Origin of the sequence: Snodgrassella sp. B3882, from assembly GCF_026535915.1 — a bacterium.
Taxonomy (GTDB): domain Bacteria; phylum Pseudomonadota; class Gammaproteobacteria; order Burkholderiales; family Neisseriaceae; genus Snodgrassella.
Genome location: NZ_JAFNPF010000001.1, coordinates 427942 through 658627, shown reverse-complemented (window position 1 = coordinate 658627; position 230686 = coordinate 427942). Strand labels below are relative to the sequence as shown.

The window sequence follows — 230686 nt, the reverse complement described above, 5'->3', positions numbered from 1 at the left end:
CCTAGGTTAATTTCCTCTTAATCAGAACCACCTTGTGTCAATGAAATCAACTCATTAAATTAAGAAGACTGAGAAGACCATCTCAACCAAAACATATTTTAACATAGTTAAAGAAGATACGAAAAAGCCTATGTTCAATACATAGGCTGTGGCATAAAAAACAGGATTTAATTTAACTCAATCGGCACAAATTCCTCACGTTCGAGTTCTTCCTTAGCCAAATCAGTCACAATCATGGAGGACTTAACTTCAAACCATTTTAGGAAAGTATCCGCATCCAACTGTGGCCAGCGACGTTCATCCTCACACCAATCAGCCAATTCAGCAGCAAAAATATCCTGATAATGCTGTTCAATTTGAAGCCATAGATCTTCATTATTTTCAGCAGTAGAGATTAAATAAGCATTGGCGTCTTGCTGTAATGCTTTGAGCGACAAACCATCCAAGTTGATATCGGGTAAGTTCTGCAACCATACCCAAAATGGTTCCAATGGAATCAGCAAAAAAACACTACGGTTAACTTCATACATAGCACTGTTCCTGTTTTGACTATTGATTAATTGTTTATCCAAAAGCTGGGTTTAAATTCTCGTTTTATCCGCAAACATTTCTTACGGATAATTTAGCGTCTAAAGAATTGAGTTAGGCTATTGATAAGCTCAATTCCATTTATTTTTCTGCACTCTTCAGTGTGTTTCCGGTTGTCAGTGGTAGACACGATGAAACTTTCGCTCTAACACAACTTTTATAGCAGCAGTTTATAACCTACCCAGAAATTGGAAAGCTATATTACCTCCATCCATAACAATTGCGATCGCCGTGTATTATTGACTTGAGCAAACTTGATGCATCTGATTGCAAAGTATCCTGCGTATCAGCAAGATCTGCATGCATAATTTTTCATTCAGAATAAAATTTAATTGCGCAGAAATGTTAGCGTTTAAGCCATGGCCATTTTACAGAAGCAAAATTTGACGTCATCAGCCCAAATTATTCACCAATTGAAAAATCAATGGATTCACTGAATGCAAGCCACGCTGACTAAGATTAATCCATATCAGACTCATTAATGAACTTTAATCATTCAGTAATAGCGCAAATTCATCTAGTCTCTTATCAATCAATATTCCGTATTCAGATCATCGCATTGAAACAGAATAGTAAATGGGGTGATCAATAATGAGCGACTTTCCCCTCGGTATGAGTATGTTTAGATTGAGGTTGGTGTTCAGTAGCCGGTGCCGTTTCTTCGTCAGCTGGAACTAAACTATCAATATCTACCTCTTCATCAGTATCAGATTGATATAAAGTACCGCCAACTTGCTGATTGCGCAATTTCATATATAAATCACGGGTATAAGCGTAACGATCTAGCGCAGCATCATCCAGACTTTCGGTCACATCCAGTAAGGATTCTCGTGTTGCCACCCCATTCAAACCGCTAACCCCCCAACGTACAGCTGAATCTTTAAAAATCGCATTCTGCACTGGAAAGGCATACAAGACACTACTACCAACGCTGTCGCGTACGGTAGAAGGACCAAAAACAGGATAAACAAAATAATGACTATTCTTCCATCCCCAAGATGCAAACGTATCGCCTAAAGTATTTTTGTTATTGGGAATTCGGCCAGCGTCAGCAAAATTAATTAAGCCACCCAAACCAAAAGTCGTATTGATACCTACACGGACAAAATCTGTACTGGCTTTTTCAATGTCCAAACGCAGCACGTTACTGCCAAAACTAACTACATCGCGCAAATTGTTAAAAAAATTGCTGACGCCTGTGCGCACTGGAGACGGCGTAATCTTACGATATCCTTTGGCTACCGGAGTCATGACATAATGATCCAAACGATCGTTTACTTTAAACATAAAGCGGTTATAGCCTTCGTAAGGATCCTGATTAGGTTGTTCCGCCCAGCCTAGCTGGCTGAAGGATAAAAGTACGCAAGCAATAATCAACTTGGATTTACTCATTGCAGAGATTCCTCAACGCCATATAGTGCCATCAGTGTGATCAATCCTGATGGCGCACCGATGATTTGAATGTCAAATTGTTGTTGGAGAGCTAGCCGTTTTGCGGCGATCAGTAAAGCTACACAAACAGAATCAGCTTCTGTAACGCCACTGACATCAATTGTGGTTATTCCTGGTTTGATGCATTGGCAAAACTGCTGATAATCTGCTTCATGCACACTTGTCATGGTGACCGTATCATGCAGGTTGACTGTGCTGCCCTGAAGTTCGGTTCGCATGTTTATTTACCGTTTTTAGCGTGTAAATCCGCAATCAGTCCATCAATGCCTTTTTGATTAATGGTTTGATTAAATTGGTTACGATACACAGTCACCAAGCTGGCTCCCTCAACAGAAACATTGAAAATACGATAGGTATTACCAGACTGATAAGTTGAATAATCCATACGTACTGGTTTGCTGTTAGGAGCCGTCACATCAACACGAACAGTAACTTCACGACCATTTTTAGTCACAACCGGATTGTCGTAAACCGTTGCTTTGGCATTTTTGAATTTGAGCATGGTTCCGGAATAGGTACGGATCAGCAAAGTTTTGAATTCAGAAACCAAAGCCTGTTGCTGGGCTGGAGTAGCAGTACGCCATGGCGCGCCAACGGCCAACGCAGTCATACGGGTAAAATCAAAATAGGGAATGGCATAATTTTCAGCTTGTAGGCGCACCTTACTGTCATTTTTGCCATTGGCGTTACTTAAAATATTCAGCACTTGCGTGGCATTACCTTTCAGCTGGGTTACCGCGTCTTGTGGGGAAGCAAATGCCAAACTGATACTCATCACGCCAATACTTAAAGAAGCCAACAATGCAGATTTATTCAATTTCATGGATATATCCTTAAATTAAATGATGTGGTTTATTAATATTATTAGACCATTATGTTTATTCGGTAGCGGATGCGGCATGATGACTGCCGTTGTCGCTGCTTTTGGCATTACCTTCAGCAAAACTGGTCATAAATTTCCCAATTAGCTGTTCTAAAACTAGGGCTGAGCTGGTGATGGTGATTGAATCGCCATCAGCCAAATTATCGGTATCCCCGCCCTGCTCCAGACCAATGTATTGATCACCTAATAATCCAGAAGTCAGGATTTGAGCAGAAGTATCGCTGCTAAATTGGTACTGTTTGTCGATTTTTAAAGTGACTTTAGCCCAATAAGTTTTCGGATCCAAAACAATTTTGTCAACACGGCCGACAACGACCCCAGCAGCTTTAACTGGAGCTTGTGGCTTAAGACCTCCGATGTCGCTAAAAGAAGCCGACAGGGTGTAGGTAGGCTGGGATGAACCAAGACCATTTCCACCAGCTACTCGGAAAGATAAGAAAAGAATTGCGGCTATGCCTATTAAAACGAATAAGCCAACCAGCATTTCCAGACTATTTTTTTTCATATTATTACCTGTTAATCAAAATCTTAATTGGTAAACATCAGTGCTGTGAGCATAAAATCCACTGCCAGAATGGTTAAGGAACTGGACACAACCGTACGGGTATTGGCACGCAGTATTCCTTCGGAAGTAGGCTTGGCATAAAAACCCTGATACACCGCAATCAGGCTAACCACAATGCCGAAAACCACTGATTTAATCAAGCCATTCACTACATCATAATGAATATTCAGATTATTCTGCATTTGTCCCCAGAAGACACCATTATCCATTCCAAAATATTTCACACCAATCAGGTAGGCTCCATACACGCCGGCCACATTAAAGATTGATGCCAGTAATGGCATAGAAAGAACACCAGCCCAAAAACGGGGTGCCACTACTCTGGCTACCGGATCAATCGCCATCACATTCATGGCTTCCAGCTGTTCTGTGGTTTTCATCAGACCAATCTCACTGGTCATCGCTCCACCGGCACTGCTGGCAAATAAAATTGCGGCTAAGACGGGACCCAACTCACGCAACATAGCAGCAGCAACCATATAACCGAGGATATCTGCTGATTTGAATTTAGCCAGCTGAGTATACGCCTGCAAACCCAATACCATACCTACGAATAATCCAGATACAGCAATAATGATGATCGACAAGACGCCAGAAAAATACATTTGCCTAATCACCAAACGCGGTCGGCGCAATACGGTTCCACTGCGTAACAGAGCAGCAAACAAAAATAGTGTTGCACAGCCCAAATGCTGGAGAAAACTCAGGGTTTTTGCACCCAGTTGTTGAATTGCTTTCATCACGCGATATTTAAATCCTGTTGTAATGTGGTGGTCGCCGGATAACGGAAAGCTACCGGCCCGTCAGCCTGTCCATGGATAAACTGATTTATCCACGGTGAATCTAGTTGTCGCATCTGTTGAGGCGAGCCAGAAAAAATAATGTCGCCGTGTGCCAGAAAGACCACATGACTGGCAATATCCAACGATTGCTGAATATCGTGAGTCACCATGACACTGGTGGTTTGTAATGAATGATTCACTTTACTCACCAAACTCGCAATCACACCCAGCGAAATAGGATCTAATCCAGTAAATGGTTCATCATAAAGTAACAGTGCTGGATCTAATGCAATGGTTCGAGCCAATGCCACCCGGCGAGCCATACCGCCTGACAGCTCTGAAGGCATCAACTTTTCAATGCCGCGCAATCCCACAGCATTCAATTTCATAATCACCAGATCATGAATCATACTTTCGGGCAGATCGGTGTGCTCACGAATGGGAAAAGCAACATTATCAAATACTGACAAATCAGTGAATAGTGCGCCAAACTGAAACAATACGCCCATATTACGCCGATGGCGATAAAGTTCTTCACGGTTAAATTTGGCTATATCCCGACCGTTGATTAATACCTGTCCATGCTGAGCGGTGATCTGACCAGTCATCAGCCGTAATAAAGTGGTTTTACCGCTACCAGAACTACCCATAATTGCGGTAAAGCTGCCTGGTTCCAGACAAAAATTAATATTTTTCAGGATGGGGCGGTCTCCATAGGCAAACGCCACATCTTTCATTTCGATAAACGGCATAGCCATAATTTACCTTCTAATACCGTATAGTAAGAATTAGATTTTAAGAGCAATATGCATATTTAGCAAACATGAATCCGATTTTGTTGCTGATACATCTCAATGGCTGCAACAACGGCAGCTTTTAAGCTTGACGAACTTGCTTGTTTCGTACCCGCCAGCTCCAATGCTGTACCGTGATCGACAGAAGTGCGAATAAAAGGTAATCCCAATGTGATATTGACACTAGCACCGAATCCAGCATACTTGAGCACTGGCAGTCCTTGGTCATGGTACATCGCCACGATAACGTCAGCATTTTTCAGCATAAATGGTTGAAAAATGGTGTCTGCTGGAAAAGGTCCCTTTATGTGCCATCCCTGCTGCTGTAATTGGGCGATAGCAGGAATGATGATTTGGTTTTCTTCCAGCCCAAGATGTCCGCCTTCTCCGGCATGGGGATTGAGACCAGCAACTAAAATTCTTGGTTGTTTTATGGCAAATTTAAGTTGCATTTCCTGATGTAAGATGGTCAGTACGCGCGTTATCAGATTTGGCGTAATGGTGTCTGCAACGGCACGTAAGGGCAGATGGGTGGTCACCAGAGCAACACGCAGTCCGCCACCACTGAGCATCATGACAACCTGATCTGTATTACTTTTTTCAGCCAAATATTCAGTATGTCCAGTAAAAGGCAATCCACTGTCATTGATGATGCCTTTATGAACCGGTGCTGTCACCATAGCCGAAAATTCGCCGGTTTGAATTCCCGCATAAGCTCGATCCAGCAAAGCCAATACATATTGTGCATTGGCCACATTCAATGTGCCCGGTAGAACTGCGGTTTTCAGGGGTAAATGACACACTTCTAGCACATTGGGCTCAGGAACGTTATCTGGTTTATATTGCTGAATTTTTACTTTTTTTTGCAGCAATTGAGCTCGTTCTTGCAACAAATGCGTATCACCCAATATCACTATGCGGGCATCTGCTGTATAGGCATACAAATCAAGACAGATATCGGGACCGATACCTGCCGGCTCACCACTGGTGACTGCAATTACCGGCTTGGATATCATCGTTGATCAACTCTAAACTGATGTTGACGCATTTTCGCCCGTGCTGAGCCGGCTAGGTTTAGCATTCGATTACTTATCCAGACTGTTGATGTGGATATAGGACTGATCCTGCAACTGTTTAAGTAAATTCTGATGCAAAATCTGGCTTTTTTCTTGCACCAAAACGGCTCGCATACCATTACGCAAGCGTTGCTGTGGACTGTCATCACTTCTAACTTCTAATAATCGGATAACATGCCAACCAAATTGCGTCTTAACCGGTGATGAAATCTGTCCAGGTTTAAGCTGTTTAACCGCAGCCTCAAATGGCGGCACGGTTTCTCCATCCATTAACCAACCCAGATCCCCACCATTTTCAGCACTTCCATCTTGTGAATACTGGCGAGCCAGTTGTTCAAAAGAAGCACCAGAACGAGCTTGATGTGCAATCTGTTCGATCAGTTTACGGGTAACATTATTATCATTCTTGATCAAAATATGCTGGACGTGAAAAGAATAAGCAGTGATAGGAGGGGGTAATTGACGTCCCTCTTGTTGGGCACGCGCGATCGCACTATCGATTTCAGCATCTGACACCTGGCTTTTCGCCATCACTTCGCTTTGTTCCAAGCGCTGCACCAGCAAATTTTCTTGCATGGTCAGGCGCAGCTGGCTTTCACTGATGCCTTCTTTTCTAAGACGATTAACCAGCTCTTTTACAGTCAGTTTGCGCTGTGTGGCAAATTGATGAATGGCCGCGTTAACATCATCCTGACTGACACTAATATTGGCGCGTTTAGCCGCTTGAATCATCAGATCTTTATTAATCAAACGTGTTAACGCCTGTTGTTGTAATGTTTTAACATCAACCGAATTGCCTTTAGGAATCTGCGTGCGTAACTGTTTAACCATGACATCCAGTTCCTGCCGGGTAATTACATCATCATTGACCACAGCCACGATGTTATCAATGGGTTTAATATCTGCTGCAAAAGCGGATTGCAGAGTCAGTGCCAATGCTGAAGCCACCAGCCAGCCTTGTATGGATTTCATTAATGTTTTACCTCATATCTATTGCTGTAACCCGGAATTTGTGTACTTAATTGTCCCAGCGGACCATTGCCGACACTAGTCAGGTCACGTAATTGTAATTGAAATAATACTGCGGTTTTACGTTTTTGGTATCCATCTGTGTATCGAGTACCAACCAGACCAGCACTCCAGCAATTACACGGACTTTGATATTGGATACCAATGGTTTGATTTAAGGCGACGCTGTGTTTGAAATCATAATTTTCCCGCGCAACTAAATAATAATTGCGTGAAAGTGGCCATTGCATACCGAAATCAATTGAGCGTATTTTACCGTAGACATCGTCATACAGATTTTCATAGCGACCGTATTTGTAGCGCATGCTAATGGTTTTGCCCGCCTGAGGGGTATAACGTATGCCGAAATTATAACTTTCAGAGGTTTTTAAGTCCTGATTATAATGCCAATTACTTTCAGCACTAATATTATGACTCAAAGACGCGCGACCAAATGCCACTATATCCGAACGTTTACGTTCTTTATTTCTCGGTGTAAATTCATCCAATCTAACATTATCATTGCGAAAGTAAAAACGTTGTCCAATACCCGCCGCTAAACGCTCCTGACCATTAATTTTGTCGTATAAACGCGTTTGCAAAGCCGTAGTCAGAAAATTAGCCGCATTGATGCGATCATGTCCAGAATAGCGGTTTTCACGAAACAATTGATCGTAGGTGAAACTGTTTTCAGCTGTATCAAATAAGGGAAAATTATCCTGATTTCGTCGCGGTATATAGGTATAGAATAAACGCGGTTCAAGAGTTTGAATAAATCCTTTTGTTGTTTTTTTACTTTGCCACAAGCGCTCAAACGTCAAACCTGAATCGATACTGACAATCGGTACAGCACGATCCAAACTACGTTGTTGGCTAAAATTATTGTTTTTATCCATGTCGTAATGCGTAGCATGAAAACTCAGTTTCGGGCGAATATAACCCCATTGAGTGGAATAATCCGCATTAAACGTCGGGTTGATCACTAAACGCGTGCCATCTGGGAACTTTAACTCTGCATCTTTATGACCAATCTTTCTTTCTTCAAAACGCGTTGCTTCTGCATAGACGTTGAAAGAATAATGATTACCATAATAACGGTTCCAAGTGGCAGATAATTTTGGCATTCTTGAATAGGGTTGATCTTTATAACCATTTTCCGATGCCAGTGTCTGGTATTTCTGTACCATCAAGCTACCGTCAAACGTGCCTCCCCATAGATCACGATGATAATTCAGCCAAGCCTGACGATTGAGATTTTCGCTGCCATTGTCCCCTTTCCAGAAATCCCGCTGGTAATCATCATCTGACACCTGATGATAATCTATTCCGCCCGTTAAACCTTTTGCAAAATACTGATTATGAGAAAAATCTATTTTGGCGCGATTCTTATGATCACTCTTCTGATCACTGGGCACCCATTCCGCATTGATTTCCCCTGAATATGTTGGTTGCAGATAGCGGAAATCTCCACCTAATTGGATACCGCGGCTGCTGATCAAATGCGGACGTATGGTAGCATCATAATTTGGTCCGAGATTGAGATAATAAGGGGTCATCAGTTCAATACCGTCTGATCCACCCTTAATTGTTGGCGCCAAGAAACCACTTTTGCGATTACCGTTTAACGGAAAATCTATCCAAGGGGTATAGAATAACGGTACGCCACCAAATAATAATGTTGCATTACGGGCAACACCGACGTTTTTATCATAATCCAGATCGATACTGCTGGAACGAATATACCAGCTGTCATCTCCCGGATTACAGGTGTTGAACTTAGCACTATCCAGGCGGTAACGGTTTTTGCCACCCATTTGTACTTCACCGCCCACCCCTTGCAAACGCCGGTTATCCTTTTCCATTTCAAAACGTCCGGCATCACCAACACCGGTGCTTTGTTTCATATCATAGGTAACACGCTGTCCACTAATTCGCCCTTGACCATTATCTAAAGTGAAATGGTCGCCCGCTTTGACGATATCAGTATGCTGATCATAATCCGCCCAATCAGAGTTCAACGTGACATCATTTCGCTCAATGATGACACTGCCAGTAGCCCGTACACGGGTTTGTGACTGACCATTGACTTTATCTGCAATAACTCGCGTGACGTCATTGCCGGGATTGCTTTCACCACTATGCTGAACCGGTTTGACGAAATTTTTCGGGCGTTGTGGTGCGGTGCAGACAGATCCATCTCCCATAGATAGAGGAGATGCCGCAAACGTCATGATAGGTAAGGCACAAAACACTGATGTGAGTGCCTGAACTAATATTTTAGGAGGAAATAATTGGGACAATGTATCACCTAAACGGCTTTGCCAGTTAAAATAGCGTTTATTTTAACCTGAAAATGATCATGCAACGTGAAACTGCATTAAAAAAATGGCTGAATTTATGTTATCCGCAACAATCTTTCGATCTGAGCTTTGCTGCGGCTGATGCTGATTTTCGGCGCTACTTCCGCGCAACCTTTAACCATGGGAACAGTGTTATCTGCATGGATGCCCCTCCAGATAAGATGAGCATCGCACCGTATATTAAAGTACAGAGCCTTTTTCAGGCGGTAAAAGTACCTGCTATCTATCATGCTGACGCCACACTGGGATTTATGGCTTTAGAAGATTTTGGCCATACGCCCTACCTTGCCGCTTTGCAACAAGATCAACGACCAGAAGTACACAAACTATTGTTGCTCGAGGCCATAGATGAGCTGATTAAATTACAACTGAGTAGCCAAGCTGAGCAATTACCACTTTATGATCTGGAAATTTTAAATCGTGAGATGCAATTATTTCCTGAATGGTTTGTCCAAAAAGAGTTGAATCTCACCTTGACTGATGCCCAGCAAAAAATGTGGCAACAAACTGTTGAGGCTATCTTGCCAGAAATACTGAATCAGCCCTTAGTATATGTGCACCGCGACTTTATTGTTCGCAATATTATGCTGACACATGATCGTCCTGGTATTTTAGACTTTCAGGACGCCTTGTATGGTCCCATCACTTATGATTTAGTTTCCTTATTACGCGATGCTTTTATAGAATGGGATGAAGAATTTGTTCTTGATCTGGTTATTCGCTATTGGGAAAAAGCCCGTGCTGCCGGTCTACCCGTTCGCAGTGATTTTGACCAGTTTTATCGCGAATTTGAAATGATGGGGGTGCAACGTCATTTAAAAGTAGCCGGTATCTTTGCGCGTTTGTATTACCGAGACGGTAAAGATAAATACCGTGGAGAAATTCACCGTTTCCTCAACTATTTGCGTAAGACCAGCCGTCGTTATCAACAGTTGCACCCGCTATACCGTCTGATAACAGAATTAACTGGCGTTGAGGAGGTTCAGGTCAGCTATTCTTTCTAAGGTTATCTGTTCATCTCATTATTTTTTATAAATGATGCGTTTACAGTCATATGGATCGAAGCCGGTTTAATCAACCGGCTTTCATTTTCTGCTATCGTTTATTTGTTCATCATGTTTATGTTTCGATGTGACTCAATGGTTATGCATTAAGTTGGCGTGTCTACATCATCCCAAGCCGCATTTTCAAAATTTGTTAACCAATTAAGAGCATAATGTCGTTCATGAACCACGCCACTATTAATCGATGCAGGTATTTCTTTATCATTGATCTCACAATCTCTTATTATCCAGTGTAACCGAAAATGTAAATCTAAAGCATCCAATAGTTCACTTACAGGTTTTAAACTTAAAGACTGATCTTGTTGTTGGTTATATTTCATCCCTTGATCAATTAAATCAGCAACAGGACAAATTTGATTGGCAAAAGGGAGCTGTGCTTGCCAATTTATCGCCCATTCAAGCGTTGATAAAGCTTCATATCGCCAAGACATATTGTTGAGATCTTGTTCTGTTGGTTGCATGCTATGAATAAATGCTCGTTCATGATCTGAAAGCGTGGCATAACCGATCGGGCATCGTTGTTGAAGTACATTAGGGTCGAGTGGCGCATTTTCCAGAAAGCTTTGTGCTTGAATACCGGTGATCATTAATGCTAACGCACGATGCGCAATCTCTTCAGCTGATCTGACGATAACTTCAGACTCGGCCACAACAGGGGGTAAGCTAGTAGGAGAAGTTAATCCGAGCGTGTTTAGATAATGTTCAGTTTTCGCTTTACGTTGTAACGCTTCTGAGGGATAAGGCATGGTGGCATCAGGATCAAAACTTCCATCCGGATTTTGTAATATTGCCATTTCTGCATTACGTACAGTCCCGTCAGGAAGATAGATAATAACATTTGCTTGTTTTGCCCAAGCATTAAACTGATCAAATTGATCATCATCTATTGCAAAACTAAAATGGTGTTTCACTCTTTGAATATGACGATACAAAGCATAACGCCGAGCATTCATTTTCCCATCGCCAGCATTGAATATATAGCCTAGAAAGCCATTTAAATGCGCCGTTAACTCCGCATCATCAAGGTTACGATGCAGGAGGTTTTGACAAGGAAAATCTGGCATTGGTGGATTTGTTACCGTTGCATATGCATTAATTAAAAGTGACATGGATAATTTTCCTTTATTCTATGTAAAATATACTTTTAGTTCTGATTAGAAATTTTTTTATAAATTTTTTTTAAATAATATCTTTTTGAGATCTGAGATAAGTCATGGGTTTTAATTAAATAGTTTATTTTATTGGTCGTGAAATTCTCAAAAAATAAAGTATCATTCCCTTCTACATTTTTTACTTTAAGCCATCAATTTATTTAGATCTTTAGCTAATATCGGGCAAACAACCCTTTGGGCGGGAAAGGGGTGCACACGGCTTACACTCTGCCATTCTCCCTTAGAACTAGGCCACCTCCTTTCGCTTGTTAAGGCGCTTCTCCCTACTAGTAAAATGAGAACTGTTAAATAAACTGCATAATAATTCTTAAATAAAAAGCCAACTTTAAGGTTGGCGTTTTTATTTATTTTACTATTTTTTCAATCTGCACAATATCTGGATCAATTTTTATCCAAAATTTAAAAGTAGAGCAAACATAATCTAAATTATTTTTTTTCTCTATTTTGGCAAATGGATTAGATTCTGAAGAAAGGAAAACCCTTTTTCTTGCTTCAGAATATCTGTACATACTATAAAACCCTCATTCCCATTTTCCCTTCTCCACCTAGAATTATATTATTTTCATCTATTGGCAATTTATTATTGACTTGAATGACCAAACCAATATCCTGATCCTCATGGAGAATATCATTTAGATTATTTTTCTTAAATTCAGATAAACTGTATTTTTACCATAAACAAATTTATATTCGGAATTAGCAATACCCGTTATTTCTACATTGAATACTTTTTCATAAGGAAACACGAGTACGTCTAAATCTATTAATTCATTTTTTTAATCAGTGATTTAGTACTTAATTGAACGTGTATTTTCTATTAATATATTTCCATTTAGGCATTTGATTTTGAATTTATTTGAAGTAACTTCTGCTTATCTTTGATTAATAGCTAAATCTGAACAATAGTGTTTATTTTCAATTAGATAAAGAAACACGGTTTTAAAATAAAAAGAATTTATACTTGAGGTAGATATCCATCAAATCGTGTGGTTTTACCTTGATATTGGAAGGCTGGCTGTACATCCGCTAAAAACACCCCATTTGCCGGACGCTTCACGATCACCCGTTTTTGAGCTAGCCTCTGAGCTGCTTGCAGTAAAGCCTTATCGTTTTCCAGCTCTGCATTACCCAATAGTAGATGAAAATAGGCCATTTCTTTTTTTACTGCTGCAGATTTCTGTTTTTGCGGATACATGGGATCCAGATAGACCACATCCGGTTTTGCGTCGATCTGCCAATCTGTTGGTAAACTACTGATGCTGCCATAATGCAGTTGTATCCGCTGCATCACTTCGGCGGTATCTGGATCATTTGCTCCACGATACAAACCATCTGACAGCAACAAATAAATAATAAAATTACGTTCAAATATAATTGTTTTCAAGCCTAAAGAAGCCAGAACAAATGCGTCACGACCTAATCCACCAGTAGCATCCCACACAACGGGCTGATTTTTTGCCTGAACTGCACGCGAGAGTAACTCTCCGCCACCAAATAACCTACGGTGACGCGACTTACCGGCTACAAAATCAACACGCACAATGCCTTTTTCTCCTGCCCGAGCCAAACCAAGCCCTTGTTCATCGTAGATGAGATACAGACCTTGAAGTGGAGGCTGGGATTGCATAACCATGTCACTATTATCCAATAATGGCAGTAGTTGGAGCTGCAACCATTCGGGCAATGGCGTGATGCAGATTAAGGTTGTTAACGACTCTACCATTAGCTAATACCTAATCGTTCCATGCGGTAGCGCATCGAACGAAAACTGATGCCGAGTAATTTAGCTGCCTGCGTACGATTAAATCGTGTTTGAGCAAGTGCCTGCTCTAGAATGCGGCGCTCAACATCATCCAGATAATCCTGAATCTGTGTTTGACCTAGATGAAAATTGTCAATGCTATCTGCAACAGCCACCTTTTTCGGATCAGAATTGATTTTAGCGATTGCGGTATTGTTCGCTGCAAATTGATGGCTTTGAATTTGTAGATCATCGATGTCAATCTGATTATTTTTTGACAATGCCACGGCCCGCTCAAGAATATTTTCCAGTTCACGGAAATTGCCTGGATAATTATATTGCCATAAAGCTTTCTTAGCAGCTTGCGTCAGGGTAAGCTGATTAGCCTGAGGTAATCTGCGCAACAAAATTTTAATCAACTCGGGAAGATCATCGCGTAATTCACGCAATGGTGGCATGGTCATCGATACAACATTTAATCGATAAAATAAGTCCTGTCGAAATTGACCTGACTCAACTAGGGCATTCAGATCTTTGTGCGTGGCGCAGATTAAACGAACATCTATCTGTTTTTCTTCCATTTCACCAATTCGGCGTACTGCTCGTTCTTGAATTACCCGCAGTAATTTGACCTGCATTGATAAAGGCAGATCCGCAACTTCATCTAAAAATAAGGTACCACCATCTGCATACTGAAAAAAACCATCTTTGTCTTTATCTGCACCGGTAAAACTGCCTTTTTTATACCCGAAAAATTCACTTTCCATCAAAGCTTCAGGAATAGCACCACAATTGACTGCCACAAATGGTTTATGACAACGGGCAGATTGTTCATGGATACTACGTGCAGCCTGTTCTTTACCGCTGCCAGACTCTCCGGCAATATAGACTGGAACATTTGTATTGGACAGTTTAGCGACCAGTTGGCGTACTTCAGCGATAAGTGGTGAATTCCCAAGTAATCGCTCATTGGGTCGATTCTTAACTGCATTGCTGCCTTTTTTATCATCTAACTGATTTTTGCTGGTTACTTTATTTTTGATATTGGGTTGATTAGATACTTCCTCTTCAATCTGATCACTGTTAATTTTAAAAACTGATTTAACCAATGTGCGTAATTGAGCCAAAGTAATGGGTTTTTGCAAATAGTCAAAAGCTCCGTTTTTTAAAGCTTCTACTGCCTGCTCTGCACTACCATAAGCTGTAATGACGGCAACGGGTGTATCCAGATTTTTGCTAAGAATATAATCCACTACTTCCAGCCCGGAACCATCTGGCATACGCATATCTGTTAATACCAGCGAAAAAGCCTGTTTATCTAACGCTTTTTTTGCCGCCTCAACGCCTACCGCTGTGTGCACTGATAAACCCATTTTAATTAAGGTTATTTCCATCAGATCACGTATATCAGCCTCATCATCTATGACCAGTACCGGTTTTTTTAATTCTATTTGGTTACTCATCTAGCATCCTTGGTAAAATCAGTTCGAATCCATTTAATTTAGGGCGATAACTCAGTTGTCCATGGTTAGCTTGAGCTAGTTCACGCGCCACATACAATCCTAGCCCTGTCCCCCCGGATTCAGTGGTGAAAAATGGTTCAAAAAGGCGTAATTGATTTTCTACACTGACGCCTGCCCCATTATCAACCACCATAATGGCTATTTTATCGCGACCTCGTTCACGTAATAAAACTTGTATGGCATTATTATCCTGCTTGCTATGGCGCCAAGCATTGTTCATCAGATTCCACATTATTTGCTGCAAATGTACAGGATCACACCACAAATACAGTGGATGATGACCCATCGACAGCTGAATGCAATTTTCAGCCTCTGGCTTTATCATCATAAATTCTTGCAGAAATGCTAACCAGAATGCTTTGAAATCAACTGAATGTTTATCAATTTTGTCTCGCTTATTTAATGTACTGATGTCTTCCAGCATTTTATCAATGCGTCCGATATTTTTTTCGATGATATGAAATAAGCGTAATTGGGCAGTATTTTGTTCATCTTCCTGTAGCAACCCGTTTGCTTGACGAATAGCAGACAATGGATTGCGTATTTCATGCGCCAAATTAGCTGTTAGTTGTCCCAATGAAGCCAGCTTGATAGCCATGGCCTCTTGATCAATTTCCGTTTCGGAACGCATCGACAGAATTAATAACGGCTTATTTGCTTCATGCAACATCCGCACCCGTACTCGCATCGGCCATTTTCCCAGTGTACAACTACATTCAAAAAGATGTCTTTTACGCCGCAACCACTCAATCTGTATCTCCCGAAATAAGCTGGTTTTTTTGTCCACCAGTAAATGAGGAAAAAAATTCTGTGCTCGTCGATTCATCAACCAGATCACACCAGCCTCATCCAGAACAACTACCGCTTCCTGCACAAAGTTAAAAGCACGCACCAATAAATTTTTATAATTGCTCAACATTTGTGATTGGATAAGCTGCTGATTTTGCGAGCGCGCCAAAGTTTTGGCTGCGAATGCAGTCAGACCAGCCACCAAATAAGCGGCAACCATCAGCATAATGGCGATAGTACCTATGCGTATACTGAAATAATCTAAGCCATTACGGGTAACTTGTAAAACGGTAATAAAACTGATCAGTAAGGAAACATAGCTCGCATAGATCATCGGATAACGACCACGGCTATACATACAGGCTGAAGCAACAAAAGGTAAGATTAAAATGCCAAAGCCACTATCCACTCCTCCGGCCATCGTCATCAACCAAGCGATCATGGTGATGTCTACAACAGAGTAAACATTGGGTAATGAATCTGTCTGATTCTGCCAGCGAGGCATCACCATAGAAAAGACGATGAGAAAACCGTACAGACTTATCCAGCTATACAGTTCGATCTTATTAAAGGTTGCTTCCGACAATCCTAATCCATCTACATCTCGGGTGAGAATATAAAAGGTCATAATCGAAAACAACAAACTGACCCGGGCAATATTCAGCAAAGCTGAAAGTCTGTCCAGATAAGGCTGCCAGCCAGTTACCGCTTTTTTCATAACCGTCAACTTTTATTGGTCACATCACCACAGACAGCGATAATACTGCCATTAACGGAAAGCTCTTTGCCTTTATGACCGCGCTTATTAACGATATCCTGAATGCGTAAAACCTCGCGATGATTGGCACCGCGCTTGCCACGTGTTTCCAATACAAATTCTCCACCTTCTATTAGACTAATAAACTGCAGTGTCTCACCTTTGGGCAAGCTCATTATTTGTAATCCACGCCCTTTACTCATGATTTTAAGTTCGCTTAAAGGAAAAGCCAGCAAGCGATTGGCACTGGATAGGGAAACTACGTTGATACTTTCAGGTGAACTTACCCCTGTGGCTGATACCTTGACAGGAGCTAACATGGTTTCATTTTCATTCAGTGTCATCACCACCTTGCCATTTTTGGTGCGACTAACCAGATCTTTCATCTGGACGATGAAACCATAGCCACTGCTGTTGGCCAATAAATAATATTGATCAGGTAAGGCGCTGATGATGGCAACAATTTCAACCCCTTTTGCCAGCTCTACTAAAGAGCCAACCGGAACCCCATCGCCCCGACCACCAGGGATACTGGCTGCATCAACGGTATATGTCCGACCTTGTGAATCTAACAGCACGACTGGCCAGATTGTTCGACTTTCAATAGTCTGTAACAGATAATCACCTTCTTTAAAGGTGGTTTGACTCAAATCCAGATGGTGACCAACACGGGTCTTGAGCCAACCTTGTTTAGATAAGATTAAGGTAATCGGCTCATCCGCAGTAGTTTGGGTTAAGGTGGCCCGATCTGCAGCCTCAATTAAAGTTCGTCGATCATCTCCATACGTTTTGGTATCAGATTCAATTTCTTTAATAAGCAATTTCTTTTTGGCTTTTTCATCTTGCAACAAAGTGGTCAATTCACTGCGTTCCTGTTGCAGTTTATTTAATTCTGTTTCAAGTTTAATCCATTCTAAACGTGCCAGTTGGCGTAAACGTATTTCCAGAATATCTTCTGCTTGAATGGTGCTCAAACCGAATGCAGCTATTAATTCTTCTTTCGGTTCATCAGATTCGCGTATTACCCGAATGACTTCATCAATGTGGAGAAACGCTATTTGTCGACCTTCGAGAATATGAATGCGTTTTTCTACTTGTTCCAAACGATATTGTAAGCGACGGGTAATGGTCTTTAAACGGAAGCTCAACCATTCCTGTAAAATTTGACTTAGATTTTTTTGTGCCGGCCGATTATCTTGGCCCATCATAACCAGATTGACTGGTACGTTGCCTTCTAAACTGGTCTGAGCCATCAGGGTATTCATAAAATCATCGGGATTCTGACGGCTAGATTTAGGCTCGAATACCAGACGCACCGGCGCTTGACCGTCTGATTCATCCCTGACTCTATCTAACAGAGAGAGCATTAATGTGCGGGTATTTTGTTGCTCTTGAGACAGATTTTTTTTACCGGTTTTAGGCTTGGGATTGGTCTGTTCTTCTATTTCTGCCAGAATTTTTTGTGCAGAGGTACCGGGGGGTAATTCGGTGACAATGGCACGCCAGTGACCACGGGCCATTTTTTCGATTTCATAGCGTGCACGCACACGGATGCTGCCCTTACCCTGAGTATAGATAGTCTGTATATCTTCTTTTTTACTGATAATCTGCGCACCACCGGCAAAATCTGGCCCGGGTATATATTCCATCAGCCCGGCAGTATCCAAATCCGGCTGCTTTAATAATGCTACTGCCGCGGCACTGACTTCTCTCAAATTATGCGAAGGAATTTCAGTTGCCAATCCCACAGCAATGCCAGAAGCACCGTTGAGTAGCACCATAGGCAATCGCGCTGGTAGTACCATTGGTTCAACAAAAGCCCCATCATAGTTTGGAATAAAATCGACTGTGCCCATGTCGATTTCGGACAACAGTAATTCCGCCATGGGTGTCAATCTGGCTTCGGTATAGCGCATAGCTGCCGCACTATCGCCATCGCGCGAGCCAAAATTTCCGATGCCATCAATTAATGGATAGCGCAACACAAAATCCTGTGCCATACGCACCATCGCATCATAGGCAGACGCATCACCATGCGGATGATATTTACCGAGGATTTCGCCGACTACACGCGCTGATTTCACCGGTTTAGCACCATGTACCAATCCCATGTCTTTCATCGCATACAAGATGCGTCGCTGCACTGGCTTTTGACCATCAGCAACATCCGGTAAAGCCCGTCCCTTCACTACGCTCATTGCATAGGATAGGTAAGCCTGTTCAGCGTATTGACCGAGTAATAAATAATCATCGGAACGATTGGGTTGGGAAGTAACATCATTCATATTCAATAAACTTAACTTGAGTGCAGAAAAAAGTCACAGACTTTTATTGTAAGGGATTACTGTTTTGTTACCAAAACTGTATGCTGCTTATCTGGATTAAATCAATGATTTTTATTAACAATCAATGACAAATATTGATTAATTTTATATTAAATTAATCGACAAATCTGTCGTTTTTTACCCCATTTACCGGCAGTTTTTATCTGCATTTTGCCTTACAGCAAAATAAGTTATTCGCTAACAATTAAAAAAGCTGTCCAGAACAACTCTGGACAGCTCCATCGATCATATACGATTAATCTGCCTGTCGACGAATAACAGCTGGAATTTCAAAATCATCCAATACAGATTGATTAGAAAAATCGGCTGCCGCCAGATTCATGCTGCGGGCACTGCGACCAGAGCGCACTACGCTACCAATATCAGGATAAGCATCATCGGTACCTGTCGCTTGTGCAGAGTGTACTACACGTAAATTGCTTGATTGTTGCTGTAGATTCTTCTGCTCTTGTAAGCCGGTAGCAATGATGGTCACACGAATTTCACCTTCTTCCATGCTTTCATCTTCAGATGTACCGTATTTCAAGGCAGCTTCTGGATGAGCGTATTCATCAATCATGCTCATGATTTCTTTATATTCAGACATTCTCAAGCAGCCTGGAGCTGTAGTGATGTTCACCAACACGCCCTGAGCACCATCCAATGTCACATCATCCAATAGAGGACTAGCAATTGCTTGTTCGGTAGCGATGCGGGCGCGATCAACGCCTACTGCATTACCAGAACCCATCATGGCCATTCCCATGATACTCATCACGTTTTTCACGTCGGCAAAGTCAAGATTAATGATACCTGGATTGGTAATCACTTCAGCAATACCAGCTACTGCATCGCGCAACACGCTGTCTGCTGCGCGGAAAGCGTCGCGCATACTGACATCTTCACCCAAGGCAGACATTAATTTATCGTTTGGAATGACGATTAAAGAATCAACGGTATTTTTGAGTGTTTCAATACCATGGTTTGCCACTTCAATGCGTTTACCTTCATATTCGAAAGGACGGGTCACCACGGCTACGGTAAGGATACCCATTTCTTTCGCCAATTCAGCCACGACTGGAGCTGCACCAGTACCGGTTCCCCCACCCATACCAGTGGTAATAAACAGCATGTTGGCACCACGAATGGCATCGGCTAGTGATTCGCGATCTTCCATAGCAGCATTACGACCAATTTCTGGATCTGCTCCTGCTCCAAGACCGCGGGTTAGATTATTCCCCAGCTGTATACGTTTGGAGGCCTTACTGTTCTGCAAGCTTTGCGCGTCAGTATTAGCGCTGATGAATTCAATTCCACCTACTGCATTTTCTACCATGTTATTTATAGCATTACAGCCACCACCACCAATACCGATAACTTTAATGACTGCGGCACCGACAGCTGCTTCTACTACATCATATACCAGTTGCATTTATGTCTCCTGACAAAACCCACGCTATGATCTGAATCATTTTATAAATAGCTTTCATTATATAGACACTTCTATACTTTGCGCAAAAATTATGTCATATAAAATATATTTTGGGTTAAAAATTGTTTTTAAACCATGCCTGAAATTTACTTAACCAGGACTCTTTCGGCTCATTATGTATTTGTACCGGCCCCTCATTTTTACTGTCGTCTTCACTAGCTGCCTGCAATAAACCTATTGCAGTTGCATAACGGGGATTGCGAATGCGTTCGGAAACTCCGCCCATTTCTTTCGGTACACCAATTCTTGCTGGCAGATTGAACACATCTTCAGCTAACTCAACCATACCGGGTAATAGGGACGCTCCACCGGTCAAAACTATGCCAGAAGTCAGCACATCTTCTGGGAAACCAGAACGTCGCAGTTCATTCAGGGTTAGTTCCAGAATTTCCTCTACTCTGGGACCAATCACACTGGCCAAAGTTCGGCGGGAAATTTGTCGTGGATTACGATCGCCCACGCTGGGTACTTCTACCATATCATCCAATCCGCCCATGGTTGCCAATGCCACACCATGGTTGATCTTGATATATTCGGCAGCGCTGTGTGGCGTACGCAAAGCTTGCGCCAAATCTTTAGTAATTAAATCCCCTGCCACGGGAATAACAGCGGTATGCCGAATTGCGCCATTAGTGTAAACGGCAATATCGGTGGTACCTCCACCAATATCAATGACACAAACTCCTAAATCTTTTTCATCCTCTGTCAACACGGACTGACCGCTGGCTAAAGGCTGCAAGATCATTTTATCGATATGCAAACCGCAGCGGTTGACACATTTTTGAATATTTTGCATCGCTGTCACGGCACCAGTGATGATATGAATACGTGTATCCAATCGCACCCCACTCATACCGATTGGCTCGCGCACACCTGGCTGATTGTCAATAATGAACTCTTGTACCACGGTGTGAAGAATATCGTGATCAGGGGGAATGTTAATGGCTTTAGCAGTATCAATGGCACGATCAATATCTGCCTGACTGACTTCACCATCTTTGATTTTTACGACACCCTGAGAGTTGAAACTGCGAATATGATTGCCGGCAATACCCGTTGTTACTCGGTCTAACGGAACATCAGCCATCATCTGAGCTTCTTCCATAGCTTGCTTGATCGCTTGTGCTGTGGTCTCAATATTGGTCACCATACCGGCTTTCAAACCGCGAGAAGGTGCTTGTCCTAACCCAATAATATGAATTTCATTGTCATCCTGTACTTCACCAATCAGGGCAATTACCTTAGACGTACCGATATCCAATGCACTGATGTATTTTTTACCTTTAACCATGGTCATCACTTTAAAAACATATAATCAATATTTGCTCATCTCAACTGGTCATAATGCAGATCGATCATTATCTGTATACACAACCTCTGGTTCACTGCCACGATTTTGTACGTGCGGATTACTCTTGTAACGCAATGCAAACCCATCTGAATAGCGCAGATCCACGTAATCAATATCTTTGGCTTGAGTTTGCAATACTTTTGGCCATGCCCAAACAAAATGGGACAAACGCGTTTCAACATTTTCGCGTCCTAAACGGAGGCTAATACCATTATCCAATACTATATCCCAAGCTGATCGATTACTTAAGTGCAGCTGACGAATATGCAAATTTGTTGGACGAAGCAAATTTTCGAATATTAACAAATTAACCGCCATAATGCGAACGGAACTTTCTGCCCCAACCAGCAATGGCAGATCGTTTTTCACTTGCGCTGTAAATAATTCACCATTCTTATCAACCAATTGCCCATTTTCCCACTGCGCTATCGGCTCGCGTTCTTCAATATCCAATAAGATCGTATCAGGCCATATTCTTTTTACCTGTACTTTAGAAACCCACGGTAATTTGACCAAATCTGCTCGAGCAGCATTTAGATTAACGGTAAATATATTGCCATAAAGGTACTGTTTACTGATGTTTGCGATTTCCGCAGTCTGCACGTGTTTTAAAGCTTGTGCAACCTTAATCTGACGTACAGGGAAATAAGGCGAATGAACCAACCATACGCCTCCAGCAGTCAATAAGCATAATGCGACGCACAGATACAGCCAGCGACACAGTCGCTTCAAGGCTAAGGCATTATCCCAGAGTCGCATGACTTAAAATTTCAACACACAAATCTTCAAAACTCAAGCCAATTTGATTGGCCGCTTTGGGTACCAGACTATGGTTAGTCATTCCAGGTACTGTATTGACTTCTAGAATGTAAATTTTCCCATCTTCATCTCGTAAAAAATCGACTCTGCCCCAGCCTCGCCCACCTAAAGCTTCGAAAGCCTGTAGGGTTAAGTTACGCATATGCTGCTCATCTGCTTCGCTAAGATCAGACGGACAGAGATAAACGGTATCATCGCGCTGATATTTGGCTTCATAATCGTAAAAATCAGTGGCAGGAACAATTTTTATACTGGGTAAAGCTTGGTTGTTGATAATGGCACAGGTATATTCACCACCGGTAATAGCTCGTTCCGCCAATATTTCACCATGATATTGCTGCAATTGTTGATACGCTTGTGCCAATTCACCTGCTTGCCTAATTTTCATCACACCAACACTACTACCTTCAGCAGCTGGTTTCACAAATAATGGCAAACCTAATTCAGCTTCAATGGCCGTAAAATCACTGTCATCATTCAATACCACAAAGGGCACACAAGGCAATCCAACGCCTTGCCATACCAGCCGACTGCGGAATTTATCCATACCTAAAGCACTGGCGGCCACCCCACAACCAGTATAGGGAATGCCCAGTGCTTCCAAAGCACCCTGCACAACGCCATCTTCGCCAAATGAACCATGTAAGATATTAAAAGCGCGAGAAAACTTTTGACTGACCAAATCCGATAGTGGCTGATGTTTCGGATCAAACGCATGAGCATCAACACCTTTGTTTTTTAAGGCAGCCAAGATAGCTGCACCACTGTCTAGTGAAACATCGCGTTCAGTTGAAAAGCCACCCATCAGGACAGCAACTTTACCAAAATCATTCATGGTTATCATTCTTTCTAATATTTTTCTACATTTATAGCACGCTTTAAAACCATACAGGCTTAGTTATTTGTGGCCGCTGCAAGCAACATGGACGGTACCTTATTGATACTGCCTGCGCCCATATTGAGCAGTACATCACCATCTTGCAGTATATTTAATAAAGTTCCAGCCAATTCATCAACATTAGCAACGTAAATTGGCTCAACTTTACCAAGCACTCTGATGGCTCGCATCAACGCTTTACTGTCTGCGGCAACAATTGGGTCTTCGCCAGCGGTGTACACATCAGTTAAAACCACACTATCCGCTTTGGTCAGCACCTGAACAAAATCCTCAAACAAATCACGTGTTCGGGTATAGCGATGCGGCTGAAAAGCCACCACCAAACGTTTTTCCGGATAGGCACCCCGTGCTGCTTCAATGGTAGCCGTCATTTCAACTGGATGATGACCATAATCATCAATAATCAATGCCGTTCCACCCTGCGGTAAAGCGATATCTCCATAATTTTGGAAACGCCGTCCAACCCCGGCAAAACTTTCCAGCCCCTGTTGAATGGCCCAAACAGGTACATCAATTTCCAATGCCACACCAATCACCGCTAAGGCATTGAGCACATTATGGCGCCCTGGCATATTTACAGTCACACTAAAAGGTTTAATCCCTTTTTTGCGCGTATGGACATCAAAACACATGGTGGCACCATTGGTAGTAATATTGGTGGCATATAAATCCGCGCTATCATCTAGCCCATAAGTGACGAAAGGTTTCTGTATGTTTGGCAGAATCTGCCGCACATGTTCGCTATCAATACACAAAAAGGCTTTACCATAAAAAGGCATACGGTGCACAAAATCAATAAAAGCCTGATGCAATTTTTCAATATCATGATCATAGGTATCCATATGATCTGTATCGATATTGGTGACCACCGTAAACAGCGGCGTCAGATACAAAAAGGAAGCATCAGATTCATCCGCCTCGGCAACAATATATTCACCCTTACCCAATTTGGCATTACTGCCAGCAGCTGTTAAGCGACCACCAATAACAAAAGTTGGATCCAGTCCGGCTGCCGCCAGAACCGACGCCGTCAGACTGGTGGTGGTGGTTTTACCATGCGTACCACCAATCGCAATACCACGACCAAAACGCATGATTTCAGCTAACATCATAGCGCGTGGTATCACCGGAATTTTATGCGCTGCCGCAGCCACAACTTCGGGATTGTTTTTTCTAACAGCAGTAGAAGTAACCACCACATCTGCACCGGCAATATTTTCAGCTTGGTGCCCAGTAAAAATACTGACACCAATTGATCGCAAATGCTCAGTTGCCGCATTATCGGCCAGATCTGACCCGCTGATGCAATAGCCCTCATTATGCAACACCTCAGCGATACCACACATACCAGTTCCCCCAATACCAACAAAATGGATATGGCGGATGCGATCTTTCATGTTTTCTTTCATGCTTAATAACTTTTCTTGATGCCTTCAATTTTGTGCAAGGCAGAATTTCAAATGAGTGAAACCAATTTAACTTTGATTGAGAACACAATTCTCTGCTTCTTTTGCCACTTTGGCGGCACTGTCTGGCTGTGCCAGTGCCCGAGCTCGTATCGCCATTTGCAAGCAGTGTTCACGGGTTAAATCTGCGAGTAAGTCGTGCAAAGACTGTGCCGTCATGGTTGACTGTGGCAATAACACCGCGGCACCTGCATTGACCATAAAGCTGGCATTGGCTGTCTGATGATCATCTACAGCGTGTGGATAAGGAACCAAGAAAGCACCTACACCAGCTGCGGTCAATTCCGCAATCGTCAACGCGCCAGCACGACAAATAACCAAATCAGCTTGCCGATAAGCAGAAAGCATGTCGGTTATAAATTCTGTACAATCCGCTTCTATACCTAGTCGGGCATAGTTTTGTTGTAAATCGGTCAATTTATTGCGACCAGATTGATGTAAAATTTTAGGTCGATGTCCATCTGGCAAGAGAGCCACAGCTTGCGGAACAATCCGATTTAAAGCATCTGCACCCAAACTACCGCCAACCACCAGAATATTTAATACCCCTTCTCGACCACTAAACCGTTGTTGCGGGATGGGTAAATCTGCAATATCCGAACGAACTGGATTACCAACTAATCCGTCTTTATTGGCAAATACATCTGGAAAAGCATACAAGACCCGATCAGCAAATTTTGCCAATACTTTATTAGAAAGTCCGGCAATAGCATTTTGCTCATGCACGATCAATGGCAGAGCGCTCATTTTAGCGGCCACTCCACCCGGAAAGGTGACAAATCCACCAAAACCAATGGCAGCATCAACTTGATGTTTCTTGATAATTTGCCGAGCCGCCATAATGGTTTTAATCAGCGTAAACGGCAGCAGAAGTTTGCGTTTCCAGCCATTACCCCGAATACCTTTGATTGCCAGCGTTTCCAGCGGAATATCATACTGGGGCACCAGCCGGGTTTCCATTGCGCCTTCACTACCTAACCAAACGATACGGTGACCGTGCTGCTGCAAGGTTTGCACAACCGCCAGTGCTGGAAAAATATGTCCGCCTGTGCCCCCAGCCATGATCATAAAGGTTTTTGAACTCATTTTCTTTTCCGCTAATTATCTGCACATAATTTGATCACACTTTAAAACCACGCATGACACGACGATTTTCGTAATCTACTCGTAATAATAATGCGATACAGATTAATATAATGATGATCGCCGATCCCCCATAGGATAACAGGGGTAGAGTTAATCCCTTCGTCGGCAATAGTCCAATATTGACACCGATATTAAAAAAACTTTGAATCCCAATCCAGATACCGATGCCTTTGGCGACAAAAGAACTGTAAAACAATTCGAGATCTCGGGCCTGCTTACCAATTGAAAAAGCGCGAACCATCAACCAGATATAGCAGAACATCAACACCAGAATACCAATAAAGCCAAATTCTTCACCAATCACAGCCAAAATAAAATCCGTGTGCGCCTCAGGCAGATAAAAACGTTTTTCCAGACTCGCGCCTAGTCCAACTCCAAACCAGCCACCGCGCCCGATCGCCATCAAAGAATGGGTCAACTGATAGCCCTTACCCAGCGGATCAGCCCATGGATCCAGAAAACCGGTTACACGCGCTAGTCGATAAGGTTCAAATAACACCAACAAAATCATTGCCGCTAAGCCACACCCAACCACCGCCATAAACCAACGAAATGGTAAGCCAGCTAAAAATAACAGTCCGATAGAAATAATCGACACAACCACGAATGAACCAAAATCGGGCTCCAACATAATTAGCCCTAGCCCTAAACCGACCGGAATACCAGCAAACCAGACTTTTTTAAACTCTTTTAAAATTTCCGCACGACGGGTAAAAAAACTAGATAAATACAAAATGATCGCCAACTTGAATATTTCCGTCGGCTGTACATTAATGATGCCCAGATTAATCCAACGTTTAGCACCATTGATTTCCCGCCCCATGGCCAACACCACCACCAGCATCACCAGACTAAACAACAATATCAATGGTGTTAGCATTTTCCACGTGCGCAAAGGAATACGGACTACAATCAATCCTAAAAAGACACCACAGCCAAGAAAGGCTGTTTGACGGATCAAATAATAATATTTGCTCCCTCCATCATGGGAAGCGTATGCAATAGAGGCGGAATAAACCATAATCAAACTAAAGCTGGCCATCAACACCACCATCCACAGCAAAGACTTATCATAGGTGGCGCCACGACGGAGCAAATTACGGTCTAATAAGCGTGACTCTTTGATCATGAGGACTCCTGCAGCTGATGCACGCTTTGAATAAATACTTCACTTCGATGTGCATACCCTTTGAACATATCGAAGCTGGCACAGGCAGGACTGAGTAAAACAATATCGCCACTTTGTGCCAATGCAAAAGCCCGATGAGTCGCCTCTGGCAAATCAGCACAGTATTCTACTGGATAATCTACATTTTCCAGCACATCACCCAATTGCTTTGCATCTATACCAATCAGTAACACAGCACGGGCTTTATTTTTCAGGGCAGTGCGCAATGGCGTGAAATCCTGCCCTTTTCCTTGTCCGCCAGCAATCAATACAATTGGATGATTAAAACCAGTCAATGCAGCACATGTGGCGCCTACATTGGTGCCTTTGGAGTCATCGATAAATGTCACACCATTGATTTCGGCGACTTTTTCCACCCGATGTGGTAAGCCTTTAAATTCTTGCACATATTGGATAAGATTGTCGGTGGCTAGACCTATAGCTTCACATAAAGCAAACGCAGCCAGAACATTGGCTGCATTATGGCTACCTTGAAGAGATAAATCTTGTTGAGCAATAACTGCTACCTCATTTTTGCACAAGCTGCCAGCATTAAGCCACCAATCAACCGGCTCATGGAGAGAAAACCATTTAACTGTTCGATGATGGCGTACCATAGCACGACAAAATACGTCATCATGATTCAGTACTTGAATAGTGTCGCCGCGGAAAATTCGATCTTTTGCATGCGCATAATCCAATAAATCATCATACCGATCCAGATGATCTTCAGAAATATTTAACACAGTTGCGGCGGTAGCATTCAAATAAGGCGTGGTTTCAAGTTGAAAACTGGATAGCTCCAACACCCACACATCTGCACTCTTGCCCCGACGTGCCAAAAATGCCTCTAGTACCGGTGTGCCAATATTTCCGGCACAAACGGTATCCAAACCACTGCGTTGACATAAATACGCCACCAAACTAGTTGTCGTTGTTTTACCGTTTGAACCAGTAATGGCAAGAATTTTACTGTTGGTATCGCTGAGTAAATCAGCCAAAATAGCGATATCACCCAAAACCATACCGCCAGCCGCTTTAAAAGCCCTGATTTCAGGCTGATGCTGGCTAACACCGGGGCTTAAAGCTAAGATGTCATAATTGTAAAAATCAGGTATTGAATTTAATTCATCGGTGAAAAAAGGAATCCGAAACCGTTCAGACAGCTCTTGTTTGGTATCATTTATTAACTTGGCATCATATCCTGCCACGTCGGCTCCGGCCTGTTGCAGAAATTCCAGCATAGATATGCCAGTTCGTCCCAAACCTAGTACCAAAACTTTTTTACTCTGCCAGTCAATCATGGCTCAGTCCTACAAAATGTCTAACCTCAATCACCCAAAGTTGCGTATCAGCGAATTTTGAGTGAAGACAAACCCACCAACACCAGAATCATGGTAATGATCCAGAAGCGCACCACAACTTGGGTTTCCTTCCAACCTTTTTGCTCAAAATGGTGATGAATTGGTGCCATTAGAAAAATCCGTTTTTTTCTTAATTTATACGAACCGACCTGCAACATCACCGACAAGGCTTCCACCACAAACAAGCCGCCCATGATCACCAAAACTATTTCTTGACGCACAATCACCGCAACTGTGCCTAGAGCAGCCCCAAGTGCTAAAGCACCGACGTCACCCATAAAAACCTGTGCAGGATAGGCATTAAACCACAGAAAACCCAGACATGAACCGCAAATTGCCGCACAAAAAATCACCACTTCATTAGCTCCAGGTACATGTGGCAATTGTAAGTAATGCGCAAATTCTGCATGACCACTCACATAAGCGAAAATAGCCAAACCTGCAGAGACCAGTACCACCGGGAATGCCGCCAAACCATCCAGACCATCGGTCAAATTGACAGCATTGGAAGTACCTACAATAACAAAATAAGTGAGAATAACGAATCCAATTCCACCGAGCGGATAAGCAATCGCTTTAAAGAAAGGTACGATAAACGCTGTGGTTGAGCTTAAATGAGCAGCGTAATACAACACAATGCCTGCTACCAAAGCCACTACAGACTGCCACACCATTTTGAAACGAGCAGAAACTCCGTTAGGATCCTTGAAGACAACCTTTTTCCAGTCATCATAAAAACCAAGTGCACCGGTACTTAACATCACAAATAGCAAAACCCAAATATAAGGATTAGCCAAATTGCTCCATAACAAGGTGGTTAACGTAATGGTCAGCAAAATCAGCGTCCCGCCCATGGTTGGGGTACCGGTTTTAATCAAATGAGTTTGTGGACCATCATCCCGAACAGCCTGCCCTACTTTCAGCTCAGTCAGCTTTCTGATCATCCATGGACCAAACATCAGACTCAAGCATAGCGAAGTGAGTGCCGCCATCACCGCACGGAAAGTCGTATATTGAAATAAATGAAATCCATTAACCCAATTATGAAAAAGTTCTGCTAACCATAACAACATGGCTGTTTTCCTTGTCACAGCACATGCCGCAACGGTTAATTAACATAAAAAATATTTCTCTGAGATCAAGCTTAATATTACAGAGAAAATGAAAATAGTATAACGACCTGACCGTAGTCACCAACAACGTTACATGCAAAGATGAGTTAATTCTCAATTAAAGCAGCAACCACATCTTCCATGTGCATAAAACGAGAACCTTTCACCAAAATCGTTGCCATTGGCTGATCCCAATGGCGCAAAGCGGCAATCAATTCGGCTTTATGCTCAAAAAAAGCATCTAACGCGCCATAAGCTTCAGCTGCATATTTGGCGTCATCACCTATAAAAAAAGCAGCCTCTATTCCACGCTCGCGCATATAAGCCCCAACTTCAGCATGCAATGCGGGCGCATTAATCCCCAGCTCACCAATGGCACCCATCACCAGCACACGTGGTGCGGGGAAAGAAGCCAGAACATCAATCGCTGCTTTGAACGCGTCCGGATTGGCATTATAAGTATCATCAATGATCAATGCACCATGAACACTGCGTTTTTGCTGTAAACGTCCTTTAGCATTAACAAAATCAGCCAAAGCAGTGAGCGCAGTTAATGGAATGTTGGCACTTAAAGCCATGGCACAGGCGGCAACCGCATTATGCACCATATGCAACCCCGGTACCGGAAGCTGCAAAGCAATCATGTCTTGCGGGCTATGCAAATCAAAACTCATGCTTAGCGGTTCTAAAACAATATTTTCTGCATGTACGTCACCATGGTTGGTGCCAAACGTCACCACATGCTTGCCTTTCAGCGCCGCGGCATAAATACTAGACTGGCCATCATCTAGCGGAATCAATCCCGTACCTTGCTCATCCAAACCTTGATAGATTTCACTTTTCGCACGAGCAATATCGGCCACATCCTCAAAACCACAGCCGATGTGTGCACGCAAAGCATTATTAACCAGAGCAAAATCGGGGCGAGTGAGATCAGTTAAATAGCTCAATTCACCCACATGATTCATACCCATTTCAATCACAGCGTAGCGGTGATGAGCGGTTAGCTGCAATAAAGTTAGGGGCAAACCAAGGTGATTATTCAAATTGCCCGCTGTAGCCAGTACTTTTTCATCTCCTGCATAGCGACGCAGAATGGTTGCCAGCATCTCCTTAACCGTAGTCTTGCCAGCAGATCCCGTGATACCAAATACTTGCAATTCAGGATTAACAGCCATTCGCCAGGCATGGGCCAATTGTCCCAAAGCCTGTTGCGTATCTTCAACCAACACACAACGATCCTGCTGTGCAAAATCTGCACGACTAACAATACATAACACAGCACCTTGCGCCAACACATCATTGACAAAGTCATGCCCGTCGAAATGTTCCCCCTTAATAGCGACGAACACATCCCCAGCTTCAACCGCACGACTATCAATCACCACGCGGTTAATAGCTGTATTAGCAACAGTGGGTAACTGAGCAAAAGTTTTAAAGATAAAATTCACATCAAGTATCGGCATCTTTTTTCCATTCTCAACCGACATTAATCACGCAACGCCAAAGCGCTTTGCGCTACTTCAAAATCAGAAAAATGCTGCTTAACACCGTTGATATCCTGATAAGTTTCATGACCTTTACCCGCAATCAAAATAATGTCATCCACCGCAGCATGACTAACAGCAAAGCCAATGGCAGCACGTCGGTCAGCCTCTACCAGTACCGGATCAGCAACCGCAGGCAAAATATCATTAATAATTTTCAGCGGGTCTTCAGTGCGCGGATTATCACTGGTCACCACCACACAATCAGCGCCCGCAGCAGCAGCGGCACCCATCAAGGGGCGTTTGCCTGCATCCCGATCTCCGCCACAACCAAAAATACACCATAATTTTGCATGATCTGGTTTGATTTCCTGCAAAGTAGCCAATGCTTTTTCTAAAGCATCTGGCGTATGGGCATAGTCCACCACCACCAGCGGTTGATTATGCCCCCGAAGACAATCCATTCGCCCTGTAGCCGGCTTAATCTCCGACCAAACCGAGACCACATCCGCCAAAGCAAAACCATTGGCACACAGCACTCCTACACAAGCGGCTAGATTTAAGGCATTAAAGCGACCAAGTAGATGCGTAAACACCTGCGCTTCACCCCATGGCGTCATCAAATGTAACTGCATCTGACTGGCATTGACAGCAAAATCAAGAATACGAATATCAGCCGCAGAATGAAATCCATAAGAATAAACGGCTAAGTGTGGACATTGCTGACGCAAATCCTGATTTAAACGCCAGCCAAAATCATCATCAATATTAACTATTGCATGCTGCAAACCATGCCAATAAAACAGCGAAGCCTTACAGGCTCCATAGGCATCCATATCGTGATGATAGTCAAGATGATCGCGGGTAAGATTAGTAAACACAGCAGAGGTAAAGGGAACACCCACAACCCGACTTTGATCCAAACCGTGGCTGGAAACTTCCATCGCCACCGCCTTTGCACCCTCATTTACAAAATGCTTCAGCCAGGTTTGATTTGAAACCGCATCCATAGTGGTATTGCCGGTACTCTGTAACTGTTGCCAGTATCCATTACCCACCGTTCCCATAATGGCACATTTTTTCCCCAACTTATCAGCCGCCTGAGCCAGCCATTGCGATATAGAAGTTTTACCGTTGGTACCAGTTATACCCCAGATAGCCAAATGCTTACCCGGATAATCATAACAGGCTGCAGCCACCAAACCAGCACGCTCTTTTAAGTCTGAAACACCGGCGTTGGGCACCTTCCACTCATCCCGCCAACAAAACTGACCGTCATCATCCCAGAAGACAAAAGTGGCTCCATTATCAATGGCAGCCTGAATATAATCGCGACCATCTACATACTCGCCCTGACAAGCCACAAAAACATCACCGGGCAAGATTTGCCGGCTGTCAATCCGTAATGTTCTACCTTTAATTAAAGCATGCTCTTGCGCACTAATTGAATATTCAGACAGAGATTTTTTCAGCGAAAACATAGTTTGATCATTTCAACAAATTGTGTGGCGCAATATAAAACAGACAACCTGCATAAAATACAGGTTGCTGTTGGATTAATTGGCGGCCAATCTTGGCTTATCATTCATGGGTTTAGTAGGAGCAATACCCAGCACATTTAACGTACCAGCCATCACATCATGAAATACTGGACCCGATACCGTACCACCATAATAGCCATTAGCTGTCGGATTCTGAATATTGACTGCCACAATTACCCGTGGATTATCTGCCGGAGCAAAACCGATAAAAGTGGCCATATGTTTGGTGGCTGAATACTGTCCATTGACCAACATCCGAGCCGTACCGGTTTTCGCAGCAACATCATAACCATTTATCGCACCTTGTACACCAGTACCGCCAGGCTGAGTCACCGCAATCATCATATGCCGTACTGCTCGTGCTGTTTCAGGTTTAATAATCTGTTCGCCCTGCGGTTTGTCATTGAGCTTTTGAAAACTTACCGGCAACAGCTGACCATCATTCGTAAAGATCGTATAAGCACGAGCCAACTGCAACAGACTCATTTGAATTCCATAACCGAAAGACATCGTAGCCTGTTCAATCGGCCGCCATTTACGCCAGTCACGAACCACTCCCGATGTTTCCCCTGGAAAACCGGAATTCATACGTCGTCCAAAGCCCAGAGAAGTATACAGGTTATACATTTCTTCTGGCGTAAACATCGCAGAAATTTTACTTGTTCCAACATTAGATGATTTCTGAATAATACCGCGTACATCCAAATAAGGATAATTATGGGTATCGCGCACCGTAGCCGGACCAATATTATAAGGCATGGTATTAAAACCACTGTTAATGCGGATTTTCCCACTATCCAACCCTTTGGCAATCGCAAATGGCTTCATTGCACTACCCGGTTCGATCATATCAGTCACCGCCCGATTACGACGAGCATCACTAGTGGTTGCGCCTGGATTATTTGAATCATAACCTGGTGAATTCACCAGAGCCAAAACTTCTCCAGTCTTTCCATCCAAAACCACCACTGACCCAGCTGCTGCCTGATGATGATGCATGGCTTTTTGCAAAGAATCATAAGCAATGGACTGAATCCGCTGATCCAAAGACAGCACCATATCCGCGCCATTCAATGGTGGATGATTGCGTGGAGAATCCAAACTATCAACAATATTACCCTTATTATCGCGCAGCACTACCTTCGCACCATCAACACCGTGCAAAATCTGTTCACTGGACAACTCCAGACCTTCCTGTCCTTTGCCATCAATATTGGTGAAACCGATAATGTGCGAAAAAATTAACCCCATCGGATAATGACGCTTACTCTCCTGCTGAAATGCTAGCCCCTTAATATTTAGCGCTGCTACCTTTTCTGCCGTTTCCACCGGCAGCTGACGTTTTAAATACACAAAATCCTTATTTCGACTTAAGCGTTCCTGAATCACCCCTACCGGAACATCAATCAATTCTGATAACTGAGTCAACTGCTCTTGAGTAGGCATAGATGACATAGCAGATGGAACTGCATACAAAGAATCTGCTGGTGCACTGATGGCTAAAGCCGCACCGGTACGATCAGTAATCGTGCCACGCGAAGCAGTAAGCGAAACAGTACGCACAAAGCGCTGGTCGCCCTGCTCCTTCAGAAAATCATGTTTTTCCGTCTGCAAATATACGCCTCGTCCCACCAGCATTGCAAAAGCCACTGCAATACTGCTGAGCACCAGAATAATCCGACCATTAGTCGTCACAGGCTTAACCTGTTTGACTTTGTTCGGTACCATGCGTGGTTTGTAATCATTCTTAATCAACATAGTAATTCCACTAAGGAAGTAACTGTTTAAAACAGCATTCCAATATATTCAGCATACTCAACCTATTACTTTTGCGGTTGCATCGACTCCAGCATTTTCGTCTCAGCTAAAACTGGCAGATGCATATTTTGATGCCCTGCAGCATCCTGAATCATCTGATGATTCGATAACTTAGCCTGCACCAGCTTCAAACGGCTGAAATCCTCATTCAACAACTTTTCCCCTTTTTGCGCTTTATCCAACGCAATGAAAAACTGACGTGATCGATCCTGCACCGTGACCACGGCAAAAGCCGAAGCCAAAACCACCAAAAGCAAAATAACGTTGATCTTATTCATCTTCGTCAAACACTATAAATCAGTGACTGCGCTCAGCTACCCGAAGCACCGCTGAACGGGAGCGCGGATTGTTAGCAACTTCTTCAGCAGTAGGTTTCTGCGCCTTGCCAATCAATTTCAAAGGCGGTTGTTCCCGTTCTGCTTCCTTCACCACTGCCCAGCGAGGCAATGGCGCCGGTTTACTGTACTTTTGCATAAAACGTTTCACAATCCGGTCTTCAAGCGAATGAAACGAAATAACCGCCAAACGCCCACCGATATGCAGATGATTCATCACCTGCGGTAAAACCTCATCTATCTCTTCCAATTCACGGTTAATAAAGATGCGAATGGCCTGGAAGGTGCGTGTGGCCGGATCCTGGTTCCGCTCGCGAGTATGGACGACTTGTGCCACGAGACGCGCCAGCTGGCGGGTTGTGGTAATCGGTACTTCCTGTCGTTGTTGAACAATTGCGCGTGCAATCTGACGACTAAACCGCTCTTCACCATAATTCCTAATTACCTCGTGTATGTCCTGCTCATCAGCCACTTCTAGCCATTGTGCCGCCGAGTTTCCACGGGTAGGATCCATCCGCATATCCAACGGAGCATCAAAACGGAAACTGAACCCTCGCTCCACTTCATCAATCTGAGGAGATGACACACCCAGATCAAACAAAGCACCATCAATGCCAGCGATACCCAGTTTCTCCAGTTCTGCCTGCAAACTGGAAAATCCATTATGCACCACCACTACCCGCTTATCCTGCTTTGCCAGCTCAGTGGCTACCGCTATTGCCTGAGGGTCCTTATCAAAGACAATCAATCGACCCTCAGCACCCAACTTGGACAAAATCAACCGTGAATGACCGCCACGCCCAAACGTTCCATCTACATAAATTCCGGCCGGCTGAATATTCAGACCATTTACTGCTTCATGTAGCAAAACAGTAACATGACCATGATCACTTTTATGTTCACTCATAATTGAAGTTGAGTTTTACCTAACTCTGCAGCCAGCATATCTTCATCCATATCCAAAGCTGCATTATTTTGTTCTTCCCACAGTGCCCTGCCCCACACCTCAATGCGATTGGCACGACCTACCACATATACTTCTCGTTCAAAATTCACCAGCCGCCGCAGATGACCGGGTAAAAGCACACGTCCGGCACTATCTAGCTCCATCGTATCGGCATTATGCAAAAGCAAATTTTGATAAGCCTGCAAAACCTTATTTCCTGCCACAGGCAACTGCAATAACTGTTCTTCCACCGTGCGCCAGTATGACTCTGGATAAAGCAATAAATGCGTACGCCTCTCAAGCGTCGCCACCAATACCGGACTGAAATGACGCGCAAGCAGATCGCGGAACTTGGCTGGAATAGCCAATCTTCCTTTGCTATCAATGCTTAATTCGTACGCGCCACCAAACACCAGTCAGCTCCATTTCCAAAAACAGGGATTATCCCCCACTTTGCCACACTTTTACACACTTATTCACACTATAAAGCAAATTTGCATATTGGGTCAACGCGATTTAAGTATTTTTTATCCTAATGACTGTTAAATAAAAATAAAAAAATTTTAATTTTTTCAAAGTATTATTCGTAGATTTATCAAATCGCCAACATTTATATCCGTCATATAATTTATTATCTTAGGCAACACCATATAGACAAGTTTATAATTCCAAACTCTTTACATTTCCTGCTCACCTCAATATGAATCACCTGCCCCAGCCGGATAAAGTAGCTCTGAACCACAGCCAAATCCTCACCAAACACATAAAACAACAAATAAATCAGAATCATAACTGGATATCATTTGCTGATTACATGCAAATGGCATTATATAAGCCGCAATACGGCTATTATGCTGGTGGTTTAAAAAAATTCGGAGTTAAGGGAGATTTCATTACCGCACCAGAACTAACCCCACTATTCGGACAAGCTCTGGCAAAGCAGATACAAGATTTATTACCGCAAACAGCCGGTAATATTTATGAATTTGGTGCCGGTAGCGGCCAATTGGCCTCCACCCTACTCAACACCCTGTCAGAAAATCAGTTCAATCACTATTACATAATAGAATTATCTGCCGACCTTATCAGCCGTCAACAGCATACCATCAATACCCATGCACCCCATCTGGCACATAAAGTAAAGCATTTATCCCAGCTTCCAGCCACATTAGATGGCATCCTGCTTGGTAACGAAGTATTAGATGCCATGCCAGTACCGGTCTATCAACGCAATGGATCAGAGATTGCCGAAATGGGGGTGAGCTGGCAGGAAGATAAATTAGTCTGGCAAAAAAAAATCTGTCATGATGCAAATGTTTGCCAACAAATATTGCATACCTTTCCACAGACAGCTACGCCCTATCAATCCGAATTGCATCCACGGCAATATGCCTTTATAGCCACACTGGCTGAAAAACTTGAGCGGGGTGCCATGATCTGGATTGACTATGGTTTTGACGCCAGCCAGTATTACCACCCACAAAGACAACAGGGTACCTTAATCGGACATTATCGCCATCATGTTATCCATGATGTCTTCTTCAATCCGGGACTGACCGACCTGACCGCACATATCAACTTCACCCGTATTGCTGATGCAGGCATTGATCATCATCTGGACCTGATTGGCTATACCAGCCAGTCCACATTTTTACTTAATCTGGACATTATCCAACTACTGGAACAAACAGGTAAACCAGATGAACCTGCCTATATTGCGGCTGCAACAGCCTGCCAAACCTTATTGGCACCGCAAGAAATGGGTGAACTATTTAAAGTCATTGCTTTTGGCAAAAAAATAGATCCAGACTGGCGCGGGTTTAGTCAGGGAGATCAATGCCATAAACTGTAAGCCAATTCACAAGCTATCATCAACCTACACTACAGTACCACTTTACTGCACCAAATGATTAGTCATGGCAAGACAGTTTAAACCGCTTATAACAGATAAACAGCCAACTTATTTCTACTATATCGCCCAAAGCCCAATCTGCCGGAAAACCAATTATCCACTCAGCCTTATTCACCGCTCAAATTTTTATTAGACAATAACTAATTTACATCCGTGGCTACCTGTACAGATTGCGGCTGCAAACAGGCTAAATCAGCAGGATGCATGGCCACCAGAAATCCGCGCTTTCCACCATTAATATAAATCATCGGCAAAGCATAAATACTTTCTTCCACATAGACCGGCAGTCCAGACTTATTCCCAAACGGGCTCGTCCCTCCCACCAGATAACCCGTCCATTTATTTGCCTGTTGTGGACTGGCCGGCTCAATGTGTTTCATTCCCAGATCTCGTGCCAGTTTACGTGTAGAAATATGCTTATCACCATGCATCAGCACAATCAAACCTTGTTTGTGCTCATTTTGCAGCACAATTGTCTTGATCACCGCATGTTCAGGTACACCCAGTGTGAGAGCCGACTGTGCTGTACCACCATGTTCAACATAAGCATATTCCTTCGGTTCAAATACCACATTATGTTCGCGCAAAAAACGAATAGCTGCCGTAACCGGATATTTCACTTTACTCATCATCTATACCCATCAAGCCATCATCAGCTGTGTTACCATCAACAAATGTACAAAAAGGGAGAAACTACACCATGAGTATTCAATTTTACCAGAGCGCAAACCGCTTTGCAGAAGCCACCCTATGTAATGAATTGATCTTTCTATCCGGTCAAGTCCCCACCAATCTCCAAGCAGATATCACTGCCCAAACAGCCAACGTATTGGCACAAATCGATCAAATACTCACAGCATGCAATAGTGACAAACAACATATATGTGAAGCGGTCATCTACCTAGCCGATATGCGAGATTATGACGGCATGAATCAAGCATGGGATGATTGGATTATTCCAGGTCGTGCTCCGGCGCGAGCCTGTGTACAAGCCGCACTGGCGAATGCACAATGGAAAGTAGAAATCAAAATCACCGCCGTACAAAAAACCGCCACATAACAAACACCCGCACACAGCGGGTTGCAGAAACACAAACTAACTTAGTCCAACCTTAAACCAACCAATTTACCTGTCAATGGCAGAAATTTTAATTTGAAAAAAAAGAGTATATATAGTTAGAAAATTTAGACAGCGTCAAAGCCATAAATTAAGAATAAGCACACCAAAACCAAAAAATTGCCACAAAATTTTAATAGGCAATTAAAAAATGATTCAAAAGAAATTTGAAATTTGCCTTGGCGAGATACCAATCCCATATATTTTTTTATATAGGAATAATGTTTATTTCACTCCTTGATCAAGGAACTTACAACTATCTTTAAATTTTTGCTCACAAGCATGTGCAAAATACTTTCTAGCTAACTCGTTATTTTTTTCAACACCATCACCTTTATAATACATAACGCCTAAATTATGCATTGCTTCAGTGTTACCATTATTTATTGATTTTTTATACCAAAATAGTGCTTTTTCTTTATCGACTTCGAAACCACCGTCACCTTCGTTATACGCTTTTGCTAAATAATATTGTGTTTCTCCAAGCTCTTTTTTCATTGCGTTACTGAGCCAATATACCGTTTTATCTTTATTAACTTCGAGACCTTCTCCTTTGTCATACAGTTGTGCTAAACGAGATTGCGCTTGAGCAATTTCATATTCTGGTCCAGTGATTTTTCTATGTAGCCTTTTACGTAGTTCTGCTATAACATCGTCACTTTCATTATTTAAAACTGCTAAATAATATTGGGCGTGAACAAATCCTTTTTTTGCTGCTTTCGTATACCAATACACTGCTTTCTCTTTATTGACTTCAACACCGTCACCTTTGTCATATTTCTCTGCTAACTCTAATTGCGCCGAACCCTCATCTTGTTCCGCTGCTTTTGTATACCAATAGAGCGCTTTTTCTTTATTTCCTTCATGATCATACATACTGGCTAAACCATATTGCTGCGCATAAACAAACCCTTGTTCAGCAGCTTTAGTGTACCAATAGAGCGCTTTTTCTCTATTTTTATCGAAATTGAACGACCGCCCTAATTCATATTGCGCAAGAACAAATCCTTGCTCTGCTGCTTTAGTGCGCCATTTTTCACGTTCAAACCTTCTGGATAAATCATATTGCGCTTGAACAGATCCGGCTTCCGCTGCTTGAGTGAGCCAATAGAGCGCTTGTTCTTTATCGACTTCGACTCCCTCACCTTCTTCATACATACGTGATAAACCATATTGCGCAACAGAAACCCCTTGTTCCGCTGCCTGAGTAAGCCAATATAGCGCTTTTTCAGTATTTTTTTCGACGCCGTCGCCGTTGTAATACATAAATGCTAAATTAAACTGAGCATCTTTATCTCCCTGCTCAGCTTCAGTGTTACAAGCAATAAAAGCTTTTTCAAAATCTTTTTGTTCAAAATAGGTAGCGCAATGATTAGCGTAAGCCGTCGTCGATAATAATGCAGTTAATACAACAAACAGTACTTTTTTCATTAGTTTTCGTTAAATTCCTAAAATATAATAATTTTTTTATTTTTCCTGCTGGCAAAAATCGAACAAAAAATACGCTTACTATCTATTACTCGTTAACAATGTTCTTTTAAATGGCTTATCGGAATATGGAGTTGATAAAATGACTAACACGCCAACAAAATATCTTGAGCCGTATTAAAATGTCACTGTTAAGCTAATTTATATCAAAAAAGTAATTGTGTTAACAGAATAAATAACATTTTTAGGCTGTATAAAAAAGAACTGCCTTAATATGTAAGACAGTTCTTTTAACAGATTTCTGATTTGCGTGATTTAAGAATAATGTTTATTCCTCTCATCACAACTTACTTTGCATCCTAAGTTTGTTCAAAACACTTTTTAGTGAACTCGCTTTTTTCTACACTGTCATCTTTACAATACATAACACCTTAATTATGCGTTGCTTCAGTAACACCCTGATCGGCTGCTTTTTTATACCAATACAACGCTTTTTCTTTATCGACTGCGACACCATCCCCTTTGTCATACATAAGTGCTAATTCATATTGTGCATTACCAAGCCCTTGTTCAGCGGCTTTTGCGTACCAATATAATGCTTTTCTTTTATCAGGTTTGACCCTATTGCCTTCGGCATACATATGTGCCAAATCAGATTGCGCTTCAACAACCCCATATTCTTGTCTTTTTCCTTGAGCTTTAGCTCGAGAGTACCAATATCGTGCTTTTTCTTTATTGACTTCGATACCCTCACCTTGGTTATACCTATATGCTAACTCTAATTGCGCAGAAATAATCCCTTCTTCCGCTACTTTGGTATACCAATATAGCGCTTTTTCTTTATTGATTACGCCATCTATACCTTGGTCATACATAAGAGCTAACTCATATTCTCCAGCAGCAAGTCCTTCTTCCACTGCTTCAACTTGAGCGTACCAATATGCTGCTTTTTCTTTATTGACTTCGACACCCTTACCTTGGTCATACATATATGCTAACTCAAATTGCGCAAATTCATACCCCAGTTCCGCTGCTTGAGTGTACAAATATAGGGCTTTTTCTTTATCGACTTCGACACCATCTCCTATTTCATACATACGTGCTAAATGATATTGCGCCTCACTAAGCCCATGTTCCATTGCTTTAGTAAACCAATAGAGCGCTTTTTCTTTATTTTTTTCGACACTGTCACCTCTGTAATAAAGAAGGGCTAAATCATTTTCCGCCTTATCAAACCCATGTTCTGCTGCTTGAGTGAGCCAATATAGCGATTTTTCTTTATTGACTTCAATACCGTTATCGTCAACATACATAAGTGCTAACTGATATTGCGCCTCAAGAAATCCTTGTTCCGCTGCTTTTGTGAACCAATAGAGTGCTTTTTCTTTATCAATGCCGACACCATACCCATTGTTATACGTTTGTGCTAAATCATATTGCGCCTCAATAAGCCCTTGTTCCCCTGCTTTTGTGTACCAATAGAGTGCTTTTTCTTTATTGTCGGCACCTATACGTTTGTCATATAGTCGTGCTAAATTATACTGAGCTTCCCTATCTCCTTGATCAGCCTCAGTGTTACAAGCAATAAAAGCTTTTTCAAAATCTTTCTGTTCAAAATAGGTAGCGCAATCATTAGCGTAAGCCGTCGTCGATAATAATGCTGTTAATACAACGAATAGTATTTGTTTCATCAATTTCCCTTAATTTCCAAAAAATATAATTTTTTTATTTTGTCTACAGACAAGAAAAGAACAAAAAATAGGTTAAATCTCTATAACTCATTAACAATGTACTTTTAATAGCATGAAAAATATATCATTACTTCTTTTTTGAAGTAGGAGTATTCATATTGAATCAACCTCATGATAAAATTTTATCCTATATAACTTTAGAGTTAATCCAAGCGAGCATAGAACAAACATCATCCAACAAATAATTCATCGAAAATATTTATAGAGCATTCGCCTACACTAACCTTTCGTTGAATAATTAATTTATGCTTTATTCACCTCATCTATAGAACTCATCTAACAAGAGCAAAAGCTCTTTAGCATGAATGGTCAGCAAGGATACGAATTGTTTAAAATATATGACAAAGATATATTCCAGCAAGATTATGTAGGTTTTGGGTCTAAACTACACGACATCCAGATATATACACCGAATTTTGTCGATTAAAAAAATTTACCGGTTGAAGTCATCAGCGTGGCGATCCAAAGACATATCGACTTTCAATATAGTGATAATGCAGGCAAATTAGACCTTATCCATTGCAAATATAATCTTGATCACTGCATTGATCTTTTTTTACTCGAATAATAAACCAGCAGAAAAAATAATCTGATACCCAACCTAACTACAGCCAAGCCCGGCTCAAACAAGTAGATGATCATCTAGCCTGCTTGAAAAAACAACCAGTGGCTGAAAAGCCGAATTGACGTTTTCCAATCCATACAGCCAGTAGCCACAATCGCCAACGTTCAAGTTAACCTTCTAACCATGAAAAACAATTAACTTCGATAATCAGCATTAATAGAAACATATTCCTTAGATAAATCACAGGTATAAATTTTCGCTTCAGCTTCACCACGATGCAAATCGATAGTGATCGTGATTTCATCTTGCACCATCACCTGTTGCCCCGCTTCTTCAACATAGCTCTTGGCACGCCCACCCTTTTCCGCCACCAAAACATCACCTAGATAAACTTCAATGCCATCAACATCAAGATCGGCAATACCCGCATAGCCAATGGCACACAAAATCCGCCCTAAATTCGGATCACTGGCATAAAACGCCGTTTTAACTAATGGCGAATGAGCCACCGCATACCCTACCTGACGCGCTTCATCTACCGTTTTCGCGTTCTTAACCACAATCGTAATAAACTTAGTGGCACCTTCGCCATCTCGCACAATGGCCTGAGCCAATTCCAAAGCCAGATCCGCTAAGACTGTTTTAATCGCCGAATAGTGAGCGCCATTTACATCATCAACCTGCCGTAATAACGTTTTACCGGTAGCCACCACCACAAAACTGTCATTAGTTGACGTATCACCATCCACCGTAATAGCATTGAACGAAGTTTGCACCACCTCATCCACCATTTGCTGTAATACCGGTTGCGCGATATCCGCATCTGTAAAAATAAAACCCAGCATCGTCGCCATATTTGGATGAATCATCCCGGCACCTTTAGCGATACCAGTAAAATGAATTTCCTGCCCATCTAAGCATACTGTGCGACTTGACACCTTGGGCATCGTATCCGTAGTCATAATCGCTCTGGCAGCTTCCAGCCATGACGCCCGTTTCACAGCAGGTAAGGCTGCGGCAATCTTATCTGCCGGCAATGGCTCCAAAATGACCCCTGTCGAGAAAGGCAAAACCTGTTCCGCATGACAACCTATCTGCTGAGCCACCTTCTCACAGATAAACAGCGCATCCAACCTACCCTGCTGTCCTGTTCCGGCATTAGCATTACCAGTATTGATCACCAACGCGCGTATGCCCTGATTAGCCGCCAAATGCTGTTTAGAAATTTGCACTGGCGCAGCACAAAAACGATTTTGCGTCATCACCGCAGCAACACTATTGGTTGGATTGATGACCACCAGCGTCAAATCATCATGATTGGCTGTTTTAATTCCAGCCTGACCAACAAATACCTCAACCCCATCGATCTGCTGAATTTCTCCAGCATCCGGCAAAGATAAATTAACTGACATATTTTCCCCTTTTATTTCTTTGTAGACTCAATCATGAGTATAGATAGCAGAATTCCATCATCTGCAAATTATTCCCTTGCATGCAACTTACGCTTTCTCAATAGACGACAAACATACAATACATAACCGGATAAACTATAAAGCAAAAAGAATCCGAACAACACCACCGATGGTTCCATCGTCACCACCAGCAAAGCAATGACCGCCAAAATCATCACAAAAAACGGTACTCGGCGATAAAAATTAATTTCCTTGAAAGACCAGAACGGAATCTGAACAACCATAGATAAGCCGCCAAATAAAGTAATCACCAAACAGAGCCAGTTAACATAAGGTAAACCCTGGAAAGTATGACTAACCCAGATTAAACCAATCACCAGCGCTGCCGCTGTCGGACTGGGAATACCAATAAACCACTTCTTGCTCACCTTCCCAATCAGCGTATTAAAAAGCGCCAAACGCAACGCAGCACAAGCACAATAAATAAAAGCCACCGAATAGCCGATCTTACCAAAATGAAATAACTGCCATTTATAAGCAATTAATGCTGGTGCCACCCCAAAACTCACCATATCAGCCAAACTATCCAACTGTTCCCCAAAAGCACTCTGACTATTGGTTAACCGCGCCACACGTCCATCCATCCCATCCAGCAGCATAGCGATAAACACCGCCACAGCAGCCGTTTCATAATGACCATGCATAGATTGCGTAATAGCATAAAAAGCAGCAAACAAAGCGGCCAGCGTAAACGAATTGGGCAACAAATAAATACTGTTATCGCGTAACCGCCGCCCACGAGATAATGGCTTAGGCAAATTTAATTCAGATTGTTCTTGTGTCATATATTTATACCTTTAACAGTAAAAAAACTACTGCTCATTTAAAAGATTACCCCGTGCAGACTCTTGCGCCAATTCAACCAACACCGCTCGCAATTCATCCAGACCACGACCATCCTGCACAGAAATATAAACAGCATGTGCCCGACCATCGGCAGCACGCACCACACCCTGCGGACATAAAGGTGCTGGTAACTTATCAACTTTATTATAAATAATCAACTGTGGTATGTTGTCAGCATGAATTTCCTGCAATACCTTATTAACATCATCCATTTGCTGTTCATATTCCGGATGAGTGATATCCACCACATGCAACAACACATCAGCCAGAGCAGTTTCTTCCAACGTAGCGGCAAAAGCCGCAACCAAACTATGCGGCAGATCCCCGATAAAACCCACCGTATCTGACAGCAAAATACTGCACTGATCATTCAGATACAAGCGTCTTACTGTATTATCCAGCGTGGCAAATAACTGATCCTTAGCCAACACCTGAGCCTTAGTTAAACGATTAAATAAACTGGACTTGCCAACATTAGTATATCCAACCAAAGCAAACGTTTTCAAAGCCCCTTGTTGCCGGCTTTTACGCTGAGTAGCTCGCTGCTTATGAACCTGTTGCAACTGCTGACGCAGACGAGTAATTTTCGCTTTAATCAAACGTCGATCCGTCTCAAGCTGCGTTTCACCTGGTCCCTTCAAACCTATGCCACCCTTCTGACTTTGTAAGTGACCATACCCACGCACCAGACGACTGGATAAATGCACCAGCTGAGCCAGCTCAACTTGCAATCGACCTTCCTGACTTTGTGCCCTTCTGGCAAAAATCGCCAGAATAAGACCAACCCGATCCAGCACACGGCATTGCAACACCTTTTCCAGATTACGTTCCTGAGTCGGGGTCAGAGCATGATTAAAAACCACCAGATCAATCCCCAATTGCGCCACCTGCTGCGCCAACTCATCCGCCTTGCCACAGCCCACAAACAAAGCGCTGTGTATCTGCTGCCGCTTACATTGCACCACCTCAACCAGCTCACCACCACTGGCACGCACCAACTCCTCCGCTTCAGCCATGGCTGAATCAAATAAGCGTGCGCGCCGTTCTGCACCACCCTTCAAATCCTGATCCAGTCGCACGCCAACCAGCATTACCCGTTCATTTGGTAATTGAGCTGCTCCACCATTTGCCTGAGAAAACTTAACCGAATTCATTTACCCTACTTTGCCGTTGAAACAATATCTTCCCCCTTCAACTCCAACTTCATCCATACCATAAAAAACGAACCAACCCATCTTACTCTGGCATTGTGTCAAATAATCCTCAAATAGCGCCACCGGCAACATGCACCTACCGCATCCTCAACTTAGCCGCACTCAATTATTCACCACCATCAACCCGCCTACTTAAACCCATTCTAAATCAAAATCTGATCGTAACAACCACAACCAGAATAAAACAGGCCGTTTGACCCTATCCACAGTCAAACAGCCTGTTACAAAACTTCATCTATCAATCCTGAGACAAAACATGTTTAGTCGTCTCAATCGCCTTATCCGTAGCTTCAGCCACCACATCGGCCACTTGTTCAGTAGAAACAGCATCCGAAACATCAGCATCAGAAGCCTCTAGCGGCAAAGTTGCCAATACCGTACTGCTCGCTCTAACCTTATCCCCGATAACCACCTTCGATATCGCGTCCTCAGGCAGATACACATCCACGCGCGAACCAAAACGGATAAAACCATAACGATCACCGCGATGAAGCTGATCATTTTCCGCCACATAACACAAAATACGCCGTGCTACCAAACCAGCAATCTGCACAAAAGTCACCGGACGCCCAGATGTAGTCACCGCCAACACCGCATTACGCTCATTCTGTTCACTGGCCTTATCCGCATCCGCATTAATGAAACTTCCCTTAAAATACTCCACCCGTTCCACCTTACCATCAATCGGACTGCGATTAGAATGCACATTGAACACATTCATAAACACACTGATCTTCAACGCATTCACCCCGCGATAAGGATCAACCGTTTTTTCCACCACCACAATGCGCCCGTCTGCCGGACTCAACACATCCTCCGCTCCAGTTGGAATATCGCGAGCAGGATCACGGAAAAACTGCACCACAAATACCGTAATAATCCAAAACGGCACAGACCACCAGAAACACCAAATCGTCATTAAAATACTGACAATCAGACTGCCGAGAATAAATGGCCAGCCTTCCTTGGCAATCAAAGGATAGGGATATACACGCGACATGAGCTTACTCCTTTACATATATTGAGCCGAGATTAACTCGCCAGTAAACAATTGCACAAATTATAACCCGAAACCCATAAAAATTCAGATGCCCCCAAAAAGCAGCAATCAGCCTCAACAACAAACTATATCCCCATCAACACCCAGCAAACAGAATGATCCATTTATATTAACCACTTACATCACCATACCACACAACCCAAATTCATTACCAACCAGCTTCAGCCAACCATCAAGCATGAAAAAATAAAAAACTCAAACACCCTGCCCAATAACCAAAACAACTAGACCCCCAATTCAGCGCTCACCACTCTCATGCCGCATTGATAATGGCACCATTTTTCAGCTTGTTTTACCGCGTGTGCCACTTCACCAGCCAACAGTTCAACCAGCCCCAACACAACAACTCGAGCCAAGTTACAGCACCAACTTATCCCCAAGCACCAATCAAAATGCCATCGTTAGCATTAGCAACTTCGGGCAAAGCGCAAGCGTAAACCAGATCAACCCACCCAACGACCATTTACCCCAATACACAACGTGTACATGCCTACAAAAAAAGTAGGCTTAAAGATTTCTTTTGATGCGATAAAGATGCACATCCACCAAGAGACGAACAACCAAACTTGATTACTGGCGATTTCATTTTAGGGAAGACAGTTTATTGAGTCCTCGCACCCCAAAATCTACCCCCCAACCAACAAATCAAAGTAGAAATACAGAGCGAATCACCCACCGGTAACACCAATGCATCAGAAGTCGTGTACCTTAACGCATCCCACCATTACCCCTCGGCACAAACCCTGATCGCTGTAGTAGACAATTTTGATGCCCCAAGCAATAACACAAATGCCTGCCCCTATAGCAACTTAGCCTGCGATGCCCTCTGTGCCATAATCAAACGACAACTGCGCCCCAGCATCCTGGTAATCTTCAATAAATAGGCAACCCGCTTAGACATCGCCACTAGCACCGTACAAACAGCTGTACAACAAACCCGCGTAAAATAGTGCCTAGCAACAGCATCACAGAAACAAGCAACGGAACTTCCTTTTTTATCAACAGCACAGCAGCAATTTAGGGTGGTGAATCGTCGTTTTTATAAGATTGCTGCACCCGTATTGACTCAAGGAATCAATAACCGAAAAGCCATAACGTAATCCCTATAATTTGTGCGCCAATAACAGGAAAATGCCATATCTGAAATACAACAGCTTAACACTCTCAGCCCGGGTAGCTATAATTGAAGGGGAGCGTAAATGTGCTGGTTACATGTTGTAGTTCCCTCTCTCACCCCGGGTAGCTATAATGGGCGTAAAGTGGTCAAGACCATGAATCGCGTTGTAGTTCCCTCTCTCACCCCGGGTAGCTATAATCTCGATGGTTGAAAGGAGAATCCGACCCATGTTGTAGTTCCCTCTCTCACCCCGGGTAGCTATAATGGTATGGCTTGCTGCCCGCCATATAAACTAGTTGTAGTTCCCTCTCTCACCCCGGGTAGCTATAATAGACCCCGCTGTAAGCCTTGTGGTACGGGGCTTACAGCGTAATTTATGCGCAAAAAAATGGTTTTTTTCAGAGAAAATTGGGCTATTTTTGTCATTTTTTTTAAAAAATGCCTCAAATTGGCAGTAGCGTGTCAGTAGGGTGAATAGTGCAAAATACTCTTCAATTATAACAGCTTATACTGTTCTCTGCTGTTTTTCGTGTCTGGGGGTTTTACGCGATTGATCAGCTCGGTATTGCTGCTTCTGGTCTTTTTTGTGCTCAGGCATGTAAGTCTGTGTGGCAATGTTGCACATTTCGCCCATAAAATGATTAGACACCCTACATAACTGCGCCAAATCAACTTGTGCTGATGGGCAATAAGTTGGTTGATAAGCTCTTTTTAATGATTGCTCGCTGTGGTGATGCGCGAAAAATCAAACATCATTAAACTTAATTTGCTAACAAAACCTTTCTACAAACAGGAATGTCATAGTTAGATTGCTTGATATCAAGCATTATGGAGGATTTCAAATTTAAGATACTATTGCTGCAAAAATATCTGCCCGATTCATTAAGCAGTAGCAGACCTATAATTTAAATAGCATCACCATATTGATCCAAAAAATTCAGCAACCATACAAAGAAAACATGCAGCATCAAACCACGGCAAATTATTCTTAGAATGAGTTTTAATCGACAGATAAATTTTTTATAGGAAAGACCAACGCATATTGCTTAATGGCATATTCATAACGCTTCTCAGTATAAAAAATAAACCTGTATCAATTCGTTGCGGGCTTCGTCATCATCAAAGTCTATTTCCACAGATTTCAGTTATAACTGTTCTCCCTTTTAAGATTTCCTGCTTCTGTAAAAATAATTCCTGTTAATTTTCAGGTTTCTTTATATTAGAGTTCTAGCTCCAATGCCCAAATTGCCTCTTCCTGTGCGCGTTTTGCTGATCCACTCTTATCATTAATAGATGCCAGCGAAAAAATATCTGGCTGCGGCACATTCAATCATAAATAATAAATATTTTTTTTGAAAACTTAGCAAAAATACCTTTTGCCTCTAGCTACCTTAGCTATTATCTAAACATTTTTTTCAAAGCTATCCAGTATCAACCTCTATATCAATAGAAATGTCCATATTCATCTATATTGTAATTATCAGGGTTCATATTGGTTATATACCCTTGTTTTGCATCTTTTTTCATACCATCTATTCGACTGGGAACAACTTGATAAAAATTTAACCATCTATTTTGGTAATAATTTGTTTTCTCTTTATCATCTAGTAAATAAAATAGTTTAAATAGCATTTCATCTTCCTTATCAAAGAAATAAGGGTCTCTTATAAAAGAAGAGGCAAAATCTTTGTAATCTATAATCACGTTCGCCGCCTCTTCATATTTACGTTGTGCAATAAGCGCCTTCCATAGATTGATGTAGACAATGAACAGATACTCATTATTCAGTTTTCTTTTTTTCTCTTTATCATAACTCAATCTGTCAGGAACTATCTTATTCAAGATAAACCAACATTCATCTGTTACTTTGTTATATTCTTTCTTTTCAAAATACAGTTGCATTAACCTTACTCTGCCTAAGGCAAATTGTGGATCTATTTTTAAGGCTTGCTGATAGGCTATTTCAGCCTCTTCTTGATCACCTTTTGCATAGGCTATTAACCCTTTTAGTTCAAAAATGGCTGGATAATGGGGATCCAGTGCTAATGCTTTTTCAGCATATTCTAATGCTAAATCAAGCTCTCCATTACTATAATAGCAACTTGCCAATAATCCTAAATACATTTTTTCTTGGGGAAATTCTGAATTTAACTGATATAGAATAGCTATAGCTTTAGCTGTATCTCCAAACAACCGTTCATAATTAACTTCTTCTAATAATTTATCTGCTTCTTGTTCTGTCATCACTGTATTCTCTAAAGATATTTCTTTAAACGCTTTTATGTCGATAATTTGGATATTTTGAGAAATAATGTATCTTTTATAAATACTCTTTTTTATTTATATCATTCTCCATTCAAGAGTTTATTATAATATTGAATATTTTTCTCAATCCCTTCTATTGTATGACGTTTTGAATAAATCTCGGAAGTTTCATCTTCACCTCGACAAGTCACGATGATATCTAATGCTTTTCATGCTGCAAAACTATTGGCTTATTGGAGTACACCTGTTTTACCGCCAAGACTTGGTGCAGCTTGAGCTTACCCTGCTTGTGTCGTCGATAAAAAAATAGGAGCAATATAATCATAATCGTGTTCTTCCACCAAACGTTGCATCAGAACCGATCCCACCTTTCCACACTTGCCTATAAACCAACATTCTTCATATTTTATTTCCAAAAGTAGAAGTTATAGCAAGAGAAATTTATACTATTAAAAAAAATTTCATCGTAAATAAGCAATAAAAGCATGAATCTTGTAGCTGATAAACTCTTATCCTGACGTTAAATATCATTCGTTTTTAGAACTCAATATATAGATAAAGCAAGCGTATTTTTTATTGCTAATAAGCAAAAACTAATGAAGTTATCCATATAATTTTAGTGATCTTTTGATCAGAAACATTTGTATAAAATTAATGTTCACTATGAGTTTTCCACAGAAAAAATGTCATCATATATAAAAAGTTATCCATAAAATGTCCGCCATACTGATCGGTAATAATCAAAACTCTTTCATCCTGTTGACGTTTTATATCATTAAGTTTTGCTGCAAATTTAGCACTTTGCCAGGGAGGAACGCGATCATCCTTTAATCCTACCGACACCATGACATTAGGATATTTAACACCTTCTTTTAAATTTAAATAAGTATCAATATTAACCAAATTTTCTAACTCATGTTTTTTAAAAGGAGAACCAAATTCCTCAAAATTAGCCATTCCAATTGGAATTTTATCTAATCGACTCATATTCAACATGCCAACTTTAATTGATGCAGCAGCAAAAAGATCCGGACGCTTTATTAATGCCATACCTATCACAATACCGCCCGCACTATTTCCACTGATCACCAATTTAGAGGGTTGAGTATATTGATTATGAATTAAATATTCGGCGCATTTGATGAAATCATTAATTGAATTTTGTTTTTTATAACCTGTACCATCATCATGCCATTTCGGCCCTAATTCTCCACCGCCTCTCACATGAGCGATGGCAATGATTCCCCCTTTTTCAAGCCATATTAATCGCGAAGCATCATAATTGGGAAATTCACTTTCACCATAGGCACCATACGCTGTTAACCAAGTTGGTGCACTACGATCAAATTTCATTCCTTTTTTATAAATGAGTGTTAATGGAATAAGCGTTCCATCATTTGATTTAACCCATTTTTGTTCAGAATCATATTCTGAAAATAAAGTATGATCTGGTCTTAAAATCTTTGAATCTTCAATTAACTGATTATTTGGATGATAACGAAATATTTTTGGTGGGCTAGTCCAACTTTGCTGCGTAAATAGAATGTCATTTTGCTCTGAATTCGTAAATATAGCCGTTACTTCATTATTATTTGAAATAGGAATGGTTTTGATATGATGAATATCAGCAAAAGGAATAGATACAAATTTTAATTGCCCTGAATCGTGATATGTCACATAAATCGCCTCTTGATTGGCGACAAAATTGGTTAAATCTCCATTTTGCCATTCAATAATTTTTTCTGCTGATTGATGGATATGATTAAGATTTACCCGAAAAATACTATAGCCTGAATAATCATTATATTTAGCTAAAAATAACCAATCATCTTTTAGCAAAAAATCCGTAACATTCTGTTTTCTATCAATGATTTTTTCCCAACTGACATTGTTTTGCTTAAAGTTTTCACGAGGTAACCTATATAAATCAATATTATAGCCAGATATTGAAGATGAAGAGCAAGCTACCGCCCAATTCGAAGCAAGTGATAAAAATGTATTTTGATCGGTTCTGGCGTTATAGTTCACTAGCTGATCTTTACCAAAAATTTTAATGTCTTTCTTGCTATCTGAACCTAAGCGATGAAAATAAATTTCTTCGATTCCGGCTTTTATATTATTGGCATGATATAAATTATTTCTATGGTAGAAAAAAGATAAATTATCCTCTCCCCACAATAAATTTGAATCAGTAATGCCCGATATGTGATCTGCAAGATGTGTTCGAGTTTTTAAATTAAACACTTTTATTGTAGAAACATTCGAACCATTTTCAGCAATACTATAAGCAATATATTGCCCATCATAAGAAGGATAGAAATCATAAATACCGTAACCGGCAGGGGGATCAATCAATAGCGTTTCTTTACCAAAACGATCTTTCACAAAGAGACGATTATAAGGATGCTGAGCTGTTTGTTTAAAATAAAAAGTATTGTTACCTTGTATTCGAATATAAAAAATTATTGGCTCAGTTCCATATTCAGTTAATTGCTTATATCGTTTTTCAATCGATGCAAACCAATCCTGTTTTTCAAGAATTTTGATTGAACGATCAGATTCAGATAATAACCAATTATGCGTTTTTTCTTGCTCAGTTTCCATCCAATTATAAGGATCATACCTGACTATTTTTTCTAAATTTATCAACCTATTTTGGCTTGAACATGCAATAACACATAATGACAATACAAGAAATAAAATAATTAATACTTTTTTTCTAAGTAACATTCAATGATGCCTACCTTAATAAAGCGCTATAAAATATCTTAAACATCTAAACATCACCTTCAAAGGTTAATGATTAAATTAGTTTAATCATTCTAACTGCTAAAGCTATAGTGTAATCTTTAAAAATACTCGTCTACTCCTAAACTACTATAGCGACTTGAGTTATCCCATTACTCAACGATGAAAGAAATCACAAATGGCATCCCAATTCTTCGATATCAGCTCCCCTACACAACCTATGACAGCCATGACTCCCCCTCCTGCCGAGTCTCAAAAATTGGCAACGCCAGAACAACCACAACCAACGGCGGCTGATCCGAATATTGCCTACATCATGCTCAAATTACCCTAAGTTTGTACCGGTTATGATACCCCTCTTGGATTCATGCGGTAACGGTTTTAAACCCAACTAGTGATTCGGGTAGCGTATTATTCCAGTGACTATGTTTGTTAAAAAAGCATTCTATTTATGTGAATATATAGATATTTATAGTTATCCTAGTCTGAACTATTAGCTCATAAAATCGCTTAACATCCGCATGATGTTGTAAAGCTCATTCATAAAATGAAGAAAGGGCATGTTCCCCAATCTGCACATTTATTGCCAACCTTTTTTTTCAGGAACAAAATGTCAAACCTGAGCTTCTAAAATGCATAAAGACGAAAATCCATTAAATCATCTCTGCCACCATAACGACAAGCATACCGTAAAACAGAATAAAATCTAGAACTCATGTTTGCTTTAATTTCAAATTCATTGTCATAATCATAGAAAGTGATTTTTTTTCGGCAATAATACTTCCCCACTCCAAAGCATACACCTACTCTATAAACACTAATTAAACCTGTGGCAAAATTAATTTCTTTCAGTATATTAAAAGGTTGATGTTGTTAAAAATTGCCAATCTATTTTATGATATTATCATAGAATAAATATGTATCAATTTAAACTCTAGGAATAACACATTCTGCTTAAGTTAAAAAAGTTTTGTCATAAATTCTTGAAAAACTCCGACTAAATAACAACTACTAACAAGTTAGCTCCTTAACCGATTCTTAGTTTAAAACTCTATGCGAAAAATCCAGCAGCATTTTCTAAAAGAATTTTTTTCACTTTAATTATCGTCAAAAATATCTCCTTCTTCTAATCGCTTTTAGGGCATGAATGCTCCTGGTTAAATTTTAAAAAATGATCTAAATTACATATTAATGGGTAAATCATATTTTTTTAGGTGCAAACTTAGCTATCCTATTTTATAAAAAACCGATTATCAGAACATCCTGCTATCCCAACCACAGCAGTGATTTATTGGTCTCAGAGATGTATCTCAATAGTGGCTAGTCTTAAGATAAAGTGATATAGATAGCATGATATAGATGAAATTGATTAAGCTGCAGTGAGAACTACTGAGACACGCTTATTTTCATTATTATAATTTGCAACCTTCTGGTAAATGGTTTCCCTTTGCTTGCTTTGATTAAATCCATGATGTTTGTATGATTTCAATTATAGTCAGAATTATTCTCGATTTACTCACATCCAAGGTCGGTATTGATTCTTCTTACTTGTCTACTCATGAAAACAAGTCACTAAACAACTAAAAAAGATTGTTCGGCACGTTTTCTATCTTCCAATATTATTTTTTAATTTTAATTGGTCTTTTAATAACGACCTATTTTTAATTTTTCTCGTGGTCGCTATGCTCATTTCATTAATGATAATAGTGAACGATTTAAAATAAATCTCGCGATTTAAATGCAAGACCGACCCAATCCAAAATTGGCTTTACCAACTAGTTTGAATATACACATACCCTAATGATCGATATTAATACCTGCTGAATGACCTTTTTACGTCGCAAAAACACCGTCGCGATTTTTAATTTTAAGATTATCCGTAACAATTAATACTCGGATCCTTCATCTTTTATCGCCATCTAATAGTGCATTGTCTTTAGAAAATTCCATCTCGTTATATTACTTTAACCTTCTTCACCCAAAATATTGATATTCTTATTTATTTCTGTCGTAATCTCTTCCCCATAAGCTTAAAGATCGCTAGTAGCAGCCTCTCCTGCTGCTGCCACAGCAAGATTTAATGCTTTGCTATAACCAGCAGTAAGTGTTAAATCTTTCCCATTAGAAGTGTTTGCGTTTATTATTTTGATTGCCCAGCATATGTATCGGGTGCTATTTGCTTTCTTCTTCCGCCACCCCTTCCAGCACCAAAATCATTCTTTAGGTTTTAATGTTTACCTTAGCAAAATAATGACTTAAAACTGTCTGTGCATCCAGTAATGTGTAATCAATCGAATTTTGCCTTATTCATTACACTCAAATATCCAATTATAGCTTCTGCTTGAATCAAAACCAGCTCAGTTTCCCTCAAGCTTAAGCATTCTTAGCGCCCTTCTCTATCCCCATCTAAAAATACCTTTTCTTTCTGAGCAATTTGCTTAAGACAATATCCTAGTTATGCCAATGATGCCCTTGCAACACCAAACCATTGTGTCAATCTGGCGCGCAGACGGGCATAAAAATCAAGACACTATTTGAAAATAAACATCGCCAGCATCACCAGCACAATCATTGCCAGCCAAAAATTCTGTCGCCGCTGCGTTTGCACCAGATGCACATACGCATCTCGCCATTCCAACTGTCGTTTCTCATCCACCAACGCATTTAGCTTACGTGGCATGGCTGGTAGCATCTGCACCCAATCTGGCGCTTCTTGTTTAAGCACTCGCCATAACGCTTTCACACCAATTTGATTGTGCATCCACCGATGTAAAAAAGGTTTGGCAGTTGCCCATAAATCCAAATTAGGATCCAACTGCCTGCCCAGACCTTCAATATTCAACAACGTTTTCTGAAGCAGTACCAATTGGGGTTGAATTTCCACATTAAAGCGCCGGCTGGTTTCAAACAAGCGCATCAGCACCAAACCAAAGGATATTTCTGCCAGCGGTTTATTGAAAATCGGTTCACACACCGCCCGCACTGCCGCTTCCAATTCCTCCACCCGCGTATCAGCTGGCACCCAGCCAGATTCCACATGCGCCGTAGCGACACGGTGATAATCCCGATTAAAAAACGCCAGAAAATTAATTGCCAAATAGCGCTTATCATAATCTGTTAGCGTGCCAACAATGCCAAAATCCAAGGCGATATACCGCCCATCGTCCGCGACCATAATATTACCGGGATGCATATCAGCATGGAAAAAACCATTATCAAATACCTGCGTGAAGAAAATCTCCACCCCGTAACGTGCCAGCTGCTTCACATCAATATGGCGAGCGTGCAATTGAGCCAAATTCGAAATCGGTATTCCGTCCATCCATTCAATCGTCAACACCTTACGGGCACAATAATCGTAATAAACTTCCGGAATAATCAGCATTTCACTGTCTTTAAACTGACGACCGAGCAAACTGGCATTAGCCGCTTCCTTCATCAGATCAAGTTCATCATGCAGATAATTTTTAAATTCTGCCACCACCTCACGCGGTTTCAAACGCTTGGCATCAGCAAACAACCGTTCCACCCAGCGCGCAGCAATATTCATCAACGCCAGATCCTGATTGATCACCGGCGCAATATTCGGACGCAAAACCTTAACCGCAACCTTCTGACCAATTCCGCCCTGCGCATTATACAAATGCGCCTCATGCACCTGAGCAATAGAAGCACTCGCCATGGGTTGCGGATTAAAGCAGGCATACAAAGCATCCAAAGGCTTGCCCAGCTCACTTTCAATCACATTAATCGCAATATCACTGTCAAACGGCGGCACATGATCCTGTAGCAAAGCCAGCTCACGAGCATAATCCGCCGGCAGAATATCCGGCCGCGTTGATAGCACCTGCCCAAACTTGACAAAAATCGGACCCAGACTCTCCAGAGCCAAACGTAAACGAACAGCCGGTGCTAACGCACGATATTTACGTCCCCTTGGCAACAAACGCAAAATTCTGCGTAGCCATACGTGAGGTACATGAGTGCGTGCCACCTCCAACAGATCATATACATAGACCGTATACACAATCACCCAAAAGCGTTTAGACCAGCTCCACATCAGTACTGCTCCGGTTATTCCCCAAAAAAAGTATTGTACGGGATTTTTCAAGAATGCACAGATCCCGCACCACTAAGCATCAACCTAAGCCTTCAAACTATTTTTTTCCGTTAACTGTATTGCCCCGTCAACCTCACCCGGAACAAACACATATGCGCGACCGAAACCAATTACCAAGCGCGCCTTCTCCAGTTGCAGTCGAAACAGCATAAAATCAGGCAAATCTGCCAGCACATCTACCGTATTACCTAGCTTATCCTTCATCGCTTGTAATACCTCAACACCTGGTGATGTATCCTTTTCCACCACCGACACCGATACAGAATAATTCAAGCGCGCGCGGGCAAAAATATTTCGCGCCACTGCCTCATCTTCAATCAGCATCACATTGGCCTGTTCCTGCTTCAGCAAATTTTGCGTATGCAAAGCCAACCCAGACAACAACACATACAAGCTGCTATCATGCTCAACAAACGGGGCATAACTCGCCTGCGGGACACCCTCCTCATTCACCGTAGACAAAATCAACGACTTCACCCCTTGCAAACGGGTTATCGCTGCTTGCAACTCCTGCACATCCTGTTTTTCACTCATCGCATCACCTGCTCACAAATAATTAAACATAAATAATAATCAGCTTGATCACAAAACACAAACCGTCAGGCCAATATCAACTGATTTCCTTCCACACAATCCCTGCCACCATTCAATCCAAACACCTCATTGCACTCACACCCCAGCCCATCAAACCGCCTCCCTGCAAAACCCAACTCTCGCCAAATCAATACCGACCGCAGGAAAATTCGGTCATCAAATTATTGCTCCCAAATCAACACCATCTCAAAGATCAATCACCTTATTGAGATAACTTGAGAATCAGAACTTTATACAAAGCTAAAATGACAAATAATAAGACTCAGCCAAACCCCAGAAACAAGCCTAATGCTTGTGCAGCGGCAAAATGCGCACAGAATAAAAAATACGCACCCATTTCGATGGATTGATTAAATAAATCACATAAGCCGCGCAGCCACATTGGGCGATAAGCTGAGTTACAGCTGAGCCAATATCGAAAATTAAGATTTTATCCTGATTGATGCACAGCTTTTGCCAGATTTTTGCGTATGAAGCGCCATGTTTTAACACTTTTCAGTTTTTATTTTTGCTACTGCCTGAAATAGTGAGGATGCATATGCTGAAAATATGCCCTATTTGCTGATAAGATTGATTGATGTATTTATTTTAAGCCTGCTGCCCAGATACCAATGTTTTGCTGATTGCATCTTTATTAGGCTGTTTTTTCAGTTGTTCTCTTCTGTCTTTTGCTAGTAACTGCAACACATTGATGAAGCGTGTTTGGTAGTCGTAATTATCCGTGTTGCTAAATAGAATATATTTTCCGAACTCCATATAAAAATGGACGTGATCATGACATAGCCTATTAGGAAAAAAAGTCATGCTCAATTCGATAGCGATGACATCTTTGTTGATATTTCTAAGTGTTGTGATGTAGTCAACAGATTTAAGGTAGCTCATATCAAGTTTTAGTCCTTCTATGTAGACTGCCTCTGGGGTGAAGCGAACTTGTTTAATATTGTGCCGTTTGTTTTTATATAGTGTGAAGAAAATAAAGCTACCAATGAGTGCAAATATACAAGCCACCAAACTTTCACCATCACCTTGTCTGGTTAATACAGCTAGCCCGCACAAAAGCGATGCTAAGGCACATATGCAGCAGAAAAACAGATGAAATTTGGCGTAAGCTTTAGAGCTACAGCGCCATTCCTGCATTATTGTTAAAATTTCAGCCTGATCGTACATACTTGATCCTGCTGTGGTTTATAGGGTGAAAAGTAGGGTTAAATGGCAAAAAATGCGGAAATTTTTCTAAGAGCGTAAATTGTTTCGATGCCTCTGGTTCGTTTTTATATAGTACTCGCTATAAGGAGAATTTTTTACACGTATAGAGAGAAATGCTAGCACAATTGATGGGTAAAGTAAGCTAATTTATCAATGATCTTCCTGAGTAAAATATCTGCTTTGGCCATCTAGCAGTAGGCTTTGATATTGATAAAATTATGTAGCAAAAAACCCTTTATCATGAATTCCGATCTTATAAACAGGAAATTGGTTATAAAAACCAAAATAAGCAGGTTTAACCGTTCGAATGCAAACACATTTAAGTTTTTAACTAGCAGAAATAAACCAATAGTACTACGCCATATGTTTACTGATCATCAACTGATGTCTTAAGAAAATCAAATAAAGCGACACAGCAGCGCGTAGGATTATCTTTTTTGCTATCTTGTTGATCTATCGGATGGAGCTTGCTTAGCTTGCAATAGTTAATTATTTTGAATGAAATGAAGTATTTTATGCAATTTGGGTTCTTTATAAATCAGTTTACCTGAGCATGTAAAAATAAAACCCAAGTAAATCAATGATCGCTTTTTTCCACATTGATATGACGATTTTATAAAAAAGCCAAAGGGGGGTTAGATTCAATTTCCCTGAAACAAAATTTATTGTGCACAGCAGTCATTATGCCATTGGCAAAATCCGGAGTTTTTCGCCATTCCAGTCTTTTTCTTAGCCGCTGTGGCGTGTGTTATGCTGTTGTTTACCTTTAGATAGCCGATGTCAATTATGACCTGGCCATGGCTGTCAAGCATGTTTACGCCTATCAGGGTGTCGCCGCAGCGATCTACTTTACCAATCAATGTACTGCTTTCTGATGGTTTCAACAGTAGTGGCGATGCCGCACTGGATCGAGTCTAACGTGATTGAATACTAATGTAAGAAATTTATTTAGATCTTAATTAATTTCTTCTTAATCCACCATTATTAGCAGAATAAAATTGCTGATCTTTTAGATTACCTTTGTTTAGACCCACTATTTTATAACAGCTACCCGAAGTGAGAGAAGGAACGGCAACCAAATTGATGATGTTCATAACCACAACGGCAATAATCAACAAATAGACAAAAGCCAGCTTATCACACACATAAGCACAAATTGACTTAGCGCAGTATAGGTAGTGTGTCTATTCGTTTTTATCGGGCGAAATGTGCAACATTGCCACACAGACTTACATGCCTAACCACAAAAAAACCAGAATCAACAATACCGAGCTGATCAATCGCGTAAAACCCACAGACACTAAAAAACAGCAGAGAACAGCATAAACTGTTATAATTGAAGAATATTTTGCAATATTTACCCTACTGACACGCTACTGCCATTTTGAGGCATTTTTTGAAAAAAATGACAAAAATAGCCAAATTTTCTCTGAAAAAATCCATTTTTTTTCACATAAATTACGCTGTAAGCCCCGTACCACAAGGCTTACAGCGGGGTCTATTATAGCTACCCGGGGTGAGAGAGGGAACTACAACTTCAGCACAGATGCACACCGCCTGTTCAAGATTATAGCTACCCGGGGTGAGAGAGGGAACTACAACAACGGAGGCATTACGCCAGTGGTGGGAGTTATTATAGCTACCCGGGGTGAGAGAGGGAACTACAACATTCATGCGATCGAACCCCGCAGGGGCAGAATTATAGCTACCCGGGGTGAGAGAGGGAACTACAACTTTCACATAGCAACACATTATGAATGTTCTCATAAAATTATTAATTTGCATCCAATTTAATCACTTCTCCTTTTTATCATTAAAAAATGCTAACCAATAGATTGGCCACTTGTTTTTTGATAGTAGATTGTTAACCGCATAGGCTATGATTACCAGAGAGATGGAGCCCGAAAGCACGGGAAACAATAAAAAGCTGAAATCGTAATTAACCTGACTTGCTGTTAACAATATAACCAACGGATTCGCACCTGCTGGGGGATGTATACATCTTAAGAATTGCATTGCTACAATAGCACAACCCACCGCTAAAGCAGTAACAAAAGCAGAATCACCGAATAATCTCAAAAATATAAGACCAATAAATGCTGATATCAAATGCCCCAAAATTACATTCCTTGGTTGTGCAAGAGGAGACTGAGAAACGGCAAATAAAATGACACATGAAGCCCCAAACGGCGCCATAATAAAATAGCTACCAGAATAGAGAGTCAGATACTCCAGCGTTAAAATTGCCAAAGTCCCGCCTAACAACCCTTGAAATAAATCAAGTAATTTAGGTCTACCAGGTAGTTTTTCACTACCGCCAAAAAAGAATGTCATTAATTGTTTTCCTTATAAGTTATAATGTATGAATAGATAATATGAACAGATCTGTACACTAAATTGATAATAGTACAGATCTGTTCACTCTGCAATTTATTTGGGTGATTTATTTTGAAAAAAACAGATGAATTAATTATTAAGACTGCTGAAAAACTGTTTTATCGGACTGGTTTTTTTAGTGTAGGTGTTGATGATATTAGAGATGTGTCAGGCTGCTCTAAAACCACTTTATACAATCACTTTGGAAGTAAAGATAAACTTATAGTAGAAGTATTAAAACATCGAGACTCAATATTTCGTACAAAGCTCGAGGATTCTCTAACAGGACTTAATGGAAAAAATGCTATTTTGGGAATATTTAAATGGCATAAAAAATGGTTTTCCGAAGTGGATTATAATGGCTGTTTATTCATGCGAGCAGTTGAGGAAATGCGTGAAACCTTGCCTTGTGTATCAGATATACTTATGGAGCATAAAGAATTTGTTAGAAGCCTAATTTATTCAAAAATTGAAGATTATTCCGATAAAGAGTCTTTGACAAATAAACTGATGGTGATACTTGAAGGCCTTATTAATGTAGGTGTAGAGTATCAAAATGATAAGAGTCTTCGTGATCAGATTGAACAAGATGCCATTAACTTGGTGTCAGACTTGTTGAATAGGCATTAAGTATACAAGTAGGTATTGGTAGAGTTTATTGTAATCACTTTAAGGTTATTATAGCTACCCGGGGTAAGAGAGAGAACGACAACTTACTTTTTTAATATCATAAATTAATCCAAGAAGTATTACTCCTCTTCATCATCTTCATCTTCGGATTTTCTGATTTCAGATTCGAAAAAATCGAATGCTTGTCTAACCAATAAATTTAATTCATTAAGAGCTTCTTCCTCATCTCCTTCCAATTCATCAAAACATTTAACCACCTCTTCTTTTAGTTCTTTTAGAATTAATATAAATCTAGGATTCTCTGTGTGCACAACAAATGCATCTAAAGGAAAATCCGAATTGTCTGCCATTAAAAACTTAGGTAATTTCATAAAATATATCCTTTTTCTTTTACTAAATGAAAAATCATTTTAAAATTTTCAATATCTTTTTGGGAAAAAAAACGGTCTCTTTTTTTATACTTTTTGGGTGAAAGACGATCAAATTCCTTTTCCCAAAACCTGATAAGTGAGGTATTAACCTTAAAAGCCTGCGCTACTTCGCCTATAAAATAAATTATAGCTACCCGGCGTAAGAGAGAGAACGACAACTTACTTTTTTAATATCATAAATTAATCTAAGAAGTATTACTCCTCTTCATCATCTTAGTATTTTCTGATTTCAGATTCGCAAAAAACGAATGCTTGTATAATCAATGAGTCTAATTCATTAAGAGCTTCTTCCTCATCTCCTTCCAATTTATCAAAACATTTAACCTCATCTTCTTTTACATTTAATATAAATCTAGGATTCTCTGTGTGCACAACAAATAAATCTAAAGGAAAATCCGAATTGTCTGCCATTAAAAACTTAGGTAATTCCATAAGGTGTATCCTTTTTCTTTTACTAAATGAAAAATCATTTAAAATTTTCAATATCTTTTGGGGTAAAAAAACGGTCTCTTTTTTTATACTTTTTGGGTGAAAGACGATCAAATTCCTTTTCCCAAAACCTGATAAGTGAAGTATTAACCTTAAAAGCCTGCGCTACTTCGCCTATAAAATAAATTATAGCTAACCGAGGTGAAAGAGGGAACCACAACCTATTGTTTCGATTACCTAACTGATCCCGAGTATCATAGTTAATGCGCTGAGGTGGCTGCCATTCAGCTAGAATGCACCTTTTCTCCTTGAAATATAGCTTTCCCTGATTGGCACGCGGCAGGCACAGTTGGCTTTGCCTCCCCAGCTTTCGAGCACGATAGCGGCTTCTCTCTTTTTCGATAAAGTCATCGAGAAAAGTTTTCAGTCAGCTAAATATTTTTCTGAATTCCGCTGATTGATTACTAAACCGGCATACCATCATGTTAGTAAAATCGATTAGCAAAGCCTTTAGAGCCTATCGAAATCCTATATGCGCAATAATTTAGAAACATCAGATATGATTTTCTGGCGCAATAATGCCAGATAGCGATGATTCAAATACAAGATTGCAGTTATTCACAACTTATATTAAAGAAAAAAGCGATTGAACTAAATTTATCTGTTTATAACCAAAATCTCTGCAGCATAAATTGGCAACCAGCCAATGATCAAAACACAGAATACATAAAAACCAGCCTTAAACTCCCCTATTCCAATCAGCACACAACCAGCCCACCATGGCCCAGACTGCTCAAGTCTGTTCAACCCCATCATCCCAAAAAATGAGCAAACTTAATGCCAAGATAAATCACCAATTTAGCTGCTGAAACCTATTTTAAATAGCACCATTTATCATACCCTGTCGCCATCATTTAAACCCACCCATCAACACCCAAACAAGCTAATTAACCAACAACCTTATTTCCTACCCCAAAACACTGAATCAAGATTAAAAATAAATAACCCAGCCCAAAAAAAGCATTACGCGCTCACCAAAATAGAATGCATATTATGATAACATCTGCGCATTATTAATTTTTCTTGCAGCAACCACGCAAAAATACCCTATCGATCAATCGATACAGCAAGATTAAGCACATAAGTCACACACCCAGATTAGCAAATATAGAAATCCGAATATGAACACCACAGCGCAACCAACCAAAACATCAATCACCACCAAACGTTTGTTTAAACTAGCCTTATTCTGCCTTCTTTTCATCCTCTTCATGTATCTGTATGCCAGCTTAGACCGCAGAACAGCAACCAACCACAAACCCTTTCACGACAGCATGGTGATTGCAACATTTCAGCCAGACGGCTCATTTCTGGCCTTACCCTATCACTACCTGCAACAACATCCCATCAGCAACAGCAGCTTCTTAGCCAAAGCGCCAAGTGGCGAAAAAGAAAAAAATGGCAACGAAACCATCACCTATAAAGTCATCGCGCAACAAAACCAACAGCAGACCATGCAAACAATCCTCCGCGCCCCAAACCAAATAACCATAGCGCGTTACACCGCCAGCAATTCAACCATCACCCCGATTGAATCCACGGTGTACAATGTTCAAACCCTGATCATGTCCACCCTCTCCGCCCTGATCATCCTACTGTTGCTGCAAATATGGTTGAAATGGCAGCATCGCCGTCGTCTGGCTGCCGAAAAGCAATGAACATAAACAACCGCGCCACCAATACGCACACTCGAAGCTAGACCACACATGCAGCAAATAAAACCAACTTAATATGCAATTAGCATTAAAAGGCCTAAAAAAATATTGCTGCATGCAACCAAAGTTCTACGGCAAAGATTAAAAGATCTTTGCCGATCACTATATCTCCCTAATACCTCTCAAGACCCTGATCACCACGCCAAGCATGGTATTGCTTTGATAATATGCCACAATCATACAATGGCAACTCAATCTAGCGCTTGAAAAGCAACCGCAAACAGCTATTTTCAAACCACACAGCCCAGCCTATCTGCCATCATCAAATCAAACATTATTGGCTAACAATGGCGCCCTATCAGCGTAGCTAAAAACACATCTTTAAACAAACGCGCCAAATCGCTTGAATAACACCTTAAAAAGAGCAAGCCCAATGATTTAATCCAGCCTAAATGACAATACCGTTTAATTTTAAGGTCAAAATAGCCAGACAAAGCAGGATTTGTTCTATAAATCCTCTGCAACAGATAGAATTTCTTAAAAAGAGGCAAAGCAAACATTAATTCCACATTTCTGCAAAATTAAACCAACACAATTTATTCTATCAGCATATTAATTTTAGCCTGGCAAAATAGGTACAATAACCACATAGACCAACACACTTGAACTCAACAAAGACCCAATCCAGCAAAACCGAGCTGATCAATCGCGTAAAATCCACAGACACTAAAAAACAGCAGAGAACAGCATAAGCTGTTATAATTGAACAGCATTTTGCAATATCCATCCTACTGACACGCTACTGCCATTTTGAGGAATTTTTTGAAAAAAATGACAAAAATAGCCAAATTTTCTCTGAAAAAATCCATTTTTTTTCACATAAATTACGCTGTAAGCCCCGTACCACAAGGCTTACAGCGGGGTCTATTATAGCTACCCGGGGTGAGAGAGGGAACTACAACACAACGAATACGACAAATTATACACATAGAATTATAGCTACCCGGGGTGAGAGAGGGAACTACAACTTGGCAAACGTGGTGCCTGTCGCAAGGGTGATTATAGCTACCCGGGGTGAGAGAGGGAACTACAACCTTGGCGAGTCAATTGAGACTTCACAGACCATTATAGCTACCCGGGGTGAGAGAGGGAACTACAACAAACAAGTCAAATGAACTAAGTTTGCAGGCATTATAGCTACCTCGGATGAGAGTGGGTATAAAAACGATCTAGACAAATGTTCTTTCAGCCTAATGATCTTTGATTTCTCGCGCCTAACCACAGCTAATAACAATAAATAAGAGTTTATCAACCAGCTGATTTTCTATAATCACAAATGGATTTAGCGCAGTTTTTCAGTTTGTCTAGTCATTTTTGTTGGGAAAAATAGGCGAATTGCCACTCAAAGCAAACTGCCTGATCACATAAAAGCCCGATCAAGTAAAACCGATCTCACCTACCCCACTTAAGCAGCAGACAATAAAAAACAGCAGAGAACAGCATAAACTGTTATAATTGAACAGCATTTTGCAATATTCATCCTACTGACACGCTACTGCCATTTTGAGGCATTTTTTGAAAAAAATGAAAAAAATAGCCCAATTTTCTCTGAAAAAATCCATTTTTTTTTCACATAAATTACGCTGTAAGCCCCGTACCACAAGGCTTACAGCGGGGTCTATTATAGCTACCCGGGGTGAGAGAGGAAAGAACAACAGACCAACTGAAAGGGTGTTTGTTGGCTATATTATAGCTACCCGGGGTGAGAGAGGAAAGAACAACAATTGAGTATTGATGTATTTAGTTTTATGGGCAAGGCAAGCAAATCGTGAAACAGTTGCTAGAAATAAACTAATCCATCAGACTGTTTTTTAACTTTCATGTTAGTGCGGTTGATTGTTATCATTTTGATTGTGCGTATCATAGGAATGTAGTCGAGTAAATCTTTAATCCTTTTTAATTTTTTCCGCTTTATCAAATACCCAGTGATTATGTTTGAAATGGTATAAATAAGTATAAGCATCTGGTTTAAAGTCTAAATCATCTGGTAAAAACTCTAAATCATCATCAGAATAAATTTGAATGTCTTTTTTGTAAATGACCATAGCTGTTATATCATAATTATCTAATCCTCTTTCGAGTAAATGTTTTTTTATTTCATTACTTAAGAAATATGGTTCAGTTACGCCTTTATAATAAGAAAAATATCCTGAAGGGTTATCGATATTCCAATACATTTTTTCCTGCTCTGTTTTACCTGTAAAATTAACAGTAATATAGGCTGCCAGTTTTTTTATCATAATAATCATAAGAAGGATTGGCGGCTGGATCGTCTTCAAGCCTAAAATTAGTCACATTATCTATATTCATTGGTAATTCTGACAGGACCTTATCTATCGGTTGACTTTGACAGGAAAAGCAAAAAAATAGCAACCAACATCCTACTATGTGAACTAGAACTTTAATTTTTATATTAGTTTTTGATAATGTTTTAAAATATACTTTATTCATTTTGCCTTTGCATCCTTTAGTGCGGTTTATTTTTTTATCTTGATTTTTAGTATTATATGAATTTATTTGAATACTTCTTTAATGAAATCAGTATCAATTTTTTCCGCTTTATCAAAGATCCAGTGATTATTTTTGAAATGGTATGAATAAGCAGAAGCAACTGATTTAACCTCTGATTCATCAATAGAAGAAATTTTTTCGAGGTCTTTTTCGTAAATGACTATAGCTGTTATATCATAATTATCCAGCCCTCTTTCTTGTAAATGTTTTTTTATTTCATTACTTAATAAATCTGGTTGATTGGCTCCTTTACGCTGAGCAAAATATCCTGAAGGGTTATCAACATTCCAATACATTTTTTCTTGCTCTGTTTTACCTACAAAAAGAATAAAAATATAGGCCGCCAGTTTTTTATTATAATAATGATAATAAGGATAGAAGTCTGAATCATCTGGTTCAAGCTCAAAATAGCCTGATTCATCATCTTCAAGCCCAAAATTAATCCCATTATCTATACTCATTGGTAATGCCGAAATGACCTTATCTATATCTATCGCCTGATTTTGACAGGAAAAACAAAATAATAGCGACAAACATGCTATTATTTGCACTAAAACTTTAATATTTTTATTAATCTTGGATAACACTTTAAAATACATTTTGTTCATTTTCTTTTGCATCATTTGTAGGGGAGTTCTTGAGATTTTTGTGGATAGTGCTGGTTTTTTATTACCAATCTGCATCCCTGTTCATCAATTTCTTATATTGTATCTAATAGCGTAGCAATTGACGAGAATAATTTATTCCAATAGCATTAAACCATTTACCTTCTTGGTTCAGCCAGACAGTTTTTTTCAGTATCATTGGCATGATTAGAGTCGCAATAAATAATATTTTTTTGTCTGCCTGCACGGTAAGGCTAAGTTGTCATTTCTTCTATAAGTGTTTTTCAATATCATCTTTCCATTTTTTGTCGTCACTTCATCTTTCCCTTTCAGAGCAATTTTATAAAGTGCAAAACGTTGGTCATTTATTTCGTTTCTTACTTTTGCTTCAAATATTCCTTTTACATCTACACATTTATCAGCAAGTTCATTACCATTTGATTTATATTGTTGAAAAGGGATATTACCGGATATGATGTTTTTTTGTCTTTAATGGTAACAGTGATTTTTTTGCAAATAAATTTGCACTATCTACTACAATATATATCACATCCTCTATAGTTGCTGAATTTATTTTTTATACTCATTGGATTTAGTATCTTGTCGGGCAAAATAAGCATCTAATACCGTTGGATTATCCCCATAAGGCGGTTTGTTTAATGTAACAGTTTGTCCCGTATTCGTTATTTGAATTCTTGCTCCGCTCGATTGCCCTTCATGGGTAGTTCCTTCAATAGAGCCGCCTATATTGCTTCTGTTTGTAGCCCCGCTATTATGAAAATCATTGGAGCAGGAAGTAAAAGACAGACAGAAAAATAAGCTAAGTCCCAAAACAGCATGGAATTTTCCTTTTCCGTATTTAATATCTAGTTTTTGTTGAAAATCGTGTATGTGAAGAGTTTTTTTATATTTCTTCATATGATAGCGTATTAAGTGTGTAGCCTATTATGTTTTTATAGTTTTCTCCAAAAGAGAAAAGAATAGATAGAGAGGCATTTTTGACGGATTTATCGGGTTGCAAATGATAGATGCCTTCATATTCTTCTAGCTTGGGAATATCTTCCTTTTTTATTTTTCTGAACTCAGCTAACGCTTGTAAATTTGATAATAAATGTTGTTCTTGTAGTTTTCCGGTTATTATTATTTCTGTTATTGGTTCACTTTTTCTTGTAAAGTAAAGAGTATGCTTTCCATTAATTTTTCATTTTTTACTTCACTAGGCACTGCTATGTAAGGAGGAAGTAACAAACCAATTGCACTGTATGAGCATAGGGATGACATTATATTTTTTTATGACAATAATAATTTTGATAAGCCTTAAATACTTTTTGAGGGTTATCTACTGTATATTTATGGGAAAGGTCGTTGAGAATCCTATCTGCTTTTTTTGTATTTCAATTATATTGGTCAGGTAGTGCAAAGTGCCTTGTGGTGAGATTGTGATTAGCAAATCGGAAGTAATCAAATCTAAATTCTTATATAATATTTTATCACTTTCAGATATACGATTGCTCCAATATTGATTCTTAAACGTTTCCCAACGTACTTTAAAAAACGCTTGTATAGAATGACGGGTGCAGTATATGAGTGCGGTTTTAAGAATTTATGGAGAGTATATACCTGATTTCAGATAATTGTGAATTTATTTCCTCTTTATTTTAGGAGGATTTTTAATTAATCAATTACTTTGAATAATAACAATTTTTGCCAATATATTTTTTTATTATCACGCATATTATGCACGGCAATCCATAGTAAAAAAGTCCTGAATGATTATATATCATTTAGTAGCAATAAATTAGTATATAATTATTCAGGATTTTTAACTATTTGTTGATTTTCTATAAAACTATTTAAAAATAATTCTTTTTTTAAAACTATTATTTTCTATTGCGTAATACGCCATATTTGAAGTAATCTTCCATTCCTATATTATCCTCAGTATTATAATCAGCAGGTATAGGGCAGTCCAATATTTTGGTTTCAATTGATAAAGGTTTTAATTTTATTTCCTTAGTGACTTCATAAATTTTTTCAATCTCAAAAAAAACATTTTCTTCATCAAATGTCCCCAAGCAAATTCCTTTTTTATTATTTTCTAATCGAACATCAATAGAATATACATATTTATTAGCAACGGGGAGCACATCTCTTAAAATGTCATTTTTATCATATAAAAGAATATAACTATCTTTAAGATTACCTTTAATACCTATCGGTCGAACATAATAAAACTCTGTATCAAGACCAAAAGTATCTGGTTGAAAATAAACTTCATTATGAAGGTGAAAAAGCTTGTCTAACTCTTTTGATTTAAAATAATAATTATTTTGTTCATATTGTTCTTCATAGACAAATTTTGTATCTATATATTGATTTTCGTAGGCATTACCACTGAATGGTAAAAAAATTGCTAATAATAAACTAATCAAATAGTGTTTAATTTTTATGGTAGTGCGGTTTATTTTCATTTTCATCATCTTCATCTTTGGTATTATATGAATTTAGTCTAACAAATTTTGCAGGATTAGTTATTACGCTTTCTCCCAAATCTTTCGCATTTAATACTTTTGCTACTTCTAAATGCAAATGGGGGGCATGTCCTTTATTAGCTATCGAACCAGATACTCCTGCAAAACCTAATGGAGTTCCAACATTCACTTCTGTTCTATTTATACCATCTGTTTCTTTAATATCAATTCCTTTTAATTTTTTTATTAAAAAAGTCAATAAGTTGATAAACCGTAGCATCAATAGGTGGTAAAAATTGCTTCATAGGGTTTTCTCTTTTGTATTTTTATGTTTTAAAAAAAATAATATCAGTAAAACTGAAATATAAAGAATTAAAGGAATCTTATAAATCATATCAATGATATTTTGTCCTATCATTTCATTTTCATCAGAAAACAAAACATAATAACTATTGTGACTTAAATAATTAATATAATTATAATTTTCAGAAAGAGGATTCAATTTTAGCGCCAAAAAGACAGTAGGATCATCGTTGCAAATAAGAATTTGGGTAAAACCTTTAATTAATAGTAATAGTATTATTAAGATCTTTAATAATTTCATATTGTCATCCATTTATAATCTTATTGAACTGATTGAATTTCGACTTTAATTCGGGGATATCCTTCATAAATATTACTTTTTCCCTATTCTTTTCTTCCAATAATATAATGATATTCAATATCTACCCAATTATTTTTTACAATGTGTCTTTTTTCTACTTGATTAACTTTTGTACTTAGCTTATTTGCTTAATATTGTTTGAGATAATAGCGTAGCAATAGACGAAAATAACTTATTCCAAAATTGATTTGAATTTTAATGATTTCAGCCTTTTCTTCACCCACAAAAATGACAATAAACATGAAATTAGGTTTCCGATTGCCATAGAGATAAAAATGCCATTCATTCCCATTTTTTGAACATAGACTAAATATAGTCCTATAGAAAAAATAATGATCATTCTAATATAAAGGATAATTACCGCAGGTAGGGGTTTTCCTGTCGCTTGAAAGAATGATGCGATTATCCACGTTATTGCCATAAAACAAAAGGTAAATGATACGATTAGCACTTGTTTTCTGGCAAGATCAATCACTTCTGGTATTGAAGTAAATATTGAAAATAACCAAGGAGAAAGTAACACATAAAGTGCTGCAATGATGCTACATAATATCATTATTGCCCTTAAGCTTAGATTAAAAGCTTCTTTAATCCGATCAAGTTGATTACGTCCATAATTTTGCGAAATAAAGACCGTCATTGCACCAGCAATAGCAATCATCGGAATAACTAAAATCTGATCAATTCTCCCAACCAATGTCCATGCATTCATTGCATTTTCATCAAAGGTATTGGTGATCATTTTGTTATATGCAACGATAATGATATAAGTTGAGGCTGTCATTAAAAACTGAGGCAATCCAATCCGTATGATTTCTCTGGCAATTTTTCCGTTAAAGTGAGTAAAGTTAAATGTTAACGGAATTCTTGATTTTCCCTTGTGTATAAAGCGGATTAAATAGATAAAAGCCATAAATAACGATATTGTTGTGGCTAAACCTGCACCAGCCACCCCCATATCGAGTACAAATATCAATATCGGATCAAGTATGATATTGAGCGTTACCATAATCATAAATGATATTGCAGTAACATATGTCAGGCCTTCGCCAATAAGAATACCGCCATAAACCTGTAATAATATTATGAACAGTAAACCAGGGGCTAATGAATATAAAAACTGTAGACTATAGACTGTTGCTTCTAGGCTTAATTTATCACCTGATAATAAATTAATAATTTGTGGGCCAAAAGCATAACACATAATCATAAATGGCACGGTTAGCAGTAAAGCTATGACGACACCTGTAACACCTAGATTTTGATAATGATTAAATCGTTTTTCGCCGATTAATCGCCCCGTTGTGATACTGAGTCCAACGGCTAAACCTGAGGCGATAGCTTCAAAGACAAAAAATAATGGAAATAAAAGACCGGTTCCCGTCAACGGGGCTGAAGAAGTAGGATTGATCAATGAAATAAAATAGGTATTTATGATTAAGTAAGCATAATTTAATAAGTGACCAATGAGAATGGGAATCCCTATTTTTATAATTATTGGCATGATTGGACCTTCAAACATGCCTTTTTGCAATTTTTCTTGAAAATTTGACATAGATTTCTCTTTAAGTTTATTTTTTAAATAGTGATGTTATTTTTTCTCTAGCGCAAAAAAGCTTCTAATCGGCATGTTATCGAGAGCAAAATATCCATTATATTTTTCACCTTATAGTACCTGCCCGAACAGCACCTATCCCAACCTAAAATGTTTTGTTAGACAGTTCATGGCGGTAAAACCTTCTTGCCTTTTGATGGAATGAATCGCAGAAGGGATATTTTATTTACGACGAAAAAATTAACTGTCTATAATTGATGGAATAATATAATCCGCCATGAGTTCCCACCTGTCGATTATCATCTTGTCGACTTTCGATACGATTGCCACTATCAGATCCTTTTCGGGAACACAATAGAGATAAGTTCCGCCTACACCTGCCGCTAGAAAAGTGTTAATCCCCTTATCTTCTCTAAGCCACCACATATAGCCACAATCTTCCGTATGCTGTTTTAGCGATTCAGTTATCCAGTTTTCTGAAATGATCGGCTTGTCATTGCAATGGCCTTTATTCAAATACAAATATCCCAAACGAAGCATATCACGCAGAGTTAAAGACAGTCCCCAGCCTCCAGTATTGATATTTTGAGGATCTTTTATCCAACCAGTAATATTTTCACCATAGACCTCTTCTTTAGAAAAGGATTTCATCTGCTGGTCAACGATCTCTTTCACCCCTAAATGGCTGAATAATGATTTATTGGCAAATTCTCGGGTTGATAGTCCCGTACTCCGCGTAATAATCGCTGAAAGAAGGTGGGCATTAGACATATTGAATTGAAACTCCCCAAGCTGGCCTTTTTGTCCCAACATTTCAAGCATAAACATCGTCCAATTCTTTTGCCTTCTCAACCTATCTAATGGCTCACTCTTTTTCCAAGAATAGGGTGCAGTCATGGTTAGTAAATGTTTGATTGTTAGATTTCGCTTTAACATATCACTGGCTTTGGATTCTGTTTCTGGAAAGAAATCCAGTATTGGTTGATCGACGCTTTTTATATATCCTTTATCAATGGCTATTCCCACTAAAGCGGAAGTAACGCTTTGTGTTACTGAAGTGAGATGATGAGTATTTTCAGCATGGTAACCTTTGAAATATTTTTCAAACACAATGCCGCCTTTTCGCAAAATTGCGATTCCTTTAATAATGCCTAGTTGAAAATTCAAGGCGACATCCAGCTCTCTCAATTTATCTGGATTCATATCCACCGATTCTGCATCAATGGTTTCTAATTCTTTTATATTAGCCATAATCAAGTATCCACTTTTTAAGTCGTAGGAGTTAAATATTTTCCGATTAGTGATTTTGGATTTTTCACCAAGTCTTTAGGCGTTCCTTCGGCAATAATTTCACCACCTTTTAATCCTCCTTCAGGACCAAGTTCCACAATCCAATCACACGATTCAAGAACTTCATGATTATGCTCAACAACAATCACAGAGTTTCCGCTTTTGATTAATTCATCCAACAGTTTTATCAGCTGAGCTGTATCATAAAGGCTTAAACCGGTAGTGGGTTCATCCATGATATACAAGATATTACCTTTTCGTTGCTGTCCTAATTCCTTCGCGAGTTTAAGTCTTTGGGTTTCCCCTCCGCTCATTGTTGAAGTGGGTTGCCCAAGCTTTATATATCCCATACCAATCCGTTCCATTATCTGTAACGGACGAACGATGAAATCATTATCACTAAATAGGGCTATCGCTTCCGAAATCTGCATATCAAGAATTTCTGAAATATTTTTCCCTTTATACATGACAGTTAAAGCTTCGTTGTTATATCTTTTACCTTTACATTTTTCGCATGTTGCGTACATCTTTAAGCTACCTTCAGGAAAAATAGCTTTACGTCCACTACCATGACACTCTCGGCAAGCGCCCTCGGAATTGAAGGAAAAGTGTCCAGCCGTTAAATTTAACCGTTTTGCTTCGGGTTGTTCTGCAAATAATCTGCGTATCTTGTCCCATATTTTGGTAAAAGTAACAGGATTCGAATTTATATTTCTTCCTATTGGTGCCTGCGATACTTCAGCAAAGCCAGAAATATTTTCTGCGCCATCAAGCCTTTCGGCTATTGTTTCGATTAATAGTGATTCATCTTCAAAATCTACTTCGTTTTCTTCTCCATTGGTATTGTTCTTATTGGCGTCTAAGCGAAAATAACTTTTTAACAGGGGCGTAAGCGTGTTCGATATCAAGGAGCTTTTACCACTTCCGGAAATGCCCGAAACCCCAATAAGAACGCCTAATGGAAATGCGACTGAAATATCTTTTAAATTGTTGGTTTTGGCATGTCGAATGACTAAACGAGGAATATCAGAGTCATCGATATTTTGTTTTAACATCCTTACCGGCATTTTTGCCTTGCCGGAAAGATATTGTCCTGTCAATGATTTATCGCATTTTAACAGGCCAGCATAATCACCTTGATAAATAACTTCTCCGCCTTCAATCCCCGCTTTTGGGCCAATATCAATGATATGTTCAGCTATTTCTATCGTACTTCGGTCATGTTCCACAACAATAACCGTGTTGCCCAAATCTTTAAGCGCTTTTATGGATTGTAAAAGTTCAAGTTTTTCTGATTCATGTAGTCCGACTGTGGGTTCATCAAGAATATAGATAAGTGATTCAAGTTTCGACTCCAAATGCGAGTTAAGGAAGAGTCGTTGTATTTCCCCGCCACTTAGTGAGGACATTTCTCTATAAAGTGACAAATGACCTAAACGAGAAGCAATTAATGAGTTTGTTTTACCCAAAATATCGTTAAGAAGATTTTTCCCAAATTGCGTTATTTCGTTTAGTTCCAATGCCGATTCAAAAAACGTTTTAGCCTCGTCTAAAGTCATTTTGCCGACTTGACCAATATGTTTATCATTAATTAATATGTTGCGAGCTTCTTCACCTATGCGATATCCATGACATTCTGAGCAAAGGGTTATTTCGTATAGACCATTTAAATATTCGCCTCTTTTGTGTTTAGCTTGCAAAATTCTTGATAAGCAGAAGCTTTGATTTGCACTGTTATTGCTGACATAATGCCCGTTTACCACGTCTTCTTTTATTTCATCCGGTATTTCTAAATAAGGCTGATCCATATAGCCTTTGAAATTCCTTTCCAAGACGCGAAGTATACCAGGGGTTACCCCGATAAAATTAAATAACTCTCGAACGGTGGGATTTTTATTTGCAATAAGCTTTTCCATATTAACGTGATAATATGCACCTCTGCCAGCGCATTTCATACACATTCCGTTAGGGTTATTATAGGAAAAATAGCCTAATTCAAGTCGCTCTTCCTCATGTCCACACTTAGCGCAGATCCTATCTTGTCCAATAGTTTTGTTGCACTCTGAACATTTAACCTGCCCTTCACTTGAATACAGTAGGGCGAGAAGGTTGAATATGTTTGTTTTTGAACCGACTGTTGATCTTGGGTTATTCTGACGTACAACGCTTTGTTTAACTGCAATTGTCGGGCCAATACCCTTTATGCTTGCAAATTTTCTCTCATTTTCAAGTCCCGGAAAGATTCCTAATGATTGAAGATACCCTTTACGTCCTTCTTCAAACACAATATCAAACATCAGACTAGACTTTCCTGATCCACTTATACCGGTGGCAACGGTTAATTTGTTTTTGGGAATAGTAATATCAACATCTTTAAGATTGTGAATCCGAGCTCCTGTTATTTTTATACTTTTCATCTAATAAAACCTTGTCTTTTTAATTAAGAAATTCCAACTAATTTATTTATCGTTAAGATCAACCTATTGAGGAAATATAGAGCAATAATTTTTATTAGTGAAATGAAATTTTAAAATTTTTTAAAATTTATTGATTATATTTTAATAATATGGGTTAATTTAATATTTATATTTTAAAAATATTCATTTGGTATATTAAGATTTATATTGTGTTTTTACCGAAATTGGACCTCATTTGCGGCGATTCAGGTTCGGTTATTGATGTCAAATGGTTAGATACAGTTATTTTTAATCTGCTTAAACCCGATCGTTTATCTGCATTTTTGCGAAAAACTGCTCTAATCACAGAGCTTATTGGGTGATTGTCGTTTTCTCTCTCATTCCGGGTAGTGATAATCTGGCCACAATGGGCGGAATAATTAAGCCTGTTGTAGTTCAATCTCTAAGGCTGATTGCCTACTCATGTAAGTTAAATCATCTGCACTACCAAAACGATTAGACCATGTAAATCGGCATACCCAACATAGAATTTTAGTCCTTTTTATTCTAAAACTTTTGCTGTCCCATCATTTTATGCTGATTATAGAGTGAACACTATTGAACGTTCTATTCTTGATGATAATAAACATCGAGTCTTATTAGCCGCAGTCAAAGCTAAATGGTGGCTTCTAATGAGGGCTTAGGTATTAAATCAATAGACTCGAGTGTACTATGGTGACTGGAGTAAGTATTTATAAATCGTTGATTAATTAATACCAATAGTATTAAAATCAAAATCTTCTCCAGAAAATCCAATGAATTTTTATGAAAATGGCAAATAGATTAAGACCATGCATCAAGGTTTTTTCAATGATCAACGAGAAAAAAACCTTTCAAAAATTTGTTATTTTATTAGCTATCGTATTAAGCTTATTAGTCTTCGTATTCACTGTAATTAGCTTAAAAATAATGGATCCCGAATTTAAAATATATGGAGATGAAGCTCTGTTAAAAGATATTAAAATTAATATAAAATTTATTAGAAAACAGTATGATAGAGATGATGAAGCTAAGCTAGTTACTGCTTTGTATGAAGGTAAAAGGTACAAAGTACAAGAACGATATGCAGATTCATATATTTTTTATTTATCCTACAAGGACTCTTTAGTAACAATGTTTGAGACTGAAAATCTTATGCAACATGCAAACGATTATATCAATCATTTGTATGTTAAAAAGGATGAGCAGGGTCAAATTTATCTCTTTTATGTAGGAACAGAAACTCATATCAAAAATGGATGGGGATTACAAACTCCTTCGGTAATTCCGCTCCATCAGTTTTTTAAAAAAGAAAATATTACCGATAAGGAAGAGCAAGAAAAATATAAGAGTTATTTCTTTGATTTTCATAATCCTGATAGATCATTTTATAAAATAGTAAGTGAAAATCCCAAAACACAAAAATAAAGTTAAAACATTTTATAAAATTCTTTATAAACATATCCAGTCAAATATGACACACTTGAAAAGTTGGAAAATTTCGAACAAAACAATAGGAACATTATGCTATAAATAATAACATTACCCTAAAAATAAAAGAAGAGGATAAAAAAATACCTCCTAGTCGCTCTCTAGATTTTTAAGTAATTAATAAAATAAAAAATTAATAATATGCCATGACATAACTCTATTATACTAACAGCATCTACTAAAAAATCAGCCAAGAAATCCATTGATTCACTTGGGAATGGACACTTTTCTCCCATAGTTTCTTTTGATAATGAATAAAAAAAGATTTTGAATTTGAAGAAAAAGGGTTTTTATATTCAGATACAAAAAAGAATCAAAGCTAGGCAATTATGTTGAGGGACGTTTAATTAATCAAAAATTAGAGAAAAGGGGAAATTTTATCAATCTACTAAAGACAAAAATCCATCAGAAATTGAAAAATAGATTGATATATTAAAACTAATAAAAAACGCACAATGCAAAAATTAAAAATGATATTTTTATTATTTCTATTTGTATTTTCGTGTGGTTTAAAATCTCAACAATTCAATAGTCCAGTTAATACGATTCCTTTTAAACAAATTATTTTGATGACAATGATATAATTTATCATATTTTATCTGAAAACAAGGCACTATAGCTAAGATACAACTTATTGTTTAAATAGATAATAGATTAAACAATCTCAGCAAAATAGCAGAGACTAAGCATATAGATCTCACTATAGGTAATACGGCAAGATTAACTTACTTACAATCTGCTGCGGATGAAATAAAAACATTTACCCATATTCGAATAGATAAAGATCATGAATGATTAATTATGGATATAAATTGACCAATTCAAATTTCAAAAACATGAATATCATGACAATATTTTTTCATCTAGATAATAGAGAAAACCGCATTTTAGAAAATACTGATCCTTTCTATGATAAAAAAAGCGTTAAATGACTGGAAGTAGAAAATACATTTCTAGATCAAACCAGTTTTAACAACGCCAATGTGCTTATAAAAAAAACCATAAAAATATAAAAGAAACTGAGTTAACTCTATAAGAACAGTATCTTACTTAATACTATCAGAAAATTTACTAAGTAGAATTTAAGCAATTTTCTTCCACCCCGGGTAGCTATAATCAGCATTTCATAGGTCAACGGTAAGCCATGATTGTTCGGTTGTAGTTCCCTCTCTCACCCCGGGTAGCTATAATAGCAACGCCATCACCCGCAATTCTATACCTGTTGTAGTTCCCTCTCTCACCCCGGGTAGCTATAATAGACCTCGCTGTAAGCCTTGTGGTACGGGGCTTACAGCGAAATTTACGCGTAAAAAAATGGATTTTTTCTGAGAAAATTGGGCTATTTTTTTCATTTTTTTCAAAAAATGCCTCAAAATGGCAGTAGCGTGTCAGTAGTCAGAATATTGAATATGTAGCTTATATTATAACCTGTTACGCTGATCATTTCTGCTTTTCTGTCGCCTGCAGGTTTAGCTATTTTGCTCCGATCCGTTGTGCTGGTTGTAACTTTTTTGCAGGGGAAATATTTAGGTCTAAGTGGTTTTTTTGCACAGCTCCAAATAAATATAACTATGCAAATAACATCATTTACTTTAGTGACATCTTGAAGATATGTGAAATAGATTTTTTACTGGCGATTTGTTGCCCGAATTCTGCTTGCTGTAGCGGTGATGTTGGTGCAATAAAGGATTATCTGGCTCATTTTGCATTAAAACGCAACGCTATTTTATTCTGGGTTTGATAAAACTGGCTGCATTGCGCTCATTTATCATGTTGCAACGATGACAACTGCCTGTTAAGAGATGATTTTGCCGATTGGCTTTGAGGGCGATGATATTGGCACATCATGTTTCTTTCATGAAGACAAATGCAAACAGGTTGTCATGCTTAAAAATAGCTTGTTTCTCACCTCGGGTAACGTTAATTTCTGATGATGCTGATCCTGATGTATTTTTAGCTGAGGATGCGGTTGCTGGGCCTGTGTGAGGATTAGTCATATTGTTGAAGTTATCAAGCCTGGATTATGCTGAGTAGGTGAATGTTATTGCTGATGGATGTGCAAAATAAAACACAGTTTAATTAACTATTATTAACTTATATAAGTTTTTAATTTCTAGGGTTTACTGTTTCAACTATTTTTTTCTTTTATATTAATAATGATTTACATATGATCTAATAATATAATACAATTGATTCTCATTTATATTAACAATATTCAATATTACTTATCTCTTTGCGCCACCAGTGATGAGCAGTGTGCGGTGATGAGATAGGGTTCAGTACACCTAAGGAGGAGAATCAATGCGCGGGCGGTATCAGCTGCAGCAGGCACAGAAGTTATTCTGCTGGCTTGTGTTGTTTATTAGTTTCAATGCCATGTCGATGGCAAGGTGCAGTTATCGCGCGGATAAGGCTTTGGGCTGATGTATCGTGCGCTGACAGCGGTGTTGATCGGTTTGAGCATTGTGTGTTTGCTGGTGGGCGCGGATGCTGTGTCGTGGTCGGGCTTAGTGGCCGGTGCCGAGGATGACTGGCTAACGCTACGCGCCAGCCGTTTACCACGGCTGATCGCCATTATTTTGACGGGTATGGGGCTGTCTGTTGCCGGGGTGATTCTGCAACAGATAGTGCGCAATAAATTCGTGGAGCCGGAAACGGCTGGTGGGCTGGATGCAGCCAAGCTGGGGATTTTGCTATCGCTGGTGCTGCTGCCCTCGGCCGGTGTGTTGAGCAAAATGCTGGTAGCGTTGCTGTTCTGCTTTGTGGCCGGTGCGATTTATATTTTCATGCTTAGCAGAATCCGTGTTCAGCAGATTGTGCTGGTTCCGGTGATCGGGCTGATGTATGGCTGTGTGCTCAGTGCGGCCGCTGAATTCTATGCTTATCAATATAATCTTCTCCAAAATGTGCAAGGTTGGTTACTGGGTGATTTTGCCCGCGTGGTACAGGGGCATTATGAGCTGTTGTATGTGTTGATTCCGGTGCTAGTACTGAGCTATGTGTGTGCGCACCGCTTTACGGTGGTGGGCATGGGGCCGGAAATGGCCGCCAGTCTGGGTGTGGGCTACCGGCGTACAGTGGCGCTGGGGTTGCTGCTGGTGTCGATAACGGTGGCGGCCACGGTGATTACGGTGGGGTCGATTCCGTTTATTGGACTGGTGATTCCGAATCTGGTGGCACTGAAATATGGTGAACATTTGGGCAAAACGCTGCCATTGGTGGCACTCGGCAGTGCCTGCCTGCTGCTACTGTGCGATATCTGCGGCCGCCTGTTGATTTATCCGTTTGAGGTACCAATTGGGCTGACCGGCGGCGCCGTAGGCGGCATTGTGTTTTTGCTGTTGATTGTGCGGGGGCTACGCTGATGAACCGTCGCTTTTGGGTACTGTGTGGCTGCATCGTTGCGCTGGCAGTTTTTTTTATGCTGTATGACTCTGGCTTTGATGTTGATTATGTCCTGCGCAAACGCCTGTTGCGATTGGGGACAATTCTGCTGGCAGGTGTGTGTATAGCGGTGTCATCGGTGGTGTTTCAGACGTTGGTGACCAACCGCGTTCTCACCCCAGCAGTGATGGGCTATGAATCGGTGTATCTGTTTTGGCAGGTGCTGCTGGTGTTTTTTTTCGGACAAAGTGGATTGGGGCTGCTGGGACTCAATGGCAATTTCTTTGCTTCAATGGGGTTGATGCTGTTGTATTCCTGGCTGATTCACCATTTTCTATTGCCACGCGCACGGCAGAATCTATGGCTATTACTGTTGTTTGGGTTGGTGCTGACAATGGTGATGACCACGCTAACGCAGTTTATTCAGCTGAAAATCAGCCCAGGAGAATTTTCGGTGTTTCAGGGTATTAATTACGCGTCGTTCAATCATGCGCAAATGCAGACGCTGGCTTATGCCGCAGTGGCAATGGTGGCTGTAATCTGGTTGGGTTATCCGTATCTGTCCACGCTGGATGTGATGGCACTGGGTGAGGAGCAGGCTGTGTCGCTGGGTGTAGATTATGCACGGTTAGTACGCTGGGGCTTTGGTCTGATTGCCGTGCTGGTGGCGATATCCACGAGTTTGGTGGGACCCACAGCATTTATGGGGGTATTTATTGCCAATATGGCGTATGCCTTTGCCGGCCATTTTCAGCATAAGCGTATTTTATGGTTTGCCAGTGCGGTGGCGGTGGCGGTGTTTCTGGTGGCGCAGATTCTGGTGGAGCATGTATTTAATTATAAAACGACAGTCAGTATTTTGATCAATCTGATTTGCGGGGTGTATTTCCTGCTGCTGATTGTGCGTCATCGGGGAATGGCATGATTGATATACGGCATATTGGTAAAACTTATGGTCATCAGCCGGTGCTAACAGATATAAATCTGCAACTACCGCTACATCAGGTGACGGCGCTGATCGGGCCGAATGGTGCGGGTAAATCCACACTGTTGATGATTCTAGCCCGATTACTTTCCCCTACTTCGGGCTCGATTCTGCTGGACAAACAGGATATCGCCACCATGCGGATTGCGGATTATGCCCGTCTGGTGGCGACGCTGCGCCAGTCGACCTATTTCGGTTTGCGCTTAACAGTAAAGGAGCTGGTGTCTTTTGGCCGTTTTCCATACGGGCATGGGGTGCTGTCTAACCGCGACCATAAGGTGATGGATGAGGCGATTGATTTTTTAGGGTTGAATGCGCTGCGCGATGTGTATATCGATGAATTAAGTGGCGGGCAGCGCCAAATGGCTTTTCTGGCGATGACGATTGCGCAGGAAACGCCGATTCTGCTGCTGGATGAGCCACTAAACAATCTGGATATGAAGCATGCGGTGCAGATTATGGCAGCGGTGCGGCGCCTGTGTGAGGAGCAGCAAAAAACGGTGATTATGGTGGTGCATGATATTAATTTTACCGCCAATTATTCTGATTATATGGTGGCTTTAAAGCAGGGACAGGTTTATTTCAGCGGCACAACACACGAGGTGATGACAGAAGAGCGTTTAAGCGGGTTGTATGAGCTGGAATTTGCAATCAGTCAGAGTCAGCATGGTTACGTGTGTCAGTATTTTCATTCGTCAAGGGGAGAAATATGAACGGAAAACTCAGAAAAGGTGTGCTTAATGTGCTGGGGCTAATGGCGGTGACGTCTTTGCTGGCGCTAGGTGGTTGCGATAAGCAGGCAGCACCGGCACCGGCTAATCCTGAGCAGAAGCGTGCCCAGCCACTGGTTATCAAACACCAGCTTGGTACCACCACAATTAATTATGTGCCGCAGCGGGTAGCGGCACTGGATATGAATGAAGTAGATTTTTTGGATCAACTCAATGTGCCGATTGCCGGCATGCCGAAGGATTTTATTCCGCATTTTCTGCAGAAATACCAAAATAATTCTGACAACATTGCGGATTTGGGCGGTATTGTGCAGCCGAATATGGAGCGCATCCATACGCTGAAACCAGACCTAATACTGATGACACCGATCCAGCAAGACCATTATCAGGAACTAAGTGAGATTGCACCAACGCTGTACTATGAAATTAATTTCAAGAACAGTGTACACGGTCATCTGGACACGATTAAAAACCATTTGCTGACACTGGGAAAGATTTTTAACCGTGAAGAGCTGGCGCGCACTAAAGTGGCTGAGTTGGATGCGGAGGTGAACCAAGTACGCGCCGTAACCAAGGGGCGGCCGGAAAAAGCACTGGTGGTCATGTATAACAACGGCTCGTTCAGTCATTACGGGGTGGACTCTCGCTACGGCTTTATCTTCAGTGATCTGGGGGTAAAACCGGCCAGCAATGACACCAGCACCACCCTGCATGGACAGCCGATTTCCAGTGAGTTTATCAAACGGGCTGACCCAGACATTCTGTATATCATCGATCGCACTTCAGTGATGGAACATCAGCCAGTGATTACGGAAGCTCAGGTAACCAATCCGTTATTGCGCGCCACCAAAGCCTGGAAGAATAAGCGGGTGATTTTTGTGGATGCCGATGCCTGGTATACCACTGGCGCTAGCCCTACATCGATGCGTCTGCTGATGCAGGATGTGATCAAGGCTTATCAATAATATCGATACTCTTTACACAGCCTACCCCGAATCAGGCTACAGGAATCTACTACTACCAATAATTTTAAACAACTTTGTAGACTGAACTTTTCAGGAGAAACTGATGGGTAAACACACGCATCACAGCGGGCAAAATAGTTTGTCTGCGCCACAAAAATACGCTAGCTGTAGCTTACACGCTGCTGCCTTCGCGCCAAAAGCACTGCTGCTGAGTGTCGCCAGTGCCATGCTAATTTATACGCCAGCTTTGTATGCCCAACCGGTGGCAGATAAGGCTGAAGCAGCGGTCAAAAAAACCGCTGCCACCAGTGCACAGCCAGCTGGCGTTGCCAATCTGGCCGATGTGGTGGTTGAGGCAGAACAGAGCTCCACTTACCCCGGCGGACATATGTCTAAAAACAGTCGTGTCGGTTTTCTCGGCAATAAAACAGCGTTGGAAACACCGTTTAATACCGTGAGCTATACCGATAAATTCGTGCAAGATAGTCAGGCACACAATATTACCGACGTGATCGCAGCTACCGACCCCTCGGTGTTTACCAATGGGGCGATTGGCGGTTGGAGTGAGAATTACTACATCCGCGGTTTTCAGTCAGATACCAATGATATGTCCATGAACGGATTATTCGGTATTGCCCCTTACTATCGCACAGCGCCGGCCATGTTTTCACGAATTGAGGTGTTGAAAGGACCTTCCGCGCTGCTCAATGGGATGCCGCCGGCCGGTTCGGTGGCGGGTACGGTTAATCTGGTATCCAAACGCGCCGGAGATGAACCACTACTGCGACTATCGCCAACCTATATGTCTAATTCGCAATGGGGTGGCACTATTGATGCCAGCCGTCGTTTCGGGCAAAACAAACAGTTTGGTATCCGTGTCAACGGGGTGTATCAGGATGGCTCCGGACCGGTGAGAAAACAGGATCTGAAAACGCAGCTGGGTTCACTGGGCATGGATTGGCGTGGTCACCGAGCCAGAATTTCAGCTGATGTGTATATGGCAAATGACCGTGTAGATGGCGTAGTCAGAGGGATAAATCTAGGCAAGATGAAAGAGATCCCTGCACCACCAAACCCGAAAACCCTGGTCAACCCCGACTGGTCTTATGTCAGCAATAAAGACCGCGGTGCAATGATACGGGCTGAATATGACTTTAATGATAACCTCACCGCTTATGCAGCGGTTGGGCGCAGTAAAACCAACTATGAATACAATGGCGCCACCTCGTCCGTACTACTGGATAACCAAGGCACCATCAATACAATGATCGGTCAGCTGGCTTTCGATGTGGATAAAAAGTCTGCCGACGTGGGGTTAAAGGGTCAATTCAATACCGGCCCAGTGGCGCATCAGTGGGTAATAAATACCACGTATTACAAACATGATGAACATGATTATGGGGTGCGAAGAGTAGCCGGTGCGGACTGGATAACCAATATGTATCATCCCACATGGGGCAAAACCGTGCCGTTTAACAAAACACCGATTTCTGTCAGTACCTTACAGCTCGCCAGCTATGGTGCAGCGGATATCATGTCGTTTTTAGATGAAAGACTGCAACTGACACTGGGTCTGCGTTATCAGGAAGTAAAAAGCGATATGTTCACGCCCGGCTATAAAACACGGATGACCCATTATAAAAAACATTCGTTAACACCGGGTACGGCACTGCTGTTTAAAGCCACTGAGCATATATCACTGTATGGTAATTATATTCAGGGGCTGACAAAAGGTGATTCGGCGCCGATTACCGCGGACAACTACCCAAAAGTATTTGCGCCATATAAAACCAAGCAGGCTGAGCTGGGGATTAAATTTGATTACGACAAGCTGTCACAAACAATCAGCCTGTTCAGCATCAAAAAACCCAGCAGCTATACCGATGTGGTCACCAATATGTTTACTTCTGGCGGCCAGCAGCGTAACCGCGGGATTGAGTGGAGCTTCATTGCCTCGCCGATTGAAAATGTCCGTTTGATGGGTGGCGCCAGCTACATCAAGCCGGAGCTGACCAAACTGGCCAAACATGACAACGAAGGCAACATCGCCACCGGTGTGGCTAAATTTCAGGGCAAGCTGGGTGCCGAATGGGATATCCACGCCGCTGCCGGCATCGTGACCCTGTCAGCCAATGCCACCGCAGTCTCCAAGCAATATCTGAATCAGGAAAACACCTTATCAGTGGGCGGTCATACCCTATTTAATCTGGGAGCCCGCTATAACGCCAAAGTATCCGGTCATCCGTTTACACTGCGCGCTGAAGTGAAGAATCTCACCAATAAAGCTTATTGGGGCATGCCGCGCTTGTCTAATCTGTCGCTGGGGGCTCCGCGCACATTCTATCTATCCGGCTCCTACGACTTCTGATTTACTGCCCGCTACCAAAAAAATCGCTCAAAAGCGATTTTTTTTGACTTAGGCATTTCATTGCCAAAAAGCAGAGCTCTAAAAAAGCTAAATAGTCGCGATGCAGAACATGCTTTCAGTCTAGCAACCGTTGACCATCATCCCCATTGCCGAAACACCCACACCCAAATCCAGCAACCCAACGCCCTGCTGGGCCATTTCAGCATACTGAATAAAAATCCAGCCCTTGCTACCAGCGCAACAAACAGCGGTATAGTTTTTGTGAACCAGATAATCAAACTCGTAATCGCTGTGGATACTTTTATGCTGAAAGCACTGCGTAGCGATAGCTTATGTTATCGCTTTGGTCAGCTAAATACCATCGTCTGAATTTGACCTCCTTATACGCTCAGAATAGCAAGCGCGCTGGCGATGCTGTGGTCAGACAGCCAATTATCGATAGTGCCAATAGCGGTCAAACTGATGCTATAGTACCGCTATCCCCGATTTGGGCTGATTGTACGCCGCTTCTGTGCCCTCAGCGTTGGGACATATGGCCTGTCTATAGCGTAATGCATTCTAGTCCGATCTTAAAACATTCCCTATTGGCGAGGCTGGCAGAACGGGTAATCGAACGGCTAGAGGCCACAGTACGGATTTACTCTAACTGTCCCCCTACTTCAACGCAGACAGAGAAGTCTATTATCGTTGCCTGTGCATAGAGTGAAAATGACAACGATTTAGACTAATGCTCTTTGAGCCGAATGATCTTTGATTTCTCGCGCAAAATCCCAGCTAGTCATTATTGCAAAAACAGCTTATCAACCAGCTGATTGTAAATAAGCGCCAATGGATTGAGCACCGTTTTTTTGTGTCTGTTCATTTTTATCGGGCAAAATAGACAAAATAGCCACACACAGAAAACCGCCTGATCACAAAAAAAGCCCGATCAAGCAAAACCGATCTCACCTGCCCCACTTAAGCAGCAGAACATAAAAACAGAAAATATCCGCATAAACTGTTATAATTGAAAAGCATTTTGCCATATCCACCCTACTGACACGCTACTGCCATTTTGAGGCATTTTTTGAAAAAAATGACAAAAATAGCTCAATTTTCTCTGAAAAAATCCATTTTTTTGCGCATAAATTACGCTGTAAGCCCCGTACCACAAGGCTTACAGCGGAGTCTATTATAGCTACCCGGGGTGAGAGAGGGAACTACAACACCGCCGTCGCCGCGCTCTCCTCAGCCGCCATTATAGCTACCCGGGGTGAGAGAGGGAACTACAACCCGGGATCGTAGACCTCACAAAATACGTTTATTATAGCTACCCAGTGAGAGAGGGAACTACAACGTGTGATGGCATGGTTGTTATTCTGTCAAAATTATAGCTACCCGGGGTAAGAGAGGGAACTACAACACAATTATTTTTGGAGTCTTATGCCTATCTATTATAGCTACCCGGGGTGAGAGAAGGAACTACAACTGTTTCATGTATTAACATCACTTTTTAAAAATAAGTTTATCGTCAAATTAACCAATAAAACCACACCATAAAAATGCGTGTTATTGGCTAATTATTGCTGATCGATAATTAAGTTAAAAATTTACTTTTTGTACTATTTATTAGCCGCAGCCATGGCTAATATATCCGCCTCGGTCAATTTATGCGTAGGATTAGCAAAGGCATAACAAGTCGGTTTTTTGTCAATAAATACTTCTGAAGTAAATTGTAGATCGTTAATATCTTCAAAAATCCAAGTAGAAAGATAATAGTGTTGTGTTCCCTTCAGATGATAATAAAGGTGAGTACCACATGCCTGACAAAATGCTCTTTCTGCCCATTGAGATGAATGATAAACGCCGACGTTTTCTTGTCCTTCAACCACGATTTGCCCATCATACATTAATGACATAAATGGTCCCGCACCCCATTGACGACAAGTATGACAATGACAAGCACTAAATTGGGTATCTGTAAAAGGTACCGTTAATTTAACCTTTCCACATAAACATGATCCATGATATTGCCTAGACATAAGTAAACCTATTAATGAATGAATTATTTAAATATTTTAACAAAAAAAAAAGCCGATAAATTAAAAATATAACTGCTGGAGTGAAAAAAATTTAGATTACATGGTTATTTATGCAAAGAGATAGCCTCTAGTTACTTAATCATATTTATATATAGCTTAGTTAAACCTAAAAGGTTTGCTTTATGGACTTATTTCTATTATTTAGCCAGCTCTTTGATGCGGGATGGAGCAGCTTAGTGGCTAGTCGGCTTATAGCATGACGGTGGTTGGTTCAAATCCCGCTGCCACACCCAATTTTGCAAAAAACTATTCTCAATCATACTGTATAATAACGATTCAAATGTCGGTACAGCCAGTAACATTAATACGCTGCACTAATTTTTCTGACTCAATCGCTATGACTCATAGTGTATAAATGCATAGCGTCAACATTTTGTGATACTCAATCAACAACCTAATCGATAGCATCAACAAAACCTACAGCGCGGACTGCATCGGGGTAACACTCATATTTCTCCATCATCTATTTGAACCTTTTCGGTAGATTCACACCACTAAAGCGTAATTAATAAATTAACATATTCTGCAAAGTTTTTCTTTAATAGGAATTTAACCAATCCATCCGCTGCAGTTATTTTATTATTGCTAAATATTGGCCAGATTCTAGTATATTAATTTTGCATAATTTATTCTTATTGGCGTGAAATTCTCAATATTATAATATAACATTATCATAATTCCCCGATGAACTCTATATTGTTGTCCATAATGGCGTATTTCCCTTTGCATCTTGTGTATTAACATCCCCCCCATTTTCTAAAGCAATCTAGCTATTGTTATATTTTTAGATTAAGGAATACAATGCAAAGCGGTTTGCCTTTTACCATTTTCATTAATAACATTACTATTTTTGTTATCGATATTTTGGCTAGGTCGTAATTTTCTGCAACTTTAGCTTACTGCCATCATAATGGCTTTACTGTCTACCTAGCATTGATGATACAAAGGAACTTATCTACCAGCTGATTGCACATAATCATAAATGGAGTTAGCGCCGTTTTTTTGCTGTGTTTATTCATTTTTATTGGTCGAGAGGCAAAATGGCCACACAGAGCAAACCGCCTGATCACAAAAAAGCCCGATCAAGCAAAACCGATCTTATCTACCCCACTTAAGCAGCAGACCATAAAAACAGTAAATATTCGCATAAACTGTTATAATTGAACAGCATTTTGCTATATTTACCCTACTGACACGCTACTGCCATTTTGAGGCATTTTTTGAAAAAAATGAAAAAAATAGCCCAATTTTCACTGAAAAAATCCATTTTTTTTCGCGCAAATAACGCTGTAAGCCCCGTAGTACAAGGCTTACAGCGAGGTCTATTATAGCAACCCGGGGTGAGAGAGGGAACTACAACTGCCCTTTATCAACAACTTTAATAGTGCTTCCTGTTGCGCAAGGACAAAAAGAAGTATCCAATAAAATTTTATGGCCGTTTAGTTCATCTTTTTCCGCAGTTTGCTTCCATAAAAGTGGTGCCGGCATGCAAGGACGATATCCTCCGGAAAAAGGTTTTAATTTGCACAAACCTAAGGGATGTATATTGATATTGGGTTCTTTATCTCGATCTGTGGCTATCGCCTTATTTTCAATATAGAAAAAATTTTGACTTGTTACCGTTAATTGTGTTTCAATAGTTCCCTTATCGCATTGTAATACTGCTTTCTCATTTACTTTTTGTGGCATTTTGTTTCAATTTAATCATCTAATAAAAATCGGGAAGTAAATCCATTTGGATCGTTTGGGTCTTTTTTATCATTTTTAGCTGATGAAATATTATTCTTACGTGCATATTCTTCATATAATTTTTCTTCTAATTCTTCCCATTCTTTTTGGGAATATTCTTTGCCTTTATATGTTTTATACACCGAGATGGTGTCTTTACTCTCTTCTCCCTCTATTGTTACCTCTCCCGTATCTCCATCTATTACATAAATTTTAGGTAAATAAGCCGGAGGTTCTCCAAACTTTGGAAAGTTTTTTGTTTCATCGTTCAATTTTCCTTTTATTATACCTATTGTCCATATTTTTTTTCCGTTTTCTTCATAAAAACCTAACTCAAAAACAGGTTGACCATCTTTATCTAAACGTCCTTTTCCGGTTTTCAGATTAATATACCCTTTTTCCTGTAAAAATTCCAATACTTGTTGGGGTTTGATTTTTCCAAATTTTTGGTCTTCATCTGTTTCTTTAATAAGATTCCCTTGTTCATCGTAATAGCGGGAAATTCCTACTTTCACATTCCCCCCTATATAAGTTTCTTTCTTTTTTAAAAAGCCATTAGGATAAAATTCTTTGTATATGGTTAGAAAAGATGGAGCTGGAAGCCTTTCTCTTTGAAAGCCTATTTTATCTTTAAAAAAAACCATAGAGAATATTGTATTACCATTGGATAAAATATATTTATCAGATCCTTTATGGGTTTTTTCATAAATATCAAAATCAAATTTTTCTATCAGGGTGGTGTCTTTTTTTGGGGTTACTAATTGGTTAAAAGTCGTTTTCTGTTGTTCCTGCCCTTGGCAAGTGATAAACATCCCTAGAGCAAATAAAAATAATATTTTCTTCATTTTTTTAGCGTATTTGTATTTTAGGATTAAGTATATTCCATTGCCATAAATACGTACAATGTCTTTTAATGCCTACCTTGTGACTGTAATCTAACAAATTGTTTGTTTTAACAGGCTTCATAAGTATATTTATCTGAAAAATGTATACCATCAAAGGTATGAGGAAGATTCAGGGCATGCATGGCTTCATGGGGAAGCGTGCCTTGCTCATGGCCTTTAAAATAAACTCCAAATTGGGAATTAAAATTAGAAAATCCGTTCCAGATTGATTCTTCACTTATAAAATACAAACGATAGTAAGAATCGTATTTATTATTAAACTGTTCTATTAATTTATTTTCTAAATACGTTTTTAATTCAAATCCCATATTATCCGTGCCTTTGGTTATTATATATCCTTTAGTACCATTTTATAATTTTTCATAAGTACAAAACTTATTTTTTAATTCATCTCCTCTACAGTCTAATTTATCTTCTACAATATCAGAAATAACCAAAGCCTGTTTAAAATTTTGTATAAAAACTCTTTTTCTCCATCTATACTACTTCCTTCTACTGGCACTCCATTTATATCAGTAGTTACTTTCACAAATACTACCTTAATTTTCTTTTGATATGCAGGAATATTCGGGTGTATACTTAATGCCCCGCATATTTCTCCGTCTGCTTTTACATACAGGATTTGTTTTGTATCACTTTCTTTTTTACAAGTAATTTCAAAATAATTTGCTATTTCATATTTTCCTTTTCTCATATCTCCAATTTCTTTCAGATTAAGAGTGAAATAATCTGATCCTTTTTTATCTTTAAATTCAAAGGTAAGTTTTTTGGCTCTTCTTCTATTTCTATTTTCAAATTAAATAAGGCGGATTCTCCTTTCAAAAGAGTTAAAACTGGAACAGGGTATAAATTATAGCTATTCGGGGTTAGAGTGGAAATGACAACAATTTAGATAAATGCTGTTTGAGCCGAATGATCTTTGATTTCTCGGGCAAAATCCCAGCTAGTAACAATTAAAAAAAAGTTTATCAACTAGCTGATTGTATATAAGCACAAAAGGATTTAGCGTCATTTTTTCTGTGTCTTTTCATTTTTATTGGTCGAAATAGGCAAAATGGCCACACAGAGCAAATTGCCTGATCACAAAAAAGCCCGATCAAGCAAAACCGATCTTATCTACCCCACTTAAGCAGCAGAACATAAAAAACAGTAAATATCCGCATAAACTGTTATAATTGAACAGCATTTTGCCATATTCACCCTACTGACACGCTACTGCCATTTTGAGGCATTTTTTGAGAAAAATGAAAAAAATAGCTCAATTTTCACTGAAAAAATCCATTTTTTTGCACGTAAATAACGCTGTAAGCCCCGTAGTACAAGGCTTACAGCGAGGTCTATTATAGCTACCCGGGGTGAGAGAGGGAACTACAACGCATTCAGCTCGGCAGCTGCGTCTTTTAATATTATAGCTACCCGGGGTGAGAGTGGAAATGACGACGATTTAGACTAATGCTGTTTGAGCCGAATGATCTTTGATTTCTCGGGCAAAATCCCAGCTAGTTATTATTGCAAAAGCAGCTTATTAACCAGCTGATTGTAAATAAGCGCAAATGGATTGAGCGTCATTTTTTTGCTGTGTCTTTTCATTTTTATCCGGCGAAAGAGGCAAAATGGCCACACAGAGCAAATTGCCTGATCACAAAAAAGCCCGATCAAGCAAAACCGATCTTATCTACCCCACTTAAGCAGCAGAACATAAAAACAGAAAATATCCGCATAAACTGTTATAATTGAACAGCATTTTGCCATATTCACCCTACTGACACGCTACTGCCATTTTGAGGCATTTTTTGAAAAAATGACAAAAATAGCCCAATTTTCTCTGAAAAATTCCATTTTTTTTCGCGTAAATTTCGCTGTAATCCCCGTACCACAAGGCTTACAGCGAGGTCTATTATAGCTACCCGGGGTGAGAGAGGGAACTACAACAGGGTAGCGAAGTAGTGGTTTTACAGGGATATTATAGCTACCCGGGGTGAGAGAGGGAACTACAACAAGGCTATGGGTATGGTCTACAATCTGGTAATTATAGCTACCCGGGGTGAGAGAGAACAATAATATGCCGCTTCTAAAGGATAAAATTACATTATCATAATGTGAATTATTTTTAAACAATTATCAAACACCTGTGCACTGGCAGCTTGTCCAATACCGCAATAGTCTGAATCTGAATAGCATGTAAAATCATGGTTGATATTGTGTTCTGGTTTCAATACGTGTTTGGTTGATTATGATCTAGTGAACCGAATTCATGTCTGAATCATTTAAACCTTGAACTTTGGGCAATGGCATAGATTGATCATGCTGCATAGGCTTTAGCAAGCATTGTGAGCAATTATCAAAAGGTTCAATAGCGCTTAAAAAATGTCTGCCCGTATTTTCAAACTTAAGATTAATCATTTTTTTCAAATAAATATAAAACCAGCTTGAGTTAACCATAATTGAAAAGCTGCTATAGGCTTGCTAAACATCACTCTTATGAATCCTCTACTCTAAAATCGCTGAATTCCGATTTATTCTTATTCCACCTGCTATTTTTGGATCAGCTAGATTGGTTGCATTGTTTATCGCCTAAACCATTAAAACATAATAGCAACCACCCTACATCACAGCTGACTCACGTCTTCCCCCTAGATATCTTGCCCACTATATTGCTGTTAGCATGAATATTTATAAATATATGATCGATTCGATGATTTAACCCAAAAACTATCACTATTCTGCTTAATCCAATCATTCCTGCCCTGCTTGACCATATAGATGGCGTTACTGTAGCGATGTTTCCTCAGCCCACCGAGCATATTGGTCATTTTGCTCAGCTTAAAATTGTAACCATCATCATTTTTACCCAGCATAGATTGAGGTTTTCACTTGCTTTTGCCTGCATTTCATTAATCATCTTGTTACCAATTGATACTGTATCGCTGTTAATGAAACCAATGTGCTTATTGGTGCGCTCTGGTTTTTATGTTATTAACATATATTTAAGCCATTTAGCGTGTTGGACCAGTGAATTCTAAGCGTAAACAGCGTTTTTAAATCACGGTTTTGGTATATCAACTGTTCGGTGCTATTTGGTATATAACATTCACTGAGTATGTGCCTGCAACACTGGGTGAATAAGATTTGCTCTGGTTGCATTGGCTGCTCGCTGTTTGCCTGCCCTGATTACTTAATGCCTACTTGATTGGTGTGACTGGCTGGTTATGGTGTTCACTGTTCAATTTGAGCAATAAGGGGATTAAAACTGGTTTGCTTTGGCTTAAACTTAATTTATGTTGTGCTAATTTGCAGCCACGGTGTGCCCAGCTAAAATACAGCTGCAATCACTCAAGTTTTAACCTAGCAGCAATACACAGTTAATCAATTGAATATTTTTTTAATTACCCCGCGTTCAATCAAAAAAAACCAGCTTATTTAAGCTGGTTTTAATTTTATTCACCTGTTTATTCTGGCTGAATCAAACTGTGCGAAATGGTTTCACTCACTTCTGCTATGCTATCGGTTTGCTGCTCTGCCATAAGCTTGTGGCGTGCATCCAGATACATTTGGATGGTCTGCATCAGTTCTTGTGTTCCCTGATGAGCCAAAGCACTAATGGTAAAGACACGTGGGGTATCCAGATCAAATGTAAATTCATCATTGGGCGCCGGATAAGTCCAACCAATATCAGCGAGAAACTGAGCTATTTTCTGCTCACGCTCATCGGCAGCCAGCATATCAACTTTATTTAACACCAGCCAGCGAGGTTTATCAAATAAAGCATCATCATAACGGCGTAATTCTTCAATTAAGGCCAAGGCTTCTTGCGCTGGGTTTACCCCTTCATCAAATGGGGCAATGTCCACCACATGTAATAATAGTCCGGTACGCGATAAATGTTTCAGAAAACGATGACCCAATCCAGCACCATCCGCCGCGCCTTCGATCAGCCCGGGAATATCCGCCATCACAAAGCTGTGGTTATCATCACTGCGTACCACGCCAAGATTCGGATGCAAAGTGGTAAACGGATAGTCGGCAACCTTAGGGCGCGCTGCTGATACGGCACTGATCAGCGTGGATTTACCCGCATTCGGCATCCCCAGCAATCCCACATCTGCCAGCACTTTTAATTCCAGCTGCAATGATCGTGCCTCGCCCTCTTCTCCCGGCGTGGCTTGTTTCGGCGCCCGATTGATTGAAGACTTAAAGTGAATATTCCCCAGCCCACCTTTACCACCTCGCGCCAGACAAATGCGCTGTCCATGATGAGTTAAATCAGCCAGCACCTGATCGGTATCAACATCGCGGATCAGGGTACCAACTGGCATTTTTAGCTCAATATCGTCGGCGCCGCGACCATAGCGATCGGAGCCATGTCCTTTTTCACCATTTTTAGCCTGATAACGTTTCACAAAGCGGTATTCCACCAAGGTGTTGATGTTTTCATCCGCTACTGCCCAAACACTGCCACCTTTACCGCCGTCACCACCATCAGGGCCGCCTTTAGGCACAAACTTTTCACGCCGGAAGCTGGCTGCACCATTACCACCACGGCCGGCTACCACTTCAATCTTCGCTTCATCAATAAACTTCATATCATTCTCAGTCTGCAATTAGTGTACGCGGGCAGTTTATTTGCTTGCCTGTGCCACCCTATCCAGCCTTCATTATAGCGGATGCACAGCAACCCAGCGTTGAATATTCTACAGCAGCAACATGCTTAACAAAAAAGCCCTGCCGGCTGGCAGGGCTTCTGATCAGTAAAAACTTATTCGTCTGCGCCGGTATAAGGACGCACGCTAACCGTTTTACGATTCAACGCACCTTTAGTGGCAAATTCAACATAACCATCTACTTTAGCAAATAAAGTGTGGTCTTTACCCATACCTACATTTTCACCAGCGTGAAAACGGGTACCGCGTTGACGAACAATAATTGAACCAGCCGGAATCAACTCATTACCGAAGGCTTTCACGCCCAAGCGTTTAGCTTCAGAATCACGACCGTTGCGGGAACTACCGCCTGCTTTTTTGTGTGCCATTGTTTATTCCTTCACTCAATTAGGCAATCGCCACGATTTCAATCTGGGTAAAATTCTGACGGTGACCTTGACGTTTCTGATAGTGTTTACGACGACGCATTTTGAAAATGCGTACTTTATCATGACGGCCATGCGCAATCACTTTAGCAGTTACCTTAGCACCTTCAATAAATGGGGTACCCACTTTAACCGCTTCACCGTCAGCAATCATCAAAACTTCATTCAGTTCGATTTGGCTGTCGAGTTCTGCTGGTATCTGTTCTACTTTCAATTTTTCGCCAACGGCAACTTTATACTGTTTACCGCCGGTTTTTACGACCGCGTACATACTCAACTCCAATAGGAATTCTGTTAAAAAAATAAAACCATATCCCGCTCTCAAAAGCGGAATTCGGCATTATACCCAACAGCAATTGTTCCTGTCAAAACAAGTACGTTTTATCTGCGCCAAGCTCAGTGTAACTTGGGGAAAAATAAACTTTTGTGAAAAATGAAGGTTGAGTGCTTAACTTTAGCGAATTTAAATTAGAGGTTGGCTAAATTGGCCTGTTGAAAACAGAAGAACATCTGCGACAATCCTGTCAAGTATATTTATGATTTATTGACTATTTTCTATTTATTGTTTTAGCTGTCCCGCTAAAATTATGTAAAAAGTATAGTGACTGAAAAAACCTGAGCAATACTTTTTTACTTTAGATTGTTCCCTTCAGTAAAGACAGTCATAAAAAAACATGATTGAAATAATAATGAACCTTTGTTTTAATTAGAAATATAATATTTATAAAACTTTAATAATTATAATTATTGATCCTAAAAAATGTTATCTTATGGTTTAAAATTAATGATGTTGTTCATTAAATAATTTTGAAGTGGAACTTAGTAGATCAAAACCTCCGTTCCTCAATTTTTTTGCTACTCAATACCTCAAAAATAAACCCGCCTAGGCGGGTAATTCGAGCGTCGCTAAGCCACATCATCGCTTATTAAAATTTCTCCGATTATTTAATTCTTATATACAAATCCTCTTCTTTTATGAAAGGATTTGTTACAACCACTTATCTGATCATTTTTCATCAATTCAACAAAGTCAGTCTGAATTTTTCCTATATGATAGTTATACTGCATTTCTACATGTCAATTTCAATTCGTTTTTGATAGTTTTATAATCAATCCGCTCAACTTCTCGTTCTCGCAATCTTAAATTATCAATAAAACAATGTCTTAATTAAGACAAAGCGTAAATTTTTAGCGCAAGGGAGTATTAACATGAATGATGGATTAAAGCTAGAAAAAATAAAAGTCTTATTTGAAAAACTTGAATTACCCGATTTTAATAGCTCATCAGTAATTTATGGTTCTATCCACCCAAAACTTTGGAAATTTGCACTTTTTCAGGGCGCAGCCGTTGATGATATTAAACATTATCTTATTTATTTTAATTCCGATGAAATTATTTTAATTGGCTTAACTCTCACTGCAGATTTAACGAATAATGTTATTCGAATCCCCATGACGTCAATTTCAAATTTAAAGTTCAAAAAAGGCTGGATTACCAGCAAACTTGAATTTACTATGGCTGGAAACAAAAGGTATCCATTTATAGTACCTAATTTTGTGATCACGGCAAAATGGCAAAAGCCAAATTTAACCAATATTGTTACCACCTATTTTAATCAATAATTAACTCAATGATCTTTTACCTATATCATGAAAAATAATTACCTAATATATTGGATTAAAAGTTAAACCCACTCATTAATGTCAACCCTAAATCTGGATAACTTTAAACTGAAGCAGCCAGCAACATCAAAAAAACAAGCCTGTTGCCATAACCACCATTACTGACCGTTGACTCAGCCATTTATCCACCCGCAAGCCTATCCATCATTCATAGGCTTAGCTTATTCCAACCGATTGTAATGCCGGAAATCAAGCATACTCTTGATGTCAATGTGGCTGAACCCAAACAGTATCTATAGTCAAATTCAGCTAACACCGGGCTTAAGAAAGGTGAAACTCCACTACTTTTTTTCGCCGGACATTTTTCGTTATTGGAAAGTTACTTCCGCGCTAAAATGAAAAAGCACAAAACCGCTAAAAAACAATTGGGTTTGGATAACGGTTCGCGCCGTGGAAAAATCCACACTGATAGCTTCCGCTATCAAGGCAAAATCTGGCTCCATGATCATGTTTTTATCTGCATCATGCTTACATCTTTCAACATCGCTGAATCGAATAAAATTTCACCAACAATATAGCCCGATGGAATCCAAGCATCTCCCATTCTTCAATCAGCACATCAGCCATGGCATCACCCGTTCGCAGCCAAATCTGCTCTACCCGACATTCCTTGAACAGCATCAAAACATTTATCGTCAACCTGCAAAATCTTAACTTTCACCTACGAACAGGCATTACTCTCAGTGATATAGTGCCGCTGTGATACCTGGATTATTCCAGCTTTACCGTTGGCATTGCTTAGATAGAGATAAAGCATGCTGCGAAACATGTCATGACCCAGCAACACTATTTGCACGACTACAACACTGTACATCAGCTATAACTCCATCCTTTACACCCTGCCTGCACAGTAATCATCCCGCCACTGAGCATAGATGGATTAATTCGCTTAGATTTCAATCCACTACAATCTCGACCGCAGCAATCAAGCAGCAGTGATGCTTGCCGGTTGACTTACCCCATCAGCTAGATAACTTTTCGCAGTCTTCACGAATTCAAGTATAATCCCTACCCAAGCAATTAAACCTTTAAATCATCTCACCCGACACATCATTGCCAAGTCAAAACTAAAACACATGCTTGAACATCTGCCCTATTTTCAGAAACATTTGCCTGACGACCTGCAACGCGTTAACCGCGTGATTAATCAGGCCGTTGACTCAGACGTTGTGCTGATTTCCCAGATTGGACAATATATCATCAGCGCCGGTGGTAAACGTTTGCGTCCGATCCTCACCATACTGGCTGGCAAAGCACTGGGCTATGAGGATGATCCCCTCTTTTCTCTCGCCGCCATGGTCGAATTTATCCACACCTCTACGCTACTGCATGATGATGTAGTCGACGAAAGTGATCTGCGGCGCGGGCGGAAAACCGCCAATAATATGTTTGGCAATGCCGCTGCCGTGCTGGTAGGCGACTTTCTCTATACCCGAGCCTTTCAGCTAATGGTGGCCACAGGTAAGCTGCGCATTCTTGAAGTTATGGCAGAAGCCACCAACATCATTGCTGAAGGTGAAGTATTGCAGCTGATGAATATCGGCAACATCGAAGTAACCGAAGCAGAGTATCTGCATGTTATCGAATATAAAACCGCTAAGCTGTTTCAGGCCGCAGCACAAGTCGGCGCAATCATGGCGCAAGCCACTGAACAACAAGAATTGGCCTTAAAAAACTACGGCACCCATGTCGGCACCGCTTTTCAAATTATTGATGATGTACTGGATTATGCCGGCGATGTTGCTTCCATTGGTAAAAACGTGGGCGACGACTTGGCTGAAGGCAAACCCACCCTGCCTTTGATTTATCTACTCAATCAAGGCAGCGACTCCGCCAAGGCAGATGTGCGTCATGCGCTAGAACAGGCCGATCGCAGTTATTTTGACAAAATTCATCAGCATGTGCTCCAATCCGATGCTCTGGCCTATTGTACTGCACAGGCAAAAAAAGCGGTGAATGCTGCGGTGAACAGCCTGCAGGGTTTACCAGATAACGAATGCACCCAGGCCATGCGCGATTTAGCCATGGCTTCCTTAAGCAGAATTTCATAAAATAGTCAGCTTAAGCCAAATAACCTTTATAATAACCGTCTTCGCGCTCGCCGTAGTTCAACGGATAGAACACATGCCTCCTAAGCGTGTGATACAGGTTCGATTCCTGTCGGCGAGACCAAAATATCTAACAAATCAATATCTTCATCATTGCCATCACGTTTTAGCACTCAAATTTGGGCAAAAAACCTCAGACTAATTTGCTTGTATGACAATAAAGCGATCACATGACAGCAGCAAAAATCAGCCATACCACGCTATCAATATGACTCAATTGATTAACTTTTTAATATCTATGGTTAATTAACTTCCGTTTCCACCCAAATCACACCACTGTTCAACAACCAGCGAATACTGCAACGATTAATCAAGAGTGCCAATCAAGATTTAAAAGCGTGCCCATGCCATTCAGATCATGATCATGGCTCAACCATCATTATTATCAGTCGATAACCCGTGAAAAAACTGCACAATCACCCTAACGACTACCTGACTTATTGATCATAGACTCAGAAAGTAACCATCTGTGCATGCCTGCACCTGTAGTCTGGCGCCTAATTGTTCAGGTAACTCTTAAAAAATGACTGAGCAAATAAGGAAAATTTTAAATCTGTGGGCGGTGCTAATGGCTAATGCATGATGAGAGTTCATTGCTTTTGGGCAGAACTGATGCGTCAATCCGGAAAATATCAAAGCGATGGATTCAATCTATAAGATTAAGATGCAGTTAAACTGTTGCAATCGTGACCGCGATACAGGTTTACAACCTATCTTCTTAAAAATTAATCTCGAAGCAGGAAATATCTGTGCTTAATCAACCAATTTTCGCCCGTTGTGGCATATGACCAAATTTAAGGACAAAATCAGTCTTTCAGTTAATACCCCTTGCATAGAATATTATAGTTTATGCAAAATCTGCCCTCAGCAAATTAAGTAATCAGCTTTATTGTGGTTAATCCCGCTAAACCAGAATCAAAAGATTCATCATACCCACATGGTTTGCAACATAATAATTGCTACTGAGGCAATACACATTATTGAGCTTAAATGTTTTGCAGTATGTAAAAGACATTCTTTGCGGGTATTTTTTAACCCATTAGCGAATGGTTATAGGCTCAAACAACCTAATGTACTTAGCCAGATTCAAATAATCAATTTGGAATAATAGAATTGAATTTTAGTCAAAATTATCTTTTAAACTGTTATAATATCAATATATTTTTCCATTTCCTTTACTACTGACACGCTACTGCCATTTTGAGGCATTTTTTGAAAAAAATGAAAAAAATAGCCAAATTTTTCCGCAAAAAATCCATTTTTTTGCAAGTGAATTGCGCTGTAAGCCCCGTACCACAAGGCTTACAGCGAGGTCTATTATAGCTACCCGGGGTGAGAGAGGGAACTACAACTTCAACAAATACTAGGTTTTGCCGTGTCGGATTATAGCTACCCGGGGTGAGAGAGGGAACTACAACCTAGGTGCCTCGTTGGCGCTAAGTAAGATTATTATAGCTACCCGGGGTGAGAGAGGGAACTACAACTCAGTGGGGTCAACCCTAATCAGAAAGCTGATTATAGCTACCCGGGGTGAGAGAGGGAACTACAACGCCATCGTAGCAACGCTCGGTTGTGCCATTATTATAGCTACCCGGGGTGAGAGTGGAAATGACAACGATTTAGATAAATGCTGTTTGAGCCGAATGATCTTTGATTTCTCGCGCAAAATCCCAGCTAGTCATCATTACAAAACTGTTTATCAACCAGCTGATTGCAGCTAAGCACAAATGGATTTAGCGCAGTTTTTTTTGTGACTTTTCAGTTTTATCGGGCGAAATAGGCAAAATAGCCACACACAGCAAACCGCCTGATCACAAAAAAGCCCAATCAAGCAAAACCGATCTTATCTACCCCACTTAAGCAGCAGAATATAAAAACAGTAAATATCCGCATAAACTGTTATAATTGAACAGTATTTTGCCATATTCACCCTACTAACACGCTACTGCCATTTCGAGGCATTTTTTGAAAAAAATGAAAAAATAGCCCAATTTTCACTGAAAAAATCCATTTTTTTGCGCGTAAATTACGCTGTAAGCCCCGTACCACAAGGCTTACAGCGGGGTCTATTATAGCTACCCGGGGTGAGAGAGGGAACTACAACTCCGGCTAGCATGCTCCCGATTTGAATTAAATTATAGCTACCCGGGGTGAGAGTGGAAATGACAACGATTTAGACAAATGATGTTTGAACCGAATGATCTTTGATTTCTCGCGTCTAACCCTAACTAGTCATAATTAATCAACCAGCTGATTGCACATAAGCACAAATGGATTTAGCGCAGTTTTTTTATGTGTCTTTTCAGTTTTTATCGGGCGAAATAGGCAAAATAGCCACACAGAGCAAACCGCTTGATCCCAAAAAAGCTCGATCAAGCAAAACCGATCTTATCTACCCCACTTAAGCAGCAGAATATAAAAACAGTAAATATCCGCATAAACTGTTATAATTGAACAGTATTTTGCCATATTCACCCTACTGACACGCTACTGCCATTTTGAGGTATTTTTGAAAAAAATAGCCCAATTTTCTCTGAAAAAATCCATTTTTTTGCGCATAAATTGCGCTGTAAGCCCCGTAGCACAAGGCTTACAGCGAGGTCTATTTTATAGCTACCCGGGGTGAGAGAGGGAACTACAACTTGACAAAATAAATATTATAAAGTCTAGATGATTATAACCTAGTTATACTGAAATTGGATAGTTAATTGAGTGTGACTTAGAAATCATTTTCTTGACAAACTTAATGATCATAATCTTTACCTGAATATATTTTAAACGATGATTATTCATTGTTTATACCAAAGTATCAACCACTGCTAAATTTATGTTTTTTTGACATATATGTTTTGAATATTCCTGGGAAAAATGGTTTTTGTTTCGTCGGGAAAAAACGAAAATTGAATAGGTTTTTAGCCTAAATGAAGATACTTAGCACAGGTTATGCAACCACATGACTGTTTGATGCATCTCTAGTTTGCAATTTGGGTGGTTTATGCAGTTGCCTATTGTTTATATAAAATTTTTAAGCAGATGGTTATTTGTTTCAGGCGGAAATAAACTGGTAGGAGAAATTTTTGGCAAATAGCAACGTTATTGTTTCTCAATCATAATCGGATTGAGTATTGTTGGTTGTTGATTGCACAGAAAGTTTATTCGGTGAAAACTTGAGCAATTTTTCTCTAGGCTCCGCCGATGTGATTGATGACTTCTTTATGCTTGCCGCCTAGGCGATCAAAGCTGAACAAAATATGATATATATTGTATAAATATCTGAAGTCATATGTGGTGTTAGCTCAAGTTAAATGTGAATATTTCGTTAAATTTTTTGGCAACGCTACCAATGCGTTGCATTATATGCCCAGATCAACGAATTGACTGATTCAAAGCTCACCAAGCAATGTATTTATGCCAATAAAATAAAAATAAACTTAGATTTTTTTTAAAAAAGTAAGAACTGCTGCGCATTGACCTTTTGTTCCTGTAGCGCTGGCTTACCCAGTAATAGTTGCATGCTGGCATACTGTTTTTCCGTCACGGTTAACAAGCGCACTGAACCTTGAGAAGGCAAATTGTTACTTAATCGTTGCAAATGTTTTTGCTCAGCGTCGCGACCATAAACGATGCGCCCGTATACGGAATATTGCAACATATCATAACCGTCGTTAAGTAAAAAGCGCCGAAAGCGTGTGTAGGCTTTTTTTTCGGCGGTCGTGACCATAGGTAAATCAAAAAATAGCAACATTCGCATATAGCGGCGGGTCTCCTTACTCATGGTGGTGTTGATTGAGTTTTATCAGGCGTGGCAGTGCCAATGCGGTTGCTCCGGCTGTTTCCAGATAGTGAATTAAGCTGATGACTGTTTGATCAATGGCGGCCAATACAGTCATGTTTCCCTCTGGCAACAGCATATCTGTGTGCAATAGTCGAGCCAATCCGGCTTTATGCTGGGTGGTCAGTTGGGTTAAGCTTAAGGGCGCTAACTGGGTTGCCACCCATAAATCCACCAGCGGACGATAGGGTTCGATCAGGTCATCGGCCAGATTGAATGCATTTTGCTGGTTGTGATGAAATAAGCCAAAAACTGGCAATAAACCATGCGCGATAAGACTTCTGGCAATGGCGCCGCGCAATATGGCATAGCCGTAATTTAAGGCGCTATTAATCACATTTTGCTGTTGGCGCTTAAACTGAAGACCAAAGAGTGCGGAAAAATAACGCGCCGCTGCCTGTGCCTCTACATTGTCAACATCCCCCGAGCGAACTTTTTTAACCAGAGCAATGAGTAAATTTGCTGTTTGCTGGGATGGATTGGCGGTCAAAAGCAGACATTGTGCCTGATTGGAGATTTTGGCCTGAATAATGCTTGTCCAAGCTTGCTTAACCAGATGCTTTTTTAGGTTTTGTTGCAAATGGATAGACTTGCTTTGGCGGCTATGTTGTAGAAAAGACAGGAAAACGCCATTGGGGAGATGATCCTGCCCCGTACTAAATAGAGCAATACCCAGCTGAGCACAAGTAGTGAGAACTGGGTGCGTCAAAACAATTTCGCGGTGATCGAGAATAATCACAGCAATATCTTCAAAAGGAATGTGCACCGTCTGTTGCTGCTTAATGGCTAGAGTATGATGCTCACAGCTAAGTTTAGCTGGCTGTGAGATCATAATACTACGCCACGCCACGACGTGTCTCCGCTTTAGCAGGATAACAATGACCGAGCATATCGACATGCCATTTTTCAAATTTCTCGATGTTTCTGATGACGCCTAATCCTTCCCAATCACCATTCTTACCTGCCTGAATATTTCGGTCATGACTGCGAATGGTTATCGTGGCCGAAGCAATATTTAAGCCAGCAAAATAACCAAAATATTCATCATTTTTTCTCTTTAAATAGACCACATCATTCGCACTTAAAGAAAATTTAAATTGATAAGTTTCATCCATAATCAACCAATCTTTTCTGCTTTTATTGGCTACAGCAGCTGTGTTAGGCAGAGGGCGATGAGGCTGGCGATCAATCTGATAAATCGGCACCAGATAATACTTGCCATTTTTTTCAAATACATCAACCCGATACATGCTGTCTTGATCAGCAATACCGCCTCTGACCAATACTCCACCTTTTTGAACATCTAATACCTTGACTGTTCGAACTAATGGAGATATTTTTCCCTCTTTGGTTGGTTTATAAAATGGCTCGGCAAATGCTTTTTTGGCATTACCCTGATGTGCTTGTAATCGGGCTCTTAAACCTTCGATTAAGGGCTGATTGCGCGGATCTGGCGTTTCCCCATCAGGCAAATAATAGCCAACTATTTTTTCCAAATCTGTCAGCTTCAGGCTGGTCAGTGGCTTACGCACCGCACTTTGCTCGTTATGCATAAATTTGGCCGAACGGATGGTCTCCTGATGCAAAGCACCACCGTTACGCCGCTTTGGCATACGCGACACAAATACGGGTCTAGGCTGCGTCGGTTCGGTTGTCTTGCCGAATAGATGACAGATGTTTTTGCTAGGCTCACTATCCAGTCGCGCCAACACTTCATCTCTAAATTCCGGCCAAGGCTGTGGGAAATCTCGTCTATTCCTTTGTGTATAATACTGGTTTACCTTAGTATAATTAGACACGCGATGAATCAGAGCATGCGTGATCGTTGCGATCACACATGCATCCAGTGCATGATGTAAATCACTTTTCTCTCTGTCTTTCATTAATCCCCATCTTGCGCGTAAAAAGCCAGTAATTCCACCAGAGAGGGTGACCACATTCTGCCTGGACTCTTGCTTATTTTCGCCATCAACTGAAAATTGTAAATAATCACGGATAAACTGGGCAAAAAAGCGGGCAATATAGCGGGTATCATTCAGATTGCGTTGTGCAAATTCAGATGCAGCGTTCTCACCAAAATTTTTTCTAAGCAAGCGTTCTTTTTTAGCTCGGGAGATTTTAGGATTACTCTGCACCATTGCTGCAAACAGCTGCCATTTTTTACTTTCAGAAGCACCATCCAAATATTCATAGGGTGTTTGATTCTTTTTATTTTGGTTTACATTTGGTAGCACCAATACTTTATTACTTAAGCTGTCATCAAAAGAACGGGAATATGGCAAAATATGGTCAATTTCTACATAGCCATCTTCAAATAGTCTATCAATATCAATTGGATTGAGACTATAAGCACATTTACCATCCTGTTCTTTGTATAGCCGATATTTTAATATATCTACACCTTTAACTTCGCGCTTGATTTTCTGTTCAATTTCTACACTAAGCTCTTGTTTGAGTTCACGGTTAAGATACTGCTGCCTCTCAATTTTATTGCGCTCTTCGGCGGTTTTAGACATATCTCGCGCTAGTTCAATGTGGATTTCATGGGGTGAACCATACTGGCGGATAATGGCATTCAGCACTTTGCGCGCCTGATTGAGCGCTCTCATAACCACTGGATTTTTAATTTGCGGTATTCGCTTAACTTTTTTGCTCAGCTGATCAAATTCATATTGATACAGCGATGGCAAATATTTCTGTTTGGGCAGATTTTTTTGATGATGGTAATGACATTGCTGACAGGCTTCGTAGTAGTTGTCCCCTTTTTCTAAATAAGGCAGAAGTTTGGTTAAGGCTTTGAGTGACAGATGATTAAAGGCACTAAAGCTCACTTTAAGCAAATTGTGTATTTCCTGTTCATCCAATTCATGCTGGCGCAGATGTTGTTCAATGTCTGCATCTGTTTTATATAAAGTGAGGATGGTAGCGAGCTGATCGAGCAAGGCTGTATTGGTGCCGATCTGTTGCCAACGGGTTTCGCTGAAGGCTTTGCGCAGCTCATGATAGCCTTTGCTATGAAAAAAGGTTTTGTTTTCCGCTTTAGCTAACTCTTCTTCGGTTCTACCGCTTAAGCCGACAAATTGGTCTTCAGCCGAAAATTTATTGAGTTTTTTAAGGATTTTTCGAATGGTTTTATAGGTGATTTTTTCTTGTTCATAAGGTAAATTGATTAATGCCGTTCTTTCTTCCTCAGTTAAACTTCTGCTGCCACCCAATTTATTAATACGTAAATTATTCAAGCTGGATAACCACACAAATCGTTCAGCGGTATAGCTATGCTTTGCCGCCCGATATTCACTTGGCTCATGGGTACAAAACCCTAGCATTTTTAATATTGCTTCACCACTGATGGCCGGACGCTGAAACCAGAAGAGCTCTTCAACAACCTTGTGGATAAAGGCATCAGTGATCAGACTATTGCCCAAACTCTGCTGTTTTTGTAAGATTGCCGTCAGTTCTTCTTTCAGTTTTTTACGGTAAAATGTATTTTTATAATTGCCAGCTTTGTTTCTTTTGGCCACGATCATATTTTCTTGCTCTTGCTTTTTAGCGTTTTCTATGGTGATCATTTCCGCCACTGAGCGATAATGTTGCTCCTCAATAAATTTCGCCGTTTCTTTCAACGCCAGATTCATGCGCCCTTGTTCGCTTTTATCAGTTGCATCTTCTTCAATTTTACGCGCCACATAATAACCTCGATGTTTGACCAGATGATAGATCACTCTGGCCAACTCGGGATTAGTCAGTTTTTGATCTAAACCTTTAACGCGCAATGCCCAGGGATCTGGGCTATGTGCCGGCGTGGCTAATGCATGCGCTTCACAGTTGTCAATTAAACCTTGTTGCTGCAAAAAAAATCTGAGTTGTTGCAGTCTTTGTGCCCGATGAGACAATCTTCTGCGCGCATTACGATGTAATCTTCTGGCCAAATTTAACGGTTCTCCCGTTTTGGGATGCTCCGCCTTATCAAAACAGCGCACACCTAAATCAATAATTTTACCCTGCTCCAGTTCATTTTTTTGCTTATCTTCCCCTTTTTGAATCACCGCCCAGCCTACGGAAGCAATACCGATATCCAAACCAAAAATCATTTTTGTCATTTTTATAATTCCTCTGTATATAAGGTTAACAACGAATGATGTAAAACATCACTTTTGCTAAGGGATTGCATTTGCATGACAGAATAAACAGATGTAAATCTTTTGTAAATAGTGCAAGAATAATATAAGTTATGCTATAATTTTTGCAATTTGTAGCTAGCCGGGGTGAGAGCCGTTACTACAATAAGTTTAAATAACGTACCCAACAAACCCCTGAACAGGGGTTTGTTCTATTTACTCTTCTATTAACTATCATTTTGACTCATCTAATCGTATCTATTTTCAAAGAATTTTAATTGTTTTTTTGAATAAATATATCTTGAAAATTGACCTCAATGTGACAACATATAGATAATTTAAAAATATATTTGTTGCTAAATTCATTAAAAGCTCTTTGAAGTAAGATTATTCAAACTTTTATCATTGAATAAATACTACAAGTGTTTTCACTAGCTGAATATCGATAGCGTTTATATTTATGCTAAATGGGATTATAAACCCTGCCAAAACAAACAACAATATACAAAAATGAATCTTTTTCATTAAACTTACTCCAAACAATAGTTGAATAACATTTTTAAATCTGCTTTGAACAAAAATTAATTCTATAATTAAATTAATTTTTTTAAGCATTTTTTAAATACCTCCTTAGTGGTGTTAATCAATGAAACAAATTGTAATTCGCTCAATTCATTTAGTCAAACATTATTTTGTCAAAGAGGAAACTTTTTAAGATTAGATTTATATTAAGTACCTTGCCATACAGTTAATAACGAAAATAGCCAAAATATTTTGACCAAGATGAATACATCATTTTGATGAAAATAAATAATCCACTTCCATAAAAAATATTATATTACTCAAGAATTCTTGTAATGGAATTTTATTTTTCTTGCTGATAATAAATCTTATAATATTTTCGCCCTTTTTCATCCAGACCTTTCTCAATCATATCTTTTCCGCCATGGATATAAATATGGAAATTTTTGTCCAGTTTAATGATGCTTTTAAAGTATTTCTGCTGTTTTTTCACTGCTTTTGCTGAGATATCAAATTGATTTAACGGCTCAAGTTGATTTTCCTGCATATAATTTTGGCTGAAATCCTGATATTGTTGAATTAAATCCTCTTCGGCAAAGACTTGCTGCTCGAAATCGTTCGCATTAAATTGTTGATGGTTTCTAAAATAATCAACTGACCGGTTGAGTAATGCGACCTTCTCAGATTTAGTGGCTTCATCCTTTGCATCCAAAGTTTGGGCAATGAATTGCTTGGTAGTTTCCATAATTTGGGTGGTTTGATGATAGTCATTATTGATGGGTTTGATACTTAAAAACTCATCTGTCCAATATTTAGCTTCATTATTTTTATTGGTATTATCAACAATGGCTACAAGGTAGCCTTGTTCTCGGTTTAGGTTAAAAATAAGACAACCTTTATCCAGCTTTTGAATACTTAGTCCTTCGATATCGGCCAGTTTATAACCGGACTGGGTATCTTCAACTTTAAGTATTTTTTGTTTGTTTTCAGATTTAAAAAAACCGATACCATCTACGGCCTCTTCTCCAATATGGCAATGTTTGAGAGAAAACACGCCAAGTTCTCCAGTTTTTATTTGTGGATGGTTACTTTTTTCATATAAATATTGGGCAATGTTTTGCGACTGGGTGACAAAGCTTTCCAGGTCTTGATGGTCAAACATGGTAGTGAGGAGGGTATAAATGGGATTGAGTTCGAGACTCGGAAAATAATGAAACTGATACAGCTGATCGAATTTAAAATTTGTGACCATCAGTTTAGTGAGTATTTCGCTGATGTTATCGTGGTTACACAGCTCATTACCTAGATGAACGCCATCTTCATTGCTTTTGTTGCCAATATGATGAATAATTAATCGATCAAGTGTACCTAATTCAATTTTTTGCATAATCTTCGATGTTCTTTGGTGTGGGCTCAAATTTGTCTATTTTGCCTAATTCTTTTGTATAAGATCAATTCAAGTTAGCTGATTTTTGATCTTCATTTTTCTGAATTTCAGAAAGATTAACTAAATCATGTATTTTCCCTTCTGGTGTTAAAATAAGTTGTAAATCACTAATAATAAGACTTAATTGTTTTCGCAATACTTTCTCACTATCAGACATACAAGTACTCCAATATTGGTTTCTGAAGGTTTCCCAATGAACTTTATTAAACTCTTGAACTGGTTCCAGAGAATAAAGCATAATGGAAGATCTATCCTCACGTTCCTCTTTTCCATTTACCTGTGTATATTCTTCTTGCAAAAAAGAATAAAATTGCTGAGTCCTCTGAGAACTATTATGAGTGGAAACTAATGGAGAAATCATTTGATTTTTTTTATTATTTTAAAATTTAGTAGGGGGTAATCCATAAATAATAATTTTACCCAACACAAGTCATACCAGCAAATACCCATGTACCTTGATCATAAAAAAACCAATACAATCTACTCGAATCCAACTCACTACTATTTATTGGGACAGCAATAGAAATAACGTTTTTATACTTTTCATTATCTCCCAAAGGCTTTAATTCGGATTGTTCTAAATACAGATATAAATTGTCATCTATTTTTAAGTTCTCTATTAAATCCTCAAAATCTTTATCAAATATTTTATTAAACCCCTTTATAATATCTGTTTGATTTATTATTTTATCTTCACTTTTATTGAGATAAAAATGTATACAATCCCCAAATATCTCTTTATCAATATATTTAGTTTTTTTTGTAACTAATAAATCTTTAATATCTCGTTTTAATTGATGAACTAATACAGTTGAATCAATAAGCTGAAACGGATTCTTAATAGATTGTTGAGGTCTTTTTTGTTTATCATTTTCTAAAACTGTATTTGAAGTACATGATAAGATAATACTACCTAATAGAATCACCTTCAGTAGCTGTTGCATTTTCATACTCATAATAATCTTGTATGCCTTTATTAAATATATATTCTTTAGGTACAACGTAACCTAAATGATCTAAACGAGTCCCTGCTTTTGTAGTATGGACATATTTTTTACCAACTTTTTTAAACTTATAACTATTTTTTTGAACTTTATTATCCTGATTCCCACCTAGGCCTATAATAGTAAACCCATCAGATTCAACGGTATAATTAACAACAAAAGTAGCGTGTCCTTCATGAGAATTTTGTTTTTTTATGATGAGAATAGCTCCATAAGGAGGCTTTTCACTAGAAGGTATTATAGTAGATCCTGGATATCTTTGACGGTTAACAAAATTAATTGCTAATGCCGGATTATTAATATTTGAATTTTTAGGAATAAAAGAATAATTTGTATTTTTCACCTTATTCGTCTCTACAAGAGCCCAATTAGCAAAACTGGAGCACCAAGCTGTTTTAATAGGATCCAATTTTTGACCAGCCCCATCTGAATAGTATTCTTTTACTCTGTTATATCCATATGACATATCTCTCTCATTCACACCTTCTTCTTTATGAACAATTTCCATCCAAGGAGCTACTATTATATTAAATTTAACTTCAAATTTTTCTTTATCACCTGTTAAATAATCATCATATAGTGCTTTATCAATGGCATCATATCTACCTGAGAGAGAATATCTAAAAGTAACTGCTAAAGCAGATGTTTCTTTTACTTTTGCCCTAATTGTTAAATAAGTTGCTTTAGTTTTAATTTTAGAATATTTTGTCTGTAACTCTTCAAAATCTGTATCACTTTTGGGACTTAGCTCTATTTCCTGTACATAAGTTATAGAACCATCAATAGAAAATTCTATTTCTGTTTCTTCATTTCCATTTACTAAAAAGGGAACAGCTTTACCATTGTAAGTCAAAACATCAGATTTTTCCCAAATTGATATACTCAATTTTCCCTTTCTGGGTTTACCATAACATTTTATAATTAAGTAAACTTTATCTCCTAATCCAGCCTTATTTATCCTGATATATCCATTATAACCTTTTTCAGGACTTTTCGCTTTACGGGCAAAATAAGCATCAACTACATCAACCGAATAGTTTGATTGATGGGGTATATCATATACTATTTGGTTAGGATTTACCGTATATGAGTCAGATAGTGATTTATCCGGCAATTTATTTTCTTCCGGTGGTAAAGGTTTTGTTTCTGTTGCTGTAGTTGTAGACATTTTAAAATTAAATTTTAATTTTTATCATTTTTTTCCAATACAATATCCAAAGAAACATCTTTACTTATTTTTTGGATTATTCTTACCTCTTCTCTATACCCGGATTTCCCAACTTCCATATCAATCTGTGCACTTAATGGAAATTCTGTTGAAAAAAAACCATTGTTATCAGTTGTTAGAGTAATTGTGTCTTTGCCTAAATATTCATCATAATTTTTTTTACCACTATTTGAAGTGTATCTCCAATTAGTGATCTTTATTGTTACATCTTGTAATGCTGTATTACTGTTTTTATCATGAACATACCCCTGTAAATGAACATCTTTAACATCTGTCTGACTCCGGAAATATATAACCAGATATATGATGACTGCAACAACTCCCACAGCCAAAAGTACCAATAACCATTTCATCATAATTTTCATATTATCATTTTAATATATTTGTTAGTTTCGATTATGAGAAGACAATCTTTTTAGCATAATAAAACTTTTCATAACCAACTCAACACGTTCTTTTACTATATCCTGAATATTTCCATGTGTTACCCCATTTTCACGGATAAGGTAATTATATACTGTAGCTTTTCCCTCAGATGTATGTGGGTAACCTCTTGAACCCGGGGAATTAGAAGAATCACTGTTTGAAGAATCACTCTCAGAAGAGCTACCGTTGGAAGAACTACCGTTAGAAGAACTACTGCCTTTTTTTGAACTTCCAGATATTTTCCCACTTCCACTTGAAGTTCCGGAAGAATTATCCTGGTAATAATTATTACATACTTTTACATTTTATGCAGCCTAGAAGGTTTTATTATAAATGCTGTAGCTAAACATGATTGTTTTGGTTTTTAGGCTTGGGAATGTTCGCTAATATTTGATTAAGATGATTTATGTTAATCAAACTCTAAAATTATTGGTTATACTGCGGTCTAAGTTTATTCACACTCTGTTTGTGTTAATTCAAGTCATTATTCGTCATTTATAATGTTGTTTATTTTTTCGTTATAAGGATTGTTATGCCTACCTTGTTGCCCATTACCAGTATTGCTGAACGTTGCGGTATTCCTGAAGAGTTTTTAATTCCTTATGGGAAGGACGTGGCAAAGGTTGATTTGCGCGTGATTCAGCCTCATAGCCAGCAAGGTAAGTTGGTGCTAGTATCCGCCATTACGCCCACTCCTTTAGGTGAAGGCAAAACGGTGACTACGATTGGTTTAAGTCAAGGATTAAATCATATCGGTCAGAAGGCAATTGCTTGTATTCGTCAGCCCAGTTTAGGGCCGGTATTTGGGGTAAAAGGGGGTGCTGCGGGAGGTGGTCAGGCACAGGTTTTACCGATGGAAAAGTTAAATTTGCATTTAACCGGCGATATTCACGCGATTACGGCAGCACATGATCTGGCTTCGGCTGCACTAGATGCGCGCCTGTATCATGAGGAACACTTGGGGGAAAAATTTACGCAACAGACTAATTTGCCACGGCTAAATATTGATAAAAACCGCATTGTCTGGAAACGGGTGATTGACCATAATGACCGTGCTCTGCGCCGGATTAATGTTGGTGTAGGTGGCGGGGTCAATGGGGTGGAACGCGAAGACGGTTTTGAGATTTCTGCCGCTTCTGAATTGATGGCCATTTTGGCTTTGGCCACTAGTCTAGAAGATATGCGTGCACGCATTGGTCGAATTATTCTGGCTTATGATATGGCTGGTGAGCCGATTACGGCTGAAAAATTAGAAGTAGCTGGCGCGATGACGGTGCTGTTAAAAGAGGCAATCAATCCTAATCTGATGCAGACGGCAGAACAAACGCCGGTGCTAATTCATGCCGGTCCTTTTGCCAATATTGCTCATGGTAATTCGTCTGTTTTAGCTGATAAGGTTGGCTTACAGCTGGCTGATTATGTGGTGACAGAGGCTGGATTCGGCTCGGATATGGGCATGGAGAAATTTTTTAATATTAAGTATCGTCAAACTGGCGTTGCGCCATCTTGTGTGGTTCTGGTGGCAACGGTACGCAGTTTGAAGTCCAACAGTGGACGTTTCAATATTAAGCCTGGGCAGGCTTTACCACAGGAAGTAACAGAATGTAATGTTGAATTGCTGGCAGAAGGTAGTGCTAATCTGGGCTGGCATATTCAGAATGCGAAAAGTTATGGCTTGCCGGTGATTGTGGCGATTAATCGTTTCCCTTATGATCATCAAGAGGAGCTGGATTTTGTACAGCAATACGCGTTGCAGCATGGCGCTTTCGCCTGTGAAGTCAGTGATGCATTCACTCAAGGTGGAGCGGGAACGCAATTACTGGCGCAACATGTTGTTAAAGCATGCGCAGAGCAACATGAAGTGGTACTGCCCTATGATGACCAGATGTCATTAGCGGATAAGATTCAGACGATGGCCAAAAAATACGGAGCCCGTCAGGCTAATTTATCGGAACTGGCCCTGCACAATATTGAAGAAATTAAGCAATTGCATCTGGATCATTTACCGCTATGTATGGTGAAAACACCCATGTCGATTAGTGCTGATCCTAATTTAAAAAATGTACCAACTAATTTTGATGTTGAGGTATCACGGATTCAGGTCTCTGCTGGTGCTGGTTTTATTCGGGTTTATACCGGCAATGTGATGACGATGCCGGGTCTGGGCACTTTGCCAGCATATCGTGAAATTGATATTGATGCTGACGGTACGATTCATGGGCTGCATTAATTTTCTCGATTAGAAGTTAAATAGGATGCTCAACGCCATAACAGGATTTGCTGTTATGGCGTTTTTGCTGGTTATGTGCAGCAGATGATGTTCGATGTGATGACTGGTGCGTTGATGCTGGCGTGTTGGAGGCTTATATAGGCAGAAAAGAGAATATGCATTATAATTATAGTGGTATTGCATATTTTGTATCTCTATTGTGCGTGTCAAAGCTTTATCACTATGACTAGATTTATTTGAGCAGGTGCGAATCAAGCTGTGTTTGCTTGTAGACGCACCTGTTTGTATTGCAGCAGTTAATTTAATGGTTGCAATAAGGCATCAAATGCATCGATAAATTGTTGAATGCCTTCTTGCTGCAAACGCTCGGCTAACGATTCGAGATTGATGCCGAGTTGTTCGATTTCTATTAGGTTACTTTTTGCCTGCGCCAGATTTTCGCTGATGGTGGCAGCAACTTGACCATGTTGCATAAATGCATTCAAGGTATGGGTTGGCACGGTGTTGATGGTATGTGATCCGATGACGTTTTCAATATAAAGGACGTCGGAGTATTGTGGATTTTTGGTCGCAGTTGAAGCCCACAATAAACGCACGGGTGCTGCCTGTTGCACGCTCAGGTTTTTGAATTCGCGACTTTGGGTAAATTCTTGCCATTCTGCATAAGCGGTTTTGGCTAAAGCGAGGGCGGTTTTACCTTGCAATGCAGCAGGCAGTAGCTTGTCTAGTGCGTTATCGATACGTGACAGAAAAAAGCTGGCTACAACTTGGATCCGATCAACCGGTAGATTTTGAGCCAATCGTTGTCTGATACCAGCAGCGTGCGCCTGATAGGCTTTTTGAACCTGTTTTTTGGAAAATAATAAGGTTAGGTTCACATTGACACCCTGCGCAACCAGTGTTGTCAGTGCGGCTAAGCCGCTATCGGTCGCTGGCACTTTAATCATGGCATTAGGGCGATTTAAGGTCTGCCATAAGCGTAATGCTTCGGTAATGGTTGCGGCGGTATCATCAGCCAGATCAGGTGCCACTTCCAGACTCACTAAGCCTGCGGTACCGTTAGTCTGTTGATATAAGGGTAAACAAACATCACAGGCTGCCTGCACATCTGCAACGGCAAGTTGTTCATAGCGTTGTTTGGGAGAAAGCGGCTGTTGTTTTAATTGGGCTACATCTTCTGCATACAGGCTGTCACCGGCAAAAGCTTTCTGGAAAATAGCCGGATTGGAGGTCACGCCACTGATGCCCTCTTCCAGCATTCGAGCCAGCTCCCCTGATTGTATTAATGATCTGGATAGGTTATCGAGCCAGATTTGTTGCCCTAGTTGGTTAACTGCGGATATGACAGCCATTTTATTTCCTTTTATGGGTGCTGATTCAGACGGGTATCCTGTCAATTCAGCATTCTGTGTGATCAATGGAGTGTTGGTTGTTTACTCTAACGAAACTGTCTGCATTTGACAAGTTTTTCAAGTGAACAAAACGCTTTTACAGGGTATAACTTTTACAGGGTATAATTAGCAGCATTAAGTTGAATTTTTATCTGAATCTTTTGATACTGATGTTTTTATGAATGCACGCGAAAATTATTTGCTTTGGGGCAAGGAAGTATTTGCTATTGAGGAACAGGCGATACGTCAGGTAGGCGCCAGTCTGGATAAGCATTTTACGGATGCTGTTGCCACGATTTTGGATTGTCGCGGGCGAGTGATCATTACAGGGATGGGTAAAAGTGGCCATATCGGACGCAAAATTGCAGCTTCGATGGCCTCAACTGGTACACCGGCCTATTTTGTTCATCCTGCTGAAGCTGGTCATGGTGATTTAGGCATGATAGTGGACGGTGATGTGGTGATTGCATTATCCAATTCCGGCGAAAGTGATGAAATTCTGGCGATTATGCCTGCGATTAAACGCAAAAATGTGCAATTGATTTGCATCACTGGTAATTCTGAATCCACGATGGCGAAACATGCTGATGTTCATCTGTGTGCGCATGTATCGCAAGAAGCTTGCCCGCTGGGACTAGCACCAACATCGAGCACAACTGCGGTGATGGTGCTGGGAGATGCTCTAACTGTGGCTTTATTGCGTGCGCGTCAGTTTACTCCTGAGGATTTTGCGCTGAGTCATCCCGCTGGAAGTTTGGGCAAACGTTTATTATTGACGGTTGCTGATGTGATGCATAGCGGAGAGAATATGCCATTGGTGCAAACTCAGACGCTGCTGAAGCAGGCCATTGTGATCATGAGTGAAAAGGGATTGGGCATGTTGCTTGTGGCTGATGAAGATAACCGCTTATGTGGATTGTTCACGGATGGTGATTTACGCCGATTATTCCAAAATAATCATCAATTGGATGATGTGGTGATGGCGGACGTGATGCACCCTAACCCGAAAACCATCACGGCAGAAAAAATGGCTACAGAAGCGTTAAAGTTGATGCAAGCCAATAAAGTCAATGGTTTGGCGGTAATTGATCAGCACCAGCATCCGATTGGTGCAATCAATATGCATGATTTATTGCAAGCACGTATTGTTTAAACCTAATCTACCCCAATTTAAGGATTAATGATGACTTTAATTGCCTCTTCTACTGTTTTGAAAGCTGCACAACAAGTCAAATTGTTTATTATGGATGTAGACGGCGTTCTCACAGACGGTCGGATTTTCATCCGCGATAATGGTGAAGAAATTAAGTCATTCCACACTCTGGACGGACATGGGCTGAAGATGTTGCATAAACATGGGATACAAACTGCGATTATCACTGGGCGTGATGCGCCATCGGTGGGTATCCGCGTTCAGCAATTAGGTATTCACCACTATTTTAAGGGGATTGCCGATAAACGCAGCTGTTACCAGCAATTGTTGGCAAAACTGGGTTTAGAAGAGCAACACTGTGCTTATATTGGTGATGACGTGGTGGATTTACCCGTCATGAAGCATTGTGCGCTGGCGGTGGCGGTGGCTAACGCTCATCCACTGGTGCTAAAGCATGCTGACTATATTACTCAGGCGTCAGGGGGCAATGGTGCTGTACGCGAGGTATGCGATATGTTGCTAGATGCACAGGGCTATTTGAGAGCTTATCTGGCGGAGTATTTGGTATGAGTGTGATTCATGCCCGCAGTAATTGGCTGTTTCCTCTGGTACTGGCCATTGGACTGGGTGGGATCAGTTTTTGGCTGGATCGTATCACTGAGGTGAAAACGGTAGAAATCCCATTGAACCCGAAGGAACCAAAGTATCAAATAGATGTTATTTCAGGTGAGCGCTTCAACCAAGATGGACAGCTAAGTGAAACCATTAAGGCACAAGCAGCACGCCAATATCCGCAACAATCGATTATTTTTATTGATAAACTTGATATGCATCTTTATAAAAATGGTCAAGATCTTTATCACATCACTGCAAATAAGGCGCAATATTTTACGGATAGTCGTAAAATTGATTTGATCGATGATGTATCCTGGCATAAGAATGCGGTTGGTCAGGAACCAGAGGGTCAGTTGAATACCAGTATTTTACATATTGATACGCAAACTCAATCTGCCGTAACGGATGCACCAGTAAAATATCAGTATGGCTTATCACAAGGCACTTCAGTAGGTTTTGAATACGATAAACAGCGCGGTTTCTTGAATTTACCCGCTCGCGTAAAGGCAATTATTTATGATCCGCAAAAACCATAAGAAAATCTTAGCTACACTTTGTTTGTTGATGAGCAGTCTACAAGTATGGGCATTAGAAAGTGATCGGCATCAACCTATAGAAATTGAAGCTGATCAAGGGTCGCTGGATAAACAGAATCAGACTACCGTTTTTACTGGTAATGTTAAAATGCGCCAAGGAACGATGTATATGAATGCCTCTAAGATTACAGCGCATAAGGATAATGCGGGTAATCAAACGATTATTGCTATTGGAAATCCAGCCACTTTCGGTCAACAGTTGGAAAAAGAAGGCAAAGTATTTGGCAAAGGTAACAATGTACATTATGAAAGCCAGACCGGAATTGTGACCATAACGGGTAATGCACAGGTAAATCGAGGTGGCGACATGGCTCGTGGCGCGGTCATTGTCTATAACACCAATACTGAGGTTTATACCGTCAATGCAGCCAAACAAGGCCGAGTACAAGTCATTATTCAACCGCAATCGAAAAAGAAATAAACCTGACTATGAATGCAACTTCTACTACTGAATCAACCAGCAGCCGACTATGCGTTAGTGGCTTAAAAAAAAGTTTCAAACAACGTCAGGTAGTCAATAATGTTGCCTTAGAGGTCAACAGTGGCGAAGTGATTGGTTTATTAGGACCAAATGGTGCTGGTAAAACCACCAGTTTTTATATGATTGTTGGTCTGATTGCTGCCGATGGAGGCAGTATTACGCTTGACGGACAGGAAATTAGTCATCGTCCGATTTATGAGCGCGCCCGACTGGGTTTAGGCTATTTGCCTCAGGAAGCCTCAATTTTCCGCAAGATGACGGTGGCACAGAATATCAATGCTATTTTAGAAATCAGTTATCCCCGGCAAAAACGAGCAGAACAACTGGAAATGTTGTTGGCTGACCTGCATATTGAACATTTACGTAATAATAAAGCCCTTTCTCTTTCTGGTGGTGAGCGTCGTCGGGTAGAAATTGCTCGAGTATTAGCCAGAAATCCACGTTTTATTTTGTTAGATGAGCCTTTCGCCGGTGTCGATCCGATAGCTCTAATCGATATTCAAAATCTGATTGCATTTTTAAAGCAACGTGGCATCGGTACACTTATCACAGACCACAATGTACGTGAAACATTAAGAATTTGCGATCGCGCTTACATTATTAATCAAGGCAGTGTACTGGCTGCCGGCGTTCCAGCAGAATTGGTGAATAATGAAGAAGTCCGCGCGGTTTATTTGGGAGAACATTTTGAATATTAATTGCCTATGCAAAAGCCAGTATCGCAACTAAAATTAAAACTCAATCAGCAATTAAGTCAGAAACTTCAACAATCTTTGCATGTTTTGCAGTTATCTACACTAGAATTGCAGGAGCTGGTTTCTGGCTGGCTAGCCGATAATCCTTTTTTAGAGGAAATAGACAGTTTTAGTGATGATGAACCAGTGTTGGCACAATACGTTCAGCCACCGCAAACGGGTAGGAATCATGACAATATCGAGGCATGGGAAACGCTGCCAGATGATCCTGACATGTACGCCCAATTGCATCAGCAAGTGTGCCATTACAATTTAGACGAATCTACAGCAACATTGGTTCATTTTCTGATCGATAATTTAACTGAACAAGGCTATCTTAGTTGTAGCCTGATCGATTTGGTTGAAAATACCCCACTTGAGTGGCAACTGGATGAAGCTGAATTAGCTCATGCTTTGAGTATTTTGCAGCAATTCGAACCTAGCGGCGTTGGTGCTCGTGATTTGAAAGAATCTTTGTTATTGCAATTAGATCACCTCAATCATGATACTGATGAGCAAGTTCTCGCCTGCTCCCGTTGCTTAATTGATCAACACTTTGGGCAATGGCTAAGTACGCATCAACTTAATCAACTGTACCGGCAGTTACCTCAATTTTCTGCGGCAACTATCGATAATGCCTGCCAGCTCATCTGTCGTCTTAATCCCTATCCATGTTATGGTATGAACGATGGCAATACCAGTTTGGCGATACAACCGGATATGGAAGTTTACCTTGACCGCAGTGGTCAATGGCAAATGCGTATTCTAAAAAAAGCTTTTCCTCAGATACGTATCGAAAATACATTTGCACAATGGTTACAGCAACAGGATAATGAAATTGACCCGTTGTGTAAAAACAAGTTGCAGGAAGCACATACTTATATTAATAGTCTGGAGATGCGCAAAAATACTTTACAACGGCTTGGTGAATGGATTTTACAACAGCAGCAGGATTTTTTTTCCTTCGGCGCGCTGGCTCTTAATCCACTAACCATTAAAGCCACCGCACAGGAATTGGGTTTAGCTGAGAGCACGATTTCTCGTGCAATTAATCAGAAATATTTGACCTGCCCACAAGGTATTTTCCCATTGCGTTATTTTTTCAGTCTCGCGATAGCCAGCAGTGATCAAAATTCTAGCGGTAACAGCCAAACTGCAGTGAAGTCATTATTACAAAGTTTAATCAATCAGGAAGATCCGCAACGTCCTTACTCTGATGCGCATTTGGTTGAGCAATTAGCTAAACAAGGCATTAACCTTGCCAGACGTACGGTTGCAAAATATCGTGAGTCCTTGAAAATTGCCCCGGCGCACCAACGTAAATTACAACATGAAAGTCGTTAGATATAATAAAATTTTTTCTGGTCTGGTAAAGACTATCAACAAGGAGATGTGGTATGAACTTGAAATTTATAGGATTAAATCTTGATGTTACAACAGCATTAAAAGACTATACCACCAGTAAACTTGAGCGAATTATTCGCCACACTGATCAGATGATTAATGCATCCGTCACATTCTCTGTGGAAAAAATACACAAAAAAGTAGAGATCAATTTGCATCTGGCAGGTAAGGATATCCATATATTGTGTAGCGATAACGATATGTATGCAGCCATTGATGGATTGATGGCAAAGTTAGATCGAGCGGTCATCAAACATAAAGAAAAAAAGCAGCATACTCGTGAAGTACCCACTCTGCAGCCTGAAAACATCAGTTGAGGGATGGAGAAAATTCATTTAGGTAAATTGTTAAATAGCAAATAATGTTAATTAATCCACCAATATACGCTTTTTCTGCTAAAGAGATTTAACAGTAATATCATTTATTATGGTTATTACATCTTGTCTGTCACCAGTTTTAGTTGGTACAGCCATTTAGGTGATTAACACGATATATTTATTGCGCTTAGAAAGGTTTATCATGAAAGCGAGCATTAAAAAAATGGTATTTTTGTTTGCCTTGGCTTCTGCATTATCTGCCTGCGCTGATATGACACCTGCACAACGTCATACCGCGACAGGTGCAGTACTTGGTGGTGTAACTGGCAATCTGATTGGTGGTGACACTGGTGCTACCTTAGGTGGTGCTGCTTTAGGTGGTGTGATTGGTAGTCAAATTAAATAATTTGCATTCTACAGCTTCAATAAAAGCCTGCTGATATCAGCAGGCTTTTTTAGAATGAATCGATTTACTCTGTTTCTGGTGGAATGATTTTGCTTATACGTACTCGTTCCAGTCGTCGCCCGTCTTTAAGTAACACTTCAAAGTGATAACCAGCAAAATCAATGCTATCACCCTCGTTCGGTATGTCTTCCATCTCTTCCATAATCAACCCAGCCACGGTGTGATATTCGGCATTTTCCGGTAAAGGTGGTAAATGTAGCTGTTGAGCCAACACAGCATATTCTAAACTGCCATCCACTGTCACGCTGTTGTCAGCATTGCGCTGGATACTGGGCGCTTCAGTACGTTCATATTCTTCAGGGAAATCGCCGGCTATGGTTTCCAGAAGATCTTTCATGGTGACCAAACCTAAAACCGCACCAAACTCATCTACCACCAATGCTATATCAGCACTGCTGGAGCGAAACAGTTCCATCGCATCTAAGACGGTACTGCTGTCCGGCAAAACCAAAGGTTGACGCAGAGCCTGTAAAATATTTAATTGCTGTTGATGTAATAGCTGGTTTAATAAATCTTTTTTGTTGATAAAACCAAGTGGTTCGTCAATACCGGCCTTCCCCACTACGATTAAGCGTGAATAAGGTGTGGCTTGTAGTTGTTCATGCTGTTGTTCACGTGACTGAGAAATGTCCAATCTTTCAATATCACTGCGTGGGGTCATGACTCCTGGAATCGGTCGTTCAGCCAGCGTTAACACGCTGCGAATCATGGATTTTTCATTTTCTTCAAAATGTTCATCATCATCGCTTTGTAATCCGCCTTTAGCCAATTCCTTTTCTCGTAAACCCATCATCCCGAGCACGCTATCGGCTGTTCTATAGCGCCACGAACGACCAATCATGTCGTTGCGCCGCGTATTACGGGTGGAGATTTGATTGAATATTTCTATCAAGATAGAGAAGGCGATGGCGGCATACAAATACCCTTTGGGTATTTCAAAGTGTAAACCTTCGGCAATCAAGCTAAAACCGATCATGAGCAAAAAGCCCAGACACAACATGACCACTGTCGGATGACGATTGATAAATTCAGTGAGAGGTCCGCTGGCCCAGATCATCATCGCCATAGCAATGATGACAGCAATCATCGCCACGGTAATATGTTGAACCATAGCAACAGCTGTAATAACCGAATCAAGGGAAAATACGGCATCAAGTACAATAATCTGTAAGACGACGCTCCAGAAACTGGTGTATACCGTTACATTGGTCACAGAGGCCATAGCGGTATGACCTTCGAGTCGTTCGTGCAACTCAGTAGTGGCTTTATATAGCAGAAACATACCACCGAACAACATGATCAGATCTTTAACCGAAATACCATAGCCACTGATGTGTGCAAAAGGTTTGGTGAGCGTCACAATCAGTGACATCGTTGCCAACATGATGATGCGTATAATCACAGCCAAACATAACCCAGTTATGCGCGCCTGCGCTCGTTTTTTTGGGCTAGCTTTATTGGCAAGAATGGCAACAAATACCAGATTATCGACACCAAGGACTATTTCCAGAATAACCAGCGTGGTCAGTCCTATCCAAGTGGTCGGTTCCCCCAACCAACTAAAATCCATTTTAATTTCCTATCTACAAAACGAGAACAGGCAGCCTGCTCTATAAACAGGCTGCCTTAAATTCAGAAAAAAAACACGTCTACATATAATTGACTACTCGAGACACCGTCTTCCATCTGAAAAAATCCTCAAAGTTAATTACTTTTATGGTTTAAGTTTAACATTCTGTTCTAAAAAATCAAGCACGATTACCCATCTCGCAGTAAATTGGTCATGGCAAAAACTCATGTAAACTGCAAATCATGGTATTCTATTGCTATTAATTAGTCTGATATGTCGTTATTCATGAATCTGTTTCATCATGCTCGGTTTTATACCACCGTTAATCACCTGAAAGATCTGCCTGCTACTTCAGCTGAAATCGCTTTTGTTGGTCGCAGTAACGCCGGTAAATCCAGCGCAATCAATACCTTAACCAATCATACCCGCTTAGCTTATGTCTCAAAAACACCTGGACGCACTCAGCACATCAATTTTTTTGAACTGGCAAATGGGCAATTTATGGTGGATTTACCCGGTTACGGTTATGCTCAGGTCCCCGAAGCGGTCCGTCAACATTGGGTTACATTATTAGGTAACTATTTGCAAACCCGTTCGCAACTGATCGGTTTGATTCTGATTATGGATATCCGCCATCCACTCAAAGAGTTGGATAAAAGAATGTTGGATTTTTTTGCTGTAACGAAACAGCCAGTGCATATTCTATTGTCTAAGGCGGATAAACTGTCCAAAAACGAGCAGATTAAAACGCTGGCTCAGGTCAAAAAATTGCTTCAACCTTATGTTGCCCGTCAGCAAGTGACGGTGCAATTGTTTTCAAGCCTGAAAAAACAAGGGATAGATGAAGTGAACCAAATTGTTTCTGAATGGTTTAATCAGCGCGCCATTCAGATTAAAGATAACGATGAAACTTCACTGAATTAATCTATCCGCTTCTCGCCTTGTTTAATGGTGTTTTCACAACTGGCTTAACTCATTAACACATGGGCAGACAAAAAAGATTAGCTGTTAATTCGCAGAAATTGAATAAAATTAGTTAACGGGATATGAATTGAATGAGGGTAATCCTTATTTTATAAGGATCATCGATAGGTTTATTGAATTGTTATCAATAACTAAATGGAGAATAGTTTAATTTCAAAATATTTAAACTATTCTTTTTTTCGCTCAATTACAACTACCTTTTTGGATTCCATAAATATTCTTATCCTCAGTTTGCTGATTATCGCTAATAAACTAAACAGTTCTTGTTCATAATTATTGTTCATTTCACTGCTCTTCACTGAAGATAAGTTGAAAAAGACCAATAAATTTATTGATTTTGTAAAATAAAATACTTAACCGGATGAATATGACTATCCATTTATCCGGTTAAGCATAGAACCATTAAAGGATTAAATTTTCTGGCGAATCTTATTTTTACTTGGCGTAAATTTAGGCAACAGAAAATGCATGATCAATCCGTTAGGTTGCAAATTTTCCGCTAATATTCGACCATGATGCCGATCCATAATATGCTTAGCCAAAGCCAGACCTAAGCCAGTTCCTGGTTTATTGGCACTGCTATCAGCTCGATAAAAAGCGGTAAATATATGCGGAAGCTGATTCTCTGCCACACCAGGACCATTATCTGAAACATCTATTTGCCAATAAGACTTGCCGGCATCATACATATGCACTCTGATTCGGCTACCATTTGGACTGTAATTGATGGCATTTCGAATGACATTATCAAATGCACGATATAAATAGCTTTCATTGGCTTCAACCAAGGCATCTTCTGGAATTTCGCAATCCCAAAATAAGGTTTGCTGATGTTGCATCGCTACGGCCTGATTATCCTCGACTATCTGTTTAATCAATGGCACTAAAGCCAAAGGTTCCAACGTAATGGGCAAATCAGAAGTTTCTAATCGAGATAAAGTCAGCAGCTCTCCGACCAATAAATCCATACGTCCCAACTCGCTTTCCAGACGTTGCAGATGTTGTTCTTGCTTTTGCGGTTGCACATGAATTAAGCCAATAATTGCTTGCATTCGGGCCAAAGGAGAGCGCATTTCATGCGATACATGGTGAAGTAAATGACGTTCTTTCTCTACCAATTTCTGCAATTTATCCGCCATATTGTCAAACTGGACAGCAAGCGAATAAAGTTCATCACGTCGTTCAGATAATTGATGCGAAACTCGTGTTTGCAGGTTACCGTGTGCCAAACGATCCATACCACGCCATAATACTCTGATAGGCTGTGTGATGTTGTTCGCCAATATATAGGCGGTCAGTAATCCTACTACGATAATAAAACTCAAAATAATGAATTCATGCCAAACTGGCGCTATGGGTAGTCCAGGAATAAAAAACGGGCTTGGCGGTCTGGGTGTGCGTTCATAATTCCAACCACGAATCATAAACAGATATTCTTCGCCTAAAGTACTGTAAGCGATCCTGACTAATTTTGAATTGGGATTTGACTGGGCAAATTTGCGCGCTTTCTCAATTTCATCTGGATCAATTGGCCGACCTAATACATCGTTTTTATTATCTAATGCAATGACATATAAGTTTTCACCACCGGGATTATTTCCCCATTGCATTAATTGTTCACGTACCCCAGTATCACCATGTCGATTGAAAGCCTGCATGGTACTACTCAACAGGTTTTCTTCAAAATTACGCTGTTGTTTAAATCTGGTTTCGGCTAAGGTGTTTTGCACCAACCAAAAAGAAGAACTGGCCACAAAGATGGCACAGACAATCACAGCACAAAAAGTGGCAAAAATACGTGGGAACAGTTTCATAATTAAAACAGGCTGTTAAAAAACAGCCTGTGTATCCGTTTAATTTTTAACAAATAAATAACCTAGTCCGCGTACCGTTTGAATCAGGCTAGCATTACCTAATTTGTGCCGGATACTAGAAATATGCACGTCAATACTGCGGTCAAATTTTGCTAATTTACGATCCAAAGCCTCTAGAGATAAGGTTTCTTTGCTAACTACCTGACCGGCATGGCGCATCAACACTTCAAGAAGATTGAATTCTGTACTGGTCAATTCTAAAGGTTCGTCATCGATGGTCACCTGACGTTTAGCTGGATAAAGAACCACGCCGCTGGCCGCGATGCTATTCGGTATACCATTTTGGTCATTGTCATGACTTTGGTGAGTGCGACGTAAAATAGCATTAATACGAGCCAATAACTCGCGTGGCTGACATGGTTTAGGTACATAATCATCAGCACCCATTTCCAGACCAATAATCCGATCTATATCGTCACCTTTAGCAGTTAACATAATAATCGGGATTTTGCTTTGTACACGTACTGTTTTCAGTACATCCAGACCATTCATCTTCGGCATCATAGAATCCAGTACTACTACATCATACTGCCCGGACAGAATGTCCTTAACTCCAGTTTCGCCATCAGCTACACTACTCACTTCCAGCCCTTCGGCTGTTAAATACTCAGTTAACAATTCTGTCAATAAATTATCGTCATCAATCAAAAGTACACGATTCATATCATCCTCCTCAATGGAAGTATAAGGTCTGTATTCACTACAAGCTTTTTAACTCAATTTACGGTTTATATCTTAACATGTAGACAAAATTTATCTTTACATTAGAGCCGCTTTTGCTAATTTTTTCATTTAAAACCACAATGTTAAACAATAATATTGCCAATCACATACATTTGAATGAATATGGTTTTTGGCTGTTAAAACTGTCACATACCTGCTGAAAATGTGGTTTGAGCACCACAGTTTTAGGCTGTTCTTTCACTTTTCTAATTAGATCGGGCAGCGTATAAGGATAGTACTGGCTTACATGATCAAACCATTCCTTCGCCTCTCCAATCTTTTCTTCTTCCGCCAGATAAAATCCTCGTACCAGCGTATTAGAATACGGTCGATACCGACCAGTTAATAGAGCCGCTTGTTTCCCTTCTGCAGGCAATTTTGGATAAACCGCATTGACCTGTTCTATAATGGCCATGTCTATGTAATAGCGCATAAAATACATACGTTTACGAAAATGCTGCATACGTATCATCTGTTCTGTGCGTGCGGAAGAATGACTCGCTCGAAGCATGATAAATTGCTGGTACAAAATCATTTGGTGAAATATGAGTAACATCGTTATTAATGCCAACATACCCCAAAATAGCTGCTTTTTTTGAGAGAAAGGCTGAAAATGAGTTTGCTGTTGTTTCTCTGACACAGGTGTTAACGCAGTGCATAAAACAAACACGGCGAGAAAATAGGCATACCATAAGGGGTATTCCAACATACTGTGGCAAAGTGAAACCAAAATTAGACTAACCAGCAAAATTGATGAAGGGTTAAAATCTTTACTAAAAAAAGGCCAGATGGCGTAAAAAAAACAGCCAATCACGATTAGCAAGCCAACCAAACCTGTTTCAGCCAAAAGCTGCAGAATCAAATTGTGACAATGGGTAAATAGAACCGAAGTTTCATACTCACGAAAACCCAAGGGATAGACATGCTCGATAGCAAAACCTTGATAGGAGTAGCTTCCCCAGCCATAGCCAAACCAAGGTGCACTTTTAAAGATCAACCAAGCTTTGTGCCATTCCATCCGTCGACCTGACATGGCAAATCCACCTTGTTCCAGCCGAGAAGTTCCCGATTCAAAATGAATCTGCCATAACCATTGAAATAAAGGACTGAGAATAAACTGAAACAACAAAACCAAGGCAATACCTATGGCTAGCATAGTTAAAAACCGATTAGCAGTCTTGCCATTTCGCCAGCGCCAAAACAGTAGCGAAATAGCAATCAAGACCACGTAGGCAATAATAGTCCGGGATCCTATCAATCCCATAATTCCGGTAAACCACAATAGCAAAGGTATCACCAGCCAAACAGATAGCCGACGTTGATGCCACAAATAGCACAGAGCCAATACACCCCACATCAAATAATGCCCCAGATGATTGCGCTGTGCCAACTGTCCATAAATATAATGATTACCCGGACCCGGCAACACACCGGGGATGGAACCGGCTATACCAGCAAATTGTAAAGCGCAAACTATTGTCTGTAACAGCACGCCAATGAGTATGGCAAAAGCCATAATCGTTACTGCCTGAGTCTGTCCAATTCGAATGACCCAAGCTCTGGCACACCAAGCTAAAGAGGCAAAAATGATAAAAACCAATGCAGCCAAATCAGACTGACTCGTATAAGGCAACCGCATTATTCTGGCTTGCAGCATCAGCAATAGAGCCAATAGCAACAATCCGACCGAAGCAACGGGTATACGCACTTTCGTTTTTTGCGTTAAGACGGTTAAACCAAACAAGGCAACCGCAAAAAATAAGCTTCCGGCATCCAGATAAAAACTGGACAAAGTACCAGTACGCCAACTGGACATGAAAGGCACAATACAGATAGCCAACATCCCTACCCACCAAATCAGCTGCGCTGATAATCGGGGCGAATTCAAGTGCGAATCCAACTTATGCTGATGCATATATTCTCCAACAGACATGGTTCTAAAATAAGACTAAACCATCACAAACAGGCTGCCCGAATGCATTCAGACAGCCTGAGAAAGTGTTAAGTCAATATAACAATTGATTTTTATTCCGATTTTACAGCAAGAGAAGAGCGCTGTTTATTATTCTTACCCAGACAACGGCATGCAATAATCCCGATTTCATACAGAAAAATCAGAGGCAGTGCCATTAACGTTTGCGATAAAACATCGGGTGGTGTTACCACTGCTGCAACCACAAAAGCACCCACAATGACATAAGAGCGAACTCGCTGCAGTTGCGCCACTGAAACGACACCCATGCGATTTAATAAAATAACCACCACAGGCACCTCAAACGTTACCCCAAAAGCCACAAACATCCCCATCACGAATGACAAATATTTATCAATATCTGTAGCCATGACAACACCGGCCGGCGTGATGCCTGTTAAAAATTTAAAAATTATTGGAAATACAATAAAGTAGGCAAAGGTCATTCCCAATGCAAACAAAATAACACTGGCAGTCAGCAACGGCAAAATCAACCGTTTTTCATGTCGGTATAACCCTGGGGCAACAAATGCCCAGATCTGAAATAAACTATGAGGCAAAGTTAGGATAAAAGAAGCCATCAAAGTCACTTTAATTGGCACAAAAAAAGGCGCAATCACCTCGGTAGCAATCATTTTATTACCAGCTGGCAAATTAACCAGTAAAGGCTCAGCAATAAAAGTATAAATTTTTTGCGCAAAAGGAACCATGAACACGAAGCAAAGCAGCCAAACTCCTAATAACCAAAGCAAACGACGGCGTAATTCCAACAAATGTTCAATAAAAGAAACTTCAGCATTTTGATCTAGCGACATAACAACATTACCCATCAACACCCATCAATGACGGCGTACACGCAACTTTGGCATTAACCGGTGTTTTGGTCTCATATCCCGTTTACGCTGTAAAGCTTGCCGCCGTAAGGAAACACGGTGGATAGGCGAAATTTCTGAAAGGCAGCTCTCATATTTTGATTGATACGATAGAAATGGCCCTGAAGAACTATGACTCTGATTATTGGTAACCATAGCTCGATCAAGAGAGTCTAATTCTTCATTCACTTTGCCCAAATTGGTTCTAAGATCAGATTCGATTGAACGAGCTGCTAATTCAAAACTATCACGGGCTTGCTTAAATTCAGCCATGCCCGCCTGCTGATTTATTTCAGATTTAACATTATTTATATAATTTTGAATGCGACCTATCCACAATCCTGCACTGTGTGCCACCTTAGGCAACCGTTCGGGACCCAGCACCACCAATGCAACAACTGCAATGAGCAAAATTTCGCCAAAACCCAGACCAAACATCGTCTTTACGCTTTATAATCGTCTTGTTGATGTTCGATTACTTCCTCTTTTTGATTGCTTTCAATATTACCTTCATTTAGCCCTTTTTTAAAATCATGGACAGCGCTACCAAGATCTTTACCGACATTCCGCAACTTCTTAGTTCCGAACACCAATACCACGATCAGCAAGACCATTATCCAATGCCAAATTGATAAACTACCCATTATTTATTCCTTTTACTACTACAACAAAAATGCGCCTATTGCCACTAGCAACAGCGCATGCGCAAAAAAAAATTACCGTGATTGTCGGCTGGCTTTTTCAGTCAACCCAGACACATGTTGTCGCCGTTGCAATTCATTGAGTACATCATCCACCCTAAGCTCATGTGAAGTCAACAGCACCATTGTGTGAAACCAAAGATCTGCTATTTCTTTAACCAAATGAGTTTGATCACCATCTTTGGCTGCCATCAACACCTCCCCTGCTTCTTCAATGATTTTTTTTAAAATTTTATCTTCACCAGCATGCAACAGTTGCGCCACATAAGAGCTATCAGGTGATGCATGTCGTCTAGACATCATTACATCTGTTAATTCCGTTAAAATTGTCGTTGTATTCTGCTGTTTAGATGTTTCAGCCATCCCTATTCTCACTAGTAGATCACTATGGATTATTATTCATCAGAATGGCGTGAGTATATCTCCCGCTCACTCTTTAAAACCGAGTCTGTTATTTGCCATTGTTGATGCTGAAAAACTCTGTAAAAACAAGATTGACGACCGGTATGACAGGCAATACCGCCTTGTTGTTCAACCAGCAAAACGATGGCATCACCATCGCAATCTAAGCGTATTTCAAAAACTTTTTGCCGGTGACCAGATTGTTCACCTTTCATCCAGAGTTTTCGGCGAGATCGACTGTAATAATGCGCAAACCCACTTTGAACTGTACATGCCAAAGCTTCAGCATTCATCCATGCAACCATTAGGATGCGTAAACTGAATTTATCCTGAACCACAGCACAGATCAAACCCTGATCATTCCACTTGATTTCATCCAGTAGCTTATTTGCCACAAACTGAATCCTTGCAGGTGAAAAATGAAAATAAAAACTGCACTATAGCCGAACGGTAATTCCGGCATTGTGCATCGCTATTTTAGCTTCATGAATACTGACTTCACCAAAATGAAAAATACTGGCGGCCAATACGGCATCAGCTCGACCTAATTGTACACCTTCGATCAAATGATTGATATTCCCTACGCCACCTGAAGCGATCACCGGTATGGAAACTCCATCACTAATTGCACGAGTTAAGGGTAAATTAAATCCCACTTTAGTTCCGTCACGATCCATACTGGTGAGCAAGATCTCGCCAGCACCACGCTCAACCATATTTTGTGCCCACTCAATCGCATCTAAACCAGTATTATGCCTGCCGCCGTGAGTGAATACTTCCCAGCGTGAATTGCTGTCATCTACTGCTTTAGCATCTATGGCGACTACCAAAATTTGATTACCAAAAGTATGACTGATTTCATTAACCAGCTGCGGATGATTTACCGCAGCTGTATTAATGGAGACTTTATCCGCGCCAGCATTAAGCAGACGACGCACATCTTCAACACTGCGAATTCCGCCGCCTACCGTTAAGGGAATAAACACTTTGCTGGCAACCGCTTCGATCGTATGCAAAATGGTCTCGCGATGATCAGAACTGGCGGTAATGTCTAGAAAAGTTAATTCATCCGCGCCTTCATCATTATATCGTTGAGCCACTTCAACAGGATTACCTGCATCGCGCAAAGAAACAAAATTAATTCCTTTGACCACACGACCATTATCCACATCCAGACAGGGAATAATTCGCTTGGCTAAAGTCATCATCTGCTCTTTCTAAAAATGATTACTCAATTGAAGTTCCTAGAATAAATGCGGCCCAATCTAATGTATGTAGTTGCAAGTGATAAAAGCCAATTGAAACAATGACAGCATAAACGACGGCATTGATAAAATTTAGACAAATAACATCAAACAACCACATCATTATAAACACATATATCCACATGAATAAGTAATTTAACGATGGCTCCGCACCTATATCTGGCAAAGATCGATTAATCCCAATCATCAAGACAAATTGTAAAATCATGAATAAAAATGAATCGGCTAAAGCACTTCTTTTACGACCATAAATCAACAATAGCCATATGCATAATAATATTGCTAAAACTATCTTCAGCATTGATACCGTTTCCTTAATAAAAAAATAATAATTCGTATTGTTAAAGTTAATTTATTAATATTTAGTTAAAATAGATAACTTGTTCGAGTTTAATTTCAAAAATATTTAAATATTATCAATTTGTTATACAAATATACCTAGAAAATTTATTGCACGTTTATGCGATCAACCATTTGCTGCGCTTCCATCAAATCAAGTGTTTTTTCATATATTGCCCGTCCGATAATCACTCCAGCAATACCACTTTGCCTAACGGCACATAAAGCTTTGATATCCATTAAATTGGTGACCCCACCAGAAGCAATCACCGGAATAGTTACAGCCTGTGCCAGTTTGGCAGTGGCGGGAATATTCACCCCTTGCATCATGCCATCCCGACCTATATCAGTATAAATGATGCTGTCAATGCCAAAATCCTCATAAGTTCGCGCTAACTCTCCCACCTGATAATCGGTTACCTTGGCCCAACCATCTATCGCTACCTGTCCATCTTTAGCATCCAGACCAACAATAATTTTTCCTGGAAATTCGGTGCATGCCGCCTGCACAAATTGAGGATTGGTTACCGCAGCTGTACCAATAATGACGTAATCCAAGCCTAATTTCAAAAAGTTTTCAATCGTCTGTAAATCTCGTATCCCGCCACCTAACTGAATAGGTATACGCTGATCCACCGCAGCAATAATCGACTGGATCGCCATCATATTTTCAGGCTTGCCGGAAAATGCACCATTGAGATCAACTAAATGTAGCCGACGTGCTCCTTGCTGGTACCAGTGCTCAGCCATGCGTGCCGGATCATTGGAAAATACTGTGGCTTTCTCCATCAAACCTTGTTGCAAACGGACACATTTTCCATCTTTCAAGTCGATTGCAGGAATCAATAACATCCTAACCTCACCACGGGTAAAAAATTTAATATTTCAAACCGATCCATCCCATAACAGAAAATTACCTAACAACTTCAAACCAGCTGTGTGGCTTTTTTCGGTGTGAAACTGCGTAGCAAACACATTATCTTTACCAACTATACAGGCAAATGGATTGGGATACTGCGCCGTCGCTAATACAATTTCCTGCATTTCGGGTAGCAAGTAATAACTGTGGACGAAATAAAACCACTCATCCTGTTCAATTCCAGCAAACAGTGGGTGCGCTCGTGTCTGATGCACACTATTCCACCCCATATGTGGAATTTTTAAACGCTGGCCTGACTTATCTACTTGGTCTGATGCAAAACGTTGCACCGTACCTTTAAACCAGCCCAATCCAGTGGTATTGCCTTCTGCACTGGATTCAAACAATAATTGTGCCCCAACACAAATACCCAAAAAGGGTTTATTAAGCAAACTTTCCTGTAAAACCTTTATCAAACCCCTACCATGCAACGCAGCCATGCAATCAGGCATTGCTCCCTGACCAGGGAAAACAACTTTATCCGCCGATAAAATTTCTTCAGGTTCATCGCTTAGTACTATTGTGGCATGAGTTTGCTGCATTTCGTTCGCACTTTGCAACGATTGCAATACCGAATGCAAATTTCCCATACCATAATTAACAATCGCTACTTTCACCTGGGCTCTTTCATCAAATAAATATATTTTTTCAAACCATTGCAATGTATTTTCAATGACTAATTATATATAACCCAGTCTAATTGAAATAAATGAGTATCATTCCTTAGAGTATGTAAATAATATGCACATCATAATGGGATAATACACATTTAATCAATATTTAACTATTATAGTACAAATATTATATAAATTGTCATTTTTTGACTATATATCGGCTTTCAATGGCATATCCTAGCTCAGTTAATGCTAAATTCAAAACACAAGAATATATGATGCTTAACTGTTAGCGTTGAGATAAGTATTTCATCATATTAAGAAAAATTTACTATACAAGAGTCATCACAGAGCATTCTAGTCAAATAAAGTTATTTAACTTAAATTAACTAAATCAAGAACATCGATCTACAACCAGATTAATTTTAATCATCATTTGGGATAATTAATCTGTTAATGTTCCTTTAGTAGACGGCAATATTCCTAGCATTCGTTCATCAAAAGCCACAGCCATGCGTAACGCACGTCCAAATGCTTTGAATAAAGTTTCTGCCTGATGATGGGCGTTGGCTCCGCGGATATTATCAATATGTGCCGTCATCATCGCATGATTAACCAAACCTTGAAAAAATTCATGGAATAAATCCACTTCAAACCGACCAATCATCGCCCGGCTAAAATCTACCTGATATATAAGTCCTGGACGGCCAGATAAATCGAGTACCACTCTACTTAAAGACTCATCTAGTGGCACATAACTGTGACCATAGCGACAAATCCCTCTTTTTTCTCCTAAAGCTGTTTTGATTGCCTGACCTAATGTAATTCCAATATCTTCTACCGTATGATGGTCATCAATATGCACATCACCACGACAATTGATATCCAGATCAATTAAACCATGACGTGCAATCTGATCCAGCATATGCTCCAGAAAGGGCACACCTGTATCAAAATGCCCAATGCCAGTCCCATCCAGATTTATAGAAATTTTTATTTGCGTTTCATTGGTATTTCGGGTCACCGTGGCCGTTCGCATTTCATTTTCCATTCATAAGTATCAATTTGACGGTATCACTAACTGTAATCGAAAAATTTTGCTCAGATAAGGCTATTCTAACTATATGGCATATATTTTACAGTATGATACGCTGACATGAACATCTAAACTGAGTAATACCTAGTTTGTATCCTCTTGCTTTCAGACATATTGACTACATAATATTAGAATCTATCTATATATTTATACATATTAATACTATGAGTCAAACCAGTCATTATCAATTAAAAGAAATCGATAATACCGCTTTACAACGCCTTTGTGGCGTACTAGACCAACACATTATTAATTTGGGCAAAGCACTTAACCTAACTATTACCCGTCATTTTGACCAGTTTACCCTCACTGGAGAATTGGTTAATCAAGGGATTTGCGCATTAGAAAATTTGGCGAAAATTGCCCAAAAACGTGATTTAGAAGACAGTGATATTCAACTGGCGGCAGTTGAAGCCAAAACCAACACCCAAGATCAGCGCTCAGATCGTCAAACTTGGACTTTGCGTACACGTCGGGGCAATATTGGTGGACGCACTCCGCGCCAAAGTAGCTACATTCAGGCTTTGCTTAAACATGATGTGGTTTTTGGATTAGGACCAGCTGGAACCGGCAAGACCTATTTGGCTGTGGCAGCGGCCGTAGATGCCATTGAAAAACACCAGGTTGAACGCATCGTTTTGGTGCGCCCAGCTGTAGAAGCCGGCGAAAAACTGGGATTTCTACCCGGCGATTTAGCGCAGAAAGTCGATCCTTATTTGCGTCCGTTATATGATGCTTTGTATGATTTGATGGGTTTTGATCGCGTAACCAAGCTATTGGAAAAAGGCTTAATTGAAATTGCTCCATTAGCCTATATGCGCGGGCGGACACTAAACAGCGCCTTTATTATCCTTGATGAGGCACAAAATACCACCCCAGAACAAATGAAAATGTTTTTAACCCGCATTGGATTCGGAGCCAAAGCAGTGATCACGGGTGACACCAGCCAAATCGATTTACCACGTCACATCAAAAGCGGGCTAAAAGATGCGCGCGAAAAACTCAGCAACATTGACGGGATTTATTTTCACGTGTTTACCAGTGAAGATGTCGTACGCCATCCCTTAGTACAGCAAATCGTCGATGCCTATGATCGTGCGGATGAGGAAGAATAATCCTCAGATTGATTAAAGGATCCCATTCTATTTGACCATGAATGGCTGATTTCCAAACAAGGACATTTAAATTGGCTATTCAATAGGTTTGGCAATATTAGGTCTGTTTACGATGCAATATAGAAAAGCTATTGAGGTCACTACTTTATATAATGAATATAAATATTACATTCATCATGATAGAGACATAGTAAAATTAAAACAGAAAGTAGCGACAATCATTAGAGAAAAATCATTTGTTCCCATGATGAATGACCTTAAATGGCTTCAATTGCAGCATGCTGTAAACAGCTTGTCTTTTGCGCCCGCATATCAATTTCGTTGCATTACCGATACTGAACAAACGGAGTTTCTGTACTTAAAAACCATTCCAAATCACGAATGTGACTGGAGTAACTATTATCATGAAGGTATGCCTCCTCTTTTTAGCATTGAATGGATTAAAGTCAGACCACAGCTAAGAAAGCATCAAGGTAGGTTGATTGCTGACGCCATTATGGACGAAACCCGTGCTTTTGAGGCTATTCTCAATAATTTATCCATTCCCTATACCGAAGATAATCATATTTTTACTATTTTTGGCTATAAATCGATTTAGTTCAGATTCGATTTATGCAACATGTTAAACTCGTATGATTCGTTGAATATAACCGGAATTTGATATGCAAAAAACCATCCTGATTACTGGCTGTTCCAGTGGCATTGGCTATGCTACCGCACATCTTTTGCGTCAAGATGGTTGGCGAGTCTACAGCAGTTGTCGCCGTCAAGAAGACGTTGCGCGTTTGCGTGCTGAAGGTTTTCATTGTGTGCAGCTAGATATCACCGATGACACACAAATCCAAAGCGCCATCGAAACCGTTGTAACCGAATTCGGTCATCTGGACGCCTTATTTTGCAATGCTGGCTATGGTCAAACTGGTGCAGCGGAAGATTTAAATCGGGCAGCTTTGCTGGAGCAATTCAATACCAATGTATTTGGCACCTGGCAATGTATCAATGCCGCTATGAAAATTTTTCGCCGTCAGCAACATGGGCGCATATTGGTTAACTCCAGCATTCTGGGGTATGCCGCCATGCCATGGCGCAGTGCCTACAACAGCAGTAAATTTGCCTTAGAGGGTTTATGTGATACGTTACGACTGGAGACCCATTCCAGCGGTATATATATCAGCCTACTTGAACCTGGTCCCATTGCCACGCGTTTTCGTCCGAATGCACTGGTAAAATTTAAAGAATATATTGATGTTGAACACAGTGCTCATCGTGAAGCTTATTTGGCTCAGCTCAACCGACTGCAAGCCAATAATCATGTTGCACCGTTCACCCTAACTGCAGAACAATGTGCCAGCGTTTGCGCTCGTGCCCTGAATGCACGCAAACCCAAAGCTCGCTATCCGGTAACTGTTCCAGCCCACCTGTTTTGGTATTTAAAAAAATTCTTACCCATCAGCTGGTTGGACCAGTTATGCCGTCTAGCTGTCAGTAAACAGGGAAAATAAAATCCTTACACTTCATCTATTTATGGTGCTTTCCCTGTTTTAATATTTATTCTATCTCTTTTGCAGGATTGAACATGTATTCCTCCTTCGGTTTCATCTATGAGCTTTAATTGATATATATTTAAATTGATATCGATACAATACAGGTACTTTTAACTATGGGCATGGATAAAGGAATTGTGGAGCCAAAAGCATCAAATTTATCAATAATCAGCGAATCCATTTTATGATTTTTTGATGTTGTTAATATTCTTGTTTTTTTTACTTTTTCATGATTGTTGGTAGAAACCACTGATTTATGAATCGTCAAATCGATATTTGGAGTTAATTCATTTCTCCCTTTTCCAGTGGAAAATTACCGACGTTATCCCTTAGTTCTACACCACTTTATTTTATAAGCAGAACATCTACTTACCTAATTATCATTAGCATCTTGTGGATGTTGATCATAATGAGCAATCTTGCTAAAAGAATCCATTCATTCCACCAATTTTGTCTTGGATAAAACGGATTCTCTTTGCATTTCTTCTGCAAAGATGACATTTTTATCTACAATGATTTGATCATTAAAGACATTTCTCCTCGTTATTTAGTCTCTTTGATCCTTTTTTCTAGATAAATATAATCCTTATCCTGCTTAAATTCTTTAGGTATCAATGAATAGCTGGCCATTAATGATTTCTTTAATTTAAAGGTAAACGTATTCTTTTCAAAACTGATAGACATAAAGTGGTTTAATAAATATCGATCTGAGTCACTTCTTGGTTCATGGATAAAAAAATCTGATATGATTTTCTCATTTTTGATAATAATCACTTTATACCATTCAGTACCAATATCTGCTGTTGCTTCAATGATAAAAATGATATAAGGACATGGTTGTGAAGATGAATATTGATAAATATTGAAACTAGGTCCGTCATATTTTTTGCTTTTAAGACTGATTACTCCTATCTTTTTATTATTTGCAAATAGATTAAAGGTTTCACTTGTATCATTGTAGGTAAACTTATATTTTTTATCACTATATGAATTTCGGTATTCGTCAGAATTTATCACTTTGAAATGATTGAAATCAATTTTGGTTGTTTTTCTAGATTTTTGCGTAACCTTATCTGCTAGGGGCATTTCGTTGCAAACGGAATGACTTTTACATCCAAATAATAATAAAATATAAATAAGTATCATTAATTTATTCATTTTTTCTTTCATTTTTCTTTAGTTGGGAAAATCAACAATATAAACACAATGATAGAACTCCACCCTACTCAATCATTGAGCCGCAAAGGTCAACATACGCGCATTGCGCTTATTCACAGTGGTGTCGAGGCCATGACCACTCACGGCTACATCAGCGCCAATATTGAGAGTATTTTGAACAAAGTTGGCGTACCTAAGGGTTCGTTTTACTATTATTTCAAAAGTAAACAAGACTTTGGTCTCGCAATACTCGACAATTACAACCATTATTTTATCAAAAAATTGCAACGACATTTATGTAATGAACATATTCCCATCGCACTGGACAGAATTAAAGCATTTTGTCACGATGCCAGAGACAATATGGCTAAATTCCAGTTTAACCGTGGCTGTCTAGTGGGCGAATTAATGCAGGACGAATCGCTCCTCCCGCCAGATTTTCCAGCCTTAATTGATCAGATATTGAATAACTGGCAAACCCTTATTGCAAATTGTCTGCAGTTGGCTCAGCAACAGCATGAAATCAATTCAGCAGCAGACTGCGCTCAATTAGCCTACTTTTTCTGGCTTGGTTGGGAAGGTGCGGTGAGCCGAGCCAAACTTCTCAAAAATGCCACACCTTTGGATACCTTTACTCAACAGTTTTTTAGCTTACTCACTTGACCTTAAGCTATGACTACTAAAGGGTTGAACTTATCCTGAATATTCTCAGTTCCTTTACCTACTCAAATTTAAGTATTTCTGTTAAGTATTCCTTTATTTCTGCTTTGAAGCAAGCTAGCAATCGGTCTATAATAAATTAGACCGATCGTCTAGTTAACTCCAATAGGGAATTCAACATGTTATGCAAAGCGATAGTGTTAGAAAAAAATTCGGACGCCTTTTCTTGTCATATCCGCAATATAAGTGAAGCAACCTTGCGGCAACAACCAGGTGACACCTTAATTCAAGTGCAATATTCCAGTCTAAACTATAAGGATGCCTTGGCCATCACTAATAGCGGACCAGTAGTCCGTCAATGGCCGATGGTACCCGGTATTGATGGTGTAGGTACGGTCATTCAAACCAATAGCAACCATGTTCAAATAGGTGATAGCGTCATTCTAAACGGTTGGGGGTGTGGTGAAACCCATTGGGGATGTTTGAGTCAACAAGCTCACCTCAAAGGCGAATGGTTAATTCCCCTGCCTAAAGAACTGAGCCCTAAACAGGCAATGATTATTGGTACTGCTGGCTATACCGCCGCTTTATGTGTACAACCAATTATCGAATATGGCATTACCCCTGAGCATGGCGAAATTCTTGTTACCGGCGCTACAGGTGGTGTAGGTTCCGTAGCCATCATGTTATTGAATCAACTGGGCTATTCAATCACTGCCGCTACCAGTAAAATCAATCATACCGATTATCTGCAACAATTAGGCGTACACCATTTTATTGATAGTCAAACCCTATTTTCCGCCGGCAAGCCTTTACAAAAAGAACAGTGGGCTGCGGCCATAGACGTTCTTGGCTCACATCCTCTGGCCAATATCTGTGCACAAACCCAATATGGTGGTATTGTTACCACCTGTGGGCTGGCTCATGGTATGGATTTTCCTGCAACTGTGGCACCTTTTATCCTCAGGGGTATCACCTTAGCCGGCATTGATAGTGTTATGGCTTCACGAGCCAAACGTATTGCAGCATGGGAATTCCTGGCCAAACTGCTTAATCCTGAGCAATTGGAACACATAGCTCAAACCATCTCATTAGATCAATGCCCTGACATCGCCAAGCAAATCATTAACGGCAATATCAAAGGCAGATTTATTGTCGACCTCAACCAGTAAAAAAACAACAACCGTCCATGTCACTTAACATCGACGGTTGTTTTAAACATTGCCTAGCTGTAAATCGATCAGCCAATCGTTTCATACCACCATTAATTCCAGCCCGGTACAACTGAATTCCTTTATTTTACTAATAAACATCAATTTAATGTTTTCTGAATCTATTTCAATTCTGTCAGTGTGCAAAGAATTTATTACATATTATCCATATTGATACCAGCTAGAAATTAATCATCATCTAAATCATACTCGGTGGTTCAGCCAGAATATAACCCCATCCCTTGTCCTGTCTGTGTTCCAGACTCTTGCCGATGCTTAACACTTCATCAGATAATGGTAAAATAGTTAGATCAAATTTATCCGATATGCATTAATACCATCCTGTTTATGAACCAGCTCACCGTTTATCTTGCTTCAGGTAGTCCGCGCCGGCATGAAATTTTGACTAACCTCGGCTATAAGGTTGTCCGTGTACCAGCGGAGATAGATGAAACGCCTGATACAGCAGAAAGTGCCAGTGATTATGTCCAACGCATGGCACAAACCAAAAACCGCGCCGCCATGGATGCATGGATGCATCATCATGACCAGCCGCTGCAATTTCCCCTTCTTAGTGCCGACACCACGGTTAGTCTGGATAATTTCATTTTAGGTAAACCAATCGATGCTGATGATGCCGCCCGTATGCTCAGACTACTTTCTGGCCGCCAGCATCAGGTGCTTACCGCAATTTGCCTATACTGGCAAAATCAAACCTACCAAGTTTTACAAACCAGTACCGTCAGCTTTGCTCGCTTACAACCGGAACAAATCTCAGCCTATATCGCTAGCGGCGAACCACTGGATAAAGCAGGTGCCTATGGCATACAGGGTTTGGGTGGTCTATTTGTCGAAAACATCAGTGGCAGCTTTACTGGCATTATGGGCTTACCTGTTTATGAAACCTGCCAACTACTCAGCCAATGTCACTACTCACCCCTGATTAAATAACCATCTACACCAACCCAATATTCACATGAACACCATCAAAACCTTCATTTTGCTGCCTATATTTACCCTTATCCCCCTGTGTGCCTGTTCTCATCACGACAGCTATCGCAGTGTGAGCGAAGCGGCGGCCATTACTGCTTCAGATATTCAAAAAGTGCATCAGGAAGCCAACACCACCTTAGACAAAATTGCTGGAGACATGGCTTCCAGTATCAACAATTCTCGAACCAACAGCCATTCTGCTTCTACTGCCTCCCTACCCACCCAATAAGCAACCCAATGCTCATTTATATTCATCCATCAATCGAACTGGGAACAGATAAACCTTGCCGGCATAGCTTAACCAAACTTACCCAAATGCCACCAATTAATGACCTATTTTCAAAATAATCAAACATCATCAAAATAAGTAAGCTTGCATTAGTATAGGTAATACCCACCCGCATAAAGCAAGAAAAAACAGACTATTAGCATCTAAACCCCAGCAGTATATTTGACGCTAAAAAATCAAAATCCTACCATTCTTGATTAAATAACTTAATCAAGATGAGTAGATTTGTGGTTGATATAGCAGCAAAATCCAATCAACACGGTGGCGCCAGAGCCGGCGCTGGGCGCAAAGCCAAAATAGCCGAACCCAAAATAGTCAAACGCATTCCCGTTAGTCTGATCCCAGCAGTCGAACACATGATCAGCCAACTGGCTAGCACGCGCTTGTGTCCGGCACAACACCTGCCACTTGACTGCTGGCACGTAGCCGAACACCTCAGCCAACTAACCATTCCATTAGCCACAGAAACCATTCCTGCCGGTTTTCCTAGTCCAGCAGAACCTTATATCAGTGACTATCTGGATTTCAACCAGTACCTAATCAAAAACCAGGCCGCCACCATTGCCGTACGCTGTGGCGGAGATTCTATGCACGACGCAGGCATCAGTCGCGACGACTTGCTAATAATCGATCGCTCCATCACCCCCAAACACCGCGATATCGTCATGGCCGATCTGGGCAACGAATTCACAATTAAACGTTTGCACCAACTTGATAACGGTTGCATTGAACTGCATTCCGAAAACAGCAACCAATCTTACCCCAACTTCAGCTTTCAGGAAGGCGACACTCTTGCCATTGTTGGCGTCGTAACCTACGTTATCAAACACATTCACTCATAAAAATCATGTTTTCAGATCAGCAACTTGCCTTTGTGGACATCGAAACCACTGGTGGACGTGCCACTCGTGACCGCATCACCGAAATAGCCGTCGTATACACCGAAGCGGGCCAACAACAGCCACAGCTTTTCCATACCCTGCTTAACCCTGGCATCAACATTTCCCCCTTTATTCAGGCACTCACCGGTATCAGCAATCAAATGGTACAGCAGGCACCCTGCTTCAACGACGAAATCGCTGACCAGCTTGCCGCCATCTTCAAAGATCGCATCTTTGTTGCCCATAATGTACGCTTTGATTACGGCTTCATCAAAGCTGCTTTCAAACGTCTGGGCAAAACCTTCAACCCACAGCAACTGTGCACCGTCAAACTATCACGCCAGCTCTACCCCGAACACAAACACCACGGTCTGGACAAAATTATTGCTCGTCACAACATCGACATGCACAATCGCCACCGCGCATTTGCCGACGCACGCGCCATCTACGACTTCTGGCAACAGCTCAAACACAACTTTCCCGCCGACACCCTGCATCAGGTATGTAAAACCATCATGCAGCGTCCCAGCCTACCCGCTCATTTGAACAGCGATATCCTGAAAAATATTCGCGACGATTACGGCGTGTACCTTATATATGGTGACAACGACTTGCCCCTGTATATTGGCAAAAGTAAGCGCGTTAAAACCCGGCTGCTGAGCCATTTCAGTCAGGATGTGCATAACAGCAAAGAAATGAGCCTGTCTCAACAGGCGAAAAAAATCGATGTTATCCCTTGCAGCGGTGAGCTAGATGCTCTGCTTACCGAATCAGCACAGATCAAACAACAACAGCCTATTCTTAACCGCCGTTTGCGTCGTAAGAAAGATTTGTTCAGCTTCCAACTCAGCACCAACGCACACGGCTACCATACCCTGAAAATCGTCACCATGCGCCATGTTCAGTTCAGCCAGCAACAGCATTACTACGGGTTGTTTCATACCAAAAGCGATGCCCATAAAGCCATCAAAAGCACCATTCATAAAACTGATTTGTGCCTGCAAACCCTTGGCATCGAAAAAGGCAGTAGCAATCGCCCCTGTTTCCGTCACCAATTACATCAATGCAGTGGTGCCTGCGTTAACAAAATCACCGCCGATATGCATAACCTCAAACTGGCGCTGGCATTACAAAACATCAAATTAACTGCGTGGCCTTTTAATCACTACGCTTACGTCCAAGAACGGCAAAAATACCACATCTTCCATCATTGGGTGTATCTGGGTAGCGCCAGTAATGCCGACGAATTACATACCATCCTGAATCAGCCACAAGGACAGCTTGATCGCGATGTTTACCAAATCATCAAGCAGCACAAGCACCGTCTACAGGCATTGGATCACACTTATGTTTGCCCTGATTGATGGCAATAACTTCTATTGCTCCTGCGAAAGAGCCTACCGTCCAGAGCTCAAACAACAGCCCATCATCGTGCTCAGTAACAACGATGGCTGCGTCATCTCACGCTCCAATGAAGCCAAAGACATGGGCATCAAGATGGGCGTACCCTATTTTCAGATTCAGCATCTGGTGCAGCAGGGCAAACTCACCGTCTTTTCATCCAATTACGAACTGTATGCCGACCTGTCACGGCGCATGATGAGCACCATCGCCTCCCTGGTACCAGCCATTGAAATCTACTCTATTGACGAATGCTTTGCCGACCTACACAGCCTGCATAAACTGCACCAACTTGGTCATGACATCCGTAACCGCATCCAACAATGGGTCGGCATCCCTACCTGCGTCGGCATCGCGCCTACCCGCACACTGGCCAAATTCTGCAACCATCTGGCCAAACGCCATCGCAACCATTTCAATGGCGTTGTCGTTTGGACAGATTGGAATCACAACATCCAGCAGCGAGCCCTTGCCAGCGAACCCGTTACCGAAATTTGGGGTATCGGTCGCCGAATCGGACAAAAATTAGCGGCACAAGGCATTCACACAGCCCTCGATTTCATCAATGCTCACACCCCCACCCTACGCAAACAATTTGGCGTGGTACTCGAACGTACCCAGCGTGAAATGCAAGGCATTCCCTGCAGCGAACTTGTCATTGAAGAAGCCAACCGGCAAAATATCGTACGCAGCCGCAGCTTCGGCAAAATGGTCACCACCCTCGAAGGTCTGCAAGCGGCCATCAGCCACCACATTACTGCCGGTGCAGCCAAACTGCGCGAACAACACAGCCAAGCACATATCATTGGGGTATTTATCAATACCAACCGCTTCCGCCAGGATCTATCTCAATACCGAGGCTATCAATTCATCAAACTACCACAGGCCAGTGCCGACACCATCACCCTGAACCACATCGCCCAGCATTTACTACAGCACATCTACCGCCCCGGCTATGAATACAAAAAATGTGGTATCGAACTGGGTGGTATCGAACCAGCACAGCATTTCCAACAACTCGATCTCCTCTGCCCAAGCCAAAATAACCACCGTCCCGAATTGATGAACGCTTGGGACAATATCACCACCCGTTACGGTCGCAGCTGCATCAAACTGGGCAGTGAACTGCAATCCAATCACTGGCACATGACCCGCACCGAACTGAGTCCCTGCTATACCACTCAATGGCCTGATTTATTAACCATATAAATTAAATATTGAGCACAAATTGACGGATGGCATTACATTCAATATTGTTATGCAGCAAGTTAAATATAAATAAACCAAACAAATAAAATGCATATGCAGGAAACACCCACATAATTCTTAACGGTTCATTTATAATGTACGGCAATATTGACATCTAACAGCTGATTAGAGATAGCACATGAAAGCCCTTCTTTCCATTGACTACACCCATGACTTTATCGCCACAGATGGCGCATTAACAACCGCATCGGCTGGTCAATCAATTGAAGAGCAAATGGTGCAGTTGACCAAAGCATTTATTGAGCAAGGGGATTTTGTCGTCTTTGCCATTGATGCCCATCAGGTAGAAGATCACTATCACCCGGAAAACAAACTTTTTCCGCCACACAACCTGATCGGTACTAAGGGGCAGGAATTATATGGAGCATTGAAACAGCTATATATCCAAAATCAAACCAATCCACAAATATACTGGCTTAACAAGCGACACTATTCTGCTTTCAGTGGCACTGATCTGGATATACGTTTGCGTGAAAGAAACATCACTGAACTGCATTTAACCGGCGTTTGTACCGATATCTGCATACTCCATACAGCAGTAGATGCCTATAATCTGAACTATAAAATCGTCGTCCATCAAAATGCAGTGGCCAGTTTTGATCCTGTAGGACATCAATGGGCATTAAATCATTTTCAGCATACCTTAGGTGCAACCATAGTATAAATAGCAGAAAAAAATCCTTCACCATCCTCAGCCACTGATACAGCAGATCAATAACATTTTTAACAACATAGTCGGTATAAATCGTTTTTCATACCGATGACCAGCAAAAATAAAATAAAAACTGGTTTTTGATAGCTAAATTTTTCCATCAAAAACCAGTTAAACTCAGCGAAGCAATCGCCTAAAAACAGACCACTGCACTACTCTGATAAAGGAACAAACAAAATATCGAGATCACGTTTGGGAACAAAATGGGTTTTCACTGCTCTAAATTGAGTCGCATTAATTTTCTTTAGAGATTTATCCCAGCATAGCGATACCAGTTCATGAGGTTTACGCTCTATGGTTAAAGTAAATCTACCGATTGGTTTTGCCCAGTTCGCTCCCGTGGTCAAAATATAACTGAGTTCACGGGTCAGTATTAAAGGACTATCACTCCCCTTTGTCCTATCATTTAACTTCTGAACAAAATTCCGGTCGAGACAAAATCTTTTCAATTCGCCACGAGCCACACTAGCCATGCTAGGTTTATTCGGAATTCCCCCACCCACGAGTGGTTGATAACGATGCTCGACGTGAGTAATCGCGTTGGCTTTAAAGGTTTGCACCCAGCTATAAGTAACCTTAATCTCCCAGGCAAATTCCGAATCTTCATATTTTTTTATTAATCTTTGAATTGTGGGATTGGAACAAGCCGCGATCTGATCATCAATCTGATTTTCGTGTAATAACCATATATTTAACAGTTTCTTTTCAGAAACACCACATGCCGCCAGTTCAGCGGTAACATCAATGGATTTATTACCCGTTTGCTGGTATGGACTAAAAAAAACAGACAGATGCCGTTTCGGCTTAATCGCCTTTCCATTTACCTTGATCTGAAAACTATTAAGCATGCCTTCCACATCTGCAAAATCCCCATCAACTCCGGTAGGGATGGCAGGTAAGGGAAATAAAATCGTTTCGGTAATATCGCGATTGGTTAGATTTTTAAACTGATAAGCAACCTGAATTTTCTCTTGACTGATATACAGATCCTCTGACTGCATAGAAATATGAGGATTTTTTATATAACTGATTCCACCTATACCGACATAACCGGTACTGTCATTGCCCAGGGCAACAACCGAAACAAGCAATAAAGCCCACAATCCGTTTCTAATATTCATGTTTCAACCAATGCATCATAATTAATTAAATATTTGCATATATTAACATAATAGAACTAACGTATTGTATTTCTTATGTCAGAGAAAACATAATGAAACAAAATCTATGCTATTCTGTGGTTTATAGAGGGGCTTAATTGGCAGACTATCCAATTACATTTATTAAGCATCAGTTATGAAATCAAATTTAATCAACAAGCTATCAAGTCCCAATGATAGAATAGTATTTGAAAAAAAAGTTATTTAACATATTTTTATCAGCAATAATTGTCTTATCTTAAGCTCAAATTTGCTCATATTCACTCAAACCAAATATTACAAAGACATATTTGCTAGAATCGAAAAAACAATTTAAAAATCTTGCTCGTCATATCATGATCAAACTTAAAATTAACTAAGACTTTTTCAGAAAGCCGTTTTTCAATAGTATGGAAAAAACAATCTTATCAGTTGCACTATCACCTATCAAAAGCAACCAAATACATTGTTTGCTTTAATAATGCCATTTCAAAAAATATTATAGCTGAAATTCAAATTCAAAATTTATTTCAAAATTAAACTCAATGGCACCACAAAACCACGTTTTAGTCAGTTGCTGCAACTCAAATGAAGTAAAAAAGAGAATTGATGGAATAAATCAAAAAGAAAAAAAGATAAGAAAATAACTGAACACTACAAAGGAGATTTGGTGGGTCGTGAGCGATTCGAACGCTCGACCAACGGATTAAAAGTCCGCTGCTCTACCGACTGAGCTAACGACCCTTTGGCTCCCCGACCAGGGCTCGAACCTGGGACCTGCGGATTAACAGTCCGTCGCTCTACCGACTGAGCTATCAGGGAAAGGAAGAGCGCATTATAGAAGCAGTATTACTGCCCGTCAATCCTTTTGTAGGACATTTTTCACAAAAAAGAAGCGTAAATCATGCAAATCATTGGTTGAAAAATAATTTTAAATTACATCAATCATCTCTTTTAACCGATCTTTTCTAAATGTGGGTGTTTACTCCCTTTGGGCAGTTTATGGTCTGCCTCAAATTCAAATCTATACCTGAGTAGTCAAAAATTCCGTTTAAGCGGATACGATAAATATAGAGAACAGCAACTCATCTGTCGACTTAAGCTGCAACCGCATATTCGCCTAAACCATCCAGTTTTATCATTGGTGCTTTAACCGTATCAAGAGCCCTATTACAAAAACACCATGGATCATGTACATTCTGTCCTGTTAAACAATTGGTGATGATCTACTCAGACTAAAATGGTATTGACATAACCAATCCGTTTTTTTACATTTATATCACGCTCAAATGAATTAGCACTAAATGCCCCATAGTTAAGTCTACTGACACACATTGAATCTGCTTTAAAGTGTTTTGGCTTGCTCAGACAGCATTACAATCAAGACTTTTAAATCATATTCTGAAAAACAACTGGTAATATCGGTGAAATAAAATTTATTTTGCTCAATATTGGGATTGTCCTCATCTAAAATTGACGCACAATCAGTCTTTATCACATTAGTGTTTTATACTTTATTGCACACGAATAAATTCTTCTAAATTCAATGTATTCATGCACATTTTTTTGCATCAAAGTGCAAACAATTGCGCACCTTAGCGATTTTTCCTAGATACGAAAAATTAATTAATCTTTACAATTCATATATTTACTCTTTTTATTTAGCACCCAGCATTCTGGTACATAAATTGCAATAGTAAAGATGTTTATTAACAAAAATAAACAATCTTTCAACGTGTAATCAGGAGTGTTCTATGCAAAATAAGCTAATCACCACCGAAAAAATTCGGGATTTTCTCCACGATGGCATAACCATTATGTTTGGTGGTTTTATGGGATGCGGAACGCCAGCTAAGATAGTGAACGCAATCGTGCAATCAGGCATTAAAGACATCACCTTAATTGGTAACGATACCGCCTTTGTTGATACAGGCGTAGGACCCCTGATTAACAACAATCAGGTCAAAAAAGTCATTACTTCTCATATCGGTACTAACCGCGAAACCGGCAGAAGAATGATTGCCGGTGAAATGGAAGTTGAGCTGGTACCACAAGGCACCCTTGCTGAACGCATTCGTTCTGGCGGAGCCGGCTTAGGTGGGGTGTTAACACCAACTGGGGTGGGTACCATCGTAGCTGATGGCAAACAAGTTTTAACCATCAATGATCGTGAATATTTGCTTGAACTGCCATTACGGGCTGATTTAGCCATTATTCATGCGCAAAAAGCGGATTACAGTGGCAATCTTATCTATCAATACGCCGCACGTAATTTTAACCCTTTAATTGCAACCGCTGCAGATACCGTTATTGCACAAGTAGATGAGCTGGTTGATGTAGGTCAGATTAACCCTGACGCAGTCATGACCCCCGCAGCATTAGTAGATTTTATTGTTAGCAGCAACGATTAAAGGAAATAGTCATGGATAAAAAAGAATTAATTGCACGACGTGTGGCTCAGGAATTGCGTGATGGTGATGTAGTTAATCTGGGCATTGGTTTACCCACCATGGTGGTTAATTACTTGCCAGAAGGTATCAATATTACGTTGCAATCTGAAAACGGGTTCTTAGGCTTAGGTCCGAAAACAGTAGATGAACCCAATATCGTCAATGCTGGTGGACAACCTTGTGGCATCGTACCGGGTGGAGCCACATTTGATAGTGCCTTCTCTTTTATGTTGATTCGTGGTGGGCATGTAGATGCTTGTGTTCTTGGTGGTTTAGAAGTTGATCAACACGGTAATCTCGCTAACTGGATGGTACCAGGCAAAATGGTGCCGGGTATGGGTGGTGCAATGGATCTGGTCACTGGTGCTAAAAAAGTGATTATTGCCATGGAACACTGTACTAAAACCGGTGAACCGAAAATTATTCCCGAATGCACATTACCACTGACGGCCAAAGGCAAAGTCAGCATGATCATCACTGAATTGGCGGTTTTTGAATTCAGAAATAATCAGATGTATTTGCTTGAAACCGCAGAAGGTGTAGATGTTGACACAGTCAAAGCGCACACTACAGCTCAATTTGTGGTAGCAGACAACCTGAAAACCATGTCTATCGCGGGAGCTGCAGCATCATGATTTCGCGTTTATCTCGATTTACTACCAACTTAGTGAGTAAATATTTACCAGACCCACTGATCTTTGCCTTAATTCTCACCTTTATCATCTTTCTCATGGCTTGGGGATTAACCAATTCTCAGCCACTGGACTTAGTACAAATGTGGGGAGACGGTTTTTGGAATCTTTTGGCGTTTGGTATGCAGATGGCTTTGATCGTGGTAACCGGTCATGCCTTAGCGAGTTCACCACCCGTTAAGTCAATTTTGGTTTCCATTGCTTCTATCGCCAAAACCCCAACACAGGCAGCGATGTTGGTAACTTTTGTTGGCTGCATTGCTTGTATCCTGAACTGGGGCTTTGGTCTGGTGGTGGGAGCCATGCTGGCTAAAGAAGTCGCCAGACAAGTCAAAAATGTAGATTACGGTTTGCTCATTGCTTGCGCCTACATTGCCTTTATGACTTGGGGTGGTGGATTATCCGGTTCCATGCCATTGATGGCTGCAACGCCAGGCAATCCAGTTGCGCACTTTATGGTAACTGAAGCCAACCCTCAGGGCATTGTACCCATTTCACAAACCATGTTTTCCGCCAGTAATATATTTATTACGGTGATGCTGATCATCTGCTTGCCGATTTTAGTGCGGTTCATGGTCAGAACAGATGGCAACGTGAATGTGGTTAATCCCGAATTACTGGCTCCGGAACCTGACTTTCAACGCCAACTGGATCGCAAAACTGCCACCATCGCTGAAAAAATGGAGGAAAGTAAATTCTTGTCCTTATTAGTGGGTGCCCTAGGCATCGGCTATTTGATTATTTACTTCTCCCAAAAAGGGTTCAATATCACCATTAACACTGTTAACCTCATGTTCTTAACTGCCGGTATTTTATTGCATCGTACACCTATGGCGTATATGCGTGCAGTATCCAATGCTGCTAAAAGTACTGCCGGTATCATCATTCAATTCCCATTTTACGCCGGTATTCAATTGATGATGGAACACTCTGGATTAGGTGGATTGATTACTGAATTCTTTATCAACATTGCCAGCAAAGATACCTTCCCGATCTGGACGTTTTTCAGCTCCGGCATCATCAACTTTGCCGTTCCATCTGGAGGTGGGCACTGGGTAATTCAGGGACCGTTTGTCATTCCAGCTGCTCAAGCGCTCGGAGCCGATTTAGGGAAATCAACCATGGCCATTGCCTATGGTGAACAATGGATGAATATGCTGCAACCATTTTGGGCATTGCCTGCACTAGCCATTGCCGGCTTAGGGGTAAGGGATATTATGGGTTATTGCATGACAGCATTGATATTCACCACCCCAATATTCCTGATTGGTTTGTACTTTTTCTAATAAAACAAGGGAGTTTATGATGACTAAAGCTGTAATCGTCAGTGCAACACGCACAGCAATTGGTAGTTTCAATGGTGCACTAACCTCCGTAGGCGCCATTGATCTGGGGAAAATAGTGATTGAAGAGGCATTAAAACGGGCCTCATTAGAAACAGGCGTGGTCAATGAAGTCATTATGGGAAATGTCCTACAAGCAGGCTTGGGTCAGAACCCAGCCCGTCAGGCAGCGTTAAGAGCCAATATTCCTGGATCTGTCCCTGCTTTTACCGTCAACAAAGTATGTGGAAGTGGTCTCAAATCCGTAGCGTTGGCGGCACAAAGTATCTTGGCAGGCGATAACGATATCGTCGTTGCCGGTGGTATGGAAAATATGTCTCAAGCACCCTACTTACTGAATAGTAAAGTTCGTTGGGGCTTAAAAATGGGTAATGCCGAACTTTACGATACCATGGTCAACGACGGTTTAACCTGTGCCACCAATCATTATCATATGGGTATTACGGCAGAAAATATTGCTGAACAATATGGAATCAGCCGACAAGAACAGGATGAACTGGCTTTACGCTCGCAACAACTAGCCACACAGGCAATCAATAATGGCGAGTTTGTTGATGAAATAGTGCCCGTTACCATCAGCTCCCGTAAAGGAGAGATCATCTTTAAACAAGACGAGTATCCTAAAGCGGATAGCTCCATTGAAGGCTTAGCCAAACTACGCCCCGCCTTCAAAAAAGAGGGTACCGTAACTGCTGGTAACGCATCCGGCATCAATGATGGTGCTGCAGCACTGGTAGTGATGTCAGAAACAAAAGCCAAAGAATTAGGCTTAAAACCATTGGCCACTATCCGCAGTTATGCTTCTGGCGGAGTAGATCCAAGTGTCATGGGTTTGGGTCCGGTTCCAGCAACCAAACTGGCGCTACAAAAGGCATCATTGCAACTATCAGATATTGATCTGATTGAAGCCAATGAAGCATTTGCCGCACAGTTTCTGGGCGTGGGTCGCGAGCTGAACTTCGATATGGATAAAACCAATATTCATGGTGGTGCCATTGCGCTGGGCCATCCAATTGGTGCCAGTGGCGCACGAATTTTGGTCACTTTGCTGTATTCAATGATCCATCATAATAAACAACTTGGTTTGGCTACATTATGTATTGGTGGAGGACAAGGAGCAGCAGTAATCATTGAACGTTGTTAAATTTTTCGAGCACTTGCCTCATCACCAGCTGATCAGGCCAGCGAAAAAATTGACATCTTTGTAACCCTATGGTGATATTGACTCAGTTTAATATCACCATAAGGCAAACCAGCCAATCAAATCTATCAACTCGCCCAGCACTATTTCCCATGTATACCGCAAGTCAATAAATGGGCGTTTAATTTAGCCAATGATGGATATCAGAGCCATGATGACTGCCCGTTTTTTTTCGCGTTTATATCCTGACAAAATCAGTGCACGCATATTTCTTCAAGTGACTCTTTTATCCTGTTTCTCCATTATTGTTTGTGCTTTATTTATCGACAAAGAAGGACGCGACCTGCTCAGGCAGGAAAAAATTCAAAAGCTTTACGCCGTCACCAAAACCTTAGATTTATTATTGGCTGATAGTTATCAGCAAATAGATACAAAACTGCCTAAAAATCAACAAATCCAACAACTTAATCAAATATTATCGCCAAAGATCGAGCCATTACTTAAAAATATGCCGAAAATCGCCGCCGGCTATTATCACAAAAAACTGGATGCGATTATCGTCTATGCCCCTCAGGCCGCTTATGGGGTCAACGTAGGCAAATCCATTCCCCTCACCCATAAAGGTCGAGAAGTGATGCTCAGTGGCCTACCTATGGTCGACAGTGGAAATCAAATTCGTGGCAACATCATGAATGCCATGATCCCGATCGTACGTGATAAACATATTCTCGGATACATTTGGGCAAATGAATCATTAGATGACATAGAAAAACAAGCCCTGGTATTTGATAAAAATGTACTCACAATCAGTTTGATTTGCATGTTGATCTGTATCAGCATTGCTTCCTTATTATCCAGAAAACTTAACAATGATATCAATGTCATCAAAAACGGATTAGAAAAACTTCCGTTTGCTTTAGATTCGCGCCTGCCGGTTATTCGTGGCGAACTCAATGAAATCGTTAACGGGATCAATAGTCTGGCAGAAAAACTACGCAAAACCAAAACCATGAATGAGCTTATACTGGAAAACACATTAGATGGCGTGATTACCGTAGATAATAATGGCGCCATCACCATGTTAAATCCAGCAGCAGAAAAAATGACTGGCTACAAGCTGGAGCAAGTATTAGGCCAGCCACATTCAACCTTAGTTGACGATAAAAATTTTGATAGTCCGTTATTGGATACCCTATTTAATGGTGTTGACCACATTGGCGTTGAAATTGATTTTCCAGTAGCAAAAAAAATAATCCGTATCTCAGCCAGTACCAACCATCTAAAAGATTATCAGGGCAATATAATCGGTGCCGTCGTGATATTCAAAGATATCACCGAACGAGAAGAAGTTGAAAAACTGATACAGCAAACAGAGCGGCTGGTGGCTTTAGGTGAATTAATGGCTGGTATCGCGCATGAAATCCGTAATCCACTCGCAGCAGTACGAGGGTTTGTCCAATATCTCCAAATGGATCTACCGCGGAACGAACAAAATGAATATATCGAAATCATATTAAAAGAAGTTGATTCCATTAACCATGTCATTCAACAATTATTAGATTTTTCTGTTCCCTCCAAGAATTATTATGTTTCAGCACACATCAATACCCTAATCGAAGAAGTACTCGTATTGGTGAATTCATCCCATCGTTCCAACAACATCAGCATCAACCTTGCTTTAGATCCACACCTACCTGCGTTGTATTTAGACAAAGAGCTAACAAAACAGGCTCTACTCAATTTAATAATCAATGCTATTCAGGCCATTAAAGATAAAGGAATCATCGAAATACACACCTCCTTATCCAGCAATGAAAAATATCTTTTGATCCGCATAAAAGATAATGGTGCAGGAATTAAGCCCGAACTCATGGAAAAAATCTTTACCCCATTTTTTACCACCAAAATCTCAGGTACCGGCTTAGGTTTACCCATGGTTCAAAAAATTATTGCCTCACATAAAGGGCACATAAGTATCAAAAACAATCAACATGGTTGCGGTGTCACTGTCGAAGTTGCACTGCCCGTTAACTGAAAAACCACCTATGACAGAAAAAATCCTCATTGTTGAAGATGAATTAAACCTACGTAAACTGCTATCGATCATATTATCGCAGGAACATGATCAAGTTATCACCGTTGATAATGCTGAGGAAGCCATGTCCATCATTCAGCAGCAACCCATTGATCTCATCCTTATGGATAATCGGTTACCCGGAATGTCTGGATTAGAAGCATTGAAACAAATTAAAGAAGCTGATCCAGATATATTTATCATCTTGATGACTGCCTATGCGGGAGTGGATACCGCGGTCGAGGCGCTTAAACACGGTGCCATTGATTACATCGTTAAACCTTTCGATCTTAATGATTTGAAAGCACTGGTAAAACGAACATTAGAATTAGGTAAAGCCAAAAAACAGGGAATCAACTTATCCCCTAAAATTGAATTATCAACCTCAGATAATAAAGGTCATATACTCACCAATAGCCCCAACATGATGGAACTGTGCCGCAATATAGCTAAAGTTTCTCAAACCAAAACCACCGTACTGATTACCGGTGAAAGTGGTACCGGAAAAGAATTGGTGGCCAAAACCATTCACTACTACAGCACCCGATCAACCGGACCATTTATCAAAGTAAACTGTGGTGCACTTCCCGAAACCTTATTAGAGAGTACCCTCTTTGGACATGAAAAAGGCTCATTTACAGGTGCATACCAACGTCAAAAAGGCTTGTTTGAACGCGCACATCTAGGCACACTTTTTCTCGACGAAGTTGCCGAAATGTCCACCAATCTACAAGTAAAACTACTGCGGGTTATTCAAGAGAAAGAGTTTGAACCCATCGGCGGTAACAAACCGATTAAAACCGATTTCAGACTGATTGCAGCCACCAACCGAAGCTTACAAGACATGATTTCAAGCGGAGAATTCAGGCAAGATTTATTTTATCGCTTAAATGTGATGGGATTAAGTTTACCGCCCTTACGTGATCGCACCAACGATGTCATGCTGTTAGCACGTTATTTTGCCAATCAGTTTTGTCATGAGAACAACAAAGAATTACTGGACTTCTCCATTAGTGCCGTAGAAGTCCTCAACCAATACCATTGGCCGGGCAATGTACGTGAACTATCCAATGCCATCGAGCATGCAGTAATCATGTCAAACGGTCTATTTATTTATCCACAGGATCTGCCCGAGCACATCCTCACTCATCATAAAACACCAGCATTCAACCCCGATTTTGCAGAAACTGAACAACATGGCGTAACATTAAAAGACAAAGTCAAAAATTACGAAAAAGAACTCATCATCAACGAACTAAAGCGCAATCATGGTCACAGAGAAAATACCGCCAAATCACTTGGAATCAGTAAAAGAACGTTATTGTATAAAATACAAGAATACGAAATTGTAGAAACCATCGTCTAGAATTTTCATTTTCACCAGAATGAACAAAAGTTATCGGCAAAAATTTAAACAATTCTCATCCATACCAAGTGAAATACCAACAAATTTATCTTTATCATTATGGAAGGAATAAACCACTAATCACATCAACCAAAAAAATTATTCAATTTCGATCATATACCTAGCATGATTCATCCAAACCCTAATTCGACTAGTATTCAATTATCATAAACACCCTAATTATATATATAATCAACAACTAACGGAGCATGATCAGAAAATTTTTCATCTTTATAAACCATTGCTTGCTGTGCACAAGCGGCCAACTCTGGTGTAGTCAATTGATAATCAATGCGCCAGCCTACATCCTTAGCATATGCCCGTCCGCGATTACTCCACCACGTATAACCGGGTACCTCTGGGTATAGTGTACGCCAGATATCAACCCAGCCTAAATCATCAATGATTTGCGTTAGCCATTGTCGCTCTTCTGGTAAAAACCCAGAGTTTTTGATATTCCCTTTCCAGTTTTTCAAATCAATATTTTGGTGGGCAATATTCCAGTCTCCACAAATCACAATATCTCGTTGCAAAGCTCGTAATTCACGCAGTAAGGGCAAAAATTTATTCATAAAGCGAAATTTAGCTTGTTGTCTTTGTTCAGAACTACTACCCGAAGGCAAATAAACCGATATCACCGTTAATCGTCCAAAATCCGCTCGTACGTATCGTCCCTCATGATCAAAATCATCCCAACCCAAACCGATTTGAGTAAAATCTGGTTTCACTTTGCTATAAATAGCCACGCCACTATAACCCCTTTTTTCCGCGGTATGCCATATGCCGTACATCCCCAGAGGATTTTTCATCTCTGCTGACATATCTTTTTCCTGAGCTTTTAATTCCTGAACGCACACAATATCTGCCTGAGCTTGAGCCAGATAATTAATCAATCCTTTACTGACGGCAGATCGGATTCCGTTGACATTGACTGATATAATCCGCATTCGGCATGCCCTTTCAAATAATGATAAAATTTAAACAATCACTGATTAAATCATCTATTTTATCATTAAGGATCACCATGTCTGATTTCCGACAGGACTTTCTGCATTTTGCATTACAACAAAACGTCTTAAAATTTGGGCAATTTACCACCAAAGCTGGACGACAATCACCGTATTTTTTCAATGCCGGATTATTCAATGATGGCTCCAGCATATTACAACTGGCACGCTTTTACGCGCGCTCAATCTTATCCAGCGGCGTTCAATTTGATATGTTGTTTGGTCCAGCCTATAAAGGCATCATTTTGGCAGCAGCTACGGCAATGATGCTTGCCGAACAAGGTCGAAATGTACCCTATGCTTATAATCGTAAAGAAGTCAAAGATCATGGAGAAGGCGGCGTTCTCGTGGGCGCGCCTTTGCAAGGTAAAGTACTAATCATTGATGACGTCATTTCTGCCGGTACTTCTGTGCGCGAGTCAGTAGAAATTATCCAACAACATGGCGCAACGGCCGCAGGTGTTGCCATTGCGCTTGATCGAATGGAAAAAGGCAATAGTGATCATTCTGCAGTGCAAGAAGTGGAACAGCAATTTCAAATCCCAGTTATCCCGATTGCTACATTAAAAGATTTACTCCAGCTATTAGAAAGTGATGCCAAACTGGCGGAATACCGTCAGCCGGTTTCAGCCTATCGTCAGCAATATGGTGTATAGAAAAACCTGAAAGAAATGTAAAAAATGGCTGGATGACTCTCAAGCATATTATCCTACTGCTAAAGCATTAGAGCGAACATACATGAATTTTGACTACCTCTTGACTCAGTATGGTTATTTGGCCATTTTTTTATGTAGTATTTTTGAAGGTGAAACCATTTTAACCTTAGCCGGATTCTTTATCCACAAAGGCTATCTACATTTTTTTCCTGCTATGTTAAGTGCGGCCTGTGGTGGAATGTTAGGTGACCAGCTGTGCTTTTTTCTAGGGCGTTACTATGGTAGCCGTTTGTTGAAACATTTTCCCAAACTGACCCCCATGGTGGAGAAAACCGACAAAATGCTGTATAAACATAGTTCACTTATTATCATTTTAGTGCGCTTCATGTATGGTGTTCGTATTGCCGGCCCCATAGCTATCGGAATGAGTAAAGTTCCTTTCCTTCGTTTTGCTTTATTTAATATGATTGGAGCCCTACTCTGGGCTTTATTGATACTGAGTTTTGGTTTTATATTTGGTGAATCTACACATTGGATATTAGCTAAATATCAACATTATGCAAGATTAATCGTCATCATTGCGATTATCTTAATACTACTCATTATCATGGCAGCACTATGCCTAAAACAGCGTCACAAAAAAAAATCCTCTAACTAAAATCATTTACCCCTAATCAAATCAGTAGATACTCAAACTGCTCTAACACAAATGTTGTGTTTTCATTCACTTAAAACTTTATAAAATTCATTCATCATAACTATCCAAGACGAATTTGACTTTTTTGAATGCAGATAACCAATTATAAAAAGAAGATTGAAACATCTGAGCAAAATAACTTTAATACAATAATTGCCAGCGACTCAGTATCGTAATAAACAAAAAATAAACATTTAGGAAATGTAGCATGATACTATCACAAAATTTTTCAAACTGCTTATTTTCTAATCAATGAATGAGTACTCTAAAAAAATTCAAAATATAACGCTAACCCTATATGGATTTTCAGCAAAAACCCAAAAAATCTGCTCGAAATGCAGACCATTTTCTAAATGCTTTTAGCTAAATTTCATTGATGAACAACCACTTAACCTAGACAAAATAATTCTCAATGTCTAGTGCAAATTCCGAATAACTTAACCCCTTATCATTAGCCAAATATTAAGTCAGATGACACAAAAGCAAAACAAAAAACCCGCCGAAGCGGGTTTAATTTCAATACTGAGATAAACTCAAATTAGAATACGTGTTTCAGACCAACACCAAATGCAGTGGTTTTCTCTTTGCCTTGGTTTTCACCTAAGCCTTCACGTAACCATCCAGCCTGAACGTTAGCAGTAGTACTTTTAGAGAAACTGTAATCAGCACCTAACACAACCTGATCGTATTTGGTGTTTTTCTCTTTAATACCATTAATTTTAACGTTAAAGCCGTGAGCATAAGACAATTTCGGGAAAATGTTACCGAAATGATAACCTACAGTCAAAGCAGCTTCCTGTCCCTGATTGTCCACGGTCAAGTCATGGTCACCAACATCAATTTTTTCTTTAGAAGCCGGATCAACGATACTCAAATTGTTCAGACCACGGAAGTAAGAGCTGGTATTCTTAGTGAATTGATAGCCCACTGCTACAAATAAATTGTCAGCATCGTAACCACCTTCAATCCGGTGCACCTGCCCGTCTTTCATATCCTTATTCAAACGATCTAACTTAACAGCAGAGTTTTTCAGATAATCAAAACCATATTTGGCAAAGTATCCGGCATTTTGGTAATTCAGACCAACACTGTACTTATCCCCGGCGCCAATACCACGCTCGTATTCTGCATTGCGATCACCGTCATTGACGTTATCGCGTGGTGAATATAAAACATCGAAGTTAAAGCCCGCAAAATCAGGAGAATTGTAGGCAATACCAACATAGCGCTCACCAGTACGAGTAAATTTACCCAAACCTAAAACCTGATTATTGTATTCCCATGGATCAACAACATCCATATTAGCTTTCATGGCATTGCTAATGCGACCGGCTCGTACCGTACCAAAATCACTTTGCAAACCAATAAAAGAGTCGCGGTTAGCCAAGTTATCAGCTTTATCATTATTGTTGCCTAAATGAATAGCTGATTCCACCTGCCAGATAGCTTTCAGACCGTTGCCTAAATCTTCAGAGCCTTTAAAACCGATTCTTGAACCGTAGTCCGCAATACCATTCTGGTATGGACCACGACTTTCCCCACTAGTTTTAGTTGAAGAAGTTTCATAGCCTGCTTTCATTTGGCCATATAAAACAACCTCTGCCATAGCAGCAACCGGTAATGTAGTTAAAGCTAAAGCAATCAGGGTTTTTTTCATTACTGTATTCCTAATTTCAATGTCAAAAACACAAACTTCAAAAACCAAATGAAGCACTTTTGAAGTTTTACATCTATCGTCAAAATGACGAGTGAGCGGAATATATAGAGCGGATATTAAAAAAGCAAACCAGTGGCGGTGATTTCAAGCATGTGAAAATTCTACCGATAGCTGATTAAGTAAAATAAATATAAATCGATATCAGAAATGTTTTTTAAACAATCGATATAACCATTAAATTAGCGTTTTAATGCACTCATTCATGCATTAAGTTCACACTAATCACCATCTGCAATATATTCTTATATGTTTGAAAAATATTATTTAGAAAATTCAAATACAACACTTTAATCATCCATATTGGCAAGTAACATTGAGCTACTCGCTAAAATGGCTACGCATGCAATGAATTAGAAGTGTTTGCGTTTAGCGATGGAAGATAAGAATCCGTCATGATGAATTATTATTCAGTATCTATAAGCTGGTTTATTTATTCCCCATGACACTATTTTGAAAACACTCCCTTTTTTTGAAAGTTTTCATCGGCTGGGTTTTACGCTTAACTCACTCTGCAATATCACCCCAAACAGTTCTGTTAGCGGAAACGCAATGTAAATAGATTACGCTCTGTTATTCTTCAGCCAGACTTTTCAAACTGCTGTTACAGTTCTCCCTACTAACGCATGGGAATTATTGAACTGGTTAAACGATAAATAGATTAAAAAGCCAACTTTTACCCGGTCTTTTTTTAAAGGGTTTATTTATTTCGACACTTCAAATCTATTATCTTTAGCACTTAATATATAGGGCTTTCTATATCTTCTGCTAAAATTCCACACAAAAAAATAACCCTCTTCTACCCCATAACCAATATTTTTTTTGTCTCATCTATATTGGGAACATAGAATACATCTTTTGTAGTATCTGTTTTCCACTTATAAAGACATTGAATAAAGAACACATCTACAAATATTATCTGAATAGCATAATTATGCGAAAAACCTGATTTATCTTCTATTATTAAATTTCCTTTTAGATTGACAATTTCAAAATCACACCAATGGTGATTTTTAATAAAATATTGATTTTTACAATCGTATTTTCCATTTTCAAGGACATTTTAAAGTTTTATCAATATGTGAAGTCAATGCTGCGGTATTAAAGTTAGGCTTAAGATCTCCCAATTTTGTTTTTTCACATAAACCTTTTTCAGAATACCAATGATCATCAGTGGATAAATAATCCATAAAATTGATTTAGCATGATTCGCTTAAATCGAGCATGTATTTGGATCATACAAATTTAAAATTTAAATTTCTGGATCATAGAAATGATTTATCAGATTTAAAATTTGCCAGAAATGGAATAAATATACCCAGAAAGCTTAATACCTAAAGAGGTTAGTATTGATTTCAGAGCAATGTCCCCATACGGAGAAATACCTTTTTATTTTATTAAATAATACTAAATATTTTATTCTTGTATTATTTTAAAATGAAACAACCACTAACAAGTTGAGCAACACCTTTTAATTTCTATACGATTGCGAAGATACTCTAGCTAAAAACTAAATGAATTTTTAATAAACTAATCCCCAACTAAGAACAGTTTTAATTGTTCTATAGTCGGGGATCAATTTTAAGTACTAATCAGTATGTATTAACAACTAATTAGAATACGTGTTTCAGACCAACACCAAATGCAGTGGTTTTCTCTTTGCCTTGGTTTTCGCCTAAGCCTTCACGCAACCAACCAGCCTGAACGTTAGCAGTAGTACGTTTAGAGAAGCTGTAATCAGCACCTAACACAACTTGATCGTATTTGGTGTTTCTTTCTTTAGTACCGTTGATTTTAACGTTAAAGCCGTGAGCATAAGACAATTTCGGGAAAATATTACCGAAATGATAACCTACAGTCAAAGCAGCTTCTTGACCAGAGTTGTCCAACACTACATCGTGATCACCAACTGAAAGTTTACCATTATTCAATGCAGAGAAATGAGAAGTGGTGTTTTTAGTGAATTGGTAGCCTAAACCAACAAACCAGTTGTTAGCATCATAACCACCTTCTAAACGATGTACTTGGCCATCTTTTAGATCATCGTGATCGGTATAAACTCTCAAACCAGAGTTTTTCAGATAGTCCATGCCATATTTAACATAGAAACCACTGTTTTTGTAGTTTAAGCCCAAGCTGTATTTATCGCCAGAACCAATTCCTCTAAGATATTCAGTTTTACGATCGCCACCATTTGCGTTATCGCGAGGAGAATACAATAAAGAGAAATCAAAACCAGCCCAGTTTGGAGAATTATAGGCAATACCTACGTAACGTGCATCAGTACGAGTAAATTTACCCAGACCTAATGCATCGCTATTGTATTCCCATGCATCTACATCATCCATATTGGCATTGATCGCATTGCTGATACGACCGGCACGAACAGTACCAAATCTATCATGTTGTAAACCAATGAAAGAGTCACGGTTAGCTAAAGTGTCGCTGCTACCATTACCGTTACCTAAATGAATACGAGATTCAACTTGCCAGATAGCTTTCAGACCATTACCCAGATCTTCAGAACCTTTTACACCAATACGAGAACCGTAATCTGCGATTCCGTTCAAGTATGGATCTCTGTCTGCTCCAGTAACTTTAGAAGAATTTACTTCATAGCCTGCTTTCATCTGGCCGTACAAAACAACCTCAGCCATAGCGGCAACCGGCAAAGTGGTCAAAGCCAAAGCAATCAGGGTTTTTTTCATTGCTGTATTCCTTTTCTATGTCGAAAAAACAAACTTCAAAAACCTAATGAGCTTTTAAAGTTTTGCATTAATCGCCGCATTAGCGATTTCATGGCTATTAATATAATGCTTTAGTTGCAAAAAAACAATTTCATTTGCAAACACACAACACTTTGTTGGGGCTGAAAATATATCCAAAGTACAATTTACCACATTAATTACTTATAAATCAATAATTTGAATTGATTATAAATAACCATATTGCGCTTTAATTGACCTTTTATTGTGTTGCAAATTTTCAACACAACTAAAATGATAATGGTTATTTTAGCGTATGCATATTTATTAAAGAGCATCCATCCACTTACTTTTTAATTTAATTAATATCTTTAAGACTAAGTGTTGATATTCTAACTATCGGATACAACTATGCAGTGTTAGTTCAAATATTTATCACATCAAAATCTAATTTAAATTTAGGGGTAGAACATTAACCAGTTATTTAGGTCATAACTTTTTTAAGGTCGCTTTTTAAAGATAAAATGAGCAAGATGTAAGACGACTATTTCAGTTGTGAAAACATAAAAATCACTCAAAGATGTTTTCACTTCTGAGAGTTGAATTATTTTTTAGATCAAATCTCGCTAAATCAAATGTTCGGGGTAATTTTGACAACGGCAAGATCTCACTAATGATGATTCAATCCGTCTCAATTAGATAAAACACTCTTCAATCACATATACCAATAAAATTAAAAGCCTGAATACACAGACTCGACACTCAGAGTACGACTGTATTCAGGCAAAATATTTTACAATCAGAAAATCAGTAATCCACTAGCCATTTATTTTTGTTTCTATCTGCTCCATAACGAATGAAGTCGCCAAAATTTCTGTGGATGATTCAATTTGAACATCATTACGACGGCGTTTTGCTGTTGCATTCGCAACATGCTCTTCCAGGGTATCTGTATTAGGAATTTCTGACTGTACAGTATGTGTTTCAATCAATTGCAACGGGCCAAGATCAATGATGTGTTGCAAATCGATCGGGGACTCATTAATCGTGTTTAATATGCTATATGAATTCGAATTCAGCTCTTCAGTTTCCAATTCGACAGAATTATCTTGATTACTTGCGTTATCCTGCTGTATTCGTGCATCATCCTGCTGATTGATCACCATGGAAACAATATGTTGAACCTGCAGTACAGCCTGCTGTACGATCTCTTTTTCGTCATTGGTTGCTGAAGAGGCAGGTAAATGGCCATCATTTTTCATCTTGCCGAAGGTTTCTTGTGGCGCTAGAACTTGTTCAGTAACCTGTTGCACCTGATTAACGATGGCATGAATATCCAAATATCGGGTAATTTTGTTAGCCGAAGGAATATAACGACGATTTTTTTTACCATTTTGGCGACGATTGTCTTTTTGATGACGTGTTCGATTGCGTTTACCATGGTTATCATCCACGGCTAAATTAACCAGTAATGGTTTTTCATGCTGAACATCAGCAAATGCTTCTTCGGCAACCAAATTTAAATGTTCAGTATCGGATTTACGTGTTGAACGTTGACGACGGCGACGCTTGTTCTGACCATCATCTTTAACATCATTAGATCCTTGCGTTTGATTACCACAGTCGAATGGGATAATTAAATCCGCTGACTCAATATTATTTTGTTCTTCGTTGCGTTTACGTCGATCATTGGATCGATTGTCCGAATATTTATCCGCTGAAGTTTTACTAGCCGTTTCCACCGCATCATTTTTCTTAGTTGCCGACGTTTTTTTAGCTTGTTTATTAACTTGACCCTGACGTCTATCAGCAGTTTGTGGTTTACGCGTTCTTTTATTTCCAGCAATTGATTTTGCAGATTTATCTGATTTTTTGTCGACATCAGTTGAATTATCTGAAGACTTTTCTGTCCCAATCAAATTTTGCCACCAACTGGATAATTTTTTCCACCAGCTATCTGAGGTTACTTTCCTGCTAACCGATGTTTTGGCTATGACCGGAGCAGGTTGACTATGTTGAATACCTTTCACTGCTGCTTCAGGTTTCACTGGTTTATTTTGACCAATGGAAAAAGGCAATTCACCCGTATCCTCCGGCACTTTTACTTGGTGATAACTGGGGATGGTGTTTTCTTCAACATTATCGGTACGTACGCGCGTAACACTATAATGAGGATTTTCCAGATGAATATTTGGAATAAGTAATACACACAGATCTAAACGCTCTTCGAGTCCAAACAATTCTGCCCGTTTTTCATTCAACAGAAATGTTGCCACATCTACTGGTACCTGAACCCGCACTTCAGCGGTATTATCCTTCATCGCCTCTTCTTGGATAATACGCAATACATGTAGAGCAGTTGATTCAATACTGCGTATAAACCCAGTACCGGCACAGCGTGGACAAATGGTGTGACTACTTTCACCTAATGATGGCTTAAGACGTTGGCGAGAGAGTTCCATTAAACCAAAGCGTGATAATTTGGCCATTTGTACCCTCGCCCGGTCTTTTCTCAGGGCATCACGTAAAGTATTCTCTACGTCGCGCTGATTCTTGCTGTTCTCCATGTCGATGAAGTCAATCACCACCAAACCGCCAAGATCCCGCACACGCATTTGTCGAGCTACTTCTTCTGCCGCCTCCATATTGGTTTTGAAAGCAGTATCTTCAATATCCGCACCACGCGTTGCTCTGGCTGAATTGACATCAATAGAAACTAAAGCTTCAGTATGATCAATAACAATAGCTCCACCAGAAGGCAATGAAACTTCACGCGAAAAGGCTGACTCTATCTGTTGTTCAATTTGAAAACGAGAAAATAGCGGTGTGTGATCAGTATAATGTCTCAATCGGCTAGTATATGCCGGCATAACATAGGACATGAATTCACTAATCTGATCATACACATCTTGTGAATCAATTAAAATTTCACCAATATCAGGCTGAAAATAATCTCTTATTGCACGAATCAACAAAGAGCTTTCCATGAACAGCAAATAGGGTTCATTATGATGTGCAGCGGCCTGTTCAATAGCACGCCACAATTGCACCAAATAATTTAAATCCCACTGCAATTCTTCACAACTACGACCTATCCCCGCTGTCCGCGCAATTAAACTCATGCCATTTGGAACATTGAGCTCACTCATAGCTTGTTTAAGTTCTTGCCGATCTTCACCTTCAATCCGGCGCGAAACACCTCCTCCACGGGGATTGTTAGGCATCAAAACCAGATATCGTCCAGCCAGACTAATAAAGGTAGTTAAGGCTGCACCTTTGTTACCGCGCTCATCTTTTTCAACCTGAACGATAACTTCAATGCCTTCTGTTAAAACATCCTGTATGCGGACTCTTCCGCCCTCATAATTTTGAAAATAGCTACGTGATATTTCTTTAAAAGGTAAAAATCCATGGCGATCAGTACCATAATCGACAAAACACGCTTCCAGTGAAGGTTCGATCCTGGTAATAATACCCTTATAAATATTACCCTTACGCTGTTCCTTACCCAGCGTTTCGATATCCAGATCTATTAGATTCTGTCCATCGACTATTGCCACCCGCAACTCTTCTGCCTGCGTGGCATTAAATAACATTCGTTTCATGAAAACCTCGTTATCTACACTGACGAGGCGTTGTAATTAGTATTTGACACCCTAAGCCTTGCCTTCATTTATTACTGATGGCAAAACAAACAGGCTTTCATCATAAAGAAGGTAATAAAGAACATGTCGACGTGCTTAATACATATTCAGCACGAACGGCGCAACTGAGCAGCATCTACACTGCAGCGCTTATATAAGATAGCCATTCTTCTGTTATTTTGTCAGGTGCTTGGGCACTTTTGCAGCTGCGCAATCAGGTTTTGTCATTCCTTCTCACGTCTTAAACCGAGGCTTGCCACCCGATGGAGTCAAACTTAATTACTAACCCTTATTGTTGACGGCTGGTCAACAACTTGGGGAAATACGCCTGCAACAGTGCGTTTTTCCAGTAAATTCGTTAACATTTCATTTTTTTGTCGCAAAATACTAGCATTTCACGACAATAGGCAAAATGCGCCTTTTTCTGTTCAGTACCAATTGCCACTATGAGTTCGGCTATAATAACTGATGACTTCTATTAATTTATAAAAGCTTACGGATTATAAGCAAGATGACAGTTTTAAGCAAAGATTCAGTGCAATTTTTATGTGTCAGCTCAGAAAATGCTGGCCAGCGTTTGGATAATTTTTTGATACGAGAATTAAAAGGTGTACCTAAAAGTCATATCCAGCGGATTATCCGCAGTGGTGAGGTACGTCTAAATAAAAAGCGCTGCAAAGGTACTGATCGCATAGCAGCTGATGATGAGATTCGCTTACCACCTATTCGGGTTTCTACTAAAAACCCCTCTTTTTCCAACCAAGATATTTCCAATAAAGAATTTGAGGTAGTTTACGAAGATGATGTGCTCTTAGTGATTAATAAACCTACTGGTATTGCTGTACATGGCGGCAGTGGCGTGAGTTATGGCGTGATTGAGCAGCTTCGCCGTTCTCGTCCACAGGCGCGTTATCTGGAACTGGTACATCGATTGGATAAAGATACCAGCGGTTTATTAATGATTGCCAAAAAACGCAGTGCTTTGGTTAAGCTACATGAGTCCATCCGTATGAACCACCCACATAAGGTTTATTTGGCTTTGGCTCTCGGTAATTGGAATGAAAAGGTTCGTCAGATCAAATTACCCTTAATTAAATACACCGGTGCTCAAGGAGAAAAAATGGTCCGCGTTGCCGCTAAAGATCAACAAGGACAAAAAGCACATACTTTGTTTAAAGTACAACAATCTTATGCTGGAACTTTATTACATCAAAGCGGCATCTCGGCTTTAACATTATTAGAAGTGACATTAAAAACTGGGCGCACTCATCAGATTCGCGTACATATGCAATCTCAACAATGTCCTATAGCGGGTGATGAGCGATACGGGGATTATCAAATCAATAAACGATTACAAAAAATAGGGTTAAAAAGGATGTTTTTGCATGCATCGGAATTGACTATTCATCACCCAATAACTGGAGAGATCTTACAACTTTGTGCACCACTACCAGATGAACTTAAAAATTTTTTACAAAAATTGCCAGCTCTATCTAAGCATTCAGATTAAATAAGGGATTGATTTTGTCATTTTATTTGATCATATTCTGTAACCACTTTTTAAATTCTTCTCCATACTGATCATGACGCAAACTATATTCGACAAAAGTTTTCATATAACCCAATTTATCACCACAATCATGTGAATAACCATTGATAACAAAAGCATCAACGTCTTCCTGCTTAATCAATGCAGCAATAGCATCGGTCAATTGAATTTCCCCTCCTACTCCAGGAGTCGTTTTTTCTAATAATGACCAAATGTTTGCAGATAAAACATAACGACCAACTACAGCAAGATCCGAAGGTGCTTCCTCAATTAACGGTTTCTCTACAATATTCTTAATTGGTATACTACACCCAGCTTCAGTTTTCATACCATTACAATCAGCGATACCATATTTGTTGACTTCACTGGCAGGTACACGCTCTACCATAATCTGGCTATGATTAGTTTGCTCAAAACATTTTACCATTTTAGCCAAATTATCAGTGTTCAGATTACAGGAAAAATCATCTATCAATACATCTGGTAAAAGCACGGCAAATGACTCATTACCAATCACGGGTCGGGCACACAAGATCGCCTGACCAAGTCCATTGGCCTTTGGTTGATGAACCTGAATCAGATTGACATCGGGCGGGCAGATTTGACGTAAATTCTCTAGTACATCATTTTTGCCTTTATCCTGTAACAAACTTTCCAGTTCGAATGCGGGATTAAAATGATTAATTATAGCCGTTTTAAGACTATGATTAACCAAAACAATATCTTTGATACCAGCCGCAACACATTCTTTGACAATATATTGAATCAATGGTTTATCTACTAACGTCAGCATTTCTTTGGGAATGGCTTTTGTAGCTGGTAACATCCGCGTTCCAAATCCTGCCACAGGAATCACTGCTTTCATTTATTTCCTTAATTTTGATTGGATTTAATTTAAAGTATATAAAAAATCTGAATTGAAAAATAGCTGGTAAGTCTATTTTGAGCCATCATGCAAAGACACATGATGGCTTTTAAAATTGGTTATCTGTTGTTCGATCATGGCAACATAATTAAATTTTTATGTATACAAAATCATGCACCAATATTTTTTTAGGCTAGTTTTGACAAGGATTGGAATACTTCAGCTATCACCAAAGCTCCTGGATCGATAACACCTTTCAAATTATCTTGATTAACATAAGATGATCGCCCTGCTCCAGCTTTACTCATCGATGCTGTTTTTTCAGCACCATATTGTGCCGCATCTGCAGCCTGCTCAAATCCGTCTTTTTGCCATGCCTGCAATGCAGGTTGTAAAGCATCGATCAAGGTTCGGTCACCCACATCGGCACCGCCATAAAGCTTCATCTGTTCCAGTCCAAACCAAAATGCATCTACTAGTGATTCACCTTTGAGCATATGTTGCCCTGCTGCGGTAAAGAAAATCGACATTAACACGCCACTGGATCCGCCCATAACAGTCGCTAATCGATCTCCTATCAACAAAAGCAATTGTGGTACATCATTAAGAGGTAATTGTTGTTTTTCCAAGAGTAAGGCAATATCCTGAGCACCATGAGCAAAAGTGGTTCCAGTATCTCCGTCTCCTACCTTAGCATCCAGAGCATTAAGCTGATTTTCCAGATTGATGAGTGTGGATGTTATGGTTTTAAGAACAGTAGCTATTTGAGTATTTTCAGAATATGAATAATTGATGTTTTTAGCCACAGCCGTTTGAGTCAGGGTGGGTAAAGGGGCAAAAGCAACAGGATTTTGCCAGCCTAGGGTCTCCACAGGTGCTTTTATGGCCTGTTCAAAAAAATCATTTAGTTTTAATAATGACAGGGAAAAACCCTTCATGTCCAAAGAAGTGACCAAGGGTGCAGGCCCGATAAGATAATCAATCTGATCGTGTAAATTTGAATGTGCCAATTCTCGCGTTAGAACAGCCATTTCCAATGCCGAAACACCACCCAGATTATTGATCATGACAGCAAATCGACCAGTACCGGCATATTTTTGTAACTGTTCGACCATGGTAGCAATAACAACTTTACTGTTTTGAGTAGTTATTACTGATCCACCAGGCTCTCCATGTATACCAAGCCCCAATTCACAACCATTTGTCTCAATTACTCTTTTTTCCTCATGACCAGGTAAATGGCAACTCTGCATAGCCACGCCGAGGCTCCATAATTGATCACAAGTTTGTTGAGCTAAATCGCGGATTTCAGCCAAGCATTTTCCAGCTTCCGCCGCAAAGCCTGCAATTTTATGAACCAATACGGTACCGGCAATACCTCGTGGCTGATGATTATCTGGTAAGGCCACATCATCTGCAACGATGACCATTTCAACATTTAAACCCATTGCTTTGGCTTTTTCAGCAGCCAAGCCAAAATTCAATCTATCTCCAGTATAATTTTTTACGATTAATAAACAACCATGCTCACCTGTTACAGCGACGATAGCATTCAAAACCGCATCAACACTTGGGGAGGCAAACAAGTCACCGCATACTGCTGCAGTCAACATCCCTTTGCCCACAAATCCAGCATGTGCTGGCTCATGTCCAGACCCTCCGCCAGAAATAATCGCAACACGACTTTTATCCCAATCTTGTCTTACAACTACACGGATCGCTGGATCAATATCCAGTTTGACAAGATTAGCGCGTGGAGCAGAAATAATTAAACCTTCGATCGCATCATTCACTAAGTGTTGACGATCATCATAGAAAAATTTGGACATATGATTTGATAACCCCAAAAATAATTTACGTGACCAATAATATTTAACTCGAAAATAAATTTTTTATGGTTACAACTGTATACTAATCACATAGGCATACTACCTAGCAGAACATAATTGATTATTTCGGAAACAATATGGCAAAAATATCAAATTAATTTGTATTATAACAATCAAATTGCAACAGTTACGCTTAATCGATCATATGTCAAATTCTAAGCAATAATATATCATCATTATACTTATATATAAAATTTTATAGCTTCAACTGATTAATAATGCAAAATCTTTAGCAAAAATCTTACAAGCAAACCTCACCCAAATTACATTATCAAAAGTGTCTCATCTTAAAAAAATAAATAATTATTTATAAAAATTTATGCGTTTAATCTTTATGAATAATGATCTAGCAAAATATAACATATTTTTCAAATATTTTGTCAACATCATCAAACCCATATATAATTTCTTGTCCTAATTTCATTATTATTAGCCATCATTGTAATCTCGGTTATATAGTGCATAATGAAACCATTTTTGTGTAACTTAGTGACTATTGATATCTTAAAAAAAACTTGAAAGCTCACCTAAATGAAAAATGACAAAATGGATTTTACCAATCACGATCACAATAATAATATCAATAATTGGGAACGTGGCATACTGGAAAAACTCTTACTCGAAGTTTATAAAGTCCAACAACGCACCCGTATGTGGCGTTGGGTATGGCGCATATTTTGGATATTTTTGCTTTTAATAATAATCAGTGGAATTTTTGGTACGAAAAGTGAGGTAAAAATAAGAGAAAACCATACTGCCGTAATAGATTTAAGTGGCGTCATTGATAGCGAAACCAACCAGGCGGATGTGTTACATGAGGGTTTGGAGAATGCCTATAAAGCCAAAAATGTAAAAGGAATTATTATCCGCGCCAATAGTCCTGGTGGTTCGCCAGTTATATCCAGTATTGCCTACCAAGAAATTCGCAATATGAAGGCGAAGAACCCCAATATACCAGTATATGTCGTTATTGAGGACATGTGTGCATCTGGTTGTTACTATATCGCCAGTGCTGCTGACAAAATTTATGCTGATCAATCAAGTTTAGTTGGCAGTATCGGGGTCATTGGCAGCAGCTTTGATTTTACCGGCCTGATCGAAAAACTAGGTATTAAACGTCGTGTAAAAATTGCTGGCAATAATAAAGATATGGGTGATCCGTTTGTTCCCGAAACCCCTGAACAACAGCAAATTTGGAAACAAATGTTGAGTAGCATTCACAACCAATTTATCAATGCTGTTAAGCAAGGCCGAGGAAACCGTTTGAAGTATACTGAAAATCCTGACGTTTTCAGCGGTCGAGCCTATACCGGAGAAGAAGGTAAAGCAGTAGGACTAATAGATGATTATGGCAATATTTATACTATTTCACGCGATGTCATCAAGGCACCAGTGTTGGTCAATTACACACCGGATAATAAATGGAGTAAATTACTCGGTCGACACTTAAGTAGTGAATTACAACATAATATTCAGGGAATGATGCAGAGACCCTGGTAATATAAAAGCTGTCCTCCACGGACAGCTTTTTTTACTAAAAGTAAATAAGAGACGATTTTTATTCTATAGGTTCTTTGCAGCAAAACTGCATGAATCACTCTAAATCTCCAGCAAAACAGCCTAGATGACTGAAGATATAAAAGACTTCATTGCGAGCATATCACCTGGAAGGCTACCAATTACAGCACGACCTGTGCTATTTAATGTTAGTTTTTTTTATCAAGCCATCATCAATTAATCCATAACAATTTAGCCGATTGAAGCGAAAACATGATTTAATTAATGTCTAATTAACTTTCCTGTTTAGTCTTTTTGGCAAAACATGTAATTGCATAATAAATGTCATCAATATCAATATAAATTGTCAATTAAATAACAAATTTATGCACCGTATACTGTTTTAAATAGATAAATTAACCAGTAAATAAACAGATTTAAAACGCCATAAATAAGTTTAAGACAACCATCAGTGTCAAGTTTGTATACATGCCCTAAATACATGCTGAATGCTGTGTTGCTCAGCCTATATAAATGAACGCCATAACCACTCAATTGATCTTAGCTAAACCAACTGATCCTTATCTAACTTGATGATAAATTTACAGGCGTTCCTCTTTGCCATAAATTCATCCCGCTTCTCTTTTATTAATAAGTAATTTGGAATTTTTTCTCTATAAATAGTAAGAATTTATCCTGCCCCTTTTGTCAATGAAATTCTAATTAGGTTGCGTGATTACCATCTATACCTTATTCGTAAATTATTCTAGATTTATTAAACCTTAATTAAACATTCCCTCATATTCCTCTATATTTATGAATTCAACACCTGTGGGATTTAGTTTTTTGATCTTATCAATTACTGATTTATGATATAAATAGATTCCTGGTTCTTCTAATAATCTCCAGCCCAAACGTCTCTTTAATGGTATTTTTTTTAGAACTTCTTTATCTAAGACATATTTGTTAATAAAGTACATATTACATTCTTCATCGTATTCATAATCTGATTTCTCTTTATCCAAAGCTTCAAACGTATTACTATCAACGTAAATACAGTAATAATTATTAATGTAGCCTCCTTTTCTGTCTGAAAGCTCTATCGGAAGAATACGCACGCCTTCCATATCCATAGCTAACATTATGTTGGCTATTTTTTTACTAACAAAATCTTTAGAGCCTGTTAAATAATCGGCCAATATAGGACATTTGGGTAAAGGATCTCCCAATTGAGCCTTGATTATTTCTTTTCTTTGATCTAAGAGATCAATCATTGGAAAAGCCTGATCTCCTTTAGGCATCATGAAATAATATTCAAAATCTTTCATATTTTATTTTTTATCTTCTTTAATGCAGATATTAAAAAGTATGCTTTATTCCGAATTGTGCACATCAAAGATATTATCAAATTGAATCTAAAAAATATCTTCTGCTACAGTATAAATAATTAGATTGGCTATAATCAATTTCAACATAGCTAGCGGGGACTTCTTTCCTGCGCTATGATAGTCATGCTTTGAATTGTGTCGTTATCAGATTACTTTGCTCAATTCTTACCCCTATATGAAAGAATTTAACAAAGTAATTTAATAAATCGAAAGCAAAAAACATGAATAACAACGATATACCGTTGCCAAAGGATATTGAGCGCCCGACAGAAACTGTTTTAGTCAACATCACCCCTCAGGAAACCAGAGTAGCTGTATTAGAAGAGAATACCTTATGTGAAATCCATATTGAACGCAATGAAGGGCACGGATTAGTAGGTAATATCTATCTTGGTATCGTACGTCGCGTCCTTCCCGGAATGCAAAGTGCATTTATCGATATTGGACTTGAGCGTGCAGCATTTCTTCATATAGTAGATGTTCTTGAACAGCGTCAAAACCCCGATCAGCCACAACGGATTGAACGCATGCTGTTCGAAGGGCAATCTATTTTAGTGCAGGTCATTAAAGATCCGATAAATACCAAAGGAGCCCGATTATCCACCCAAATTTCACTGGCTGGCCGTTTTCTGGTTTACCTACCCCAAGATCAACACATAGGTATTTCACAACGCATTGAAGATGAAGATGAAAGAAATCAGCTTCGTGAGCGATTAGAAAATCTACTCCCAGCAGATAACCACCAAGGCTTCATTATCCGTACCAGTGCTGAAACAGCCACAGACTGTGAACTAGAGGCTGACATTAGCTATCTGACAAAACGATGGCAAAATATACTTTACCTTTCTCGTACCAGCCCTCCAGAGACATTGTTATATCAGGATTTACCTCTTAGTTTACGGGTATTACGTGATATGTACAGCGATAACATCGATCATATTTATGTGGATTCAACCATGAACTATGAGCGGATGCTGGATTTTGCTAATCAATATGCACAAGGTGCAGCAGACAAGCTCGTTTTATTTCAGCAAGATTGCCCATTGTTTGAAAAACATGATATTGAGTCAAAAATCAATCAAGCTCTACAGCCTCGCGTAAATCTTAACTTTGGTGGTTACATTCTGATTGAATCCACCGAGGCCATGACAACCATAGATGTGAATACTGGAGGATTTGTTGGCGCACGGAATTTTGAAGATACTATCTTCAAAACTAACCTAGAAGCTTGCCATGTCATCGCTCGAGAACTTCGATTACGCAATTTAGGCGGTATTATCATTATTGATTTTATTGACATGCTCAATGAAACTCATCAGCAACAAATTTTGGCTGAGTTGGCACAGGCTTTGGCCTATGACAGAACACGGGTTACCTTAAATGGGTTTACCAGCCTGGGATTGATTGAGCTAACGCGCAAACGCACTCGAGAGAACCTGACACAGATTCTGTGTGAACCTTGTCCAGTTTGTCAGGGGCGAGGTAGACTAAAAACCGCCCAAACAGTTTGCTATGAAATTCAACGTGAAATTATTCGTGAAGCACGACGGATTGATGCACCAGAATTCCGTATTTTAGCAGCGCCTAGTGTCATTGATCTGTTTATTGATGAAGAGGCGGTATCTTTATCTATGCTAAGCAAATTTATCGGCAAACCCATATCTCTTGCCGTTGAAACAACGTACAACCAAGAACAATATGATATAGTTCTGCAAATGTAACTGATCAATTAAAAATAGCCGCATGAATCTACTTAATACTTTGCAAGCAGATAGCCTTTGGCAGACCATTCGCAGTGAAACGGAAGCAGCAGTCAGTAATGAACCCATTTTGGCCAGTTTTCTGCATCTTACCGTTTTACGGCATAAGAGTTTTGCGCACATGCTGGCATTTCATTTATCATCCAAGATGTCCAGTGCAGTCATGGATGCACGAGCATTATTTGAGATTTATCTGGAAGCACTACAACAGGATACATCCATTTTAAATGCTGCACTGGCTGATATCGTAGCCTACTACCAACGTGACCCAGCCTGCGAAACTTATTCCCTCCCCTTGCTCTATTACAAAGGCTTTCATGCCATTCAAACTCACCGCATCAACCATTGGTTATGGCAACAGCAACGCCACACTTTAGCCTATTTTCTACAAAACCGTGCCTCCGAGGTATTGGGAGTGGATATTCATCCGGCTGCTTCTTTAGGTTATGGGATCATGATTGACCATGGTACAGGCGTGGTAATTGGTGAAACAGCCATCCTCGGCAATAATATTTCGTTGCTTCATGGGGTCACCTTGGGTGGATCTGGCAAACAAAGTGGCGATCGTCACCCGAAAATCAGCGATGGCGTCATGATTGGTGCTAATGCTTCTGTATTAGGAAATATTCGTGTTCATACTTGTGCCAAAATCGGCGCAGGCAGTGTCGTAGTTGAAGATGTTCCAGAATATTCAACCGTAGTTGGGGTACCAGCAAAAGTCATTAGTAAAGATGTGAAATGTGAAACTCCTGCTCAAGAAATGGATCAACGGATTTAATTAAAATCAACCAATTATTGAAGGCATTCAATCATTATTTATCACTGATCCTAATTTAATAAAATCATGATTTTAAATATTTTTGGTTTTTTTAATGAGACCAAATCCAACACTTGTACACTGTTTACTTTAAAATCAAATTTAATAAAATTTAGGGTAAAAATAACATTTAAACTTATTATTTCAATAGTTTAAAATAAATAATTATCCACTAAAATCTCAGCAGAAAAGAACTCAGGGGAATTTGTGCAAAAAAAATTCAAAATAATTTGAGAAGACAGGCAAAACATCTGCCAAAAACTGACTACCAGTACCATCAATCACATTTTCAATGGTGTGGATGCCTAAGATAATAATAAACAATGCACACAACCACACTAAACCATCATTTAACTAATTTTTTAAATTTATTATATAAATTCGATAAATTGATGGAACAAATCATATATGCACATTCTATGATATGCCAATACTTAGTTTACGTGTCTGAGATGGTAAAATAAGCTAAAACTATTTTTTTTCCCTTAAACCATAGATTGAGCATAATTCATGTATCAATGAGACTGCTTTAAAATATGGTATTAATTGAAAAGGGGTTTGAATCGTAAAGGTAATGTATAAAAAAACTTAAAATATTCGGCAATCAATAGAACCAAATGAAGAGAATTTATTTTAAGATATCAAACGGAGAAAATTAAAAATCGCAAATTCTGAAAAAGAATTTGCGAAAATATGGTGGCGAATCAGGGATTCGAACCCCGGACACAAGGATTATGATTCCTCTGCTCTAACCGACTGAGCTAATTCGCCATGTCTCGTCTTTAAGAGAGAGGGCATTATACAATATTTTGATATTCCTGCAAGCTTATTTTGTGATTAATATTTAATTATATGATTTTTAATCATATTTTATTTACAAATAGGTCAGATTTGTTTTTTATCGTTTCACAAGCTTCTTATAAATACCTTTATTATTCGCCATGGGTATTCATGCGCTTTGTGGTACAATTGCGCCATTTTGTATTAAGCCAAATTCTAAGGAATATCATGAGTTTGAAATGTGGTATCGTTGGTTTACCCAATGTGGGCAAATCTACCCTCTTTAACGCCCTCACACAGTCAGGTATTGAGGCAGCTAATTATCCGTTTTGTACTATCGAGCCAAATGTAGGCATCGTTGAAGTACCAGATGTACGAATGGAAGCCTTGTCCAAGATTGTTAATCCAAAAAGAACCCAGCCTGCAATTGTTGAGTTTGTTGATATTGCTGGTTTAGTAGCTGGAGCCAGCAAAGGAGAAGGTTTGGGTAATCAGTTTCTGGCCAATATTCGTGAAACAGATGCAATTGTGAATGTGGTGCGCTGTTTTGATGATGAAAACATTGTGCACGTATCTGGAAAAGTTGATCCGATTGCAGATATTGAAGTGATTGGCACGGAGCTGGCTTTAGCCGACTTAGCCAGTGTAGAAAAAGCCATCATCCGTGAAGGAAAACGTGCAAAATCTGGTGATAAGGAAGCGCAGAAGCTGGTTGCCATACTCGAACGTTTGCAGCAACATTTATTAGAAGGTCAACCAGTACGTGCAGCTAATCTCGATCAGGATGAAATCAATCTAATCAAGCCACTCTGTCTACTTACTGTTAAACCCGCCATGTATGTGGCTAATGTTGCTGAAAATGGTTTTGACAATAATCCACATTTACAACGCCTACAAGAATTAGCGGCTCGAGAAAATGCACCGGTTGTGGCTTTATGTGCGGCAATGGAAAGTGAAATAGCTGATTTGGATGAGGCCGACAAAGCTGAATTTTTACAAGAAATGGGCTTAGAAGAACCTGGTTTAAACCGGTTAATTCGTGCTGGATATGATCTACTGGGTCTGCAAACTTATTTTACCGCCGGGGTACAGGAAGTCAGAGCGTGGACCATTCATAAAGGGGATACTGCCCCACAGGCCGCTGGTGTGATACATACAGATTTTGAACGGGGATTTATCCGCGCCCAAGTCATCTCATATGATGATTTTATTGCCCTAGGTGGCGAAGCTAAAGCCAAAGAAGCTGGTAAAATGCGCGCAGAGGGCAAAGATTATGTCGTGCAAGATGGTGATGTTATTCATTTCTTGTTTAATGTCTAAATAAGCATTTTCGTTTAAGGCAACAGTACAGATATCGCTGTTGCTTTTTTACTTGGCTAGTTTCTAAGGATTTTGTTTCAAGCCATCTTCTTGTTATTGCCTTGATTTGCAACCTCAATATCTTAACTTTTGGCTTAGGAAAAAATATATTTTAGGTTATTAGCCATAGCTAATATCAGAATGGCCGTGTGCCATCAAGTTATGATGCAGCCACCGGCTGCATTAGCGCACAATTCGTGTAAAATAATGCGCGAGTGTTGTTTTAATTTCAGAAATTGTGCTGATTAAGTTTAATGAGATCAGCAGCTGCATATCAAGGCAGTATTAATATCTGTTAGCACGATGATTAGGATAGCTTCCTAGTCCCTATTAATTTATATAGAGAATACAAAGTTTAATCATGATTAGTGTTATCCACGATTTACAGCAGCGTGGTTTAATCGCCCAAACGACTGATGCCAATGCACTTGATAATCTATTGAATGAACAGAAAATCACACTGTATTGCGGATTTGATCCTACAGCCGATAGTTTACATATTGGCCATTTATTACCTATTCTGGTGTTACGTCGCTTTCAGCTAAAAGGCCACACTCCAATTGCTCTGGTGGGCGGCGCAACTGGTTTAATTGGCGATCCAAGTTTTAAAGCTCAAGAACGCTCACTCAATACTTTGGAAACAGTACAGGATTGGGTAAGCAAAATACGTGCCCAACTTGAGCCATTTTTAAGTTTTAGTGGTGAAAATGCTGCCATCATGGCGAATAATTATGATTGGTTTGGCAGCATGAATTGTTTGGACTTTCTTCGCGATATTGGCAAACATTTTTCTGTAAACAGCATGTTGAATAAAGAATCAGTAAAACAAAGATTAAGCCGCGATGATGTTGGCATTTCTTTTACTGAATTCGCTTATGCATTGTTACAAGGTTATGATTTTGCTCAGTTGCACCAGCGTCATGGTGCTGTATTACAGATCGGAGGTTCTGATCAATGGGGCAACATCACCGGTGGTATAGATTTAACCCGACGTTTGCATCAGGCTTCGGTCTATGGCTTAACCTTGCCATTAGTGACTAAAGCTGATGGTACTAAATTCGGAAAAACTGAAGGTGGTGCAGTATGGCTCAGTGCGCAAAAAACTTCTCCCTATCAGTTCTATCAGTTTTGGCTCAAAGTAGCGGATGCTGACGTCTATAAGTTCCTTCGATATTTCACTTTCCTCAGTATTGCCGAGATTGATGCGATTGAACAACATGATCTGAACAGTGGTAGCAAACCAGAAGCACAACGCATTTTAGCTGAAGAGATGACTCGATTGATTCATGGTGAAGAAGCATTGGCCGCTGCACAGCGTATTTCTGCCTGTCTTTTCTCGGAAGATCAAAGCGCGTTGACTGACAGTGACTTTCAGCAATTATCGCTCGATGGTCTGCCAACATTCAAAGTGACTGGATCAACCAATATTGTGCAAGCGCTCACTACAGCTCAATTGGCTAAATCCAATAATGAGGCACGCGGATTTATCAGTCAGGGTGCAGTGATGGTCAATGGTCAGAAAATTGATAGTGCAGATTATGTTTTCGATGACAAAGACAAACGATTCGGACAATTCACTATTTTGCGTCGAGGTAAACGCAACCATGCCTTGTTAATATGGCAATGAACAAATTCAGATCATAAAATTTTAAAAATAAATAAGGGAGTCGACATGAGTAATGAAGCCACTATCCTCCAACACTTACCTGTTGGCGAAAAAGTCGGCATTGCTTTTTCAGGGGGGTTGGACACATCAACTGCATTGCTGTGGATGAAGCTCAAGGGTGCTTTGCCATATGCGTACACAGCCAATCTAGGGCAGCCAGATGAAGAAGACTATGAGGCTATTCCACAAAAAGCGTTGGAATATGGCGCTGAAAAGGCACGATTGATTGACTGTCGCCAGCAATTGGCACACGAAGGGATTGCAGCCATCCAAAGTGGTGCTTTTCATATCCATACTGGTGGCATGCCTTATTTTAATACTACTCCATTAGGCAGAGCAGTGACTGGCACGATGCTGGTTGCAGCCATGAAAGATGATGATGTGCATATTTGGGGAGACGGATCAACTTATAAAGGCAATGATATTGAGCGATTCTATCGCTATGGTCTGTTGACCAATCCTGCATTGCGGATTTATAAGCCATGGCTGGATCAGCAATTCATAGATGAGCTAGGCGGAAGACACGAAATGTCTGAATTCCTGATTGCACAGGGATTTGACTATAAAATGTCAGTGGAAAAAGCTTATTCAACTGATTCAAATATGCTAGGCGCTACCCATGAAGCCAAAGATCTGGAAATGCTCAATAGCAGCATGAAGATAGTTCAACCAATTATGGGGGTGGCTTTCTGGGATGAGCAGATTGCAATCAAACCAGAACAAGTCAGCGTGCGCTTCGCAGAAGGAATTCCAGTTGCTTTAAACGACACAGAATATGATGATCCAGTAGAATTGATTCTTGAAGCCAATCGGATCGGCGGACGACATGGTCTGGGTATGACTGATCAGATTGAAAATCGGATTATTGAAGCCAAATCGCGTGGTATTTATGAAGCACCCGGCATGGCTTTACTACACATTGCCTATGAACGCTTGCTAACAGGTATTCATAATGAAGATACGATTGAACAGTATCGCATTAATGGTTTACGCTTAGGACGATTGTTGTATCAGGGGCGATGGTTTGATTCACAGGCATTAATGTTGCGGGAAACGGCTCAGCGCTGGGTAGCTAAAGCCATTAGCGGCGAAGTAACATTAGAGCTACGACGGGGTAATGATTACTCTATTCTTAATACTGAATCTCCTAATCTGACTTATCAACCTGAACGACTCAGTATGGAAAAAGTTGAGCACGCCGCCTTTTCTCCAACTGATCGCATTGGTCAGCTGACAATGCGAAATTTGGATATTGTCGATACACGCAATAAGCTCAGGATTTATACTCGAACTGGGTTATTATCAGTAGGACAGGATAATTTTCTGCCACAACTTAATGATAAAAATTGAACATGACATGTTCGAAATGCTCTAGAAATGAAAGTGGTTAACTTGAAAATATAACTCATTGATAAGATACCATGTTCATATCGGCTAAATGCTTAGTTTTTTAAACTAAGCATTTTTTGTTACCATGTAGATATTTTGAAAGATTGATTAACGGCTATTAAGAGATCAATATTAGGAATTTGCCAGATTATTTAGAGTAGACTATATCGTTTCGAATTAGCGGAAGCTATTGCAAATCAATATCTTTTGCTTAATAACTTTATCGAAAGTTTAGCGCTATTGATTTTATCTTTGATGATTAATAGTAAGTCTAGTTTTTATATCAAATAACCCTAATTACACTGTTACAATAAATAATTTTTAATTGAACTCAACTAAGATTTTTAAAATACCTGATTTGTTGTTAGTTGTTTACAATATATAATTTGAATCTTTTCTAATGATACTTATTGCCTAATCTGTAATAGTTTCTTTAATTAATCTCTTTCTTACAATCAAAATAGGTATAGATAACTTAATCGGATGCTAACAACCAATCTTAATCACATTAGATCCATATTATCAATACCAGCAAGGCATATCGAACAATAAAAAACCCTGCTTACGCAGGGTTTTTAGATAATTTAAGTGATTAATTTACTCGTACCAAACTACGGATTTTCACATCAACGCGACGATCAGGTGCGATACATTCGATCAGAGCAGCACGTTTCTTAGCTGCAGAAACTTTTTTACCTAAACGTGCAACTTCGGACTGACAAGTGTGGGTCATGCGAGCTTCAGATTTACCCATACCAACTGCTGAAATTTTTTCTGCAGGTACACCTTTTGATACTAAGTAATTAGCCACAGCTTGAGCACGGCGTTCAGATAAAGTTTTGTTGTAGGCATCTGAACCTTTAAAGTCTGTGTGACCTTCAATACGTGCACTAATTACTTTACTGTTAGATAGACGCGCAGCCAACTGATTTAAAGTATCAACTGCTTCGTTACGCAAGGTGAACTTATCAAATCCAAATAAGAAGTTTGCAGATAAAGAAACTTTTTCAACTTTTTCAATTTCTACAACTTGTGCTGGAGCATCTGGGTGAGCACAATTATTGCCCAATGTTGGTTCAACATCTTGGTTAAAACCATTTTTCCAACATTCAGGTGTACCATCTGCTGCTTTAGCACCAGTTACGACAATCTCACCAGTACCAGTTCTTGGGCTAGAACTTGTGGTATAACCATTGTATTTACCACTTGGCTCACCGGTCCAGTCGGCTCCCGGTACAACACCATTGGCAAAAGCGGCAGTTGAAGCAGCCATAGCAACGATCAATGCGCTCAATTTTAGCTGTTTGGTCATGTTATTCCCTCATCAAAAAATTTGTTATGTGTTGAATTAGTTCATTAATACACTGCATCAAAACACAAATACCATTTACAGGCCGCTCAAACCGGGCGGGTAGCTTGGTAAATCAGGTCTATACTATAAGAAACCACAGTATAAACTGTCAATATCTAAACCACCAAGGCGAAGCTGCTAGACGACCCGCTTCCTAATATTGAATCATGCCTAAAAAATAAAGCTATGTCACTTATTTACAACTAAAACCTTAAGTTTAGCTTTAATTAGTTGTACAAAAACAACAAGAAAAGCTTGATTAAACTGGCTATTTATCTTTCTTGAATGATGAATTTGTTTAGTTTTATTTCTTGCCGATATGTTATCTGGCATGGTAAAAAAGTTAAGTTTTGATGCTGAATAGCTGAACATTTTGTTGTATTTGAGCGACAAAATTTAACTTCTCCCGTCATTGAAAGAGACTGAATCTATATGAAATTACAACAGCTAAGATATGCGGTTGAAGTATATCGCCAAAACCTGAATATATCCGATGCTGCAGAAGCTTTATTTACCTCTCAGCCGGGTATTTCGAAACAAATCCGTATGCTGGAAGATGAATTAGGCGTACCTTTGTTTACCCGTCATGGTAAGCGGATTGTAGCGGTTACCGCACCTGGTAGAATCGTTTTGGACACTGCAGAGCGTATTTTACGCGAAGTTCAAAAGATAAAGCGCATCGGTACTGAATTTGCAGATCAGGAAATCGGTTCTCTGACGATTGCCACAACACACACGCAAGCAAGGTATGTATTACCTAGGGTGATCAAATCTTTTGCAGCTCAATATCCTTCGGTACAGCTTAATATCTTGCCTGCATCTTCCAAAGCCATCATTCAACTTGTTCTCAATGGTGAAGTGGATTTCGCGATTGGTGCAGAAATGATTGCAGAACATCCTGAACTACATAAACTAAGCTGTTTTGCGTGGAATCGCAGTATTATTGTTCCAGATGCTCATCCTTTATTGTCTTTGAATCGCCCGCTACAACTGACTGATATCTCTGCTTACCCAGTAATCACTTACGATTATGCTTTGGAAGAGTATTCTGATGTTGCACGCGCTTTTGCTCAGGGTGAAGGAGAACCACCGCAAATTGTTCTAACTTCACCCGATGCAGAGGTGATCAAAGCCAATGTTTTAAACGGTTTAGGCATTGGTCTTACCGCTACAATGGCCTTTGATCTACAACGTGATCAAGGACTACAACAGATTAGTGCAGAACATTTGTTCGAACCAGCATTCTCCCAGATTATTCTCAGAAAAGATGCCTATTTATGCGGGTTTGCCTATGAATTTATGGCTTTATTTGCACCAATGTTGACTAGAAGCAGGATTGAATCTGTCTTGTATGGGAACTTTGACGAAGATTTTTCAATCTAATGCCGTGTATATGAATTGAATATGTCATTTTATGATTAAAACAAACATGCCGATTTATTTTGCTGGTTGTTTTAGTTATAAGGTTTAAGCACATATGCTTAATATTGCATGAGTTGATTAATATAAGAAAGGGATCATGATTAGTAAAATGGTATTCAACATCATGATTTTTTTATCATGGCTAGACAATATATTTATTTGATAATAGATTTTTTATTAGGATCTTCAAACTATTTTTTTATCATTTGACCTAGTTGTTTTGGATTTATACTCAATCTTTTTAGTATTTCGAGAATAGCTTTACGGAAAAATTTTAAATTCTCAGGGATTAAAAATACTAGAATGTATACTTTTAATATCCTTAAACTATTCTGCTTTCTAATCCACAAAGTAGTTCTAACATTTCTCGATGAGCAGGATGGTTGAAAAAAAGAGTACTAATCTTATAAAAGTTAAATTGTTTATTATTAATTAAGTGTTAAATTACCTTGATTTCAATGCAGATAAAAATTACTGGTTCATTTCATCCAAATATTTTGAGATATTAATGGAATCTTTTCATATTTTTGGGATATTTTTTTGCTTTTATTAGATATTTTTCTAATCTCCAAACCCTATTTTTTATCTATTGAAATATTTTCCAAAATAAATTTATTAGCTTGAGCACTCGCACACTTTTAAACCAAGTTGATTAAGGGCAAATAAAAATTAACGCTCTGCACATGAATTGTATAAGTTTGATCCTTCAGCTTATATTGTAAATTTAACAATCCTCTCATTTAGATTTAAAATGTTCTCAATTTTTTCTGTCTCAAACAAGATGATATATTTTCCTTAATTAAACTTTCTAATGTTTTTTTATGCGGTTTACCTATCACTGTTTTATGAATTTAGTAAGTTTTTCCGCCAATCTTATTGACTAGCCAGCGCCCACATGCTGTTTTTAACAATGCTTATTTTGATATTCTTCTAAACGCTTGGTTGTTAAATGGCATCTTTTCTATAATTATTTATTAAAAATGTTACTGATTCTTCATTTAATCAAAACTCCATAATAAGCATTTATTCTTTTTATGGGCTTCATTTATTGCATCAGCTAAAGTAGACAAATCTTCCCGTGCATTTTTTAAATACATAGGATCAAGTGAAATAGCAGAAATGATTTTTTTATTTTTAATGAAGTATTTATTTTCAGCAATGAAAACGGTTTCAGATTTCACATTTTTGTCATGAAAACCTATTGGTATATTGTAGTATTGGGTATATGACTTTACTTCAAGTCGATCTTTTCATTTTGTGACTTTAATTGCTGTACGGTAGGTTTCACCATAGATCCCTAATTCAAGTTGATCTTTTTTACAATTCAACTTTGCACCTTGGGTCAAGTGTAAGGATTCAAGTGTGATCTCTTCAGCTTTTAAAGTGAATGACATGCATAAAATATAAAGACTAATTAAATATAATATACTCTTGATCATTTAATTTTACTTTTTATATTTTTTATAATTCTGATGCCTAATAACCAAAAGTAATTTTGAAAAGGGGGAATAATCTATTCGCTTATTCCAATCCCCTTCTCATGAAAAACCATTTCTTTTACCAACTGGAGATCTTCTTTTTACAACAACTTCGTGCGCCAAAAAACTTTTTTCAGTTCTATGACATCTATTACTGCTCCATAGTGCTGGCTTTTTATAGTCTATGGCATAAACATGCCACCATTTACATGCAAGGTCTGACCGGTAATGTACTTGGCTTCATCACTGGCTAAAAACAACACGGCAGCAGCAATGTCTTCGGGTGTACCAAATTGATTCAATGCGGTTTGCGCTGAGAAATAATCCCGTTGCTCTTGAGGCAAAGCGAGTGTCATGTCGGTTTCAATAAAACCGGGTGCAACGCAGTTGACAGTAATACCCCGACTGCCCACTTCGCGCGCCAGTGATTTGGTAAATCCGATTAAACCCGCTTTGGCCGCTGCATAATTGGTCTGTCCAGGGTTGCCGATAGAGCCCACTACGGAAGTAATGTTGATAATTCTGCCTGTGCGAGCTTTCATCATACTTCGAACTACGGCTTTACTGGCACGAAATGCAGATTTGAGATTAATTTCCATAATTTCATCCCACTCTGCTTCTTTCATACGCATCAGTAAATTATCGCGAGTAATACCTGCATTGTTGACCAAAATATCAATTTTGCCGATTTCACTTTCAATGTTGCTGATCAGATTTTCAATACTGTTTTCTTCAGCAATACGTAATTCTCGCCCTTCACCGCCAAACTGTGCCAGCGCTTCATTAATTGAATTGACACCATTGCTTGATGTCGCGGTGCCAATAACTTTAGCTCCTTGTGCCGCCAATAACTGAGCAATAGCCGCCCCAATGCCACGTGTTGCACCTGTCACTAGGGCTATTTTACCGGTTAAGTCCTGATTCATTGTTTGTCCTTTATTTTGCTGGATGCGTGGCAACAAAGTTTTCCACGCTATCTAGACTAGTTAGTGCGGTACAATCTGTACTTTTATCGATGCGTTTACACAGACCGGTTAACACTTTACCTGGACCACATTCAGCAAATTCGGAGATCCCTTCTGCAATGAGTTTTTCTACTGTTTCTGTCCAACGTACTGGTGAATACAGTTGTTGCACCAATGCTGTCTTGATACTTTGGGCATCAGAATGTGCTAAAACATCGACGTTGTGAATGACTTTAATTTGCGGTGTTTTGATGGTTACCTGGGTCAGCGCATGGGCTAATTGTTCGGCTGCCGGTTTCATCAAACGGCAATGCGAAGGCACGGACACGGGAAGAGGCAAAGCGCGTTTTGCACCAGCAGCTTTTGCCAATTCGCAGGCACGATTGATCGCTTCGGTATTGCCAGCGATGACGATTTGACCTGGCGAATTAAAGTTTACAGCCTCTGCCACGCTACCAGAAAGTTCTTGTTCTGATTGAGCACAAACTTGACGCACGCTTTGATCATCCAAGCCCAAAATAGCCGCCATAGCGCCTTCGCCTTGTGGCACAGCATTTTGCATTAATTCAGCACGCAGACGCACCAATTTAATTGCATCGATAAAATCCAGACTGCCGGCTGCAACCAAGGCGGTATATTCTCCCAAACTGTGACCGGCTACAAATGCGGGCATTAATCCATGCAATTGTTGATAAACGCGCCACACTGCTACACCAGCAGCCAGCATCAGGGGCTGGGTATTGATGGTTTCATTCAAAGCTGCGGCATCATCGCCATTCATTAATGCCCAAAAATCCTGATTTAGGGCTGTGGATGCCTGATCGAATGTCTGTCGTACCACCTCTATGTCATTAAATCCTGACATCATGTTGAGGCTTTGTGATCCCTGACCGGGGAAAAAGAAGGCTATACTCATGCTTTTCCTTGGATTTAGTTATATACAATATCCAAAATAGTTATTTTAATACTGGTAATGTGTATTATATCGTATGTATGTTGCCAAGTAGTAAGTTCTACAATTTGCTCTTTAAAATAATCTGTACTTCAAATGTTTGTAATCGGCAGTCATGGGTACCTAACATCGGTTAATGAATAAAATCAGGTCTGATAGAGTATCTATCTATATATGAATAAATCATCATATTTAAGTTAGCCAATTTTATAAAAAACCATACTGATCAAAAAGATGGACTTGATTAGCAGAGCGTCTAAATTAGTTAACGATATAATTTATATGATTTTAAACATGGTTTAAAGACAAATTATGATTAAATATCAGTTCCATCAATTTAAAACAAATGAATTAGGGTATCGATGATGAGATAGGTTAACCATTTCTAAGCAGCAATTCAATTCACTTGGTTATTATTTTATCGGGGGCTTATTGATTTTCAATGGCTTATCGGAATAAACATGCATTTTAGTCCCTTTTGGCGCACCTATTGCGTTGGAAAGGTTGGCCACCAAAGTTTCAGTAAACGGTCCCTGATAAACTTTATTACCCATATGGGTTAGATTAGAACGAGAATCTGCATAAATTTTGCCACCAATTTTAGACCATAGATAACAGAAACTATAATCTTCGGACATATAGCGTTTGGTAACTGGATCAACCATACAATCGTAAAAACGATAGTGAAAACCTTTATCAACAACATCAACAGAATCGGTTTTATATTGTAAATCTGGATATGCCTGCATTAATTTCTGAAAAACCTCTCGTTTGATCGCCATGAATCCTGTGGGCGCCTCAGAGAGCTCAAAAAATCCATCATCATCAATATTAATATGCACTTCATTATTCTGATCTGGAAGTACATTGATGGTGTAGCTGGTGTATTTGGCGTTGAACTGTTGCTGGGTCATGTGTGCATCAATTCCATTTTGCGGCCAATAATCTTTCTTTAAAGGATAAACACCTGCCACCACATCACGATCAGCTAACAATAATCGATGAAAAGCTTCAACTGAGAAACCGATATCGGTATCAACCCAGCATAAATGAGTCCATTCCGGATGTGCCAGAAATTCCGCTACGCTATCATTACGAGCACGTGTGATGAGGCTTTCACCCTGATGTAAATACATTTGCAATGGATATTTTGCGCCGGTATGGGCGGCGGCCAAAGCCAGGATAGATTTAACATAGTTGCCGTAATAGCGTCCATCATGACTGGGCGACATGATGACGGGATGCATATCAGCTAATGCAGATCTGGGTAACATATTCTGGACTCTTTTTTTCTTTATAAAATTAATATTTAATGGTTACAGCGCCCCAAGCGAATCCGCCACCAATACCCTCTAGCAATAAAGTTTGTCCACGCTGAATACGTCCGGACTTGATCCCCTGATCCAAGGCTAAAGGTATGGAAGCTGCAGAGGTATTCCCCTGCTCTGCTAAAGTTACGATGACTTTGTCCATTGGTACGTTGAGATGCCGCGCTGTGGATTCGATTATGCGCAAATTAGCCTGATGTGGAATTATCCAATCTATGTCGGTTGGAAGTAACCCAGATTTATCCATGACTTCCTGAGCAATACGAGCCAAAGCTTTAACAGCAAATTTATATACCGCCTGACCGTCCATATGCAGATAAGGTGAATCTTGAATATCACCTGAGACTATTTTCCCAGGCGTTTGCAAAATGTGGCTATATGCGCCATCCGCGCGTAATTCTGTGTGTAAGATTCCACCTTCTTGTTCTGAAGCACTCAGTATGACCGCGCCCGCTCCATCACCGAACAAAACGCAAGTGCGACGATCGCTCCAATCCAATAATCGGCTAAATGTCTCAGCACCAATCACTAAGGCTTTAGTCGCCATTTTGCTTTTTATATAGGCATTCGCTGTGGCTAATGCGTACATAAACCCTGCACAGACTGCTTGCACATCAAATGCAGGACAGCCAGCTATACCAAGTTTATTCTGCACGATACAAGCTGTAGCAGGAAAAGTCATGTCTGGTGTAGATGTAGCGACGATGATCAGATCTATGTCAGCAGCATCAATACCAGCATCTGCTAACGCAGCCTGCGCTGCTTTAACTGCCAGATCACTGGTTTGCTCATCCTGTGCAGCGATGTGACGAGCTTTAATACCAGTGCGGGAGGTAATCCACTCATCCGATGTGTCAACTATTTTACTTAAATCTTCATTGCTGACACGGCGAACCGGCAAGTAACCGCCAGTACCAAGAATATGGGCATGTAACATGGTTTATTCTTCAGATCGGGACAAAGGAGCTATTGTAGACAAAGTCAATGGTATTGTCTGCCTTTGTCTTCAGTTGGGTTATTCCTCAGGAGTGGATAGCTGTTCAGCCACGCCAGCCTGAATTTGGGTAATTGAGTCTGCCTTAATGGCTTTATATGCTTCCTGTAAAGCAAAACAGAATCCTGTAGCATCTGTACCACCGTGACTTTTCACAACGACACCGCGTAATCCCAGAAAAATGGCGCCATTAAAGCGACGGGGATCTAAACGCCGTTTGAAACCTTTAAACACGGGTAAGGCGATTAATGCTGACAATTTGTTATACCAACTACGGGTAAATTCTTCTTTGATGACTTCACCGGAAAATTTGACCGCTCCTTCGATGCTCTTGAGCATAGCGTTACCGGTAAATCCATCCACCACCAGTACATCAACTTCGGCGCTAAATATGGCATTGCCTTCAACATTACCGACGAAGTTGAGCTTACTTTCACGTAAAAGCTGATGAGCGTCTTTAACAGCGGCATTACCTTTGATATCTTCTGTACCCACATTCAGCAGTCCTACCCGTGGCTGTTTGTTGTCTGGTTGCAGGGAAGCAACTAGCTGACTACCTGCCACAGCAAACTGTAATAACTGCTCACCACTGCAATCGACATTTGCGCCCAAATCAAGAACCAGTGTCACGTGATTATTGCGGGCAGGCAAAAATTTGGCGATGGCCGGACGGCTGATACCAGGAATGGTTCTTAAAACAAATCTCGCCGTTGCCATCAATGCACCGGTATTACCAGCAGAAACGGCAGCTTGCGCCTTGCCCTCTGTAATCTGATTAATGGCAACACGCATGGAAGAATCTCGTTTATTTTTTAAGGCAGACGAAGGTTCTTCATCCATACCAACCACTTCACTTGCTGCTTGAATGGTAATTCTGCCGACAGAAGCATTGCTTTTGGCCAGAGCGGATTTAATCTGCATTTCATCTCCGACGAGAATGAGTGCCGCATCGCTTTGCTTCTGTAAAAAATCCAATGCACCCTGAATGGTCACATCCAGTCCGTAGTCGCCGCCCATGACATCAACGGCGATAGTTTTTAAGGTCATAGATTAGTTCTCGGGTAAAGATTGACTAACAACATTTTGATAATGTTCATCTATATCCAGCGCATCCCATGGATAATTAATCCACCAGTCATCAACCTGAATAGCACTGTAAAATGGCATATCAGCCGGTAATACGCCTTTTTTGGTTTTACGTTTTTCATGCAAAACAGCCACCCCTAGCTGGTTAAACCCTTCATGCTGCAATTCACGCACACAGAATTCCAGGGTAGCCCGACTGTCATCCACTTCATCAATGATAAGCAGTTTTTTTTCTTTCAGTTTTTTATCAAATCCATCTGTCCACTGTATTTTTTGAGGAAGATCAGTAGGCTGATCGTTGACATCATAATATGATAATGTAACGGTATATACCGGAATGTTTAAAAAACTGCGCAATATCCGTGCCGGAATAAATCCGCCACCACCAATGGCGATCATAGCATCAAATGAGTGTTCTGATGCCTGGATTTTTTCTGCCAGTTGTTTGATAGCACGATGTATGTCTTCGTAGTTATACCAGATTTTTTTCATTTAGAGCTCGGATCAGTATAAATTAGGCCATAACTGGCAATAGAATCATAGTATTGCATAAAATGTATGCAAACTGTACCTGTTAGTAGTCAATACAAAAAAGCCAGTGATTGCTTGAGCAACGCCTGGCTTCCTAACATGTGAAATAATCACTGAGTAATTATTCGCCTTTGGCTTTAACTACTTTGCGACCACGGTACATACCGTTTGGAGAGATGTGGTGACGCAAATGTACTTCGCCGGTATTAACGTCGGTAGATACTTGCACTGCGGTCAGACCGTCATGTGAGCGATGCATACCGCGTTTAGATGGTGATTTTTTGTTTTGTTGAACTGCCATGTTAAAGCTCCTGGTAAGTAAGTTAATTCGTTAGTGGCCACTTTTCAGTCCCGCCAGGCTGGCAAAGGGATTATCTGAGGCCTGATTGGTTGATGTTGCCAATACGTGATCACAATCGTTATGCCTTGGCGCAACGGGAATAGCCATCAAAATCTGATCTTCAATCATTGAGGTCAGATTGAGCTCCTCCTGCCACAAGGCACCTTCAAGCGCTTCATCAGCGACCATCGCGTCATCAAGTGATTGTTCATCAGCAAACAGCACTACATGGGACTGGTCATCCAACATCCACGATACAGCTTGTAAACAGCGCTGGCATACCAGTTTTAATTCGCCTTTTATGCTGATATTGATAAAAGGACGTTGCCAGCGATCGATTCCACCGCGAGCCTGAAACTGGATAATACCGTCACGCTGAGCCAGAAGTTCATGCGACCAAACCCTCCGGTCTAACGCTTGTAAGCGCACTTCCCCGCTGCATTGCTGCTGTTCGCGCGTAAACGTGATTGTATCAATCAAAATAGGGTCTAACATAAACGGTCGATGATATAATTTAAGCTTTCTAATGTCAATGAGTTTGCACTTAATGAAGATAAAGAAAAGGTTAATTCTGGCTTCCAGTTCGCGCTTTAGACAGCAGCAATTAAAACATTTGCAATTGCCGTTTGAAGCGATTAAACCCGAGTTTGAAGAATATCCTTTATTCAATGAAACTGCTGCTCAAACGGCTTTGCGGTTAGCGGCAGGAAAAGCCCACTCGGTGGCAGAACAATTTCCTGAAGCATTGATCATAGGCTGTGATCAGGTGGCATGGTGCAACAATCGTCAGTTAGGTAAACCTCTAAGCGTAGCAAAAGCACAACAAATGCTGGCAAGTGTAAGCGGTCAGGAGCTGATATTTTACAGTGCAATAGTTTTGTTTAATCCAGCAGAAAACCGTCTGCACCAACATGTTGATGAAACTCGCGTCTTAATGCGGAAGTTAACTTTGACACAGATTGATCATTATCTGAGATTGGAACCTGATGCGATTTACTGTGCTGGTGCGGCGAAAAGTGAGGGCTTAGGTGCTCTTTTAATCAAACGAATTCACAGTACTGATCCGAATGCACTAATAGGATTGCCTATTTTTCACTTAATTGATTTTTTACTTGCTGAAGGTATAGATATTCTATGACTACTCCAACTTTATATTTGATCCCCACACCTTTGGGCTCAGCACAGACACCTAGTTTACTGCCTCATGAGCAAGCACTGATTGTGACTTTGACTGATTTCGTTGTGGAAGCAGAAAAAACTGCTCGTGCGCATTTGAAAGCCTTCAATATCAATACCCCTATCCGTGAGCTTAATCTACAAACTTTGAATGAACACACTCCCACTAAAGATGTCGCTGCGTTATTGCAGCCTTTACGCTCTGGAAGAAGTATGGGTTTATTGAGCGAAGCTGGCTGCCCTGCCGTTGCCGATCCAGGCGCACAATTGGTTGCTCAAGCACATCAGGCTGGTTTTACTGTGGTTCCATTAGTGGGTCCATCCAGTATTATGCTGGCCTTGATGTCCTCAGGTGCAAATGGTCAATGTTTTGCCTTTAAAGGCTATTTACCAGCAGAGAAAAACTTGCGTATTAGCCAACTGAAGCAATTAGAAGTGCGATCTCGTCAAGCTAATGAAACTCAGCTTTTTATTGAAACTCCTTACCGTAATGATGCTTTGCTGGCAGACGCTGTGGCTGTATTGCATCCGCAAACTCGTTTGTGCGTCGCTACTGATTTAACTTTACCCACTCAGTCAATTATCAGTCAGCCTGTAGCGGTCTGGCGGCAAATGCATGTCTTACCCTCTTTGAAAAAAAGACCGTCAATGTTTGTGATTTATGCTGGTTAGAAAGAAATTTTTAGACTTTTAACAGCTGATTTAATTCAGGTACTCTTGTCAAGAAAATTCTGGCTGCCTATAATGCTCAACTTCAATCGGAGTGTAGCGCAGCCCGGTAGCGCACCTCGTTCGGGACGAGGGGGTCGAAGGTTCGAATCCTTTCACTCCGACCATATTTACAGAACAGATCCACAGCCATGGTCAAAATGTAGAAGATGATGAATTCCATGCTGTAGAAAGAGATCTTGTAATAGGGGAAATACAAGATAAACATACCTGTAGAATTGGTGATGTTAATATGAAAGAAGCAAGACTTTACCCGTATTCATACAGATTTTCAGATGCGTAGAAGTGAAGAATCATCTAGGGAATATCCTAATTATCAGAAAGATGAAGATTAGAAATATAATACGATGAAAACAAAGGAAACTATAGAAATATTAAAAAAAGCAGGATGGGAATTAGGGAGAGAGAGAAAAATAAAAAAAGAAATAGATTTTTTAGAAATTAAAGGCTATAGCATTTCAGATTCTTTTGTTTCTTTTTATAAAGAATATGGGGAATTGTATATTGATATTAAGGTAAAAGGAAATGATAGAGTCATTGATTTTAATATATATACTGCAGTAAGTTATGATTATGATGAAGTTATTATAAATGATTACCCTAAAATAATCGGTTCTCAAAGTTTAATTCCTATAGGAAATATTGATGCAACATCTTATTTAGTTATAGATGAAAATAAAAAAATATATTCTTTATATGATGGCAGTGTTCTGGTTATCGGTGAAGATCCAGATAATGCATTAAATAATTTATTTAGTAAGGGATGGAGAGAATTTCAGGAATTAGCAATACCTGATTGGTGGTAGAGTATTAAACAACAAAACTGTACCTATAACTTATTCAAGTATCACTATTGGAATTTAAATCTTCTATTTTATTTTTTTCTTTCTTTCTAAAGATAAATTATCAGGCAGCAACCGAAAGAGATGCGCAAAGTATCGCTTTACTTCTTAGTAATGGAGGAATCGGAGGAAGAAATGGGTAAGGTGCAGAAAAAGGATAAGTAGCTCAGAAAGCAAGGGCAACAACAGAGAGTGGGAAAAAATTCAGCGGATAGAGTATAGAGAGGGGTAAATAAGAATATTGATTATGCTAAGAAGCTCAGAGCAAATCTGCGCTCTCGGAAAAAATAACGATGCGCATACAGGCTTAGCTAAATTAATTACTCAAAGAAGGTAGCAAGAAGCTATTGATTTTTTCAAAACATAATCCAACTATAAATTAAGCCATCTAAATTCTATGTTTAGATGTATATTTTGTATTCTATTTTCATATTAAGTATCTATTCTGCCTTTCAGTTAAAGAATATCTGTCAACAATTAAAAAAAAATATTTATGTTTGAACAATTATTATCAAGCAATTTTATTACCAATATTTTTTTAAAATCAATATTTATTATATTAAATATAAATTTACCTAGTCATTTTATTAATCAATTGATGAAAATAAGGCGTTAAAATTTGTTGACACTATGCATTCTGCAATACATACTCAATTCTCATGCCACAGATATATTATGATATTTGTAAATTAAAGATACTAACCGCTTGAGGTAAACCATGTTACCAGTTGAGAAAGAACATCAGCCTTCCCCATCTCGGAAAACTCGTTGGTATAAAGTACTTTATATACAGGTCATTATAGCCATTATTATCGGGGTTTTACTTGGTCATTTTTTTCCGTCTGTAGGCGAGAGTATGAAGCCTTTCGGCGATGCTTTCATCAAGCTGGTCAAGATGATTATCTCTCCGGTCATTTTTTTAACTATTGTATTGGGCATTGCTGAAATGACCAATATGAAGGTTATGGGTCGGGTTATCGGCAAATCATTGGTTTATTTCATCTTTTTTTCAACATTAGCTTTGGCGGTGGGTCTGCTGGTTGCTAATATAGCGCATCCAGGTTCAGGTTTGAACATTGATCCTGTTTCTCTTGACAGCTCTAAGGTTGAAGAATATGTACAGAAATCACATGATGCTAGCTTAACTGGTTTTTTAATGAATATCATTCCAACAACTGTTGTCAGCCCACTGACTAATGGCAATATTTTGCAGACGTTATTTGTGGCTGTTCTGTTTGGTATTTCAATGGTTTTGGTGGGTGAAAAGGCTCGTCCCTTATTGCATATTTTTGAGAATTTATCCGCATTAGTTTTTAAAATGGTATCGATATTGATGCGTGCCGCCCCAATAGGTGCCTTTGGTGCCATGGCTTTTACGATTGGTAAGTATGGTATTGGCTCAATCGGCAATCTTCTCTATTTAATACTGACGTTCTATGTTTCTTCTATTTTGTTTATTTTAATTATTTTAGGTGCTGTAGCCAGATACAATGGTTTTTCAATTATTAAATTAATCAAATATATTAAAGAAGAAATGCTATTGGTTTTAGGCACGAGTTCATCTGAAGCGGCTTTACCTACGTTAATGCAGAAAATGGAAAAGGCAGGTTGTCAAAAATCGATTGTCGGGATTGTGGTGCCTACAGGTTACTCATTTAATTTGGATGGTACCAATATCTATATGACGATGGCTGCGCTATTTATCGCTCAGGCGTGTAATATAGAACTGACATTACAACAGCAGATACTGCTGTTACTGGTTGCTATGCTTAGTTCCAAAGGGGCTGCAGGGGTAACGGGAGCTGGCTTTATTACCTTAGCAGCCACCATTTCGGTTGTTCCCTCTATTCCCGTGGCTGGTATGGCTTTGATTTTAGGGATTGATCGTTTTATGTCTGAATGCCGTGCCTTAACCAATTTGGTGGGTAATGCTTGTGCCACCATTGTGATTGCACGATGGGAAAAAGGGCTGGATAAGAAGAAATTAGACGAAGTACTGAAGTAAGTTCAGCACGAGTTAGTTATAGCAAGATTAAAAAAGCGATGAGTTTCTATCTCATCGCTTTTTTTATTAATGCAGATAAATCAATCAGTTAAATCTTAGATCACTCTCTAAGCTTAACCAACTTTCATACCAGGTTGTGCACCACTATCAACATCGAGTAAAAACAGCTTACCTTCTCCCGCAGCAGAAGTAATCATCCCTTCTGATACGCCGAATTTGGCCATTTTACGTGGGGCAAAGTTGGCTACGACAATCACCATACGACCAACCAGTTTTTCTGGTTCGGGATAACTAGCAGCTATTCCTGAAAAGATCGTACGTTGCTCAAATCCTAGATCCACTTGAAATTTCAACAATTTGCTACTGCCTTCTACTTTTTCGCAACTGAGAACTTCAGCAACACGCATGTCGATTTTCATAAAGTCATCAAAGGAAGCCGTGGCTGCCACCGGCTCATATTTTGCCGCATCATCCGCAGTTGTAGCTGCCTGAATATTTTCTTTATTTGCCATCACTAATTCATCCACTTGTTTTTGTTCTACCCGCTGCATCAGGTGTTTGTATGGGTTAATACCATGTCCAGCTGGCAATAATTTGGTGCTTTCATCCCAGTTTAAGGTAGGCACGTTTAAGAAAGCTGCTGCCGCTTTAGCCAGTTCAGGCAATACAGGTGCTAAGTAAATGGTTAATATGCGAAACGCATTAATTAGCTCACTACATACCTGCTGTAAATAGGCTTCCTGCCCTTCCTGTTTGGCCAGTTCCCAAGGTTTATTGGCATCTACGTATTCATTAACGATATCAGCGAGAGCCATAATATCTCGCAATGCTCGGGCATATTCTCGTTCTTCATAGCTTGTTGCAATCGATTCACTTTTGGCCTGCAGTTGCGGTAATAATTGGCTAGCGGTGACGTCTGTGAGCTTGCCATCAAAGCGTTTGCTGATAAATCCAGCAGCACGAGCTGCTATATTCACATATTTGCCGACTAAATCGCTGTTTACGCGGGCAATAAAATCGGTCAAATTTAAATCCAGATCTTCAATTTTGCTATTGAGCTTCGCGGCAAAATAATAACGTAGCCATTCTGGATTCATGCCTTGCTGTAAATAAGAGCTGGCGGTAATGAATGTACCACGCGATTTAGACATCTTTTGTCCATCTACCGTCAGAAAACCATGAGCAAATACGCTGGTAGGTGCACGCAAGTTAGCGTATTTCAATGTCGCTGGCCAAAATAATGCATGAAAGTAAAGGATGTCTTTGCCGATAAAATGATACATCTCGGTTTGACTATCTGGCTTAAACCAGCTATCAAAATCTATATTAATACGCTCACATAAGTTTTTAAAAGAAGCCATATAACCTATAGGGGCGTCTAACCAAACATAGAAATACTTGCCTGGCGCATCCGGGATCTCAAAGCCAAAATACGGCGCATCACGGCTGATATCCCAGTCACTAAGTTGATCCCCTTGTAACCACTCATTCATCTTATTTAATGCTTCGGGCTGTAAATGTGGTTGCTGCCGTCCGTCAGCTAAGGTTGTACTACCTGAAGTCCATTGTTTCAGATAATCAGCACACTCGCCGAGCTTAAAGAAAAAATGTTCTGATTCTTTTAATACTGGTGTTGCACCAGATATAGCTGAATAGGGATTAATCAGTTCAGTTGGGCTGTAGGTGGTTCCACAAACTTCACAATTATCGCCATATTGATCCTGGGCGTGACACTTAGGGCATTCACCTTTCACAAACCGATCAGGTAAAAACAGTTTCTTTTCCGGATCAAACAGTTGCTCGATGGTACGGCTTTCAATTTTGCCATTGGCTTTTAAAGCCAAATAAATGCTACGTGACAACGCTTCATTTTCTGGTGAATGAGTGCTGTAATAGTTATCATAACCTATACCAAAACCGGTGAAATCAGCCAGATGACTTTCGCGTACTTTAGCTATCATTTCTTCTGGCGTCACCCCTTGCTTCTGTGCAGCCAGCATCACTGGTGTACCATGCGTGTCATCGGCACAAACATAGTAACATTCATGACCGCGAGATTTTTGGAAGCGTACCCAAATATCTGTTTGAATGTGTTCTACCATATGCCCTAAATGAATATTGCCATTAGCATAAGGCAAGGCAGAAGTCACTAAAATTTTACGTTGTTGTGTCATGATTAAAATGTCGTTATCGCTAAAAAATAATAAAATTATAACAGAGCTGTATCAGCCTAAACAGTGACGACCACTAAGAGGGGAAATACCTAATTTGCACTAAAATTAATTGTGTCTTAAACAACATGTTTATCAGATTGGACAGCAGCGGCCATTCCAAGCGTTGTGCAACCATGCAATTGTTTCGTCATTAAGCATGAGTATGGGTACAAATTCGCCTCAACTTACTCCAGCCAATCATAAATGAAACTTCCATGGCAGTAAAAAACACCGCTACCCAATTTTCCACTCAGCCAAAATACTGCATGAGTTTCTAAGTTAATATCGGAAAAAGATATGGCGACAATCCAAAGATCACTCATCGATGAAATTGTGGCTAAATATGAGACTGGTTGTACTTTAGGCAGCCCTTTACCTCTAAAACATTAGTCTAAGGCTTCTTTTTCCTGCTGTGCCCATTCCGGCGTAATCCATTTTTGCGCATGCTGTGGCTGCCAATGACGCATTTGATTCAGTAAATTTTCTGCATCATTGTCAACACAAACTAATTCCATATTTTGTTGCGGCATAAAACCGGCATCGGCGGTATTCTGTAACATTTGCAACAGTGGATCAAAGAAACCAGCCACATTCAAAATTCCAATAGGATGCGGATGTAATTTAAGCTGAGCTTGAGACAGTACTTCAAATAGTTCTTCGTACGTTCCTAAACCACCGGGCATGGCAATAAAAGCATTGGCCAATTCAATCATTTTATTTTTGCGCTCAGTCATATTGGCTGTTTCATAGAGTTTAGTTAATCCAAGATGAGCACCTTCCTGATTTTTTAAAAAAGTTGGAATGACTCCGATGACTTCCCCACCATTTTCCAGTACCGCTGTGGCGATGGTTCCCATTAAACCAATATTGCCACCACCATAAACCAGCCTACTTCCCTGCTGTGCAATAACTTTTCCCAAATGACGAGCTGCATCAAAGAATGCTTTATTTGCCCCTAGATTAGACCCACAATAAACAACTATATTTTTCATTATTATTTCCATTTGTCTTTTAAATACTGATTTTAGCCAAAATATTAGCCATCAGTGCAAACCATTAAATACTACCCCAGCTACTAGCAGTTAGCCAATTAATCAACTTCTACATGACTGCCTGAGGATAGGATCCGATTAGCTTTAAAAATGCTGAACGCTGATGCAAGTCTTTCAAGGCTGCGGATAAAGCATGGTCTAGCTGATGGCCTTCGACATCTATAAAAAACACATACTCCCATAAACCACCGCGACTCGGACGACTTTCTAACTTGGTCATGGAGACCCCATGTTGGGCAAACGGCAACAACAATTCATGTACCGCTCCTGCTCTATTAGGAACAGCAACAATTAAAGAGGTCTTATCTTGACCACTGGCAGCCGTTTCATTGTGACCCAGGACCAAAAAGCGGGTCGTATTATTTGGCTCATCTTCAATATGACTCGCCAGAACACATAATTGATAATGTTCGGCCGCCATCAATGAGGCTATCGCCACGGCACTGTTGTCAGCTGCAGCCATACGGGCTGCTTCAGCATTGCTGGCTACAGCTATACGCGCAACCTCTTTCGGCAGATTTTTATCCAACCATTGGCGACATTGTGCCAGTGCCTGCGCATGTGCATACACTTTATCAAACTCTTGCTGTTCACTACTGGCGCGCAATAAATGATGATGAATGCGTAAAATGACTTCACCGCAGGCTTTTAACGGTGTTTTTACTAACAGATCAAGACTACGTCCGATTGATCCTTCGGTGGAGTTTTCCACTGGAGTCACCACATAATCAGCCTGATTTGCTTCAACCAGTCGAAAAGCTTCATCAATGGTTGCACAAGGCTGGGTATGTGCTGCCTGTCCAAAATGCTTCAAAGCTGCTTGTTCGGTAAAAGTTCCTTGTGGTCCCAGATAGGCAATGGTCAATGGACGTTCCAGTGCCAGACATTCACTCATGATGGCTCGCTGCAAGCGCGCGACGGCATGATCAGATAATGGACCGGGATTAAGTTGCTGAACTCTTCGCAACACCGCCGCTTCACGTTCAGGTCGATAAATAAGCTGGTCTCCTTTAATGTGACCAATCGCCTGAGCATGACTCGCCCGTTGATTCAATAATTGTAAAATTTCTGCATCAATCTGATCTATCGCCATGCGGTGAGGTTTAAGTTTTTCGTTATCAGACATAATAAAAAATTCTGTGAATAGTTATCCTATTTTTATAAAAAAAGCAGTCAGTCGCAGACTGACTGCATCTACTATCTATTTTTACGCCAAGCACTGCCAGAAAATGCCCATAACAATATGGCACCCAGACAAGTCGAAATCAGCATCATGGTAGGCATAACATGCATGGTGCCATTATGTAATAGCGTCGTTAGCCATCCTACCGTGGCAGCAATCAAAAACTGCATCGTGCCGAGTACTGCATTGGCACTACCCGCCACTTCACGGAAGTAGCTCATAAAACAAGCTTGAGTATTAGAGCCAACCAAACCTTGTGAACCAACTGAAAACATAATCAAGATCAGCAACAGAAAAAACGGAGGTTTATCCATTCCCCATACCACGATTGTCATTAATAAATTGCAGACCAATTGCAAAATAACCCCGCTGAGCAAAATATTTTTTGCTGGAGTGGTGCGTAGGCGATATGCCGTAATGCGGTTAAACATCATCATCGTAATCACATTCGCACCAAAAGCCCACGAATATTGATGCGAGCTTAACCCATACAAGTTCATATAGACGAATGAAGATTCAGTCAGAAACACAAACATGGCAGCAAAACCGGCTGTTTGGAAAAACATAAAGCCTAATGACTCGCGTTCGCGAAATACCACTTCAAAATTCTGCTTGATTTTACGAAAAATCCGGCTATCTAACGGCTGAGAAACCCTATTAGAGCGTGGCATAAAGCGCCAGATGCACATCATCACCACCAAGGCATAAACCACCAAAAAAATAAAAATACTGCGCCAACCGCCTAATACTGCTAAACCCGTTCCCAGCATTGGTGCCCCTAAGGGGGCGACTAAAGTGATGATCCCGATGGTGGCAAACATTCTTGCTGCCGCATTACCATGAAAAAAATCGCGGACGGTGGCACCGACAGTTACCGTAGCCATTCCACCCCCCATTGCCTGTATCCAGCGCCAAAATAGTAGTTCTCGTGACGAATCCACAAAGATAATGGCTATTGTCGACATTAAATAAACGCTTAGCCCAATTAAGGCAATAATTTTACGACCTTTAATGTCCGATAATGCGCCACCCATTAACTGACCCAAGGCCACCCCAAACATAAAACTAGAGAGACTTTGCTCAATCAAATGAATATCAGCGTGCAAAGACACAGCCATTTGCGGTACCGATGATAGATAAATATCGGTCGAAAAAGGCATAATGGCGACCATTATTGATAATAGTAAGGCCAGTTTGCGCGGATTAATGGGTAAAGATTGCTGGGTTTGCTCAGTCATGGTTCACACCTACATTTATCCAATCTATTCAGGAAGCCAATAAAGCAACCAGAACGGCTTTAATGGTATGCAGACGGTTTTCTGCCTGCTCGAATACGATAGATGCTGAACTTTCAAAAACCTCTTCACTCACTTCTGCCCCGATCAAGCCAAATTCATCAAATAACCATTGTCCCACCTGAGTTTCGCCATTATGAATGGCTGGCAAACAATGCATAAATTTGACAGCAGGATTGGCCGTAGCCTTGAGCAAATCAGAATCAACGCGATAAGGTTTTAACAGATTGACACGCTCAGTCCAAACATCTTTAGGTTCCCCCATTGAAACCCACACATCAGTATGGATAAAATCAACATCTTTTACAGCACAATAAACATCTTCAGTCAGGGTAATTTTAGCACCGGTCTGGCTGGCAATATCACGACATTGTGCTACCAGTTTTTCATTTGGCCAATAGATTGACGGAGCACCAATGCGCACATCCATACCTGCTTTAGCACCAGCAACCAGTAATGAATTACCCATGTTATAGCGCGCATCACCCACATAAGCATAAGCAATTTGTGCTAACGGTTTTGTACAGTTTTCCTGCATAGTCAACAGATCGGCCAGCATTTGTGTGGGATGAAACTCATTGGTTAAGCCGTTGATTACCGGCACATTGGCATACTGTGCCAGCTCTTCAACCACTTCCTGCCCGTAACCACGATACTCAATCGCATCATATAACCGACCTAAAACCCGTGCCGTATCCTTAATACTTTCTTTATGTCCTATTTGACTACCTTGACTGTCTAAATAAGTGACATTTGCCCCCTGATCATACGCCGCCACTTCAAAGGCGCAACGCGTACGGGTAGAAGTTTTTTCAAAAATCAGCGCAATATTTTTACCCGTTAGCCGTTGCTGTTCGACGCCATTTCTTTTCTCACTTTTCAACTGTGCAGCCAGTTGCAGTAACGACATAATTTCTGCCGGAGTATAATCCAGCAGTTTTAGAAAATGTTTATTAGTCACAGTACTCATCCTCATTATTCTGGCAAGTTATCGTGGTGGCTGAGCCAAAATCAACATCATATTTTCATAAATATCCGACAACTGATCTAATTGCGCCACATTAACACACTCATCAACCTGATGAATCGTGGCATTGACCGGACCCAGTTCAATCAACTCACTGGATATAGCTTTAATAAAGCGTCCATCCGAAGTACCACCTGTGGTAGACAATTCAGCATTGACCCCACAAACCACCTTAATTGCATGTTGCGCCGCTTGGGTTAAGCGTCCGGCATTAGTCAGAAACGGTTCACCTGATAGTGTCCAGACTAAATCATATTTCAAACCATGTCGATTTAATATAGCTTGTACCCGTTGCTGCAAAGCAGAGGCAGTAGATTCTGTCGAAAAACGGAAATTAAATTGCACAGTCATCTCAGCCGGAATCACATTTCCAGCACCCGTACCTGCATGAATATTTGAGATCTGAAAACCGGTTGGTGGAAAATAAACATTACCGTCATCCCAATGCGTATTGACCAGCTCTGCCAAAGCAGCAGCGGCCAAATGCACAGGATTGGCCGCCAGATGGGGATAAGCCACATGTCCCTGCTTACCATGAACCACCAACGTACCAGACAATGAACCGCGTCGACCATTTTTAATCGTATCGCCTACAGTGTTAACCGCAGTCGGTTCACCAACAATACAATAATCAAAATGTTCACCACGCTGCTGCAAAGCTTCTACCACTCGTTTGGTTCCGTCCAAACCGTCACCTTCCTCATCCGAAGTAATCAGCAACGCCAGCCTAATCGGTATTTCCGCTTCATTGCGCAACAAACGCTCACATGCCGTGATAAACGCGGCAATACTGCTTTTCATATCAGCAGCACCTCGCCCATACAAATATCCATCACGTTGTGTCGGCACAAATGGCGCAGAAGTCCAACTACTTTCTTCACCTACCGGCACCACATCTGTATGCCCAGCGAAACACAGTAATGGCCCTTTTTGACCATAGACAGCGTAAAAATTATCCGTCTCACCAAAGCGCATCGTTTCAATTTGAAAGCCCATAGCGGTTAAGCGGCTCATCAGCAATGGCTGACAGCCATGATCATCAGGCGTGATCGAAGGGCGGGCGATTAACGCCTTGGCCAGTTTTAAAGTTTCCGTTTCCATCATCCTTCACCCCTTAAATAACTTCAGGCAGCTTGCACGGCTGCCTGTTAGCATAGATTAACTTTATAAACCAAAAAACACTGCTTGCCAAATATTTACTCAGCAATCGATTAAACACCGACAAACCTTAATTCATTTAGAACAAAATAGTACAGATTATCAGCATGTGAAATTTACCCCCAAAATCGAGAAACAAAACAACTTCTCAGCATTGAGGTAAACACTGTTGTATTGAAATTTGATCGCTTTAGAGAATGTTTGCAGTATAGACGCATTATTTCAAGCATAGAAATCAAACCCAATTCAACTCTGCGCACGATTGACGAGATATGATGTGTATAAGTGCAAAACTTCCTATTTATATTTTTAACACTAGCAACACGTTCATTGATGAAGATCAGCCATTTGCACCCATAATTCTTCTAATCAAGCAATAAAACAACCTCCTAATTGCCGCTATAACGTTGCACATGCAAGCACATCCATAGGCATAGGCTTAAAGCCCCTAATTTTTGCCGCTTACAACTCAAGAACAATTTACTTAAAAGACAACAACCTGAATTTCCCCACCTGAACACCAATATCTGCAAGTTTTATGTAAATTAAAAACCACATCATCCTTAGGTGATCAAAATTCAATCCCTTTATGTTCACAACAAATTAAGGTAAATCATTTCTTCGTCTGGTCACAAAACCATGCACCCAGCAATCTCAATCATATTTCCTTCTCTGCTTATGCAAACATCAAGCTCATTTTTTGCTACCATCGATCATTCATAGCTTCTGACAGCTCGTTTGACATTACATAACAATTCATAAGCGATGGTTCCGGCAGCGGCCGCCACTTCATTCACATTGACCACATCACCCCAAAGCTCCACCTCACTGCCCAAAGCGTGCTGATGATCTGCCAACTGAACCGTGAGCATATCCATCGACACCCTGCCGACTATGCGACTGCGTACACCTTCAATGGCGACTGGCGTTCCAGTTGGTGCACGGCGAGGGTAACCATCGGCATAACCACAAGCAACCAAACCTACCCGTGTAGACTGTGTCGTCACAAAAGTGGCACCATAGCCAATACTTTCCCCCTTTTGCAACACCCGTTCTCCAAAGACCTGGCTAACCAGACGCATAACCGGCTTAAACCGGCTATCAGTACCACCCAGTGGCGACACACCATACAACGCCAGCCCTGCTCTGCCCCAGCCGCGCTGAGCTTGTGGACAGGTCATCATGGCGGCAGAATTGGCTAAACTGATCTCACCAGCTAAATCTGTGCAGACCAGATCAAACGTGTCAATTTGATCGGCTGTCATCGACTTCATTGGCTCATCCGCACAGGCAAAATGGGTCATTTTCACCACGTCTGTGACGTAATTACTCTGCATCAAAGCCTGATATACTGGAGCATAATCGTGCGGAAAAAAACCAGTGCGATGCATCCCTGAATCCATTTTCAACCACACCTTAACCGGCAATTGCCAGTTATACGCCAATAAAGCCTCCAATTGCCACTGATTACCCACCACTGGCCATAAATCATATTGATCAACCAGTGCATATTCTTCGGCAGAAAAAACCCCCTCCAGCATAACAATCGGATTTTCTATTCCTGCTGAACGCAACTCAATGGCTTCATCAATAGAAGAAACAGCAAAACCATCTGCCAGATCAGTTAAAGCCCGGGCACAATGTACCGCGCCATGACCATAGGCGTTGGCTTTGACCACAGCCAGCATCTTGCCTGAACCATGCATCCGTTTTAAAGTTCGAAAATTATCACGTAAATGATTTAAACGAATGTGCGCAACCAAAGGGCGCATAATCGATCTCCTTGTGTGCGAATCAGATAATCTTCATCAAGATTGAATCACAGTCTCAAATCAAAACTCTGCCGCAAATATACTTAAATGGAATAGAACATAAAATATTATACTGCTACCCACATTCAAGCCTAGCAATAAAAAAACCAGCCGAATAGAATAAACTTATTCTGCCGTCTGAACCGCCTAGATATAGCGTGTCAAAGATAAATCTTGACTATCCACTTCAGGTTTAACCCCACTAATCAGATCTGCCAGAATTCGACCGGATCCTAAAGCCATGGTCCACCCTAACGTTCCATGACCAGTATTCAAAGATAAATTAGTGAATCGGCTAGCTCCAATAATCGGCGTACCATCAGGCGTCATCGGCCGCAGTCCACTCCAGAACACAGCATCATCCTGATGACAACAATGCGGAAATAATTCATTCACCACCATACTCAACGTGGCCTGTCGTTTTGGATTCAGCTTAATGCGATAACCGGATAACTCCGCCATCCCGCCGACACGAATACGTTGATCAAAACGAGTAACCGCTACCTTATGTGCCTCATCAATCACCGTCGATTGAGGAGCAAGATTTTCATCAGCAATCGGAATAGTCAGCGAATAGCCCTTAACCGGATAAACAGGAATATTCATCCCCAGCTTTTTCAGCATCGGACGGCTAAAACTGCCTAAAGCACAAACATAATGATCAGCAGTAAACCACTCACCATTCGCCACAACACCTTTTATCTGACATTTTTCATCTTGTATTGTAGTAATAGCATGTTTATACAGAAACTTAACCCCTAAATCCGCGCATTTCTCGGCCAATTTAGTCGTAAATAAATAACAATCACCTGTAGCATCTTGCGGTAAGTACAAAGCACCCGCTAGCTTAGATGCCATGTGTGCCAGAGCCGGTTCATAGCGAAGACATTCTTCTGCCGAAGTCAACCATTCAACCGGCGTATTCCACTGTTGGAAAATATGCAAATCTGCTTGAGCATTGGCCATTTCCTTATCAGTGCGGAAAATTTGCAAAATCCCCTTCTGTCGTCCTTCAAAGTCTATATTTTCCTCAGCTTGTAGTTGCTTAAGCATTTCCCGACTATATTCGGAAATACGTACCATCCGTTCCTTATTGGCTGCAAAACTGAGCGCATTGCAATTAGCGAGCATTTTCCACAACCATTGCAGTTGAAATAAACTGCCGTCTGGACGAAATAACAATGGAGCGTGTTGTTGAAACAACCATTTAAACGCCTTAAGAGGGATACCTGGAGCAGCCCAAGGAGCCGAATAACCATAAGAGAGTTGACCAGCATTGGCAAAACTGGTTTCTAAAGCAGCTTGATCACCGCGTTCCAATACTGTCACCTCATGCCCAGCTTTGGCCAAATACCATGCTGTCGTGACCCCTACCACACCTGCACCCATTACCAACACCTTCATAGGCTTCATCCCCTAATCATCAATCAACTTACATCAATCGCTTAATATAAACCTAATTTAACCGTCAAACCAGATCAAACAGCCAAACCTAGTGAATTTCACTTTAAACAGAGCAAAAAAAATAGTATTTTAATGAACCTCAGTAAAAAAGGATCAAATCATCGTGAATAACATAGACAAAATCGACATGAAAATATTGTCTATCCTGCAAAAAAATGCCCGTATAACCATGACCGAACTGGCTGATACCGTGGGGCTTTCCACTACGCCGGTTACCGAACGGGTACGCCGGCTGGAACGTGAACACATCATTACTGGCTATCACGCACGCCTCAATCCGCGCGCCCTCAACCAAAACTTACTGGTGTTTGTTGAAATCAAATTACGCTCCAAATCGGGCAATATATTTGAAGATTTTCGCCGAGAAGTACTGACCATTCCACAGGTACTAGAGTGCCACCTGATTTCAGGAGAATACGATTATCTGATCAAAATCCGCATCCCTAACATGCATGCCTATCGCAATATGCTGGGTAATATCCTGTTGCAACTACCGGCAGCAGCAGAAAGCCGCAGCTACGTAGTGATGGAGGAAGTTAAAGAAGAACATATCCTGCACCTTGAATAAAATGCATACATCAATACAGTCCACCCCCTTAAGTTAAACCATGCTTAAAAACGCTAATAAACATAAAATAAACCTGAATGCTAGCCAGAAGAGAGAATATAATATAAATTAATGCAAACAACCTTTGATCAAAATCATTAACTAATCATCTGAATTTTTTACCTTAATTATTCAATATCAATTCATTTGGATCTATTGTGTACAAAAAAAATTTCCAGCAATTGATGCTGCTATTATTTCTTTGCTCTACCACGGTTACTGCTTTTGCTGACTCTTTGGGCATAGGTATTAGCTGGAGCAAATCACCGTATAAAGGGTACGGTGGACAAACCGAGCCATTACCACAAATAGATATTGATAATGGAAGATTTTTTATTGATGACCTCAGTATCGGTGCCTACTTGTATAAAACAGATAAACAGGAAATCACCGTAGATTTAAGTTATCTGCCGCAGCAATTCAAACCCAAAGATAGCGATAATGCCAAACTAAAAAAACTGGATAAAAGACATCCTACTGCCGTCGCTGAATTAGGCTATTCCCTAACCACATCCATTGGCAACTTTTCCGCATCCATGGGCGCAGATGTGCTCGATAACAGCAATAGTTTATTAATGGATGCCAGTTACAACTTTGCCTTTAGTGGCGATAAATGGACAGTATTACAAACCATTGGCTTAGGATGGGCAAACAGCAATCATAACGACTACTACTATGGCATTTCCCATCAGGAAGCAAAACGCTCAGATCTACCAGCCTATCATGCTAAATCCTCATTCACCCCCTATGTTGCGATCACTGGTAACTACAAAATGACCAAACACATCAATGGTTTCGCCGGCGTTCGAGTCGATAAATTGACTGGAGATGTGAAACATAGCCCCATGACAGAACACAGCGTTATTCCCAGCATATTTGCAGGCATGAACTACCAATTCTAAACCATGGGTCCTTTCAGGGTTCATATGCGTTTTCATCCCCGAAAATAAACCCGAACGCTTACAGAAGCTCTAGCTAAAAAAATAAGCCAACCGATTAAGTTGGCTTGTTTTTTTTAAATTTAATTCACCATACCACGCTAAAAATTGATTCAAATTAGGCCATTGTGCTTGCAAACAAATAAATTCTTTTCCCAGTTTAAAGCTTATTATTTGCTATTTTTAATCTTCACCTTCATAGCTCTAAGCGGAAAAGACTTCTTGAGCATTTTAACTATCTTATGAATTCGTTTGATCGCTAAGTCAGAGTAAGAATTGATACAAAACCAACCAAATTGATCTCACTCCTGTCCTCTAGCATAAAAAGTTGCCCCATCTACTGCTGGTAAATAAAATTGACCAAATTTTGTTTTTAAAGAAATTTCAATGCTAATGAAACACTTGAATATTCCTATGCCACAGCAATGAAGCACCAATTTAGAGTTTTACCAAAATTTCTGACTTTATTGGCTAACATAAAAATAAATGATACGCCATACTACGATTAATCTTCAAAAATTATTCAAACTATGCCAACCACACTAAAACAGCACAATTTAAAATTATCATTTACACCCGCAACTCCCTATTCATTACCCGAGTAGAATAATCAAGCTAATAGACAGTAAACCGCAAAACCCAACAATTTATCAATTCATAATGACAACATGGTCATTGCGCAAATATCCCAACCGTCAATTCACCCATGGCATGCTTATTCCTGCAATAAATTAACCAACAGAGTCGTTTGTTCATCCAACTCTCCAACAGCCTCATTGACATATAAATAAATCGGTGTAGCACGCTGCACACCCTGTAATAATGGCAACAACCGTAACTCACCACTGATTAACTGCGCCTGAATGCGTTCTTCCGGCAACCAACCATAACCAACCCCATTAATGACCGCTTCGATCGCCGCTTCAATCGTAGTAAACGTCCAATTTTCTGCCGTCGCAACTTGCCGATCAGTTAGTTGCTGTTGATCACGACTTACTATTTCAATCAGCGGATAACGCGCCAAATCGCTTGAACATAACGGAGCAGGCAATTTTAATAACGGATGATCATGATGAACTACCGCTACAAAATTCACGTTTAACAACAACTTCCCCGTCACTCCCCTTTCGTCAGTAGGAGTAATAATATAAACATCAGCTTGACGCTGCTGTAAATCGGCACAGCGTTCACTGCGCAAAACCTCAGTTAAATGAATTTGCGTAGAAGGATAAATCTGTTGAAATTGACGCAAAACCGTAAACAGCCGAAGTTTAGGAAAAATACTATCAACCACCAGATCCAGCCGAGCTCGTTCGCCCCCACGCAAAGCCACAGCACGATTTTCCAGAGCTTGGAAACCACGTAATAAAGGCAAAGCCTGCGCCAGCAATTGTTGCCCTACCGGTGTTAATTCCGCTTTTCGCCCGACAACCTTCAGCAAAGAAACACCCAAACGTTCCTGCATCAACGTCATCTGGTAACTTACAGAAGATTGACTGCGATGAAAAACCGCTGCGGCGCGGGCAAAACTACCATATTCAACCACGGCCTGAAGTAGTAACCATTGTTCCAAAGTCGTTTTCATTGCCAAACCTATCGAAATTTTCGATCATTTTAGCCTAAAAATAACGTTTTTAATTCAAGAAATAAATGATTAAACTTCAATGGTTATTTAATTAAGGAACACCAGCATGCAAAATTTCGATAAACATAATCTTAGTGAGCTTGTAGGTAAACATTTAGTTTACACTTATGACAATGGCTGGAACTACGAAATATACGTGAAAAACAGCACCACCATGGACTATCGCATTCACAGCGGTATCGTGGGAAATCGTTGGGTTAAAGATCAACAGGTGTATATCGTGCAGGTAGCCAAAGCAGTATTTAAAATATCCTGGACTGAGCCAACTGGCACCGATGTCAGCCTGATCATCAACCTTGAAGATAAAATCTTCCATGGCACCATATTCTTCCCGCGTTGGGTCATCAACAATCCAGAAAAAACCGTTTGCTTTCAAAACGACCATATTGCGCAAATGCAAGCGTATCGCGATGCCGGACCAGCTTATCCAACTGAAGTCATCGACGAATTTGCAACCATCACCTTTATTCGTGATTGTGGTGAAAACCGAGAAGACATTATCAATTGTCCAGCCAGCGAACTGCCCGCCGACTTTCCACAAAACCTGTCAGCAAACTAAACAGCGAACAGAGTTGAACATCGAGCGTTCAACTCTGTTTTTTTGTCCTGTCATACAAATATCAGCCATTTTTCCAACTGAACACTTTTGACAATTAATCCTAGCCTTCAGCAGCGTCTGTTCTTTCCATAGCGCCTAGATTCGGACTATCTTGCTGGTGGCATGAGTAAAACGTATTTATTCAATTGTGCTTGCGCCAAAACAGATGGGACTAGCACAATTTCAAGCCTTTCCATGCAGATCAAACCATCTTATAGACAAACTAGAGTGACACCAAATAATCCAATATCGAAAGAACAGAATGTATATGGCGAAGTGATCAAGATCAACCTAGCTTACTCCTAATCAATGGGTTATTAAAATATAATGCTAAGAACAATTGATAAGATCATTTAACCAAAACCCCATAATCTTTGTATCATCCAGCAATAAAAAATTTACTGAAACGGGACGGGACTTGAGTTAAAAATCGATCCTTTTTATAGACGGCGGTAAGGGAACCGTAACAATAGAAGATGATGTAGAATGCAACACCTATATCAACACTGAAGAGAAAAAGATGGGCACAAATAAGACCGCTCGGTGTGATGTATTCAAGGTAAAATAAGGGCTATAAAAAAATCTCAGAAAAAAACTGATGGAATAGTAAAAACTTACCATCTGAAATTTTGGATGAAAAACCTTTTCGACACATTTATCCAATAAAAACAATAGCTGAATTTTTCCAGACTAAGCTTAAAAAGTGCTTAACCGCATGCGGTTGAAAACAAACAAATGCCTAAAATTCTGTTGTCCAATTTTTCTAGCAATCAAAACCCTGCACCGTACATTCGATTTGTCATCGGCTATTCTATTAACTGACTAGATGCCTATTTTTCGGAACTCTTCTAAAAACATCAAATAATCATATAGAGGCAACAAACTTTTGAAACCTCGTGACAATTTTTTGGCCAGATCTGCATTGAACACATCCTGGACATTATTTTCTGTCGCCATCACAGCTAAATTTTTTCGGTTATACCAGGTAGCGATTTTTGCGTCTTTTTCCTTAATTAAGGGTCTTTTATAACTTTCCCCAACAAGTTCAAAAGGTTTTTTCACACAGCGTATCGTCTGCAAAAATTGCCCTGAATCATTCAATATCTGTTCTCGGAATAAATCCATCATCGGTTTGGATGCACAATAATAACCCAGCCCATAACGATAGCCATCAGAACTAAGTTCAAAAAAATAAGCTGGTGCTTCTTTCCAGTCGCGATTAGGGCGTTTAAAAGTTAACCATAAACGATTGCGATATAAAGATTTATCTTTTGAAAAGCGCGTATCGCGATGAATTCGTGAAATAGTTTTACCGATTGCCGGACGTATTTCAAACTGTGAATCTATTTTCAGCATCTCATCAGCTAGCTGGGTCACCAACAACCGAAATGGTTTAATCAATTCATTATCATAGATTGCCCTATGCTGCTCAAACCAAGATTTACTATTATTAATCCACACATCTTGTAAAAAATTGAGCCCAGCTTGGCTAAAACCCTGAAAGTGATTCATTTCTTTCCCCTTAACCTATCGATCTTGTTCCATACAAATTGGCGTAGATAGTCTAAGAATATTAGACAACCATTTTTCGTCGCTCTACCTTGACTGATTTAAGCACACATGCAATAAACACAGCCAAATCGTCTACTTGATTTGGTCAAGACCAGTTTGCCATCATCACCAGTGCTTTTTTCAGCCGGTAATCGAAAACAATAACATGGTTAGTATAAAACGCAAGAAAAAACACATTTATATTTAATTATATCAAATATTTAGCCACCAACATGCTACACATCATCTTGGTATAGTGATAACAAATACCTGTCTATTCTAATTTCTTAATGAATACCCGCCACAACCAAAATACAACCGAAACCAAAATGACCCAATAAATACTGCCAATGGTTGCATGTAGAATCAGCAAAACCAGATTAGAGGAAGATGTATTAAATAACTTCATGGTTTGATCAATGATCTGGTCTGAATTGATCAATAACGTTGAAGGAAAATCGACAATACCCCAAAACATCCACGCCCACACACCATCATCCGAGGTTTTATTATTAATAAAAATATAAAACAATGTTAATAAAATCAATCGGATTGAAATAACCGCTTTGGCAATTAAAGCAAAATGTAGAGGCATATCAAATAGCCCTTGATTTAGATCGATCATATAAACGACTGATCATGCTTAGATAAAAAAACCTTTCCTGCGCAAGCAAGCTCAGGTTTTCCAACTAACCTATTTATTAATTTACGCTATAGCCAGGATATCGGATCTTATTATTTCACGGTGCGAAACTGATTTTGCAGCAAAATCCATTATCAATGTATTTTGCCCTAATGACCGTACAGACTTGTCGTGCATCCATCAATCAGATCAACTCAAATTTAATTCAAGCTATTACCTGTTAAACATTGTCCTGAGACAACTTTCTTACCGCTGTACCCTACTTATTTCCTAAACTTTGCAAAATTTCCATTGCTTGGGTCACATCGTCTTCAGCCACAAAAATATGGTCATGATAATAACCGGCAACCACATTACAACTGATTTGCTGACTGGCCAATGCCTGCGAAAATGCAGCGGTCAATCCCACTGCAGCCAGTGATGAATGCACCTTCAACGTAATCCAGCCGGCGATATACTCATATTTCAATCCATGTGCTTCTGCCACATCCTGAGCCAGAACCAGCGTGACACCCTCTTGCTCACGGATAGTTGCAACAGCCTGTTGCCATAACGTCGGATGCACATCCGCTACCGTACAGAAAACAAACCGTCCTGGGTTATGCTGCGGTGCAGCCGAACTCAATAAAATTTGCAGATTACGCTCTCCAGACATCATTTTCCCCTTGCGAAATGCAGATTCAAAAAAAACTATATTAATCTTTATTCATAGCAATCACAATATTTATGCCGAGAAGAATTCCACTTATACCTGCTGAGCTAACTTTTGTTGCAGAGTTGATCTTGAACCAGATAGCTAACCGAGCTACATTATCCACAAATAGCTTCACTGGCTTTCATATTCAACGATGTGCAACCTAGCATGATTCTAAAATTGACCAAGCTGATGGACTCAAAGAAAACCTACCAAAATGCCAAAAGCATAAAAAGAAAAAACTAAAAAAATGCGCACACGGTTAAGTGTGCGCCAAGTCTACAAAGGAGAAATAGAGGAGAAACTGTTAAACCAGCCTGTAGCTGATTTAACGAAGCGAATTATGCCCGAATTGACTAAGCATGGCAAGTATTAATTTGTATTATTTCTACAAAATTAAGTTATTTTTTCCAAATAGCGGGTAAATTCGCCTAATTTTCATCATTTTTTTGATGACAATTGAATAAAAAAACCATATTTAAAAAGTATTTAGCTACTATATACAGTAACTATATCATTTACACAACGTTTTAGCCGAATGAGCGATGATTATGACCAATTAACCCGCAATCTATGCGCGGTTTCAAAAAATTCGTTTAAGGCTACAGCATCACCTTCTTGCAAATAACCTTGCAAAATGGCCAGTTCATTTTGCTGCTGAGACAGTAACTTGATCAGATCCGCACGATTAGCCAGACAAATATCTGTCCAGATTTGTGGGTAGCTGGCTGCAATGCGCGAAAAATCGCGGAAACCACTTCCGGCAAAACTCAGCAATTCTTTGGCATCAGCACACGTGGCGAGCTGATGCACATAGGCATAAGCCAACATATGTGGTAAATGACTCACTGCAGCAAAAATCTCATCATGTCTGACAGCATCTAAGCAGTAGACTGTCGCTTGCACCGTCTGCCACATTTGCACGACTTGATTTAACGCATCTGCATCCTGTTGTTCGTGTTCACAAATAATGCATTTTTTGTGCGCAAATAAACCAAACTGCGCCGACAGTGCCCCATGGCGATCAGAACCTGCAATCGGATGTGCGGCGACACATCGACTATAAAACTGTGGCAATTGCTGGGCAAATGCCTGTAATGCCAACTGTTTAGTACTGCCTACATCACTGATGATCGTCTTTTCATTCACATAAGGTGCAAGCTGACTACAGATATGCGGTAAAGTATTGACAGGTGTAGCGATGATAACCATATCGGCATCACCAACACTATCAGCGTTGATCTCAATAGCGCCTCTGTCAATCACCCGTCTTTCAATCGCTCGGGTTAAATTTTCAGCATCCACATCGATACCGACCACCTCGGCAACTTTTCCGGCGCGTTTTAAATCTAACGCCAGTGAACCGCCAATCAAACCCACACCAACCAAAAGTAATCGACGCAAATTGAACGCAGTTTGCTGGTTAACCAAGTTGTTTTCTTTATCCATCATCAGCAACTAAAACCATTCATATCATCGTCCCCATGCCGACAAAAACGCTTGCCAATGCGCCGCATTTTGATTTTGCAAATAAGTTTTTAGACGTCTGATTTCCTGTTCATACTCATCAGCATCAAGAAAACCACGCATCAGATTAAAGCGTAAATACATCAGAAAAGTATTGGTGGCATCAGTTTCACAATAATGACGGATTTCTGCTAACTCGCCATCATGATAAGCAGCCCAAACTTTACTCCCATCCATGCCTAGTTTACCGGGAAAGCCACATAATTTAGCCATGTCATCCAATGGCACATTGGCACGGGGCTGATACAAAGCCAGCAAATCCATTAAATCGCAATGACGGCTATGATAACGACTGATATAGTTATTCCATTTAAAATCCCGGCTATCACCAAAGTCACCCTCACCCATATCCCAATAACGGGGGGCACTAATACCATGAACTAAGCCACGATAATGTAAAACAGGTAAATCAAACCCACCGCCGTTCCAACTGACCAGCTGCGGAGTATGCGTTTCTATTAATTCAAAAAACTTAGCTATCAGCGTTTCCTCAGTGTCTTCAAGATCTCCAATACTGGCGACATGAATCTTTTCACTACCCCAGCGCATACAACATGAGATCGCCACCACTTGTTGCAAATGTAATTGCATAAAGTCACTGCCACCTGTTTTTGCACGCCGTTGTTGCTGAGCAAATTCCACAACTTCCCAGTCACTGACTTCATCAGGTAGATGATTTAGGACACGTATACCGGCCACATCTGGTACAGTTTCAATATCAAATGCCAAAATCGGAACCATGGTATCTTTTCACCAGAAAAACTATAGCAACTATTGTGGCATGAAGCACAGAATGCGCCAACCATATTAAATAGTTTACCTTCAGATATTCACATCTATGTGGCAAAAAATGACAATAAACCCTTGCCGTAAATCATCTGAGCTTATTCGCTAAAACATCTACATTTAATTTTACCTTTTAGCCCAGCTTGAATCATGATGATGGTATAAACAATAGGCCACATAAATATCCAAAACCAGATTTATTTTTAAGCGCAACTGATCCACAAAATTGAGTCAAAAATGTGATTTTTTTCGCTATTAATACTTCCCTGATTGCAAAATCTTAAGGCATAATAGCGTGGTATAAACAAAATTATTCTATTATTAACCATAAAAAGTCTTCTAAAATGAAAAAATCATATTTACATCATTGTCTCGCTTCGTTAATGCTGCTTTTGAGCCTGACTGCCTGTAATAATACTAACGAAAAAAATAATGGCTCCGCCTCTGTGGCCTCAACAACAACAGCCGCTTCTGCCGCTTCTGCTGTTAGCAAACAACCTGAAAACAACCTAGTGAACCAACCGGTAGACGCAGAAATCAGTAAAAAAATCACTCAAAATTTGGGTGAAAGAATGCGTAAGGCATTTAATCAAAATGATATTAACATCACTAAAGTCAGCCATACCCCTATCAAAGGTCTTTATGAAGCTGCTATTGGGAACAAAATCATCTATACCGATGAAAATGGTCAATACATGCTTATAGGTAATCTGGTTGATATTGAAAATAAAGTGAGTCTAACTGAGAAACGTATGGATGAGCTATCCACCATCGATTTCAGCAAACTGCCTTTAGATAAGGCCATTAAAGTAGTGCGTGGTAAAGGCGAGCGGGTTCTAACCGTATTCTCTGATCCAGACTGCCCATATTGCAAAAAACTGGAAGAAGAACTGGCGAAACTGGATAATGTCACTATTTACACCTTCATCATGCCTATTTTATCTCTACATCCAGAAGCTCAGAAAAAAGCCGTGCAAATTTGGTGTCAGCCAAAACCAGCAGAGGCATGGGATAATTGGATGCGTAAAGGCAAAATGCCGCCAACTGTAAAAGAATGTCCTAACCCCATTACTGACGTTATTGCGTTAGGTAATTCACTGGGCTTTGATGGCACCCCAACTTTGGTTTTCCCAAATGGAAAAACTGTTCCTGGAGTTCTTCCTAAAGAAGCACTAGATATAGAACTGGATAAAAACCAGAAATAATTTTACAAAAAAGCAGCCTTAAAGGCTGCTTTTTTAAGCACTTTATTTTTTCCTCCGTCATGGCTGCCCGTGATAGCGAAGCCTGCATCCACAAATTAAAACTCAGACAAACTATGTCTTGTTTGCTCAAATTTATTTTCTTGCTTGGTGGTTATAAAATGGCCTTCTTAGATCAGTTCTCACTCTCTACCGATGAGCCTAAACGATTTAACTAACCGCCAACCCCAAAATGTACCACTTAGAGGAATAACCATTTATACTGACTATCGACTTACACATTCCTGAATAACAATCTATGTATGAAGTTCAAAGAGTCTACGATTATCATGCTCAACAACCAGCCATTCTGGTAGACCGATTATGGCCACGTGGGATCAGTAAAGAGAAACTACACTCAGTACAATGGTTCAAAAACATCTCACCATCCACACCACTACGACAGTGGTTCCATCAGGATAGAGCAAAACACTTTGAAGAATTTTGTCAGCGATATAAACAAGAACTGCAGCAACCGGAGCAAATGCAGCTATTGGAAACCATCCGTCAACTACATCAACACCACCCAAATTTGCTGTTACTCACTGCCAGCAAAAATATTGCACTCAGTCACTTGCCCGTTTTAGTGAATGAACTACTTCAACATTGATATTTGGACACCTTCATCTGTACCAACTCGGGGATCAATGAATTAATACATTGTCTGAGTAATACTCTCCCAGCATGATGCTCAAGCATGGCTGTTTTTTCCGATTAAACAACATCAGATTGGATAAAAAACCTATCACGACAGATATTGATTTCTCATAACAATATTAATTTTAGAATCACAAAAATTATGCAACCATGTTAGCAACGAACCACTACAGAACATCTGGCACATTTTAAATTTTTAATGAATAGATCCAATAAGCCCTAATTACTCCCGTCACCAATACATCACACCGCCTGAATCTTAAACTTCGAGGATTCTTGCTAAAAATAAAAAACAGCCAGAGTAAACTCAGGCTGTTTTTTTAATTTTGTGGTGGATTAGGCGGCATCTGTTTGCACTTCTGAACGCAACAAATTGATCAACCTAACAACACGATCTTTTAGTTCGCGCCGATCGACAATCTGATCAATAGCACCTTTTTCCAGTAAAAACTCAGCTCGTTGAAAACCTTCTGGTAAAGTTTCACGTACAGTCTGTTCAATAACCCGAGGACCAGCAAAACCAATTAAAGCATTCGGTTCAGCCAGCACCACATCGCCAAGAAAAGCAAAACTGGCTGATACACCACCCATAGTTGGATCAGTCAGAACAGAGATAAAAGGCAACGATTTATCACTCAGCAAATGTAAAGACGCACAGGTTTTTGCCATTTGCATCAGTGAATTTAAACCTTCTTGCATACGGGCGCCACCAGATGCAGCCACACAGATAAAGGCACAATCATGTTTTACCGCTTCGCGCACACCACGAACAAATTTTTCCCCCACAGCAGCACCCATGGAGCCACCAATAAATCGAAACTCAAAAGCAGCCACCACCACTGGCGTTCCATTCATGGTGCCGCGCATCACCACCATCGCTTCATTTTCCTGTGTCAGCTTGCGTGCGGCACTCAGACGATCAGTGTATTTTTTACTGTCACGGAATTTCAGCATATCCACCGGTTTCACATTTGCACCGATTTCATACTGTTTCCCCTCGTCCAGCATCATCTGAATACGCTCTCGCGCTGATACAGGATTGTGGTAGCCACAATTCGGGCAGACTTCCATATTTTTTTTCAAATCTGTGGCATACAAAGTTGCAGCACAAGATGGACATTTCTGCCACAATCCTTCAGGGATACCGGTGGATTTCGTCGCAGCATCTTTATTAATCTTCGGAGGCAAAATTTTGTCTAACCAGCTCATTATCTTATTCCTGAAAATTGCCTGGCAGTCCGAACAATTCAGAATACCTAACAAATAAACTCACGTGCAATTTCAAACCAGTGCCTGTTTTATTTCAGCCACTACCGGTGCAAGAGCTTCTGCTTCATGCCCTTGATTCTGATCTATGGTATTGACGAAGCGGCTTCCAACTATCACGGCATCCGCCACAGCTCCGATTTTTCTAGCTGATTCAGCATCTTTAATACCAAAACCAACACCAATAGGAATCTGAATAAATTGACGTAAATGTTCAATTCTACGCGAAACTTCGTCTACATCCAACTGTGAAGACCCAGTGACTCCTTTGAGCGACACATAATAAACAAAGCCACTGGCCTTACTGGCAATCAATTTTATCCGTTCATCGCTTGTTGTCGGCGCGATCAGAAAGATACAATCTAAACCATGTGCTTGCATATTGGCGTGTAAGTCATCAATCGATTCTGCTGGACAATCAACTGTCAGCAAACCATCCACACCAGCGTTTGCTGCCGCCTGCACAAATTGTTCATATCCCATATGATATACAGGATTTAAATAACCCATCAGTACAATAGGAGTATGTTGATTGTGCTGGCGAAACAAAGACACCACCTGCAAAACATCAGTCAAAGAAACGTTATTTCGTAACGCTCGCTCACTAGCGGCCTGAATAACCGGACCATCAGCCATCGGATCAGAAAATGGTACGCCTAATTCAATGATATCTGTGCCCTGTTCTACCAGAACCTCCAGCAGCTTGGCTGTGGTTGACAAATCCGGATCGCCACAGGTGACATAAGAAACCAGTGCTGTTTGACCATTAAGCTGTTGGAAAGTTTGTTGAATTCTACTCATATTTTTCTCGATTTATTCCCGAGCCACATTGATCAGTGTCTTTATTGCCTGACACAAGCAACCCTGCAATATAGCTTATTTAGAATCAATTTTTCATCGATTGCACCGGCGCAGGGACTCGCCCACCGCGGTTGATAAATACCTCACAAGATCCATCCTTAACTGGCATAATCGGTGCATGGCCAAGTAAACCGCCAAACTCAACATATTCACCCACATCCTTGCCTGTTACCGGAATAATCCGTACCGCTGTGGTCTTACTGTTAATCAGACCGATAGCCGCTTCATCAGCAATGATACCAGACAGCGTACTGGCCGGCGTGTCACCCGGAACAGCAATCATATCCAAGCCAACTGAACAAACCGCTGTCATCGCCTCTAATTTATCTAAAGTCAAGACACCAGCTTCTACCGCAGCAATCATTCCTTCATCTTCAGATACAGGAATAAATGCCCCACTCAATCCACCAACAGCACTTGAGGCCATCATACCGCCTTTTTTGACAGCGTCATTGAGCAAGGCCAAAGCAGCAGTCGTACCATGCGTACCACAAACACTTAACCCCATTGCTTCAAGAATCCGAGCCACGCTATCCCCAACAGCTGGCGTAGGTGCCAAAGAAAGATCCAGAATACCAAATGGTATACCTAACTTTTTACTGGCTTCATGACCAATCAATTCGCCAACGCGGGTGATTTTGAATGCTGTTTTTTTCACCAGTTCGGCTACTTCAGTCAGATTGAGTCCTGAAGTATTTTGCAAGGCAGCACACACGACACCCGGACCAGATACACCAACATTGATCACACAGTCAGATTCACCTGCACCATGGAATGCGCCTGCCATAAAAGGGTTATCTTCAACCGCATTACAGAATACCACCAGTTTGGCACAACCAAAACCTTCCGGTGTGATGTCTGCTGTACGCTTAATGGTTTCGCCCATCAATTTGACCGCATCCATATTAATACCAGCTCGAGTGGAGCCAATATTCACCGAACTGCACACCACATCAGTACAAGCCAGAGCCTCAGGAATAGACCGGATCAACACTTCATCGGCCGGACTCATACCTTTATGCACCAAAGCAGAAAAACCACCAATGAACGAAATACCTATCGCTTTGGCCGCCCTGTCTAGCGTCTGTGCTATTGATACGTAGGAATCAGCTCCGGTTGCAGCACCAATCTGCGCAATTGGCGTGACAGCTATCCGCTGATTGACAATTGGCACGCCAAACTTGGTTGATAATTCCGTAGCAGTGCGCACCAGATCCTTACCAACACGAGTGATTTTGGCATAGATTTTGTCGTTCAAACGGTCAATATCCGTATCAATACAATCATGTAAATCAATACCAATTGTAATGGTTCGCACATCAAAATGCTGGTCAGAAACCATTCGAACAGTTTCTAAAATCTCGTTGTTCTGAATAGAAAACGACATTGATCACTCCTAAATCCGGTGCATGGCATTAAACAATTCTTCATCCTGCACGCGAATATGCAGTCCCCTTTTTTCGCCCTCAACGGACAGAAATTCACAAAATTGCATTCGTGGTAAAGTACATAATTCGGCGTTCAGCAAAATAATCATCGTAAAATAATCATCCATTAACTGCTGACTGATATTGACAATACTCACCTTGTGTTCAGCCAACATCGTGGCCACTTCAGCAACTATACCAATCCGATCTTTTCCAATAACCGTCATCACCGCGCGACTAGACATAATTTATCCTGTTTTTAATTATTTATCATTACCATAACATAATTATGGATATTCGTATTCCATTTGGCCGCTTTTAAACGCTATTGTTGACTAAACTCATTTGACTACTTTTAAATATCAAAGCAAGTAGTAAAATAAAGCCAGCAACAGCCAATCCCAGCACAGACACGCCTGTCCAGCCAAAATAGGCATAAGCCATTGCAGAAGTTGATGAACCTAATACCCCTCCGATAAAGTACATGCTCATGTATCCGGAAGCAATTCTGCCCTTCAAAGCTGGATCAGACCGATAGATCAGCGTCTGATTAGTAATATGTAATGCTTGAATGGCAAAATCCAAAAGAACCACACCGGCTATCAAAGCCCACAGATGCATGCCACCGATATACAACAACCCCCAGCTACACAAAAACATTAGTCCGCATATTAACGTCATAATATAACTGTATCCCTTATCTGCTGCCCACCCACCTACATTTGAGCCAAATACGCCCAGAGCACCAAACAAACCAAACAAGCCAATCGTGCTCAAACTAAAATGATAGGGTTCATGGCTGAGCAATAAAGTCAGTGGGGTCCACAATATTGAAAACAAACCGAAATCCAACGCGCCCAAAACAGCACGTTGTCGCAATAGTGGTGTATGCCATAACAATTGCCACACTGAAACCAACGTTTGCCGATAATTAAGCGTACTGGCAACATGTTGCACTTTAGGAAGTTTACATTGCAACACCACCGTCATTGCCAGCAACATCACCGCACCCAACACATAAACCATGCGCCAGCCAAAACACTGTGCTACCAAACCAGAAAAAGTCCGCGACAGTAAAATACCCAGCAACAGACCACTCATCAACGTACCGATAACTCGTCCACGAGCCTCAGGCGTCGTCAGACTGGCGGCCAAAGGCATCAAAATTTGCGCCACGGTGCAAAATGTACCGACAAGCAAAAGTCCGCTAACGAAAAGCCAAAGACTCTGCGCCAAAGCAATCAACAAGGCACTTAAAGCCACCACAGCGTACAAAGAAACAATCAGTTTTTTGTTATCTAACACATCACCAAGGGGAACCAAAAAGATTAACCCTAAAGCATAAGCAAGCTGTGTCAGCGTGATGAACATCCCACTGTGCACCACATTTAAACCAAATTGACTGGCGGTCACCTCAATAAGTGGAAAAATAAAATAATTGCTTGCCACAGCCAGACCAATGGCTAGAGCCATCAAAAAAGTCTGTACTGGAGACAATCCTGCATGATCATTCATAAAGCTAAAATCACCAAATAAACACCATCTATTAATAATAGCATTAGGTGATTTTTACAAGGAGACACCATCTAATCTGGCCACAGTATTGATATCTTTGTCACCGCGCCCAGATAAATTAACCAAAATAGTCTCATTCTTAGCCATTTTTGGTGCATTGGCTACAGCCCAAGCTACAGCATGACTGGATTCCAAAGCTGGAATAATACCTTCCTGAAGACAGAGCAAATGAAAGGCTTCCAAGGCAGCTTCATCTCCAATAGCTTCATATTGAACGCGCCCCAGATCATGTAGCAAACCATGCTCCGGCCCGACACCGGGATAATCCAGCCCAGCAGAAACTGAATGAGTTGCCAAAACCTGTCCATGATCATCCTGCATTAGATAACCCCGAAAGCCATGCAACACACCAAGTTGACTACCAGAGCTAATCGGTGCTGCATGCTGCTGACCATTTAATCCTAACCCGCCAGCTTCCACACCCACCAAACGGGTTTCCGGAACATCAATATAAGGATGGAATAAACCGATCGCATTCGATCCGCCCCCAACACAGGCCACAGCCACGTCAGGTTGGCGACCGATTGCTTCTTGCATCTGCATCCGTGCCTCTTCACCGATAACGCATTGAAAATCGCGTACCATTTCAGGATAGGGCATCGGACCGGCTACCGTTCCGATAATATAATAAGTATCATCCACCCGAGCTACCCACTCGCGTAGCGCTTCATTCATGGCATCTTTTAACGTTTTAGAACCTGATTCAACCCCGACAACTTCCGCGCCAAGCAATTTCATCCGGTAGACATTTGGCGCTTGACGTTTGATGTCTTCCGTTCCCATAAATACGGTACACGCCATCCCAAATCTGGCGGCCACAGTCGCAGAAGCCACCCCATGCTGTCCGGCTCCTGTTTCGGCAATAACGCGTTTTTTGCCCATCCGCTGTGCCAGCAATGCTTGCCCGATAGTATTATTAACCTTATGTGCTCCAGTATGATTCAGATCTTCACGTTTAAGATAAATCTGCGCACCACCCAAATGATCAGACAAACGTTTAGCATGATAAACCGGGCTGGGGCGACCCACATAATGTTTCAAATCATACTGAAATTGCGCCCAAAATGCCGGATCGGCTTTAGCTTCATAGTACACTTTTTTTAATTCAGCTAAAGCCGCCATTAAAGTTTCAGATACAAACAACCCACCATGCTGACCAAAAAATCCCTGATCATCAGGATAGTGATAATTTTCCATATTTCTTTCCATTGAACGACCATGCACACACAAAATTAAACCATCGGGGCATATTAACACTTTTTAAATTCATTATCCCGTTCTCACCAACCTGTGACATCCTTCTTACCACAGTCTTCTTAACATCACAATAAGGTTGGCCACAGTAAAACCGCATGGTTTTATTTAGGGATATATAAACCAACCTACCCCCTACAAATTGAACTGTACGTATCAGCATAATTAATCTACATCATGTGACATAAAATCCATCCACCCTCTTATAAACAATAAAATAACCCTTTATCAACCATTTACTGACACAATAGCGCTGAAAATTTGGCGGAAACAGTCTGTTGCCTAATCACCCCAATCATCCTAAAAATTTTTTTCAACCTTTATAAGCATTAAATGTTTACCTTAACTAAATAATATGAACTTGCATTAGTTTAATTAAGATAAGATTTGTTTATTTAAAACAACAACATTGGACTAACTACTTGTAATATTTATTACATCGTTACAAAATTCATTTACTGTCCCATAACCAGATAAATTACAACATATTGATTATTATTGTTATTTATAATTATATTCAAACTATTTGTCATGTATAGGCAAAAATCTATTTTCATTAATTACACAATGCAAATATTAATAGAACATTCAAATATTATAAAAAACATATACATAAACTTATATTTAACAAAATTTATACATAGCATACACTTCATAATAAATTTTACGCTAATACTGTTAAAGTATTAGATGATATTTGTAAAGACAAAAAATGAATACAATTTATAAGATTATCTGGAGTGAGAAACTCAAACAATGGATCGTTACCTCAGAATTAGGTCAACGCACTAAATCAACTTTAAAAAAAGTTTTGCTGGCAACCACCTTAATTGCTTCCTCAACCTATTGCATGGCTGCTCGTTGCGGACAAGAAACACCAGCTAACGCCATTGTTGCCGATAATGGTGCCTATTGCAAAGTAGATCCAAGTATGGGTAGCAGCTTTGAGGGTGTCACAGCGGTAAGGATTATAAAAAAATCAGAGTTAGATTTTACCGACATTGACCATGTTGAGCTTATTTCAACTGCTAATGGCTATGGATTAGAAATGGGTCATTCCCTACGCGGTCCTGACGGCGTTGAAGGTGGGAAAGCAACCTTCCAGAATCTGACAACCACAGCCAGCAGATTTCTAAACTCTCGAGGAATTTATCTAGGGAAAGAAGCCACATTAATTATAAATGGTGATTATAGATCTACTAAAATGGCTAACGGATCGGCCACTGTAGAGTTAGGACACTCTTCTGATACTATGGAGGTCAAAGGAAACACCACGCTAATAACCAATAATGGCAACACCGGCGATGGTACTGATGGTCTGCGTAATTGGGGCAATATCGTATTTGGAGGTAACCTAAATATTGATATTCAAAATAAGGGCATAGCTATTGCTACATATGGCGGCAACATCACTTTAAAAAAAGATACCCACATTAAATATGCTTTCGACAATCCAATATCTTTTAAATATGATAGTACATTTGTTCCAGATTCAGAAAGACTGATTTCTAACTATGGCACAATAACCCTAGATAGCCCTTCAACTAATGCGGCAGTTTTCAATAACGTTCCTACCGGTACAAAATCAACATTTATCAATGAAGATAATGCCAACTTCTATGCCGGACGTCGTGATGCATTTGTTAATGCCGGAGATGGGTCATTAATTATTCATAACAAAGCAGGCAGCACCATAGAATCGATTGATGCCAATATACTGAACAATACTGCCAATGGCACCATCGTAGCGACTAATAATGGATCATTACTTGGTCACATTCACGCCGACAAAGGCGTCATTAATTTAAATAACAATAAAGATGGCTCATTACTGGGTCACATTGATGCCAATCAAGGCACCATTAATTTAACTAATCATGGTCAAATAACTGGTAAAATTGATTCTGGTGACGGCATCATCGATCTGAATAATACCGGTATCTGGGAAAGCACTGAACATTCAACGCTCACTAACGTGACCAATGCTGGCACCATTCTATTCAAACATCCACCTGCCATCACTCGCTCTACTGCTACATTATTCAATCTGGATATCACCGGTAATTACGTCGGCAATAATGGTTTTGTAAAAATGCATACCGTATGGAATGCACCTGGCGATGAACTGGGCGGCAATTCTCAGTCGGATGTGCTGAATATTGCTGGTACAGCTACAGGCAATACAACCATTATTCCCGTTTCTGCCAATGGCACTGAGAATATCATTGATGGCAATGTAAAACAGGTAAAAAAAATTATAAATACCATCCCAGTGGTAAATGTCGCTCAAAGTAGTGCTGATGTCGCTTTCACTGGCACAGCAAAAACCACTGGAGCCACCGAGGCTCAATTAAAAAAACGTACCACAGATGAAGGGAAGGATGAATATTACTGGTCTATCACTGCTGACACAACTGGTCCTGATAAGCCGGTTAAGCCTGTTAAGCCTGAAAAACCCAAGCTAATATACGCCGATGCTGTAGCCGGTTATATCCTTATGCCTCGCGTTAATCTGGAACAGGGATTTGTTAGCTTAGCTACTTTACGCCAACGTCGCGGTGATACATTTGTTGAAGACGGTAAAGGTCGTACTTGGGCTCGTACCTTTGGCAAACATCAGAAACAAGACGGTAAAACTCGCCTCAATCTGGATACCGATATCTACGGTCTGCAAATTGGACATGACTTCTGGAACAGTCAAACCGCCAACAATGGCCTTAACCTTCTTGGCGGTTATCTCTCATACAGCAGAGCCAATACCGATTTCTCTGATCAATACCATGCCAAAAACGGGTTGATTATTGCTGATAAAAAAACCGGCAAAGGCAAATCCGACAACATCAGCTTAGGTCTGACCAATACCTTCTATGCCGCTAACGGTACCTATATTGACTTAGTTGGTCAGCTATCTTATCTGCACAATAAATACACCGCCAATACCGGTTACAACCCTGACAGTCAGGATGGTTGGGGTATGGCTTTGTCTGCTGAAGTCGGTCGTTCTATTCCAATACGCAATTCTAACTGGTCTATTGAGCCTCAGGCACAATTGGTGTATCAATACTTGAACTTAGATAGTTTCAATGATGGTATTCGCTACATCGATCAGAATAATCCCGATGCTTTACGTGGCCGCGTTGGACTGGCTTTATCTTACCAAACTGCTGGCAAATCTGGTCAGAGCACATCCATTTACACCATTGGTAATATCTGGCATGACTTCATCAATCCAAATCATGTGAGCATTGGACGGGACAGCGTGCGTGAGAAATTCAACAACACATGGGGTGAATTGGGTGTGGGGGTTCAGATTCCTGTTGCCAAGCAAAGCAATATTTATGCTGATGTTCGTTACGAACATAACTTTGGCAGCAGCAAACACCAAAGCTTTCAAGGTCATCTCGGGTTGAAAGTAAACTGGTAATACATTAATCAGAGCAATCTTGCCACTAGGTATTTATTTAATAATTTATTTACCTAGTGGTCTTTTTTTACACATTACTCAAACTGTCATTTTTAAAATTTAGTCAGAATATCGGATGAATAATAAAAACAATATTTGATTACTTTCACCAAAAACGTTTGACTATGAGACTTATTAAAACAAATACATTACCAAACCAAACACATTGCATCATTAATACAATTACACCATTATATCTTATACATAATTGATTATTATATTGTAATTTATAAACTATACTCAAATCAGCTAATTCATCTCATTTAAATTGGCCTACAATTATCTCATTTATACTACAACCTATGCATAACTTTGTATATAACTGATAAAAAAGATAATTATTCAAGACATTTGAATATTGTTTTAAATAATATGTTATATTGTTCAATATAATTGAATATTTACATTATTAAATATAGATTAAATTAATTAAGACTAATAAAATAACTAAACTATAACTTAATTAAATTTGTATTTTTTTATACATTATCAAATTAAAGTTTACATTCACATCTTTTAGTTATTAATTTATATTTACTAGAATTAAAACATGAATACCATTTATAAAATTATCTGGAATGAAACTATTAAACAATGGATTGTGACATCGGAATTAGGCAAACGCAGTAAATCCACCTTACAGAAAGTTTTGGTTGCCAGTATCATACTAACCTCGTCCGCTTATTCTTTGGCAAATTGTGGTAGCCGAACTTCAGGTAGTGAAAAATTAATCACGGCTTCCGACGGAAAAAGTTGTAAATTAGATAATAATGCTAACGTTACCATATATGAATTTAAAGGTATTACGCCAATTGTGATTAACAACAATTCAAATGTGGACTTTACCAATTTTGATTCAATCATAGCAACCTCTACAGGTAATGGTTATGGTATTGAGATAGGTCGAAAATCTCCTGGAGGCGAAGCAAGCTTTAATCACTTAGAAGTTGAAGCCAGTAGTTATCAAAACTCTCGTGGGATTATTTTAGGAGAAAACGCTAAACTAACTGTAAACGGTGTTTTGCAAGTTGGTAAAGATCATAACGGCGGTGCCGCTATAGAATTGGAAAGTAATTCCAATACGATGAAAGTTAAAGACCAAGCCTACATCCATACCAATAGTGGTGATAATGGCTACGGCACAGATGGTATACGTAGCATGGGTACGGTAGAATTTCAAAGGCTCTCTATTAAAATTGAAAAAGCTGGTTGGGGTATTGACCTAAGAGGAGGAAATCTAACTTTAGCTGAAGATACATATATAAGTTATGGCCAAACTAATGGCATACGCATGCGAGAAGGAAAAATAATTAACAGTCAATATTTTGCATTAAATACTCATGATAAAAATAACACGAATTCTGCAATTCTTAGCACAGCAGAAGCAGGAAAAGAGACTGAGTTTGTTAATGAAAAGGGCACTGTAGAAATTTATAATTCGGACGGTTTCACCCATACTGGCGCCGGCACATTA

The 230686-nt window shown here is 40.0% G+C and carries 194 protein-coding genes, 5 tRNA genes and 1 CRISPR repeat array (1 of these 200 cut by a window edge); of the genes, 67 read left to right on the top strand and 132 right to left on the bottom strand.

Annotated elements, in window-relative coordinates:
• Window positions 1-167: 167 nt before the first annotated feature.
• The 10 genes from J3U68_RS02785 to J3U68_RS02740 all read right to left on the bottom strand — a co-directional run bounded on the left by J3U68_RS02785 (window position 168) and on the right by J3U68_RS02740 (window position 9448).
• Window positions 168-530: a VacJ gene (locus J3U68_RS02785; protein ID WP_267374377.1), complete on the bottom strand. Its 363-nt coding sequence runs from the start codon at window positions 528-530 to the stop codon at window positions 168-170.
• A gap of 643 nt (window positions 531-1173) precedes the next feature.
• Window positions 1174-1980 carry a VacJ family lipoprotein gene (locus tag J3U68_RS02780; protein WP_323811420.1) on the bottom strand — a complete coding sequence of 269 codons (807 nt, stop codon included), beginning with the start codon at window positions 1978-1980 and terminating at the stop codon, window positions 1174-1176.
• Complete coding sequence (locus J3U68_RS02775; protein WP_267374375.1) at window positions 1977-2258, bottom strand: STAS domain-containing protein; 282 nt, start codon at window positions 2256-2258, stop codon at window positions 1977-1979. Before J3U68_RS02775 ends, J3U68_RS02780 begins: the two co-directional genes overlap by 4 nt.
• A gap of 2 nt (window positions 2259-2260) precedes the next feature.
• The gene (locus J3U68_RS02770) at window positions 2261-2863 is read right to left on the bottom strand and encodes an MlaC/ttg2D family ABC transporter substrate-binding protein (protein ID WP_416384621.1); all 603 of its coding nucleotides are present in this window, start codon (window positions 2861-2863) and stop codon (window positions 2261-2263) included.
• A gap of 55 nt (window positions 2864-2918) precedes the next feature.
• Window positions 2919-3428 carry an outer membrane lipid asymmetry maintenance protein MlaD gene (mlaD, locus tag J3U68_RS02765; RefSeq protein ID WP_267374372.1) on the bottom strand — a complete coding sequence of 170 codons (510 nt, stop codon included), beginning with the start codon at window positions 3426-3428 and terminating at the stop codon, window positions 2919-2921.
• A gap of 23 nt (window positions 3429-3451) precedes the next feature.
• Complete coding sequence (gene mlaE, locus J3U68_RS02760; protein WP_267376191.1) at window positions 3452-4228, bottom strand: lipid asymmetry maintenance ABC transporter permease subunit MlaE; 777 nt, start codon at window positions 4226-4228, stop codon at window positions 3452-3454.
• Window positions 4228-5031 (bottom strand): ABC transporter ATP-binding protein, encoded by an 804-nt coding sequence (locus tag J3U68_RS02755; RefSeq protein WP_267376190.1) that lies wholly within the window; start codon window positions 5029-5031, stop codon window positions 4228-4230. Before J3U68_RS02755 ends, mlaE begins: the two co-directional genes overlap by 1 nt.
• 53 nt (window positions 5032-5084) lie before the next feature.
• Entirely contained in the window at window positions 5085-6077 is a 993-nt protein-coding gene (pdxA, locus tag J3U68_RS02750; protein WP_267376189.1) for a 4-hydroxythreonine-4-phosphate dehydrogenase PdxA, read from the bottom strand.
• A gap of 72 nt (window positions 6078-6149) precedes the next feature.
• Complete coding sequence (locus tag J3U68_RS02745; protein WP_267374370.1) at window positions 6150-7112, bottom strand: peptidylprolyl isomerase; 963 nt, start codon at window positions 7110-7112, stop codon at window positions 6150-6152.
• On the bottom strand, window positions 7112-9448 hold the full coding sequence (locus J3U68_RS02740) for an LPS-assembly protein LptD (protein ID WP_267374367.1): 2337 nt from the start codon (window positions 9446-9448) through the stop codon (window positions 7112-7114). The genes J3U68_RS02745 and J3U68_RS02740 overlap by 1 nt, the downstream gene beginning before the upstream one ends.
• 59 nt (window positions 9449-9507) lie before the next feature.
• Between J3U68_RS02740 and amgK the strand changes: the two genes are divergently transcribed.
• Entirely contained in the window at window positions 9508-10512 is a 1005-nt protein-coding gene (amgK, locus tag J3U68_RS02735; protein WP_267374364.1) for an N-acetylmuramate/N-acetylglucosamine kinase AmgK, read from the top strand.
• Window positions 10513-10658: 146 nt separating this feature from the next.
• Here amgK and J3U68_RS02730 read toward each other — a convergent pair whose 3' ends face one another.
• The 21 genes from J3U68_RS02730 to mraZ all read right to left on the bottom strand — a co-directional run bounded on the left by J3U68_RS02730 (window position 10659) and on the right by mraZ (window position 36234).
• On the bottom strand, window positions 10659-11681 hold the full coding sequence (locus J3U68_RS02730; protein ID WP_267374361.1) for a DUF4272 domain-containing protein: 1023 nt from the start codon (window positions 11679-11681) through the stop codon (window positions 10659-10661).
• A 407-nt stretch (window positions 11682-12088) separates the two neighbouring features.
• On the bottom strand, window positions 12089-12253 hold the full coding sequence (locus J3U68_RS02725) for a hypothetical protein (protein WP_267374358.1): 165 nt from the start codon (window positions 12251-12253) through the stop codon (window positions 12089-12091).
• A gap of 446 nt (window positions 12254-12699) precedes the next feature.
• Window positions 12700-13467 carry a class I SAM-dependent methyltransferase gene (locus J3U68_RS02720; protein WP_267374355.1) on the bottom strand — a complete coding sequence of 256 codons (768 nt, stop codon included), beginning with the start codon at window positions 13465-13467 and terminating at the stop codon, window positions 12700-12702.
• On the bottom strand, window positions 13467-14948 hold the full coding sequence (locus tag J3U68_RS02715; RefSeq protein WP_267374352.1) for a sigma-54-dependent transcriptional regulator: 1482 nt from the start codon (window positions 14946-14948) through the stop codon (window positions 13467-13469). The genes J3U68_RS02720 and J3U68_RS02715 overlap by 1 nt, the downstream gene beginning before the upstream one ends.
• Window positions 14941-16515, bottom strand: a complete 1575-nt coding sequence (locus tag J3U68_RS02710) for an ATP-binding protein (RefSeq protein ID WP_267374350.1) — start codon at window positions 16513-16515, stop codon at window positions 14941-14943. The genes J3U68_RS02715 and J3U68_RS02710 overlap by 8 nt, the downstream gene beginning before the upstream one ends.
• 5 nt (window positions 16516-16520) lie before the next feature.
• The gene (gene parC / locus J3U68_RS02705; protein ID WP_267374348.1) at window positions 16521-18839 is read right to left on the bottom strand and encodes a DNA topoisomerase IV subunit A; all 2319 of its coding nucleotides are present in this window, start codon (window positions 18837-18839) and stop codon (window positions 16521-16523) included.
• Between the two features lie 295 nt (window positions 18840-19134).
• Entirely contained in the window at window positions 19135-20310 is a 1176-nt protein-coding gene (gene ftsZ / locus J3U68_RS02700) for a cell division protein FtsZ (RefSeq protein ID WP_267374345.1), read from the bottom strand.
• A gap of 115 nt (window positions 20311-20425) precedes the next feature.
• On the bottom strand, window positions 20426-21661 hold the full coding sequence (ftsA, locus tag J3U68_RS02695) for a cell division protein FtsA (RefSeq protein WP_267374343.1): 1236 nt from the start codon (window positions 21659-21661) through the stop codon (window positions 20426-20428).
• 48 nt (window positions 21662-21709) lie between these two features.
• The gene (locus J3U68_RS02690) at window positions 21710-22480 is read right to left on the bottom strand and encodes a cell division protein FtsQ/DivIB (protein ID WP_267374341.1); all 771 of its coding nucleotides are present in this window, start codon (window positions 22478-22480) and stop codon (window positions 21710-21712) included.
• Complete coding sequence (locus J3U68_RS02685) at window positions 22464-23375, bottom strand: D-alanine--D-alanine ligase (protein WP_267374339.1); 912 nt, start codon at window positions 23373-23375, stop codon at window positions 22464-22466. Before J3U68_RS02685 ends, J3U68_RS02690 begins: the two co-directional genes overlap by 17 nt.
• Before the next feature lie 59 nt (window positions 23376-23434).
• The gene (gene murC, locus J3U68_RS02680; protein WP_267374336.1) at window positions 23435-24835 is read right to left on the bottom strand and encodes a UDP-N-acetylmuramate--L-alanine ligase; all 1401 of its coding nucleotides are present in this window, start codon (window positions 24833-24835) and stop codon (window positions 23435-23437) included.
• 78 nt (window positions 24836-24913) lie between these two features.
• Window positions 24914-25990, bottom strand: coding sequence for an undecaprenyldiphospho-muramoylpentapeptide beta-N-acetylglucosaminyltransferase (murG, locus tag J3U68_RS02675; RefSeq protein ID WP_267374333.1), 1077 nt, complete (start codon window positions 25988-25990; stop codon window positions 24914-24916).
• Window positions 25991-26024: 34 nt separating this feature from the next.
• Entirely contained in the window at window positions 26025-27179 is a 1155-nt protein-coding gene (ftsW, locus tag J3U68_RS02670) for a putative lipid II flippase FtsW (RefSeq protein WP_267374330.1), read from the bottom strand.
• A complete protein-coding gene (gene murD, locus J3U68_RS02665) occupies window positions 27176-28519 on the bottom strand; it encodes a UDP-N-acetylmuramoyl-L-alanine--D-glutamate ligase (RefSeq protein WP_267376188.1) in 1344 nt (447 codons plus the stop codon). Before murD ends, ftsW begins: the two co-directional genes overlap by 4 nt.
• A gap of 50 nt (window positions 28520-28569) precedes the next feature.
• Window positions 28570-29655, bottom strand: coding sequence for a phospho-N-acetylmuramoyl-pentapeptide-transferase (gene mraY / locus J3U68_RS02660; protein WP_267374327.1), 1086 nt, complete (start codon window positions 29653-29655; stop codon window positions 28570-28572).
• Window positions 29656-29801: 146 nt separating this feature from the next.
• Window positions 29802-31160, bottom strand: a complete 1359-nt coding sequence (locus J3U68_RS02655; protein WP_267374325.1) for a UDP-N-acetylmuramoyl-tripeptide--D-alanyl-D-alanine ligase — start codon at window positions 31158-31160, stop codon at window positions 29802-29804.
• Window positions 31161-31183: 23 nt separating this feature from the next.
• A complete protein-coding gene (locus J3U68_RS02650) occupies window positions 31184-32662 on the bottom strand; it encodes a UDP-N-acetylmuramoyl-L-alanyl-D-glutamate--2,6-diaminopimelate ligase (RefSeq protein WP_267374322.1) in 1479 nt (492 codons plus the stop codon).
• A 75-nt stretch (window positions 32663-32737) separates the two neighbouring features.
• Window positions 32738-34480 (bottom strand): peptidoglycan D,D-transpeptidase FtsI family protein, encoded by a 1743-nt coding sequence (locus J3U68_RS02645; protein WP_267374319.1) that lies wholly within the window; start codon window positions 34478-34480, stop codon window positions 32738-32740.
• A gap of 65 nt (window positions 34481-34545) precedes the next feature.
• Entirely contained in the window at window positions 34546-34818 is a 273-nt protein-coding gene (gene ftsL / locus J3U68_RS02640; RefSeq protein WP_267374317.1) for a cell division protein FtsL, read from the bottom strand.
• Window positions 34819-34837: 19 nt separating this feature from the next.
• Complete coding sequence (gene rsmH, locus J3U68_RS02635) at window positions 34838-35782, bottom strand: 16S rRNA (cytosine(1402)-N(4))-methyltransferase RsmH (RefSeq protein WP_267374315.1); 945 nt, start codon at window positions 35780-35782, stop codon at window positions 34838-34840.
• Window positions 35779-36234 (bottom strand): division/cell wall cluster transcriptional repressor MraZ, encoded by a 456-nt coding sequence (gene mraZ / locus J3U68_RS02630; protein ID WP_267374313.1) that lies wholly within the window; start codon window positions 36232-36234, stop codon window positions 35779-35781. The genes rsmH and mraZ overlap by 4 nt, the downstream gene beginning before the upstream one ends.
• Before the next feature lie 287 nt (window positions 36235-36521).
• Here mraZ and J3U68_RS02625 point away from each other — a divergent pair, with 287 nt between their 5' ends.
• Entirely contained in the window at window positions 36522-37673 is a 1152-nt protein-coding gene (locus J3U68_RS02625; protein WP_267374311.1) for a class I SAM-dependent methyltransferase, read from the top strand.
• Window positions 37674-37873: 200 nt separating this feature from the next.
• Here J3U68_RS02625 and J3U68_RS02620 read toward each other — a convergent pair whose 3' ends face one another.
• On the bottom strand, window positions 37874-38362 hold the full coding sequence (locus tag J3U68_RS02620; RefSeq protein ID WP_267374309.1) for an aminoacyl-tRNA deacylase: 489 nt from the start codon (window positions 38360-38362) through the stop codon (window positions 37874-37876).
• A gap of 71 nt (window positions 38363-38433) precedes the next feature.
• Here J3U68_RS02620 and J3U68_RS02615 point away from each other — a divergent pair, with 71 nt between their 5' ends.
• Window positions 38434-38793 carry a RidA family protein gene (locus J3U68_RS02615; RefSeq protein ID WP_267374308.1) on the top strand — a complete coding sequence of 120 codons (360 nt, stop codon included), beginning with the start codon at window positions 38434-38436 and terminating at the stop codon, window positions 38791-38793.
• Between the two features lie 282 nt (window positions 38794-39075).
• On the opposite strand, the gene J3U68_RS02610 is transcribed toward J3U68_RS02615, so the two are convergent.
• The 9 genes from J3U68_RS02610 to J3U68_RS02570 all read right to left on the bottom strand — a co-directional run bounded on the left by J3U68_RS02610 (window position 39076) and on the right by J3U68_RS02570 (window position 53298).
• Window positions 39076-40281 (bottom strand): tetratricopeptide repeat protein, encoded by a 1206-nt coding sequence (locus tag J3U68_RS02610; RefSeq protein WP_267374306.1) that lies wholly within the window; start codon window positions 40279-40281, stop codon window positions 39076-39078.
• 428 nt (window positions 40282-40709) lie between these two features.
• Window positions 40710-41969, bottom strand: coding sequence for a tetratricopeptide repeat protein (locus J3U68_RS02605; RefSeq protein WP_267374304.1), 1260 nt, complete (start codon window positions 41967-41969; stop codon window positions 40710-40712).
• Between the two features lie 819 nt (window positions 41970-42788).
• Entirely contained in the window at window positions 42789-44006 is a 1218-nt protein-coding gene (gene argJ, locus J3U68_RS02600; RefSeq protein ID WP_267374302.1) for a bifunctional glutamate N-acetyltransferase/amino-acid acetyltransferase ArgJ, read from the bottom strand.
• Window positions 44007-44074: 68 nt separating this feature from the next.
• Window positions 44075-44851: a CDP-diacylglycerol--serine O-phosphatidyltransferase gene (gene pssA, locus J3U68_RS02595; protein WP_267374300.1), complete on the bottom strand. Its 777-nt coding sequence runs from the start codon at window positions 44849-44851 to the stop codon at window positions 44075-44077.
• Between the two features lie 27 nt (window positions 44852-44878).
• Window positions 44879-46066: a GTPase HflX gene (hflX, locus tag J3U68_RS02590; protein ID WP_267374298.1), complete on the bottom strand. Its 1188-nt coding sequence runs from the start codon at window positions 46064-46066 to the stop codon at window positions 44879-44881.
• 298 nt (window positions 46067-46364) lie between these two features.
• Window positions 46365-47126 carry a phosphatidylserine decarboxylase gene (locus tag J3U68_RS02585; RefSeq protein ID WP_267374295.1) on the bottom strand — a complete coding sequence of 254 codons (762 nt, stop codon included), beginning with the start codon at window positions 47124-47126 and terminating at the stop codon, window positions 46365-46367.
• 284 nt (window positions 47127-47410) lie between these two features.
• Window positions 47411-47542: a hypothetical protein gene (locus J3U68_RS02580; protein ID WP_267374292.1), complete on the bottom strand. Its 132-nt coding sequence runs from the start codon at window positions 47540-47542 to the stop codon at window positions 47411-47413.
• Window positions 47543-49746: 2204 nt separating this feature from the next.
• On the bottom strand, window positions 49747-50547 hold the full coding sequence (locus tag J3U68_RS02575; RefSeq protein WP_267374290.1) for a tetratricopeptide repeat protein: 801 nt from the start codon (window positions 50545-50547) through the stop codon (window positions 49747-49749).
• Between the two features lie 672 nt (window positions 50548-51219).
• Window positions 51220-53298, bottom strand: coding sequence for a prolyl oligopeptidase family serine peptidase (locus J3U68_RS02570; protein WP_267374287.1), 2079 nt, complete (start codon window positions 53296-53298; stop codon window positions 51220-51222).
• A gap of 196 nt (window positions 53299-53494) precedes the next feature.
• Here J3U68_RS02570 and J3U68_RS02565 point away from each other — a divergent pair, with 196 nt between their 5' ends.
• Window positions 53495-53650 carry a hypothetical protein gene (locus tag J3U68_RS02565; protein WP_267374285.1) on the top strand — a complete coding sequence of 52 codons (156 nt, stop codon included), beginning with the start codon at window positions 53495-53497 and terminating at the stop codon, window positions 53648-53650.
• Between the two features lie 2196 nt (window positions 53651-55846).
• On the opposite strand, the gene ubiB is transcribed toward J3U68_RS02565, so the two are convergent.
• The 4 genes from ubiB to J3U68_RS02545 all read right to left on the bottom strand — a co-directional run bounded on the left by ubiB (window position 55847) and on the right by J3U68_RS02545 (window position 61570).
• Window positions 55847-57376, bottom strand: coding sequence for a ubiquinone biosynthesis regulatory protein kinase UbiB (gene ubiB, locus J3U68_RS02560; RefSeq protein ID WP_267376187.1), 1530 nt, complete (start codon window positions 57374-57376; stop codon window positions 55847-55849).
• 84 nt (window positions 57377-57460) lie between these two features.
• Window positions 57461-57970, bottom strand: coding sequence for a HugZ family protein (locus J3U68_RS02555; RefSeq protein WP_267374283.1), 510 nt, complete (start codon window positions 57968-57970; stop codon window positions 57461-57463).
• 648 nt (window positions 57971-58618) lie between these two features.
• Entirely contained in the window at window positions 58619-59197 is a 579-nt protein-coding gene (locus J3U68_RS02550) for a hypothetical protein (RefSeq protein ID WP_267374281.1), read from the bottom strand.
• Window positions 59198-61030: 1833 nt separating this feature from the next.
• Complete coding sequence (locus J3U68_RS02545) at window positions 61031-61570, bottom strand: HPP family protein (protein ID WP_267374278.1); 540 nt, start codon at window positions 61568-61570, stop codon at window positions 61031-61033.
• A gap of 114 nt (window positions 61571-61684) precedes the next feature.
• Here J3U68_RS02545 and J3U68_RS02540 point away from each other — a divergent pair, with 114 nt between their 5' ends.
• Complete coding sequence (locus J3U68_RS02540) at window positions 61685-62242, top strand: TetR/AcrR family transcriptional regulator (RefSeq protein ID WP_267374275.1); 558 nt, start codon at window positions 61685-61687, stop codon at window positions 62240-62242.
• 119 nt (window positions 62243-62361) lie between these two features.
• On the opposite strand, the gene J3U68_RS02535 is transcribed toward J3U68_RS02540, so the two are convergent.
• The 4 genes from J3U68_RS02535 to J3U68_RS02520 are packed head-to-tail and all read right to left on the bottom strand — an operon-like array spanning window position 62362 to window position 63322.
• Window positions 62362-62613 (bottom strand): hypothetical protein, encoded by a 252-nt coding sequence (locus J3U68_RS02535; RefSeq protein WP_267374273.1) that lies wholly within the window; start codon window positions 62611-62613, stop codon window positions 62362-62364.
• Window positions 62610-62831: a MerR family transcriptional regulator gene (locus tag J3U68_RS02530; RefSeq protein WP_267374271.1), complete on the bottom strand. Its 222-nt coding sequence runs from the start codon at window positions 62829-62831 to the stop codon at window positions 62610-62612. The genes J3U68_RS02535 and J3U68_RS02530 overlap by 4 nt, the downstream gene beginning before the upstream one ends.
• Window positions 62832-62886: 55 nt before the next feature.
• Entirely contained in the window at window positions 62887-63105 is a 219-nt protein-coding gene (locus tag J3U68_RS02525; protein ID WP_267374269.1) for a hypothetical protein, read from the bottom strand.
• Between the two features lie 34 nt (window positions 63106-63139).
• Window positions 63140-63322, bottom strand: a complete 183-nt coding sequence (locus J3U68_RS02520; RefSeq protein WP_267374267.1) for a MerR family transcriptional regulator — start codon at window positions 63320-63322, stop codon at window positions 63140-63142.
• 961 nt (window positions 63323-64283) lie between these two features.
• On the opposite strand from J3U68_RS02520, the gene J3U68_RS02515 reads away from it, so the two are divergent.
• A complete protein-coding gene (locus J3U68_RS02515) occupies window positions 64284-64820 on the top strand; it encodes a hypothetical protein (RefSeq protein ID WP_267374265.1) in 537 nt (178 codons plus the stop codon).
• Between the two features lie 1943 nt (window positions 64821-66763).
• On the opposite strand, the gene J3U68_RS02510 is transcribed toward J3U68_RS02515, so the two are convergent.
• From J3U68_RS02510 to J3U68_RS02470, 9 genes are all read right to left on the bottom strand, one after another.
• Window positions 66764-67117: a hypothetical protein gene (locus J3U68_RS02510; RefSeq protein WP_267374263.1), complete on the bottom strand. Its 354-nt coding sequence runs from the start codon at window positions 67115-67117 to the stop codon at window positions 66764-66766.
• Between the two features lie 273 nt (window positions 67118-67390).
• Complete coding sequence (locus tag J3U68_RS02505) at window positions 67391-68071, bottom strand: hypothetical protein (RefSeq protein ID WP_267374260.1); 681 nt, start codon at window positions 68069-68071, stop codon at window positions 67391-67393.
• A gap of 492 nt (window positions 68072-68563) precedes the next feature.
• Window positions 68564-68911 carry a hypothetical protein gene (locus tag J3U68_RS02500; protein WP_267374257.1) on the bottom strand — a complete coding sequence of 116 codons (348 nt, stop codon included), beginning with the start codon at window positions 68909-68911 and terminating at the stop codon, window positions 68564-68566.
• Between the two features lie 962 nt (window positions 68912-69873).
• Window positions 69874-70464: a hypothetical protein gene (locus tag J3U68_RS02495; RefSeq protein WP_267374254.1), complete on the bottom strand. Its 591-nt coding sequence runs from the start codon at window positions 70462-70464 to the stop codon at window positions 69874-69876.
• Complete coding sequence (locus J3U68_RS02490; RefSeq protein WP_267374252.1) at window positions 70433-70723, bottom strand: hypothetical protein; 291 nt, start codon at window positions 70721-70723, stop codon at window positions 70433-70435. Before J3U68_RS02490 ends, J3U68_RS02495 begins: the two co-directional genes overlap by 32 nt.
• Before the next feature lie 42 nt (window positions 70724-70765).
• A complete protein-coding gene (locus tag J3U68_RS02485; protein ID WP_267374250.1) occupies window positions 70766-71068 on the bottom strand; it encodes a hypothetical protein in 303 nt (100 codons plus the stop codon).
• A 232-nt stretch (window positions 71069-71300) separates the two neighbouring features.
• The gene (locus J3U68_RS02480) at window positions 71301-72683 is read right to left on the bottom strand and encodes an MATE family efflux transporter (protein ID WP_267374247.1); all 1383 of its coding nucleotides are present in this window, start codon (window positions 72681-72683) and stop codon (window positions 71301-71303) included.
• A 240-nt stretch (window positions 72684-72923) separates the two neighbouring features.
• A complete protein-coding gene (locus J3U68_RS02475; RefSeq protein ID WP_267374244.1) occupies window positions 72924-73934 on the bottom strand; it encodes a serine hydrolase domain-containing protein in 1011 nt (336 codons plus the stop codon).
• A gap of 17 nt (window positions 73935-73951) precedes the next feature.
• Window positions 73952-76390, bottom strand: coding sequence for an excinuclease ABC subunit UvrA (locus J3U68_RS02470; RefSeq protein ID WP_267374242.1), 2439 nt, complete (start codon window positions 76388-76390; stop codon window positions 73952-73954).
• Between the two features lie 804 nt (window positions 76391-77194).
• On the opposite strand from J3U68_RS02470, the gene J3U68_RS02465 reads away from it, so the two are divergent.
• From J3U68_RS02465 to J3U68_RS02430, 8 genes are all read left to right on the top strand, one after another.
• Window positions 77195-77836 carry a hypothetical protein gene (locus tag J3U68_RS02465; RefSeq protein ID WP_267374240.1) on the top strand — a complete coding sequence of 214 codons (642 nt, stop codon included), beginning with the start codon at window positions 77195-77197 and terminating at the stop codon, window positions 77834-77836.
• Between the two features lie 2486 nt (window positions 77837-80322).
• Window positions 80323-81264 carry an ABC transporter permease gene (locus tag J3U68_RS02460; protein WP_267374237.1) on the top strand — a complete coding sequence of 314 codons (942 nt, stop codon included), beginning with the start codon at window positions 80323-80325 and terminating at the stop codon, window positions 81262-81264.
• The gene (locus J3U68_RS02455; protein WP_323811419.1) at window positions 81264-82208 is read left to right on the top strand and encodes an iron chelate uptake ABC transporter family permease subunit; all 945 of its coding nucleotides are present in this window, start codon (window positions 81264-81266) and stop codon (window positions 82206-82208) included. The genes J3U68_RS02460 and J3U68_RS02455 overlap by 1 nt, the downstream gene beginning before the upstream one ends.
• Window positions 82205-82981 carry an ABC transporter ATP-binding protein gene (locus J3U68_RS02450; protein WP_267374235.1) on the top strand — a complete coding sequence of 259 codons (777 nt, stop codon included), beginning with the start codon at window positions 82205-82207 and terminating at the stop codon, window positions 82979-82981. The genes J3U68_RS02455 and J3U68_RS02450 overlap by 4 nt, the downstream gene beginning before the upstream one ends.
• Window positions 82978-83964, top strand: a complete 987-nt coding sequence (locus J3U68_RS02445; protein ID WP_267374232.1) for a siderophore ABC transporter substrate-binding protein — start codon at window positions 82978-82980, stop codon at window positions 83962-83964. The genes J3U68_RS02450 and J3U68_RS02445 overlap by 4 nt, the downstream gene beginning before the upstream one ends.
• A gap of 103 nt (window positions 83965-84067) precedes the next feature.
• Complete coding sequence (locus tag J3U68_RS02440; protein ID WP_323811418.1) at window positions 84068-86332, top strand: TonB-dependent siderophore receptor; 2265 nt, start codon at window positions 84068-84070, stop codon at window positions 86330-86332.
• A 60-nt stretch (window positions 86333-86392) separates the two neighbouring features.
• Window positions 86393-86701: a hypothetical protein gene (locus J3U68_RS02435; protein ID WP_267374229.1), complete on the top strand. Its 309-nt coding sequence runs from the start codon at window positions 86393-86395 to the stop codon at window positions 86699-86701.
• Window positions 86665-87033, top strand: coding sequence for a hypothetical protein (locus J3U68_RS02430; protein WP_267374226.1), 369 nt, complete (start codon window positions 86665-86667; stop codon window positions 87031-87033). Before J3U68_RS02435 ends, J3U68_RS02430 begins: the two co-directional genes overlap by 37 nt.
• Before the next feature lie 900 nt (window positions 87034-87933).
• Here J3U68_RS02430 and J3U68_RS02425 read toward each other — a convergent pair.
• From J3U68_RS02425 to rplU, 8 genes are all read right to left on the bottom strand, one after another.
• Window positions 87934-88353 (bottom strand): GFA family protein, encoded by a 420-nt coding sequence (locus J3U68_RS02425; protein WP_267374223.1) that lies wholly within the window; start codon window positions 88351-88353, stop codon window positions 87934-87936.
• A gap of 1413 nt (window positions 88354-89766) precedes the next feature.
• Window positions 89767-90102: a DUF4280 domain-containing protein gene (locus J3U68_RS02420; protein WP_267374220.1), complete on the bottom strand. Its 336-nt coding sequence runs from the start codon at window positions 90100-90102 to the stop codon at window positions 89767-89769.
• An 11-nt stretch (window positions 90103-90113) separates the two neighbouring features.
• Window positions 90114-90986, bottom strand: a complete 873-nt coding sequence (locus J3U68_RS02415) for a hypothetical protein (RefSeq protein WP_267374218.1) — start codon at window positions 90984-90986, stop codon at window positions 90114-90116.
• Window positions 90987-91093: 107 nt separating this feature from the next.
• Complete coding sequence (locus tag J3U68_RS02410; RefSeq protein WP_267374215.1) at window positions 91094-91354, bottom strand: hypothetical protein; 261 nt, start codon at window positions 91352-91354, stop codon at window positions 91094-91096.
• A gap of 107 nt (window positions 91355-91461) precedes the next feature.
• Complete coding sequence (locus tag J3U68_RS02405) at window positions 91462-91740, bottom strand: hypothetical protein (RefSeq protein WP_267374212.1); 279 nt, start codon at window positions 91738-91740, stop codon at window positions 91462-91464.
• 2755 nt (window positions 91741-94495) lie between these two features.
• Window positions 94496-95629 carry a GTPase ObgE gene (gene obgE, locus J3U68_RS02400; protein ID WP_267374210.1) on the bottom strand — a complete coding sequence of 378 codons (1134 nt, stop codon included), beginning with the start codon at window positions 95627-95629 and terminating at the stop codon, window positions 94496-94498.
• Window positions 95630-95802: 173 nt separating this feature from the next.
• On the bottom strand, window positions 95803-96075 hold the full coding sequence (gene rpmA, locus J3U68_RS02395; RefSeq protein WP_267374208.1) for a 50S ribosomal protein L27: 273 nt from the start codon (window positions 96073-96075) through the stop codon (window positions 95803-95805).
• A 19-nt stretch (window positions 96076-96094) separates the two neighbouring features.
• Complete coding sequence (gene rplU / locus J3U68_RS02390; protein ID WP_267374206.1) at window positions 96095-96403, bottom strand: 50S ribosomal protein L21; 309 nt, start codon at window positions 96401-96403, stop codon at window positions 96095-96097.
• Between the two features lie 938 nt (window positions 96404-97341).
• On the opposite strand from rplU, the gene J3U68_RS02385 reads away from it, so the two are divergent.
• Together J3U68_RS02385 and J3U68_RS02380 are read left to right on the top strand one after the other, a co-directional pair.
• Window positions 97342-97755: a hypothetical protein gene (locus tag J3U68_RS02385; protein ID WP_267374203.1), complete on the top strand. Its 414-nt coding sequence runs from the start codon at window positions 97342-97344 to the stop codon at window positions 97753-97755.
• 450 nt (window positions 97756-98205) lie between these two features.
• Window positions 98206-98469: a hypothetical protein gene (locus J3U68_RS02380; RefSeq protein WP_267374201.1), complete on the top strand. Its 264-nt coding sequence runs from the start codon at window positions 98206-98208 to the stop codon at window positions 98467-98469.
• A gap of 7 nt (window positions 98470-98476) precedes the next feature.
• Here J3U68_RS02380 and J3U68_RS02375 read toward each other — a convergent pair whose 3' ends face one another.
• A complete protein-coding gene (locus tag J3U68_RS02375) occupies window positions 98477-98629 on the bottom strand; it encodes a hypothetical protein (protein WP_267374199.1) in 153 nt (50 codons plus the stop codon).
• 262 nt (window positions 98630-98891) lie between these two features.
• On the opposite strand from J3U68_RS02375, the gene J3U68_RS02370 reads away from it, so the two are divergent.
• Together J3U68_RS02370 and J3U68_RS02365 are read left to right on the top strand one after the other, a co-directional pair.
• On the top strand, window positions 98892-99866 hold the full coding sequence (locus J3U68_RS02370) for a polyprenyl synthetase family protein (protein ID WP_267374197.1): 975 nt from the start codon (window positions 98892-98894) through the stop codon (window positions 99864-99866).
• A 46-nt stretch (window positions 99867-99912) separates the two neighbouring features.
• Window positions 99913-99987 (top strand) — tRNA-Arg (locus J3U68_RS02365).
• Window positions 99988-101239: 1252 nt separating this feature from the next.
• Window positions 101240-101539: direct repeats of the CRISPR family, unit length 36 nt; unit sequence ATTATAGCTACCCGGGGTGAGAGAGGGAACTACAAC.
• A 1826-nt stretch (window positions 101540-103365) separates the two neighbouring features.
• Here the strand turns inward: J3U68_RS02365 and cas2 are convergent.
• The 8 genes from cas2 to J3U68_RS02325 form a co-directional block, all read right to left on the bottom strand.
• Window positions 103366-103698, bottom strand: a complete 333-nt coding sequence (gene cas2 / locus J3U68_RS02360; RefSeq protein ID WP_267374195.1) for a CRISPR-associated endonuclease Cas2 — start codon at window positions 103696-103698, stop codon at window positions 103366-103368.
• On the bottom strand, window positions 103691-104605 hold the full coding sequence (cas1, locus tag J3U68_RS02355; protein WP_267374193.1) for a type II CRISPR-associated endonuclease Cas1: 915 nt from the start codon (window positions 104603-104605) through the stop codon (window positions 103691-103693). Before cas1 ends, cas2 begins: the two co-directional genes overlap by 8 nt.
• Window positions 104592-107855: a type II CRISPR RNA-guided endonuclease Cas9 gene (gene cas9 / locus J3U68_RS02350; RefSeq protein WP_267374191.1), complete on the bottom strand. Its 3264-nt coding sequence runs from the start codon at window positions 107853-107855 to the stop codon at window positions 104592-104594. The genes cas1 and cas9 overlap by 14 nt, the downstream gene beginning before the upstream one ends.
• Before the next feature lie 883 nt (window positions 107856-108738).
• A complete protein-coding gene (locus J3U68_RS02345; protein WP_267374190.1) occupies window positions 108739-109782 on the bottom strand; it encodes a nucleoid-associated protein in 1044 nt (347 codons plus the stop codon).
• 64 nt (window positions 109783-109846) lie between these two features.
• A complete protein-coding gene (locus J3U68_RS02340) occupies window positions 109847-110203 on the bottom strand; it encodes a hypothetical protein (RefSeq protein WP_267374188.1) in 357 nt (118 codons plus the stop codon).
• Window positions 110204-110258: 55 nt separating this feature from the next.
• Entirely contained in the window at window positions 110259-110786 is a 528-nt protein-coding gene (locus tag J3U68_RS02335; RefSeq protein ID WP_267374185.1) for a hypothetical protein, read from the bottom strand.
• Entirely contained in the window at window positions 110752-112014 is a 1263-nt protein-coding gene (locus tag J3U68_RS02330) for a hypothetical protein (RefSeq protein ID WP_267374182.1), read from the bottom strand. Before J3U68_RS02330 ends, J3U68_RS02335 begins: the two co-directional genes overlap by 35 nt.
• Before the next feature lie 14 nt (window positions 112015-112028).
• Window positions 112029-112430, bottom strand: a complete 402-nt coding sequence (locus tag J3U68_RS02325) for a hypothetical protein (RefSeq protein WP_267374179.1) — start codon at window positions 112428-112430, stop codon at window positions 112029-112031.
• 602 nt (window positions 112431-113032) lie between these two features.
• Here J3U68_RS02325 and J3U68_RS02320 point away from each other — a divergent pair.
• Window positions 113033-114730 (top strand): formate--tetrahydrofolate ligase, encoded by a 1698-nt coding sequence (locus J3U68_RS02320; protein ID WP_267374176.1) that lies wholly within the window; start codon window positions 113033-113035, stop codon window positions 114728-114730.
• A 296-nt stretch (window positions 114731-115026) separates the two neighbouring features.
• On the opposite strand, the gene tal is transcribed toward J3U68_RS02320, so the two are convergent.
• A complete protein-coding gene (gene tal, locus J3U68_RS02315) occupies window positions 115027-116082 on the bottom strand; it encodes a transaldolase (RefSeq protein WP_267374174.1) in 1056 nt (351 codons plus the stop codon).
• 217 nt (window positions 116083-116299) lie between these two features.
• On the opposite strand from tal, the gene J3U68_RS02310 reads away from it, so the two are divergent.
• The 8 genes from J3U68_RS02310 (at window position 116300) to J3U68_RS02275 (ending at window position 121827) form a co-directional block, all read left to right on the top strand.
• A complete protein-coding gene (locus tag J3U68_RS02310; protein WP_267374171.1) occupies window positions 116300-117274 on the top strand; it encodes a KpsF/GutQ family sugar-phosphate isomerase in 975 nt (324 codons plus the stop codon).
• A gap of 30 nt (window positions 117275-117304) precedes the next feature.
• On the top strand, window positions 117305-117844 hold the full coding sequence (gene kdsC, locus J3U68_RS02305; RefSeq protein ID WP_267374168.1) for a 3-deoxy-manno-octulosonate-8-phosphatase KdsC: 540 nt from the start codon (window positions 117305-117307) through the stop codon (window positions 117842-117844).
• Entirely contained in the window at window positions 117841-118425 is a 585-nt protein-coding gene (gene lptC, locus J3U68_RS02300) for an LPS export ABC transporter periplasmic protein LptC (RefSeq protein ID WP_267374166.1), read from the top strand. Before kdsC ends, lptC begins: the two co-directional genes overlap by 4 nt.
• On the top strand, window positions 118406-118906 hold the full coding sequence (gene lptA, locus J3U68_RS02295; protein ID WP_267374164.1) for a lipopolysaccharide transport periplasmic protein LptA: 501 nt from the start codon (window positions 118406-118408) through the stop codon (window positions 118904-118906). The genes lptC and lptA overlap by 20 nt, the downstream gene beginning before the upstream one ends.
• 8 nt (window positions 118907-118914) lie before the next feature.
• Complete coding sequence (lptB, locus tag J3U68_RS02290; protein WP_267374162.1) at window positions 118915-119664, top strand: LPS export ABC transporter ATP-binding protein; 750 nt, start codon at window positions 118915-118917, stop codon at window positions 119662-119664.
• 6 nt (window positions 119665-119670) lie between these two features.
• Window positions 119671-121044, top strand: a complete 1374-nt coding sequence (gene rpoN / locus J3U68_RS02285; protein ID WP_267374159.1) for an RNA polymerase factor sigma-54 — start codon at window positions 119671-119673, stop codon at window positions 121042-121044.
• 53 nt (window positions 121045-121097) lie between these two features.
• Window positions 121098-121421, top strand: a complete 324-nt coding sequence (gene hpf, locus J3U68_RS02280; protein WP_267374157.1) for a ribosome hibernation-promoting factor, HPF/YfiA family — start codon at window positions 121098-121100, stop codon at window positions 121419-121421.
• A 202-nt stretch (window positions 121422-121623) separates the two neighbouring features.
• A complete protein-coding gene (locus J3U68_RS02275; protein WP_267374155.1) occupies window positions 121624-121827 on the top strand; it encodes a glycine zipper 2TM domain-containing protein in 204 nt (67 codons plus the stop codon).
• 64 nt (window positions 121828-121891) lie between these two features.
• Here J3U68_RS02275 and J3U68_RS02270 read toward each other — a convergent pair whose 3' ends face one another.
• Entirely contained in the window at window positions 121892-123457 is a 1566-nt protein-coding gene (locus J3U68_RS02270; RefSeq protein ID WP_267374152.1) for a TerC family protein, read from the bottom strand.
• Window positions 123458-123742: 285 nt separating this feature from the next.
• On the opposite strand from J3U68_RS02270, the gene yihA reads away from it, so the two are divergent.
• Entirely contained in the window at window positions 123743-124381 is a 639-nt protein-coding gene (gene yihA, locus J3U68_RS02265; RefSeq protein ID WP_267376185.1) for a ribosome biogenesis GTP-binding protein YihA/YsxC, read from the top strand.
• Window positions 124382-124851: 470 nt separating this feature from the next.
• On the opposite strand, the gene J3U68_RS02260 is transcribed toward yihA, so the two are convergent.
• The 13 genes from J3U68_RS02260 to hisB form a co-directional block, all read right to left on the bottom strand.
• Complete coding sequence (locus tag J3U68_RS02260) at window positions 124852-126255, bottom strand: sensor histidine kinase (RefSeq protein WP_267374150.1); 1404 nt, start codon at window positions 126253-126255, stop codon at window positions 124852-124854.
• A 39-nt stretch (window positions 126256-126294) separates the two neighbouring features.
• Window positions 126295-126978, bottom strand: coding sequence for a response regulator transcription factor (locus tag J3U68_RS02255; protein WP_037488666.1), 684 nt, complete (start codon window positions 126976-126978; stop codon window positions 126295-126297).
• Between the two features lie 163 nt (window positions 126979-127141).
• A complete protein-coding gene (locus tag J3U68_RS02250; protein WP_267374146.1) occupies window positions 127142-128926 on the bottom strand; it encodes a PglL family O-oligosaccharyltransferase in 1785 nt (594 codons plus the stop codon).
• A 137-nt stretch (window positions 128927-129063) separates the two neighbouring features.
• Window positions 129064-129825, bottom strand: a complete 762-nt coding sequence (tatC, locus tag J3U68_RS02245; protein ID WP_416384650.1) for a twin-arginine translocase subunit TatC — start codon at window positions 129823-129825, stop codon at window positions 129064-129066.
• 24 nt (window positions 129826-129849) lie between these two features.
• Complete coding sequence (tatB, locus tag J3U68_RS02240; protein ID WP_267374141.1) at window positions 129850-130320, bottom strand: Sec-independent protein translocase protein TatB; 471 nt, start codon at window positions 130318-130320, stop codon at window positions 129850-129852.
• 5 nt (window positions 130321-130325) lie between these two features.
• Window positions 130326-130526 carry a Sec-independent protein translocase subunit TatA gene (tatA, locus tag J3U68_RS02235; protein ID WP_267374138.1) on the bottom strand — a complete coding sequence of 67 codons (201 nt, stop codon included), beginning with the start codon at window positions 130524-130526 and terminating at the stop codon, window positions 130326-130328.
• A gap of 72 nt (window positions 130527-130598) precedes the next feature.
• Entirely contained in the window at window positions 130599-130946 is a 348-nt protein-coding gene (locus tag J3U68_RS02230) for a phosphoribosyl-ATP diphosphatase (RefSeq protein ID WP_267374135.1), read from the bottom strand.
• A gap of 32 nt (window positions 130947-130978) precedes the next feature.
• On the bottom strand, window positions 130979-131380 hold the full coding sequence (gene hisI, locus J3U68_RS02225) for a phosphoribosyl-AMP cyclohydrolase (protein ID WP_267374133.1): 402 nt from the start codon (window positions 131378-131380) through the stop codon (window positions 130979-130981).
• A 42-nt stretch (window positions 131381-131422) separates the two neighbouring features.
• Entirely contained in the window at window positions 131423-132190 is a 768-nt protein-coding gene (gene hisF / locus J3U68_RS02220) for an imidazole glycerol phosphate synthase subunit HisF (RefSeq protein ID WP_267374130.1), read from the bottom strand.
• Between the two features lie 22 nt (window positions 132191-132212).
• Window positions 132213-132551 carry a hypothetical protein gene (locus J3U68_RS02215; RefSeq protein WP_267374128.1) on the bottom strand — a complete coding sequence of 113 codons (339 nt, stop codon included), beginning with the start codon at window positions 132549-132551 and terminating at the stop codon, window positions 132213-132215.
• A 146-nt stretch (window positions 132552-132697) separates the two neighbouring features.
• Window positions 132698-133441 carry a 1-(5-phosphoribosyl)-5-[(5-phosphoribosylamino)methylideneamino]imidazole-4-carboxamide isomerase gene (gene hisA, locus J3U68_RS02210; RefSeq protein ID WP_267374125.1) on the bottom strand — a complete coding sequence of 248 codons (744 nt, stop codon included), beginning with the start codon at window positions 133439-133441 and terminating at the stop codon, window positions 132698-132700.
• 33 nt (window positions 133442-133474) lie between these two features.
• A complete protein-coding gene (hisH, locus tag J3U68_RS02205) occupies window positions 133475-134125 on the bottom strand; it encodes an imidazole glycerol phosphate synthase subunit HisH (RefSeq protein WP_267374121.1) in 651 nt (216 codons plus the stop codon).
• A 442-nt stretch (window positions 134126-134567) separates the two neighbouring features.
• Complete coding sequence (gene hisB / locus J3U68_RS02200) at window positions 134568-135161, bottom strand: imidazoleglycerol-phosphate dehydratase HisB (RefSeq protein ID WP_416384620.1); 594 nt, start codon at window positions 135159-135161, stop codon at window positions 134568-134570.
• Window positions 135162-135382: 221 nt separating this feature from the next.
• Here hisB and J3U68_RS02195 point away from each other — a divergent pair, with 221 nt between their 5' ends.
• From J3U68_RS02195 to J3U68_RS02185, 3 genes are all read left to right on the top strand, one after another.
• Window positions 135383-136333 (top strand): PhoH family protein, encoded by a 951-nt coding sequence (locus J3U68_RS02195; RefSeq protein ID WP_267374117.1) that lies wholly within the window; start codon window positions 135383-135385, stop codon window positions 136331-136333.
• 112 nt (window positions 136334-136445) lie between these two features.
• On the top strand, window positions 136446-136931 hold the full coding sequence (locus J3U68_RS02190; protein WP_267374115.1) for a DUF6678 family protein: 486 nt from the start codon (window positions 136446-136448) through the stop codon (window positions 136929-136931).
• Window positions 136932-136995: 64 nt separating this feature from the next.
• A complete protein-coding gene (locus tag J3U68_RS02185; RefSeq protein ID WP_267374113.1) occupies window positions 136996-137835 on the top strand; it encodes an SDR family NAD(P)-dependent oxidoreductase in 840 nt (279 codons plus the stop codon).
• A gap of 585 nt (window positions 137836-138420) precedes the next feature.
• Here J3U68_RS02185 and J3U68_RS02180 read toward each other — a convergent pair.
• Entirely contained in the window at window positions 138421-139035 is a 615-nt protein-coding gene (locus tag J3U68_RS02180) for a hypothetical protein (protein WP_267374111.1), read from the bottom strand.
• Between the two features lie 48 nt (window positions 139036-139083).
• Between J3U68_RS02180 and J3U68_RS02175 the strand changes: the two genes are divergently transcribed.
• From J3U68_RS02175 to J3U68_RS02140, 8 genes are all read left to right on the top strand, one after another.
• Complete coding sequence (locus tag J3U68_RS02175; protein WP_267374109.1) at window positions 139084-139698, top strand: TetR/AcrR family transcriptional regulator; 615 nt, start codon at window positions 139084-139086, stop codon at window positions 139696-139698.
• A 176-nt stretch (window positions 139699-139874) separates the two neighbouring features.
• Window positions 139875-140867: an MDR family oxidoreductase gene (locus tag J3U68_RS02170; protein WP_267374107.1), complete on the top strand. Its 993-nt coding sequence runs from the start codon at window positions 139875-139877 to the stop codon at window positions 140865-140867.
• 387 nt (window positions 140868-141254) lie between these two features.
• The gene (locus J3U68_RS02165; RefSeq protein ID WP_267374105.1) at window positions 141255-141857 is read left to right on the top strand and encodes a Maf family protein; all 603 of its coding nucleotides are present in this window, start codon (window positions 141255-141257) and stop codon (window positions 141855-141857) included.
• 25 nt (window positions 141858-141882) lie between these two features.
• Window positions 141883-142128: a hypothetical protein gene (locus tag J3U68_RS02160; RefSeq protein WP_267374103.1), complete on the top strand. Its 246-nt coding sequence runs from the start codon at window positions 141883-141885 to the stop codon at window positions 142126-142128.
• A gap of 287 nt (window positions 142129-142415) precedes the next feature.
• Window positions 142416-143030: a LexA family protein gene (locus tag J3U68_RS02155; protein ID WP_267374101.1), complete on the top strand. Its 615-nt coding sequence runs from the start codon at window positions 142416-142418 to the stop codon at window positions 143028-143030.
• Window positions 143031-143035: 5 nt separating this feature from the next.
• A complete protein-coding gene (locus tag J3U68_RS02150) occupies window positions 143036-144433 on the top strand; it encodes a 3'-5' exonuclease family protein (RefSeq protein WP_267374099.1) in 1398 nt (465 codons plus the stop codon).
• Entirely contained in the window at window positions 144360-145679 is a 1320-nt protein-coding gene (locus J3U68_RS02145; RefSeq protein WP_323811417.1) for a Y-family DNA polymerase, read from the top strand. Before J3U68_RS02150 ends, J3U68_RS02145 begins: the two co-directional genes overlap by 74 nt.
• Before the next feature lie 178 nt (window positions 145680-145857).
• On the top strand, window positions 145858-146403 hold the full coding sequence (locus tag J3U68_RS02140; RefSeq protein WP_267374095.1) for a cysteine hydrolase family protein: 546 nt from the start codon (window positions 145858-145860) through the stop codon (window positions 146401-146403).
• 200 nt (window positions 146404-146603) lie between these two features.
• On the opposite strand, the gene J3U68_RS02135 is transcribed toward J3U68_RS02140, so the two are convergent.
• The 3 genes from J3U68_RS02135 to J3U68_RS02125 form a co-directional block, all read right to left on the bottom strand.
• Window positions 146604-147572 (bottom strand): DUF4424 family protein, encoded by a 969-nt coding sequence (locus J3U68_RS02135; protein ID WP_267374093.1) that lies wholly within the window; start codon window positions 147570-147572, stop codon window positions 146604-146606.
• A gap of 686 nt (window positions 147573-148258) precedes the next feature.
• Window positions 148259-148334, bottom strand: a tRNA-Lys gene (locus J3U68_RS02130).
• 2 nt (window positions 148335-148336) lie between these two features.
• Window positions 148337-148412 (bottom strand) — tRNA-Asn (locus J3U68_RS02125).
• A gap of 932 nt (window positions 148413-149344) precedes the next feature.
• On the opposite strand from J3U68_RS02125, the gene atoD reads away from it, so the two are divergent.
• The 6 genes from atoD (at window position 149345) to J3U68_RS02095 (ending at window position 156656) form a co-directional block, all read left to right on the top strand.
• Window positions 149345-150001 carry an acetate CoA-transferase subunit alpha gene (gene atoD / locus J3U68_RS02120; protein ID WP_267374091.1) on the top strand — a complete coding sequence of 219 codons (657 nt, stop codon included), beginning with the start codon at window positions 149345-149347 and terminating at the stop codon, window positions 149999-150001.
• Between the two features lie 11 nt (window positions 150002-150012).
• Window positions 150013-150675 carry a 3-oxoacid CoA-transferase subunit B gene (locus J3U68_RS02115; RefSeq protein WP_267374089.1) on the top strand — a complete coding sequence of 221 codons (663 nt, stop codon included), beginning with the start codon at window positions 150013-150015 and terminating at the stop codon, window positions 150673-150675.
• On the top strand, window positions 150672-152018 hold the full coding sequence (locus tag J3U68_RS02110) for a TIGR00366 family protein (RefSeq protein ID WP_267374087.1): 1347 nt from the start codon (window positions 150672-150674) through the stop codon (window positions 152016-152018). The genes J3U68_RS02115 and J3U68_RS02110 overlap by 4 nt, the downstream gene beginning before the upstream one ends.
• Window positions 152019-152037: 19 nt before the next feature.
• Window positions 152038-153219 carry an acetyl-CoA C-acetyltransferase gene (locus tag J3U68_RS02105; protein ID WP_267374085.1) on the top strand — a complete coding sequence of 394 codons (1182 nt, stop codon included), beginning with the start codon at window positions 152038-152040 and terminating at the stop codon, window positions 153217-153219.
• Window positions 153220-153427: 208 nt separating this feature from the next.
• On the top strand, window positions 153428-155251 hold the full coding sequence (gene atoS, locus J3U68_RS02100; RefSeq protein ID WP_267374083.1) for a two-component system sensor histidine kinase AtoS: 1824 nt from the start codon (window positions 153428-153430) through the stop codon (window positions 155249-155251).
• A gap of 10 nt (window positions 155252-155261) precedes the next feature.
• The gene (locus J3U68_RS02095) at window positions 155262-156656 is read left to right on the top strand and encodes a sigma 54-interacting transcriptional regulator (RefSeq protein WP_267374081.1); all 1395 of its coding nucleotides are present in this window, start codon (window positions 155262-155264) and stop codon (window positions 156654-156656) included.
• A 215-nt stretch (window positions 156657-156871) separates the two neighbouring features.
• Here the strand turns inward: J3U68_RS02095 and J3U68_RS02090 are convergent, their stop codons facing one another.
• A complete protein-coding gene (locus tag J3U68_RS02090; RefSeq protein ID WP_267374079.1) occupies window positions 156872-157642 on the bottom strand; it encodes an exodeoxyribonuclease III in 771 nt (256 codons plus the stop codon).
• Between the two features lie 77 nt (window positions 157643-157719).
• On the opposite strand from J3U68_RS02090, the gene pyrE reads away from it, so the two are divergent.
• Complete coding sequence (gene pyrE, locus J3U68_RS02085) at window positions 157720-158358, top strand: orotate phosphoribosyltransferase (protein WP_267374077.1); 639 nt, start codon at window positions 157720-157722, stop codon at window positions 158356-158358.
• 82 nt (window positions 158359-158440) lie between these two features.
• Entirely contained in the window at window positions 158441-159016 is a 576-nt protein-coding gene (locus J3U68_RS02080) for a DedA family protein (RefSeq protein ID WP_267374075.1), read from the top strand.
• 577 nt (window positions 159017-159593) lie between these two features.
• On the opposite strand, the gene J3U68_RS02075 is transcribed toward J3U68_RS02080, so the two are convergent.
• The 3 genes from J3U68_RS02075 to J3U68_RS02065 all read right to left on the bottom strand — a co-directional run bounded on the left by J3U68_RS02075 (window position 159594) and on the right by J3U68_RS02065 (window position 167079).
• Window positions 159594-160712, bottom strand: a complete 1119-nt coding sequence (locus tag J3U68_RS02075) for a porin (protein ID WP_267374073.1) — start codon at window positions 160710-160712, stop codon at window positions 159594-159596.
• A 1670-nt stretch (window positions 160713-162382) separates the two neighbouring features.
• Window positions 162383-163477, bottom strand: coding sequence for a porin (locus J3U68_RS02070; protein WP_267374071.1), 1095 nt, complete (start codon window positions 163475-163477; stop codon window positions 162383-162385).
• 815 nt (window positions 163478-164292) lie between these two features.
• The gene (locus tag J3U68_RS02065; protein WP_267374069.1) at window positions 164293-167079 is read right to left on the bottom strand and encodes an Rne/Rng family ribonuclease; all 2787 of its coding nucleotides are present in this window, start codon (window positions 167077-167079) and stop codon (window positions 164293-164295) included.
• Window positions 167080-167629: 550 nt separating this feature from the next.
• Here J3U68_RS02065 and J3U68_RS02060 point away from each other — a divergent pair.
• A complete protein-coding gene (locus J3U68_RS02060; RefSeq protein WP_267374067.1) occupies window positions 167630-168628 on the top strand; it encodes an RluA family pseudouridine synthase in 999 nt (332 codons plus the stop codon).
• A 22-nt stretch (window positions 168629-168650) separates the two neighbouring features.
• Here the strand turns inward: J3U68_RS02060 and galU are convergent, their stop codons facing one another.
• Window positions 168651-169532, bottom strand: coding sequence for a UTP--glucose-1-phosphate uridylyltransferase GalU (gene galU / locus J3U68_RS02055; RefSeq protein ID WP_267374065.1), 882 nt, complete (start codon window positions 169530-169532; stop codon window positions 168651-168653).
• A 188-nt stretch (window positions 169533-169720) separates the two neighbouring features.
• Complete coding sequence (locus J3U68_RS02050) at window positions 169721-171361, bottom strand: dihydroxyacetone kinase subunit DhaK (RefSeq protein ID WP_267374062.1); 1641 nt, start codon at window positions 171359-171361, stop codon at window positions 169721-169723.
• A gap of 591 nt (window positions 171362-171952) precedes the next feature.
• Here J3U68_RS02050 and J3U68_RS02045 point away from each other — a divergent pair.
• Window positions 171953-172921 carry a S49 family peptidase gene (locus tag J3U68_RS02045; protein WP_267374060.1) on the top strand — a complete coding sequence of 323 codons (969 nt, stop codon included), beginning with the start codon at window positions 171953-171955 and terminating at the stop codon, window positions 172919-172921.
• A gap of 779 nt (window positions 172922-173700) precedes the next feature.
• Here J3U68_RS02045 and J3U68_RS02040 read toward each other — a convergent pair.
• Window positions 173701-174246 (bottom strand): imm11 family protein, encoded by a 546-nt coding sequence (locus J3U68_RS02040; protein WP_267374057.1) that lies wholly within the window; start codon window positions 174244-174246, stop codon window positions 173701-173703.
• Between the two features lie 281 nt (window positions 174247-174527).
• Here J3U68_RS02040 and rng point away from each other — a divergent pair, with 281 nt between their 5' ends.
• Together rng and cysE are read left to right on the top strand one after the other, a co-directional pair.
• Window positions 174528-176027, top strand: coding sequence for a ribonuclease G (gene rng / locus J3U68_RS02035; protein WP_267374055.1), 1500 nt, complete (start codon window positions 174528-174530; stop codon window positions 176025-176027).
• Between the two features lie 22 nt (window positions 176028-176049).
• Window positions 176050-176844, top strand: a complete 795-nt coding sequence (gene cysE, locus J3U68_RS02030; RefSeq protein WP_267374052.1) for a serine O-acetyltransferase — start codon at window positions 176050-176052, stop codon at window positions 176842-176844.
• Between the two features lie 733 nt (window positions 176845-177577).
• Here the strand turns inward: cysE and J3U68_RS02025 are convergent.
• Window positions 177578-177654 (bottom strand) — tRNA-Met (locus J3U68_RS02025).
• Between the two features lie 237 nt (window positions 177655-177891).
• Between J3U68_RS02025 and ychF the strand changes: the two genes are divergently transcribed.
• From ychF to argG, 3 genes are all read left to right on the top strand, one after another.
• Window positions 177892-178983 (top strand): redox-regulated ATPase YchF, encoded by a 1092-nt coding sequence (ychF, locus tag J3U68_RS02020; protein WP_267374049.1) that lies wholly within the window; start codon window positions 177892-177894, stop codon window positions 178981-178983.
• A 403-nt stretch (window positions 178984-179386) separates the two neighbouring features.
• Window positions 179387-180649 carry a tyrosine--tRNA ligase gene (tyrS, locus tag J3U68_RS02015; RefSeq protein WP_267376184.1) on the top strand — a complete coding sequence of 421 codons (1263 nt, stop codon included), beginning with the start codon at window positions 179387-179389 and terminating at the stop codon, window positions 180647-180649.
• 45 nt (window positions 180650-180694) lie between these two features.
• Window positions 180695-182038, top strand: coding sequence for an argininosuccinate synthase (argG, locus tag J3U68_RS02010; RefSeq protein ID WP_267374047.1), 1344 nt, complete (start codon window positions 180695-180697; stop codon window positions 182036-182038).
• Between the two features lie 631 nt (window positions 182039-182669).
• Here the strand turns inward: argG and J3U68_RS02005 are convergent.
• Window positions 182670-183389, bottom strand: coding sequence for an OmpA family protein (locus J3U68_RS02005; RefSeq protein ID WP_267374045.1), 720 nt, complete (start codon window positions 183387-183389; stop codon window positions 182670-182672).
• A gap of 471 nt (window positions 183390-183860) precedes the next feature.
• Here J3U68_RS02005 and J3U68_RS02000 point away from each other — a divergent pair, with 471 nt between their 5' ends.
• Entirely contained in the window at window positions 183861-184811 is a 951-nt protein-coding gene (locus J3U68_RS02000) for a LysR substrate-binding domain-containing protein (RefSeq protein ID WP_267374043.1), read from the top strand.
• A gap of 1037 nt (window positions 184812-185848) precedes the next feature.
• Here the strand turns inward: J3U68_RS02000 and J3U68_RS01995 are convergent.
• The 9 genes from J3U68_RS01995 to J3U68_RS01955 all read right to left on the bottom strand — a co-directional run bounded on the left by J3U68_RS01995 (window position 185849) and on the right by J3U68_RS01955 (window position 193019).
• Window positions 185849-186031, bottom strand: a complete 183-nt coding sequence (locus J3U68_RS01995; RefSeq protein WP_267374041.1) for a hypothetical protein — start codon at window positions 186029-186031, stop codon at window positions 185849-185851.
• A gap of 479 nt (window positions 186032-186510) precedes the next feature.
• Complete coding sequence (gene fabG / locus J3U68_RS01990) at window positions 186511-187254, bottom strand: 3-oxoacyl-ACP reductase FabG (protein ID WP_267374039.1); 744 nt, start codon at window positions 187252-187254, stop codon at window positions 186511-186513.
• A gap of 10 nt (window positions 187255-187264) precedes the next feature.
• Complete coding sequence (gene fabD / locus J3U68_RS01985; RefSeq protein WP_267374036.1) at window positions 187265-188209, bottom strand: ACP S-malonyltransferase; 945 nt, start codon at window positions 188207-188209, stop codon at window positions 187265-187267.
• A 449-nt stretch (window positions 188210-188658) separates the two neighbouring features.
• Window positions 188659-189519 (bottom strand): hypothetical protein, encoded by an 861-nt coding sequence (locus J3U68_RS01980; protein WP_267374034.1) that lies wholly within the window; start codon window positions 189517-189519, stop codon window positions 188659-188661.
• Window positions 189520-189547: 28 nt separating this feature from the next.
• Window positions 189548-190510 (bottom strand): beta-ketoacyl-ACP synthase III, encoded by a 963-nt coding sequence (locus J3U68_RS01975; RefSeq protein ID WP_267374031.1) that lies wholly within the window; start codon window positions 190508-190510, stop codon window positions 189548-189550.
• A gap of 78 nt (window positions 190511-190588) precedes the next feature.
• The gene (gene plsX / locus J3U68_RS01970) at window positions 190589-191614 is read right to left on the bottom strand and encodes a phosphate acyltransferase PlsX (protein WP_267374029.1); all 1026 of its coding nucleotides are present in this window, start codon (window positions 191612-191614) and stop codon (window positions 190589-190591) included.
• Between the two features lie 3 nt (window positions 191615-191617).
• Window positions 191618-192145, bottom strand: a complete 528-nt coding sequence (locus J3U68_RS01965) for a phosphoribosyltransferase (protein ID WP_267374027.1) — start codon at window positions 192143-192145, stop codon at window positions 191618-191620.
• Between the two features lie 160 nt (window positions 192146-192305).
• On the bottom strand, window positions 192306-192485 hold the full coding sequence (gene rpmF, locus J3U68_RS01960; RefSeq protein WP_267374025.1) for a 50S ribosomal protein L32: 180 nt from the start codon (window positions 192483-192485) through the stop codon (window positions 192306-192308).
• A gap of 30 nt (window positions 192486-192515) precedes the next feature.
• Window positions 192516-193019: a YceD family protein gene (locus J3U68_RS01955; RefSeq protein ID WP_267374023.1), complete on the bottom strand. Its 504-nt coding sequence runs from the start codon at window positions 193017-193019 to the stop codon at window positions 192516-192518.
• 52 nt (window positions 193020-193071) lie between these two features.
• Between J3U68_RS01955 and J3U68_RS01950 the strand changes: the two genes are divergently transcribed.
• The 5 genes from J3U68_RS01950 to J3U68_RS01930 all read left to right on the top strand — a co-directional run bounded on the left by J3U68_RS01950 (window position 193072) and on the right by J3U68_RS01930 (window position 197276).
• Complete coding sequence (locus J3U68_RS01950; RefSeq protein ID WP_267374021.1) at window positions 193072-193662, top strand: Maf family protein; 591 nt, start codon at window positions 193072-193074, stop codon at window positions 193660-193662.
• Window positions 193659-194372 carry an SAM-dependent methyltransferase gene (locus J3U68_RS01945; RefSeq protein WP_267374019.1) on the top strand — a complete coding sequence of 238 codons (714 nt, stop codon included), beginning with the start codon at window positions 193659-193661 and terminating at the stop codon, window positions 194370-194372. The genes J3U68_RS01950 and J3U68_RS01945 overlap by 4 nt, the downstream gene beginning before the upstream one ends.
• Window positions 194373-194459: 87 nt before the next feature.
• Window positions 194460-194536: transfer RNA gene (locus J3U68_RS01940), tRNA-Pro, on the top strand.
• 240 nt (window positions 194537-194776) lie between these two features.
• A complete protein-coding gene (locus J3U68_RS01935) occupies window positions 194777-195235 on the top strand; it encodes an SUKH-3 domain-containing protein (protein ID WP_267374017.1) in 459 nt (152 codons plus the stop codon).
• A 754-nt stretch (window positions 195236-195989) separates the two neighbouring features.
• Window positions 195990-197276 carry a dicarboxylate/amino acid:cation symporter gene (locus tag J3U68_RS01930; protein ID WP_267374015.1) on the top strand — a complete coding sequence of 429 codons (1287 nt, stop codon included), beginning with the start codon at window positions 195990-195992 and terminating at the stop codon, window positions 197274-197276.
• A 113-nt stretch (window positions 197277-197389) separates the two neighbouring features.
• Here the strand turns inward: J3U68_RS01930 and metG are convergent, their stop codons facing one another.
• The 8 genes from metG to J3U68_RS01890 all read right to left on the bottom strand — a co-directional run bounded on the left by metG (window position 197390) and on the right by J3U68_RS01890 (window position 208419).
• On the bottom strand, window positions 197390-199450 hold the full coding sequence (gene metG / locus J3U68_RS01925) for a methionine--tRNA ligase (RefSeq protein WP_267374013.1): 2061 nt from the start codon (window positions 199448-199450) through the stop codon (window positions 197390-197392).
• Window positions 199451-199875: 425 nt separating this feature from the next.
• On the bottom strand, window positions 199876-200481 hold the full coding sequence (locus J3U68_RS01920; protein WP_267374011.1) for a TIGR00730 family Rossman fold protein: 606 nt from the start codon (window positions 200479-200481) through the stop codon (window positions 199876-199878).
• A 109-nt stretch (window positions 200482-200590) separates the two neighbouring features.
• Complete coding sequence (gene pheA / locus J3U68_RS01915; protein ID WP_267374009.1) at window positions 200591-201667, bottom strand: prephenate dehydratase; 1077 nt, start codon at window positions 201665-201667, stop codon at window positions 200591-200593.
• A gap of 71 nt (window positions 201668-201738) precedes the next feature.
• Window positions 201739-202962, bottom strand: coding sequence for a multidrug effflux MFS transporter (locus tag J3U68_RS01910; protein WP_267374007.1), 1224 nt, complete (start codon window positions 202960-202962; stop codon window positions 201739-201741).
• Window positions 202963-202990: 28 nt separating this feature from the next.
• Window positions 202991-203989: an ornithine carbamoyltransferase gene (gene argF, locus J3U68_RS01905; RefSeq protein ID WP_267374005.1), complete on the bottom strand. Its 999-nt coding sequence runs from the start codon at window positions 203987-203989 to the stop codon at window positions 202991-202993.
• A gap of 18 nt (window positions 203990-204007) precedes the next feature.
• Window positions 204008-205150 carry a succinyl-diaminopimelate desuccinylase gene (dapE, locus tag J3U68_RS01900; protein WP_267374003.1) on the bottom strand — a complete coding sequence of 381 codons (1143 nt, stop codon included), beginning with the start codon at window positions 205148-205150 and terminating at the stop codon, window positions 204008-204010.
• Window positions 205151-205917: 767 nt separating this feature from the next.
• The gene (gene alr / locus J3U68_RS01895; protein WP_267374000.1) at window positions 205918-206976 is read right to left on the bottom strand and encodes an alanine racemase; all 1059 of its coding nucleotides are present in this window, start codon (window positions 206974-206976) and stop codon (window positions 205918-205920) included.
• A 186-nt stretch (window positions 206977-207162) separates the two neighbouring features.
• Entirely contained in the window at window positions 207163-208419 is a 1257-nt protein-coding gene (locus J3U68_RS01890) for a D-amino acid dehydrogenase (RefSeq protein WP_267376183.1), read from the bottom strand.
• Between the two features lie 163 nt (window positions 208420-208582).
• Between J3U68_RS01890 and J3U68_RS01885 the strand changes: the two genes are divergently transcribed.
• On the top strand, window positions 208583-209047 hold the full coding sequence (locus J3U68_RS01885) for an Lrp/AsnC ligand binding domain-containing protein (protein ID WP_267373998.1): 465 nt from the start codon (window positions 208583-208585) through the stop codon (window positions 209045-209047).
• Window positions 209048-209244: 197 nt separating this feature from the next.
• Window positions 209245-209988, top strand: coding sequence for a MipA/OmpV family protein (locus tag J3U68_RS01880; RefSeq protein WP_267373996.1), 744 nt, complete (start codon window positions 209245-209247; stop codon window positions 209986-209988).
• A gap of 751 nt (window positions 209989-210739) precedes the next feature.
• Here the strand turns inward: J3U68_RS01880 and J3U68_RS01875 are convergent.
• Entirely contained in the window at window positions 210740-211609 is an 870-nt protein-coding gene (locus J3U68_RS01875; protein WP_267373993.1) for a LysR family transcriptional regulator, read from the bottom strand.
• A gap of 106 nt (window positions 211610-211715) precedes the next feature.
• Between J3U68_RS01875 and J3U68_RS01870 the strand changes: the two genes are divergently transcribed.
• Window positions 211716-212228 carry a phenolic acid decarboxylase gene (locus tag J3U68_RS01870; protein WP_267373991.1) on the top strand — a complete coding sequence of 171 codons (513 nt, stop codon included), beginning with the start codon at window positions 211716-211718 and terminating at the stop codon, window positions 212226-212228.
• Window positions 212229-213089: 861 nt separating this feature from the next.
• Here J3U68_RS01870 and J3U68_RS01865 read toward each other — a convergent pair.
• The 5 genes from J3U68_RS01865 to J3U68_RS01845 all read right to left on the bottom strand — a co-directional run bounded on the left by J3U68_RS01865 (window position 213090) and on the right by J3U68_RS01845 (window position 217423).
• Complete coding sequence (locus J3U68_RS01865; RefSeq protein WP_267373989.1) at window positions 213090-213779, bottom strand: DUF2461 domain-containing protein; 690 nt, start codon at window positions 213777-213779, stop codon at window positions 213090-213092.
• 313 nt (window positions 213780-214092) lie between these two features.
• The gene (locus J3U68_RS01860) at window positions 214093-214413 is read right to left on the bottom strand and encodes a hypothetical protein (RefSeq protein ID WP_267373987.1); all 321 of its coding nucleotides are present in this window, start codon (window positions 214411-214413) and stop codon (window positions 214093-214095) included.
• A 307-nt stretch (window positions 214414-214720) separates the two neighbouring features.
• Window positions 214721-215116 carry an ACT domain-containing protein gene (locus tag J3U68_RS01855; protein ID WP_267373985.1) on the bottom strand — a complete coding sequence of 132 codons (396 nt, stop codon included), beginning with the start codon at window positions 215114-215116 and terminating at the stop codon, window positions 214721-214723.
• Window positions 215117-215704: 588 nt separating this feature from the next.
• Window positions 215705-216607 (bottom strand): prephenate dehydrogenase, encoded by a 903-nt coding sequence (locus tag J3U68_RS01850; protein WP_267373983.1) that lies wholly within the window; start codon window positions 216605-216607, stop codon window positions 215705-215707.
• A gap of 21 nt (window positions 216608-216628) precedes the next feature.
• Window positions 216629-217423, bottom strand: a complete 795-nt coding sequence (locus tag J3U68_RS01845) for a 3'-5' exonuclease (protein WP_267373980.1) — start codon at window positions 217421-217423, stop codon at window positions 216629-216631.
• Window positions 217424-217812: 389 nt separating this feature from the next.
• Between J3U68_RS01845 and J3U68_RS01840 the strand changes: the two genes are divergently transcribed.
• Complete coding sequence (locus J3U68_RS01840) at window positions 217813-218673, top strand: DsbC family protein (RefSeq protein ID WP_267373978.1); 861 nt, start codon at window positions 217813-217815, stop codon at window positions 218671-218673.
• A 295-nt stretch (window positions 218674-218968) separates the two neighbouring features.
• Entirely contained in the window at window positions 218969-219319 is a 351-nt protein-coding gene (locus J3U68_RS01835; protein WP_267373976.1) for a DUF488 domain-containing protein, read from the top strand.
• A gap of 383 nt (window positions 219320-219702) precedes the next feature.
• Here the strand turns inward: J3U68_RS01835 and accD are convergent, their stop codons facing one another.
• From accD to trpB, 6 genes are all read right to left on the bottom strand, one after another.
• A complete protein-coding gene (gene accD / locus J3U68_RS01830; protein ID WP_267373974.1) occupies window positions 219703-220575 on the bottom strand; it encodes an acetyl-CoA carboxylase, carboxyltransferase subunit beta in 873 nt (290 codons plus the stop codon).
• A gap of 72 nt (window positions 220576-220647) precedes the next feature.
• The gene (gene trpA / locus J3U68_RS01825; RefSeq protein WP_267373972.1) at window positions 220648-221433 is read right to left on the bottom strand and encodes a tryptophan synthase subunit alpha; all 786 of its coding nucleotides are present in this window, start codon (window positions 221431-221433) and stop codon (window positions 220648-220650) included.
• Between the two features lie 85 nt (window positions 221434-221518).
• Entirely contained in the window at window positions 221519-222880 is a 1362-nt protein-coding gene (locus tag J3U68_RS01820; RefSeq protein ID WP_267373971.1) for a PFL family protein, read from the bottom strand.
• Window positions 222881-222889: 9 nt separating this feature from the next.
• Window positions 222890-223165 (bottom strand): ACT domain-containing protein, encoded by a 276-nt coding sequence (locus J3U68_RS01815; RefSeq protein WP_267373969.1) that lies wholly within the window; start codon window positions 223163-223165, stop codon window positions 222890-222892.
• 73 nt (window positions 223166-223238) lie between these two features.
• Entirely contained in the window at window positions 223239-224435 is a 1197-nt protein-coding gene (locus J3U68_RS01810; RefSeq protein WP_267373967.1) for an MFS transporter, read from the bottom strand.
• 54 nt (window positions 224436-224489) lie between these two features.
• Window positions 224490-225692 (bottom strand): tryptophan synthase subunit beta, encoded by a 1203-nt coding sequence (gene trpB / locus J3U68_RS01805; RefSeq protein WP_267373965.1) that lies wholly within the window; start codon window positions 225690-225692, stop codon window positions 224490-224492.
• 769 nt (window positions 225693-226461) lie between these two features.
• Between trpB and J3U68_RS01800 the strand changes: the two genes are divergently transcribed.
• Both J3U68_RS01800 and J3U68_RS01795 read left to right on the top strand, forming a co-directional pair.
• On the top strand, window positions 226462-229173 hold the full coding sequence (locus J3U68_RS01800; protein ID WP_267373963.1) for an autotransporter outer membrane beta-barrel domain-containing protein: 2712 nt from the start codon (window positions 226462-226464) through the stop codon (window positions 229171-229173).
• A 589-nt stretch (window positions 229174-229762) separates the two neighbouring features.
• A protein-coding gene (locus tag J3U68_RS01795) for an autotransporter outer membrane beta-barrel domain-containing protein (protein ID WP_267373961.1) crosses the window boundary here: on the top strand, window positions 229763-230686 show its beginning. Its footprint extends 1767 nt past the window's final position; 924 of the gene's 2691 nt are visible here — the first part of the coding sequence; it begins with the start codon at window positions 229763-229765; its stop codon lies off the right edge, out of view.

Excerpts from the sequence above, each read along its gene's own strand:
- J3U68_RS02785 (WP_267374377.1), bottom strand. The coding sequence starts at position 530 with ATGTATGAAGTTAACCGTAGTGTTTTTTTGCTGATTCCATTGGAACCA.
- J3U68_RS02780 (WP_323811420.1), bottom strand. The coding sequence starts at position 1,980 with ATGAGTAAATCCAAGTTGATTATTGCTTGCGTACTTTTATCCTTCAGC.
- J3U68_RS02775 (WP_267374375.1), bottom strand. The coding sequence starts at position 2,258 with ATGCGAACCGAACTTCAGGGCAGCACAGTCAACCTGCATGATACGGTC.
- J3U68_RS02770 (WP_416384621.1), bottom strand. The coding sequence starts at position 2,863 with ATGAAATTGAATAAATCTGCATTGTTGGCTTCTTTAAGTATTGGCGTG.
- mlaD (WP_267374372.1), bottom strand. The coding sequence starts at position 3,428 with ATGAAAAAAAATAGTCTGGAAATGCTGGTTGGCTTATTCGTTTTAATA.
- mlaE (WP_267376191.1), bottom strand. The coding sequence starts at position 4,228 with ATGAAAGCAATTCAACAACTGGGTGCAAAAACCCTGAGTTTTCTCCAG.
- J3U68_RS02745 (WP_267374370.1), bottom strand. The coding sequence starts at position 7,112 with ATGAAATCCATACAAGGCTGGCTGGTGGCTTCAGCATTGGCACTGACT.
- amgK (WP_267374364.1), top strand. The coding sequence starts at position 9,508 with ATGCAACGTGAAACTGCATTAAAAAAATGGCTGAATTTATGTTATCCG.
- J3U68_RS02730 (WP_267374361.1), bottom strand. The coding sequence starts at position 11,681 with ATGTCACTTTTAATTAATGCATATGCAACGGTAACAAATCCACCAATG.
- J3U68_RS02725 (WP_267374358.1), bottom strand. The coding sequence starts at position 12,253 with ATGTACAGATATTCTGAAGCAAGAAAAAGGGTTTTCCTTTCTTCAGAA.
- J3U68_RS02720 (WP_267374355.1), bottom strand. The coding sequence starts at position 13,467 with ATGGTAGAGTCGTTAACAACCTTAATCTGCATCACGCCATTGCCCGAA.
- J3U68_RS02715 (WP_267374352.1), bottom strand. The coding sequence starts at position 14,948 with ATGAGTAACCAAATAGAATTAAAAAAACCGGTACTGGTCATAGATGAT.
- J3U68_RS02710 (WP_267374350.1), bottom strand. The coding sequence starts at position 16,515 with ATGAAAAAAGCGGTAACTGGCTGGCAGCCTTATCTGGACAGACTTTCA.
- parC (WP_267374348.1), bottom strand. The coding sequence starts at position 18,839 with ATGAATGATGTTACTTCCCAACCCAATCGTTCCGATGATTATTTATTA.
- ftsZ (WP_267374345.1), bottom strand. The coding sequence starts at position 20,310 with ATGCAACTGGTATATGATGTAGTAGAAGCAGCTGTCGGTGCCGCAGTC.
- ftsA (WP_267374343.1), bottom strand. The coding sequence starts at position 21,661 with ATGGTTAAAGGTAAAAAATACATCAGTGCATTGGATATCGGTACGTCT.
- J3U68_RS02690 (WP_267374341.1), bottom strand. The coding sequence starts at position 22,480 with ATGCGACTCTGGGATAATGCCTTAGCCTTGAAGCGACTGTGTCGCTGG.
- J3U68_RS02685 (WP_267374339.1), bottom strand. The coding sequence starts at position 23,375 with ATGAATGATTTTGGTAAAGTTGCTGTCCTGATGGGTGGCTTTTCAACT.
- murC (WP_267374336.1), bottom strand. The coding sequence starts at position 24,835 with ATGAAAGATCGCATCCGCCATATCCATTTTGTTGGTATTGGGGGAACT.
- murG (WP_267374333.1), bottom strand. The coding sequence starts at position 25,990 with ATGAGTTCAAAAACCTTTATGATCATGGCTGGGGGCACAGGCGGACAT.
- ftsW (WP_267374330.1), bottom strand. The coding sequence starts at position 27,179 with ATGATCAAAGAGTCACGCTTATTAGACCGTAATTTGCTCCGTCGTGGC.
- mraY (WP_267374327.1), bottom strand. The coding sequence starts at position 29,655 with ATGTTGTTATGGTTAGCAGAACTTTTTCATAATTGGGTTAATGGATTT.
- J3U68_RS02655 (WP_267374325.1), bottom strand. The coding sequence starts at position 31,160 with ATGCCGATACTTGATGTGAATTTTATCTTTAAAACTTTTGCTCAGTTA.
- J3U68_RS02650 (WP_267374322.1), bottom strand. The coding sequence starts at position 32,662 with ATGTTTTCGCTGAAAAAATCTCTGTCTGAATATTCAATTAGTGCGCAA.
- J3U68_RS02645 (WP_267374319.1), bottom strand. The coding sequence starts at position 34,480 with ATGTTGATTAAGAATGATTACAAACCACGCATGGTACCGAACAAAGTC.
- ftsL (WP_267374317.1), bottom strand. The coding sequence starts at position 34,818 with ATGAATAAGATCAACGTTATTTTGCTTTTGGTGGTTTTGGCTTCGGCT.
- rsmH (WP_267374315.1), bottom strand. The coding sequence starts at position 35,782 with ATGAGTGAACATAAAAGTGATCATGGTCATGTTACTGTTTTGCTACAT.
- J3U68_RS02625 (WP_267374311.1), top strand. The coding sequence starts at position 36,522 with ATGAATCACCTGCCCCAGCCGGATAAAGTAGCTCTGAACCACAGCCAA.
- J3U68_RS02620 (WP_267374309.1), bottom strand. The coding sequence starts at position 38,362 with ATGAGTAAAGTGAAATATCCGGTTACGGCAGCTATTCGTTTTTTGCGC.
- J3U68_RS02615 (WP_267374308.1), top strand. The coding sequence starts at position 38,434 with ATGAGTATTCAATTTTACCAGAGCGCAAACCGCTTTGCAGAAGCCACC.
- J3U68_RS02610 (WP_267374306.1), bottom strand. The coding sequence starts at position 40,281 with ATGAAAAAAGTACTGTTTGTTGTATTAACTGCATTATTATCGACGACG.
- J3U68_RS02605 (WP_267374304.1), bottom strand. The coding sequence starts at position 41,969 with ATGAAACAAATACTATTCGTTGTATTAACAGCATTATTATCGACGACG.
- argJ (WP_267374302.1), bottom strand. The coding sequence starts at position 44,006 with ATGTCAGTTAATTTATCTTTGCCGGATGCTGGAGAAATTCAGCAGATC.
- pssA (WP_267374300.1), bottom strand. The coding sequence starts at position 44,851 with ATGACACAAGAACAATCTGAATTAAATTTGCCTAAGCCATTATCTCGT.
- hflX (WP_267374298.1), bottom strand. The coding sequence starts at position 46,066 with ATGAATTCGGTTAAGTTTTCTCAGGCAAATGGTGGAGCAGCTCAATTA.
- J3U68_RS02585 (WP_267374295.1), bottom strand. The coding sequence starts at position 47,126 with ATGTCGCGTGTATATCCCTATCCTTTGATTGCCAAGGAAGGCTGGCCA.
- J3U68_RS02575 (WP_267374290.1), bottom strand. The coding sequence starts at position 50,547 with ATGACAGAACAAGAAGCAGATAAATTATTAGAAGAAGTTAATTATGAA.
- J3U68_RS02570 (WP_267374287.1), bottom strand. The coding sequence starts at position 53,298 with ATGTTACTTAGAAAAAAAGTATTAATTATTTTATTTCTTGTATTGTCA.
- J3U68_RS02565 (WP_267374285.1), top strand. The coding sequence starts at position 53,495 with ATGGCATCCCAATTCTTCGATATCAGCTCCCCTACACAACCTATGACA.
- ubiB (WP_267376187.1), bottom strand. The coding sequence starts at position 57,376 with ATGTGGAGCTGGTCTAAACGCTTTTGGGTGATTGTGTATACGGTCTAT.
- J3U68_RS02555 (WP_267374283.1), bottom strand. The coding sequence starts at position 57,970 with ATGAGTGAAAAACAGGATGTGCAGGAGTTGCAAGCAGCGATAACCCGT.
- J3U68_RS02550 (WP_267374281.1), bottom strand. The coding sequence starts at position 59,197 with ATGTACGATCAGGCTGAAATTTTAACAATAATGCAGGAATGGCGCTGT.
- J3U68_RS02545 (WP_267374278.1), bottom strand. The coding sequence starts at position 61,570 with ATGACATTCTTTTTTGGCGGTAGTGAAAAACTACCTGGTAGACCTAAA.
- J3U68_RS02535 (WP_267374273.1), bottom strand. The coding sequence starts at position 62,613 with ATGAAATTACCTAAGTTTTTAATGGCAGACAATTCGGATTTTCCTTTA.
- J3U68_RS02525 (WP_267374269.1), bottom strand. The coding sequence starts at position 63,105 with ATGGAATTACCTAAGTTTTTAATGGCAGACAATTCGGATTTTCCTTTA.
- J3U68_RS02515 (WP_267374265.1), top strand. The coding sequence starts at position 64,284 with ATGAACACCACAGCGCAACCAACCAAAACATCAATCACCACCAAACGT.
- J3U68_RS02510 (WP_267374263.1), bottom strand. The coding sequence starts at position 67,117 with ATGATAAAAAAACTGGCAGCCTATATTACTGTTAATTTTACAGGTAAA.
- J3U68_RS02505 (WP_267374260.1), bottom strand. The coding sequence starts at position 68,071 with ATGCAGATTGGTAATAAAAAACCAGCACTATCCACAAAAATCTCAAGA.
- J3U68_RS02500 (WP_267374257.1), bottom strand. The coding sequence starts at position 68,911 with ATGAAGAAATATAAAAAAACTCTTCACATACACGATTTTCAACAAAAA.
- J3U68_RS02495 (WP_267374254.1), bottom strand. The coding sequence starts at position 70,464 with ATGAAAATAAACCGCACTACCATAAAAATTAAACACTATTTGATTAGT.
- J3U68_RS02485 (WP_267374250.1), bottom strand. The coding sequence starts at position 71,068 with ATGAAATTATTAAAGATCTTAATAATACTATTACTATTAATTAAAGGT.
- J3U68_RS02480 (WP_267374247.1), bottom strand. The coding sequence starts at position 72,683 with ATGTCAAATTTTCAAGAAAAATTGCAAAAAGGCATGTTTGAAGGTCCA.
- J3U68_RS02475 (WP_267374244.1), bottom strand. The coding sequence starts at position 73,934 with ATGGCTAATATAAAAGAATTAGAAACCATTGATGCAGAATCGGTGGAT.
- J3U68_RS02470 (WP_267374242.1), bottom strand. The coding sequence starts at position 76,390 with ATGAAAAGTATAAAAATAACAGGAGCTCGGATTCACAATCTTAAAGAT.
- J3U68_RS02465 (WP_267374240.1), top strand. The coding sequence starts at position 77,195 with ATGAAAATGGCAAATAGATTAAGACCATGCATCAAGGTTTTTTCAATG.
- J3U68_RS02460 (WP_267374237.1), top strand. The coding sequence starts at position 80,323 with ATGTATCGTGCGCTGACAGCGGTGTTGATCGGTTTGAGCATTGTGTGT.
- J3U68_RS02455 (WP_323811419.1), top strand. The coding sequence starts at position 81,264 with ATGAACCGTCGCTTTTGGGTACTGTGTGGCTGCATCGTTGCGCTGGCA.
- J3U68_RS02450 (WP_267374235.1), top strand. The coding sequence starts at position 82,205 with ATGATTGATATACGGCATATTGGTAAAACTTATGGTCATCAGCCGGTG.
- J3U68_RS02445 (WP_267374232.1), top strand. The coding sequence starts at position 82,978 with ATGAACGGAAAACTCAGAAAAGGTGTGCTTAATGTGCTGGGGCTAATG.
- J3U68_RS02440 (WP_323811418.1), top strand. The coding sequence starts at position 84,068 with ATGGGTAAACACACGCATCACAGCGGGCAAAATAGTTTGTCTGCGCCA.
- J3U68_RS02430 (WP_267374226.1), top strand. The coding sequence starts at position 86,665 with ATGTTATCGCTTTGGTCAGCTAAATACCATCGTCTGAATTTGACCTCC.
- J3U68_RS02425 (WP_267374223.1), bottom strand. The coding sequence starts at position 88,353 with ATGTCTAGGCAATATCATGGATCATGTTTATGTGGAAAGGTTAAATTA.
- J3U68_RS02420 (WP_267374220.1), bottom strand. The coding sequence starts at position 90,102 with ATGCCACAAAAAGTAAATGAGAAAGCAGTATTACAATGCGATAAGGGA.
- J3U68_RS02415 (WP_267374218.1), bottom strand. The coding sequence starts at position 90,986 with ATGAAGAAAATATTATTTTTATTTGCTCTAGGGATGTTTATCACTTGC.
- J3U68_RS02410 (WP_267374215.1), bottom strand. The coding sequence starts at position 91,354 with ATGGGATTTGAATTAAAAACGTATTTAGAAAATAAATTAATAGAACAG.
- J3U68_RS02405 (WP_267374212.1), bottom strand. The coding sequence starts at position 91,740 with ATGAGAAAAGGAAAATATGAAATAGCAAATTATTTTGAAATTACTTGT.
- obgE (WP_267374210.1), bottom strand. The coding sequence starts at position 95,629 with ATGAAGTTTATTGATGAAGCGAAGATTGAAGTGGTAGCCGGCCGTGGT.
- rpmA (WP_267374208.1), bottom strand. The coding sequence starts at position 96,075 with ATGGCACACAAAAAAGCAGGCGGTAGTTCCCGCAACGGTCGTGATTCT.
- rplU (WP_267374206.1), bottom strand. The coding sequence starts at position 96,403 with ATGTACGCGGTCGTAAAAACCGGCGGTAAACAGTATAAAGTTGCCGTT.
- J3U68_RS02385 (WP_267374203.1), top strand. The coding sequence starts at position 97,342 with ATGAATGATGGATTAAAGCTAGAAAAAATAAAAGTCTTATTTGAAAAA.
- J3U68_RS02375 (WP_267374199.1), bottom strand. The coding sequence starts at position 98,629 with ATGTACAGTGTTGTAGTCGTGCAAATAGTGTTGCTGGGTCATGACATG.
- J3U68_RS02370 (WP_267374197.1), top strand. The coding sequence starts at position 98,892 with ATGCTTGAACATCTGCCCTATTTTCAGAAACATTTGCCTGACGACCTG.
- cas2 (WP_267374195.1), bottom strand. The coding sequence starts at position 103,698 with ATGAGTAAGGAGACCCGCCGCTATATGCGAATGTTGCTATTTTTTGAT.
- cas9 (WP_267374191.1), bottom strand. The coding sequence starts at position 107,855 with ATGACAAAAATGATTTTTGGTTTGGATATCGGTATTGCTTCCGTAGGC.
- J3U68_RS02345 (WP_267374190.1), bottom strand. The coding sequence starts at position 109,782 with ATGCAAAAAATTGAATTAGGTACACTTGATCGATTAATTATTCATCAT.
- J3U68_RS02340 (WP_267374188.1), bottom strand. The coding sequence starts at position 110,203 with ATGATTTCTCCATTAGTTTCCACTCATAATAGTTCTCAGAGGACTCAG.
- J3U68_RS02335 (WP_267374185.1), bottom strand. The coding sequence starts at position 110,786 with ATGCAACAGCTACTGAAGGTGATTCTATTAGGTAGTATTATCTTATCA.
- J3U68_RS02330 (WP_267374182.1), bottom strand. The coding sequence starts at position 112,014 with ATGTCTACAACTACAGCAACAGAAACAAAACCTTTACCACCGGAAGAA.
- J3U68_RS02325 (WP_267374179.1), bottom strand. The coding sequence starts at position 112,430 with ATGATGAAATGGTTATTGGTACTTTTGGCTGTGGGAGTTGTTGCAGTC.
- J3U68_RS02320 (WP_267374176.1), top strand. The coding sequence starts at position 113,033 with ATGCCTACCTTGTTGCCCATTACCAGTATTGCTGAACGTTGCGGTATT.
- tal (WP_267374174.1), bottom strand. The coding sequence starts at position 116,082 with ATGGCTGTCATATCCGCAGTTAACCAACTAGGGCAACAAATCTGGCTC.
- J3U68_RS02310 (WP_267374171.1), top strand. The coding sequence starts at position 116,300 with ATGAATGCACGCGAAAATTATTTGCTTTGGGGCAAGGAAGTATTTGCT.
- kdsC (WP_267374168.1), top strand. The coding sequence starts at position 117,305 with ATGACTTTAATTGCCTCTTCTACTGTTTTGAAAGCTGCACAACAAGTC.
- lptC (WP_267374166.1), top strand. The coding sequence starts at position 117,841 with ATGAGTGTGATTCATGCCCGCAGTAATTGGCTGTTTCCTCTGGTACTG.
- lptA (WP_267374164.1), top strand. The coding sequence starts at position 118,406 with ATGATCCGCAAAAACCATAAGAAAATCTTAGCTACACTTTGTTTGTTG.
- lptB (WP_267374162.1), top strand. The coding sequence starts at position 118,915 with ATGAATGCAACTTCTACTACTGAATCAACCAGCAGCCGACTATGCGTT.
- rpoN (WP_267374159.1), top strand. The coding sequence starts at position 119,671 with ATGCAAAAGCCAGTATCGCAACTAAAATTAAAACTCAATCAGCAATTA.
- hpf (WP_267374157.1), top strand. The coding sequence starts at position 121,098 with ATGAACTTGAAATTTATAGGATTAAATCTTGATGTTACAACAGCATTA.
- J3U68_RS02275 (WP_267374155.1), top strand. The coding sequence starts at position 121,624 with ATGAAAGCGAGCATTAAAAAAATGGTATTTTTGTTTGCCTTGGCTTCT.
- J3U68_RS02270 (WP_267374152.1), bottom strand. The coding sequence starts at position 123,457 with ATGGATTTTAGTTGGTTGGGGGAACCGACCACTTGGATAGGACTGACC.
- yihA (WP_267376185.1), top strand. The coding sequence starts at position 123,743 with ATGAATCTGTTTCATCATGCTCGGTTTTATACCACCGTTAATCACCTG.
- J3U68_RS02260 (WP_267374150.1), bottom strand. The coding sequence starts at position 126,255 with ATGAAACTGTTCCCACGTATTTTTGCCACTTTTTGTGCTGTGATTGTC.
- J3U68_RS02255 (WP_037488666.1), bottom strand. The coding sequence starts at position 126,978 with ATGAATCGTGTACTTTTGATTGATGACGATAATTTATTGACAGAATTG.
- tatC (WP_416384650.1), bottom strand. The coding sequence starts at position 129,825 with ATGTCGCTAGATCAAAATGCTGAAGTTTCTTTTATTGAACATTTGTTG.
- tatB (WP_267374141.1), bottom strand. The coding sequence starts at position 130,320 with ATGTTTGGTCTGGGTTTTGGCGAAATTTTGCTCATTGCAGTTGTTGCA.
- tatA (WP_267374138.1), bottom strand. The coding sequence starts at position 130,526 with ATGGGTAGTTTATCAATTTGGCATTGGATAATGGTCTTGCTGATCGTG.
- J3U68_RS02230 (WP_267374135.1), bottom strand. The coding sequence starts at position 130,946 with ATGGCTGAAACATCTAAACAGCAGAATACAACGACAATTTTAACGGAA.
- hisF (WP_267374130.1), bottom strand. The coding sequence starts at position 132,190 with ATGACTTTAGCCAAGCGAATTATTCCCTGTCTGGATGTGGATAATGGT.
- J3U68_RS02215 (WP_267374128.1), bottom strand. The coding sequence starts at position 132,551 with ATGCTGAAGATAGTTTTAGCAATATTATTATGCATATGGCTATTGTTG.
- hisA (WP_267374125.1), bottom strand. The coding sequence starts at position 133,441 with ATGTTATTGATTCCTGCAATCGACTTGAAAGATGGAAAATGTGTCCGT.
- hisB (WP_416384620.1), bottom strand. The coding sequence starts at position 135,161 with ATGCGAACGGCCACGGTGACCCGAAATACCAATGAAACGCAAATAAAA.
- J3U68_RS02195 (WP_267374117.1), top strand. The coding sequence starts at position 135,383 with ATGAGTCAAACCAGTCATTATCAATTAAAAGAAATCGATAATACCGCT.
- J3U68_RS02190 (WP_267374115.1), top strand. The coding sequence starts at position 136,446 with ATGCAATATAGAAAAGCTATTGAGGTCACTACTTTATATAATGAATAT.
- J3U68_RS02185 (WP_267374113.1), top strand. The coding sequence starts at position 136,996 with ATGCAAAAAACCATCCTGATTACTGGCTGTTCCAGTGGCATTGGCTAT.
- J3U68_RS02180 (WP_267374111.1), bottom strand. The coding sequence starts at position 139,035 with ATGAATAAATTAATGATACTTATTTATATTTTATTATTATTTGGATGT.
- J3U68_RS02175 (WP_267374109.1), top strand. The coding sequence starts at position 139,084 with ATGATAGAACTCCACCCTACTCAATCATTGAGCCGCAAAGGTCAACAT.
- J3U68_RS02170 (WP_267374107.1), top strand. The coding sequence starts at position 139,875 with ATGTTATGCAAAGCGATAGTGTTAGAAAAAAATTCGGACGCCTTTTCT.
- J3U68_RS02165 (WP_267374105.1), top strand. The coding sequence starts at position 141,255 with ATGAACCAGCTCACCGTTTATCTTGCTTCAGGTAGTCCGCGCCGGCAT.
- J3U68_RS02160 (WP_267374103.1), top strand. The coding sequence starts at position 141,883 with ATGAACACCATCAAAACCTTCATTTTGCTGCCTATATTTACCCTTATC.
- J3U68_RS02150 (WP_267374099.1), top strand. The coding sequence starts at position 143,036 with ATGTTTTCAGATCAGCAACTTGCCTTTGTGGACATCGAAACCACTGGT.
- J3U68_RS02145 (WP_323811417.1), top strand. The coding sequence starts at position 144,360 with ATGTTTACCAAATCATCAAGCAGCACAAGCACCGTCTACAGGCATTGG.
- J3U68_RS02140 (WP_267374095.1), top strand. The coding sequence starts at position 145,858 with ATGAAAGCCCTTCTTTCCATTGACTACACCCATGACTTTATCGCCACA.
- J3U68_RS02135 (WP_267374093.1), bottom strand. The coding sequence starts at position 147,572 with ATGAATATTAGAAACGGATTGTGGGCTTTATTGCTTGTTTCGGTTGTT.
- atoD (WP_267374091.1), top strand. The coding sequence starts at position 149,345 with ATGCAAAATAAGCTAATCACCACCGAAAAAATTCGGGATTTTCTCCAC.
- J3U68_RS02115 (WP_267374089.1), top strand. The coding sequence starts at position 150,013 with ATGGATAAAAAAGAATTAATTGCACGACGTGTGGCTCAGGAATTGCGT.
- J3U68_RS02110 (WP_267374087.1), top strand. The coding sequence starts at position 150,672 with ATGATTTCGCGTTTATCTCGATTTACTACCAACTTAGTGAGTAAATAT.
- J3U68_RS02105 (WP_267374085.1), top strand. The coding sequence starts at position 152,038 with ATGACTAAAGCTGTAATCGTCAGTGCAACACGCACAGCAATTGGTAGT.
- atoS (WP_267374083.1), top strand. The coding sequence starts at position 153,428 with ATGATGACTGCCCGTTTTTTTTCGCGTTTATATCCTGACAAAATCAGT.
- J3U68_RS02095 (WP_267374081.1), top strand. The coding sequence starts at position 155,262 with ATGACAGAAAAAATCCTCATTGTTGAAGATGAATTAAACCTACGTAAA.
- J3U68_RS02090 (WP_267374079.1), bottom strand. The coding sequence starts at position 157,642 with ATGCGGATTATATCAGTCAATGTCAACGGAATCCGATCTGCCGTCAGT.
- pyrE (WP_267374077.1), top strand. The coding sequence starts at position 157,720 with ATGTCTGATTTCCGACAGGACTTTCTGCATTTTGCATTACAACAAAAC.
- J3U68_RS02080 (WP_267374075.1), top strand. The coding sequence starts at position 158,441 with ATGAATTTTGACTACCTCTTGACTCAGTATGGTTATTTGGCCATTTTT.
- J3U68_RS02075 (WP_267374073.1), bottom strand. The coding sequence starts at position 160,712 with ATGAAAAAAACCCTGATTGCTTTAGCTTTAACTACATTACCGGTTGCT.
- J3U68_RS02070 (WP_267374071.1), bottom strand. The coding sequence starts at position 163,477 with ATGAAAAAAACCCTGATTGCTTTGGCTTTGACCACTTTGCCGGTTGCC.
- J3U68_RS02065 (WP_267374069.1), bottom strand. The coding sequence starts at position 167,079 with ATGAAACGAATGTTATTTAATGCCACGCAGGCAGAAGAGTTGCGGGTG.
- J3U68_RS02060 (WP_267374067.1), top strand. The coding sequence starts at position 167,630 with ATGACAGTTTTAAGCAAAGATTCAGTGCAATTTTTATGTGTCAGCTCA.
- galU (WP_267374065.1), bottom strand. The coding sequence starts at position 169,532 with ATGAAAGCAGTGATTCCTGTGGCAGGATTTGGAACGCGGATGTTACCA.
- J3U68_RS02050 (WP_267374062.1), bottom strand. The coding sequence starts at position 171,361 with ATGTCCAAATTTTTCTATGATGATCGTCAACACTTAGTGAATGATGCG.
- J3U68_RS02045 (WP_267374060.1), top strand. The coding sequence starts at position 171,953 with ATGAAAAATGACAAAATGGATTTTACCAATCACGATCACAATAATAAT.
- J3U68_RS02040 (WP_267374057.1), bottom strand. The coding sequence starts at position 174,246 with ATGAAAGATTTTGAATATTATTTCATGATGCCTAAAGGAGATCAGGCT.
- rng (WP_267374055.1), top strand. The coding sequence starts at position 174,528 with ATGAATAACAACGATATACCGTTGCCAAAGGATATTGAGCGCCCGACA.
- cysE (WP_267374052.1), top strand. The coding sequence starts at position 176,050 with ATGAATCTACTTAATACTTTGCAAGCAGATAGCCTTTGGCAGACCATT.
- ychF (WP_267374049.1), top strand. The coding sequence starts at position 177,892 with ATGAGTTTGAAATGTGGTATCGTTGGTTTACCCAATGTGGGCAAATCT.
- argG (WP_267374047.1), top strand. The coding sequence starts at position 180,695 with ATGAGTAATGAAGCCACTATCCTCCAACACTTACCTGTTGGCGAAAAA.
- J3U68_RS02005 (WP_267374045.1), bottom strand. The coding sequence starts at position 183,389 with ATGACCAAACAGCTAAAATTGAGCGCATTGATCGTTGCTATGGCTGCT.
- J3U68_RS02000 (WP_267374043.1), top strand. The coding sequence starts at position 183,861 with ATGAAATTACAACAGCTAAGATATGCGGTTGAAGTATATCGCCAAAAC.
- fabG (WP_267374039.1), bottom strand. The coding sequence starts at position 187,254 with ATGAATCAGGACTTAACCGGTAAAATAGCCCTAGTGACAGGTGCAACA.
- fabD (WP_267374036.1), bottom strand. The coding sequence starts at position 188,209 with ATGAGTATAGCCTTCTTTTTCCCCGGTCAGGGATCACAAAGCCTCAAC.
- J3U68_RS01980 (WP_267374034.1), bottom strand. The coding sequence starts at position 189,519 with ATGTTACCCAGATCTGCATTAGCTGATATGCATCCCGTCATCATGTCG.
- J3U68_RS01975 (WP_267374031.1), bottom strand. The coding sequence starts at position 190,510 with ATGTTACATGCCCATATTCTTGGTACTGGCGGTTACTTGCCGGTTCGC.
- plsX (WP_267374029.1), bottom strand. The coding sequence starts at position 191,614 with ATGACCTTAAAAACTATCGCCGTTGATGTCATGGGCGGCGACTACGGA.
- J3U68_RS01965 (WP_267374027.1), bottom strand. The coding sequence starts at position 192,145 with ATGAAAAAAATCTGGTATAACTACGAAGACATACATCGTGCTATCAAA.
- rpmF (WP_267374025.1), bottom strand. The coding sequence starts at position 192,485 with ATGGCAGTTCAACAAAACAAAAAATCACCATCTAAACGCGGTATGCAT.
- J3U68_RS01955 (WP_267374023.1), bottom strand. The coding sequence starts at position 193,019 with ATGTTAGACCCTATTTTGATTGATACAATCACGTTTACGCGCGAACAG.
- J3U68_RS01950 (WP_267374021.1), top strand. The coding sequence starts at position 193,072 with ATGAAGATAAAGAAAAGGTTAATTCTGGCTTCCAGTTCGCGCTTTAGA.
- J3U68_RS01945 (WP_267374019.1), top strand. The coding sequence starts at position 193,659 with ATGACTACTCCAACTTTATATTTGATCCCCACACCTTTGGGCTCAGCA.
- J3U68_RS01935 (WP_267374017.1), top strand. The coding sequence starts at position 194,777 with ATGAAAACAAAGGAAACTATAGAAATATTAAAAAAAGCAGGATGGGAA.
- J3U68_RS01930 (WP_267374015.1), top strand. The coding sequence starts at position 195,990 with ATGTTACCAGTTGAGAAAGAACATCAGCCTTCCCCATCTCGGAAAACT.
- metG (WP_267374013.1), bottom strand. The coding sequence starts at position 199,450 with ATGACACAACAACGTAAAATTTTAGTGACTTCTGCCTTGCCTTATGCT.
- J3U68_RS01920 (WP_267374011.1), bottom strand. The coding sequence starts at position 200,481 with ATGAAAAATATAGTTGTTTATTGTGGGTCTAATCTAGGGGCAAATAAA.
- pheA (WP_267374009.1), bottom strand. The coding sequence starts at position 201,667 with ATGTCTGATAACGAAAAACTTAAACCTCACCGCATGGCGATAGATCAG.
- J3U68_RS01910 (WP_267374007.1), bottom strand. The coding sequence starts at position 202,962 with ATGACTGAGCAAACCCAGCAATCTTTACCCATTAATCCGCGCAAACTG.
- argF (WP_267374005.1), bottom strand. The coding sequence starts at position 203,989 with ATGAGTACTGTGACTAATAAACATTTTCTAAAACTGCTGGATTATACT.
- dapE (WP_267374003.1), bottom strand. The coding sequence starts at position 205,150 with ATGATGGAAACGGAAACTTTAAAACTGGCCAAGGCGTTAATCGCCCGC.
- alr (WP_267374000.1), bottom strand. The coding sequence starts at position 206,976 with ATGCGCCCTTTGGTTGCGCACATTCGTTTAAATCATTTACGTGATAAT.
- J3U68_RS01890 (WP_267376183.1), bottom strand. The coding sequence starts at position 208,419 with ATGAAGGTGTTGGTAATGGGTGCAGGTGTGGTAGGGGTCACGACAGCA.
- J3U68_RS01875 (WP_267373993.1), bottom strand. The coding sequence starts at position 211,609 with ATGAAAACGACTTTGGAACAATGGTTACTACTTCAGGCCGTGGTTGAA.
- J3U68_RS01870 (WP_267373991.1), top strand. The coding sequence starts at position 211,716 with ATGCAAAATTTCGATAAACATAATCTTAGTGAGCTTGTAGGTAAACAT.
- J3U68_RS01865 (WP_267373989.1), bottom strand. The coding sequence starts at position 213,779 with ATGAATCACTTTCAGGGTTTTAGCCAAGCTGGGCTCAATTTTTTACAA.
- J3U68_RS01860 (WP_267373987.1), bottom strand. The coding sequence starts at position 214,413 with ATGCCTCTACATTTTGCTTTAATTGCCAAAGCGGTTATTTCAATCCGA.
- J3U68_RS01855 (WP_267373985.1), bottom strand. The coding sequence starts at position 215,116 with ATGTCTGGAGAGCGTAATCTGCAAATTTTATTGAGTTCGGCTGCACCG.
- J3U68_RS01850 (WP_267373983.1), bottom strand. The coding sequence starts at position 216,607 with ATGATGGATAAAGAAAACAACTTGGTTAACCAGCAAACTGCGTTCAAT.
- J3U68_RS01845 (WP_267373980.1), bottom strand. The coding sequence starts at position 217,423 with ATGGTTCCGATTTTGGCATTTGATATTGAAACTGTACCAGATGTGGCC.
- J3U68_RS01840 (WP_267373978.1), top strand. The coding sequence starts at position 217,813 with ATGAAAAAATCATATTTACATCATTGTCTCGCTTCGTTAATGCTGCTT.
- J3U68_RS01835 (WP_267373976.1), top strand. The coding sequence starts at position 218,969 with ATGTATGAAGTTCAAAGAGTCTACGATTATCATGCTCAACAACCAGCC.
- accD (WP_267373974.1), bottom strand. The coding sequence starts at position 220,575 with ATGAGCTGGTTAGACAAAATTTTGCCTCCGAAGATTAATAAAGATGCT.
- trpA (WP_267373972.1), bottom strand. The coding sequence starts at position 221,433 with ATGAGTAGAATTCAACAAACTTTCCAACAGCTTAATGGTCAAACAGCA.
- J3U68_RS01820 (WP_267373971.1), bottom strand. The coding sequence starts at position 222,880 with ATGTCGTTTTCTATTCAGAACAACGAGATTTTAGAAACTGTTCGAATG.
- J3U68_RS01815 (WP_267373969.1), bottom strand. The coding sequence starts at position 223,165 with ATGTCTAGTCGCGCGGTGATGACGGTTATTGGAAAAGATCGGATTGGT.
- J3U68_RS01810 (WP_267373967.1), bottom strand. The coding sequence starts at position 224,435 with ATGAATGATCATGCAGGATTGTCTCCAGTACAGACTTTTTTGATGGCT.
- trpB (WP_267373965.1), bottom strand. The coding sequence starts at position 225,692 with ATGGAAAATTATCACTATCCTGATGATCAGGGATTTTTTGGTCAGCAT.
- J3U68_RS01800 (WP_267373963.1), top strand. The coding sequence starts at position 226,462 with ATGAATACAATTTATAAGATTATCTGGAGTGAGAAACTCAAACAATGG.